We start from the raw sequence: 230,686 nt of genomic DNA, 5'->3' as shown, positions 1-230,686 counted from the left end.
CGCTGCAACTGGCGCACGCTCATGCCCAGACGAGCGGCGATCTCCGCCTGACTCAGATAGGCGACTTCTCCATTGTGGATCCAGTCTTCCAGCGTCTCCTTCCAGTCTGCCGTCTCCTGCGGGGGATGCCGTGTCGTGTCATCCGTCTGGGTCGGTCTGGCCGCCAGGCATTCACTGATCACCTCCAGCGCCAGCGATTCGATTCCCAGACGCTGGGTCGGGGAGGTGGGCCGCTGTCGGCTGAAGGTGTCCAGTCGCTCCAGCAGACGAGGGGACGGCCACCAGTGGAAATGCGCCAGGTGGCGCATGTGTGACATCACCTCACTGGCACGGGAGACGTTCAGGTGCCATTTCAGCCAGGCCGGCGTCAGCGTCAGGATGGCGCTGTGTTCGTGGGCTCCCTTGAGACTGTTCAGCCGGAATTCGGTGGGCTCGTCGAGGGCGATGCACAGTGCACGTCCCGGCTTCAGCGCATGGCACTGTGGCCCGAAACTGACCCTGGGCTCCCCGCGCCACACCACGGCGATCTTCAGCGATGGCTCGACACTGGAGCGAATCATCAGATCCGCCCGCTTGCGCACGCGGTTGAGGCGCATGAACAGGCCCGGCTGCGCTTCCTGTAGATGCATGTTGCCGATCAAGGCGCCGTCAGCGGACTGGCCCTCGGCGGGCTGGCATTGGTGGTCGCTGGTCAGCGCTCGCGCCATGCGGTGCACGTGATCGAGCTCGATGATCCGGTGGCGCGCGCTTGCGGGATGGTGAGGGCTGGCGGGGGCAACTGGGGAGGCGGGCGAGATCGTGCCAGCCCGGCCCGAGGGGGGAGTAAGGCTCATCTTGTCGCACCTGCAAACATCAGGGAGGGTTCCGCAAAGGTTTTTGTCGTCATGGAGTGCCAAAATGCCCCGTCAGAACATCAAATGCAAATAATTATCATTAGTGGCGATAACCAGAGACACAAGAGGCAAGGGGACACGATGAAGAAGGTGAATGCACGAGGACGCGGTCTGTGTGGGGCAGGCACGCGTCGTCTGATGATCGGGGCAGGTGTGGCGCTGGTCAGTCTGCCGGCACAGGCGGAAGACGCGACGATGGTGCTGGATACCCAGCGGGTGACGGGGCTGCGCCTGTATGACATGGCGTCCAGTGAGCAGAGCGGCGGCTACAGCGTTGACGCTGCCACGGTGGGCTCCAAGGTGCCGGCCTCGCTGCGCGACATTCCGCAGTCGGTGAGCGTGGTGACCCATGACGCCATCGAGGACCAGAACTTCATCACCCTGGATCAGCTGGCGGCACGGACGCCCGGCGTGCGGGTGCTGAACAATGACAGCGGCCGCTCCTCGATCTTCGCGCGTGGCTATGAATACGATGCCTACAGCATCGATGGGCTGTCCGCGCCGATGTCGAGTCTGACGGGCTCGGTGCCATCCTTGACTGCCATCGACCGGGTCGAGGTCATGCGTGGGCCGTCCGGTCTGTTCAACAGCACCAGTGAGCTGGGCGGGGTCATCAATCTGGTGCGCAAGCGCCCGACCGATACCTTCCAGGGCTCCATCAGCGGCAGTGTCGGTACGCTGGAAGACCGAAGCGTCAGTGTCGATATCTCCGGGCCCATCGATGAACAGGGCCGTATCCGCGGTCGCCTGGTGACCCGCTCCACCGAGCAGGCGCAATGGGTGGATGACAACGACAACACGCTGAATGATTTCTATGGCGCGCTGGATATCGATCTCGACGAGAATACCGAGCTGTCACTGGGGGTGATCCACAATACCAAGGACATCACCGTCAATCAGGGTCAGCCGGTCGATGGTGACAATAACTTCACCTATGGCCGCCGTTCGGCATTCTACGGCGCGGACTGGAACAGCTTCGAGAGCGATTCCACCGATGTGATCGCCGAGCTGACTCACCGCTTCAGCTCACGTGGCTATGGCCGACTGGCGGCGCGTTACAGTGATCGCAATGCGGATTACAACTATGCCTACAGTGGCTCGGCACTGAGCGATACCGGCGACTTGAGCAGTGTCGCGGGCTATGCCGGTTTCACCGATGAGACCTCGGTAAGCGTGGATGCCAGCTACACCCAGGGCTTTGATGCCTTCGGCAACCAGAACGAATTCGTGGTCGGGGTCGATTACAAGACATCGGAATCGGATACTACCGCGGCGCGCACCAGCAACCTGACCGGCTCCAGCGCCACCATCAGTGAGCTGAACTCTCTGTCCTATGTCGACATTCTCGGCAATGCCCGTGATGGCGTGAGCGGTTACAGCCTGTCGCGCACCGAGACCACCCTGGAAGAGCAGGGCCTGTACGGCAAGGTGACGCTGCGTCCCGTGGCACCGCTGGCGGTGATACTGGGTGCGCGCGTCAGCCAGTTCTCGGCCGAGACCGAAGACAAGCTCAACGGCGGCAGCAGCGACATGCAGGACACCGCCGTCACGCCCTATGGCGGTATCGTCTATGACCTGGACGCCGACCACTCCCTCTATGCCAGCTACTCCAGAGTCTTCGAGCCGCAGACCCGCGAAGACGAGGATGGCGACCTGATCGACCCGCGCGAAGGCGAGCAATACGAGATCGGCATCAAGGGCAGCTATCTGGATGGTGCGCTGAATGCACGCATCAGTGGCTTCCAGCTGACCGACAGCCACCGTGCTGCCTCCTCGACCGACGGAAGCGTCAGTTACTCGGTGGATTCCGGCAAGATGCGCATCACCGGTGCGGAGCTTGAGCTGGCCGGCAACATCACGCCGCAGTGGGATGTCATCTTCGGCTACACCTACATGGATTCCGAGGTGCTGGAAGCCGGCAGCTCCGATGCGCTGCTGATGCTGATGCCCAACAACATGGTCAATCTGTGGACCCAGTATCGCTTCGAGGGCAACCTGCTGGATGGCGTGTCCGTCGGTGCCGGCATGACGGCGCTGAGCGATTTCGAAAGCACCCAGGGCACCATCCAGGCACCGGGCTATGCGGTGTTCGATGCCATGCTGGGCTATCAGTTCACGCCCAAACTCAGTGGCCAGCTCAACGTCTACAACCTGTTCGATCGTGAATATTACGTGCGTGCCGGTTCGGCCAGTGTCTTCAACTTCGTGGGACGTCCGGCCAGCGCCGTCGCGACCCTCAAGTACGAGTTCTGAGCATGACTAGCCTCTGCCCGACAACGGCAGTGAGGGAAGGACAGGGACGTCCTTCTCGCACTCGTCCACCGTTGCACGACCGATGGCACCACCGCCGATGGCACCACCGCTTGCACGACCGACTGCGAGGTTGGGGGCGCCGGTGGGTGATGGCAGGAGTGACGTCAGGCGTGCTGCTGTCATCAGGCCCCGTCATGAGCCACATGGGAGACGCCAGGGTGCTGCAGGGAACGACGACCGCATTCACGCAGCACTCATCCACCACGGGACATGACTACCTGATCCAGGTCGCGCTGCCGCAGGTCGCACCGCCCGAAGGCGGCTATCCGGTACTGCTGGTGCTGGATGGCAATCGTCACCTGGATCTGTTCACGGCAGCGCGCGACATATTGGGACGCCGTGGCTTTGACAAGGCGCCGTCAGATCTCGCCATCGTCGCGGTCGGTTATGCGGGCGCGACGGACGGGCAGGCAAAGGCGGCGCGTGACATCGTCACGAAGCAACGCTTCAAGGACTTCACGCCACCGCTCACCACCGGCACGGCCCCTGAGGGGACGGGCGGTGGCGAGGATTTTCTCGACTATCTGACCCAGTCTCTGCCGCCTGAACTGGCCTCACGCTATCCGCTCGATCTCAAGCGGCCTGCGCTGGTCGGCCACTCACTCGGCGGCCTGTTCGCGCTCCATGCCCAGCAGAAGGCGCCCGAGGCCTTCGGCGTCATCTTCGCGATCAGTCCGTCACTGTGGTGGCGGCAGGAGAATGATCAGGCCAACTGGCCGCTGCGTCTTGCCTGCTCCGAGGCGGCGGGTCCGGTGTACATCGCTGCTGGCGGACGCGAGCAATCGCCTCAGCCACAGCGCAATGACCCGGAGCGGGACAGGCTGCGTGTCCAGCGCGCGATGATCGACAACGCACATGAGCATGCACGCCAGTTGGGCGAGCGCTGCCCGCAGATCGAGGTGCAATGGAAGCTGTATGAGGGTGAAGATCATGGCAGCGTGATGTGGCCCGCCGCGCGCGCAGTGATGGAGCGATTGGTGAGACCGCGCTGATGCGACCGGCCGCCACGGTGTGGCCTGGGCAGTAAAGTGGACAGTCACATGGGCAGTAAACGCCACGACGGCGGCATCAGCGTGGGACATGTATTGTCCTGACTGATGCCGCCGTCGTCGTGTTTCGGCGCCACTTGTGTCTGAGCGGCTCATACCAGAGCGGTTTGTGTCATTGCCTCTCGTATCAGCGCGATGCTTACATCACTGCACGTACCGCGAGGAACAACACCGTCGGGGCGAGCAGGATGCCCAGGCCGGTGTAGAAGGTGGCGGTCATCGCGCCGTAGGGCACCAGGCGGGCATCGGTGGCGGCGAGGCCCGCCGCGACGCCGCTGGTGGTGCCGATCAGGCCACCGAAGATCATCGCGGAACGCGGATTGTCGAGCCCGATCAGACGCGCCGTCATCGGTGTGGCGACCATGGTCAGGATCGACTTCACCAGGCCGGCGGCGATCGACAGCGCGACCACTTCGGAACTTGCCCCGAGGGTTGCACCGGTGACCGGGCCGACGATGTAGGTAACCGCGCCCGCACCGATGGTGGTGATATCGACCGGATCGGTATAGCCGAAGGCGATGGCGACGCCACCACCGGCGACGAAGGAGATCAGCACGCCGACGAACAGCGCCACGACCCCGCGAAAGCCGGTCTGACGGATTTCCTTCAAGTTTACCCCGTAGGCGGTGGCGATGATCGCGAGATCACGCAGCATGCCGCCCCCCATCAGGCCCAGCCCCGAGAACAGCGTGACATCCGAGAGCCCCTTGCTGCCGCCGGTGGTTGCGCCCCCCACGTAGGCCAGCACCAGGCCGAGGATGATGGCGATGGCGGAGCCGTGCAGCTTGCCGCGTGTCAGGTTGTTGCTGATCCAGTAGGCGACATACATCGCCAGCCCGATCACGGCGAAGGCCGCGACCAGATGATACTTGTCGAACAGGTGGACGAGTGAATCGATCATGGGTCAGCCCTCAGTGTTTGTGCGCAGGAGTGGAGGAAGCGTGGCGGTTGCGATCCAGCACCGGGGCGCCTGTCGTCACTGAGGTTCTGGTCGGCGTGTAGCGGGTCTCGCCGGCGAGCGGGTCATCTTCCAGCGCACTCTCGGGACGCTTGCCGGTCAGCAGCGGCACGAGGGCCAGCCCCAGCACCACGGCCAGTACGCCCGCGACCAGCGCGACCATGCCGCCGCTGAAGGCCGCGACCACATTCTGGCTGGCGGCCATCGCGACCACGATGGGGATGTACATCGCGTTCCAGAAATTGATGCCGCTGGCGGTGCTGTCGGCCATCTTGCCGCGGTCCTTCAGCACGCCGGTGATGAAGATGAGCAGCAGCATGGCGATGCCGACACCGCCGAGGTTGGAATCGATATTGAGCATTTCTCCGAGCAGATCACCGATCACGAGACCGGCCATCATGCATCCTGCGAGCAGGGCAACTCCGTAGATCACCATGGCGTATTACCTTCTTGTTGTTGTGGTGAAGTGGTGGTGAATCAGTGTGGCGTCTTGTCGTCTATCTGATTTATTTAACTTCTCGTCCATCCAGGTTGGACAATCCAGGTTGGCTAGCCTGGCTATTGCGTGTCTTCTACAGGGTTTGAGGGTGAGTGAAACCACCGGCATGACGTGATGGCGTCACGCCATGCCGGTGGCACGAGGGTGTCAGGTGTCGGGCCTGACAGGGGTGGAAAAGGCGACAGGGCTGGCTCAGCCGTGTGAACGGGCCGGCTCAGGTGCGAACAGCTGTGCATATTCCTCGCGCAGCTGTTTCTTCTGCACCTTGCCCATCACGTTGCGTGGCAGGCCATCGATGAAGAACACGCGCTTGGGCTGCTTGTAGCGGGCGAGCTTGTCGCTGAGGGCGGTGAGTACCGCCGCTTCATCGAGACTGCCCTGGTGGCCGGCCTGCATGACCACCACCGCGCAGACGCCTTCGCCGAAGTCCAGGTGGGGCACGCCGAACACCGCCGATTCGTTGACGCCGGGCATGTCATCGATCAGCAGCTCCACCTCCTTCGGGTAGATGTTGTAACCGCCGGAGATGATAAGGTCCTTGTCACGGCCGCTGATGCACAGGTAGCCATCGGCATCGATATGACCGAGATCCCCGGTGATGAAGAAGCCATCCTCGCGGAACTCGCTGGCGGTCTTCTCCGGCATCTTCCAGTAGCCCTTGAAGACGTTGGCACCGCGCACCTCGATCAGCCCTGTCTCGCCACGCGGCAAGGTGGCACCTGTCTCGCGGTCGGTGATGCGGACTTCGCTGCCGGGCAGCGCCATGCCCACCGTGCCGGGACGCCGCTCGCCGTCGTAGGGGTTGGAGGTGTTCATGTTGGTTTCGGTCATCCCGTAGCGCTCGAGAATCGCGTGGCCGGTACGTGCGCTGAACTCGCTGTGGGTCTCGCTGAGCAGCGGCGCGGAGCCGGAGACGAACAGCCGCATGCCGGCGGTGGTCTCGCGATTGAGGCGCTCGGATTCCAGCAGGCGGGTGTAGAAGGTCGGCACGCCCATCAGCACGCTGGAGCGCGCCATCAGATCGAGAATCTGCTCGGCATCGAACCTTGGCAGGAAGGTCATCGAGGCGCCCACCGTCAGCACGATGTTGCAGGCCACGAACAGGCCGTGGGTGTGGAAGATTGGCAGGGCGTGGATCAGATGGTCATCACGGGTGAAGCGCCAGGTCTCGGCCAGCGCCTGACAGTTGGAGGCCAGATTGGCGTGGGTCAGCATCGCGCCCTTGCTGCGCCCGGTGGTGCCGGAGGTATAGAGGATGGCGGCGAGATCATCGGCGGCGCGTGGCTCGACTTCACTGCTTGCGCTGCACTGGCGGGCCTGCTCCATCAGGGTGCCGTCCTGCTCGGTGCCCAGACTCTCGACACGCGGCACATCACATTCCTTGCCCAGTGCGCGTGCCGTCTCCAACACCTTGGGCTGGCAGACGTACAGGTGCGGGCCGGCGTCGCCCAGGAAGTAGCGGATCTCCTCGCCGGTGTAGGCGGTATTCAGCGGCAGATAGACCGCGCCGACCTGCAGGCAGGCCAGATACAGGATGACGGTCTCGCAGCTCTTGTCGATCTGCACCGCGACGCGGTCGCCCGGTGTCACGCCCAGCTCGCGAAGCGCGGTGGCCATCTGACCGGCGGCGTTGCGTGCCTCGGCGAAGGTGTAGCCGTGGCCTTCGACGGTGTCGAGGAAGGTGGCATCCGGGCGCTCATCGAAGTTGCGCGCGAATTGCAGATAGAGGTTGTCGTGGTTGGCGTGAGACATCGTTGGCTCCAATGGCGTTGTTCTTGTCGTGAGTCGTTGTCTTGTCATGAGCCTTGTCTTGTCATGAGGCGTTGACGCAAGGCGACATTCTGATCAGGCGCGCTCCGGCAGATGGCGTGTCTGCCGGGCGGCTCATTTCTTGTGTGGCTCTTTCCTCGAGTGACTTATTCCTCGAGTGATGGCGTTGGCTTGCTGTCGCTGGCATCCGTGGCCGATCTGGTCGCGGGCGACTGCTCGGACGCTTTGGATGACAGAAGCTCACTTTCCTTCCTGGTCTCGCGCTTCGGCGCCTTGGCCAGCTCCTTGTTGGCTTTCGATTCCTTCTTGACCTCACTGCTGCACACCACGCTGTCGTTGCGGCTGAAGGCCTCGTGGTTCTGCTCGATGCGGTGTGGCTCATAGAGGTAATTGACCATCAGGCCGTGGGCCTGCTGGCGGCCATTGGGTGAGGTGTCACCCGGCCAGTTGAGGCGATGCAGGCTGGCACCGTTGCCGAGGTGGAAGCGGGCGACCGGGTCCATCGGCTGGCCGCTGCGGTGCTTGACGTTGACCAGGTAGTGGGCAGCGAGGGCGCGCAGTTCCGGCGCCATCTTCTGCTGGGCTTCCTCGTCATTCATCCAGTCATCGTGCTGCAGGTGATGGGCCAGCAGGTCGGAGACTTCCAGGCCTTCCTCGTCACGCGCGCGGGTCAGCCACTGGCTGAAACCGGGCACCGGCGAGAGGGTGACGAAGCGGCTGAGATTGGGCAGCTCGCGTTGCAGCTCCTGCACCACCTGCTTGATCAGGAAGTTGCCGAACGAGATGCCTTTCAGGCCCTTCTGACAATTGCTGATGCTGTAGAAGACGGCGGTGTCCGCCTCGCGTTCGGTGGTCTGGCCGCTGTTGGCGAGCAGATGCTGGATGTTGTTGGGCACGCCCTTGCACAGCGCCACCTCGACGAAGATCAGCGGCTCATCGCCGATGGCCGGGTGGAAGAAGGCGTAGCAGCGGCGGTCCTCGGGGTCGAGACGTCCGCGCAGGTCGCTCCAGTCCTGGATGGCATGAACCGCCTCGTAGCGGATGATCTTCTCCAGCACCGCGGCGGGGGTGTTCCAGTCGATGGCTTCCAGCATCAGGAAGCCGCGATTGAACCAGGAGGCGAACAGGTGCGCGAAGTCGGCATCCAGCGGTTTCAACTCCGGATGCTGCTTGATGAGCTGGAGCAGGTCGGCACGCATGCGCACGATTTCATAGGTGCCGCCGGGGCACAGGTTCAGGCGGCGCAGCAACGATTGGCGCCTGGGTTCACTGGCGGCGAACAGCGCACTGAGATTGGCGTTGTCCGGGGCGTCGCGATAGGCGGCGTAGGCAGCGTGGATACGGTCTTCATCGGCGGCGTAATGCTCGGCCAGCAGCTGGAAGAAGGCGAGGCGCTGCTCGTGATCCAGCTGCTGATAATCCTCCAGCGCCCGCTGGGCCATCATGATGCGCGAGGCTTCACCGCTGCTCTCGGTGAGGTTGTGGCAGCTCTCGGTCAGGCGGGCGAGGGCGGTGTCTTCATTGCCGGCGCCGGGTGAGAGGCCAACCTGCTGGCGGGCACGCTGGCCGACATGGGTCAGCAGATCCTGCAGAAAACTCAGATTTATGTTCATGGCGGTCTTCCTCAAGGCGCGAGACGCGAAGCTGTGATGATGGGGCATATCCATTGCTCAGTATGGCGTCTGAGACTTGAATATTTGGCTTCGTCTTGTTGTATACAACAGATAGGCGTCTGGTGTGTTAGCGTCAAGTCCTGGCATGCCAGACACGACTAAAGTCAGTTTCCTGCGCGGCCACTTCCCCTGTTCAATGAAGGCAAGGGGGCGAGGCAGCGACTGGCCTCATGGCCGGTTGGCATGTCTGCGAGAGGATTGAGGCGGAGGGCGACAGGGATTGGCGCCATTGTCAGCGCAACAGTCACCGCAACATGGCCGCAAGGCATCAGCATCAGTGCTCAGCACAAGTAAAAGGACGCCGCAGATGATCAAGATGTCCCACACCCAGCGCCTTCGTGATCTGCTCGAAGATGCCATCGTCGAAGGGCGCTTCCCGCCGGGCACCAAGCTCGACCCCGAAGCGCTGGGCCGCGAGTATCAGTGTTCCCGCACGCCGATCCGCGAGGCGCTGCAGCAGCTCGCCGCCTCCGGCATGGTGAAGGTGGTGCCCAAGCGCGGCACCTTCGTGACGCAGCTGGGCGTCTCGGAGCTGGTGGAACGCTTTGAAGTCATGGCGGAACTGGAAGCCATGTGCGGCCGACTCGCCGCGCGGCGCATCACCACGCAGGAGCTTTCGGAACTCAAGGACGCCCACGCCGCCTGCCGAGAACGCCTGGAAGCCGACGACGCCAATGGCTACTACTACGAGAACGGCCTCTTTCATCACTGTCTCTACCGCGCCAGCCACAATGCCTTCCTCACCGAAGAAGCCACGCGCCTGCACGCCATCCTCAAGCCCTATCGCCGCCTGCAACTTCACGTCCGCCACCGCATGCACAGCTCCTACGCCGAACACGAAGCCATCGTCGCCGCCATCGAAGCTGGCGACGCTGCTGCTGCAGAACAGGCACTGAAGGATCACGTGCATATCCAGGGGGAGAGGTTTACCGATCTAGTGGCGAATATTGAGCGGTTGCATGAGGTTGGGTGAAGTTGATTTTCAATATTACTAGTTTATTGGATTGTCGAGAAAAATTATGCATGATAAAGTTATTCTGGTAGCGCTAAATGATGAGCAAAAAGCTGAAGCCGTACAAGCGCAAAGTAGTCGCAAAAAAATAACCCATGCTGTTGTATGTGGGGATTATGGAACGATCTTTGGTACTGAAAAGTATTGTCTAAAATATTTTCATGCTTGGAGTTCTATTTTTCCTAATATATTTTCAGGAGGGGAGTTTTCTGATAGTTTTCAATTCGTCACCTATCAGCCTACATACGAGCTAGTCAATATTTTGATGGTAGCGAATGATGAGGCGAAAAAATCATCGCCCTAGTATTGAAGTGGCATTACTTAAAAGCAAGAGCGGCCATAGTATAGGTATGCTAATAAATATTAATGTCTATATATTTTTGTCATAGCTATTAATAATTTTCTGCTCTTTTCTAGTTTGGTTTTGATGTGTCAAGGATGATATTATGAAATATAAAATGGCGCTAGTTTTAACCTTATCTTTTGCTTCCTCTGAAGTGTTTGCTTTTGATAAAAATGATGCTGCATCTTTAGTGAAAAAGTTTACTGAAACTACCGCCTGCCAAGTCAGCGACCGTAATGAAGAAAATCCCTTGCAATTCAAAACAATTCAATTGAGAGAAGGCATGGATACTGTCGATGGCTTCGGAGTCCAATATGCAGTGTTTTGGAAAGGTGACTTAGGATGTTATGGGGGGCGAGGGGCTGACTCATCAAATGTAAGTATTGTTGAAAGAAGCGGCTTTGGTACTGCAGATCCAGTTATAAAAATAGATGATTATGAATTGCCTGATGCTATAGCAAGCATTGCTCATGTTACTGATTTTTATGGAAGTGACTTTAAAAAACAGTTTTACATCAAAGGGGTTAAGTATAACCCTGATGACCATCAAATAAGCCCCACGAGAGAAGTTAGTTATTTGGTGGAAGTGGATTATTTTGGCATGAAAATAATAGATTGATCAAGATTGATATCTGGGTTGGTAGCGAGCATCGATCTGTAACGGATCAGGTTGTTCCTGTAATTGAGAACACAGCAAGACCATAGTGGTCACCTTCTCCGGGGGTGACCGCCATGACTGGGCCGCCTATAAGATGGCGATCTTCGGGATATTGAAGAGTATCTTGTGGGCAGCTGCTTCTGATAGTAACCCATTCAACCCTTATACAACTGATTGAACCCTTTGACGCTGAACCCCTTCAAAAACTGATCACCAATCTTCACGACAGGCACGCTGCGAAAGCCGGTCTTGGCGAATTCCTTCTGTCCAGCAGGGGATCGGACATCCACCAGACGGAAGCCGATCTTCTGCTGCTCCAGATACTGCTTGGCTGTCTGGCAGTGTGGGCAGTTCGCCATGGTGAAGAGTGACACCCGTTTCATTGCAGTTGCTCCCGTGTTGATCGATCCCGCGCGTTGTAGGCACTTGGCCTGAGATGATGGCCTGAGACGTTGGCGGGCAATGATACCAGCCGTCGGTCTCTTCCTACATCAGCACTTCCCGCACAAGCTCCCCCAAAATGCCCCCCCCTTAAGATCAGCTTTTGCGCGGGATATGGCTCATCGCATGTTCCGCCAGTGCCGTGATGGTCAGGCTGGGATTGACGCCCAGGTTGGCGGCGAGCATCGAGCTGTCACAGATCAGCATGTTGCGGTAATGGAAGACGCGATTCTGCCCATCGCAGACGCCGTCCTCGGGGGAGGCCGCCATGGCCGCGCCGCCCATGCAGTGCGCCGTGGTCGGGATGTTGAAGAGTATCTCGGGGATGCTGCTACCGGGGATGGCGCCGATGGCCTTTGCACCACGCGTGACGAAGTCATTCGCCTCGGGGATGAAGGTGGGAATGCGCTTGCCCTCGGTGACCAGCGCCTTGCGAAATGGCCAGTACCACAGGCGTTTGAGCGTCATGTCGAGGTGGCCCTCCGCCGTCTGCATGCACAGAAAGATGATGGTCTCCTTCGCGAAGCCCCACGGCAGCTGGAATCTCAGCGCGCGCAGTGGATTGGCGAGGAAGAGCTTCGCCATCGCGCCCAGCCAGGAAAAAGGGCGTGTCCAGCCAGGCTTGCCCCTGGCCATCGCGGTGAACAGCAGCCCCATGAAATCGGAGCCCGCCGGATAGCGCGTGGCTTCGATATGGGTGTGCTCATCGATATGGATGCCGGAGCCGATGGCGATGCCCTTCGACATGTCATCGCGACTTCCCGGCATGCGACAGCTGATCAAGGACTCCGCATTGGTCCGCACCCGCTTGCCCAGTGCATCCGAGAGGTTCGGCAATGCGCCCTTGTCCTTGAGGCGGAACAGCAACTCCTGGGTGCCGAGCGACGAGCCAGCGAAGACGATGGACTGACAGGTGACACGACGTTTGCCCAGGCCAAGATAGAGCCCCGCGAAAGTGGAGGGCACCGTCGTCACCACATAGCCATCGGCACCATCCGTCTTGCCATTGAGCGGTACGACGTCGATCACCTTGGTCTCGGCGTGTACCTGGGCGCCGTGCTTCTCGGCCAGATACAGGTAGTTGCTGTCGAGTGTGTTCTTGGCACCATGTCGGCAACCCATCATGCAGCCGCCACAGCCGATGCAGCTTTTTCGTTCAGGCCCTTCGCCAGCGAAGTAGGGGTCTGGATGGGGGCTACCGGCGGCGGGCGTGCCGCTTTCGCCCTCGGGGCCGAAGAAGATGCCGACCTCGGTGGGGTACCAGGTGTCATCGCAGCCGGCGACTTCCGCCATGCGTTTCAGGGCGTCATCCGCCGGTGCGATGATCCGATTGGTCGTCACGCCGAGCATCTTCTGCGCCGTGGCGTAGTGCTCTGGCATCACCGCATGCCAGTCATTGAGCCCCGCCCACTGGCCGTTGTCCCAGATCTTGTCAGGCGGCACCAGCAGTGTCTGCGCATAGGTGATGGAGCCGCCGCCCACCGCGTTGCCATGCAACACGATGACGTGACGGAAGAAGCTCATGGTGAAGAAGCCGCGCAGGCCGAGCATCGGCCGCCACAGCCAGCGGCTCAGACGCCAGTTGGAGCGCGGCATGTTGTCCGGCGTCCAGCGCTTGCCCTGTTCCATGACCGCCACGCGATAGCCTTTCTCGGTCAGGCGATGCGCGCAGACGGAGCCGCCAAAGCCCGAGCCGACGATCAGGTAGTCGTAGTCGTAGTCGAAGCCATAGCCGTGCTCTTGTGGCGCAGTAGCACTGGCGTGGCGATCAGCGGTAGTCATCGATAGTCATTGATAGTGCTTGAGCTGTTGCGCGATCAGGTCAACGAAACCCTCGCGGTCAATATCGAACAGCACCCTGGCGTTGTGTGGCTTGCCGGTGAGCTGGTAACGGTCGACCACCGTCATGCCCTGGGTATGCTCGCCCTGTGTCTCGACCCCGACCCAGCACTCGACAGCGGTGAACAGCTCAGGCTTCAGCAGCCAGGCGATGGTGCAGGGGTCATGCAATGGCGCACCGCTGAAGCCCCACTTGGGGTCACGGTGGTAGATCATGAAGAAGTCGAGCAGCTCGGCGACACACTGGGCAACGGGATTGTCGATGGCGCGAATGCGCTCGATGTCCTCATCCATGATCTGCGCTTGATGGGTGACATCCAGCCCGCACATCACGATGGGCAGCCCGGACTTGAACACCATGTCAGCGGCTTCGGGGTCGACGAAGATGTTGAACTCGGCGGCGGGGGTCCAGTTGCCGACACCTGCCGCGCCCCCCATCAGCACGATGCTGTCGATCTTGTGGTGAAGCTCCGGATGGGCTGAGAGAAACAGCGCGATATTGGTCAGCGGGCCGGAGGGCACCAGCGTGACCTTCTGCTCACAGGCACGGACCTTCTCGGCCATCAGCTCGATGGCGCTCTGGGTGACGGGAGCGAAGGCGGGGTCCGGCAGCTTGGGGCCATCCAGGCCACTTTCGCCATGCACGTTGTCGGCGATGATCAGCTCACGCGCCAGCGGTTTCGGCGCGCCACCGGCGACCGGAATGTCATGCCGTCCCAGCAGGGTGAGCACGCGCAGCGCGTTGTTGAGGGTCTTGTCAGGCGTCTGATTGCCGGCGCTGGTGGTGACGGCCAGTACGTCGAGCGCGTCTGAACTCAGGGCCAGAATCAGCGAGATGGCATCGTCGTGGCCGGGATCACAATCGAGAATGATGGGGCGCGGCATGCAGCAGTCCTTGTCGTGAGTCGTATTGTTGTCGTGACTTGCCTCAATCAGCCTTTCCTTTATGCCTGAACGCAAAACGACACGCCATCCTTGCGAAGGGCGTGTCGTCTGTCCGTTCATGGCATTCGCGCTTGGTGTCAGCGCTTGGTAACAGTGCGTGGCAGATCAATCCGTCTGCTGGGCACGCGCCTCATTGAGCATCTGCACCAGCACTTCCACCGGCTGCGCGCCGGGCACGTAGTACTGACCGACGATGGTGCTGGGCACCGACTGGATGCCGGCATTGCGCAGCGCTTCCTGCTGGGCGGCGACTTCCTGCTCGCCCTCGCCGGATTCGAGGAAGGTCAGCGCCTGTTCGACGCTCAGATTCTCATCGTGCAGGCTTGCGATCTCGGCCAGCACCTGACGGTCTCCCACGTCCTTGCCATCGTGGAAGTAGGCGGTGAACAGTGCTTCCAGCAACGGGCGCTCCGCCAGACCCTCGGACTGCTGGCGCCAGACGATGCGCTGGGCATCGGTGGAGTTGGGCGTGCGCTCCATCAGGGCGTGGCGGAAGGTGATACCGCTCTGCGCGCCTGACTGGGCCACCTGGGCATCCAGCTCCGCGCCACGTTCGACACTGCCGAACTTCTGCGCGCGATAGTCGGCGCGCGCCATGCCTTCACGTGGCACCCATGGATTGAGCTGGAAGGGCAGGTAACTGACGCGCACCTCATCCTTGAAGTCGAGTTGCGCGATGGCGTCATCAAGATGACGCTTGCCGATCCAGCACCAGGGGCAGACCACGTCGTAGGCGACCTGGATATCGAGCTGTGACATGGGGATCTCCTGCTGATCTCTCACGCGCTCCTCAATGCAGCTTGAAGGCCGCTTTGAGAGCATGTTGGAATGATTTTGAGCAATCGCTCATCAGTGTCCTGCCATCCTAGAGATTTTGGGCCTGGGACGCTACCGAAAACGCCCTGTCCGATCATGTGATGTGACCGGACAGGGCGTTCGTGTTCAGCGCTAATGATTCAGTACTTGGAGTTCAGTGCTGCGTATTCACTGCGCCCGGCTAAGCAACTCAATCAACCCAGCGCCTTGCGCAGATCCGCCAGCGCGCGGATATCGTCCGGGCCGGTGCGGCAGCAGCCACCGATGGCCGTGGCACCTGCGGCCAGCCAGCGCGGTGTCCAGCCGGCGAGGTCATGATCGTGTTCAGAGCCGTGGTCAGAGCCGTGGCCATCGGCATCGACCGAGACGGCGCAGGCGGCGGACCAGGTCTTGGTGACCGGGTCATAGACCTCACCGGAGTTCGGGTAGATGACGATATCTTTATCTGTCTCACCGCGAATCTCGCGCACCAGCGATTCGATGTGCTCAAGCGCGGTGCAGTTGACGCCGATGGCGACCACCTGCTCGCAGTCGGCGATGGCGCGCACGGCCTCACGGATCGGCGTGCCGTCGCTCAATTCGGTGGCGTTGCACGCGCTGAAGGCGATCCAGGCACGCGCCGTGGGGAAGTCATCGCGCAGCAGGTCACACACGGCCTGGGCTTCCTCGGCACACGGCAGCGTCTCGACGGCGAGAATATCGGGTTTGGCATCGAGCAGCGTGGCGAGGCGGGCACGGTGGAAGTCGCGCAGACCGGCGCGGTCCAGCGCGTAGCCGCCACGGTATTCGCTGCCATCGGCGAGATATGCGCCATAGGGGCCGACCGAGGCCGCGACCAGCGGCGGGCAGTCCAGACGCTCCGGGTGCGCGGCCAGGTACTCGCTGCGGGCTTGGGAGGCCAGGGTGACAGAGCGCTGGATCAGCGCGCTGGCCTGGGTCTCGCTCAGGCTGCGCGCCATCAGGCCCTCGAGCGTGGCCTGATAGCTGGCGGTGGTGGCGACATCGGCACCGGCCTCGAAGTAGGCGCGGTGCACATCGACGATCGCCTGTGGCTCATCGGCCAGCACTCTGGCCGACCATAGCGAGTCGTTGAGATCGAATCCGGCACGCTCAAGCTCGGTGGCCAGGGCGCCATCGACGATCATGAAAGGCTGGCGCGCGGTGATGGCGCTCAGCGGATTGCGGATGGCATCAGCGGGCATCGAGGGCCTCCTGCGGGGTCGGAGTCGGGGAATTGGCGGCGTCGGTAGACGAGCGATGGGTCAGAGAGTGCACCAGATAGCACAGCGCCACGAAGGGCACGCCGAAGTAGAGCGCGATGCGCTGGTTGGGGTCAAAGGCGATGCCGATGCAGGCCAGTGCGCAGAACAGGAAGGCGGCAATCGGCACGATGGGGTACAGCGGTGCGCGGTAGGTCAGCTCGCTGGCGCTGTGGCCGGCCTTCAGCCATTGACGGCGAAAGCTGAACTGGCTGGCGGCGATCGCCATCCACACCAGCACCACGGCAAGCCCGGAAATCGACACCAGCGCCAGATACAGGGTGTCCTCGGCATAGACGCTCGAGAGCAGCGACAGCAGGCCGCCGAGCATGGTGATCAGCAGCGCGGGCACCGGAATGCCGCGCTGATTGACGCGACTGAACACGCGCGGCAGCGTCTTCTGGTCCGCCAGGGTCCACAGCATGCGCGAGGCGGCGTAGAGACCGGAATTGGCCGCCGACAGCAGTGCGGTGATGATCACGAAGTTCATGATATCCGCCGCGTAGGGGATGCCGGTGAGCTGGAAGACCGCCACGAAGGGGCTTTCCTTGAGACCGGCGCTGTCCTGGGGCAACAGGGCGGCGATGACGATGATGGTGCCGATGAAGAAGATGATCAGCCGCCACAGGGTGGCGCGGATCGCCAGGGGCACGTTCTTCTCGGGATTCTCGCTTTCGCCGGCGGCGATGCCGATCAACTCGGTGCCGGAGAAGGCGAAGCTGACGGCCAGCAGTGTCATCAGGATCGGCATCACGCCGTGATCGAACACCCCCTCCTGCAGGATGCGCGTGATGCCCGGCGCCTCGGTATTGCCCGAGAGTGACGTGAAACCGAACATGGCGGCGGCGCCCACCGCGATGAACACGATCACCGCGGCGACCTTGATCAACGACAGCCAGAATTCGGATTCGGCGAAGAAGCGTGCCGAGACGATGTTCATACCGAATACGATCAGCGAGAAGAGCCCGCACCAGATCCAGGGTTCGACACTGGGGAACCAGCGGCCCATGAACACGGCGGATGCGGTGAATTCCGAGCCCAGTGCCACCGCCCAGGTCAACCAGTAGAGCCAGGCGACGGTATAGCCGGTGGCCGGGCCAAGATAGCGGGTGGCATGGGCACTGAAGGCGCCGGGTTCCGGGTGGTGCACGGCCAGCTCGCCGAGACACATCATCACCAGATAGACCACCAGTCCGCCGATCAGATAGGCGAGCACCGCCCCCGCCGGACCGGCCTGTTGAATGGTATAGCCGGAGCTGAGAAACAGGCCGGTGCCGATGACACCGCCGAGGGACAACATCACCAGGTGGCGCTGCTGCATGCTGCGTTTGAAGTCGTGGGCGTTGCTGTCAGTCATGGTAGGGGTCACTCGAGGTGCTGCCGATGAGGGTCTCTCTCTGGCAGCCGTCGTTCACGATGGCGTGTGGCATGGCGAGAATCGGTCGGGAATACGCAGAAATGCAGCGAATATCATAATTTAATCAATTAGTTGCCACAAAAGGCTGCTTGGGTTGATTGGCTATATGGTTAGATGGGTAATGAGCTTGCGATTCATTTCTCGGCCCAGGGTTTCCCTCCAGCGAAGCGCGTGGCGCTGGAAACGACAACGGCCACCCGAAGGTGGCCGTTCTGTTACACGTGTGTCGGATAAGGCAACCGATCAGACGAGGCTTTCCAGCGCCTTCTCGACGATGTCGAGACCTTCTTCCAGCACTTCCGGCTCGACCGTCAGCGGCACCAGCACGCGGATGGAGTTGGAGTAGAAGCCACAGGACAGCAGGATCAGCCCCAGCTCCTTGGCCTTGGCACACACGGCTGCCGTCGCGGCGGGGTCCGGCTTGCCATCGGCATCCACCAGCTCGAAGGCCGCCATGGAACCCTGGTTGCGTGAGTGCGCGACATGCGCGAAGCGTTCTTCCCACTGGGCGAAACGCGCGGCCAGTTGCTCGCCCATCTGGGTGCTGCGCTCCAGGATGTTCTCTTCGCGGATGACGTCGATGACGGCCAGGGCCGCGGCGCAGGACAGCGGGTTGCCGCTGTAGGTGCCGCCCAGCGATCCCGGGCCGGAGGCATCCATCACCTCGGCGGTACCGACGACGGCCGACAGTGGCATGCCGTTGGCCAGACTCTTGGCCATGGTCATGATGTCGGCTTCGACGCCGCTGTGCTCCATCGCGAACAGCTTGCCGGTACGCGCGAAGCCGGATTGCACTTCATCGGCGATCAGCAGGATGCCGTGCTCGTCACACAGCTCACGCAGCGCGGTGAGGAAGCTCGGCGAGGCGATGTAGAAGCCGCCTTCGCCCTGCACCGGCTCGATGACGATGGCGGCGGTGCGGTGCGGTGCGATGTCAGTCTTGAACAGGGTGCGGATGGCGTTCAGGGACTGCTCTTCGCTGATGCCGTGAATCGGGTTCGGGTAGGGCGCACGGAAGATGTCACCCGGCATCGGGCCGAAGTCGTTCTTGTACGGCAGCACCTTGCCGGTCATCGCCAGGGTCATCATGGTGCGGCCGTGGAAGGCGCCGTCGAAGGTGATGACACCGCTGCGGCCGGTGGCGGCACGTGCGATCTTGATGGCGTTCTCGACGGCTTCGGCGCCGGAGTTGACCAGCAGGGTCTTGCGTTCCGGGCCGCGCACCGGCGTCAGCTCGGCCAGCTTCTGGCTCAGTTGCACGTACGGCGCGTAGGAGATGACGCCTGCGGCAGTGTGCATGACCTTGTCGAGCTGTGCCTTGACGGCGGCGACGACCTTCGGGTGACGGTGACCCAGGTTGAGCACGCCGATGCCGCCGGCGAAGTCGATCCAGCGGTTGCCGTCCGCATCCCAGATCTCGGCGTTCAGCGCGGTGTCGGCGAACTGCGGCGTGGCGGTGACGGCACCCTTGGCGACGTACTTGTGCTTGAGGACGTCGAGTTGTTCGTTGCTCAGCTGGGAGTGGCTCATGTCAGGTTCCTTTTCTTGTTGCCGGTGGCATGGCGCGGGCCATGCCACCGTTGTCCAGTAAATGTGGTGGGATAACGTTGTGAGACGTCCTCTCGAGGCATCGTCGCGAGGCGTCCTCACAAAAATCAGAGGCCGCCGATGCAGACGTACTTCAGCTCGGTGAACTCTTCCAGACCGTGGTGAGATCCTTCACGACCCAGACCGGACTCCTTGATGCCGCCGAAGGGCGCCAGCTCGGTGGAGATCAGGCCTTCATTGACCCCGACCATGCCGTATTCCAGCGCTTCCAGCGTGTGCCAGATGCGGCGGTAGTCGGTGGCATAGAAGTAGGCGGCCAGGCCGAAGGGCGTGTCATTGGCCATCGCGATGGCGTCTTCATCCTTGTGGAAGCGGAACACCGGTGCCAGCGGCCCGAAGGTCTCCTCATCCGCCACCACCATCTCGGTGGTGACATCGGCCAGCACGGTGGGCTCGAAGAAGCTGTGGCCCAGGGCGTGCGGCTTGCCACCGGTGACCAGGCGTGCCCCCTTGCCGATGGCGTCATCGACGTGACTCTGTACCTTGCTGACGGCAGCGTCATTGATCAGCGGACCGATGGTGTTGCCATCGACCAGCCCATCGCCGACCTGCATGGCGGCGACCCGCGCCGCGAGCTTCTCGACGAAGGCATCGTAGACGCCGTCCTGGACGAGGAAGCGGTTGGTGCACACGCAGGTCTGACCCGCATTGCGGAACTTGGAGGTGATGGCACCATCGACGGCGGCATCGACATCGGCGTCATCGAAGACGATGAACGGCGCGTTGCCGCCCAGCTCCATGGCGGTCTTCTTGACGGTGGAAGCACACTGCGCCATCAGCGTCTTGCCCACCGGGGTGGAGCCGGTGAAGGAGACCTTGCGGATGCGCGGGTCGGTGGTCAGCACCTCGCCGATGGCGATCGGCTTCATGGCGGTGACGACACTGATCAGACCTGCCGGCAGGCCGGCTTCCAGCGCCAGATCCGCCAGTGCCAGCGCGGTCAACGGGGTGGCTTCGGCCGGCTTGATGACCACGGCACAGCCTGCGGCGATCGCCGGCGCGCATTTGCGGGTGATCATCGCCAGCGGGAAGTTCCACGGCGTGATGGCCGCCACCACACCGATGGGTTCGCGCAGCACCATCAGGCGCTTGTCGGCACCGTGGGACGGCAGGGTCTCACCGGCCATGCGCTTGGCTTCTTCGGCGAAGAATTCGATGAAGGAGGCGCCATAGGTCACCTCGCCACGCGATTCCGCCAGCGGCTTGCCCTGTTCCAGGGTCATCAGCTGGGCGAGGTCTTCCCGGTGCTCAAGCACCAGGTCGAACCAGCGACGCAGCAGCGCAGAGCGCTCCTTCACCGGCACCTTCTTCCAGGCGTTGCCGGCGATCTCGGCGGCGGCGACGGCGTCACGGGTATCCTCGGCGCTGACTTCCGCGACACGGGCCAGTTGCTCGCCAGTCGCCGGATTGGTCACGTTGAAGGTGGTACCGGTCTCGCGGCGCTCGCTGCCGATCAAGGCCGGGGCGAAGACGTCGCGGCTGTTCTCCGAATTGACGTAGCGCTTCAGGAAGTCGCTGGTCGGGAGTGCAATACGGGACATGTGGAGCTCCTCTGGCGGTCTGGCGTGCAGTGCATTCATTGAGTGACAGCGCTTGCGAATCGCGCGGACTGTCCTGATATCGGCTCGCGGTAGTCGAGTCCGATGGGGCCGGGCAGGCGGACGGACCTGCCCGGCGGTCACATGACGAGGCCTTTGCTCAGTGAGCGGTGAAGGCCGGTGCCATGATGCGGTCGCTGTATTCACGGCCGAATTGCTTGAGGGCGATGGCGTACATCACCAGGCCCAGTGCCATCCAGGCGCCGAAGATCATCCACTCGGTGCCGGTCAGTGCGGACGGGCTGCCCGGCAGGTACAGACAGGCCATGGCGAAGGACAGCAGGATGGCCAGCACACCGCACAGCTTGCCGTGACGTACGCGGAACGGGCGCGGCATGTCCGGCTCGCGGATGCGCAGGATCAGGAACGAGATCGCGACGAACAGGTAGGCGATGACGATACCCAGCCCGCCGGCATCCACGATCCACACCAGTGCCGGACGACCGAAGAAGGGCGCGATGCAGGACAGCAGGCCGATCAGCAGTACGGCGTTGGTCGGTGTCTTGTGTTTCGGGTGCAGCTTGCCGAGGGCGGCCGGCAGCATGCCGGCATGCGCCAGGGCGTAGATGGCGCGCGAGCCACCGATGTAGAAGGCGTTCCAGCTGGTGATGATGCCGGCGATACCCGCCAGGATCATCAGCTTGCTGGCCCAGGGCGTGTTGAACAGTGCCTGCATGGCATCCGGCACGCTCAGTGAACTTGCCAGCAGGGAGTCGTGATCCAGTGCCAGGCTGGTGGCCAGGATGATCAGGGCATACCACACCACTGCCAGTACCACGGACATCATCAGCACCTTGCCGATGGCGTTGTAGGGCAGATTGATCTCCTCGGCGGCCTGGGGGATGACATCGAAGCCCACGAACAGGAAGGGCACCAGCACCAGTACCGCGATGATGCCGGCCGTCACGCCACCCTCAGACTGGGTGAACAGCGGCGTCATGTTGGCGACGTCCCCCTCGAACAGGGCGCCGGTCACGAAGAGGACACCGGCGATCAGGATCACCCCGGTCACGACCTTCTGCAGCAGCGCAGCCGTGGTGATGCCGACGTAGTTGATGGCCATCATCGCCAGAGACCCGCCGACACCGACGGCGACCCAGGTGGCCTTGACGTCCCAGCCGGCGATGGTCCACATGTGGCCGACGGCATAGCCGGGCGCGAGGTTCTCGATGACCGTGGGCAATGCCACCGCCTCGAAGGACACCACGCTCAGGTAGCCGAGAATGATGGTCCAGGTGCACAGGAAGGACGAGAAATGCCCCATGGCCCGGTAACTGTAGACGTGTTCGCCACCCACCTTGGGCATGGCGGCGGCCAGTTCGGCATAGGTCAGGCCGATCAGCACGACGGCGATGCCGCCGATGATGAAGGCGATGATGGCACCGATGCTGCCGGCATTCTGGATCATGCCGCCGGTCAGGACGATCCAGCCCCAGCCGACCATGGCACCGAAGGCGAGGGCCAGAACGTCGCCGCGGGCGAGGACTCTGACAAGTTGTTCTGCAGGGGGAGTTGTTTGGGTCATGGGGATGCGTCCGAGTCGATCTTGGAATTTGTTATATGGCGGTGCCGGACCTGCTGATGTCTTTCGTGTGCGTCTGCTGTCCTCTGCCGAACGTTCTGGCGGGTAGGCAGATGCAAGGTCAGTCCTGTCGCTGGCTGAGGCTTGTGGAAAAATTCGCTCCTGTCGACATCGCAGGAGCGATCCAGCCATCGTGGGCTGTGAGCATCAGTCAGTAGGCAGCGCCTGAGGGACACGCTATCAGCGCCCACTGTTCAGGCGAATAGACCAATTGAGCGTTTGACTGGACCAATCTTGTTGGGCTGCGGATAATCATGGCAGAACGCGTGGCATGTCCCGCCACTCCTCGCGTCTGCCGAGGCTCTTCGCCTTGTCACTGACTCGCCGCCTGGCATGAAGAGCGGCTTTCTGCCTGTCATGAAGAGAAGCGCTTGCTCCTCAATGCCAGACATTGCCCCTTCACCGGAGACAGACATGCAACAGGCCGCGCTTGAGCCGCTGATCGAATGTTATCGCCGCCAGTCAGAGACCCTGGGCAAGCAGGTGCGGCTGGAGCAGGCATTGCTCGAGATGATTCGTGAGCAATGGCCGGTGGGGGTACGGCTGCCTGCGCACCGCAAGCTGTGCGAGGCGCTGGGCGTGGCACGCAACACGCTGTCATTGGCCATCAAGTCGCTGATCGAGGAAGGCTATCTGCACACCGGGCAGGGACAGGGCACCTGGACGCGCCGCCCGCATGCCGCCAGACCCGGCAGCGTCTCACCCGAAGCACCTGCGCCACTGCCGCTCTCCACTCGCGCACGCCGGGTGCTGGGTGGGCAAGGGGCGAGTCTGATCCAGAGTGGCGCCTTCGTGCCGGGCATTCCGGATATCGCACGCTTTCCGATGCGCAAGTGGCGTCAGCTGTATGCCAGTGTGACGGTGCCCCACAATGCGCTGCTGCTGTCGTATTCCAGCGGTGGCTATGGCCCGCTCAAGCGGGAGATTCGGGATTTTCTGCGCCGCTGGCGCAACATCGATTGCGATACCCAGCAGATCATCATCACCGAGGGCACCCACCACGGCATCGAGCTGTGCGCGCTGGCGCTGGCGGACGCCGGGCAGCGGGTGGTGATGGAGTCGCCCTGCTACTGGGGGGCACGCAATGTCTTTCTGGCCGCCGGACTCGAGACCCAGCTGATTCCCTGGCGGCCCCGGGATGACACCGCCGATGCCCCGGGCCACGAGATCGCCCTGCTGGAGCGTCGTCCGGTGCAGATCGCCTATTTCACCGGCTCGCATCACTATCCCTTGAGTGTTCCTACCTCACGGCGTGACAAGCTGGCGCTCTGCGAGGCCTGTCAGCCCGCCTATATCCTCGAGGATGACTACGAGTTCAGTGGCGATGACCATGATCAGCTGCTGTTTGACCCGGACGCCGACAATCGCCTGCTGGTCGGCTCGTTCTCCAAGCTGATGTTTCCTGGCCTGCGGCTGGGCTACCTGGTGGTGCCGCGCGCGCTGGCCGGGCCGATGAATCGGCTGCGCAGCGAGGTGTTTCGCGAGGGGCGCATGCTGGATCAGGCAGTGCTGGCGCAGTTCATCGCCGATGGGGATCTCGATGCCTGGTATCAGCGCATCCAGCGCGATTATCTCGGCCGACAGCAGGTGGTGCATGACCAGCTGTGTCAGGTGAAGGGCGTGATCAGCGTCTCGCCGCCCTCGCGCGGCATCAGCCTGTGCGTGCAGTTCGCCCCCGAGATCGATGACAAGCGCGTCGCGCAACTGATGGTCAAGGAGCATCTGATCGTACGGCCACTGAGCATGGTCTGCAGCAGCGAGGATTCACGACGTGGGCTGGTGCTGGGGGTCGGCATGCTGGCGGGCGAGAGTCTGGTCAGTGAGGTGGCCCGGCTCAGACGCACGCTGGAGAGCATATTGACCATGCGCGACATCCGGTAGGGCGGCACTGAGCAGCGCCAGAACTGAAAACGCCTCCGCCCGGCAGGGCGAAGGCGTGGTATCGACATTGAACGCGAGTGCTACTTTGCCTGCTGCATGCGCTCGGTCAGCTTGCGGAATTCCTCACGCATGGCGCTGTTCTCGAAGCTGGTGGCGACCGGTACCTGCAGGCCGGCGAGGGTGTCGAAGGTCTTGACGCCCTGGCGGATCAGGTCGGCGACATGCGCGCTGAGCTTGACGGTGCGATAGGTATTGGTCGCCACTGCAAGCTCGCGCTGGCTCTTGGTGAGCGATGTCTTGACGCGGTCGCGTTGCTCGCTCACCAGCGAGCGATACAGATTGATCGTCTTGAGTGTCAGCGCATTGGCGCGGATGTTGTTCTCCAGACTTTCACGTGAGCCGCCTTGCTTGATCAGCGTGCGGGCTTCGCGCGTGGTGGCTTCGGCTTCGTCGGCGAACCCTTGCAGTTGCGGCAATACCTCGTCATCCACGCGGGCGATGAAGTCCTGCTGCATGGTGACGATCATGCGGTGGAGCATGACGACCATGCCGTAGTAGCGACGCGCGTACTCCAGATTCTCGCCACTGTCGCGGGTCAGCTCCGCGAGCTGCTGGGCCACCGACTTGATGCTGGCGAACACGACACTCATGGTCAACACGTCGTCGCCGACCACCGAGGACAGCCACACCTGGACCTGGTCCGGCGTCAGGGTGATGCCGATCTCCTCGAGCCGCGCGGCCAGCTTGCCTTCCAGCGTGGTCAGCTCGTCTTGATAGGCGGTGATGTTCTTCTCATGCGCGGCGATCAGCAGGTCATAATCGCCGCGTGTGCTGGCGGTGAATTCGCGCAGGGTATCGGTAGGCGTGAAGCGCGTCAGCGTAGAGACCTCGGTGTCGGGCGCCAGGATACGCTTCTCCTTCAGCTCGGAAATCTCACTGCGCGAATCACGAATCTTGTCCTCTACCTGTCGATAGGTGCTGCGCAGGGTCGAGAGTTGTGGCACGTCGAGGGCCTGCATGGCCTCCTCGATCATCTCGTCCATATCGCTGCGCGCGGAGGCCTGATCGCGGCTGATCCAGGCCTCTTCCGGCAAGGTGTCCATCTCATCGAAATAGCCGACCGCCTTCTTCAAGGTGGCGAAGGCTTCCGGCTGGTCGAAGTGCATGTCGTCGGCCGCCAGGGCGATGCCTGGCGTCAGGGTGGGCGCGAGCGCCAAGGACAGACTGAGCGCTGCCAGAAGGCGGATGACGGGGCGGCGAGACACTGGCGAACTACCTTGGGGCATCGGGGACACTCGGGTCGGCATGAGCATGGCAGCGCAGAGTAGCAAAATCGCTGACAGGCGTCTCCGAGTTCGCGTCGCGCCAGGCGTGCTCAGTGAGGCTCATAGGCCTCGGGTTTGCCGGTGGTGGGGTCGATGCGGTCCAGCGACGGGCCACGATAGTGGTCCATGATCAGCGCCACCGCGGCCGCGCCGTACTGCGCGAACCAGAAGTCGCCCATGCCCTTGAGGCGCTGGATATTGGTGACGCTGATGTCGTCCATCGCATCGTCAGGCGCCTTGGGCAATCCCGGTTGCGGGCGCATCTCGGCGTTGACGCGGATGTAGCTGCCCGGCGGAGAGATGGTGATGGCCTGATAGCCGACCACCTTCTCGTCGGAGAGCACGTCGATCAGACTGCCTTCCAGCATCCACTGCACCGCGCCCCAATGCTGGGAATCCGGGCCGTTGATCTTGCGCGTGCGCGTCCCGGTACCGATCGACAGCACGCGCCGGGTGTCATGCGGCCACAGTCGACAGGCCTCGGCGATGGCGCACATGGTCGGGTTGTTGGCGATCACGCCGCCATCGATCAGCCAGGTCTGCTCATTGTCCGTCCCGAGTTTCATGTCGCGGGTCGGGAAGTAGGTGGGCGCGGCGCTCGAGGCATCCGCCACCTGCCAGGCCAGCAACTTGTGATGCTCGCGCTTGCTGGACTTCAGCACATGCGGGCGGCGTCTCTCGATCCCGTAGGTGACGACGAGGACCTGCTTGCCGTCAGGGACATCCCGGAGCTTGGCCTGGCCGAGATGCTTCTTGAGCATCGCGCTCTTGCCCCGGGCCTCGTACCTGGGCGCATTGATGCCATCGAGTTCGAACCAGCCGCGGTTGTCGACGAAGATCTTCCTGGCATTGGTTGCGCTGTAGAGCCCGTTGATGTCCTCGAGGCTCATGTCGGTGGTAGCCAGCGCCAGCGCGATCAGGCTGCCGGTAGAGGTGCCTGCGTAGAAATCGACGCAGTCGCGCAGTGTGGTCTGGTGGTCGCGCTTGAGTGTCGCATCGACATGCATCAGAAACCGGGCGGTGGCTGCGCCACGTATGCCGCCACCATCCAGCGCGAGAATCAACTTGGACATGCAGGCCTCCTGCAGCGCGAGTGACGTTCCTTTCCTGCCCATGGCATTCCCAGGGCTGCTACCAGAATAGAGAGCTCAACACTGTTCAGCCGTCTGAAATGCCTGATACGGACCGACAGGAGGGCCTGATACTCGCAGGGAGAAGAGGTGATTCGAACGCGGCACAAGCGCTGAGACGCGGCACGCATTCCTTGAGCGGACCGCTATGGGAATGTGAAAAAGGCCACCCGGATCGGGTGGCCTTTGGTGTTGCTGCGTGGTGATCGTCTCATCGCTGGCCGGACAGTGATCACCAGCCGCTGGCGCAGTGAAGCGTTCAGGGACGCATCGTGATCAGGTATTGAGCACGACGCCACCATTGAGGTGGATCGTCTGTCCCGACATGTAGCTTGAATCGTCGCTGGCAAGATAGACGTAGGCCGGGCCCATCTCGCTGGGTTGCCCAGGGCGCTCCATCGGCACCTGCTTGCCGAATTCGGCGACCTTGTCGTCATCGAAGCTGGCGGGGATCAACGGTGTCCAGACCGGGCCGGGGGCTACGGCATTGACGCGGATGCCACGGTCCATCAGCGTGCCGGACAGCGAGCGCACCAGCCCCTGGATGGCGCCCTTTGTGGCGCTGTAATCGATCAGGCTGTCATTGCCCTTGAAGGCGTTGACGGACGAGGTGGCGATAATTGAGTCGCCCTTGGAAAGATGCGGGACGGCGGCCTTGATCAGATAGAAGTGACTGAAGAGATTGGTCTTGAAGGTGCGTTCGAGCTGCTCGTCATCTATCTCGGTCACGTCATTCCAGTCGTACTGCTCGGCGGCGTTGTTGACCAGGATGTTGAGCTTGCCGAATTCCTCCAGCGTGCCTTCTATCACCTTGCGGCAGAAGGCCGGGTCACCGATGTCACCGGCGATGCGGCTGGCCTTCTGACCTTCGGCCTCGATCAGCCGGATGGTTTCCTCGGCGTCCTTTTCCTCGCTGCCCACGTGGGTGATCATGCAGTCGGCCCCTTCACGCGCGAAGTGGACGGCGGCGGCGCGGCCGATACCGCTGTCGCCTCCGGTGATGACTGCCACCTTGCCCGTGAGCTTGCCACTGCCGCGATAGCTCTCGCGGATGTATTCGGGCTTGGGGTCCATGCGATGTTCATCGCCCGGTTGATGGTTCTGATGCTGTGGGGGCTGTTGCTGAGTCATGCCGTCACCTCCGGTTCGTTGATCGTGAATGCGCTATGCGCGTTCAGACGCTGAACGTCTACCCACAGATCTGTGGACGATCGCGACGGATTAAACCCTTCATGATGATTTTCTTGTTTAGCAATATTAAAACGCCCAGTTCCGCATGAACGGAACTGGGCGTCGGAGTGAAGCGTCATCAGCAGACCTGGCGGTTGTCAGGAGGCGATGTCCTCATGCTTGTCATGCATGGTAGCTGGCGTACTGGCACCCGCTGCCATGGTCTGCGCAAGCGGAATACGCGGCTCGCTTTCCTGGGTCTGTTCTATGCCATGCAGACTCGGCAGATTGGAAGGGTCATGCCCGGGGCCGGTTTCGAGGCTGGGCAGTGCCTTGCGAATGATGCTGGCGCACAGGCCTCGGTGTGCATGCAGTGTCAGACCTTCCCGTTCGAGGAATTGCAGCAACCGAGTGGCTGAGACCAACGCCACGATGGGATGGAGATCGCGAAAGTGTTCCTCGACCTGGCTGGCACTGATCGTCGCGAGTCGCTCCGGATGGGTATGCGGCATCGAAATATCCTCTTTTCGGGTTCCGATGAGTCGGAATCTTGAGTGATTCTCTAGGTGTCGGTGTCACTTTGCCTCGACGGCGGTGGGGGGCCATCTGCCTGCGTGCCCTTGCGCTTGTTTTGGCGCATCGGTCATCGGTCAACGTGACAGTTCTACTGAGAGTGTTCGTACTGAGATCTGTCGTACTGGGATCGTTCGCACTGTGACGGTGTTGCGTTCTTCAAAAGCTAGTATTAGAGAATTCGCGAATATCTTCCAGCCTTGATGCGCGCATGCTCTCATTTTTATCGTCAATTCGCGAAACTTCATGCCTTCGCGCAGGCGGATACCTGCCTGGTGTTCTGACTGTTAGACTAACGCTCCCCCATGTCGAACAGATGTCCGTCATGTTGAATATAGTCAGGATGGCCACGAAGCCACCTGACAGATGATTATTTTTCCTTCAATGGATGTGCCATGAAACGCTTTGTGCTGCTCGATACCGCGCCGATCCCCGGCACGACGGATTCGTTGTGTCTGTTCGAGTATGGCGAGGACTTCGTCATCAAGATCGAGAGCGGCAAGGGCGGGCAGCTGATGAATACCCGCATGCATGGATCGGAAGACGCCTTGGCTGAGATTCCTGCTGGCCTGCTCAAGAGTCGTGGTACGGCCTCGGCGCCGCAGCGTGTTCTGATCGGTGGTCTGGGCATGGGCTTCACGCTGGCCTCGGCGCTTGCGCACTTCAAGGCAGATGCCGAGGTGGTGGTCGCCGAGCTTGTGCCGGGCGTGATCACCTGGAATGACGGCCCGTTGGGGGCCAAGGCGGGGTATCCGATCCGCAATCCGCGCACGACCGTCGAGAATCGCGATGTGGCCGAGGTGCTGCGCGAAGCGCCTGCAGGCTTCGATGCCATCATGCTGGATGTGGACAATGGCCCGGAGGGGCTGACCGCTGACGACAATGATTGGCTCTACAGCGCGGAAGGGTTGGCGGTATGCGCCAAGGCGCTGCGACCTGCCGGCATTCTGGCAGTGTGGTCGGCCACGGCCGATGCGCGCTTCTCGCAGCGTCTATCGCGGGCCGGTTTCAAGGCCGAGGCGCGTCAGGTGTATGCCCATGGTACGTCCGGAGCCAAGCATACGATCTGGATCGCCCGCTATATCGGATGTTCCGCGCCCTCAAAGACCGGGTCAGGGGCGGGCAAGGGAGAGAAGAAGGGCAAGCGAACCGGTGGCACATTCAAGGGTGCCGGGGCGAAAGGCCGCCGCCGCCGGTAATGTCGTGCGGCTGGGCGTCAGCCTCTTTTGCTCAACTTCTCGACCACCATCAACGACAACGGGCTGGCCACATCATGTGGCCAGCCCGTTTCATTTCCTGCTTGGCCAATGTCGAGCGCCAGGCGTCAGGTGCTCGACATCAGGTGACGTATCAGGCCGCTTCGCGCGCCTTCATGTCCTTCAGGTACTCATCGGCGAGTTGCTGCTTGGTGGCGTCGTTGAAGACGCGACCGGCCAGCTGGAAGACTTCCTGCTCTTCCTCGTCCAGATGGTGAGTCACGAGATGCTCGAGCTGCTTGGCGGCGGCCAGCCAGCCGGGTGAGCTGTAGTCCGTGGTCTCGAGTTTCTCGACCAGCTCATCGATTTCATGGTGCTCGGCCACGCTGTGACGCGCCTTTTCCTGCGTCATGTCGTGTTCCATCATCGGGATATAGAGCGCACGCTCCTCAGCTCCCGCATGGTTGGTGAGCGATTCCTTGAGGCGCTTGAACAGGTCATCGCGCGGTTCGCTGTCACCTTCGGTCTTGAGCAGCATGTCCAGCAGGCGGCGTTGTTCGTCGTGGGTCTCACGCAGGGCTTCAAAGATGGTCATGTTCGGGCTCCTCATCAGCGTCAGCTTGTCGAGTGGCTGGGCGAGACGCGTGGCCTGTCTCTCTTCTTGCCGGACTCTCAGCTTCTACCTTCAAGCTTTTGGAGTGCCAGCTTTTCAGAAGAGGGCTCACGTCTGTCAGGGGCTCGCCGTGTCAGCGCATTTTCTCGAGCTCATTGTGTCAGGTATGTACAACTCTGGTGGCGGATCGAAAGAACTTCAAGGGCGCAACGCCGACTGCCCTTGAAAATCCCCCGCGCGAGAGCAAGAGATGAGGTATCGCTCATTTATTGTCTGCTGCCGCCTCATATGTCAGCAGGCGCTGCCCAGGAATCCTGACATGTCACACGATGCGACCACCTCCCGCTCCGACACCCCGGATACCTTCAGTCGCAAAGGCTCCCACGCCCCTGAGTTGTCTGCCGAGCTTTCCGGCAGCCAGCTGGATCGTCCACCGGGCGGCGGCTGGCCATCGCTCAAGGCAGTGGAGACCTTCATCTGGCAGGAGCATCTGCCCGTCAAGGGCCACCTCAGCCTGATGAAGATGAACAAGCCGGATGGCTTCATCTGTCCGAGCTGTGCCTGGCCGAATGGCGACAAGCCCAAGGGGGCCAATTTCTGTGAGAACGGTGCCAAGGCACTGGCATGGGAGGCGACGCGTGAGCGCGTCAGCGATGAACTCTTCGCTCAGAACACCGTGAGCCAGCTTCGCGAGTGGACGGATCATCATCTGGAGAAGGAAGGGCGCCTCACGCACCCGCTGCGTTACAACGCGGCTGAGGATCGCTATGAGGTCACCAGCTGGGAGGCGGCCTACGCCGAGATCGGTGAGCGTCTCAAGAGTTATGACGACCCGAACCAGGTCGAGTTCTACACCTCGGGGCGTACCTCCAACGAGGCGGCCTTCCTGTTCTCGCTGTTCGGGCGCATGTACGGTACCAACAACTTCCCCGACTGCTCGAACATGTGTCACGAGACCACCTCCCGGGCCTTGCCGGATTCCATCGGCATCGGCAAGGCGACGGTGAATCTCGAGGACTTCAAGCAGGCCGATGCCATCTTCATCTTCGGTCAGAACAGCGGCACCAACAGTCCCCGCATGCTGGGCGACCTCCACGAGGCACGTGGGCGCGGCGCCGAGGTGGTGAGCTTCAATCCACTGCGCGAGCGGGCGCTGGTGAGCTTTGCCGACCCGCAATCGCCCAGGGACATGCTGAGCGGCAAGGGCGTCGAGATCAGCACCCAGTACCATCAGCTGCGCATCGGCGGGGATCTCGCTGCCGTGCAGGCGATGTGCAAGTACGTGATCGAGGCCGACGATGCGCTGCGTGAGCGCAATCCGCATGCGGTGGGGCTGCTGGATCATGACTTCATCGCCCAGCATACCCACGGCTTCGAGGCCTTCGCTGATCACTGCCGCAAGCTCGACTGGCAGGATCTGGTCGAGATGTCCGGCCTGTCGCGCGAATCACTGGAGCAGGCGGCACAGACCTATCTGGAAGCCGAGCGCGTGATCTGTTGCTGGGGCATGGGCATCACCCAGCACGCCCGCGGCGGTGATACCATCCAGCAGATCGTCAATCTGTTGCTGTTGCGCGGCAATATCGGCAAGCCCGGCGCCGGGCCATGCCCAGTGCGCGGTCACTCCAATGTGCAGGGCGATCGTACCGTCGGTATCGAGAACCTGCCCAACGGCGCTATGCTGGATGCCTTCGATCGTGTCTTCAACATCCAGTGCCCGCGGGAAAACGGCCATGATGTCGCCGAATGCTGTGAAGCGATTCTGCGCGGTGAGACACGGGCCTTCATCGGCATGGGCGGCAACTTCTTCCGCGCGATTCCGGACCAGAAGCGCATCGTGGAAAAGGTGCACGAGCTGGACATGACGGTGCACGTCGCCACCAAGCTCAATCGCAGCCATCTGCATCCCGGCAAGCACGGCTGGGTATTGCCGACGTTGGGTCATAGCGAGCGCGACTTGCAGGCCGGCGCCGATGGCAAGGGCGCGGAGCAGACCACCAGTGTCGAGGACGGCATGTGCAATGTCTCGCCCTCGCGCGGCGTGATGGCGCCGGCGGATCCCAGCCTTCACTCCGAGATCGCCATCACCTGTCAGCTGGCCAAGGCCACACTGCCGGCACATCCCACGCTTGATTGGGACTGGTTGCAGGCGGATTACGCGCGCATTCGCGACCGTATCGAACAGGTCTTCCCGCAGATCTTCCCGGACTACAATGCCCGTCTGGCGCAGGGTGGCTTCCACATCCGCATCGCCCCGCGTGAGCGCATCTGGCACACCGACTCCGGGCGCGCCAACTTCCTGTTCCCCGAGGGACTTGGCACCGATGAGCAGGGTCTCGACAAGGTCACCCACGAGACGCTGGACATGGACAGTACCTTCCTGCTCAGCACCATGCGGGGCCATGATCAGTTCAATACCACCGTCTATTCCAATGACGATCGTTATCGTGATGTCTATGGCACGCGGATGGTGGTGATGATCAGCCCTGAGGATCTGGCAACGCTCGGCCTGTCCGAGGGCCAGCGCGTGCGTATGGAAACCGTGAGTGAGGATGGTGTCGAGCGCAGCATGGCCGGTTTCAAGCTCAAGGCCTACGATATCCCGAGCGGTTGTCTGGCAGCCTATTATCCGGAAACCAACGACCTGATTCCGCTGGATCACCGTGATGCACGCAGCAATACGCCGGCCTCGAAATCCGTGCCCGTCAGATTGCGTCTGATGGACAGCGAGGAGGTCAATGCCACGGAGGGTGTATTGGCGAGCAGTTGAAGGAGTCGCCAGCTGGGCCCGTGATCAAGGAAAAAGTGAAAAAACTCCATCCTGCTCATGCGGTCAGGTTATGTCGTCAGGGTGAGGAATAGTCCCAGCGCCACGCGTTGCACTCCTGAGGTGCAGCGCGTGGCGTTTTTGTATTCTCGCGTCGCAGGGCAGGCTTTCTCGGGCTATCGCTCACCAACGTCGTGCAATTTCAGGTAGGCATTTCTGTCACCGAGCATCACCTCATCAATGCCCATGGCGCGAGGGATCCTGTCGCTTCAGACAGCTTGCAGTGTTGCCAAGCGGTAGTGATTGTCATCAGCCATTTCGAGGGCTGGCGCGTTTCTTGCGTAGTGGTAGGGTAGCGTCCGCCACGCCCCGCCAGTCGCTTCCCGATGACATTTCCGCTCGCTGCCAGCTCTGTCAGCCAGGGCGTCAGGAAGGTGTCAGTCGCGGCAGGACGGCAAGGCATGGCGACGTCATTCCCGGCCAGTTCGGCCCAACACGAAGAGACTCGACACCTTGTACGAGTCCAAGGACATATCCCGCATGGCAGATGACCGCTCATCAACTTCGCAGACTGCACCGCTGGCCTCGGCTGTGGGCAATGACTATCCCTTGAGCGAAGTCCCCGCTTCGGCACGACGTGGGCTGCTCTCTACCTCGATGGTGCTGCTCGGCTTCACCTTCTTCACCGCCACCATGTGGGCCGGTGGGTCACTGGGCGCGGCCTTCGAACTCAATGAGCTGATGTGGATCATCGTGATCGGCAATCTGCTGCTGGGGAGCTATGCGGCGGCGCTGGCCTACATCGCCTGCAAGAGCGGCCTCAACTCGGTGTTGATGGGCCGCCTGTGCTTTGGCGAGAAGGGCAGCCGTCTGTCGGATTTCGTGCTCGGCTTCACCCAGATCGGCTGGTACGCCTGGGGCACCGCGACCATCGCCATCGTGCTGGTCAAGACGCTAGGCTTGCCGGAATGGCTGACCACGCCGCTGATGGTCATCTTCGGATTCGCCTTCTGTCTGACGGCGATGATCGGCTATCGTGGCCTGGACATGCTGTCACGGGTCGCCGTGCCGGCCATGCTGCTTTTCATCCTGTTCAGCCTCTACACCGGCATGGTCGATGTTGGCGGCATGGCAGGACTTGCGGCACTGACGCCGACGGATTCCATGAGCTGGACCGCCGCCATCACGGCGGTGATCGGTACCTTCATCAGTGGCGGCACCCAGGCGACCAACTGGAGTCGCTTCGCGCGCTCGCCGAAGATCGCCGTGATCGCCACGCTGGCGGCCTTCTTTGTCGGCAATGGCCTGATGGTTCTCACCGGTGCGCTCGGCGCGATGATCTATCAGCAGGCCGATATCGTCGATGTGATGATTGCCCAGGGGCTGGTCAGCCTCGCCGTGCTGATGCTGTTTCTGAATATCTGGACCACCCAGGACAACACCATCTACAACTTCGCGATCGCCGGCTGCAATCTGCTGCGCACGCCGCATCGTCAGCGTGTCACTCTGGGCGGCGCGGCCATCGGCACGGTGCTGGCGGTACTCGGCATGTATGAGTGGCTGATCCCGTTCCTGATTCTGCTCGGTACCTTCATTCCGCCGATCGGCGGCGTGATCATGGCCAACTTCTGGCTCGGCCACAAAGGGCTGTATCCGCGCCTCGCCGAGATGCCCAAGGTGGATTACCACTGGCCGGGCCTCGCCGCCTACGCCATCGCCTGCCTGTGTGCCTGGAGCTCCCCCTTCATGCCGCCCGTCGTGGGTGTCGTGGTGGCCTTCGTCGTCTACGGCGGGCTGATCAAGCTTGCCAAGGTCGAGCTGGCCAACAAGACAGCAGCGTGAGTCGCTGAGCGTCTGGTGTGAAGGCCAGAGGCATACGAAGCGCCCAACGAGTCCTGGACTCGTTGGGCGTTTTTCATGTGTGAAGAAGCGTCAGGGGAGAGCCACCTCAGGGGAGAGTCACTTGATGCACAACATGGTTGTGCATAGAATGAGGGAAAAAGGTGCTGCCATGGCGCTGGAATTCAGGGACGAGTGGCTCGAGAGCTTCTACGAGCAAGATGTTGGCCACCGCAGGATACCTGCGGCGCTCTCAAGTTCGCTCTATCGCAAGTTGCAGATTCTCGATGCCGCAAGCCAGGAGTCTGATTTGAGGATTCCGCCAGGCAATCGTTTCGAGCATCTACAGGGCAATCTCGCAGGTTATTGCTCCATTCGCGTCAACAGGCAGTATCGGCTCATCTTTCGATGGGAGGCAGGGATTGCCCATCAAACATATCTAGACCCGCATGCTTACAAGGGCTAGAGGAGGTAGCAGTGATGAGAAATACCCAGCGGCGCCCACTGACGGTAGGCGAGATGTTGGCGGCAGAGTTTCTGGAGCCGATGGACATCGACATCCGCACCCTGGCCGAGGCGATGGGAGTGCACAGAAATACCCTGAGTCGTATCGTGCATGACAAGGGCACCTTGACGGCCCCGATGGCCATCAAGCTGGCGGCTGCGTTAGGCAATACGCCGGAGTTCTGGCTCAACATCCAGCATGCCGTGGAGCTCTGGGATGTGCGTCATCGTGCCTACGCGCAGGATGCCAAGGGCGTGCGTCGCATAACACCACAGGTCGATGCCGCCGAGCTTGCCTCGCATTGACGTCACGCGCGCTTCACGGCGAGAGATCGGAATGGTGTGAGGCCGAGAGTTGATGTCCAGTAACACAGAAAGCCCCAGCCTGAGGATCAGGCTGGGGCTTTCTGTCATGCAGGCTTCAGTCATTCTTCAGGTCGTTTTCGGCTTCACCTGAATCACCAGGCAGACAGCGATCAGCACCATGCCGAGCCAGCCGAGCGGTGCGATATGTTCCCCGACGATGGTGACGGCGAGCAGGGCGGCGACCAGCGGCTCGAACAGCGTGAGCAGGGTGGCCTTGCTGGCGGCGACAGTCTTCAGGCCGAAGCCGAAGGCGATATAGCCGAGGAACATCGGCACCAGCGCCATATAGAGCGCGACCGCTGAATTGCCGGGGGTGGCAAACAAACGCGGATCTGCCACCAGCATGCTGAGACCAAGGCCTGCGATCAGCGCGAAACCGGCGACGCCGAACAGGCTGCCCATGGCAGCGCGGGCGTGGGTGCCGTGGTCCATCATGCGCCGGGCGATCAGCGAATAGGCGGCGTAAGTGGTTCCGGCGATGATGCCCAGTACGATACCGCCCAGACGTTGCCAGTCAGCGTCAGGCACGCTCCCAGTAACTGTTGTAGCTATCGGGTCTCCAGCGGCGCTGACCGTGGCAATGTCTCCGCCATGAGTGGCCGTTTCGCCCATCGCCATCATCACCACACCGGCAGTGCCCAGCGCGAGGCTGATGTACCAGCTCAGCGTGAGTCGGTGGTGGCCGAACAGGCGCTCCAGAATCGCCGCGGCCAGTGGCGCCGTGGCGATGGTGATGACCGTGCCGATGGCGACGCCGGCCAGATGCATCGAGGAGTAGAAGGCCAGCGGGTAGATGACGACACAGACGGCGCCAAGCAATACCCGGCCCTTCTGCGCCATCAAAAGGCCCAGGCAGCCCATGATATTGGGCCGTGCGATCACTGCCTGAAGCAGGCCGCCGACGCCCATGGCGAAGGCGCCGGTCGCCAGCGGACTGACATCCTGATTGAAGTGGGCCGCCGTCCCGGTGGTGCCCCACAGCAGCGCGGCAAACAGAACGGCCAGGCTGCCCATGTCGGCCGACCTTGAAGAGGCCGCGATATCGGCGCGAGTGGTTGTCATGGTGATGTCCTTGCGTGTCTTGCCAATCCCGTGGCCATTTTCAGTCGCGGCAAGAGTCCTGGAGAAAGTGTGCTGAAACCACTTTCGGCCAGGTGAGTCGTCACGCCAGCTGGCTGCCGCTCAGTGCGTCCAACGTGGCTTGCCATCAATTCTCTCAATACTCTCATTGCGGTCAGGCGTCGTGACGCTGCCATGGCGGCGATCCTTGGTCGTTATCGCTCCACAATTCACGCTCACCCCAACAGGCCGTGTCGCCTTGTGTCTCAACCAGAGCGTCGGAGGCGGTGTCGGGCGTCGTCCAGGCCGCGAGGTCTGCCTGCGGGCTGGCCATCGACGCCTGCGTTGCCTGCGGACGCAGTTGCAGCATCAGGCAGGTCATGATCAGCACCATGCCGATGGCCCCCATCAGCGTGAACTGCTCGCCGACGACGATTACGGCCAGCAGGCCCGCCACCAGTGGCTCGAACATTGTCAGAACCGTCACCCGGCTGATGGGCACGCTGGCGAGCCCGCGTCCGAAGATGAGGCTGGCCAGCAGCATCGGGATCAGCGCCATGTAGATGGCGACCGCCGAATTCATCGGCGTGGCGAACAGGCGCGGATCGAGGAACAGGCAGCTGATGGCCAGGCCGATCAACAACACGACGCCGGCACAGCCGAACATCGCCCCCATGGCCGCACGGCGATGGACGCCCAGCAGCATCATGCGTCTGGCAAGCAGCGAATAGGTGGCGTAGCTCGCGCCGGCCAGCACGCCCAGCCCGATACCGATGAGCTTGCGGCTCTCGCTGGCAACGCCGCTGGCAGTGGCGTGCGCCGCCGTATCTGCCAGACGTGTCTCGCCCATCGCCATCAGCCCCACGCCGGCCATGCCCAGTATCAGCGCCGCGTACCAGTGCGCACTGACGCGCTTGCGATCCAGCACATATTCCAGCACCGCCGCCGCCAACGGCGCCGTGGCGATGGTGATCACGGTGCCCATCGCGACGCCGGTGTATTCCATGGCCGAATAGAACGCCAGCGGGTAGATGATGATGAACAGCGCTGCCCACAGCACGAGTTGCTTGTGGACCAGCAGGGCGGCCAGTTCCTCATGAAGAATTCGTCGCGACAGCACGGCCTGCAGAATGCCGCCAAAGCCCATGGCGAAGGCGCCGGTGGCCAACGGGCTGACATCCTGATTGAAGTGGGCGGCGGTGCCGGTCGTGCCCCATAGCAGGGCGGCCGTGAGGACGGAAAGGTTGCCGATCTGGCGTTCCAGCGCTGGGCGGAAGGGCGTCCGGGAGAAGGAGTGCTGCATGGTGGATGGCTCGCAATGAAGTGTGTCTCGGTGTGCACGAGATTACGCCTCATCGCGAGAATATATTGTGCTGAAACTACGCTCTGTTCTGCCAGGAGAAGCAAAACGTCATGGACCGCCAGAGTGCGGTGATTGTCTGTCGGGTTCGGGGACTCAATCGGTTGTCCAGATGATCGAGTCAGTCGCTCATTCAGTCATTCGCGGGAGTGAGACTCGAATACTGGCGCGTCATCTCGCGCGGGGACTGGCCGAAGTAGCAGGAAAAGCGCCGCGAGAAGGCGGAAAGGTTCTGATAGCCGACGGCCTCGGCGACCTGCTGGACGCTGAGATCGGTATGGATCAACTGCGCCCGCGCGCGCTCCATGCGTCTCGCGGTCAGGTACTGTTTGACGCTGACGCCCAGATTGTCGCGGAACACCTTGTGAAACTGGGTCGGGCTCAGATGGGCGAGTCTGGCCAGTGATGCCACGTCGTGGGGCTGCTCAAGCTGCGCATTCATGATGTCGAGCACTCTGAGCAGACGACGATCGACACGTTGATCACAGGTCTGCTTCTCCAGCAGGCCGAGAAACAGTGCGATGGACAGCTGATCGATGTGCTTGTCGACCTCGCCCTGCAGCTGGGCTTCGAGAAACAGCAGGTAGTTCATCAGCAGGGTGCTGATCGAGAACACTACCCGTTGCGACGCCGCGAGATTGTCGGGCAGGTAGTCCAGATCTGCCACGATGAAACGCGCGGCGTCCTTGGCATGAAACAGGTGTGACTCTCCTGGGCGAATGATGACGCACTCGCCGGTGACCACGGTGCCGTGATGGCTGCCGACCTGGATATCGAGATGGCCGCGGATCGGCAGCACCAGCTGGTGGTGGTCGTGGTCGTGAACCGTGGCCTGCGGGGTATAGGCGCGCAGCGAAAGCGTCGTCATGGTGCGGTGGCCTTCATCCGGCGGTGCAAGGGCAGCAAGCAGAGCAAGAGGAACACGCAGGCCGTCAGCGGCTCAGCTCGATGTCGCGGGTCTGGCCACTGCCCACCTGCACCTGACTGAGAATCAGCGGGCTGCGTGTGCCGTCCGGCAACTGGATGACACCGGCGACGTAGAAGGTGCCGGAGGGCAGGCCAGTGGCAGTGAAGTAGCCATTGCTGTCAGTGCGCACGATGTGGGTGTAGGCCTGGGCACGCGGATCGGCGCGAGACGCCGTCTTGCCTGCCAGCGCCAGTTCCGCCGCTTCTGCGGAGTAGGTGGTGACCGGCGCGATCGAGATGCCTGCCCGGTTGGCGTAGATCGTCTGGCCCTGCCAGTCGTAGGACATGCGGCCCTTGATCACCGAGGTGCCGGTCTTGTCGAGCTTGGCGTACTCCGCCTCCGGGAAGGCGACGCTACGCTGGACGCGCTGCTCACCCTGTTCGGTCCGGGAGGAGGAGCCGAAGTCCGGCAGTGAAATGCTGTCAGCCATGCGCGAGGCGCTTTCACACCCGGCAAGAACGGCGGTACACATGAGCAGAGCGAGCGGAGTGCGCAAGTGACGAAGCATGGCGAGTCTTCCCTGAAGTCGAGTGATGGGCGGCGCAGGCGTCGGCTAGTGAGCGAGTCGGACTGGCGACACCGGCTGCCTTGCCCCACATCCTACTGCGCCGAGCACAGTCAGGGAACTGCCAGCGAGCACTGGGCAGGCGCGTGTGACTTTTACGTCAGCCATCGGCATCCGCTGGTAACTTTCGCGGTTTCCACCGACTCTTGTCAGTAGGCCAACAGGACGCGTTTGCCTGTGGACTGACTGGGTTGCGCAAAGCATGCCTCTGGAGTTGCTTAAAAAGGAACTCCTTGTTCATTATACGTTTGTCTATAACGTGATGGCGCTTGTTACCATGCGGCTCATCAAACCCTGTGCAAGGGCTGCTCAAGAGCTGTTCACAACCTCACTAGACTTGCCTGAGGGCTGTTCGAATGCAGCTCAGGTGGCATTACCGCCTTGCGCGCGCTGCGCTGGCGTCGGGTGAACCATTCATTGTCCGGGAGGGCCGCATGTCGACATCCCAGAGCGCTACTGATTCTTCACGTCGCCGGCTATTGAAGCTGGGGCTCGGTGGGGCAGGCATTGCCATGTTCGGCGGCCTGTCGCTTCAGGCCCTGGCCGAGACGGTGGCTGACGAGCAACAGACGCAGGATGACAGTGCCTTCGCGACGTTCATGGCCCTGTCGCGCTGGCTGCTCAGCGACAAGACGCTGGATGAGCGGCTGGGTCAGCGCTACTTCGAGGCGCTGGCGAAAATTCCGGCCGAGGGAGTGCCTGGCGTCGGCAGCTTGCCGGCCCTCAAGACCCGCCTGCTGGCCCTGGGCGAGTCGCGAGAGTACCTGAAAAAGGAAGACCTGAGCGACGGCGAGATGGCGCTGGTGCGACGTCTGTTGCAGGCCTGGATGCTGGGCACGGTTGGCAAGTCGATCAGTGACCCCGCCGCCGAGGTCATCGCCTTCGAACGCGCTGGCATGTATGCGGGACCGCGCGATGTGCAGGTGGTGCGTACCTATTGCCCCAATCGTCCGGGGTTCTGGGCAGAGGCACCCAAGGCCTGAGCGGCCACGCTTTTCCCCGGGCTTGCGCGTGGTGGATGGCCGGGCCTTGGGCCCGTACCTGGACCTCGGCTTCTGACATCGCTTGCCTGCCAGACCTTTCAGGGGCGTCCTGACCGCCCCGTTGCTGTTACCTTTTCCCGAGGAGAATCCTGCATGGCCGAGGAATCCCGTTCGTATGATGCCGACGTGATCGTGGTCGGGTCTGGTGTCGCCGGTGCCCTGATCGCACATCGCCTGGCCGAGGCCGGCAAGTCGGTCATCATGCTGGAAGCAGGCCCGCGCATGCAGCGCTGGCAGATTGTCGAGCGCTTCCGCAACCAGGCCAACAAGATGGACTTCATGGGGCCCTATCCTGCCAGCAAGGCAGCGCCCCATCCGATGCTCTACGGCGAGAATGCCGACTATCTGGTGCAGAAGGGCGAGCAGCCTTACGACGCCCAGTACATTCGTGCCGTCGGCGGTACCACCTGGCATTGGGCGGCCTCGGCCTGGCGCTTCCTGCCCAGCGATTTCCGTCTCAAGAGCGAGTATGGCGTCGGGCGCGACTGGCCGATCGGCTATGACGATCTGGAAGACTATTACTTCCGGGCCGAGGTGGCGCTGGGTGTCTGGGGGCCGAATGATGTCGATCTCGGCAGCCCGCGCAGCGCCGAGTATCCGATGGCGCCGCTGCCGCTGTCGTGGAACGAGCGGCGGGTCAGCGAGCGCATCAATCCCCACGGCTTCGACATGGTCACCGAGCCGGTGGCGCGCAACAGCCGCCCCTACGATGACCGGCCGACCTGCTGCGGCAACAACAACTGCATGCCCATCTGCCCGATCGGGGCGATGTATTCCGGCATCATCCATGTCGAGAAGGCGGAGCGCGCCGGTGCCCGGCTGATCGACAATGCCATCGTGCATCACCTGGAAAGCGATGCCAGCGGCAAGATTCGTGAAGTGCGCTATCTGGACCCCGACGGCAAGCAGCATCGCCTGAGTGCGTCGCGGGTGGTGCTGGCGGCCAATGGTATCGAGACGCCCAAGCTGATGCAGATGTCGGTCAATGCCCATACCCCCGATGGGGTGGGTAACCAGAACGACATGGTTGGCCGGCATCTTATGGACCATCCCGGCACCGGGGTAAGCTTCCTGGCCGATGAGCCGCTGTGGGCCGGGCGAGGCCCTCAGGAGATGACCTCGATCATCACCTGGCGCGACGGCGACTTCCGCAAGGACTTCGCGTCCAAGAAGCTGCATCTGTCCAATATTGCCCGCACGCAGCAGATGACCACGGAGGTGCTGTCGGAAACACCGCTCAGGCTCGGCGCGGAACTGCAGGCACAGATCGATAACCGCGCCAGCCGTTATGTGCAGTTCGACAGCTTCCACGAGCTGTTGCCGGAAGCTGCCAATCGCATCACGCCGTCAAAAAAACGTGACGCCCTCGGCCTGCCGCGCCCGGAATTCCGTTATGCTATCGATGATTACGTCAAACGCAGCGCCGCGCATACCCGTGAACAATATGCGCGTATCGCTCAGTTGATGGGAGGCACCGACATCGCGTTTCGTGATGAGTACTCCAACAACCAGCATATCTGCGGTACGACCCTGATGGGAGACAACCCCAAAGACTCCGTGGTGAATCGCGATTGCCGAGTGCATGGCCATGACAATCTGTTTGTCGCCAGCTCCGGCAGCATGCCCACCGTCGGGTCGGTCAATTGCACCCTGACCATCGCGGCGTTGTCTCTGCGTATTGCCGATCTGCTCGAACAGGAAATATAAGCATGGTTCCGCACGTCCGTACTGCTGGCACCCGTGATGCCATTGATGAGAAAGGTCGTGGTGCCCGCCCGATCCTTCGCCCCGCACGCCTGACTCGTGCCGTCCGTCTGGCCGCCATTGCGGGTACCAGCGCCTTGTTGCTCAGTGCCTGTGGCAGCGGCGAGGACGAGCACGCCAGGCAGGTGGAAGCCGACAAGGCCGCCACCCATGACCCCGCGCTAATCGAGAAGGGGCTGTACATGGCGCGCGCCAGTGATTGCGCGGCCTGTCACAGCACCGAGGACGGCGATGAATATGCCGGTGGCCTCGGCTTCGAGACCCCGGTGGGCGAGATCTACGCCACCAACATCACCCCGGATACCGAGCACGGCATCGGCAATTACACCCTCGAGGAGTACACCCGTGTGCTGCGCGAGGGCGAAGCTGCTGATGGCCACAACCTCTATCCGGCGATGCCGTTTCCGTCCTATGCCCGTCTGACGGATGAGGACATCAAGGCGCTCTACGCCTGGAACATGCATGACGTGATGCCGAGCAGCACGCCCAACCGCGAAAGCGAGATTCCGTTCCCGCTCAACATGCGTTGGCCGATGGCGCTGTGGGAAGAGATCTTCTCGCCGCTGGAGCCGTGGCAGGATGACCCCGAGAAGAGCGCCGACTGGAACCGTGGCGCCTATCTCGTCCAGGGGCCGGGCCACTGTGGCAGCTGTCATACCGAGCGCGGCGTCGCCTTCCAGGAGAAGGCACTGACCGGTGAGGAAGAAGGCTATCTGGGTGGGGCGATGATCGAAGGCTGGCGCGCCTTCAATCTGACACCTGATCACAAGGACGGATTGGGCAGCTGGAGCGAGCAGGATATCCAGACCTATCTGGCGACCGGCAACCTCAAGGGCAAGGCGCAGGCTGGCGGCCCGATGGCGGATGTGGTCGAGCACTCCATGCGTCACATGAGTGAAGATGACCTGCGCGCCATCGCGGTCTATCTGAAGTCGATACCGGCGGTGGATGGCAAGGGCGAGCAGGGCGAGGCAGTCAATGATGGCGATCGTGAGGCCGAAAGCGAGCCGCAGGTCGCCACACGCTTCAATCAGGGTGCACCGGCCGATGACGTGCTGTTGCTGCGCGGTCAGCCGCTGGACAAGCGCCCCGATGATGAAGACCTGATCGGTCAGCTGACCGACGCCACGCCGGGTGTGCGTCTGTATCTGGGCCACTGCGCCATGTGCCACGGCGCGGATGGCGCCGGCACTCAGGATGGCTACTACCCGTCCCTGTTCCACAACAGCGTGACCGGCAGTGTCTACCCGGACAATCTGGCTCAGGCGATCCTCAATGGCGTGCAGCGTGAGAACAATGGCCACAGTGTCTTCATGCCGGCTTTCGATGACAGCCTGACCGACGATGAGCTGATCAACCTGATGGACTATCTCGAGAATCGCTTCGGGGAAGGTCATCAGTCCGAAGCGCTGGCATCGCCCGACACGCGTCGTCAGCAGCTGAGCGACAAGCTCGAGGACTGGCGGAAGCACTGAGTCCAGGCACTGATGTCTCTGCTGACAGGCCTGAACAAGTGCTTTGTAACCGCGGAAAAGACAGTCCATGAAAACGGGCTGTCTTTTCCGTGATCTGCGCCATGGCGCCGAGAGTGTGGTTGCCGTGTGCGTTCAGTGCCGTCTCATCCAGCGCACAGTTTCATCCGAGACTGGATCATCCGTGACTGGCGATGTCACACAGTTGGGGTAATATTGCCCCATGCAGGACCCCGATTCACATTCATCCCGCTCGGGTTGCGCTCAAATGCAGCACAAACTGAAGAACTGCGGTAGAATGTGCGCCCAGACTTTAGCTCTTTATCAATTATTCGAGGCAACATAGCAGTATGACCGACGCTAATCTTGACGACCAGCTTGCATCCCTGTTTCAGGAGCAGGACACCAAGCAGGACCAGAACGCCCGCATCAAGGAGCTGGAGCGTCAGCTGCGTGAAGCCAGCAAGGAAGCCGACAAGCTCCGTAATGCCCGTGACAAGGCAAAGAAGGAAGTCGAAGACCTGCGTGCTCGCAACGAACGCCTGAGCGAGAAAGCCGCAGCTTCTGACAAGCACCGCAAGCAGGTCGAACACGAGTTCAACCAGAAGCTGGTGCAGTACAAGGCACGTCTGGCACGCGAACAGGCCATCGCCCAGTCTCGCATGATGCCGATGGGCGCAGCCGTCGAGGAAGCGACCGAAGAAGCCGACGCGGCCTCTCTGGAAGACCTCGGCCTCAACGCTGCCGCTATCCGTGCCCTGACTGACGCTGGCTATGACGACGTCGCCAAGGTTCGCAAGGCTCACGCTGATGGCGTGATCTCTGAAGTCAAGGGCATCGGCCCGAAGGCTCAGTCCCAGATCGCTGAAGCCCTCGACGCCTGATCGTTGCCGTTGATCGAAAAAACCCGCCAATCGGCGGGTTTTTTTGTGTCTGTGATTTGCCCTGTGGCAGGTGTGACTGGTGGGGCTACTGCCGGGTCTGCTTCTGAAGATCAGGCCAGCTGACCGCGGCCTGCTGCTCACCCAGCCAGTCCTTGAGGGCGGTGCGCATATCGGCGCTCGGGATCGAGCGCCCATTCAGCGCATGCACCACCCTGGGCAGGCTCGGCGCCTCACCGGCATCCGCCGGCCAGGCCTGCTTGAGCGTGAAGGCGAGCTTCATCGGCTCCTCACCGTGCAGGGTCTGCTGCATGCGGGCGTGCTCAACGGCCAGCGACTCGAGCTCGGCCTCAAGGCTCGCATCCTCGATATCGGCGCGACTCACCAGCAGCATGCGCGGCAGGTCGAGCATGTCGGCGCGTGGCAGCCAGTCCTTGGACAGCGGATGCAAGGCCACCAGACGCGTCGCGTCATCGCCGTTGAGGAAGGCAGCGTGCATCTTGCGGCTATTGATCAGCGCCTGGGGCGCATCCCCGACATATTCATCGCCTTCGAGCTCTTCCAGCGAGCGCGGGCTGACCAGCTGCATGCTGGAGCCGACCTTGACCTCGACCCACTGCCTCAAGGCCAGATGCGAGCGTGCATCGTCATCGCTCATCACCACTCGCACTGCACGCGTGGTGTCGTTGAGGAAGCGGATCAGCAGCTCCTGCGGCACGAACAGTTCGGTGTAGCGGATCAGCTCGTCACGCGCGACCAGGCTGACATCGTCGAGATCCGCGCCATCCAGCACTCGCAGTGACATGCCGCCTTCGGCCAGTGCCTTGAGCATCTGCGGTGTCAGGTAGGCGGCGTCGAGGCTACCGTCGCTCAGCCCTTGCTCCACGGCCTCGTGGCTCGAGAACTGCTTGAGCATCAGCGGGCTGCTCAGTTGGTCATCGAGGGTGCCCTCGGCTTCGAGCATCACGGCGGGGCTGATGCTGACACCGCCATCGGCAGGCATGCCGATCTCCAGCGCGCTGGCGTGCTGGGCGAGGGTCAGGCTGGCAGTGGTGAGCGACAGGGTGGCGAACATGCGCGCCAGACGCGGGCGAGATATCGGTAGCGATATTGTAAGACAGGACAGTGCAGGGGAAAGCAGGGACATCTGGCACTCCGGCAACGGTAACAGGGTGATGGCGTACGGCAGCAATGACAGCGCTCGCGCGTGGGCGCCAATGGTAGCCGTTTGGCCTGTGGGTGTCAGGCACGGCGCGGCGTCATGTCTCACCTCGCCGCCATGCCCGCCATCATGCAGCGCGATTGCGGACATGAAAAAGCCCCGCCTCCGAGAGGAGGCGGGGCTTTTGGTGATTGCCAGCACGTCTCGTATCAATCAAGAGGTGTCTGACTGACAGCGCGAACGGCCCAGCTCACGGCTGTGAGCGTGCCACCGGGGCTTCACCGGTCGCGGCATCCGGCTCCGGCGTGGCCACTACACCATCGCGGCGTGCGAAGTGATCGACCCACAGCGCGATCACGCCATCGCCGGTGACGTTGGTGGCGGTGCCGAAGCTGTCCTGGGCTAGATACAGAGCGATCATCAGGCCAAGTTCCGCCTCGCCGAAGCCAAGCATGCTGCCCAGCACGCCAAGCGCCGCCATCACCGCGCCACCCGGTGCCCCGGGTGCGGCGATCATGGTCAGGCCCAGCATGATCAAGAACGGAATCACTTCGCCGAGGCTTGCGAGTGCCAGGTTGTGGCTCATCATCATCACGGCAGTGGCGCAGGTGACGATGGTGATGGTGGAACCGGAAAGGTGGATGGTGGCGCACAGCGGCACGCTGAAGTTGGCCACTTCATCGCTGACGCCGTTGGCCTTGGTCTGACGCAGGCTGACCGGAATGGTCGCCGCCGACGACATGGTGCCCAGTGCCGTCAGGTAGGCCGGCAGCATGTTGCGCAACAGGCCCAGCGGCGAACGACGCTGGATCAGGCCAGTGATGAGGTAGGCCGTGCTCAGCCAGATCCAGTGCATCACGATGGCCAGCACCAGCACCTTCCAGAAGGTATCCAGTGTCGACAGCGCCTTGCCCTCGTAGGCCATCTCGGCAAAGGTGCCGGCGATGAACAGTGGCAGCAGCGGGATGATGACGCGATTGAGGAACACCTCGACCACTTCACGCGATTCGAAGACGGCACTTTTCAGGGTCGGCAGTTCGCGGCGGCTGATGACCACGCCGAACATGAAGGCCAGCACCAGGGCTGTCATCACCGGCAGTGCAGCGGGGATTTCGAGATCGAGAAAGGGAGTCAGGGCATCGCGGCCTTCAGCGACCGGCGCCATGCCGGACAGCATGCCGGGCAGCAGGTTGCTGGCCACCAGAAAGGCGAAGATGCCGGCCAGAATCGTCGACCCGTAGGCCATGCCGACGGTGCGACCCAGCATGGCGCCGGAATTCTTCGGCAGCGACGCGATGCCGCTCATGACGTAGAACAGGATGATCAACGGGATGGTGAAGTTGATCAGCTGGCCGATGATGACCTTGGCGGTCAGCGCGGCACGTACGAGGGCATCCGGGGCCATCAGGCCGATCAGCAGGCCGGCAATGATGCCGAGGATAAGTTTGACGATGAGCTTCATGTGGATCTCGAGGTTTGACGGGTTCTTGCCCCGATAACGGGTCGTGAATCGCGTACCACGTCGGCGACGCACCGAAATGGCGCGCAGAGTTTACCTGAATTGCGCCACCATTTCAGGCGCCTGGCCAGCTGCCGTGGCATGGGGTGTGATTGCCCATGACTCGACGTGCTGACCAGACGCCATCCCGGGCTCTCAGCCGTTCATCGCTTCGCTTTTATCACTTTCGCGCCTTCTCTCTTTCGCGCCTCACTTGCCCACCCAGCGCTTCGCTTGCGCTCTCGTCTCACTGCCTTGATCTCACTGTCTTCATCTTACTGTGTTGAAGAGACTGAGCGACGTTGCTTCACACCATGATGCACCAGCGCCACCGCTGCCAGTACCAGCCCGAATAGTGACATGCCCTGCCAGCCATACACGTTCATCATCTTGACGCCGATGGCGGAACCGGCTGCCGCGCCGAGGTAGTAGCACAGCATGTAGACGGCGTTCATGCGGCTCTGAGCCTTGGGGTCGATCGAGAACACGCGCACCTGGTTGGGAATCTGGGCCGCGAAGACGCCCAGGTCCAGCAGGATGATGCCGACGATCAGTCCGGCCAGGCTGTCACCCCAGAGGCCGAGCACCGCGAAGGACGCCGCCACCATCACCAGGGCGAAGCTGATCAGGCGCCCCGCGCCGACACGATTGACCAGCCGGCCCGCCGCCTTGGCACCGAAGATGCCTGCCAGCCCGATGATGCCGAACAGTCCCGCCTGCTGGACGCTGTAGTCAAACGGCGCATCGGTGACGTGAATGGCCAGCGTCGCCCACATGGCATTGAAGGCCGCGAACCACAGCGCGCCGGTCAGCGCGGATTCTCGCAGCAGGGCATGTTGCTTGAACAGCGTGCCCATCGAGGCGATCAGTCTGGGGTAGGCCATCTGCACGGCTGGCGCACGGCTGGGCAGGTGGCGATGCAGCAGCACACCGATGATGACGGTGATGATGGCGGCGACCAGGAAGACGCTGCGCCAGCCCCAGTATTCACCGATGCTGCCGCTCAGGGTGCGTGACAGCAGTATGCCGATGGTCAGGCCCGTCATCAGGGTGGCGATGTTCTTGCCGCGCGCCTCGGGGGTGGACAGCGAGGCGGTCAGCGGAATCAGCTGCTGGGTGATGTTGGCGCCCAGCCCGGCCACGAAGCTTGCCAGCAACAGCGGCCAGAAGCTGGGGGCCAGGAAGATGCCCAGTGAGGCCAGTGCCAGGGTGATGGACAGATTGCGGATCAGCTGGCGCCTGTCCATGGTGTCGCCCAGCGGCGAGATCAGCAGGATGGCGGCGGCGTAGCCGAATTGGGTCGCGGAGGGAATCAGGCCGATCATGCCCTGGCTCACACCCAGTGAGCTGGCCATCTCCGCCAGCAGCGGCTGGTTGTAGTACAGATTGGCGGCGGTCGCGGCGACCGCGATCGCCATCAGCAACAGCAAGCCGCGGCCAATGGCGGGCGTACTGTCTGCGTCTGGTGCCGATGTCGGCGTGTCAGTGTTCGGCTGGAGGCCGTCTGACCGGGCCGCGCCTGAGCGGGGAGGGTTGGAATGGGAAGGGTCGGTTGGGGAAGTGTTTGAAGGGGATGTGCCTGTCACCAGCGTGTCCTCATGTTCGTGCTGCCAGTCGTGGCAGCGGTGATTCATGAGGGGGAGAGTAGGCAGTGTTCACCTATAAGAGAAATGTTGTTGTTTGATATGTTTGATACTCATCCAGTATGGATGCTGTTCTCTATTCTGACCGCGCGACACTGTCGCGTTCCACCAGTCTCGGGGCCAGTTGGGTCTGGCCCGGGAAAGGAGTGCCCTCCAGGCGCGCGATCAGCTGATCGACTGCCGTGGTGCCCAGCGCATAGATCGGCTGGCGGATGGTGGTCAGCGCGGGTGAGAGGTAGGCACTGATCTCGATATCGTCGTAGCCGATGATCGAGAGTTGCTGCGGTACTTCAATGCCCAGGTCCTGGGCGGCGCGCAGACAGCCCAGCGCCAGCAGGTCATTGAAGGCGAAGATGGCATCGGGCCTGTCGGCCGGATTGGCCAGCAGCAGGTGGGCCGCGCGATGACCGTCGGCCAGCATCAATTGGGTCGCGATCTGCCAGTCCTCCGGTACGCCCAGGCCGGCAGCCTTGAGTGCCCCGAGTGCTCCGCTCAGGCGTTCTCGGGAACGGGCATGATCACGAGGCCCGGTCAGCAGGGCGATGCGCTCGATCCCGTGGCCCAGCAGATGCTCAATGGCAAGCCTGCCCCCCAGGCGTGAATCATCATTGACCACCGTCATGTCCCAGCCTGGCTGGGGTTCGGCGTCCATCATCACCGTGGGCAGTGGCAGGGCGCTGAGCGCCTCGAGAAAGCCGGCACCGTTCTCGGCAGTCATCACCACCAGGCCATCGATGCGGCGGTCCCGCAGCGTCTCGAGATAGCTGAGCTGCTTGGCATCGATATCGTCGCTGTTGCACAGAATCAGGCTGTAGCCCGCCTGGTAGCAACGGTCCTCGACGCCGCGGATCACTTCGGCGAAGAAGGGGTTGTGCGCGCTGGTGACGATCATCCCCAGGGTGCGACTGCGGTTGGATTTCAGGGCGCGGGCGACGCTGTCCGGTCGATAGCCGAGCGCGGCGATCGATTCGCGTACCCGGGCTTCGGTCGCACTGGCCACCGGGCGGGTGGCATTCACGACATGCGACACCGTGGTCACCGAAACTCCGGCGTGTGCCGCCACATCCTTGAGTCGAATCACTTTTCTATCCCTGGTGGTGAGCCTGATGGTGACAGTCGAGCGGGCGTCACTGGCCCTGCGAGGCGAACAAGATACGCCCTTGATGGAAAGACGCAAAAGACGGAAAAACGCCGGCCAGTGGCCGGCGTCCTGTTTCACGATGCAGGCGGCGTGAGCCGTGGGATCGCTTATTCGGTGATCAGCTTGAGCGGCACCGAGATGGTCTTCTCGACGTCTTCGCCCTTGAGCAGCTTGTCGGCGGTGTCGACGCCGAGGCTACCGATCAATGCCGGTTGCTGGGCGACGGTGGCATCCATCTTGCCGGCCTGCACGGCCTTGATGCCTTCATCGGTGCCATCGAAGCCGACCAGCAGGATGTCCTTGCCGGCGGCCTGCAGGGCACGCTGCGCCCCGAGCGCCATTTCATCGTTCTGGGCAAAGACGGCATTCACGCCCGGATGCGCCTGCAGCAGGTTCTCCATCACGTTCAGGCCCTGGGTACGGTTGAAGTTGGCCGGCTGGGTGGCCACCAGGCTGAGGCCTGACTGACCGTCGATGGCCTTCATGAAGCCCTCACCGCGATCACGCGTGGCCGAGGCGCCGGCGACGCCTTCCAGCTGCACGATCTCGCCCTTGCCTGCGAGTTTTTCGGCAATGAAATTGCCCGCCAGTTCGCCACCGGCGACGTTGTCGGAGGCGACGTGCGCCGCGACACGACCGCCATTGGCGCTGCGATCCAGTGTCACCACCGGCACATCTCGGCCATTGGCAGTGCGCACGCTGGAGACCACGGCATCGGAATCGGTCGGGTTGATCAGCAGCAGATCGACACCGCGGGACAGGGCGTCCTCCACGTTGGACAGCTCACGTGCGGCGTCATCGCCGGAATCCAGCACGATCAGCTCGTGGCCCAGTTCCTCGGCCTTGTCCTTGGCACCCTGCTGGAGGCTGACGAAGAACGGGTTGTTCAGCGTCGAGACCACCAGCGCGATCTTGTCGGCCATGGCGGATTGCACCGGCATCAAGCTCAGGCCTGCGGCAGTGATGGCGGTGGTCAGCGTGGAGGTGAGCAGTTTTCCGTTCTTCTTCATGGCGATGGTCCTTTCGTTGTTGTCGGCGACCCGCTGGAGGGCCCCCGTGGTTGGCGCACGGGGGCGAGGGTCTTCGATGCTGCCGGGAATGAAACCGTGTCGTGTCTTACTTACTTGCTCTTCTATTTCTGCGCGCGGCTGTCGATCAGTACCGCGAGCAGTATGACGGCGCCCTTGGCGATCATCTGGTAGTAGCTGGAAACGCCCATGATGTTCAGCGCATTGTTGAGCACGCCGATCACCAGTGCCCCGATCAAGGTGCCGAAGATGCGCCCACGGCCACCCATCAGGCTGGTGCCGCCGATGACGACTGCCGCGATGGCGTCCAGCTCGTAACCGGTGCCGGCATTCGGCTGTGCAGAGCCCAGACGCGCGGCGAGGATGGCACCGGCCAGTGCCGCGAAGGCACCCGCGATGGCATATACGCTGATCTTGATGCGATTGACGTTGATGCCGGACAGACGCGCGACCTTCTCACCACCGCCGACCGCATAGACGTGACGCCCGAAGCGGGTGTGGTGCAGCACGCCCCAGCACAGCACGTAGACGAAGAACATCATGTAGATCGGGATCGGCACGCCCAGCCAGTAGCCGCCACCCAGATTCCAGAAGCTGTCGGCGGCTTCGCTGACGCCGATGGAGACCGGACGGCCATCGGTGTAGACGAGCGTGGCGCCGCGCAGCACCGTCATCGCCACCAGCGTGACGATGAAGGCCTGGATACGACCGAAGGCGACGAACAGACCGGAAATGGCGCCCAGGCCGGCACCGGCGATGATGGTGCCCGGTACGCTCAGCCAGGGGGAGAGACCGGCGGCGGTCATCGAGGCCGCGAAGGCGCCGGTCAGCGCCAGTACCGCGCCGACGGACAGATCGATGCCCGCGGTGAGAATGACGAAGGTCACGCCCATGGCGATGATGGCATTGATGCTGGTCTGGCGGAGCACGTTGAGCAGGTTGTCGGACGACAGGAAGTTGTCGGACAGGCCGGCACTCACGGCGATCAACAGAGCCAGCGCGATCAGCGCCTTGTTGTCGACCAGCAGGCGCATGGCGTCGAGGCGGCGGCCGCTGGCGGCAGAGGAAGAAGGAGTAGACATCAGTTCGGCATCTCGTGGCGGGAAGCGGAGGAATCGGGTGTGGAAGACGGGCGGGCGGTATCGCGCGATGCAGCGTTGGTCGATGAAGTGCCGGCTCTTGAAGTGCTGTCACTGCTGAGGGGGCTCTCGAGGCCCGAGGCCGCGGTCATGATCGCTTCCTGGGTCGCGTTCTCACGGCTGAACTCGCCGGAGATGCGTCCATCGGCGACCACCAGAATGCGATCGGCCAGACCCAGCAGTTCGGGCATCTCGGAGGAGATCAGCAGCACGCACTTGCCCTGGCGCTTGAGCTCGTTGATCAGCAGGTAGATCTCGCGCTTGGCGCCGACATCCACGCCACGGGTCGGTTCGTCGAGAATCACCAGCTCCGGCGACGGCATCAGTGCCTTGGCCAGCGACACCTTCTGCTGGTTGCCGCCGGACAGGGTATCGACCGGTTGGTCGGTATTGCTGACCTTGATCTGCATGCTCTTGACGAAGCTTTCGACGGCGGCGGCTTCCTCGCCATGGCGAATGCGCCCGAACGCGCCACAGAAGCTCGGCAGGGCGCTCAACGACATGTTGCTGGCCACCGAGTGGGCCAGAATCAGGCCCGCCTGCTTGCGATCTTCCGGCACATACACCAGGCCCGCGGCCAATGCCTCGGCCGGCGAGGAAAACCGCACCGGCTGACCATGCAGCTGCACGCTGCCGGCGCTGATGCGGGTATCGCCGCACAGGGCGCGGGCCAGTTCGGTGCGCCCGGCGCCCATCAGGCCGCCAAAGCCGAGCACTTCTCCGCGGCGTGCCGAGAAGCTGATGCCCTTGACGCCCGGCGCCTCGAGATCCTTCACCTCGAGCATCACTTCGCCATCAGGGCTGGCGGGCGTGTAAGGGTAGCGTTCTGCCAGCTCGCGACCGACCATCAGGCGGATCAAGCCATCTTCATCCAGCTCTGCCGTCGGTCCCTGGTGGATCATCTGGCCATCGCGCAGCACGGCGACTTCATCGCACATGCTGAAGATCTCGTTCAGGCGATGGGTGATCAACACCAGCGAGCGACCTTCCGCGCGCAGCTCGGCCACGACCTCGGCGAGAATCTCGGTCTCGATGTCGGTCAGTGCATCGGTGGGCTCATCCATGATGATGATCTCGGCGTCCAGCGACAGGGCGCGGGCGATCTCGACCATCTGCTGCTGACCGATACTCAGCTCGCTGACGGCGGTGCGGGAGTCCAGCGATTGGCGCAGGCGATCCAGCAGCTGGCGGGCATCACGATGCAAGCGCTTCCAGTCGACGGTGCCGATTGCCGTACGCGGTTCGCGGCCGAGGAAGATGTTCTCGCCGGCGGACAGGCCCGGCACCAGATTGAGTTCCTGGTGGATGATGGCGATGCGACTGTCCATCGCCTGGCGCGGGGTGGTGAAGACCACTTCCTCGTCACGCAGCCACAGTGTGCCGGCGTCATAGCGATAGACGCCGGAGAGAATCTTCATCAGCGTCGACTTGCCCGCGCCATTCTCGCCGGCCAGCGCATGCACGCGCCCCGCGCGCAGGGTCAGGTCGACACCCTTGAGCACGCTGACCCCGGAGAAGCCCTTGTCGATGCCCTTGAGTGCCATCAGCACTCGCGGTTGTGCATGGCTCTGCATCAGAAGGGCACTCCACAGTGCAGGATCACGTTGGCATATGGCGTGCACTCGCCCGTGCGCACGATGACGCTCGCCTGAGGCAGTGCCGCCTTGAAGGCTTCATGACTGAGTTGATTGCGGACAATCGGCGTGAGTGACAGTCGATCGAGTGTGTCCAGACGTTCGATGATGGCGTCGTGGAAGGAGGGGCTCTTGACCGGCAGCTCCTCGGCCAGGGTCGTGGCCTCGATGCACAGCTCGGCCAGCAGGGCGTCCAGCACCGGCAGCATGGCGGGCAGGCCGGGGACCACCGCGAGATCGACACAGGGCACGCCCTCGGGAATCGGCAGTCCGGCGTCGGCGATCACCACGGTGTGGGTATGGCCGAGACGGGCGAGGTGGCCACTGAGAGGTCCGTTCAAAATGCCGTGTCGTTTCACGTCGCAGTCCTTGGGTAAAGCAGGAATGAGTCGATCCAGTGTCTGAATCCGCTGGTTCACAATGGCGCCAATTATGAACCGCAAACGTTTGCGGTGCGGTAAGCGATACGTCGTAGGCGCTGTAGGGTGACTACCTTTCTGTAGTCTGAGGTCTAGTGTGGGGCGCGCTCGGGGAGGGGCAAATCAAAGGTGATCGAAAAGGAGGCGATCGAAAAAGAAGGTGATCGAAAGATGAAGGTGCTCGAAAGATGAAGGTGCTCGAAAGATGAAGGTGCTCGAAAGATGAAGGTGCTCGAAAGATGAAGGTGCTCACATAGAAAACGTCTGAACAAGAAATCCCTCAAGTTCACGAATCCTGTGCCGATAGCCCCAACACTCAGACAGACAAATACGCCCGGTATGCGTGCTTTTTCGCCTGATGGCGGTCCAGCGGGCATGTGAGAATACCTTCACCCTATCGAGAGGTGCATATGGCGACGATTTCATCGCTGGGGATTGGCTCTGGGCTCGACCTCAACAGTCTGCTGACGGATCTGGAAACGGCAGAGCGTCAGAAGCTCACGCCAATCGAGAACCAGCAGGCAAGTTACGAGGCCGAGCTGTCGGCCTGGGGCACGATTCAAAGTCGCCTGGAATCGCTGGATACCGCCGCCGCTGCGCTGGCCGATGCCGAGACCTATGCCGGCATGACGACCACCGCCAGTGGCTCGGGTGTCAGTGCCACGGCAACCTCGGAAGTGAGTGCGGGCAGTTATTCGGTGGCTGTCACCCAACTGGCGCAGGCGCAGAGTCTGGCGACGGCTGGGCAGGCGAGTCGTGATGAGGCCATCGGTGATGGCACCGCGACCACGCTGACGCTGTCATTGGGCACGCTGGCCAGTGATGGCAGCTATGCGGCGGACGCCGAGCGCAGTGCCAGCATCGTCATCGACGAGAGCAACAACACCCTGGAAGGCATTCGCGATGCCATCAATGAGGCGGGCCTCGGGGTCACGGCCTCGATCGTCAATGATGGCTCCGATACGCCGTATCGCCTGGTGATGACCTCGGACGAGACGGGCAACGAGGCGGTGATGAGCCTCTCGACCAGTGGCGAGGTGGCAGAACTCGATAGCCTGCTCAGCCATGATCCGGCGAGCTACGCCACGACGAGCAGTGACCCGGCTGCCGGCGGGATGGAGCAAGTCGTCGCGGCGCGCAATGCCGAGTTCAGCGTCAATGGCATCAGCATGCAAGCCACCTCCAATGTCATCGATGATGCCGTGGACGGGCTGACCCTGACCCTGAGCGAGACGAACACGACAGCCAGCGTGGTCACCGTCAAGGAGAACGTCGAGTCGGTCAGCAAGGCGATGCAGACCTTCGTCAATGCCTACAACGATCTCCAGGACACCATCGACAATTACACCGCCTTCAATGCCGATGAAGGCACCGCGGGGGAACTGCTGGGCGATTCGACGCTGCGCACCATCGAGAGTCGTCTGACCTCGGCGCTGAATTTCACCAGTGAGGGCGATTTCTATGCGCTCTCCTCGCTGGGGGTGAGCCGTACCAACGATGGCAAGCTCGAATTCGACAGCGCCGTGATCGAGGCTGCCGACAGTGAGCAGCTGGCGGCGATGTCGGGGTTCTTCATCTCCGATGATGAGGCGGGCACCAGCGGCTTCGCCAGCCAGATGTCCAGTCTGCTGGAAGAGGTGGTCGGGGAAGACGGCACGCTGGAAAGCACCACGGAAGGCATCGAGGGGTCGCTTGAAAGTCTCGCCAGTCAGTATGAGCAGACCGAAGACACCATCGAGGCCACCATCGAGCGTTATCGGGAACAGTTCACGGAACTCGACATCCTGGTGGCCAACCTGACATCCACCAGTGACTACCTGACCAGTCAGCTGGAAACGCTGGAAAACAGCTGGGACATGACGGGCTGATCGGGGGGCTGAGGCCCTGAGACATTGGTCACTGACCTAGGCCCAGGCCCAGGCCCAGGCCCAGGCCCAGACCCAGGCCCAGACCCAGACCCAGACCATCCGCCATGCGCTTGCGAGATTCGATGCGTCCGGCGATGCCCGCAGTCGAAACGGCATGCCGACGACGGCTCCATATGTGACAGAGATACTGACAAACGCCATGAACAAGGGAACCCAATCACCATGAGTCGCTATCGTGGCGCCAATGCCTATGCCCGTGTCGGCGTGGAATCCGGTGTACTTTCCGCCAGCCCACACCAGTTGATCGTGATGTTGTTCGAGGGAGCGGACCGCGAGTTGGCCGCGGCGCGTCTGCAGATGGAAGCCGGCGACGTGGCCGCCAAGGGGCAGTCGCTGGCCAAGGCGACCAGCATCGTCACCGAAGGTCTGCGTGCCTGCCTGGATCATGAGCAGGGCAACGAGGTCGCGACCAATCTTGATCGCATGTATGACTACATCGCGCGCCTGATCATGCAGGCCAACCTGGGCAACAGCCCGGAAAAGCTCGACGAGGCGCGTCGTCTGCTCAACGAGCTGGGAGACGCCTGGCGTCAGATTGCCGTACACGACAAGGGAATGGGCTGACCATGGACAGCAATGCACTGCTCGCCGATGACACCTTCCAGCAATGCGATGAGCTGCTGGAGCAGATGAATGCCATGTTGCGCTCAGCACGCCTGGGTGACTGGCCCGCGGTACTTGGCGGGCAGGCCAGCTATATCGAGAAGATGCAGCAGCTGCGCATGCCGCGAGGTGGCAACGCCGAGACGCGCAAAGCGCTGGAACAACGCCTGCGTACGCTGACCACACTGGAGTCAGAGCTGACCGTCCAGCTCAAGGCGCGCCAGAGCCAGTTGCAGGAAGTGCTCGGGGACGTGAGTACGCGCCGCAAGCTGGCACGCAGCTATGGCCAGAATAGTTGTACTCAGGGCAGCTAGGGTCAGAACAGCTGAGGCCAGAATAGCCAGGGCCAATCAGGGAAGTCACGATCACGGCGGCTACGATCACTGCTGATACGGACAAGGCAGCAAGAGTCTTGATCGCACGCGCCGTGAGTCGAGTCTTCAAGACGTCGCGCATGACTGCCTGGCGGCCTCCTTGGCAATGAGGATTGCACGACATGAGCGGCATCAATCCCTTGATCGATAGTCTGCTCCATCAGGTGTTGGGGAGGGCGGCACAACGCCCGCCGCCGGCGGACTCCGGTGTCGTCTTCCCGACCTCCGCTCTCCAGTCGCGTCAGGGGCTGGGGGCGGAAGACGCCAAGGGCAGTGGCGGTCAGAATGGCGCCAACCCGCTATTCCAGACAGGCACGGGAACTGGAATAGGAGCAGGCGCAAGGCCTGCGGCCCCGTCATTGGATGCTGGCGCAGCGTTGCAGACAGCTTCGCAAGCCTCGACTTCTCCAACCGGCCCCCCCGCGTCACCTTCCTCTTTCCTCCCACCGTCCGGTGCTTCCGTCGAACTGACGACGCAGACACAGACGATGTCACGTCTGCTCGATGCCCTGTCGCAGCTGGTGGCCAGCGGCTCCGCGTCTGCGCGGGTCGGTTTGGCGCTGCCGGAGGGGCAGTCGCTGGCCTCTCTGCTGGCGCGCGGCCAGCCCTTGCCCGGTCTTCTGGCGCCCATGGCATTGTCCAGCGCATCACTTCTGAGTCTGTCGGCGGCCTTGAGTCAGCAGATCCACCAGAGTGGGCTTTTCTATGAAGCCGATCTGCTGGCCTGGGTCGAGAATCGCCTGGGCTTGGCCGACCTCGCCGGTCATCCGCAGCTCGCCAATGCCAGATTGGAGGCTCTGTTGGCCTGGCGACAATGGCCGGTGCTGGCGGAGGCGCGTTTCATCCCCTGGGAAGCGGCACGCGAGGACGCCTTTGTCTGGCGCATGCGAGACATGCGAGCAGAGCTGCGCCGTGAGGCACGCGCAGGCATCGCTCGCCCGAGCGGTGATAGCTTATTGCCGCCGGGTGGCATTGACGCGGCCCGACAGGGCGCTGGTTCCCGTGAAGCCAGTGCGTTGAGCGCCTATCGCGCCAACATGCAATTGGGCGTCGCACAACCTGCCGCCACTGAAGCGTCTCGCTCTGCGGATGACTCGGGCTCCCAGGTCAGCGGGCTGGTGCAGCAACAGCTGTTGTTGATACTGGGTCAGCCCTTCCATTGGCAGGGCCTGTTGATGCCCGGCCTGCATGTCTTCTTCAGCCTGTATTTCCCGGGGCCGCCTTATCGGCATCGCACGCGGGATGAGGATGAGCGGCGTGCAGCGTCATTGGCCGTGACACCCGTGGCTGAGCAGGACGCCACACCTGACAGTCGCCACAGTGATCACGCTGAAGCTCAGCAGTGGAAGATGTCGCTGACATTGGTGGCGGGCGATGGCGATGGCGATGGCGAGGAGGGTAACGATCGCAAGCCACAGGTGGCTTCCGAGTCGGAGGATCTTGCCGTCAAGGACAGTGCGGGGCAGGGCGAAGAGCAGACGCAAGCGCCAGTCAGTGCGGAAAGTGGGGATGGTGGAGATGAAGATGTTGAGAAAAGCAGGAGCCGTGAGAGCCGTGATGCTGCCGTGCGGGAAACGCTTGCAGTGAATCTGACCTGGTATCAGCTCGATGCGCCTGTGGCGTTGGTGGTCGAGATAGAGCGACTGACGCAACCTGCCAGCAACGCAGGCCAGCGTGATACGGCCCTGCGCGAGATGCAGCATGCGCTGGCGCAGGGCCTGGCCGGGATAGCGCCCAGGATCCACGTACGCCACGTCGATGCCGTGCGTGACCATGAGGCGCTCGCACATTCTGATGGCACACCTGTCGATGCCTCCCGGGCTACGGCAGGGCAAGCGACGGATTTCATGCATACCCAAGGGGAGAGACTGGGGCAGCGTATCCAGCAGCGGGCCAATTCGCTGGGGCTGAGCGTGCATGAAATGCCCGAACTGGTCGAAATGCTGGCTACCGGCTTGCCGGCACGCAATGAATTGCCCACAGCCTTGATGCTGGTCGTCGTCAAGATCGCCGAGCTATGGGCAGAGAGACATCGCTCATAGAGGAAGCCTTGCGAATGAAACCTCACGTGTCCTGTCCTGCAGGATGATGTTACATCCTTGTACGATTCTTGCTCATTGAGCCCTGGCGAATATTTTTTGGCATGCCTGGGCGCGGCGTCAGAGGGAGTGTGAAATGACACCTCAGGCGGCACGCCATATGGCATGACATTGATAAATATAATTTATTTATAATATTCAAATAAATTGCGAATTAATTGGACTGCTTGCGTGGAGACGGTAATGAAACTCCGCCGAGAGTTGCCCTCAAGATACGCCCCGATCCTGCATGCTGTTTGTGCCAGGAGCCTTATGTACAGTGCTTTATCCTGGTGAAGCACAGAGAAAAGTCCATTTTATGTGAGCTGCTGGCGGATCTTCTTGCTGCGTTGAAATAGCAGACACCCCAGCCTGGACAAGTCCTGACATCGTCTTGTCTCTCGCCTTTATGAATGGCTAATTTGCTGCCTGTTGTCGACCCGTTCGAGACGATTGCTCGATATTGTACAAGGTATGCTCTGGTGGCCAGGAAAGGGGCAGGGCTGCCTTTCACGAAAATGCAACACACTGTGCGCACCATCCGTTTGCTATTGCTTTGTATGACAAATCTGGTGCATCGTGATTATGCAAGTCGTCTTGAAGACAAGATTGAGGGCTTTTCTGGCGCAGATTGCTGCCATTTCGGCTGCTTGATGCAGATTTTGTGCATATAGCGTAGCGGTATGTAAAAAAATGTTGATGAAGAGTCTGGTCCATTACTTGATTAAGTATTAGACTTGCCATCTTAAAGTGGGTGGCTCATTTGGTCATGATGCCTCTAGCCCGCTCGGCGCCATTGGTCCGGCGCCGTTGAGTATTTCGTTTCATTACATCAAAACCATAAGGAATGACGGTCGAGCGCCAGGGTTGGCGGTAGCTCGGGACGATCAGACCACTCAGGGAATCATGATGTCCTCACTGCTCAATGATATACAGAGTGTCAATCTGTCGTATCTTCTGCTTGTGCAGCGCTTGTTGGTCGAAGATACGGAAATGGCGCTGGTGCGCCTGGGTCTCGATCAAGAGATGGCAGATCTATTGTCTGGCATGAGCGTCAGTCAGCTGGTGTCGTTGTCGTCCTGCAATCAACTGTTGTGCGAGCTGGCGTTGGACGATGCCTCGCAGCTGAAGGGGGTATTGCAGGGTGGACGCGACCAGGATTTCAGCGCGATGCACACTGCCATGCTGCTGAATGCGCGCCAGAACGATGCTGGACTTCGCCAGGGAGGAGTCAGCGGATGACCCAGAAAAGTCTCGTCGATGAGCTGCAACAGCTGCAGTTGGCAGTAGAGTTGATCGAACTGGGGGCGCGCTTGCAGGTGCTCGAGACGGAAACGGAGATCAGCCGCGCGCGTCTGGTCAAGCTGTACAAGGAAGTTCGGGGTGTCTCGCCGCCCAAGGGCATGCTGCCGTTTTCCACCGACTGGTTCATGACCTGGCAGCCCAATCTGCATGCATCGCTGTTCCACGGTTTCTATCGTCGTCTCAAGGCGCAGGGCGCGTCGCGCATGAATGCCTTCGTCAAGGCGTACCGTTTCTATCTGGAACATGTCGGCGAAGACGAGCCGGTGCTGGCGCTCACGCGCGCCTGGACGCTGGTACGTTTCTTCGAAAGTGACCTGCTGGAAGTGGCCAGCTGCAAGACCTGCAGTGGCCATTTCGTGGTGCACGCCCATACTCCATCACACGATTACGTGTGTGGCATCTGCCAGCCGCCATCGCGAGCCGGCAAGACGGCAGCCCGCCGCAAGGCCAGAGAAGAGCTGGCATTGGAGCAGTCGGCAGCCGTCGCTAGCCTCGGCTGATAGCTGTCTCGTATCAGTGAAGGCGCCAGAATTGCGCCCGGCGAACGAGCAAGACGAGCGTGCAAAGATCAGAAGGCTTGCCCATCTCCGGGCAAGCCTTCTTGCGTTCTGCCGCAGTGATCTGACGTCGGTCTCATTGCTGACTGTTTGACCATGGCTCTTTAAACAACGACTGTTTCGACCATGGCTCACTCGGCCATTGTGCTTTCCACAACGACTGCCTCAACGAATATTCCGCCGTGACCCTAAAGACATGCTCAGCGACGCCGATAGTCAGATTCATGCGACGTTGACCGAATGCCAAGGGGGTTATTGTGTTGTTGTTCATAGGCTATCTAGTGGTCATCGGGTCCACCCTGGGCGGGTATCTGATGGTGGGCGGGCACCTGGCGGTGCTGCTGCAGCCTGCGGAATTGCTCATCATCTGTGGCTCTGCCGTCGGCGCCTTTCTGGCCGGCAACAACGGCAAGGCCATCAAGGCTACCGGCAAGGCATTCTCGAAGTTGAAGCGTACGCGTGGCTACAACAAGTCTCTGTACATGGAAGTCATCGGGCTGCTGTATCTGCTGCTGTCGCGTGCCCGTCAGCAAGGCATGCTGGCGATCGAGCAGGACATCGACAACCCGCAGGAAAGCGCCTTGTTCGCCGAGTATCCTCGCCTGCTCTCCGACCCCATTCTGATGAACTTCATCACCGACTACCTGCGCCTGATGGTCAGCGGCAACATGGACCCCTTCGAGCTCGAATCACTGATGGAGCACGAGATCGAGACCTTCAAGCACGAGACCGAGATTCCGGTGCATTCCCTCTCGGCAGTGGCCGATGGTCTGCCGGCCTTCGGGATCGTTGCCGCCGTGATGGGGGTGGTGCATGCGCTGGCCTCGGCGGACCAGGGCGCCGCTCAGCTTGGCGTGTTGATCGCCAATGCCATGGTCGGCACCTTCCTCGGCATCCTGCTGGCCTATGGCTTCGTCACGCCGGTCGCCAACAAGATCCAGCACGAGGTGCATGAAGCCGTGAAGATGATGCAGTGCATCCGCGTCATCCTGATGGCCTCGCTCAATGGTTACGCCCCGCAGGTCGCGGTGGAATTCGGCCGCAAGGCGCTGTTCACCGCCGAGCGCCCCAGCTTCAACGAGCTGGAAGAGCATGTGCGCGAGATCAAGAACAAGGGTGCGGGCTGATATGGCGAAGCTGTCTTTCGCAACTGCTTCAGTCGCAAGTGCGTCAGTCGCAAGCGTGTCTGTCACCCGCATGTCAGCGACGCAGTTGTCGCTGGCGTTGGTGGTCGAGCCCGTGGGTGTCTGTGAGGTGAAGGCCGGAGGTCTCGATGAGTGAAGAGCGCAGACCCATCGTCATCAAGCGGCCGCGCATCGTCAAAGGCCATCATGGCGGTGGCTGGAAGATCGCCTACGCCGACTTCATGACCGCGATGATGGCTTTCTTCCTGGTGATGTGGGTGATCTCGAATGCCTCGGATGAGGACCTGCGGGAAATCTCCGATTACTTCGGTGCGCCGCTGGAAGTCTCGCTGCTGGGGGGCGATCGCAATTCGGCCTCCAGCAGTGCCATTCCCGGCGGCGGCTTCATGGCCGAGCAGACCCAGGGCGAGAAGGGCGCTGATCTGCAACGCCTGCAGCGCCAGGCGCTGGCCGATGATTCCCGCATGGCCGCCATTCGCGACGAGATCGATACCACCATGACGCAGCGCATGGCCGATGATGCGGACCTGGCCGAGCTGCGCGAGCAACTGCAGATCGAGCTGACCTCCGAAGGCTTGCGTATCCAGATCACCGATAGCGATCAGCACCCGATGTTCGCGCTGGGCAGCAAGCAACCCTCGCCACAGCTCTCGCAGCTGCTTGGCTTGCTGGCGCCGATTCTCAAGCGGCTGCCCAATCATCTGAGCATCACCGGGCATACCGACAATCGTCCCTTCGTCGGCGAAGGCGGCTATGGCAACTGGGAGCTCTCCACCGATCGCGCCAATGCTGCGCGCCGCGTGCTGGGCAACAGTGGGCTGCCCTATGAGCGCATCGTGCGTGTGGTCGGGATGGGCTCGCGCATCAGCCTCGACAGCCAGAACCCCGAGGCCGCCATCAATCGTCGCATCAGCCTGATGGTGCTCAGCCAGTCGGCCTATCGCGATATCACTGACAGCAACGGCGTCAATCCCCAGCCCGCCGAGGATATTGACAGCCTGCGCGAGCGTCTCGAGCAGCTGGCAAGCCCGGTGCGTGTGACGAATCCCGTCGCTGGCAGTCCCGTCACCGACAGCCCCGTCGCCTCCGGGCTGGACAGCTAAGTGCGCTCAAGGCGCCTCGCGTGAGAACTGAAGCGGCGCCACTTGCCGTGTGATAGCGCAATGACAGCCAGCGAGAACATGCATGGATATCAGTGAGTTTTATGACACCTTCTTCGAGGAGGCGCAGGAGCTGCTGGCCGAGATGGAGCGCCTGCTGCTGGCGCTGGATGTCGAGGCGCCGGATGCCGAGCGGCTCAATGCCATCTTTCGCGCGGCCCATTCCATCAAGGGCGGTGCCGCGACCTTCGGCTTCACGGTCTTGCAGGACACCACACACCACCTCGAGAACCTGCTGGATCGTGCCCGCCGTGGCGAGTTGCGGTTGAGCATTCAGCATATCGATCGCTTTCTGGAGACAAAGGACATGCTCGACGACCAGTTGGCGGCCTATCGCAATGCCCAGTCCCCCGACCCCGAGGCCTACGCGCATATCGTCGCGGTGCTCAAGCAGCTGGGCGAGGAGTCGTCGATGATTGATGCCTCGAGCGCATCAGTGCCATCTGACATTGATGGCCCGGACGCTCCAGGGCCGTCAGGCGGGCAGTCTGCGCCAGTCGACAGCGATATGGCCGCGCCGTCTGCGGTCGAGCCACAGCCCCGCGCCGACGCCAACCTGCCGCTGCTCTCGGTCACTCTGATGTTCGTCGCCGATCGCGAGCGTGAACTGCTGATCGAAGAGCTGGCCAACCTCGGGGAGGTCATCTCCAGCAGCGGTGACGAGCAGGTATGTCGCATCATCGTGAGTACCACGGTCAGCGCTGAGGATATCGAGGCGGTGCTGTGCTTCGTCATCGAGCCGGAGCAGATTCTGATCGAGCCAGCGACGTCTGCTCCATCAGCGGAGGTTGATGGCGAAGTTGGTGACACAGTGGGTGGCGTAGCGGATGGGCAGATTGAAGCGCTGACTGAAGAGCTGACTGAAAAGCAGGTCGAGGACGTCGCCGACGGCATGGTTGACGACGCAGCGGTCGAACTTGCTGGTATGCAGTCAGCGCCGGCTGAAGCGGCTGTCGATGCAGGCTCGTCGCCACGACTTTCCTCCGCTGGCGCGGCAGAGTCGCCCTCCACTGGCATGGAAGAGTCGTCCCCCGCTGGCGCGGCAGGGCCATCTGCCGCTGCCCCGGCGAGTGGCGAGCGGCGCAGCCAGCCGGGGCGGCGCGCCACTGATGCGCCTGCCGAACAGGGTTCCATCCGCGTCGGCGTCGACAAGGTCGATACCATCATCAACCTGGTCGGCGAGCTGATCATCACCCAGTCGATGCTGGAGCAGACGGCATCGGCGACCACGCCGCCGGATCAGGCGGCGCTGGTCAGTGGCATCAGTCAGCTGCAGCGCAATGCACGCGATCTGCAGGAAGCGGTGATGTCGGTGCGCATGATGCCGATGGACTACGTGTTCTCGCGGTTTCCGCGCCTGATTCGCGACCTTGCCTCGCGGCTGGGCAAGCAGGTCGAGCTGGTCAGCCAGGGGCATGACACCGAGCTGGACAAGAGCCTGATCGAACGCATCATCGATCCGCTGACCCATCTGGTACGCAACAGCCTCGATCATGGCATCGAATCGCCCAGCGAGCGTGTGGCCAGCGGCAAGAGCGCCCACGGCACCCTGACGCTGTCTGCCCGCCATCAGGGCGGCAATATCGTCATCGAGGTGATGGATGACGGCGCCGGCCTCGATCGCGCGCGTATTCTGGCCAAGGCGCGCAGCAACGGCCTGGCGGTCAGCGATGGCATGAGCGACGACGAGGTCTGGCAGCTGATCTTCGCCCCCGGCTTCTCGACGGCCGAGCAGGTAAGTGACGTCTCGGGGCGTGGAGTCGGCATGGACGTGGTCAAGCGCAACATCCAGGCGCTGGGGGGGCATGTGGAGCTTGCCTCCGTGACCGGGCAGGGCACCACCACGCGTATCGTGCTGCCGCTGACGCTGGCGATCCTCGAGGGCATGGCCATTCGCGTCGGCGAGGAAATCTACATCCTGCCGCTGTCGGTGGTGGTGGAGTCGTTGCAGCCGCAGGCCGACATGCTGTTCAGCATGGTCGGCAATGATCGCCTGCTGAAGGTGCGAGACGAATACCTGAGCCTGGTTGCCTTGCATGAGGTGTTCGCGGTGCCTGGTGCGAAGACGCAGCCCGAGCAGGGCATCGTGGTGGTAGTGCAGGGCAAGGGGCGCCACTACGCCCTGCTGGTGGATGAGCTGATCGGTCAGCAGCAGGTGGTGGTCAAGAATCTGGAAAGGAATTATCGCAAGGTGCCGGGCGTCTCTTCGGCGACGATCCTGGGCGATGGTCGGGTGTCGCTGATTCTGGATGTCTCGGACCTGCATCGTCTCGCCAATCAGATGCCAGTGAAGCAGAGGCAGCCAGAGGTCGTCGCTGAGTCCGCCATGCCCCAGGGCGCCATCATGCCCGAGGGCGCCGTTGTCAGCTGTGGCGATGGCCGTTGATCGGTCGCATCCTCGCCCCTTGCGCCTTGGCGCGAAGCTCCACCCCATCACAGACAGGAGATGAGCATGTCTCACACGCAAGTTGCCACGGCGCAGACGTCCAATGTCGGCCTGGCGCAGGACCACGCCTCCAAGGTCAATGACGGCGGCGAATACCTGGTATTCAGTCTCGGCGAGGAGCACTACGCCGTGGATATCCTCAAGGTGCAGGAGATTCGCGGTTACGAGAACGTCACGCGTATCGCCAATGCACCGGCCTTCATCAAGGGCGTGACCAACCTGCGTGGCGTCATCGTGCCGATCGTCGATCTGCGGCTGAAGTTCCAGCTGGGTCAGGCCGAATACACCGCGCAGACGGTGGTCATCGTGATCAATATCGGTGAGCGTGTGGTCGGCATCGTCGTCGATGGCGTCTCCGATGTCATCAGCCTCGCGGCCGATCAGGTGCTGCCGCCACCGGAATTCGGTGCGCGCATGAACAGTGACTTCCTGGCGGGGCTGGCGACCGTCAATGATCACATGCTGCTGATCATGGATATCGAGCACATGATGACCAGTGATGAAATGGCGCTGATGGAGCCCGCGGCACAGCCGGCATGACCGGCTGTCTCACGGCATGAGTCAGGTGCAATGCGCGACAAGTTGCCTGCGACGTGCGCTCGCCTGATCTCGCAAGCTTTTTCGCCCCTATCGTCTCGAGCGCCGCTGGCCTGCTGGTCAGCGGCGTTCTTGCATTCAAGAACTGCCGACAGCGGCCGATAAGGTGTGCACCACAAGGTCGTGGGCGGCTGTGCCGGGCAATGACGGTCATGCTGCCGGTCAGTGGTCTCGCCGGGTCAATGATGATCACGCTGTGACGAGTACGAGGCTAAGCAAGGGCAATGCGAAACAATCAGCCGGTGACGGCAAGGGAATACCCCATTGGTGAGCATGACTACCTGATCTCGCGTACCGATCTCAAGGGACGCATCACCTATGCAAACTCTGTCTTCATCGAGGTCAGTGGCTTTTCGCGTGATGCCTTGATCGGTGCGCCGCACAACCTGGTGCGCCATCCCGACATGCCAGAAGCCGCCTTCGAGAATCTGTGGTCGACGCTCAAGCAAGGCGAAAGCTGGCAGGGACTGGTCAAGAATCGACGCGAGAACGGTGACTATTACTGGGTCGACGCCTGTGTGACGCCGCTGATCGAGCAGGGCGAGGTGATGGGATTTGCCTCGGTGCGCGTCAAGGCCAGTCGCGAGCAGATCGTCCAGGCCGAGCAGGTCTACGCGGGCCTCAAGCAGGGCAAGCGGGACTATCGCTTGAGCAAGGGCCGTATCGTGCGTGCTGGCCTTGCCGGGACCTTCAAGAGCCTCACTCAGTGGCGCATGGCGCCGCGTATCGCGCTGCTGGCCGCATTGCCGCTGGTGGTCGGAGCCTTCGTGGGGGGTGAGCTGCTGCAGGTGCTGGCCGATAGCCAGGCGCATGCGCGTACCGTGCTGACCCAGCTTGCCGCCGAGCTACCCGCGTCGCAACTGGCGACGCTTGAGCAACGCCAGCAAGTGCTTGAGGCAAGCCACGCGCGCCTGCAGTGGGGGCTGTGGGCCGCCTTCGCTGGTGTGGGCGTGGTGTCGCTGTGGTTGGCGCTGCGTACCTACCGCAGTCTGGTTCGTCCGCTGCGCAGCACCCTGGATTTCGCGCGCCAGATCGCCGCGGGCAATCTTTCCCAGTCGATGACGCTGGCGGGCAATGACGAGATGGCGCGCCTGGTACGAGCGCTGGACAGCATGCGCAAGTCGCTGGTCGGTATCGTCAGCGAGGTCAATGCGGGCATCAATGTGGTCAGGCCTGCCGCTGGCGACATGGCGCACGGCAATCAGGAATTCTCGGCGCGGGTCGAGCAGCAGGCGGCATCGCTTGAGGAAACGGCGGCCAGCATGGAGCAGATGACCGGCACCGTGCGCCAGAATGCCGACAATGCCATCCAGGTCTCGCAACTGGCGGATCAGGCCACGCGCTCCTCCAACGAAGGTGGTGAGGCGATGCAGGCGGTAGTGGTGCGCATGCAGGGGATTACCGCCACCTCTGAAAAGATGGCCGACATCATCAAGGTGATCGACTCCATCGCCTTCCAGACCAACCTGCTGGCCCTCAATGCCTCGGTGGAGGCCGCACGCGCCGGTGAACATGGTCGCGGCTTTGCCGTGGTGGCCGGTGAAGTGCGCAATCTGGCCTCTCGTAGTGCCGAGGCGGCGCGCGAGATCAAGACCCTGATCGACACCACCCAGCGGGAAATCAGCGACGGCGGGGATCAGGTCGAGGCGGCACGCGGCACCATGGAGGCGATCGTGACCGGCATCTCGCGGGTCAATGATCTGATCGCCGAGATTTCCTCGGCCTCGCGTGAGCAGAGCGGTGGTATCGAGCAGATCAATACCGCCATCAACGAGATGGAGCAGGCCACCCAGCAGAACGCCCAGCGTGTGATGAGCAGTGCCCATCTGGCGCAGGATCTCGAGCGTTCGGTCGCGGGACTGTCGCACGCGGTCAATGTCTTCCGCTTTGGCGGCGAAGGTCCGGAGCAGATTCCCGCGCGCCTGCCGGGGGATCCAGCAGCCGAGCAGTCTTCTTCTGAGCCCGCGAAGGCTGCGATCCGAACGCATGTGCCTGGTGTCACCCAGGGTCCGCGACGGTGACAGGGCTCACGCCGCCACCCGCCTGGGCCGCCCCGTTACCGGCCTCCCATTCCCTCGGGCGGGACCTGGTGATGACCGATGACGACTTCGAGCGCATCGCGCGACTCATCTATCAGCGCGCGGGTATCGTGCTGGCGCGTCACAAGCGTGAGATGGTCTACAGCCGTCTGTCACGCCGGCTAAGAGTGCATGGTCTGACGCGTTTCCATGACTATCTGACCATGCTGGAGGCCAGCCTGAGCCGCAGTGATCACGACGAGTGGCCTGCCTTCATCAATGCGCTGACCACCAATCTGACCGCGTTCTTTCGCGAGCCTCATCACTTCGTGATGCTCGAGAACTTCCTGCGCGAGCGCCTGCAGCGCCAGGCGTCGGGGCAGCGAGCGCCGCTGCGTATCTGGTGCGCGGCTGCCTCGACCGGGGAAGAGCCCTATTCCATCGCGATGGTGCTGCACGAGGTGCTTGGGGCCGCGGCCAATCAGGTCGAGTTGATCGCCACCGACATCGATACGGATGCGCTGCGGGAAGCCGAACTCGGCATCTACCCCTTTGAGCGTATCGTCAAACTGGGTGAGCAGCGCTGCAAGCGCTTCATGCTGCGTGGCAGCGGCAGTCGCCAGGGACTGGTGAGGGTGCGCCCGGAGCTCAAGCAGCTGGTGCGCTTTCGCCACCTGAATCTGCTGGATAGCCACTGGGACCTCGGTAGCGGCTTTGACGTGATCTTCTGTCGCAACGTGATGATCTATTTCGACAAGCAGACCCAGTCACGCCTGCTGGACCGCTTCGCACTGATGCTCAAGCCCGATGGACTGCTGTTTGCCGGTCATTCCGAGAATTTCTCATGGCTCAATGATGCCTTCACGCTGCGCGGCCAGACGGTCTATACCCTGTCTCGCCCCCAGGGACAGGGTCTGATGCGTCGTGATGACCGGTGATGATTCCCTTTCCTTTACCCACTCTCCAGGAGTGTCTGGATGCCTACCCCCGCTTCATCGTCATGCTCGGTCTCAAGGTCAAATGCTGGTTCAAGGTCAGGTTCGAACTCAAGTGCAGCTGCTGGCGCAGGCATGCCCCGGGGCGGGGCGGGGCGCATGATCCGTGTGCTGTGTGTCGATGACTCCGCACTGATTCGTGAGTTGATGGTCGAGATCATCAATGCCCAGCCTGACATGCAGGTCGTGGCCACCGCGCCGGACCCGCTGGTCGCGCGAGACCTGATCAAGCGTCACGATCCGGATGTGCTGACGCTGGATGTGGAAATGCCGCGCATGGATGGACTGGATTTCCTCGAGCGCCTGATGCGTCTGCGGCCGATGCCGGTGGTGATGGTGTCTTCGCTGACCGAGCGCGGCGGGGAAATCACGCTGCGTGCGCTGGAGCTGGGCGCGGTGGATTTCGTCTCCAAGCCGCGCCTGGGCATACGTGGCGGCATGCTCGAGTATGCCGAGACGATTGCCGACAAGATTCGCGCCGCCGCGCGGGCCCGTATCCGGCCTGCGGGGCGCGCCGTGACGTCGCCATCGGCTGGCGGTGCACAGGCCGGCCCGGCTCATTCCACTTCGGCCCTGTCCACTTCGGCCCTGTCCACTTCGGCCCTGTCCACTTCGGTCCAGTCCAGTCAGGCCCTGTCCAATCCGGCTCAGTCCAGCCTGTCTCAGTCCAATTCAGCTCAGTTCAATCCGTATTCATCCAGTCTGGCAGACAGGTCAGTCGACGTTTCGGTCAGTCACGACACGGTCAGTCACGACACGGTCGGTCAGGATACGGTCAGTCAAGACACGGTCAGTCCGCCTGCGGCCGCTGTGGCCAGCCGCCGGCCATTGCTGTCGAGCGAGAAGTTGATCGCGGTGGGGGCCTCGACCGGCGGGACAGAGGCGATACGTGCGGTATTGCAGTCATTGCCGGCGGATGCGCCGGCCATTCTGGTGACTCAGCACATGCCGCCTGGCTTCACGCGCTCGTTCGCCGAGCGCCTCAACGGGCTGTGTCGTATCGCCGTCAAGGAAGCCGCACACGGTGAGCGTATCCTGCCGGGGCACGCCTATATCGCGCCTGGCGACGCCCACCTGACGTTGTCGCGCAGCGGGGCCAACTATGTGGTCACCCTCGATCAGCGTCCGCCGATCAATCGTCACCGTCCATCGGTGGATGTGCTGTTCGATTCCGTGGCGCGGGTGGCCGGTCGCAACGCCGTGGGTGTGATCCTGACCGGCATGGGCCGCGATGGCGCGCGGGGGTTGTTGCAGATGCGCGAAGCCGGCGCCCACACCATCGCCCAGGACGAGCAAAGCTGCGTGGTCTACGGCATGCCGCGAGAAGCCGTCGAACTCGGGGCTGCGGAAAGCGTGCTGCCGTTGAGTCGCATCAGTGGACATCTGCTCCACCAGGTTCAGCTGGCCGGGCGTTCGCAACGCGTCTAGACCGCCTCGATCCGCCAGAGCGCGGGTGTGAGTCGCCGACAACGAGAAGAAGGGCGCAGAGGGTAAAGTCTGCCGGCTTGTGGCCGATAACCTCCTCACAAGGCTGGAATTTTCAGCCGTTCCCTCATGTGATTCTGGAAGAGAGCCCGACCGCTGATGGCCGACAAGAACCTGCGAATCCTCGTCGTCGACGACTTTCCCACCATGCGTCGGATCGTGCGCAACCTGCTCAAGGAGCTCGGCTTCACCAATGTGGAGGAAGCCGAAGATGGGCAACAAGCCCTGGAGTTCCTGAATCAGGGCAGCTTCGAGCTGGTGATCTCCGACTGGAACATGCCCAACCTCGATGGGCTCGAGATGCTCAGGCGCGTGCGTGCCAATCCCGCCACGGCCACGTTGCCGGTGCTGATGGTCACCGCGGAGGCCAAGAAGGAAAACATCATCGCCGCCGCCCAGGCCGGTGCCAGTGGCTATGTGGTCAAGCCCTTCACGGCGGCGGTGCTGGAAGAGAAGCTGGGCAAGGTCTTCGAGAAACACGGCCTCTGAGCCATCGGGCCACGCTGGCCGCGCCACGCTGGCCGCGTGGTTGGTCACATCAAGGAGGGTGTCATGAGTCAACTGGAATCATCATCTGAACCCCAGTCATCTTCGGGCGCTGATCCTGGTGTGATGGCGCGTGATGGGACAGCCAGCCTCGCCAGGTCGGGGGATAGCAGCGAAGACCTGATTCGGCGTATCGGCCAGCTGACACGCATGCTGCGCGACAACATGCGTGAGCTGGGGCTGGATCGGGAGATCGAACGTGCTGCCGAGGCGATTCCCGATGCTCGTGATCGCCTCAATTACGTGGCCAGCAAGACGGAACAGGCGGCAGATCGTGCCCTCAATGCCTGTGAGCGGGCTCAGCCGCTGCAGGATGCTCTGGCCAGTGAGGCGACGTCGCTCAGCGGGCGCTGGGATGCCTGGTTCGCCGAGCCGGTGGCCCTGGATCAGGCGCGTGAACTGGTGATCGATACGCGTGCCTATCTGGCCGTGGTGCCTGATCAGACCAGCGCCACCAACAGTGAATTGCTCGAGATCATGATGGCGCAGGACTTCCAGGACCTTACCGGTCAGGTGATCAAGCGCATGATGGATGTCATCCAGCAGATCGAGATGCAGCTGTTGCAGTTGCTGCTCGACAATGTCCCCGAGGGTCATGCACGTTCGGCGATGGCGTCTTCCGGGCAGGCTACCACCACGGCGGCCGCTGCGGGGCTTTCGGCAGTAGAGCTTTCACCCTCGGCGCTGGATGAGCAGGCAACCCCCGGCGCCGGGGACGCCCAGTCTGGCGCCTTGCTCAATGGCCCCCAGGTGCGAGCCGATGCCCCGGGGGTGGTGGCCAGTCAGGATGAGGTCGATGACCTGCTGGACAGCCTCGGCTTCTAGCGCCTTTCTTGTTGGTGGCATCTGATGGGCCTTGCACTTAATCTCCTTGCCCTTCAACTCTTGTCCTTCATGCCCTTGCCCGTCACGCCCTGCGTGGCGGGCAAGGACGTTTTTGGGCGCTATTCCGCGCTTTGATCCCTGCTGTGCTTGGCACAATGAGGCCCATTCTCGGCATGATGCGTTCGCCGTGCGCGCCAGTATGAGCGAGAGTCATGCTCCTCGGCCGGTCCAGGTAGATGCGATCAGATGCGATCAGAGGCAAGCGGAGTAGCCGGTGGCTGACGAGCAGAGCAGCGACGACAAGACGGAAGAGGCCACGCCCCACCGGATACAAAAGGCCCGCGAGGAAGGGCAGGTGCCCCGCTCGCGAGAGCTGGCGACCTTTCTGTTGCTCGGCGGAGGCGCGGCAGGCCTGTGGCTGTTGGCCGGGCCGCTTGGCGATACCCTGGAGCGTGTGCTGGGCGCCTCGTTCGGCTTTGATCGTGCTCAGGCACTCGACAGTCGCGTGATGCTCGCCAACGCCTTGATGCTGGGCCAGGAGGCCTTGCTGGCACTGTTGCCGTTGTTCGCTCTGTTGATGGTGCTGGCGCTGGTCGGCCCGGTGCTGTTGGGCGGCTGGATGTTCTCCACCAAGTCGCTGGCGCCGTCGCTGGGCAAGCTCAATCCCGTCAAGGGGCTGGGCCGGATGGTGTCCTCCCAGGCGCTGGCCGAACTGCTCAAGACCATTGCCAAGTCGATACTGGTCGGTGGCGTGGTGGTGATGTATCTGCATGCCCAGCGCCAGGAATTGATGGCGTTGATGATGATGCCGCTGGGCAACGCCATGGCGGATGCACTGGCGATCGTGGCGCGCTGCACGGCGCTGGCGATACTGATGCTGATCGTGCCGACGCTGATGGATGTGCCCTATCAGTTATGGAGCCACGCCAAGAAGCTGCGCATGAGCCTCGAGGAGATCAAACGCGAGCACAAGGAGACGGATGGCGACCCGCAGATCAAGGCGCGCATTCGTCAGCAGCAGCAGGCGATGGCGCGCGCGCGCATGATGAGCGCCGTGCCCACTGCCGATGTCATCGTCAACAACCCGACACACTACTCGGTGGCGCTGGTCTATCACGAGGGCGACATGCGCGCACCGCGGGTGGTGGCCAAGGGCCGTGATGAGGTGGCGCTGCGCATTCGCGAAGTGGGCGAGGCGAACGGCGTGCCGATGCTGAGTGCGCCGCCCCTGGCGCGTGCCCTGCACACCCATGTCGATCTGGAGCAGGAAATTCCCATTGCGCTCTATCAGGTGATCGCCGAGGTGCTGGCCTGGGCGATGCGACTCAAGCGGGCCCGCAACCAGGGTGGCCTGCGCCCGAGCCTGCCGGAAGATCTGTCCGTTCCCGATGAGTATCAGGTGCCCGAGGAGGCGCAAGGGACGGCCGAGGAGGCTGGTCTGCCAGGCGCCATGCGTGATGGCGGGAAGCCGGCAGCTGAACTTGAGGTTTCAGCCGCAGGCGCGCCGTCCTCTGACGCAATGTCTTCTGATCATGATTCTGATGATGCCGATGCCGGGGCGGTCTTCCAGCCCAGCGCCAAGCCTGAACCGGACGCTGACGCGACGACGGATCCTCGTGCCGGAAGTTGATGACCGATGTGGCTGATCGAAGTTGATGACCGCAGTTGATGACCGAAGCGGATGAACGAAGTTGAGGCCCGAACTTGATAACCGTCCTGCTGCCCGATGCTGCCAACCGAACCCCATGACCGACCGCCATTTCCGCTCCCCAAGCCCGGGCCGCTGCGCAGCACGCGCAACGCCCTCCACGATCGATGAGCCGCTTGCATGAATACCTTGCTGACACTGTTTGACCGCGTGGGGCTCAACACCTCCAGCCAGCTGAAGGTGCTGGCCGGACCGCTGCTGATCATGATGATCCTGTCGATGATGGTGTTGCCGCTGGCGCCCTTCATCCTCGACCTGCTGTTCACCTTCAATATCGCGCTGTCGATCATGATCCTGATGGTCAGCATGTTTGCGCAGAAGCCGCTGGATTTCTCGGCCTTCCCCGCGGTGCTGCTGTTCTCGACCTTGCTGCGCCTGTCGCTCAATGTCGCCTCGACGCGGGTGGTGCTGATGGAGGGTCACAACGGCGGTGACTCGGCGGGCAAGGTCATCGAGGCCTTCGGGCAGTTTCTGGTCGGCGGCAACTTCGCCGTCGGTCTGGTGGTGTTCTCGATTCTGGTCATCATCAACTTCATGGTCATCACCAAGGGTGCCGGGCGTATCGCCGAGGTCGGCGCACGCTTCACGCTGGACGCCATGCCCGGCAAGCAGATGGCGATCGATGCCGACCTCAACGCCGGCCTGATCGGCGAGGACCAAGCGCGCGAGCGCCGCCGGGAAGTGTCGCAGGAATCCGATTTCTTCGGCTCGATGGACGGTGCCAGCAAGTTCGTGCGCGGCGATGCGGTGGCGGGGCTGGTGATCATGGTGGTCAATATCATCGGCGGGCTGATCATCGGGGTCGGTCAGCACGACCTGAGCATGTCCGATGCGGCGCGTACCTATACGCTGCTGACCATCGGCGATGGTCTGGTGGCCCAGATTCCGTCGCTGGTCATTTCGACCGCCGCGGGCGTAATGGTGTCGCGGGTCAATACCAATGAAGACGTCGGTCAGCAGATGATCGGCCAGCTGTTCAAGAGCTCGCAGGTGCTGTGGTTGGCGGCTGGCGTCATGGGGCTGCTGGGTCTGGTGCCGGGCATGCCCAACATGGTCTTCATTCTCTTCACCTTGCTGCTGGCGGGGCTTGGGTGGTGGGCCGCCCAGCGCGAGAAGGAGGTCAGCAGCGAGACGAAGGAAGAGGCGGCGCCCGCGCCTGCCGCGGCCGTACAGGAAGTCAGTGAGGCCAGCTGGGATGACGTGCGACTGGTGGAGCCGCTGGCGATGGAGGTCGGTCATCGCCTGATCGCGATGGTCGACATGCGTCAGGGCGGTGAGTTGCTGGCGCGCATCAAGGGAGTGCGTCGCAAGTACGCCCAGGAGATCGGATTCCTGCCGCCGGTGGTACACATCCGCGACAACCTCGAACTTGGGCCCAATCAGTATGTCATCAGCCTCAAGGGTGCCGAGGTCGGGCGGGGCGAGGCCTATCCGGGCCGCTGGCTGGCGATCAATCCGGGCAAGGTGTCCGGCAAGCTGCCGGGCGTGGCTACCACCGAGCCGGCCTTCGGCCTGGCCGCCACCTGGATCGAGCCGGAAACCCGCGAGCAGGCACAGGTCTATGGCTACACGGTGGTCGACACCCCGACCGTGATCACGACCCACCTCAATCATCTGATGACCCGCCATGCCGATCAGCTGCTCGGGCGCAGTGAGGTCAGCAAGCTGCTCGAGAAGCTGGGTCCGCAGGATGGCGGCCTGGTGGAGGAAGTGGTGCCGGCCTTGATCAGTCAGGGCACCCTGCAGCGCATCCTGCACAACCTGCTGGATGAGGAGGTCTCGATCCGTGACATGCGTACCATCCTCGAGGCGCTTGCAGAGCATGCCCCGCACAGCAAGGACCCCAATGACCTGACCGCCATGGTGCGCGTCGCGCTTGGACGCGCCATCACCCAGTACTGGTTCGGCGCCGAACGCGTCCTGCGCGTGATCGGCCTGGAAGCGCAGCTTGAGCAGGTGCTGATGCAGGCCTTGAGCAGTGGCAATGCGCTGGAGCCCGGTCTTGCCGATACCTTGATGCAGCATGCCGAGAATGCCGTCGCCGCGCAGGATGCCAATGGCGAGCCCAGCGTACTGGTGGTCGGGCATGCGCTTCGACCCTTGGTGGGGCGTTTCCTGCGTCGTCGCTTCAAGAGTCTGGCGGTGTTGTCCCAGGCAGAGATTCCCGATGACCGCGAGCTGCGGGTCACCCAGATGATCGGGGGTCGTGCGGCGTGACGCCAGCACGGCTCACCACCGAGCAAGACAACAACATGCCGCAAAGGCAGACAAGTGCGACAGGGAGGGCGCCGGCAAGGGGAGTGTCGAGCGTCTGCAGCAAGATGGATCTGAAGGAGTCAGCGGTGCAGAGAAGAACGCGAGTGGTGACAGGGTGGAGGACGCTCAGGGCGGGAATAGTGTCGAGAGCGAAGCTGAGTGCGGAGCCTGGAAGCAGGACAGCACCGATGGCGGCCTTGATGACAGCAGCAGCGCTGGGGGCAGCGGCGCTGTCCACGCCGGCGCAGGCAGCCAGCGCGGCGGTGATGATGTCCGTCGAGTCGCTGACCATCGCTCAGCGGGGGCATTGGTACATGCGCCCTCTGGCAGTGGCAGATGCCGTGCGTGATTCCGGGCTGATGGCGCCAGACAGGACGCGCGTCACGGCGATTCACTGGCGCTATTCGCTCACGCGGGCGCCGGGGGAGTGGCAGGTCATGCTCTGCCTGGAGGAGCGCTGCGCCATGCTCGCGGCGCGGCGTGGCAAGTTGACCCTGCCCACCCGGGAGCTGGCGACGGCGCCTTTCTCGTTGAAGGTCTATCGCAATGGGCGTGGCGTACTCAAGCCGGCGGCACATCTGGATGACATCCAGCTGGTGATCGATGTCGAGAGTCTGGCAGGCGCATGACAGGTAGTCGTTGGCAGCGAAAGGGGAATGGCTTTGGCTGGCTGGCGATGAATGACTGGTATGAGGCGCTGAATATCGCTGGCTGATTGGCTGGCGAGTGGCATGAATCAGCAGTCTCTGGAGGCTCGGCAGAATGCCGGGCCTCGCGTGTTTCTGGGTCAATAAAGGGAAAGGCAGACGAGGTGTGCAGCCCGCGGGCCTCACGCCTTGGATATTCAAGTCAGGACGCTCAGGCCAAGACAGTCTGGTCAGGACAGTCTGGTCGAGACGTTCAGGCCGAGACGTTCAGGCGTGAGCCTCCCGCTGCCGGACGTCCATCGGCGCCGTAATGATTGGGCGCACGTTGATGCAGGCTGTCGAGAATCTTGCTGTGCAGGGCCATGCGCTGATCGATCAACTCGCCATTCAGGCGATTGCGTGCCTGGGCGCGGCGCGTCAGCGTTACCAGATGCCACCACTGGGTGGCCAGTAGCGGCTGGCTGGCGAGCACCGTGTGCAGCTCCAGTGGGTCATTGCTGAGCCCTGCGCTGCTCAGCCAGCCGCGCCGGCGGCTCTCCAGCGCTTCCAGGCGGGCGGCGTTGGCCAGCTTGGCTTCCCGCGAGGCGTCAAGATCTGCCGCGCTCGGCAGGCGCTGGCCCAGCAGACGCTGTTCTTCCTCGAGCAGGGCGATGAAGTCATTCAGCTCCTGCTCGAGGCCGGAAAAGATCTCGCCCAGCAAGGCCGTCGAGGCGTCATCGAGTGTCATGCGTCACCTTCGAAGGCATCGATCAGTCCCTGTGCGATGCGGTCGACATCGATCTTGATGCTGCCATCGGCAATGGCCTGCTTGAGGCTGTCGACGCGCGCCTGGTCGATGTCCTGGCCTGCATCGATCGCGCTGCTGGAAAGCTCGACCTGGGTGGAGTCGGCCGTGGAGGTCGCCGCCGTGGTGGCGGTGGTGTCCTTGGCCGTCTCGGGGCGCAGTTCGCGCGGGGCTTGAGTGTCGCTGCGCTGTATCGGGCCGCCATGTTCAATCTTCATTGACTGTCCTCTCTGGCCGTCGGGCCGGGCTCGACGACGAGCCTGTCATGGATGGGTTGCGTGCGTCATCTGCGCGCTTGAATCGACTATCGGCCATGCCGGCACAAGCTTTACCCCACACAGGCAATATGGTCCCTCAGGAATGAGGTATCTGGTGCGGGTGGCGGCTTGTCAGTAGCAGGCATTTCGGCCTTCGAGCGTCAGCGTCTCGTTCCGGTGCATCAGCGTGTCGTGGCTGGGCGTGCACAGTCAACAGGATGACTCGGGTTGGCCCGGCGCGGATCAGCTCGGCTCATCTCATCTCAACTGAAGACATCATGGCGCTACCCGCCGTGGCCCGATGACGCGAGCGCGCACCCAGTCGCCCGGAGCGAGTTCGATACGGATGCGCTCATCGAGCCCCCCGGCCTCCAGTGCCCGTGCACTGCGCTGCATGCTGAAACCCGTGCCGTTGACCTGATAGGTCACGGTATCGCCGAAGTTTACCAGCGGGATAGCGCGCACGCTGTTGCGGGTGATGACCTCGCCGGCGCGCAGGCGACGGCGTACCTCGAAGCCTGACAGTGCCGCGGCGCTCTCGAAACCATTGCCACGCAGCTTGCCCAGGGCTGTCAGTACCGGCGTCAATCTCGCGGGTGCCAGCGGGGTGCCGCTCGCAAGCAGCTGTGGCGTGCTCAAACGCCAGGCGTAGCGTTCCATGCGAACGCTGATGATATGTTGCTGGCCGTTGGCGCACAGTAGCTGCAGGCGTTTGAGGCCCGGTGTATGGCGGTCACTGCGCGCGGCATTGAGGCTCAGCTGGGGTGCCGAGCAATCTTTCAGGCGGGCGGGCAGGCGACGCAGCTCGAGTTGTACTGAGGCCTCGCCGGGCGCGCTCAGTGGCGGCTCGCCGGGCATGCGCACCCTGACGGGGCCGCTGTCCTCGGCGGTGAAGAAGTCGCTCAATTGCCAGCGCAGGGTCTCGACGGCGCGTGTCTGCGCGTCTTTGTCTGAAGGTGCTGTTGTTGAGGCTGATGCCTGGGCGGCAGACGGCTGAATGGCAGAGCCGATCGCGTCTGAGGTGTTGGCATGCACAGCGGCGCCCACGGGCAGCAGGACCAACAGCCCGGTGCTGGCGATGGTGCGCCACAGGGCTGTTGCCGTCGTCAGGCCTTTTGTCACAAACAGTTCTCTTGCAACAGACAGTCCTCTAGCCACAGACAGGCCCTTCGCTACGCTGATTTTCGGCATGCTGTCTCTCATCGCGAGTGGCGTCCGGGGCGGAAGGCGGGGTCAAGCGCCCCGATTCAGGGCGCTGGTTCAGTGCCGCGAGAGATTGTAAGCCGCCCCTGATACCGGCATGGCCAGAAATAGCCGCGATAAAGTGGCTTGTTCTTACCTTCATCCTGGCGCTGGCTGACTATTCTCAGTCCTGCTTTCCGTCATGCTCCCCTACGCGTGAGCTGATCGATGGATGTTCCCTCGCTCACATCAGGGCGAGGGGCCGACAGCGGGGCACTTCCATGTTTGATCGACTTGATTCCCTCATGAGCTTTCACCAGCAGGCGCTGGGCCTTCGTGCCGAGCGTCAGCAGGTGCTGGCCACCAATATCGCCAATGCCGATACGCCGGGCTACCTGGCGCGCGATATCGACTTCTCCGCCACCCTGGCCAAGGCGACGGCGGGCAATGCCGCGCCGGGGCCGCTTGCCCTGAACACGACCCAGGCTGGCCACCAGGCTGCCAGCGGGGCGGGGCTCTCGCTGGGCGCGGACCTGCTCTATCGCGTGCCGACACAGCCGAGTCTGGACGGCAATACCGTCGACATGGATGTGGAGCGGGTCAATTTCGCGGACAACAGTCTGCATTACGAGACCAGCCTTGAGCTTCTGACCGGCAAGATCCAGGGCCTGCGTCTGGCCATGCAATCGGAGAACAGCTGATGGCAGCGTTCAGTATCTTCAATGTCGCGGGTTCCGCGATGGCGGCCCAGTCGCAGCGCATCAATGCCGTGGCCAGCAACATGGCCAACGCCGACAGCGTGGCGGGCCCGGATGGCAAGCCCTATCAGGCGCGTCAGGTGGTGTTCGAGTACGCGCCCCTCGCACGTCAGGCCAATGCGTCGCTTGCGACGGCCAACCTGACCGGTGGCGGTCTGGCGACACAGATGGCGTCACGCAGTGCAGGCCTCGGGGGTGTCAGGGTCAGCTCGGTGGAGCTGAGCGATGCCCCGGCGCGCCAGGAGTATCGCCCCGATCATCCCCTCGCCGACGAGCAGGGCTATGTGACCTTCTCCAATGTCGATCCGGTCGCCGAGATGGTCGACATGATCGCGGCTTCCAAGTCCTACGAGGCCAATGTCGAGGTCTTCAATACCTCCAAGTCCCTGTTGCGCAAGACACTGACGCTGGGGGAATGACCCTCGCTCAGGGCCTTGGCCTCATGACCGCTTCTTCTGATTTCGGGTAACCGCATGGCGACGCTAGACACCAGTGTGCTCAACAGCATCAACCAGACCACCACGACCTCCGGCGTCACCGACAGCACGCAGTCGGTGAGCAGTACCGAGGAGCTCAATGATCAGTTCATGACCCTGCTGGTGGCGCAGATGCAGAACCAGGACCCGATGGACCCGGTGTCGAATTCCGACCTGACCGCACAGCTGGCCCAGATCAGCACCGTCAGTGGTATCGAAGAACTCAACACCACGCTTGAGGGCATCACGGCGCAGATTTCCAGCAGTGAAGCGCTGCAGGCGGCCAGTCTGCTCAATCAGGGCGTGCTGGTCGGCGGCAATGCGGTGCTGGTGGGCAACGCGACCTCGACACCCTTCGGCCTTGAGCTGGCCGATGACGTCGACAGCGCCACCGTCGAGGTGCTGGGCGCGGATGGCAGTGTGGTCAAGACCTTCGAGTTGGGCGCATTGGAGGCGGGTATTCATGGCTTCGTCTGGGACGGTTTGCTGGATGATGGCACTGAAGCCGCCGATGGTTCCTACCAGCTGGCCGTGACGGCCGAGCGGGCAGGCGAGCGCTATGACGACCTGCAGACGCTTAGCTATGGCGTGGTCAGTGGCGTCAATCAGACCGACAGCGGCGCTCAGCTGGACCTGGGCCCGGTGTTGGGCGTCGTCAGTCTGGACGCCGTGCGTCAGGTGCTTTGAGCTGACCCCATGGCGCCGGGATAGCGCCAGCGAGCCCGCCGGACGGGCCACCAGTTTCAGGCCGTTTGGCCGCCCCCGAGCTCGCTGACAGGTCTCGGGCTTTCATCTTCATCGCGATCAAAGGGACAGACCATGGCGTTTTCACAGGCATTGAGCGGTTTGAGTGCGGCGGCAACCAATCTGGATGTGATCGGCAACAACATCGCCAACTCGGAAACGGTGGGCTTCAAGTCCTCCGAGACCCAGTTCGCGGATCTTTACGCCAGTTCCCAGGCGGCGGGTATCGGGGTCCAGGTTGCCTCCATCTCCCAGGACTTCTCGACCGGTTCGCTGGAAACCACCGGGCGGGATCTCGACATCGCGATTTCCGGCGAAGGCTTCCTGCGCTTTGCCGATAGCACCGGTCAGGTGGTCTATTCGCGCAATGGCCAGCTCAATGTCGATGCCGATGGTTACATCGTCAATACACAGGGTGCCCAGCTGACGGGCTATGCCGGTGAACGGGTCACTGGCGAACCCGTCGTGCTGCAGGTGCCGACCGCGCCCCTGGCGGCCAGTCAGACCCAGGACAACCTTGCCAACAGCATCTATGGCGCGCAGATATCCATCAATCTGGATTCCGAAGCCGAGCCGACCACCACGACCTTCGATCCGATGGATCCGACCAGCTATGACTACGCGTCGTCGATGACCGTCTATGACAGCCTGGGCAGCGAACATGTCGTGACATCGTTCTATACCAAGACCGGCAGCAACACCTGGGATGTTCAGCACGTGATGGACTTCGCCGGCAAGTCGGCCGAATACCAGTCGGATGTGAATGCCGGTATCACCCCGACGGTGGATTTCGATGTCCAGGCGGAGCAGATCAGCTTCGGCACCAATGGCCAGCTGAGCAGTGACTATACCCAGTCAGCCAAGACCTACGCCCTCACGAACGGTGCCGAAGACATGACCTTCAGCATCGATCTGACAGGCAGCACCCAGTACGCCAACGACTACGAAGTCACCTCGCTATCCCAGAACGGCTACACCTCGGGCAGCCTGGTGGGCATCTCCATCGATGGTGACGGGCGGGTGATCGGCAGCTACTCCAATGAACTGACCCAGACGCTGGGCACCATTTCGCTGGCCAACTTCGCCAATGATCAGGGCCTCAAGCCTAACGGCGACAACAGCTGGCTGGCGACCGCGGAATCCGGTGAGCCGCTGGTCGGCGTGCCGGGTGAGGGAGTGTTCGGTGACGTGGTCTCGGGGGCGGTGGAAGCCTCCAACGTCGACCTGACCACTGAGCTGGTCGATCTGATCATTGCCCAGCGCAACTACCAGTCGAATGCCCAGACCATCTCGGTACAGGACGAAGTCCAGCAGACCGTGATCAACCTGCGTTGATCCGGGCTGACATGATGCCATGTCGCCTGACAGTGCCATCGTTGCACGCGTTATCTGACCAGATTGGAGTCGGCTGATGGACAGAATGCTCTACACCGCCATGAGCGGCGCCCAGCGCAGCCTGGCGGCTCAGGATGTCGCCAGTCATAACCTGGCCAATCTCTCGACCACCGGCTTTCGCGAGATGCTGACGCTGTCGCGGGCGGTGGATGTGCAGGGCGAAGGGCTGGCGACACGCGTCTCCAACCAGCTGACTACCGCGGGGGCCTCGATGGCCCAGGGCACGATCCAGACCACGGATCGCGCCCTGGATGTCGCACTCGACGGCCCCGGCATGCTGGCCGTGCAGGGCGCGAATGGCGAGGAGCTCTACACCCGCAACGGCGCGTTGCGGATCGATGCCGATGGTGTCCTGACCTCCGGCGGCTTGCCGGTGCTGGGCGATGGCGGGCCGATCGAGCTGCCGCTCAACGCTATCGTGCATATCTCCGCCGATGGCAGCGTGAGTGCGCGCTCGGCGGCGGATGCACCTGACACCATGGTGCTGCAGGCCCAGCTCAAGCTGGTCAATCCCGAGGTCATTCCCGGCAGCCCGGCGCTTGTGCGCGGCGAGGACGGCTATTTCCGTCAGCCGCCGACTGCGGCGGGAGAGGCCGCGCCACCGCTGGCTGCCGACCCGCTGGTGCGGGTCGTCTCCGGCGCCCTGGAGAGCAGCAACGTCTCGGCGACCGACGCGATGGTCGCCATGATCAACAACGCGCGCAGTTTCGAGATGCAGATGAAGAGCATCGATACGGCAGAGCGCATGGCCGAGCGTGGCAACAGCCTGCTTGGTACCGACTGACCCCGTAATCACGGCGGAGCCCCCTGATGATTCGTGCCCTATGGACAGCCAAGAGCGGCCTTGAAGCTCAGCAGATGCAGATGGACGTCACGGCCAACAACCTGGCCAACGTCTCGACCAATGGTTTCAAGCAGTCGCGCGCGGTGTTTGAAGATCTGCTCTACCAGAACATGCGCCAGCCCGGCGCTGCCTCCTCTGCCACCACCGAGCTGCCCTCGGGGCTGCAGGTGGGCACCGGGGTGCGCACCGTGGCCACCGAGCGTCTGCACATCCAGGGCAATCTGGAGCAGACCGAGAACTCCAAGGATGTCGCGATCAATGGTCAGGGCTTCTTCGCGGTGATGCTGCCGGATGGCACCAATGCCTATACCCGCGATGGTTCCTTCCAGCTCGACAGTACCGGCCAGATGGTCACCGCCAGTGGCTACCCGCTGGACCCGGCGATCGTCATTCCGGCCAATGCCCTGAGTGTCGATATCGCCTCCGATGGCGTGGTCAGCGTCACCCAGCCCGGCTCCACCAACAGCACCGAGGTGGGTCAGCTGCAGCTGTCCACCTTCATCAACCCGACGGGCCTGTTCAGTCGCGGCGAGAATCTGTATTCCGAGACCGATGCCTCGGGACCGCGCAGTGACAACGTGCCCGGGTTCAATGGTGCGGGCACTCTCTATCAGGGCTTCGTCGAGACCTCCAACGTCAACGTGGTGGAAGAGATGGTGGGCATGATCCAGAACCAGCGTGCCTACGAGATCAATTCCAAGGCCGTGACCACCACCGATCAGATGCTGGAGCGTCTGGTCCAGATGTAAGGGTTGTCGCATGTCGCTTTCACGTGATCTCCCGGTGGTGGCATTGCCATCCCCGTCAGCTGTCTGCCCACGCCAGAATGGCTTGAAGTTGCCTGGCTTGACATTGCCTGGCTGGCGCCGCGCGCTGGCCGGGTTGGCGATGCTGGCCATGACGCTGGCAGGGGCCGGGTGTGCCCATATCCCCAGCGAGCCGCTGGTCGATACCACGCCAATGGAATCGACGATGCAGCCGCGTCCGGAACCGATGGCCAATGGCGCCATCTTCCAGCCGCTGTATGGTAACCAGCCGCTGTTCGAGGATCGCCGTCCGCGTGCCATCGGCGACATCATCACCATCCTGCTCGACGAGAATGTCAGCGCCAGCAAGAGCTCGGCCAGCAATGCCAGTCGTGACGGCAGCCTCGGTTTCTCGCTGACCGCCATCCCCGATTTCATGACGGGGCTGCTGGATGGCACCGATGCCGATATCGAGGGCGAGAATGACTTCACCGGCAGTGGTGGCTCGAATGCCAACAACAGTTTCACCGGCACCATCACCGTGACGGTCAGTCAGGTGCAACCGAACGGCAATCTGGAGGTGCGCGGCGAGAAGCGCATCGCGATCAATCAGGGCACCGAGTCGATTCGCTTCTCCGGGGTGGTCAATCCGCGCACGATTTCCTCGGCCAATACAGTGCAATCCACCCAGGTGGCCAGTGCACGCATCGAATATGTCGGTGATGGCTATATCAACGAGGCGCAGAACATGGGCTGGATGCAGCGCTTCTTCCTCAATCTGGCGCCGTTCTGAGTCTGGTGTGCTGATTGCTGCGGCCTGTTCTGCAGAAGATTGCCTCGCCCTGAATGGCTCGTCCCGATTTCTCACCATGCTGTCCCATCATGAGTCGCTATCCGATGCTTGAGATGCTCCCCAATCCCCGCTGGCGCGCTGCGCTGGCCGCCTGTCTGATGCTGGTGAGCTGCCTGACCTTGACGCTGCAGTCGGCGCAGGCCGATCGCATCAAGGACCTCGCCCAGGTGCGCGGCGTGCGCGACAACCCGCTGGTCGGCTACGGCCTGGTGGTGGGGCTGGATGGCAGTGGGGACCAGACCACCCAGGCGCCGTTTACCGGCCAGAGTCTGACCAACATGCTCTCCCAGCTGGGTGTGACGGTGCCGTCGGGCACCAACATGCAGCTCAAGAACGTGGCGGCGGTCATGGTCACCGCCAGCCTGCCGGCCTTTGCAAGCTCCGGTCAGCCCATCGATGTCGTGGTGTCGTCGCTGGGCAATGCCAAGAGTCTGCGCGGTGGCACCCTGTTGATGACGCCGCTCAAGGGCGTGGATGGCCAGGTCTATGCGCTGGCGCAGGGCAATCTGATCATCGGTGGTGCCGGTGCCCAGGCCGGCGGTTCCAGCGTGCAGGTCAACCAGCTGACCGCCGGTCGCATCCCCAGTGGCGCGACGGTGGAACGTGGCGTGCCGACGCGTCTCGGGGATAAGAATGGCGTGATCCATCTCGATCTGTTCGAGGGCGATTTCAATCATGCCCAGAACGTCGCCAGCGCCATCAATCGCAACTTCGGCGGCTCGCTGGCCTCGCCGCTCAGCAGCCGCGATATCGTGGTGCAGGCGCCGCGTGACCTCAGTCAGCGTGTCGGGTTCATCGCCAGGCTCGAGAACATCGAGGTCGCCCTGGGCGTGCCGCGCGCGCGTGTGGTGGTCAATGCGCGGACCGGCTCGGTGGTGATGAATTCCGAAGTGCGCCTGGCGCGCGCGGCGGTCACCCACGGCAACCTGTCGGTGGTGATCGACGCCAATCCGGTGATCAGTCAGCCTGCGCCGCTGTCCCAGGGGCAGACGGCAGTGGTCAACGACCCCGATATCAGCGTGAACCAGCAGGGCGGTGCACTGCGCATGGTCGAGGGGACTGCCAGTCTGCAGGAGGTCGTCGATGGCCTGAATGCGCTGGGTGCCTCGCCGCAGGACCTGGTCTCGATTCTGGAAGCGCTCAAGGCAGCCGGTGCGCTGCGTGCTGATCTCGAGGTGATCTGATGAGTGTGCTTGGTAGCGGTGCCAATGTGGATGCCGGTCGGCTGGCCTTCGACACCCAGGGACTGGCGAGCCTCAAGGGGGCGGCCACCAGTGGTGGCGAGCGGCAGCAGGAGGCGCTGGAGGAGAGTGCGCGCCAATTCGAGGCCTTGATGCTCAACATGATGCTCAAGCAGATGCGCTCGGCCACCGAGAATTCAGCGCTGACCGGCTCGCAGCAGCAAGAGATGATGACCTCGATGCTGGACCAGCAGCTCTCCCAGCAACTGGCCAGTGTCGGCGACGGTATCGGCCTGTCGAAGATCCTGATTCAGCAGTTGTCTTCGAGCACCAGCAGTGTTGCCTCGACAAGCGCAGCGTCACTCGTGCCGACTTCTTCCGCGACAGTTGCAAGCCCCACGAACTCTATTGAGAAGCAGGATGACTGGCTATCGGCCGCGCAGGTAGCACCCGCACAGGACTGGCATGCCTCAGTGGAGGCACTTCCCGAGAATGAGGATACGGGCTTCATAGCGATGCTTGATGCGGTCGCGGCCAGTGGAGAGGTCCAGGGCGTCTATGCCGAAATCCCTCAGACGATGGCAGGGCCAGGAGCGAGCGCGCCCGATAGCGGCGTACAGGGTTCAGTGACGGGTACAGCGATGCTCAGTGAGCCACTACGTCGTCAGCCGGAGAATGTGCAGCGCTTCGTGGCGGAATTCGGCCCCGCCGCACAGGCGGCCAGCCGTGAAAGCGGGCTGCCCGCAGAATTGATTCTGGCCCAGGCCGCGCTGGAAACGGGCTGGGGTGAGCGCCGCATTCACACCGAGGCCGGCACCGACAGCCATAACCTGTTCGGCATCAAGGCCGGCGGCAGCTGGCAGGGCGACAGCACCACGGTGCTGACCACCGAATACCGCGACGGGCGCCGCATGCGTCTCGAAGACAGTTTCCGCGTCTATCCCGATCAGGCCAGCGCGCTGCGTGATCATGCCGCGCTGCTGACCGGCGCCCAGCGTTATGCCCACGTGACCCGGTCGCCGGACGCCGAGAGTGCGGCGCGCGCCTTGCAGGCGGCGGGCTACGCCACTGACCCGCACTATGCCGACAAGCTGATCTCGATCATGAGTCGTGTCGGCCCGCTGGAGGCCAGCGGACCGCTCGAGACACCGGAAACCCGCCTGGCGTCACGCGATGCCATGCCCGCTGCAGCGTCCGTCGCAACCGCCGACTCAAGCTCAAATTTCAACTCCCCGCGCGGGCTGCTTGATGACTCAGCGCCGCTGTTTGCCCTCGATGCGCGTGATGCTGAGCCGCTGGTTCAGATGGCATCTGCGACGGATATGGCGTCTGCGACGAATAAAGAGATCGGTGCTGGCAGTGAAAGTGCTGCATCAGGCGCCATCCAGCTGGCGATGGGGCGTTCAGAGCCGCTGTTCCGCTGAGCTGCTGATCCGCTGATGATTCACTGTTGATGAACTGCTGTAACAAGCCGACAACGATTGCGGTTTACGGCCTCAAGTTGGCGTCTGGTACGCCGATAATCACAGCATCTGTACGCCGGTGTGGCGTCATTCACCTTCTCCCTCTATCCATTGTTCCTTTCAGGTAAACGCCATGGCCAGCAGCATGTTGAGTATCGGTGTCAGTGGTCTGCAAGCCGCCCAGACGGCGCTTGCTACCAACAGCAACAACATCGCCAACGTCTACACGCCGGGTTATAGCCGTGAAACGGTCGAACTGAGTGGCAGCAGCAGTGGTGGCGGTGTCAGCGTGGCGTCGATCAGCCGTCAGACCGACAGCTATCTCTCGGCGCAGCTGGACAGCGCCATGAGCGCCAGCACGGCGCTTGAGACCCATGAAGCCAATATCAGCCAGATCGACAATCTGCTCGCCGATGACGAGGCGGGCCTGGCGCCGTTGATGCAGGAGTTCTTCGGCGCCATCGAAGGCGTGGCCAGTCAGCCGAGTGATCCGGCGGCGCGCGAGAGCCTGCTGGGCAGCGCCGAGAGCCTGGCCGGGCAGTTCAATGCCTTCTCCGCGTATCTGGATGACATGGACTCTGCGGTCAATTCACGGCTCGGGGATGTGGTCGGCGACATCAACACTGCTACCAGCCAGATCGCCTCGCTCAACGAGCAGATCTCCCTGACGCGTGCGCGTACCGGCGAAGAGCCACTGGGCCTGCTCGATCAGCGCGATCAGGCGGTCACCGACCTGCAGACGCTGGTCGGCGTCGAGGTGCAGGAGCAGGATGGTCGACTGAGCGTCAGTCTCGGCAATGGCCAGCTGCTGGTCAACGGCAGCAGCAATCACGAACTGGCCGTGGAGCCAGACCCGCAGGACATGAGCCGTTCGGTGGTCACCTACAGCGTGGCACCGGGCGTGACCAGTGCCATCGATGAGGGGCAGCTCGAAGGCGGCACCCTGGGCGGGCTGTTGAGCTTCCGCGCCGACAGCCTAGAGCCGACCCAGAATCAGCTCGGCCAGTTGGCCGCGGGTCTGGCGTTGACCTTCAATGCCCAGCACGCCGACGGTGTCGACGCCAATGGCAACGTGGGGGGCGACTTCTTCACCCTCGGCGATCCGGAAGTGCTGCCGGCCAGCGGCAATGCCGCCGGAGCGGACCTTGAGGTGACATTCGCCCCCGCCACCCAGCAGGAAGGTGACGACTTCTACAGCGTCGCGTTGACCGGTGATGACTACCGCCTGAGTCTTGAGGGTGGCACCTACCAGCTGGAAAACCTCAGCAGCGGCGCCGTGCAGACCCTGACCCCGGACAGCGAAGGCGTGATGCGCCAGGACGGCCTGGTGTTCACCGCCACCGGCATGGCGGACGGTGACAGCTTCACCATCCAGCCGACGCGCAATATTGCTGACACCTTCGGGGTCGCGATCGACGAGGGCGCCGAGATCGCCGCGGGTTCCAGTGACGCCAGCCTCGACAACCGCAACATTCTCGCCCTGCAGTCGCTGCAGAGCAGCGACGCGCTGGGTAGCGCCGGCAGCTTCAATGATCACTACGCGTCACTGGTCAGTCAGGTCGGCAACCAGACCCGTCAGGTGCAGGTCAACCTGGAGGCTCAGCAGGGCCTGACCGAGCAGCTGTCAGCGGCAGACCAGTCGATCTCGGGGGTCAATCTGGATGAAGAAGCCGCGGACCTGATCCGTTATCAGCAGTATTACCAGGCCAACGCCCAGGTCATCCAGACCGCGTCGACGGTGCTGGATACCATTCTGAACATCCGCTAACGAGGCCGTGATGCGCATCAGTACCCAAACCCTCTATGCCCAGGGCGTCACCTCGATGCTGGATCAGCAGGCGGCGTTCTCCAAGGTGTCCGAGCAGCTGGCCACCGGCAAGCGCGTGGTCAATCCCTCGGATGACCCGAGTGCGGCCAGCCAGGCGGTGACGATCTCGCAGTCCCAGGCCGTCAATGAGCAGTTCAGTGACAGCCGCACCACGGCGCGCAACAACCTCTCCATCGAGGAAAGCGCGCTCAATCAGGTCACCGACACCATCACGCGAGTCCAGAGCCTGATCGTGCAGGCGGGCAACGGCACCCTCAGTGACAGCGACCGTGATGCGCTGGCCACCGAGATTGAAGGCAGTCGCGAAGTGTTGCTGGGACTGGCCAACAGCACCGACGGCAATGGCAACTATCTGTTCGGTGGCATGAGCGGTGACACGGCGCCCTTTGGCGAGGATGGCAGCTATCGCGGCGATGATCAGCAGCGCCAGCAACGCGTCGACAGCTCCCGCCTGATGGAGGTCAATCATACCGGCAGCCAGATCTTTGGCGGCGTGGCATCCGGCAATCAGCAGCTTGCCCGCCAGACCAGCGAGAGCGAGTCGTCACTGCCGATCACCTTCAAGGGGCCGGAAGTCATCGACGCCTCGGCGCGGGTCGATGGCGCGGGCTATAGCATCAGCATCGAAGCCGCCGGCGTCACGATCAGCGGCACCGATGCCGAAGGTAATGATCTCCCTATCCTCGACGACGAAGGCGAGCCGCTGCCATCGCCTGTGGCGTTCAGCGATGGCATGACCCTTGCGTTCAATGGCCTGTCGATGACGCTGTCCGGTGATGAGCAACAGGTCGCTGAGGCTCAGGCAGAAGGCAAGGCAACGCAGCTGGTGGTCGAGGAGGGCGAGGCCAGTGCCGATGTGTTCGCCAATCTGGATGGGCTGATCACTGCGCTGAGCACGCCGATCGAGAGCGAGGCCGATCAGGCCGCCTTCAACAACGCCATCTCGACCGCCAGTCGCCAGTTCAGCAACAGTCTGGACAATGTGCTGACGGTGCGTGCCGATGTCGGCACCAAGCTCAACGAGCTGGATTCACTGGATATCATCGGGGATGACCGTGAGCTCAACTATGCCTCGACCCGCTCGGACCTGATCGATCTGGATTACAACGAGGCGATCTCCGACTACTCGCTGACCCAGGTGGGACTGCAGGCCTCACAGCAGGCGTTCTCGGATATCTCGGGCATGTCGCTGTTCGACTATCTGCGCTGAGTGATGGCGTGACCGCGTTCGAGGAATGATGAAAAAGCCGCACTGGATACTCGCTCTCGCGATGGCATCCGGTGCGGCTCTTGCGTTCTGGTCGTTGCTTTTCAGATCTTTGCTTTTCAGATCTTTGCTTTTCAGGTCTTTGCTTTTCAGGTCTTTGCTTTTCAGGTCTTTGCTTTTCAGGTCACTGCTTGCATGTCATGGCATCGTGCCCAGGCCTTCATGCACGGCCTGGAAGGCGCCCAGCGCCTGACGGAACAGCAGCGATAGCCAGTCCGTCATGCCCGGCATCATCAGCCACAGCATCGCGATACCCAGCAACAGGGTCAGCGGGAAGCCGATCGAGAACACCGACAGCTGCGGCGCCGAGCGGTTGAGTACGCCCATCGCGAGGTTGATCGCCAGCAGCGAGGCAACCAGCGGCAAGGCCAGCAGCAGGCCGGCGCTGAACAGGCTGGCACTCCACAGCAACAGATTCTCGAGCCCGACAGGCCCCATGCGGCGCAGGTCGAGGGGAATCTCGTGGAAGTGGGTGACCAGGATTTCCAGCACCAGCAGATGGCCATTGAAGGCCAGAAACAGCAGCATGGCCAGCATGCCCAGCAGACGCGACAGCACCTGGGTATTGGTGCCGGTGTCAGCCGAGAAGAAGCTGGCGAAGGCCAGCCCCATCTGCAAGCCGATGAATTCTCCCGCTGCCTCGACGATGGCGAAGGTGATACGCATCACCAGGCCCAGTGCCAGACCGACCCCCATCTGCAAGGCCAGCTGCCAGACGACGGCCGGGCCGAGCACATCTACAGGCGGCGGGCTATCGACCAGCGGCGCGATGATCAGCGCCAGGCCAAAGGCCATCAACAGGCGCACCGGCGTGGGCAGGCTGCGGTGACCGAACAGCGGCGCGCTGATCATGAACCCGGACAGGCGCGCGAAGGGCCACATCACACTCAGCAGCAGGGCCTGGAGGTGTTCGGGGGACAGCAGGTCATCCGGCAAGGGGGCGACCTCTCGCGGGGGAAGCGTCAGGCTTCATGGTGACTTGCATCGCTCATCCGATCAGGTGCGGGAAGCCGGTGAAGACGCTGCGCGTGAAGTCGATCAGCGTCTCCAGCAACCAGGGGCCGGCCAGTACCAGGGTGCCGAACACGCCGAGAATCTTGGGGATGAAGGACAGGGTCATCTCGTTGATCTGGGTCGCGGCCTGGAACAGGCTGACGATCAGGCCGATGAACAGAGCGCTGGCCAGCAGCGGACTTGCCACCAACAGGGTGATGTACATGGCATGCGAGGCCAGGCTGGTGATGACTTCAGGGGTCATGGCGGCGCGTTCTCGATGGGAAGATGGGCAGATATGAGCTGTCGAGGCTAGCAATACCCGGTGGCTCGGTACGGTTGCGCGTCACGACTGGAAAGTCTGGTGACGGCGTGACGACAGGGCCTGGCTCAGTAGATGCTCTCTCAGTAGAAGCTTTCTCAATAGAAGCTCTCGGCCAGCGACCCCAGCAGCAGCTGCCAGCCATCGACCATCACGAACAGCATCAACTTGAAGGGCAGCGAGATGGTGGCGGGTGGCACCATCATCATCCCCAGCGCCATCAGCACACTGGCGACCACCAGATCGATGATCAGGAAGGGCACGAACAGGCTGAAGCCGATCTGGAAGGCGGTCTTCAGCTCGCTGGTGACGAAGGCCGGCAGCAGCACCCGCCACGGCACGTCCTGCGGGGTCTGGATTTCCTCGACCTTGGCCAGGCGCGCGAACAGGGCGATATCCGGCTCACGCACCTGACCGAGCATGAAGTCGCGCAGCGGATCGCCGCCGCGTTCGATGGCTTCCTGCAGGCTGATGGCCTGGCTGTCATAGGGTTGCCAGGCCTCGTCGTAGATACGCTCCAGCACCGGCGACATCACGAAGAAGGTCAGAAACAGCGCGATGCCGACCAGCACCTGATTGGGCGGCGCAGACGCGGTGCCCAGCGCGGTGCGCAGCAGGCCCAGCACGATGATGATGCGGGTAAAGGCACTCATCATCAGCAAGGCCGCCGGCAGCAGGGCGAGGCCACTGAGCAGGATCAGCGTCTGGATATTCAGCGACCAGGACTCGCCGCCGTCCGGCAGTGGCTGGCTGGTCAGGCCGCTGAGCACATCGGCGTGTGCTGCCTGGCTGGTCAGCAGACATGCCGACAATACGATCAAGAGTCCTGTCAGCAGGCCTCCTGTCTTCAGCCCGCGAGCTCTCATGATCGGTGACAACCTCACCAGCCCCGTCATGAGCGAGGCTCCGCGTCATCTGTCTTGTCTGAGGTGGCAGTTTGCGTCACATCAGAGGGTATCGTGGCAGATGTAGCAGCCGGCGAGCGTCTAGCGAGGCGGTCGCGCAGCAGCTCGGCAAAGCCCGCCGCGGCGCCGCTACTGCCAGTTGCGGAGGCAGGCGAGGCCAGCGATACGTCGTTCGGAGTGCTGCCAGCGTCTGCGGGTACCAGGCCGCCATTCTCGGCCGTCAGCTCACCGAGGGAGGTGATGCCCGCCGGCCCGACGCCCAGCAGCAATTGCTGGTTGCCTACCGCTACCACCACCAGGCTCTGCTTGTGGCCCAGCGCCAGACGCGCCAGCGGACGCAGGGCAATGCGATTGCCGCGCAGTGTCTGGGCACCCCCGAGTGTCTTCATCAGCCAGGCGAGCAGCAGGATCACGCCGATCACGCCGGCAAGTGCCAGCCCGGTATTGACCAGGCTGGCCGCGCCCAGCGGTGAGCTGTGGCCTGTGTCGGCAGTCAGGTTTGCGTCGCTACCGAGAAAAGCCGGTGACGGCGCCTGGGTGCTGGCGTTGGTGCTGGTGTTGGTGCTGGCAGCGCTCAAGGGCGCTGTCTCGGCATCCGGCAGCAGGATCGCGCCGTCAGGGGCATCGGAGGTCATGACAGGAACAGCCTTAGCGGTTGAGCTTCTGTACCCGCTCATTGGGGGTGATGATTTCCGTGATGCGGATACCGTACTTGTCCTCGACCACGACCACCTCGCCCTGGGCGATCAGGTAACCGTTGATCAGGATGTCCATCGGCTCACCGGCCAGACCATCCAGCTCGATCACCGAGCCCTGCGACAGCTCCAGCAGCTGCTTGATGGTCAGGCGCGTGCGTCCCAGCTCCACGGTCATCTTGACCGGGATGTCCATGATCATGTCCAGCTCGCGCGGGCGTGCGCCGCCACTGCTGCCATCGAGGGGCTCGAAGATGTCGCCGCCCTGGGGGGCAGCCTCGCTCTGCTGTTCTTCCAGCGCCTTGGCCCACTCGTCGCCCATCTGCTCGGTCATCGCATCGGCCCAGGGGTCGTCAGTGCCGGATGTCGGGGAATTCGGGGTGGCCTTGGGCGCGGGCGCGTCTGGCGAATTGGGCTCACTCATCGCCGCTGTCCTCGCTGGCAGTGTTGATCGGATGATTGATGATGCGGGTCACGCGCAGGGCGCGGTGGCCATTGGCGCGACCGAAACCGGCTTCTAGCACCGGCACGTTGTTGACGTAGGCGTTGACGCGCTCGGGCTTCTCGATGGGCAGCACATCGCCCACGGCAAGTTCGGCCAAGGCGCCCAGCGTGGTGGTGATGCTGGCAAAGTCGGCGTGCAGCTCGACATCGGTGGCGCGCACTTCCTTGCGCAGGCGCTCGCCCCAGCGGCTGTCACCCTCGGCGCTGGTTTCCTGCAGCGGGCTCGAGAGCAGCTCGCGGTGCGGCTCGATCATCGAGTAGGGCAGGCAGATCTGGAAGTCACTGCTGTGATTGCCGACCTCCAGATGGAAGCTGGTGCACACCACGATCTCGTTGGGAGAGCTGGTGATATTGGCGAACTTGACCTGCATCTCGCTGCGCAGGTAGTCGGCTTCCACGGCGTAGACCGCCGACCAGGCGTCGCGGTAGGCATTCAAGGCCAGCTGCATCAGGCGCTGGATGACGCGTTGTTCGGTGCGCGTGAATTCCCGTCCCTCTGACTTGGTCACGAAGCGACCATCACCGCCGAACAGGCTGTCGACGACCATGAACACGAGGCTGGGCGGAAATACCAGCATCGAGGTACCGCGCAGCGGTTTCATGGTGAACAGGTTGATGTTGGTCGGCACCGGCACGTTGCGGGAAAATTCGTTGTAGCTCAGGAACTGCACCGGCCCGGCAGTGATATCGGCGCCGCGGCGGATCAGGTTGAACAGCCCCATGCGGAACTGACGGCTGAAGCGCGAGTTGATGATATCCAGGGCATGCAGGCGATCCCGGATGATGCGGTGCTGGCGTGCCGGGTCGAAGGGACGAATGCGCGCTTCGGCGGGCGTGCTCGAGGCGTCAGCCGTCGCACCGCCATCACCGTTCACGCCGGAGAGCAGAGCATCGATTTCGTCCTGTGACAGCAGATCGTCTTGAGCCATGGCCAGTTATTGCACGATGAAGTCGTTGTACAGCACGCCGGAGATGGCCAGTGGCTGGCCGCCTTCACTGTAGGGGCGCGAAAGCTCCTCGGTCAGGGTGCCTTGCAGCGCCTGCTTGCCGGCCTGGGTGATCAGCTCATCCGGGCTCTGGCCTGACAGCAACAGCAGCAGGCGGCTCTTGAGTTCGGGCTTGAGTTCTTCCACGCGCGCCACCGCGTCCTGATCGGCCATCTTGAGCGTGATGCCGATATAGAGCAGGCGATTGCCGCGCGGGCTTTCCAGGTTGACCGTGAAGGGCGCCAGCGGCATGAAGACCGGCGGTGGCACGACCACGACTTCCGGCTCGTCGTCCTGTGCGGCCTTCTGATCACTGAGCATCGGCAGTGCGAAATAGACGGCCACTAGCGCCGCGATCACGGCACTCATCAGGCTGATGACCCCGATCAGCAGCCAGGAGCGACGCTGACTGGCGGGGGTGGTGATAATCGTTGACATCGTGGTGCGGTGTCCCTGGAGTCGGTGGCGGGGCCAGTATGACCTAAGGCGTGGTTATCGAACGGCGGAATAACGCCACGTGCGAGCGCTTACTTGAATGATGACGCGCCAGGCGGGCTTATCTGACAGCTACCTGACGGGAGCCGCTGACAGAAGCACCTGGTAAAAGCATTTTGTAAAACACCCGGCCCGTCATGCCTGCCATTCACGTCGTCCCCAGGTTATCTGGGGTGCACTTGTGAGCTCGCCTGTGAGGTTGCTCGCGGCGAGGCTTCCCTCCATGGCGTCAGCGCTGGTGCTGGCGCCACTCGCCGGCTGACCCTCGAGGCGCTGGGCGAACTGACCCTGATTGGCCGAGTTGTCCGGCGTCTCGTCCCGAGGATCGTCCTGCTGCATGTCGTCCTGACTGCTGAAACTGATCGCCGTCAGCTCGTGTCCCTGAGATTCCAGCGCCTGACGCAGCTCGCTCAGGGATGACTCGACCGCCGAGCGCACCTGCTGGTGGCCCGCGACGAAGTGCGCGCTGGTGCCCTGCTCACCAATGTTGAGGCGAATGGTCAGCTTGCCCAGATTGGCTGGATTGAGCGCGATCTCGGCCTGTGGCGACTTGCTCAGCTGCATGCGTACCACCTGCTCGCTGAGTGCCTGTTGCCAAGCCTGAGTGCCGACGCTCGCGGGAATCAAGGCTCCCGCCTGTGATGTCATGCCCGTTGGATTGCCGGCAGCATTGCCCGTGCCATTGAGCAAGGCGCCGCTGCCTGCAGCGCTCGAACTCGATGCGCCGGCTGACACGCCAGCTGTTGACGCACCCGAGAGCTGGGACTGATCGGCACCGGCGCGTGAGCCGTTGGCATCAAGCAAAGCGCCGTCGGCCTTGGCGGTGACGCCTTCAATGGCCTCATCGGTCAGCGGACCCAGTGCGCCGTCCGTCAGCGAGGAGGGCGCATCCGCGCTCAGGCTGCCTGCCGCTGCCGCGGAGCTCTTGCTGCTGGGCGCCTGATCCGCAATGGCGCCATCCAGTCCAGCCGCCGCTGGGTTGCGCAGCGCGGCCAGCCAGTCTCCTTGCAGCGCCGTGTTGTTTACCGTGTTGACCGCTGACGTGGCAATTGTTGCAGCAGTTGTCGTGTTCAATGCTGCCTCGTCACTGCCAGAAGTGCCTTGGCCGCCTTGCGTGAGCTGCTGCAATTGTTGCATGCGCGAGATGCCGCGCTCGACGCTGCTATCCAGTCGTGAGACCTCGAGTGACTGCGCTGAGGGCTGTCCTGCTGTCTGGCTTGCCGATGAGGGCTGAGCAGGCGGGAGGTTGCCGCTCTGAAGGGCGGCAGCGGCCGGGTCCGCAGTGGACGATGTCTCTGACGACGCTGTCTGAGCCTGTTCGAGGTGCTGCGCATGCTTGTCTTCGGCGGCCTCGCGACGCTCGACACGCTGTTGCTGTGCCTCTTGCGCCTGCGTCTGCATCGCTTGCCTATCCTGCTGGCGATCCTCGCGCTGCGCGCGGGACAGATGTGCCTCGAAGGCGCTCTCTGCGGAAGCCGAGCCGACGTCGTCGCGCGAGCGAGTCGCCTCGGAGGAGACCTGGGCGCTGGTCGGTGCTCTTGTTGGCGAGATGGTTGGCGAGGTGGCCGACAACATCGAGATGCGTGCAGTGTCCGTCATGGTGTCACTCCTCTGACTGGCCGTCTTCAGCCATTGGCACGGCGTAACCAGGCCTGGGTGGCTTGTTCATCACTCTGGCGTTGCTCGGCGGTGCGCGCCTGCAGCGCGGCGCTCAGGCTGGCGCGATCCGCCAGGCCCTGCCAGGCCGCGTGGGTCTGCTGTTCCTTCACCAGCCGCTGATGCTGATGGTGCGTCTGGGTCTGCTCCTGGGCTACCCGTGCGCGACATTGGGCAATCGCCTTGTCCAGCGAGGCGATGAAGGCCTGATAGTTGTGCCAGCTGGCCGGGTCCAGCCCCTGCGTCAGGCGTGCCTGCATCTGCTGGCAGTAGTCGAGACGGTACTGCTCGAGGGTGACCAGTTGCTGGGCGGCGGTTTCCTGACGCTGACGCTGGCTGGTGAGCTGGCGCGCAGCGCCATCACGCCGGCGCTCGCTCAGCTGGGTCAGGGTGTCGAAACGTGACGTTGAGATGGCCATTCAGTGAGGGTTCCCGATCAATGACAGGTGAAGGCGGCCATCATGGCTGGGCCAGCAATTGTTCGAGCATGTTCGTACTATCGGCAAGACTTGCGTGCTGTGTAGTGCCTTGTTGCAGGAAGCGTCCCATCGGCTCGTGCAGGCGCACCGCGGCGTCGAGCACCTTGTCGTTGCCGGGCTGGTAGGCGCCGATGGCGATCAGGTCCTGATTGCGCTGATAACTGGAATAGAACTGCTTGAAGCGACGGGCGCGGGTGAGCTGCCGCTCCGGCGCCACCGCCGACATGGCGCGGCTGATCGAGGCTTCGATATCGATGGCCGGGTAGTGGCCGCTTTCCGCGATGCGCCGCGACAGCACGATATGCCCATCCAGAATCGCGCGGGCACTGTCGGCGATGGGGTCCTGCTGGTCATCGCCTTCGGTCAGCACGGTATAGAAGGCGGTGATCGACCCGCCACCACGCCGGCCGTTGCCGGTGCGTTCCACCAGCGCCGGTAGCTTGGCGAATACCGAAGGCGGATAGCCCTTGGTGGCCGGTGGCTCACCGATGGCCAGGGCGATCTCGCGCTGGGCCATCGCGTAGCGGGTCAGCGAATCCATGATCAGCAGCACATTCTGGCCCTTGTCGCGCAGGGACTCGGCGATGCGCGTCGCGTAGCTGGCGCCCTTGAGGCGATGCAGCGGAGTCATGTCGGCTGGCGTGGCCACGACCACGGCACGCTTGAGGCCTTGTTCGCCGAGAATGTTCTCGATGAATTCCTGCACCTCACGCCCACGCTCGCCGATCAGGCCGACCACGATCACATCGGCATCGGTGAAGCGCGCCATCATGCCCAGCAGCACACTCTTGCCGACGCCAGAACCGGCGAACAGCCCCATGCGCTGACCACGGCCGACGCTGAGCAGGGCATTGATGGCGCGTATGCCGACATCCAGCGGCGTGTCGATGGGCGCGCGCTCCAGCGGATTGAGCGGACGGCTCTCCAGCGGCGCATGTTCGACATCTTCCAGCGGTCCGAGGCCATCCAGCGGGCGACCCACGCCATCGACGACCCGCCCGAGCAGCGCTTCGCCGACCGGATAGCGTCGCTCGCCGACATTGCCATGCCCGAGCGGAAATACCCGCGCGCCCGGTGCGACGCCGCTGAGCGGGTCGATGGGCATCAGGTAGAGGGTCTGATCGGCGAAGCCGACCACCTCGGCCTCGGCCGGCGGCAGGTTCGCGCCCAGCTCGACCAGACAACTGGCACCCACCGGCAGGCGCAGGCCGACCGCTTCCAGCACCAGGCCGGTCGCGCGCACCAGGCGGCCATTGCTGCGCTGGGGCTCGAGGCTCTCGACGCGCTCACGAATGGCGCCCAGCGCGCTGCGCCATTGCTGTGCGGAAGAGGGGCTCATGGCGTGTCACTCATGTGCGATCTCCTGCCAGCTCAGTGCGTGCCTGCTCTGGCTGTGCATGTCCTGACGCCTGGCGTTGCACGATGCGCGAGCCGCTGGCCTCGTCCTTGCCATGCAGGCTGCCATCGGCGCTGCCGCGATGGCGCAGCTGGCGTGACAGCATGTCCAGGCGGCTCTCGAGGCTGGCATCGTGACAGCCGCTGTCGGCCTCGGCGCGACACCCGCCTAAGCTCAGGCTGGCGTCCGGCAGACATTGCCAGCCCAGCCTGGTGAGCTGTTCGCCCATTGCCTGCTCGACGCGCGGCAGGTCGTCCGGATTCAGATACAGGCGCGGGCGGCCGATCAGCGGCGGATCAGCCGCCAGCAGGCTGCGCACGCTGGCGATGATGTGCTCCGGGTGAGCACGAAATGCCTCGCGGGCCAGATGCTGGCCGACGCTGATGGCCAGTGCCGCCAGCTCATCGCTGATCTGCTCATCCAGGCACGCCAGCGATTGCTGCAGGTTCTCGATCAGCGGTGCCAGCTGGGCGGCCTGCTGTTCGAGTGCCAGCTGGGCGGCCTCGGTCTGACGCGCCGCCTGCTCGGCGGCTTCCTGCCTTGCACGCGCCAGACCCGCTTCATAACCGGCTTTCTCACCCGCGGCATAGCCTTCGTCACGTGCTGCCTGTTGCTGCTCTAGCGTCTCCTGCTCGAAGGTCGAGCGAGCACGCTGTGCCATGCGCCGGATCAGGCCGACATCCGGCGCCGCAGTGTGCGGCATGCCAGCTTGAAAGCCGCCACCCGACTGAGACGCTGTGGCCTTGCCATCCAGCGCGTCGAGTTCCAGCGGCTGCCATTGATGCATGTCGTCGCTGCTCGCCACGTCGCGCTCGGTCCACGGCTCAGGCGTGTCATGATGCGGGTCAGAACTGGACATGGTCTTCATTAGGCACAGTCCTCACTACACATGGCGCTCACTAGACATAATCCTCGCCACCGCTGTTGATCACGATCTCGCCGCTGTCGGCCAGTCGACGTACCGTCTGCAGGATGCTCTTCTGTTCGGCCTCGACCTGGCTGACACGCACCGGGCCACGCGCCTCCATGTCATCACGCAGCATTTCGGCGGCACGTTGCGACATGTTCTGCAGGAATTTCTGGATGATCGCCTCGGGAGAGCCCTTGAGCGCCGTGACCAGCGTCTCGTTGTCGATTTCCTTGAGCAGCAGCTGGATGGAACGGTCCTCGAGCCCGACCAGATTCTCGAACACGAACATCTCGTCGATGATCTGCTGCGCCAGACTCTCGTCGTGGTGGCGCATCGCCTCGAGCACCTGCTCTTCCTGCTGCCCCGGCATCAGGTTGAGTATCTCGGCCGCGGTACGAATGCCGCCCATCTTGCTGCGCTTGAGGTTCTGGCCACTGAGCATGTTGCTCAGCACTTCGGTCAGTTCCTGCAGGGCTGCCGGCTGCACGCCACTGAAGGTGGCGATACGCAGCAGCACATCGTTGCGCAGGGTGTCGGAGAAGTGCTCGAGAATCTGCGAGGCCTGATGGCGCTCCAGGTGCACCATGATGGTGGCGATGATCTGCGGGTGCTCGTCGCGGATCATCTCGGCCACCAGCGGCGGCTCCATCAGGTTCAGCGTCTCGATGCCATTGTTCTGACCGGAGCTCTCGTAGATGTCTTCGAGCAGCGAGCTGGCACGCTCCTGACCCAGCGCCTTCACCAGCACCGAGCGGATATGGTCGGTGGAGAGCAGATTGACGGCGCTGAACTGCTCGCTGTCGGCGTGGAATGCCTCCAGCGTCTTCGCCATCTGCTCCTGGGTGACCTGCGGCATGTTGGTCATCGTCGCGCTGAGCTGTTGGATCTCCTGGGCAGACAGGAACTTGAAGACCTCTGCGGCGCTGTCCTCGTCAAGGCTCATGATCAGGGCAGCGCTGCGTTCCATGTTCGTCAGTGTCTTACTCATGGTGACTCATCCAGTTCTTGAGGATCATGGCGACCATGCGCGGGTCATCGCGGGCCATGTCACGTGCATCCTTGAGGTTCTGCTGATAGGTGGTCGGCGTGCGCGGGCCACTGGCCAGTGCTGTCTGGCTCGCCATCATGCTGCCCAGCTCACCATTGGCCGTCGCCAGGCCAGACTCCATGCCGCCGATGCCACCCGCTGCCTGAGTGCCGGGCGGCTGACCGATGGTCTGGTAAGCCTCCTGCGGACGCAGCAGCGGGCGCAGCAACTTGCGATACAGCAGCCAGGCGATGAAACCGATGATCAGGTAGCGGCCAAGCTCGATGGCCAGCGCCTGCATCTCGGGATTGTTCAGCCACTTCTCCCACCACTGCTGCGGCGGGCCGGCGTTCTGCTGCTCGGCGGTCATGAAGGGCGCATTGATCACGCTCAGGCTGTCGCCACGTTCGGCATTGAAGCCCATCGCCTCGCGCACCAGCGAATCGATCTGTGCCAGCTGGTCAGCAGCGAGCGGCTCGCTGATCGGGTTGCCGTCACTGTCCATGCTGCGACGGTGATTGATCACCACCGCCACCGAGAGATTGTCGAGGCGACCCAGGCGCGCACGGGTGTGGCGCACGCGCTTGTTGACTTCATAGTTGATAGTGCTGCTGCGCTGATAGTTGCTCAGGCCGCTGGCTGCGTCGTCTGTCTGTGTGCTGCCATCATTCGCCGCGTCATCGGCATTGATGGGCGAGGCGGCAATTCCCGGAGGGGTGTTTGAGAGGGCGCCCGGCACGCCGCCGATGCCGAGCATCTCGCCGGCGCCGGTGTTGTTGAGCTGTTCACTGCGCACCGCTGCGCTGCCCGGTTGCTGGTTGGGCGTGTAGAGCTCTTCGGTCTCTTCGGCGTGGGAGAAATCGAGCTGGGCGCTGACCTCGGCGCGGAAGTTGTCGCGTCCCACCAGTGGCGTCAGCAGGGCATTGATGCGCGATTGATAGCTGCGCTCCAGTGCCTGGGCATATTCCAGCGCACTGCCATCGAGGTTGAGCGCATCGCCCGCCGGGCGCGACAGCGGGTTGCCGTCCTGATCGACGACGGTGATGTCTTCGCTTGCCAGGCCTTGCACGCTGCCGGCCACCAGATGCTGGATGGCCTGGATCTGACGTGCCTTGAGCTGCTGGCCGCCCTTTAGTTCGACCACGACAGAGGCTGTCGCTGGGCGGCGCTCGCGCACGAAGACGGAATCTTCCGGCAGCGCCAGGTGCACACGGGCGCTGGACACCGGCTCGAGGCTGGCGATGGTGCGTGACAGCTCGCCGGACAGGGCGCGCTGGTAATTGACGTGTTCGGTGAACTGGCTGATGCCGAAGGCCTGGGTATCCATCAGCTCGAAGCCGGAACCGCCCTGGCTGGGCAGGCCCTGCTGGGCAAGTGCCAGACGCAGGCGATAGACATCCTCCTTGGGGACCTCGACGGTGGCGCCTTCATTGCTCAGTCGATAGGGCACGCCGGTCTGTTCCAGTTGCGCGACGATCTCGCCGCCTTCGCTGGCGGGCAGATCACGATAGAGCACACTCCACTGGGTGCCAGCGCCCCACAGCAACAACGCGACAATGACGGCCACGCTGAAGGCGGCCGCCATGATGAGCGGCAGGCGTGGCAATGCCGCCAGGCGCGCCAGCAAGGGATTGGCTGGCTTTTCCGGTGATGATGACGTCGTCGAGGTGCCCGACTGGGGCGCTGTCTGGCTGGGTGTACTCATGCAGATGTCCGATAAGCGCCGTGGTCTGAACTCGCAGCGGGTGATTCCAGCAAGCAGGGCGAGACGTGAAAGCGAAGGGCCAACAACCTCGCGTTTCGCATCGCCTTTTGCGTAGGCTGGCCATTATCGAAGCTGGGCGCACATCCAATCAGACGAATAGCGTCGCAAAACAGGGGTATTAGTCACCTTCAGCCACTCGACTGACTGGTAGTCTGAGCCCCACTGAAAGCGGCAGATGAATGGCGCGCGTTGAGAAAGGAGAGACGAGATGGCGATTGAGGCAGTCGGCGCGGCGATGTCGTCCGCGATGACGGGCAGTCTGCAGCAGCTCGATCAGATGGCGGCGCAGGCGGCCGGGAGCAACGCTCAGCCGGTAGGCGCAGTGTCAGAGGCCAGCGGCACTGATGCGCAGGGCTTTGCCGGCATGCTCAAGGATTCGCTGGCGCGCGTCAGCCAGTCACAGCAGGTCGCGGCGGGGCAGGCCAGGGCCTTCGAGCTGGGCAGCCCGGATGTCAGCCTTGATCAGGTCATGGTGGCAGGCCAGAAAGCCTCACTGGAATTCGAGATGACCGTGCAGGTGCGCAACAAATTGCTGAGTGCCTACAAGGAAATCATGAATATGGCGGTGTGATTCCTATCCGCATTCCAAACAAAAAGGGCAGACGCGATGCGTCTGCCCTTTTTGTTTGCTGCTGCTGGATATCGCTGGCGGAGGTTGAAATGCAAGAGCGCTGTTGGCTAAAAGGACCCATATCAACAAGGCCACTATCTTCTGCCAGCGACGGGCCTGCCACTCTTGCGGAGTGACAGACCTATGCAGCACGCGAGCCAGAGATCAGCCCAGCAGGGACAGCACGTTCTGCGGCACCTGGTTGGCTTGGGTCAGCATGGAAGTCCCCGCCTGCTGCAGAATCTGTGCAGTGGTCATGCTGGAGACTTCTTCTGCGTAATCGGCATCCTGAATACGCGACTGGGCAGAGGCCAGGTTGGTTTCAGTCGTCGCCAGGTTGGTGATGGCGGAATCGAAACGGTTCTGCACGGCACCGAGGTCGGAACGCATGCTGTCTACTTGTTTGAGGGCTGCATCAATCGTATCAAGTGGGTTTGCAGTTGCCGTCAATCCAGTGCTGGCGGCTGTATCGTAATTATCCTTTGCTGCCTGAAGACCTGCAGCATCTGTGAAATCATGGGTTACTGTACCATCAGCAGCGACATCTGAAGCAGCAATTTCATACATGTTTCCCTGTTCATCTTGGATAGCGTAGTTGGCGTATTTACCATCTGTGGCGGTGTAATCTCCATACCCATGTAATGTGATTTCACCAGCGGGACCATTAGTAACTCCACTGAGGTCAACTTCTACTGAAGTTGTATTTCCAGCTCCATCATCAGTTTTTATCTCACTTAAGGAGCCCGAAAGGCCACCGACATTAAAACCAGCCATATCTAGGGTGTCTGAATTGATTTGCTTAAGGTCGATGTCTATTGTTTCACCGTCATTGGCGCCTACCTGAATAGTAAGCGACTGGTTGCTGTCCAGTACTTTAACGCCATTAAAGTCTGTTTGAGAAGATATTCTATCAATCTCTTCCATCCTCAAGGTGATTTCGTCCTGAATCGACTGCAAATCATCTGTATTGTTGGTCCCATTCTGCGCCTGAACAGTCAGTTCACGGACGCGCTGCAGGTTATCGTTGACCTGATTCAAAGCACCTTCAGCGGTCTGGGCGACAGAGATGCCGTCGTTGGCGTTACGCTGCGCCTGGGACAGGCCGGTGATCTGGGAGTCCATGCGGTTGGCGATGGCCTGGCCGGCGGCGTCGTCCTTGGCGCTGTTGATACGCATGCCGGAGGACAGGCGTTCCATGGAGGTGTTCAGGGCGTTCTGGGACTGATTCAGGTTCTGCTGAGTCACCATGGAAAGGGTGTTGGTATTGATCACTGAAGCCATGTGTCACTTCCTGTCGTAATGGGGAGATAGATGGCGTGTCGCCAGTAACGACTCCTGTGCCGTTGCTTCAGTTATCGTCGCGGCGCGGCAGAACTTTAGAAATTTTTTGCGGCCTTTCGACGTTTCTCATTCCGGCTGTCCCTCTGGCTTTCCTTGCGCGCTCTTCTTGCGGGCGCTCCTCGTGACATCCTCGCTCCACTCTCGCTTCACCCTCCAGACATTCTGTCGACCGGCTGGTGGGCGTTGTGGGTGTCTCGCGCTAACTCACTGTCTCTTCCTTTGTGTCTTCATTTCCGCCTCCCCGAGGCGGAGTTGCGACGTAAGGCAGGAAAGCCGTCGCTGAGAGTAGCTATTCGAGCGAATGGTTTGTGGCAGGGGCGCGACAATACGCTGGGAACAGGAGTCCCGAGGATGGGGGCATGACCCTGAGTCAAACCACCCCGAGGGATGCAAGCGAGGACCAGGACGCCGATGTATACCGCCAATGGGCGCATGGCCCAGCAGGATATCTACACCGAATATCAGCCGCTGGTGCGCCGGATCGCGCTGCAGTTGCAGGTGCGCTTGCCAGCGAGTGTCGATCTCGAGGATCTGATTCAGGCCGGCATGTTGGGGTTGTGCGAATGCGTGGGCCGCTATGAGCAGGGCTACGGTGCCAGCTTTGCCACCTATGCCAGTCAGCGCATCCGGGGTGCGATGCTCGATGAGCTGCGCTCGCGTGACTGGTTGCCGCGCAGTGTGCGCCGGGCCGGGCGCGAGCTTGAGAGCGTGATCCAGCAGCTTGAGCAGAGCCTGGGCTATCCGCCCGAGGAGACCCAGATCGCCGCCGCCATGGGGCTTGAGCTGGAGGACTATCGACGCCTGCTGCTGGACACCAACAACGGCATGGTGATGTCGCTGGACGAGATGATGGATGAGGAAGGCGGGCTAGTGGGCGGTCATGCCTCGCCCGAGGTGACGCCCTTCACCACGCCGTTTGCCTTGCCGCATGACGCCCTGGAAGAGGCCGATACGCGGCGGGCCTTGAATGAGGCCATCGCGCGGCTACCGGAGCGCGAGAAGCTGTTGATGGCGCTCTATTATCAGGAGAAGCTCAACCTCAAGGAGATCGGCGCGGTACTCGATGTCACCGAGTCGCGTGTCTCGCAGCTGCATTCCCAGGCCGTGCGTCGGCTGCAGGGTGTGCTGGCACCGCATCTGGTGGCGCGGGCGGGCAAGCGTCGTCGCTGAGTCTCTATCCTGAGCCTCTATCGTTTTGAGCCTTCTTCGTTTCCCCGAGCGTTATCCTCTCGCTGTACCGTCTTGCTGTTACGCCTGCCTTGTTTCTGCTGTCTCAGTTTCTCCTGTCCCTGTTTCGCCCGCCCCAACCAAGAACACCGCCCCGAGAGGCGGTGTTCTTGTCTATCACTCGAGCATGTCATCAGATGTGTTCAGTAGCTCTCACGCTCCGGTTCCGACTTGACGCGACGTTCCTCTTCGCTGAGGTGCTGTGCCTGCTCATCGATATGGCCATCCAGATGCCAGTCGTCTTCCATGCCGGTGACGCGGTCGTTCATCACGCCTTCCTCATTGTCGACCTGCTGCACGACGCCTTCTTCTGCTTCAGAGGCCGCTTCCTGTTGCTGGGCGGCGAGTTCTTCCTCGCTCGGCTCCGGCTCAGGTTCGGCATCGAAGTCGAATTCCAGCTGACCGGTTTCCGGCTCGGTGATGGCTTCCTCGACCCAGGCGGCACTCAGCGGACTGGTGGTGGAGGGCGCCACCACATAGTGACCGGGGTGATCGCCTTCCTCGGCATCCAGCACCTGTCGCGGCTTGCTGGTGACGCTGGCGGCGAGAATCACGATCAGTACGTGAATGGCGGTCAGGGTATAGAGGAAGCCGACGGCCCCGAAGCGTTCCATCAGCAGACCCGCGGTAAGCGGACCCAGAATCGCGCCCGCGCCATGCATCAGTACCAGCGTGCCGCTGGCGGAGATGATCTGTGGCGTGGTCAGCAGGTTGTTGGCCGCCGCCAGAAACAGCGAGTACTGGGTCAGGATCAGCCCGCCGAGCCCCGCCCCCAGCAGCGCCATGGTCAGCATGCTGCCACCACTGAATGGCACGCCGCCGATGGACAGCGCGATCGCCCCGAGACTGCAACCCAGAATCACCTTCTTGGCCGAGAGCTTGTCGGAGAGCTTGCCCAGCGGCCATTGCAGCAGGGCGGCCCCCAGAATGAAGGCGCCCATGAACCAGGAGACTTCCTGCACCGGCAAGCCGGCGCGGTCGGCATACACCGCGCCCATCCCAAAGACGGTGCCGTTGGCGATACCGGTGGCGAAGCCGCCCAGAGTGCCCAGCGGCGCCAGACGCAGCAGGCGCACCAGCCCCATAGCCTCCGGCTGTGCGCCTTCCGGTTGCGGTGAGGCGGACAGCAGCATTGGCACCAGCGCCAAGGACATGATCACCGAGACCAGGATGAACAGCAGATAGGTATTCGGGTTGGCGACGTTGAGCAGCAACTGGCCGCCGCCCATGCCCAGATAGGTGATCACCATGTAGATGGCCAGCAGGCGGCCCCGCATCTGGTTGGTCGCCTGGCTGTTGAGCCAGCTTTCTGCCACCACGTAGAGACCGGCGAAGGCGAAACCGGTGATGAAGCGCATCGCGATCCACACCTCGGGCACTACATAGAGTGCGTGGATCAGGATGCACACCGAGGTGATGGAGGCCAGCGCCGCGAAGGTGCGCACATGGCCGACCCGACGCAGCTTGCGCGGTGCAAGTGTCGAGCCCAGCAGGAAGCCGGCGAAATACGCCGACATGATGATGCCCGTCATGGTGTTGCTGAAGCCTTCCGAGGAAGCACGAATCCCCAACAGACTGCCTTGCAGCCCGTTGGCCAGCATCAGCATCCCCATTCCCAGCAGCAGCGACCACAGAACGACCGCTGCGCCGAGACTGCTGGTCGGCTGCAGTCGTTTGGGCGACGTGTCGAGCGGCTCGGTCTCGAAGGTGGGAGTGGGTACGGCTTCCTGCTGGGGGTGCGGCATGGAAGGGGCCTCATCGGTCAGGGTCGGGACCGTTCAAGCGGTGCCGACGAGATGTCAGGTACGGCACTTGCGTGCGTGGTGGTGGTCAGTCGTTGTCGGTCCTTGCGGGAACGGCACTCAGTCTACCGACCGAATCCGCAGTCTGCGACCCGTGGCGCGCCATTGCGTGGATGAAAGGCGACATATCGTGAAATTTGTCTCAAGAATGTAATGGGGTGGATAAATATACAGTTCCTCATGAAACCATGACCCGACACGGACTCGGGACACGCTGGCGTTGTAAAAGGCACGGCATCATGCAAAGGGGAATATCGTCAAACTCCCTGTTGGCGGGGCCTGCACCAAGGTTGGTCCTCTTGAATCGCTGGATGCACTCCTTGGCAATACACGCTGATGACACCCCATGGTCGAGCGTTTCGTACGCAAGAGGTCTTGGAAAACCCGAGGGGGTGGATGAATATACAGTAGTCGGTAATGCAGCGAGATGGCATGTGAGCGTCGAAAAGCGCCGATCTGTCGCATGGTCGAATGGTCAGCGACCAAAGTAGATGCGAATCTGCCTCTGGACACACTCAACAACATCATAATCAAGAGGTTATTCATGACCCTGACCGCTACACACGCCAACGCTGGCCCCGCCTCTCGTCATCTGCATCACCGCTCTTCAGATCATTCTGCGGCTTGTTCTCACAGCCAGAGCGCGCGCCCGCGTGTCGCTGCCACGGGTCGCTCTGCCCTGATGGCGGGCGTGCTTGGTCTGGCCTTGCTGTCACCGCTGATGGCCAGTGATGCCGAGGCACGTGAACTGTCGGTTTCCACCGTGCTGTCGGATGCCTTCCCGTGGGGGCAGGCGGCCGAGAAGTGGGCGGAGCTGGTAGAGGAGCGCTCCGGTGGCGAGCTTACCCTGCGCGTCTATCCCAATGCCCAGCTGGTGGCGGGGGACCAGACCAAGGAATTCTCGGCCATGCGTCAGGGGCTGATCGATCTCGCGGTGGGCTCGACCATCAACTGGTCGCCCCAGGTGCCGGAGCTCAACCTGTTCTCGCTGCCGTTCCTGATGCCGGACCACGCCGCCATCGATGCGCTGACTCAAGGCGAGTCGGGCAAGCAGGTCTTCGCCGCCATCGAGTCCAAGGGCATCAAGCCGCTGGCATGGGGCGAGAACGGCTTCCGTGAGGTGTCCAATTCCTCGAGATCGATCACTACGCCGGATGACTTGAAAGGCCTGAAGATTCGTGTTGTGGGCTCGCCGCTGTTCCAGGACACCTTCACGGCGCTGGGCGCCAACCCGACCCAGATGAGCTGGGCGGATGCCAAGCCGGCCCTGACCACCGGCGCGGTGGATGGACAGGAGAATCCGCTGTCGGTGTTCGATGTCGCACGCATCGACCAGGTCGGTCAGACCCACCTGACCCTCTGGCACTACATGGCGGACCCGCTGATCTTCGCCGCCAACCAGCGTGTCTGGAAGTCGCTCAGCGAGGAAGAGCGCACTCTGCTGACCGAGACCGCCAAGGAAGCAGGTGCCTGGGAGATCGCCATGAGTCGTGAGGGCAATGCCCAGCGGCTGGCGGATATCGAGGCGCGTGGCGTGAATGTCGTCAAGCTCGATGAAGATGCGATGCAGGCCTTCCGTGACGCCACCCAGTCGGTCTACGAGAGCTGGACACCGAAGATCGGTGAGGCACTGGTCGAGACGGCGCGTGCCGAGGTGGAGGCCTCGCGCTGAGTCTGGCCATGATCGCCGCTGCTCATGGAGCAGATGACATCGGGAATAATGCGGTCTATGCGCGTTATTGAGTGAAGAACCACGCCGGGGCCTGACAGCCTCGGCGTTCGTGTGGATCGCGTGTCATGTCGCAAAAGTCGCAACAATCGTCTCAACAACCGTCTCAACAAGCCTTACATCAAACTGGCACCAGCGCAGCGCCTGCCCCCGTGGACAGGCCACCGCCACGCGTGCGGCTGGAATCCTGGCTGGCGGCGTTGGCGCTGGGGCTTATCGGCATCATCAGTCTGGCCAACGTGGTGGTGCGTTACGCCACCGATGCCTCCTTTGCCTTTACCGAGGAATTCTCGGTCTTCCTGCTGGTGTTGCTGACGCTGGCGGGCGCCTCGGTGGCGATTCGCCGTCAGGCACATATTCGTATCGCGCTGCTGGAAGACGTGTTGCCGTTGCCGCTGTGGCGACTGGTGGTGGTATTGCAGACTCTGGCGGTGCTGGTCGTGCTCGGATTGGTCATCTGGTTTGGTGGCACCTTCGCGCTGGAGGAGTATCAGTGGGACTCGCTGTCACCGGGACTGGGCCTGCCCAACTGGTGGTACGTGATCTGGCTGCCGATATTGGCGCTGGCGATGGCCTGGCGTCAGCTGCAGCAGTGTGTCGAGCGTCTTGCGCAAGGGCCTGGGCAGGGACCCGCACAGAATGCGTCGCCGGAGCACAAGGAGTCAGATCATGAGTCCTGATCTCTGGTTGCTCGCAAGTTTCGCCGCCCTGTTGATTCTCGGCGTGCCAGTCGCCTTCGCGCTGGGGCTGTCGGGTGCGGTAGGTATCGTCGCGGGGCTGCCGGTCAGCATGTTGGCCACCCTCGGCACCAACACCTACAACAGCATCGCCAAGTATCCGCTGATCGCCATTCCGCTGTTCATCCTCACTGGTCTGGTATTCGAGCGTGCCGGTGTGGCGGCGCGGCTGGTGCGCTTCGCCCAGGCGCTGATCGGGCCGCGTCACGGTGGTCTCGCGCTGGTGGCGGTGCTGGTGTGTCTGATCATGGGCGGCATGAGTGGTTCCGGTCCGGCGGATGCCGCCGCGGTGGCGATGGTGATGATTCCCAGCATGACACGGGCGGGCTATCCCAAGGCGTTCTCGGCGACGCTGATTGCGGCCTCGGCCTCCACGGCGATCCTGATCCCGCCGTCCATCGCGTTGATCCTCTATTCCATCGTGGTGCCGGGGGTGGATCTGCGTGCGCTGTTTGCCGCGGGCCTGATTCCCGGGCTGCTGGTAGGCGTAGCCTTGCTGCTGCCGGCCTGGTTCCTCTCGCGGCGCTATCGCTGGGAAGACCCGACCCAGGTCGAGCGTATCGCGCTGGGTCCGGCGTTCCGCGCAGCGATTCCGGCGCTGCTGGCCCCGGTGATCATCCTCGGCGGGCTGCGCTCAGGCCTCTTCACGCCCACGGAAGCGGCAGTGGTCGCGGCCGCCTACGGGCTGTGTGTCGGGCTCTTCATCACCCGTGAGCTCAAGCTCTCTCAGGTGTGGGAACTGCTCAGGGAAGCAGCGGTGATCTCGGGGGTGGTGATGCTGATCATCGCGCTGGCGGGCATATTCGCCTGGGCGGGCACCATGCTGGGTACCTTCCGCCATCTGGCCGAATGGCTGATCACGCTGTCGGATAGCGGAACGACGCTGCTGATTCTGGTGATGGTGGCGGTGCTGATCGCCGGGATGCTGCTGGATGCGGTGTCGATCTATCTGATCCTGATGCCGGTGCTGATTCCGGTAATGCAGCACTTTGGCTGGCATCCGGTGTGGTTCGGTATCCTGCTGGCGATGAATATCGCGATCGGGCAGTTCACTCCGCCAGTGGCGGTCAATCTGATGGTGACCAGTAGCGTGGCCGGGGTACGGCTCGAGAAGACGGTCGGTTGGGCGATGGTCTTCGTGGTGGCGATGTTGGCGGCGTTGGCGGTGGTGATGCTGTTCCCTGAGCTCGCCTTGTGGCTGCCACGCGTGCTTGGTTACGCGGTGTAGTCGACCCTCACGATCACCGCTTGTGGTCTTCACTATGCAAAACAAACGGCTTGCCTTCTGGGCAAGCCGTTTTGCGTTTCAGGCCACCTTGACTACTGCTACCACCTGAATGCCTGGTGTTCATGCCGGTTGTGCCGATTAGCGCTTGGCCAAATGGAGAGCGGATTCTGGTAGCGCGCTGTGCTGGGAATGGGGTGATTCTTCTGACGCAACGGTGCGCGGCGCGGAAAAATGTTAGCCTGCATATATTCTCAGCGATGACGCTGCCCACAAAGTTCGCCTGGTGGAACAGTTCACCCGCGGGCCTTGAATGCATGCCAGGCAGCCACCATCGTTGAACGCTGATTGCACGCATGGCCGTCGGATCCATATCAGTCGGGAATCAGCTCTCGCACAACGCAAGTCAAGGACATCTCGATGAAGGAAATCGCCGCAGGCAACGATGTTGGGTCTGGCTTCAATGCGCTGCATGAAATGGTGGTCGGGGAATTCCTGATCAGCCCGATGCTGGTCTATGCCCTGGTCGCCTTGCTGGCGGCGGGGCTCATTCGTACGCTGCTGCATCGTCTGCTGGCCAATCACGAGCTCTGGTTCGAGGCCTGGTTCGATATCTCGCTGTTTGTCATCTGTCTGGCGGCGGTGGTAGCCCTCGTGACGTGACGTACGTCATGCCTTCAGCGTTTCGCCATTCGTCACCCTGATGTCCCCGCGAATCCTTTCGTGGCACCCATTTCCTCCAGTTCCTCTATCCCCCAAGGAAACCGCATGCGCAACCTGCGACACAAAGCCGTCAAATGGATCATTACTCTATGTCTGGTGGCGGCTGCAGCCTGGTGTGCCGTGTGGCTGTGGAATACCTACATGTACAGTCCCTGGACGCGTGACGCTCGGGTACGCGCCGAGGTGATCACGCTGAGTCCGGATGTCTCCGGCTGGGTGCGTGAGCTGAACGTGGCGGATACCACGCGCGTCAAGGAAGGGGACGTCATCCTTCAGGTCGATCGTGCGCGCTACGAGGCCGCGCTTGCCAAGGCCAAGGCCAGTCTGGCCAGTGCCAAGGCGACCCTGAGCCTGAAGGAGCATGAGGCCAATCGTCGTGGTCGCTTGACCAATCGTGCCATCAGTGAGGAAGAACGCGACAGTGCGCGCCTGGAAGCCGAGGTCGCCCGCGCTGATGTGCAACAGGCCGAGGCCGCGGTGCAATCCGCGCAGCTGGATCTCGATCGCACGCGTGTGGTGGCACCCGCCGACGGTAGCATCCTCAACATGCACCTCAGTCAGGGAAATTACGTCACGGCAGGCACGGCGGTGATGGCGCTGATCAAGGATGACTCCTTCTACCTGAGCGCCTACTTCCAGGAGACCAAGCTGCAGCATGTGCGTCCGGGCGATCCGGTCCAGATCACGCTGATGAGCGGCAATGAAGACTTCAAGGGGCGGGTCGTGGGGATCGGTCAAGGCATCGCCGATGACAACACCGCGACCAATGCCCAGCAGCTGCCTCAGGTCAGCGCCACCTTCAGTTGGGTGCGTCTGGCGCAGCGCATTCCGGTGCGGGTGGAGTTCGATGATATCGAGGCGGTGCGTGCCTCAGGTGTCAATCTTGCCGCCGGCATGACGGCGAGTGTCAGGCTGATCGCTGCTGAGGACGGCAATGATGAGGTGACGCATGACAAGGCGGAATCTGCTGCCCAGTCAGTTCAGACCGTTCAAGACGCTGACGGGAAGCACTGATCCATGTCTCCCGCTCTGGCCGCCTTCATCAGGCCTTCGCCGTTCGCGCTCAAGTTTGCTACCAAGGGTGTGCTGGCGATGGCGCTGGCCCTTTACGCTGCCTTCTTCTTCGATCTCGATCGACCCTATTGGGCGCTGATCTCGGCAGCGTTTCTGCAGACACGTCCCATGTCGGGCATGGTGGTAGAGAAGGGTATCTGTCAGGTCACGGGTACCTTCGTCGGTACCTGTGTGGCGGTGGTGATCATGGGATGCTTTGCCCAGGTGCCCGAACTGGCGCTGGGCTCTGTCACGCTGTGGATCGGGCTATGCATCTATGGCGCCTCGCTGACACACAACAATCTGTCCTATGGCTGTGTGATGGCGGCGGTGGCCTGCATGATCATCGTGGTGCTGACGTCCTCGGCGCCGGACGACTTCTTCTCGGTAGCGCTGGCACGTCTCAGTGAGCTGAGTCTTGGTGCGTTGTGTGCTGTCGTCGTGAGTGCGCTGGTCTGGCCGATCCGCGTGCGTGATCATCTCGGCAAGCTGTCGGATACGGCGGTGAACGCCACCTTCCGCTATATGGCGCTGGCCTTCTCGATGCCGTTAGAGGGAGGCAAGACTACTGGAGGGCAAAAGGATCAGCATCAGGAACGTATGGCGATGCTCGAGCAGATGATGACCGGGTTGGATGCGCTCAACAATCTCGAGATCGATGCCCACTCGGCACGTTATGAAGGCCCTCAGGGCAAGGGGCGCATTCGCGGCGTACACCTGCTGACGCGGCGTAGCATGCGTCTCTACGCGACCCTCAAGGCCCTGCACCAGCTGCGGCATCCCGAGTTCTTCGTGCCTTCACAGCGCGATGACGGTGAGAAAAGCGCAGAACCTGGTGAGCTTGACCAGACCCGGAGACAGGAAGCCGAACGCTTCAGCCAGCCGACGCAGGACCTGATGCAACGCCTGGGTGCGGCCTTTCAGAGCATGGCAGACAACCAGGGCACGGCTCAGGCCCGCAAGACGCTCAAGGAGCTGCGCGGGGAATGTCTGCGTCTGTCACGCGGTCAGCGAAGCATTACCGCGCTGGAGGCTCGGCTGCTGTTCAGTCTGCGTGAGGTACTCGGGCATGCGTTGGTCATCCTGCAGGCCCGTGAGGTCATCAATCATCCCGGGCGTCATCAGCTGCGTCAGCCAAGCATGAGTTGGCACCGCGATCATGGTCGTGCCGCCATCGATGCGCTGCGTGCGATGACCATCTTCAGTGCCACGGCGATCTTCTGGCTTGCGACGGCATGGGACAACGGTGCGGTGGCCATGCTGCTGGGCACGCTGTTCTCGGGCATCTTCGTCAGTCGCGGTGATCCGGCGCCGATCATTCCGATGGTGCTCAAGGGCCTGTTGCTGGCGGTCCCGAGCGTATTGCTGTTCGGCAATGTCATGCTCAGTCACGCCCAGCATTTCGTGCCCTTCGTGATCATTTTCAGTATTCCCCTGTTCCTCGGCCTGATGGGCTCCGTCGTGCCGGCGCTGGCGGGGATCGCCTTGCCCTTCGTGGTATTCAATATTCTGCTGGTGATGCCGGACAACGGCATGACCTTCGATGTCGCCTATACCCTCAATCGGAGTCTGGCAGCCGGGATAGGTCTGATCGTGACCATCATCGGATTCCGCCTGATCCCCGTGCCGGGAGCGGGTTGGGACAAGCGCCAGCTGATTCGCGCCACGGCGAGTGATATTCGTGAGCTGGCGGAGCGCTCCACCGAGCGCCTGGACAGCTGGTTCGGCGGCCGTATGGGCGACAGGCTGCTGCGCCTGGCCCGACATGAACAGACTCGCAGCCGTGAACAGGAAGCGCGCCGCAGTGGCGAAACTGCAAACGGCCAGCCCGATGCTGCGCAGGAGCAAGTGCTCGGCATGCCGCTACTGACGCTGGGCCTGACAGGGATGGATATCGGACGCGGCATAGGCTTCGTGCGGCGGGAATTGGGCAACGATGTGCCGCGCCCGGTACAGCACGCCTTGCGCGAATTGATCCATGCGCTGGCGGATGACTATCAGCGCTGTGCCCGAGGGGAGAGCCCTACCAGAATGCGTGCGGCCGGCGATCGATTATGCGAAGTGATCGAGCAACATCGCACCATGAGTCGGCACAAGCAGGCGCTGCTGGCGGGCTGGCTGACACGAGTTCAGCTAACCTTGCAGAGTGATGCGCTACGCCAACGCCACAGCTGATAGTGCGTTAATGAGAGTCACTTGCAGATTTTAACAAAATGTTCTTATAAACCGGCCCGCAGCATATCTTCTGCGCTATGATAATAAGGTCAGCTCAAAAATGAGCGAAATGTATTAGCGCCTTACTGTAGGAGAGAGCCATGGCTTTCATGAACGATATCAGCAATAGTGGGCGCAATGTTCCCGAGCGTTTTCGGCGCGTGACCTTCACGACGCAATATCTGCATGAGTTGAATCTCTATGTACTGCCGGCAAGCGAGGTATTGTTGCGTATCTCCCAGGCGGGCGAGGACCTGATGCTGCTGCAGTTCGACGATGAGTTTCATGCCGAATTCATTGCCTCGCGTATCGTGGAGTGGGTCGCCGAGAATCCCGGCACCGACCGCGATGACCTGACGCTATGGATCAAGACGCGGGCACGTCATGAGACGCTGGACCCGCAGCGGGTTCACCACGTCTACTGAGATGTCAGCGCGTTGCTGACTAGCATGATTGTTCAACAAGAAGGCCACCCGAATGGGTGGCCTTCTTGTCATTGGCCTTCTTGTCATTAGCCTGGCGTCATCTTGCTCCACTCATGTTCGAATACTTCCAACAGTTGTGGCGCTGATAGGGCTTAGAAGCTGCCGACCAGGCTGCCCAGAGTCACGACGGCAATCAGGGCTAGCATCGGGAAGGCGACCGTCATCATGAACATCTGGCCGTAGGACTGGCGGTGAGTGAGCTTGCAGATCGCCAGCAGGGTAATGACCGCGCCGGAGTGCGGCAAGGTGTCCATGCTGCCCGCCGCCAGCGCGGCCACGCGGTGCATCAGTTCCAGGTCGATGCCCGCATTGACGGCCATCTCGCGGTAGGTCTCGCCCAATGTTGACAGCGCGATGCTCATGCCGCCGGATGACGAGCCGGTGATGCCGGCCAGCACATTGACCGCCACCGCCTCCGAGATCAGCGGGTTGGTCGGATAGAGGCCGAGCACCGCCTCCTTGACCAGTGCGAAACCAGCCAGGCTGGCGATCACCGCGCCATATCCCACCTCTGAGGCGGTATTGAAGACCGGCAGCATGGCGCCGAAGCAGCCATTGTTGACGGTGGTCTTCAGGTCGGCCCACTGTTTCCAGCGTGAGATGACCAGCCAGGTGGAGGCGAAGGCCAGCGCGATCAGGATCGACCACATGCCGGTGGCACCCGCCTGATCAAGCGCAGGATAGGCCTCGCTCAGGTAGGAAAAATCGATGCGCGGGAAAACCAGGTAGGTCAGCAGGGCGTTGAGGCCGATGACCATCACCAGCGGAATCAGCGCCGTGATCATGCCCATCTGTGCGGCGGGCGCCGGGGATTCCTCCAGCGCTTCATCCTTGTGGACCCCATAGCCTTCGCCCTGTGCCTGAGCCTTGCTGGCACGCCCTTTCAGCCACCAGGTACCCAGCCCCAGCATGATCAGGCCCGCGATGATGCCCAGGCCTGGCGCTGCAAAGCTGTTGGTCTGGAAGTAGGGAATCGGGATGGCATTCTGGATGGCCGGCGTACCCGGGAGTGCCGTCATGGTGAAGGTGAAGGAGCCGAGTGCGATGGCCGCGGGCAGCAGTCGCTTGGGTGTGCCGGTGCGCTGGAAGAGCTGGGCACCAATCGGATAGACCGCGAATGCGACCACGAACAGCGAGACGCCCCCATAGGTGAGCAGTGCACAGGCCAGGACCACGGTCAGGATCACATGGCGTGTTCCCAGGCGTTTGACCAGGCCTTCGGAGATGGCATGCGCGGCCCCGGAATCGGCCATCAACTGGCCGAACAGGGCACCGAGGATGAACAGCGGGAAGAACTTGGCCAGATAGCCGCCCAGCTGACTCATGAAGGTCACGGTGTAGCTGGGCAGCAGGGCGGCGGCATCTCCTGACAGGACGACGGCGAGGGCGGCCATCAGAGGGGCAAGCAAGAGAACGGTGATACCGCGGTAGGCCAGGAACATCAGCAGCCCGAGCGATATCAGAATGGCAAGAATACTCATGGGGGTATCTCGTAGTTGGCGTTATCGTAGTCGTGGGTCGTCTGCCATTGACGACGCTTGTCCTGTTTACAGGTGCGTGGCCTGTTGTTTTTGCTATTTGTTGGCTTATATACAGAGACATCCAGCACACTAGAGATTGTCTGACATGAGAACAATGCGCCTTAAGTGGCAGCGCTGTGCGGTCAGCGAGCACTCAAGGGCCAACTCCATCTGGCCTTGCGCAGCGAAAAGAGAGGTCGTTCTACATTGAATTATATACCGTTACCTTGTGTCTGCTTTGTTCCGAAGAAGTAGCAATCTAAGTCGACCGGTAAGCAGGGAGTTGTGTCAGCACGCTGTTGTCGTCACTCATGAAGCCTGGGCAGGGGACATGGATACCCAGAATAGTTGTCCAAGAAATCAGTTAAAAAAAGCAGTCCAAAAAAAGCGGCGCCCGAAGGCGCCGCGGCAAGTGATCGAACAGTCTGCCGGTCGCGAAATCCGAGAGATGTCCTGCATTCAAGCAAAGTCGATTTTCGCGTTGAAGGAGTGGGCAGCAGTCGCCGCACTCAGGGGCGCTTTTCGTCACTGATCCAGATACAGACGTCAGCGGGGGCCAATACCCTACTACCAATCAGCAGCCCGCTGTCATTGACGAGGCCTTCGGGCAGCCAGCGCGGCTCGGGCGCATAGTTGAAGGCGAAGCTAAGCGGCCCGCGCCGCCGTAGGCGTACACCGTCGGGCAGGGCATGAGTGGTGATGCCGCAGGCCTGACACTCCGCCTGCAGAATCGCCACCAGGCTGTCTTCACTCAACCAGGCGGTCAGATAGCTGACGCCGCGATGCTGCAGGATGGCGGGTTCGCCATCCTCGAAGCGCGTTACCACCTGTGCACTGGTGCGCTGATGATCGAGCAGGTCGCGCCAGCGCAGGGCGTAACCGCGGGCGCCGTTGCTCAGGGTGACGGCCGGCTCGGCGCCCGGGCGCAGGCCATCGACGCGGTCGACCGTGACGCCCGTCAGCTCGCTGAGTGCGCCGGGAGCCAGCTGCGCGGGTATCTGGAATTCCGGCGTACGCGAGCCGGAGCGTGCACCGATCACCACGCGACTGCCTGAATCGCGCGCCGCGCTCAGACGCGCTGCCAGTGCCTCATCGGCGATCACCTGGCAGGGCAGCACAATCAACGAATAGCCACTGAGCGCATCACGCGGTGAAACGATATCGACATCCAACCCGAGTCGCCGCAGTGCGCTGTACCAGCTCAGGTACAGCTCGAGCGGGTTGAAATTCTCGGCGTGGGGCTGGATCTGACAGGCCCAGATGGAGGCGTAATCGAACATCAGGGCGACGGGCGCCTGCTGGGCAGGCGTCGTGTCATGTTCCGCGAGTGCCGCCAGCTCATCGCGCACCTGCAAAAGCTCCGGCCAGGCCGAGGCGGGTGAGCCGTCCGGGCGCAGCAGGCCAGCGTGCATCTGCTCCTGGGCGAAGGGCGCCTGACGCCAGCGGAAGTAGGAGACGACTTCGGCGCCATGCGCGAAGGCTTCGTGACTCCACAGTCGCACCATGCCGGGCAAGGGCGCGGCGTTGCTGATCGCCCAGTTGACCGGGCCCGGCTGCTGCTCCATCACCCACCAGCGGCCCTTGCACATGGCGCGGTAGAGGTCGTGATGAAAGCCGGCAAAGTCCGGATGACCTTGCTGACGATAATGGGCCTTGGTGGCCTCGTCGTGGGCACCGCGCTCCAGAAAGCCCAGCGGGTAGCTGTCCCAGCTGGCGATATCCAGATCACGAGCGACATCGAAGTGATCGAATTCGGTGAACAGGCCCATGAAGTTGTGCACGATATCGCCGCTGACGCCCGCGGCACGCAGGGTGTCGACCTGCAGGCGGTTGTATTCGACCACCATGTCGGAGCAGAAGCGTCGATAATCGAGCACGATGGCCGGATGCGGTTCGGTCACGGTGCCGACGGGCGCCTCGACCTGGGAGAACTCGCTGACTTCCATGCTCCAGAACACCGTGCCCCAGGCCTCGTTGAGGGCCTCGACCGTGCCATAACGGGCCTCGAGCCATGCGGGGAAGCGGGCACGAGCGGCCGCCGAATAGCTGAGGATGGTGTCATGGCAGCCGTACTCGTTGTCGGTCTGCCAGGCGATGATCGCGTGATGATGTGCGTAGCGCTCGCCCATCAGGCGCACGATGCGCTCGCTCAAGGTACGAAACGTCGGCGAAGAGAAGCAGTAATGACGACGCGAGCCATAGCCACGCGTGTCGCCATTCTCATCGACGGCCAGAATTTCCGGGTGGGCATCCACCAGCCACTTGGGCGGTGTCGCCGTGGGAGTGCCCATCACGATCTTGAGACCAGCCGCCGCCAGCACCTCGACGGCCTCATCCAGCCACTCGAAGCGCAGGTCACCCGCGCTGGGTTCCAGGCGACTCCAGGCGAATTCACCGATACGCACGACACGAATGCCGGCTTCCATCATGTCGCGAGCATCCTGCGGCCAGCGTTCACGTGGCCAGTGTTCCGGGTAGTAACAGACACCGAGCTGCATGGGATTCATCCTTGAAACTGAAAAATGGAAGCGTGCGATGCAGGCGCAATAACGGCCTGCGCGGCACGTCTCATGGCGCAACCGCCTGAAGGTGAATCAGGATCGCCTGGTCGGGGTCCAGCACCGGCAGGGCAAGGCCTTCACGCATCAGATATTCGCCTGACACGACCACCGGCTCGCCGGCCTGTTGTCGGCTGATCCAGGCGGGTAGCTGCTTCATGCGTCGCTCCGGGTGCTCCGGCAATTCCAGCAGCTCGAGCCGGTAGGCCGTGTCGGCTTGCAGGCCGGTCAGCGGCTGGGCGGCAGGCACGGCATGACGTGGCATGGCCAGCTGGCTGATACTGAAAAGGGCCTGCTGGCCATCCTGACTGACTACGCCATGGGCATGCTGATGGTCATCCAGGCAATCCAGCCGCCAGCTGACACCGTTGTGCAGCAGGCCACGCAGCGCCTTGTAACGCTCGATCCAGCCGCGCAGCTCGCTGCGTTCTGCCTGATCGAGCTGACTGACATCCAGCTCCAGCCCCAGATGCCCGAAGAGAGCCGTGGAGGCGCGGAAGGCCAACGTCGTGCGCCGCGAGGTGGTATGAGCGTGTTCTGGCCCGATATGGGCGCCCAGCAACTCCGGTGGCAATACTCGACTGGCACCACGCTGGATATGAGTGCGTTCGTGCGGATCGTTGCAGTCGGACGTCCAGACGCGATGGGTGTGTCGCAGAATGCCGTGATCGGTGCGCGCGCCACCCGAGGCACAGCTCTCGATCTCGACGCCGGGATGCGCCTTTCGCAGGCGGGCGAGCAGTGAGTAGAGCGCGCTGACCTGAGCATGGGCGGCAGGTTTGCCGCGGCCTTCATCCGACTGGCCGCCCGCGTGGGTCAGATCGCGATTCATGTCCCATTTCAGATACTGGATCGGGTATTCACTGAGCAGTGCATCGAGGCGTGCAAACAGGTAGTCACAGACCTCGCGGCGGGTCAGGTCCAGCACGCATTGATAGCGCCCCAGCGGCTGCTCACGACCCTCCAGCCCAAGAATCCACTCGGGATGAGTGCGGAAGAGTTCACTGTCCGGATTGACCATCTCGGGCTCGACCCACAGGCCGAATTCCATGCCGTGCGAATGTACGGACTCGATCAGCGGCCCCAGCCCCTGCGGGTATTTGCCGGTATCCAGATACCAGTCGCCGAGGGCGGCGCGTTCGCCATCCCGGCCGACGAACCAGCCATCATCGAGCACGAAACGCTCGGCACCTACCTCACCGGCGGCAACGACCAACTCCTCGAGTCGCGTCGCATCGTGATCGAAGTAGAGTGCTTCCCAGGTGTTGACGTGTACCGGACGTGGCTTGTCAGCCACCGGCCAGTCAAGGCGGGCGCGCAGGGTACGATGCATGCGCTGGCTGGCGCCATTGATGCCCGTATCCGACCACGCCATCACCACTTCCGGGGTGGTCAGGCTGTCGCCGGCAGCCAGCATCTGCTCGCCGGGCAGCAGCAGGGCGCCCATCTGCAATTGGGTGCTGCCATCGAACTGGCGCTCGATCAGGGCACGATGGTTGCCACTCCACGCCAGATGCGCGGTGATGACTTCGCCACGCTGCTCGCTGAAGCCTGGCGTACCGGTGATCAGCGTCGGCACGCGTTGATGCGAGCTGCGCCCACGACGGTTCTCGAGCGTGAAGGTGCCTTCGCTGAGACGATGACGCGTCTCGGTGAATTCCTGCACCCAGCGGCCCCCGAAGCTCAGACATTCCTCGAAACGTACAGGCAGCGGCAGGCAGGCAGCCGCCAGCCATTCGAGTCGGTAGGGCGCATGTGAGTGATTGGTCAGGGTCGTCTGCTGACGCAATACGCCCTCGCGGGTGATGGTCAGCGCCAGCCGCACTTCCAGCTCACTGAGGCTGTCTCGAAGCGTCAGGCGCGCATGGGCGCCGGTGGCATCCGTCGAGCAAGCCACATCGCTCAGGCGCATCGCCGTCAGCCAGTCGCGGCCTTCGCGATCACCGATCAGCGCGGGATAGCCGGCAAAGCCGAGTCCGGCATCATTGAACAGAGTGTTGGGCGGCAGCTGATCGAGACTGGCCTGGGGCGTGGCGGCAGCGCTCATCAGACGGTGCTGATCCGGGTTGATCGGCACAGTGCGCCCGAAATGGGCCAGCTTGAGCAGGCCATCGGCGAGATCCAGCTGCAGCTGGATGCCATCGGCACTCAGGCTCAACCACTGCTGATCACTTGACCAGGTTGCGTCAGGCGCAGCCGAAGGTCGGGAGGATGGGGCGTCTGCGGTCATCATGAAGGGTCCAGAAATAAAGAAAGATCAGAGGCGGAATGGCAGTGTCAGCCTAGTACCTGTCAGCCCAGTACCAGCGGTGGCTCTGCGAGTCCCTTGAAGCCATGTGCTGACAGATCCAACGCGAAGAGGTCACCGTCACCCGCCGCATGATCCGGCGTGGCCATGCCTTCATGCGCCGTGGTGATGTACAGCGTGCTCAGCCCCTCGCCACCGAACAGCGGGCACGATGGCTGGCTGACCGGCAGCGCCACATGGGCGATTTCCTTGCCGTCGTGGTCCAGCCTTGCCACGCGGCCGGCACCCCAGAGCGCGATCCACATGTGGCCGTCGGCATCGATCACGGCGCCGTCCGGGCCACCACCACAATCGCGCAGGTCGGCCCAGACCTCAGGGGCGTTGTATTCACCTGCTGAGGTCAATGGCCAGCCATCGGCGTCCAGCTGCCAGCGCATCACCTGACCGGTGACGGTATCGGTGAAATAGGCGAAGCGGCCATCCGGCGAGAAGCACAGCGCATTGGGGATGGTCAGCCCCTGGAGAACGCGAGTCAGCTGCCCCCGATGCAGGCGATAGAGGCTGCCTGCGCCGGTTTCGGCGTTCAGGCCGATGCTGGAAAGCCACAGACTGCCGTGGCGATCGACCCGCGCGTCATTGCTACGCGTGGTCGGCGTCGTGTCCGCCTCGAAGGGCATGACATCTTCCACGGCGCCGGTCTCGGGGTTGAAGCGCGAGAGCATCCCCTGGCCGACCAGCAGGTAATCGCCGTCTTGGGTAACGGCTGCGTAGGAGGTGCGGCGCGCAAGCTGAGTGATGACGTGATCACTGCCGTCCGCGGCCGCGTGATGCAGCTCACCGGCGAGGATGTTCAGCCAGCGCACGCGCGCAGGCAGGATGTCCGTGGCGGGCGACCAGCCCGGTCCTTCGCCCAGCTCGCAGCCACTGGCGACGAGGCGCCTGGCAGTGCCAAGGCATGGTGATGACGTCATCTGCTGCTCCTTGCGATATCCGTGAGCTCTTTTCGCTGTCTCGTCACTCTTGCGGTGGCGTGGCTCGTCGCTATCAGTCGGCCGCCTGCCATGCCGCGACCAGGGTGCGGGCGCGTTCGCCCACCTCGGCGGCGCTCAGGCCCGGCGTATAGATGGCCGTGCCGAGGCCAGCGCCGTGGACACCCGCGGCGCGCCATTCGGCGAAGTTGTCACTGCCGATACCGCCGACGGCGTAAAGCTCGGTGTCCTTGGGCAGCACGGCCAGCATCGCTTTCATGTTGACGATGCCGACCTGAGTCGCCGGGAACAGCTTGAGGCCAGAGGCGCCGGCAGCGAGAGCCGCGAAGGCTTCCGTCGGAGTGACGATGCCCGGCAGGGAGACCATTTCCAGGCGGCGACTTTCACGAATGACATCGACATCGGCATTGGGCGAGACGATCAGACGGCCGCCGGCAGCGTGCACGTCGCGCACCTGCTGCGGGGTCAGCACGGTACCGGCGCCGATCAGGATCTCGCCGCCATGCGCGCGCTCGCAGTGTTCGACAAGCGCGGCGATGCTCTCCAGCGGTTGAGGGGAGTTGAGCGGGACTTCGATGCGGGTGATGCCGGCGGCGATGATCTCGTCGGCGATGGCGATGATGTCTTGCGGCGTGACACCGCGCAGAATGGCGACCAGAGGCAGGCTCATGGCGATCTCCAGAAAAATGGGTATGTCATGGGGTCAATGACAATGGATCAGTAGCAATGCGTCACTGGGGTGGAAGCGGATAACGACGTGTGAGCCGACTGCCGCGCACGTTGGATGTGTCCGAGCCCTGCCAGAATCATGTCGGCGTTGGCCGCGGTGGTGACCTGATAGCCCAGATGCTCCAGCGCGACCTGATAGCGCTGGCACAGCACGGTGTCGCCGATCAGGGTGATGGTGGTGTGATCCGAAAGCTCCGCAGTGGCGCCCGCCAGCTCTAGCCCCAGCACCAGGCCTGACAGGCGTGCACCGAGCAGCACCTTGCGAGCGTCCCCCTGGGGCAGAGTCGTGTCGAGCAGATCGCGGGCACGAATGCCGAACAGCTGCGCGGTGGTGCGCTCCGGGGCGGCAAGCGCCGTGTCGATGCCCGCCAGATAGGCATCGCGCTGGGCGTCGTCGCTGAGATCCCCCGCGGCGACGGAGTGCTTGAGCACCGAGTCTTGGCTGAGCAGCTTGTAGAGCTCGCCGCTCATGAAGGTGCTGAAGCCTGTGATCGCGCCATTGGCGAGATGCGCCCACTTGGCGTGGGTGCCGGGCAGGCACACCGCACCGCTGTAGTCGGGCTGGGCGGCGACCAGGCCCGCCAGTTGGGTCTCCTCGCCACGCATGACGTCAAAGGCAGGCTGCTGCTGACAGAGGCCCGGCACGATGGCGACGGCAAGACGGTTGTCGCGGGTCGCGACATGGGTCAGCCGCTCACCGAGGGCGGCAAGTACATCATGGGCAGGCGTCTTCTTCGTGGGCAGTGGCAGGTAAGCCGCCTCCTGCCAACCCTGACGCGCGCCGGCCATGCCACAGATCAGCACCGGCATGGGAGCCGCCGCATCCTCTGGCAGCCAGTCATTGATCAGCACGCGCAGCACATCCTCGAACTCATCTGCCGCCAGCCCCATCATGCCGCGGGCACTGCTGGCCTGGGCGATGACTGCATCGTCGCCATTGACGGCCCAGGCGCGCAGATTGCTGGAGCCCCAGTCGACGGCGATCCAGGCCGGCGTGACGCTGACGGCGCTCACACTCGGCCTCCGTCTACCACCATCGGCTGGCCGGTCATCATGCGCGAGGCGCTGGAGGCCAGGAACAGGCACGGATTGATCATGTCCTCGACCGGAATGGCCTCTTTCAGACACTGCTGATCAATGCACTCGTTCAAGTCCTTGTCGTTGACCCACAGCTCGCGCTGACGCTCCGTCATCACCCAGCCCGGAATCAGGCAGTTGACGCGTATGGCGTCCGGGCCCAGCTCGCGCGCCAGTGCCTTGGTCATGCCCATGATGCCAGCCTTGGCGGTGACGTAGGTCGGATAGCCGCTCAGGCCCAGCATGTAGCTGTTGGAGGACAGATTGATGATGGCGCCGCCACCCAGCGCGCGCATGTCGGGGGCGACTGCCTGGGCGGTGAAGAATTGCGGGCGCAGATTGGTCGCGATGGATTCATCCCACTGTTCTACCGTCCACTCATCCAGCGTATGTCGGGTATCACGCGCGGCGTTGTTGACCAGCACGTTGATCAGGCCGTGGGCCTCGCGCGCCTGCGCGACGGCGGCCTGCAGCGCCTCGATATCCTGGATGTTGCAGGGGATGAACAGCGGACGATTGGCGTAGCGAGCTTCCATGGCGTCACAGAATTCGCTGGCATCGGACAGGCCGACGAAGGCGACCTTGGCGCCCTGGGCGAGGAAGCCTTCGGTCAGCGCGGCGCCGATGCCGGAGCCACCGCCGGTGATGAAGACGCTGGCGCCTTCGAGGTCCGGGTAGCGAAAGTCGGCGAAGGCGGGGCGTTCGGATGATGCGGTACGAGTCATGTCGGATCCTTCCTTGAGCGTGACAGGCCTTCGGCGGAAGGCCTGTCCTGGCATGGCGTCTGTGTTGTCAGTGTGTGCGTTGCGGCTTGCTCGGCATTACCACTCGGCGACGGAGCCGTCTTCGTGGGTCCAGAGTGGGTTGCGCCAACGATGGCCGACCTTGGCACGCTCCTCGACGAAGGCTTCATCGATCTCGACGCCCAGCCCCGGGCCCTGCGGAATGGCGCAGAAGCCGTCCTTGATCGCCAGCGCATCCTTGTCGACCAGGTAGTCCAGTACGTCATTGTCCTTGTTGTAGTGGATGCCCATGCTCTGCTCCTGGATGAAAGCGTTGTGGCATACCGCGTCCAGTTGCAGCGAGGCCGCCAGCGTCAGCGGGCCGAGCGGGCAGTGCGGGGCGAGCGCCACATCGTAGGCCGAGGCCAGGGTGGCGATCTTCAGGCCCTCGCTGATGCCGCCACAGTGGGAGAGATCCGGCTGGATGATGTCGACCATGCCGTCCGCCAGCAGATCGCGGAACTGGAAGCGGGTGTGCAGGCGCTCGCCGGTGGCGATGGGCGTCGCGATGCCTTCCGCGATGTGCTTGAGCGACGGCAGGTGCTCAGGCGCAACCGGCTCCTCGATGAACATCGGGTGGAATTGCTCCAGCTCACGCAGCAACGCCTTGGCCATCGGGCGGTGCACGCGACCATGGAAGTCGATGCCGATTCCCACGTCAGGGCCGACCGCATCACGGGCCTCGGCGATACGTGCCACGGCGTCATCGATCTTCTTGTGGGAATCGACGATCTGCATCTCCGGCGTGCCGTTCATCTTGAAGGCGGTGAAGCCTTGATCGACCAGTGCCTTGGCGCCTGCGCCGACATCTGACGGGCGGTCACCGCCGGTCCAGGCGTACATGCGCATCTTGTCGCGTACCGGGCCGCCGAGCAGCTGGTGCACGGGTACTCCCAGATCACGGCCCTTCAGGTCCCACAGCGCCTGATCGATGCCAGCGATGGCAGACATCAGGATCGGGCCACCACGATAGAAGCCCGCACGGTACATCACGTTCCACAGGTGCTCGATATTGCGCGGGTCCTGACCGACCAGATAATCGGACAGCTCGTGCACGGCGGCCTCGACGGTCGCGGCGCGGCCCTCGATGACCGGCTCGCCCCAGCCATAGCAGCCTTCATCGGTCTCGATCTTGAGGAACAGCCAGCGCGGCGGAACTTGCCAGGTCTTGAGTCGGGTGATTTTCACGGATGCATCCTTATGAGAATGGGCGTTTGAACGAAGGTCAGCGTCAGGCGAAGCAGGATGTGGGGTCGGCCGTCATCCGCTGACGCCGATCAGCATCAGAAGCGGCGATGCCCCAGCTGCGGGTGGTCCTGGGAGAAGCCGAGATCGCGCGCTGCGGTCTCCAGTACCCGCTCGGCACAGGTGCGTGCCATCTCGGGCTGGCGCAGGCGAATGGCCTCCATCACCGCGCGGTGACGATCGAGGCTGGCGCGATGATGGCTGTGATCATGCTGCTGCGCGGACTGCTGGGTACTGTGGATCAGTTGGCTGATGGAAGGGCGCAGCAAACTGCCAAGCTGTGTCCACACCAGATTGTGCGTGGCGTGGTAGATGGCTTCGTGAAAGGCGACATCGTGCTCGGCATGCGCCTCGCGTGAGCTGTCATTGGCGGTATTGACCATGCCTTCAAAGGCGCGCTCCAGACGCGCGAGGTCCTGGGCGTTGGCCTTCATTGCGGCCAGCGCACTGACATAGGGCTCGACGGAGAGGCGGAAGGCGTAGATCTCGCGCATCAGGTCCGGGTTGATACCGTCGAGACCACTGACCCAATGGCTCATCAGCGGGTCCAGCAGCTGCCACTCGCTCATCTCGCGCACGATGGTGCCACGCCCGGCGGTGCGCTCCAGCAGCCCGGCGCTCACCAGCTGTGCCAGGGCATTGCGAACACGGTTGCGGCTGGCGTCGAAGCGCTGGCAGAGATCCAGTTCACGCGGAAAGCTGTCACCGGGGCCGAGGCTGCCCGCGAGGATTTCCCGCGCCATGCAGGTGGCGATGGCTTCCATGCTATGCGGGGTCGCGTCGTCCGCCGAGGCGCTGTCAGTGGCGAGCGAGGCTGTCGCCAGAGAGTCGGTCATTGAGTGGCCTGTCATGAGGGGATGGTCAGGAGAGTCACTGCATCGCACCGTCTTGAAGCGCGGCGCTGACGCATGAGAATCCGAGCATCAGAATAAATGTCTGAACACACATTAATAAATGTCGGACATTTCAACAAGGCACAGACACTTCAACTTTGGTCGCGCGAGAAGTTCGCCCGGCACAGCTGCCAAGGACGCAGCTAACAACTCGGCGGGTAACAAGGGAGGTACTAAAAAGGAGTGCGTCCACAACGAACGGGGCCAGACGCAATGTCTGGCCCCTGCCGTGCCTGGGAAGGCGGGTCACATGCAAAGCGCCATGACCGGGTCAAGCAGATGACGGGTAGCGAGCCAGGTGGCCATTGAGGGCCAATTGCCATTCCTTGAGTGTCTGGGCACAGGAGAGATCGAGCAGCGTGATCTCCAGCGTCGCGGTGTCCTCCAGCGATGACAGCAGTGAAACGAGGGAGTCGGCGGTGGGCGGCGAGGCAGTGCCATTGGCTGGCGCCTCGAACAGAGGCTCATTGCCTTCAGGGCGGCGGGCTACTTTGTGCGCAGGCGCGATATCCCGACATTGGTGCCCCATCACGATGAAGTTGCCCTCGCTGACGCGGAAGACACGCAACGGGTAGAAGCAGGCATTCAGGTGCGGCCCAAGCTGGGCATCGAGTGGCGAAAGCCGTTTGTCGCCTGCGTCGCGTCGTGATTCACCCTTGCGGCTCAAGCGAAGATGGCACAGCGTGATGTGCTGCCCCATGGCGTCCTGACACTCACGGGACAGCGCTTCGAGAGCGGCATCCAGCAGTGCACGGGTGAAGCAGCCACTGTGGCTGTCGCGCCACCGGTTAGGGTCACGTTCTACCTGCTGCGGGCAGAGTCGATGCAGGGTGGGCGCCGGCGGTATCGGTTGCTCCGTCAGCACTTCACGCGCCGCCTGCAGCAACTCTGGTGGCAGATGGCCAAGTCGGTGTTCGATATCGCATAGCGCCTGGGCCTCACTGAAACCGGTATGTCGCACCAGCTCGATGACCTGCACGACCAGCGCCAGAGTGCTGGCAGCGAGGGACGTCTCGCCATGAGAGATCGCTGCAGTATCGGGTGAGGCTTGCTCAGCCTGCAGGATGTCTGCATGAGGAGGCGTAGAAGTAGACTCGGACGAAGACGCAGCAGGAGGTGTTGCAGAGGTTTGCGACAGCTGCGATGACGCGTCAGCGTTGCCGTTTGCATGCGGCGACAACCCGCTGCAGGCACCCAGCATGAACTGCTGGCTGGCACGCAACAGGTCAGCTTCGGCGGGCGCCATCAGAGCGTCTTCCATCATGCGTTCACCGATCTCGACATGACGACGCAGCAAGTGATACTGATCGAAATGCAGTTCATCGCGTGGCCTCAGCAGTGAGTCGGGCAGTGCCAGCTTGCCGATATCATGCAGCATGGCAACGCGCTCCAGCGTGGCGGTTTCCTGACGGTCCATCCCGAGTCGTGACGCGATGGCGCTGACAAGATTGGCAGCCAACAGGTCTTCTCCTGAGCGCTCGGGGCAGCGTTCCTCCCGGATCATGCGCATCACCGATCCGAGCCTGTCTTCGCCGCGCTGCTCAAGCTCATGCTCCAGTTGATTCATGCGCTGGCGCATCTGGAGCTGTCGCTCACGATATTGGCGCAGAAAGGCGTAGCCAAAGGCGAGGCAGAGCATCAAGGTCACCAGCAGCGTGATCAGGAAATGCCAACGCTCCAGTGCGTGTTTCTTGTTCATCAAGTCTTCGTGCGCCTGGAAGGCGGCTTCACTGATGTCATCGAGATAGACACCACTGGCGATGATCCACTGGAAGGGGGGATACAGGGCGGCGTAGGCGGTCTTGTCGACCTGCTCGGCGCCCGGGCGCTTGGGGAAGCGGTAATCGAAGTAGATGCCACTGCCGTTCAAGACACCCTCGAGCTCGGTGCGATACGGGAAGCGGCCACTGCTGTCCTGATACTCGGTCGACAGCAACTGGCCTTCGGTAGCCGGCAGTAAAGGATGGATCAAGCGGCGTGCATAACCCTCACCGCCGGCCGGGTCGAGGATCTCGTTGATCCAGACATAGCGGCTTTCCTCGCGCTCGAGACTCGCATGCAGAGACTGTCTCAGCTCATTGGCGACCAGAAAGGCCACCATCTTCGGGTCGATATGCACCAGCGCCCAGGGGGCAGGTTGCTGTCGACGATCAAGGCGCACGGCGCCGAGGCTGTCTTCTTCTTGCCCTAGAGGCACGGCAAACACCAGTCCGGCATCCGTACCGCGCAGGAATTGTGCCTTGCGCATGCCCGCATCGAGGCGCTGATTCAACTCCTGATCCCACCAGTCAGGGTGGAGCGTAGTGGGAAGCTGCATGATGTCGATCCAGTCCGGGTTGATGCGCAGGTCCGGGAACTGGCGCAACAGTTCAGTACTGACGAAGGAACGATCGCGACCACTCAGATGGCTGATACCCAGCGACGGGGAACGCATGGTGGTGATCAGAAGACGTTGCAGGCGGTGCTCGTAATCGCGATGTCGCGAGGCGATCATGCCCAGCGTCTGCTCCACCATGAGGCTGGCCTGTTGACGTCGCTCCCTGGCGACCAGCATCTGTGTCGCCTGGGCTTGCATGATGTCCTGCTCGCGACTCTGCGATTCCTGAAATACCAGCAGGCCGCCAAGCGAGAGACAGGAGAGTGCGGTCAACCCCAGCCACAGGCGCAAGGGTTTGCCGAACGGACGCTGTCTGTCCGGGGAGCGAAGATCGGGCGGGCCGGTATCTGGCCCATGTCGAGAGAGATCACTATCCTTGATCATCGAGTCACGTCATCCATGAGTGATGCGGTGGCGCTGCGAAGGGCGATGATGGCACTGTTTCGAGCATAGCGGCTAGCGCAACACCCAGGAGATGTCGTTTCAGGCCTCGATGTCATTCAGCCAACGTTACGATGTTGCCGTCCAGATGCCAAGTGAGGGCGCTCAACACTCCGTGAGGCCCCAGTTCAGGGCACCTGCGCACTTGACGTAGCGTGCGATGTCTTGCGAGCAGGCGTTGAAAGGGGCATGATGAAGCTAGTTTTCTGTATGGCTTTCAAGAAGATATCTGTCATTTGTCAATGGCTGTCCAGAAGAGGCTCGCTAACATCTTGATTTGAGGCGCGCCGATCGAGTGTTGAAGGTGTCGTGCATAAGCTGCAAGTCAAATTGTCGCTCATCGTCCTGCAGTGAACTCATAGCGTTGTCTTCTTGTTGTCGACAAGATCAAAAGTGGAAAATCGTGCATGAACCGACATGATGAAAAGATCATTGCCAGTGCTCGCAAGCAGCGTGCTCTCTTTGATGAGCTCGAAAAAGCGTTGGCGGAAGAGCTGAATGCGCTGGATCGCTCTTCTCAGCCTGCGCCCGCCGCTGAGTCGAACCACGACGCCGACGACGCGCGCGCTCAACAGCGTGAAGCGGAGTTCTTGGCGCGGCTCGAGAGCCTGATCGCGGAATTCGATCTCGATCGCGAGGCCGCCCAGACATGGCTGCGTGAGCTTGAGGCCTTCAAGGGAGACGCGGATTCAGAGGAGTCAGCGTAAGCCCTCGTCTCGCCTGACGTTGCCTGCACTACGCCTTGGACTCCTTCTGGAATACGCCCTGAGCCAGGTCCTGAGCCATCATTTGAGCTAAGTCCTGAGCGACGCAGATAAGTCTTTGCGCGTCGCGATGGTCTGAACAGGCCTGCAAGCTTGTAATATACAGCGCCCAGCACTTCTTCCTGAAGGCTGGGCGCTGTGCGTTTCTCGCATGGCTCATCTTGATCCGATGGATTATCAGGTCCGATGGATTTTCTGATGTCTTTTTATTGGCTTATTGGCTTATTGGCTTATCTACGAGACCGCTTGCCTGTTTGACGGCAAGCTCCATTCGGCAAGGTTCCCACCAGTTCTCGGCCGACGACTGTGGCCTAGATCTCCTCCCAGATGGCTTCCTTCAATTCATCTGTCAGCCCTTGCAGGCGCTGCAAGCGCTTGACGGTATGTTCCTGCACATCACTGACAATGTCCGTCAGGCACTCCTTCGACTCCTGCGGGTCAACGAACCCGGTCGATAGCAGGCACTGGCCCATTTCCATGCTCTTGGTCTGCCACATGCGAATAAACTCGATTTCCTGCTCATATGCCTTGAGGCTAAGGGTCCACCATACCTGCTGGCACCGCATCAAGGGGGCGAGGGGATGCACGAGATCGTCTGGTCGATTCATCCAGGGCAGTGGGGTACTGAACATGGCAGCGAAAGGCTGCATCGGTTGATTGGCGACTGGCATTCTGGACTCCTGTCTCATGGTATCTGATAGCTGATAAGAGCAAGTCTTGGAGGAAATACCTGCGGGGCGGCTGGTGTTTGGCGTTATTGTGACCAATAGTGATAGTGGCTGGTCTTGTGGCAGAGGCTTCGCAACCTGAGCTGAGTTGAGCATAGCTCCCTCTGCTGGAACGCGCGCGAGCATCCTGTGCTGTCCCCAGTCAATCCTTTCCTCAACAACCCTGTCCTCAGACAACCCTGTGCCCAGATGATGAATTGCGTGAGGTCACCGACAAGGAGGCGATCATGATCAATGAAGTCAAATCCGTACTGGCAGCATTCTTTGGTGTCCAGAAGGAGGCCAATCGCAAGCGAGATTTCGAGCACGGCCATGCGCTGGACTTTCTGGTGGTGGGGCTGGTGATGGCCGCACTGCTGGTGGGAGGGATGGCACTGCTGTCCACGGTCGTCGCTGGCTGATGCCCCGCTCAGGCGACAGAGCCGAAACATTGGACAAGACACTTCAGGCACGAAATATTCGGCACGAAAAAGCCCCCGCTCAGGTGACCATCCTGGACGGGGGCTTTCGCTTGATTCACTTGGCTGCGATTGCCTTCTATCCCGCGTCTGTTCGCAGGCAGCAACAGTGAGTGATCAAGAGCGGGCGATCAACGACGCGCGAACAGCGGCGTCTTCTGATCGACGCCGGTCTGGTAGCTGACGCTGAACGAGCTCAGCGCATGCAAGGCATCTTCCACGTATTGATCATCACGCAGGGCAAAGGCACTGATGCCGCAACGACTCATGTAGTGGAGTTGATCCACCAGCACGTCACCGATGGCGCGAATCTCACCCTGGTAGCCGAAGCGCTCGCGCATCAGGCGGGCGATGGTGTAACCGCGGCCATCATTGAAGTTCGGGAAGTCGACCGCCAGCAGCGGTGCGTCCGCCAGTGCCTTGCCCAGTTCCGGCGTAAGCTCGGTGTCACTGGCAAGCCAGGGCGCCAGATGATCAGAGCCTTCGCCGGCGGCGACCAGCGCCTGCCATTCTGCCAGCGGCAGCAGGGCGGGTTGCTGATAACTCGGCAGATTACCGTCTTCATCCAGACGCACGACCTGCCAGGCATCTTCGCTCACCAGCTGATTCTGACGGATGACGCCACCCTGGCGCTGATCGGTCAATTCACGTGCTGATGTCATTTCTGCAGTCACCTCAGGCATAGACCCGCTCCTTGAACGGCTTCATGCCGATGCGGTGGTAGGTATCGACGAAGACTTCATCTTCCAGACGCTGCTCGACGTACACCTGCAGCACCTTGTCGATGACGTTCGGCATGTCTTCGGCATTGAAGGACGGGCCGAGGATCTTGCCGATCGTGGCGCTGTCGTCACTGCGTCCGCCCAGCGAGACCTGGTAGAACTCCTGGCCTTTCTTGTCGACACCGAGGATGCCGATGTTGCCGACGTGGTGATGGCCACAGGCGTTCATGCAGCCCGAGATGTTCAGGTCCAGCGGGCCGAGATCGTACAGGAAATCGAGATCTTCGAAGCGGTCCTGCAGTGCCTGCGCGATGGGAATCGACTTGGCATTGGCCAGCGAGCAGAAATCACCGCCCGGGCAGCAGATCATGTCGGCCAACGTACCCACGGTCGGGTTGGCCATGCCGAGTGCTTCCAGCGCTTTCCAGAGTGCCTCGAGTTCATCGACCGGCACATCTGACAGCACCAGGTTCTGCTCGTGAGTCACGCGCAGCTCACCGAAGCCATATTGCTCCGCGAGGTCCGCCACGGCGTCCATCTGGTCGGCAGTGACGTCACCCGGCGCCAGTTCACGACGCTTGAGCGAGAGAGTGACGGCCTTGTAACCCGGTACCTTGTGGCCGACGACATTGTTGGTCACGAAGCGCGCGAAGGCACGGTTCTCGCGGCGCAATGTCTCATAGGCCTCGATGGCCTCGGCGCTGACTTCACGGCGCTCAGGCTCGGGGAAGTAGCTGGTCGCCTTGGTGACGGCGGAGTCGGTCAGGGTTTCCGGGCCATCCTTGAGGTGGGCCCACTCTTCCTCGACGCGACGACGGAATTCCTCGATTCCCAGTGCCTTGACCAGGATCTTGATGCGCGCCTTGTACTTGTTGTCGCGACGGCCCCACTGGTTGTAGACACGCACGATGGCGTCCAGATAGGTCAGCAGGTGCTGCCAGTCGAGGTCTTCGCGCACGATGTCGCCGACCATCGGCGTACGGCCGAGACCGCCACCCGCCAGGATGGTGGCCTTGACGCTGCCATCCTCGGCGCGGTTGAGGCGAATGCCGATATCGTGCACCTGGATGGCAGCACGGTCGGCGCTGGCACCGGTGACGGCGATCTTGAACTTGCGCGGCAGATAGGCAAATTCCGGATGAAGCGTGGACCACTGACGGATCAGCTCACACCACGGACGCGGATCGACGGTCTCGTCTTCCGCGATACCGGCGAACTGGTCAGTCGTGGTATTGCGGATGCAGTTGCCGCTGGTCTGGATCGCATGCATCTCGACCTGAGCCAGTTCGGCGAGAATTGCCGGGACATCTTCCAGCTTCGGCCAGTTCAGCTGCAGGTTCTGGCGAGTGGTGAAGTGTCCATAGGAACGGTCATAACGACGACTGATGGCCGCCATGGCGCGCAGCTGGACAGCGCTCAACATGCCGTAAGGAATGGCGATACGCAGCATCGGTGCATGACGCTGGATGTAGAGGCCGTTCTGCAGGCGCAGAGGGCGGAATTCTTCATCTCCCAGACGGCCTGCCAGATAGCGATCCATCTGGTCCTTGAACTGAGCTACCCGCTCGTCGACCAGTGTCTGGTCGTAGGTGTCATAGCGATACATGTCAGGGGTGTCCTGCGGTCGGGCATCAGATGATCGTCCACTGATGCGAATCTTGTTGATGCTGAAGCCACCATACCCTCTATTCTTTATTCTTTAAAAGAATAAATCCTCATAGTTTTCGATGATGACGTTATTAAGAAGGGCGCGTTGAGTTTGCCTACCAGCAGCGGAAAAGAAAAGACCAGCCGCCTGAGGATAGGCGTCTGGCCATGTTTCCTGGAGTTTCTCGACAGGCGCGGATCTGCCGCATACCGAGCTTGCGCTGAACCGACAACGACATGAGTCCGACGATATCAGTTCAGGTCATTGCCTTTGCCTGGTGCGCTCCTGACAGGTTTGAGCAGACTGACCCGCGCATCCGCATTGACGTGAAAGCGTCTCTCGAAGGCCTGCTGCGGCATCGGGCGGCCGAAGAGATAGCCCTGGAAGGCGTGGACGCCCATGTCCTGGAAGATCCTGGCTTGTTCCCGGTCTTCGACCCCTTCGACAACGATTTGCATGCCGAGTGATTGGCCCATCGCGACAATGACCCGTGCAAGCTCCCTGTCCCGGCGGCTGGTCTCGACATTCATGACGAAGGAGCGATCAACCTTCAGAATGCCGAAAGGCAGATCATGCAGGTAGGAGAGGCATGAAAAGCCTGTCCCGAAATCATCCAGCGAGAGGTTGACGCCCAGTCTGCGTATGGCCTGCAGTTGATAGCGCAGGCTGTCTTTGCTGTCGAGCATCAGGTTCTCGGTAACCTCGATCACCAGCTGCGAGGGACGAATCGGGTAGCGCTCGAGTAGTGACTCGAGCTGGTGCAGCATGCCTTGATCCCTGAACTGGATGACGGAGGCATTGACGGACAGATAGCGCTCCTCGATCCCGAGCCGTCGCCATTCGCATAGAATGACGGCAGCCTCTTCCAATACCCAGTTGCCGATCTCGACGATCTGTCCTGTCTTCTCTGCCGCTCCAATGAACTCATCGGGTGGCACCTGGCCGAGCTCTGGGTGCTCAAGGCGTATCAGTGCCTCTGCGCCCAGCAGTTCCGGAGCCTCCAGATCTGCGCTGTCCGCTCGGAAAATGGGCTGTAGATAAAGGCGGAACCAGCCCATGGTCAAGGCTTCACGAATCATGCGTTCCTTCAGGAACAACGGCTCACCGTCTTCCAGCGCGCTATCACGGACACAGGTACGGTATTGATTGCCTCCCTTGTGCTTGATTTCCACCACGGTAAGTTCCAGCAGACGCATCAGGCGGCTGGGGCTCTCGTCATCTGCCTGTGCCTTAAGACCCGCCATGCTCAGGCTGAGATGGATGGGTTCGCCAGCCTTGAGCAACGGCTGGGAGAAAGCGATTTGAATCCGATGGACGAGTGGACGCAAATCATTGATATCACAGGTCATGACGAATTCATCACCCCCCGTACGTCCGATCCAGCCGGGGTCACATTCCTTGAGTCGTGCGCCAACCTCTTTCAACAGCAGGTCGCCGTCCATCGGCCCCAGATGGTGATTGATGCTATGGAACCGATCGATATTGACCAGCAGCAAACCAAAGACAGCGTCACGAGCGATCAACTGCTGTACATGCTGATTGAGTGACAGTCGGTTGGGTAACTGGGTCAAGGGGTCAATCAGCTCATGCTCCAACAGCCGCTGCTGGGTTCTGGTCAGTTCGGTGATGTCCGTCAGCAACATCATCGTGCCCCGTGATTGGCTGCCATTGGCGGCCGGAATGACCACCTGGACCTGACGGTCTTCCTGATGTTGGCAGTTCAATGTCATCACCAGGTCGTTGCAGGCATTGCCCAGTCGCAAGGCCGTGCTGATGCGATTGATGTACTTGCCATTCTCACTGCTGATGAGAGTGTGGAAGGGCATGCCGACAAGATGTTCACGCGCCCAGCCGGTCACCTCCAGCATTTGCTCGCTGACATCCTGCACAGTGCCCTTGTCGTCGATCACCAGCAGCAACGCAGGGGTATCACGATAGAAGTGTTGATAGCGCTCTTCGTTGTTCCGCAGCGCTTCCATCATGTTGAAGATTCGCTCTCCCAGCTTGTTCAGTTCCACGATGACCTTGTTGATCTCACGCGAGTGAACGGGGGGGATTCGTTGGAAGGTGGCATGCTGGCCCTCCAGCTGCCGCATGCGCCTCACGGCCTTGCTCAAGGGATCCATCACACAGCGCTTCAACTGCCAGGAAAGCATCAGCAGGATCGACAGAATGATGGTCAGGGCGATCCCGAACAGCACAGCTCCACCCTGGTAACGGGTGGCAAGCAACGGGGCGTTGGTGCTCTCCAGTTCAAGCCTGCCAACGGCCTGCTTGACCAGTGAGTTCTGATAGACAAGTGGCTTCGAATGCGTGACGGGATCCAATGCTGTGCCGCTCTTGGCAATCTCCTCGACAAGCTCCCCCTCATGATTGAAGTAGCGCACGGCATGAACACTGGCGTGGTGACTGAGAGTCTCGAGGTAGGCATGGATTCTCTCATCGTCGAAGTTCCATATGGCGTCCGGCATCGACAGCGCCACGATATCCATCATTTCCTGATGGTCATCATGCATGTGCTCGACGGCCTCGCTGGCATACAGGTAATAACTCACGGCTCCACTGATGGCACAGATGGTGAATACCAGCGGTGCAAGTATCCGCAGTATTCGCCACCTGAGTGGTGACGCATGCTCGCCATCACTCTCGGGCGCCGTACCGGGGGGCTTGGCGAGTTTCTGACCATCATTGATCACGCTGTTCTCCCTCGGTGGCGATGGACGTTGCCCTGCGAGCTCTCCTTGCGCCTCCTCATTGAGGGGTGTCCATGAGCGCGCTGGAACGTGCAGTCTTCTTCTGGGTGACGGGAGCCTGAGGGGGCAATCCGGATGCCGGGGCCTGGTGACCAAGCATCTGCGTCAATATCCTCATCGGATCAAACTCATAGTCATCCCGCGATGCCTGCAAGCCGAAGGCGGCGAAATCTGCAGCTTCCCAGTCAGGGGTTTCCAGAAGTGGACCGTATCGCGCCACATTGTCATGCGTAATGGCGCTCATCGGGAAGTTGACGGTTCTGGGGGCCCAGTCCTCGATATCGGCATGGTCTCTTGCCATCACCATCGCCCAGGCTCCGGCCATGAAATGACCGCCGTCCGTCAACAGCATGCGCTGGTCCTTCACCATGCTGATCCCCTCCGGTGACCAGTTGAGCCCTGCCACCAGCACGTCCACGCCGGGCGTGAGGCCCGCTGACTCGAGCGCAAGAATGGCTCCCTCGGCCATGGCATCATTCGCCGCCCAGATCAGATCATTCTGACCGCTTGAGCGGCTGACCCACTTGAGATATTGCGCAGTAAGATGTTCGGCATCCCGAGTATTCCAGCGCGCCTCGAGTATGCGGTCTATCTGGACATCCTGGTCCTGGGAAAAGCCGGCCACCATGCCGGTATTGCGGGCAATCGAGGCAGGGGTTCGGGTATCGCCGATCAAGGCGAGTCCATGCAGTTGGCCGGTGGGCGAGCCTTCTCGAGCCACCTTGATCAACTGGGTCGCCATGCGTTTGCCCGCAGTGTGGTTGTCCGGGATGACGCTGCCGATCCAGGAGGGGTGGAGGGACCCCGGGGTGCCATGGGCCAGCGCCTCTTCGCGGGTCAGTCCGTTCAATAGCATCACGACATGGGTGTCGTGGCCATCCGCAATCGTCAACAACTCGGATGCCGCCTGCTCTTCATTGACCAGCAGGAGGTAATCCGGAGCGGCAGGGCTTTCCAAAGCCTGAATCGCAAGTTTCTTGAGCAGGTAGGGATTGCGCTCGGCGTAGACGACTTCCAGTGAGATATTCAGGTCCAGGGCGGCTGCTTGCATGGTGTCGGTCACCATGTCCCAGAATCGTTCGCCACGAAGCCCGGGGTTCACGAAGGTGGCGGTCAGCGTGCGTCCCGGGATCGCCTCCTGTGCACCACGCTCTCTCGACTGACCTGAAGGGTAGGCTGAGGTTTGAGTGTTTTCGGAGGCCCGAGACGTGAGATCGGAGGAGGAAGAGTAAGAAGATGAAGAGTAAAAAGGTGAGGCGTTGACCAGCCCGCTGAGGGCAAGGCAACCACACAGGGCGATAAGCCTTGGCAAGCCGAGTCGTGGTTGTCCTGTCCTGATGGTGGTATCGGACATGGCGTTCTCCCTATTACTTTAACTTGCAATTCCATCAGGATACGCGACTGGGCAAGCCATCAATCGATTTCATCAAGGTTGCCATTTACCAAGCTTCAACGATTGAACGACATATATCACTATCTCTTGATGTCTTCCATGGGCTATGGGCGCGAGTGGCAGCAGAGGTTGCTGGCGTGCTGCGCCAGTAAACACTCTCAAAGGCGCAAGGCTTGCCATGCTCTGCGTTGCCAGATAAGCCCGAAGACGAGCGAGTTGAGCAGGCGATAGGTGAGCTGTATCGCCCAGATGGTGACGAGGCCGCCTTCCTGATGGACGCCCCACCACCAGGCCGCGGGCAGAAAGATCAGCCACTGCAGGCTCAAGGTGGCAAGCATCACGGTGCGATGGGCGCCGGCGCCCAGCAGTGCCTGGGCCAGCACGATGGCGGTGCAGTCGAGCACGATCATGGCGGCTGTCATCTGCAGCGGCAGCAGGCCCAGTTCGATCAATTGCGGGCGATGCAGGAACAGCCCGAGTACGCTCTGGGGCGCGACCCACAGTGGCAAGCCCAGCAGCAACAGACACGGCAGTGCCACGCGCACGGTGTCCCACCCCCAGCGATGGGCCTCTTCATGCTCACCGCTGCCCAGGGCCTGACCCACCAGACTCATGGCGGCCAGTCCAAGCCCGACCCCGGGCAATATCAGCAGCAGGGAAAGGTTCACCAGCACATGGCCGACCGCGACACTGGCCGCATCGATCTGACCGAGTATCCAGAACAGCATCGCGTAGCCCGCCGCGAACCATAGCTGCTGAAAGGAATGGGGCACCGCCAGCTTGAGCAGCGTCAGGTAATGCGTCATCGGCGGCCAGGCATGCAGGACACCGTGCAGACTGCGCTCGCCCAGCGTCGCCTTGATCCACAATGCCAGTGCGACCAGCAGGGACAGTGTCGTACCGGCCCCGGCACCATCGGCGCCCATCTGCGGGGCGCCGAACAGACCGTGGATCAGAATGATGCTGAGCACGACATTGACCGCCTGGGTGATCAGCATGATGCGCAGATAGATGCCGGTGCGCTGCAGGCCATTCCAGAAGCCTCTGAAGCAGAACGCCATGGCGACCGGTATCAGCCCCAACACTCGCCATTGGAAATACGAGGCGGCCGTTTCATGCACGCCGGGTTGATCATTGATCAGTGACAGCAGCGGCTCTGCCCAGTGATGGCAGGCGAGGGTGACGGGAATGCCGATCGACAGCGCCAGCACCAGACCGGCATTCAGGCCTTCGCCACATCGCTCTGGCGCTTCCTCGCCCAGCCGGCGCGAGGTCTGTGCCTGGACGGCGGAAGACAGCCCGAAGATCAAGGCCGTGACCATGAACATGGCATAGCCACCGATCCCCACACCCGCCAGCGCCGTCTCGCCCAGACTGCCGACCAGTGCCGCATCGATGAGGTTGAGCAGGCTCTGCGACAGCATCGCCCCGATGATCGGCAGCGCCAGCTTCAGAATTCGTGTGTTGCGCGCAAGATCTCCCAGCATCAGACGCTCCCACGCGGGGAGTTGGAATGGTGAGAGGAATGGGGGGAGTGGGAGGAATCCAAAGCCTCGAAGGCGGCTGACAAACGGGGCACCAGTGAACTGGGCTGCGATGAACAGAACAGCGATAAACCGAGCAGAGACCAATAGGAGAGTAATAAACAAAGCAGTGACAACGGCAGCACGGGCGACTCACGACAGCGGACAAGGAAGAGCGACATGATAGCGCGCTCCGCAAACTGAAGACATCGCCTCTCAGACGACAGCGCGCCCCACCTTTTGTGAGGTGAAGCGCGCGGAGCTGACGTTGGCTCCATCAGCAGTCGAGGAGTCTCAAGTAGCGGATCAATCGGCGCCGGGATCGTAGCTCAGCACCGGTGACAGCCAGCGTTCCATCTCGGAAAGCTCCATTGCCTTGCGGCTTGCCAGGGACTGCACCTGATCGCGGGTGATCTTGCCCGTGGAGAAGTACTTCGACTCCGGGTGCGCGAAGTACCAGCCAGAGACGGCGGCCGCCGGCCACATGGCAAAGCTCTCGGTCAGCACCATGCCGGCATGCTTTTCCGGTTCGAGCATGCGAAACAGCGTAGCCTTCTCGGTATGGTCCGGGCAGGCCGGATAGCCGGGCGCCGGACGAATGCCGCGATACTTCTCGGCGATCAACGCCTCATTGTCAAGCACTTCCTCGCGATCGTAGCCCCAGAACTCCTTGCGCACGCGCTCGTGCAGGCGCTCGGCAAAGGCTTCGGCGAGACGGTCCGCCAGCGCCTTGACCATGATGGCGTTGTAATCATCGCCCGCCGCCTCGTACTCCCCGGCCAGTTCATCCGCGCCATGTCCGGTGGTCACGGCGAAGCCACCGATCCAGTCCGGCTTGCCACTGTCGCGCGGGGCGATGAAGTCGGCGAGACTGTGACAGACGCCATCACGATTCTTGGTCATCTGCTGACGGATGTGATGCAGGCGCTCGACCACCCGGGTACGTGACTCATCGGCGTAGACTTCCAGGGTATCGTCGTCGACACAGTTGGCCGGCCAGAAGCCGATCACGCCACGCGCCAATAGCACCTTGTCATCGATCAGCTTGCGCAGCATCACTCTGGCATCGGCAAACAGCGAACGCGCCGCTTCCCCGACCGTCTCATCCTGCAGAATCTTCGGGTACTTGCCCGCCAGCTGCCAGCTCATGAAGAAGGGCGTCCAGTCGATGCGCTCGACCAGTTCATTCAGATCGTAGTCATCGAAGACCTTGAGGCCGGTGAAGCTGGGGGCCGGCGGGGTGTAATGCTCCCAGTCCGGCTGAAAACGGCGCTTGCGCGCCTCGTAGTAGTCGAGGTCCGCGGCCTTGGGGCGGCGCTTGGCATTGCGCTCGCGCACCACGGCGTACTCGGTGCGAATCTGATCGACATAGGCTGCCTTGAGTTCCGGCGACAGCAGTCGCGAGGCGACACCCACCGCACGCGAGGCGTCGGTGACATAGATGACCGGCTGCTCATACTGCGGGTCGATCTTGACGGCGGTGTGTGCCTTGGACGTGGTCGCACCACCGATCAGCAGCGGCAATTCCAACCCTCGGCGCTGCATTTCCCTGGCCACATTGACCATCTCGTCCAGCGACGGCGTGATCAGCCCGGAAAGCCCGATGATGTCGGCCTTCTCATCGATGGCGGTCTGCAGGATCTTCTCCGCCGGCACCATCACGCCCAGGTCGATCACCTCATAGTTGTTGCACTGAAGCACCACGCCGACGATGTTCTTGCCGATGTCGTGGACATCGCCCTTGACGGTGGCCATGACGATCTTGCCCTTGGCCTGGGTCTCGCCGCTCTTCTCGGCCTCGATGAAGGGGATCAGGTGGGCGACCGCCTGCTTCATGACGCGCGCCGACTTCACCACCTGGGGCAGGAACATCTTGCCCGCACCGAACAGGTCGCCGACCACGTTCATGCCGTCCATCAACGGCCCTTCGATGACTTCGATGGGGCGGGCTGCCTGCAGGCGTGCCTCCTCGGTATCTTCCTCGATATGGACGGTGATGCCCTTGACCAGCGCGTGCTCGATGCGCTTGTTGACCGACCAGCTGCGCCATTCGAGGTCTTCCTTCTTCTCGCCGCTGCTGCCATCGCCCTTGTACTTGTCGGCGATGTCGAGAAGACGCTCGGTACTGTCAGCGCGGCGGTTGAGCACCACGTCCTCGACTGCGTCGCGCAGCTCGCGGGGCAGGTCATCGTAGAGCGCCAGCTGGCCGGCGTTGACGATGCCCATGCTCAGGCCCGCCTGGATGGCGTGATAGAGGAATACCGAGTGGATCGCTTCGCGGACCGGATTGTTGCCGCGGAACGAGAAGGACACGTTGGAGACGCCACCGGAAATCATCGCGTGGGGCAGGTTGTCATGAATCCAGCGCGTGGCCTCGATGAAATCGACCCCGTAGTTGTTGTGCTCCTCGATGCCGGTGGCGATGGCAAAGATGTTGGGGTCGAAGATGATGTCTTCGGCCGGGAAGCCGATGTCATCGACCAGCATCCGGTAGGCGCGCTCGCAGATCTCTATCTTGCGCTGATAGGTATCGGCCTGGCCAACATCATCGAACGCCATGACTACCACGGCGGCGCCATGGCGCCGACAGATCTGCGCCTGCTCGCGGAAACTTTCCTCGCCTTCCTTGAGCGAGATGGAATTGACTACCGCCTTGCCTTGGATGCATTTGAGGCCCGCCTCGATGATGTCCCACTTCGAGGAGTCGACCATGATCGGCACGCGGGAGATGTCAGGCTCCGAGGCGATCAGGTTCAGAAAGCGCACCATGGCCTCCTTCGATTCCAACATGCCTTCATCCATGTTGACGTCGATCACCTGCGCGCCGTTCTCGACCTGCTCCAGTGCCACCTCAAGCGCGGTGGTGTAGTCCTCTTCCTTGATCAGGCGACGGAAGCGCGCAGAGCCGGTGACGTTGGTACGCTCACCGACATTGACGAACAGCGAGTCCGGCTGGATGTTGAAGGGCTCAAGACCCGACAGGCGGCAGGCCGGCGCGATGGCCGGCACCTTGCGCGGCGGGTACTGGGCCACCACGCGCTTGACCGCCTGGATGTGCTGGGGAGTAGAGCCACAGCAACCGCCGATGATGTTGAGCAGACCATCAGCGGCGAAGGTGCCGATGATCTCGGCCATCTCGTCCGGGGTCTGGTCGTACTCGCCGAATTCGTTGGGTAAGCCGGCGTTGGGGTGCGCGGAGACGAAGGTATCGGCCTTCTCGGACAGCTCGCGCAGATAGGGGCGTAGCTCCTCGGCGCCCAGCGCGCAGTTGAGGCCGATGCTCAGCGGGCGCGCATGACGCACCGAGTTCCAGAAGGCTTCGGTAGTCTGGCCGGACAACGTGCGTCCCGAGGCATCGGTGATGGTGCCGGAAATCATCACCGGCAGGCGCGGATGACCTTCGTCGAACAGCTCCTCGAGAGCGTAGATCGCCGCCTTGGCATTCAGGGTGTCGAAGATGGTCTCGATCAGGATGAGATCCACTCCGCCCTCGAAGAGCGCCAATGCGGCCTCACGATAGTTGTCGCGCAGAATATCGAAGGTGACGTTGCGCTTGGCGGGGTCATTCACGTCCGGCGAGATGGAACAGGTGCGGCTGGTCGGGCCGAGTACCCCGGCGACGAAGCGCGGGATGCCGGTCTCGGCGGCCACGGCATCCGCCGTCTTGCGCGCCAGGCGTGCCGATTCGAGATTGATCTCGTGAACCAGCGCCTGCATGCCGTAATCGGACTGCGATAGCTGAGTGGCATTGAAGGTGTTGGTCTCGACGATATCGGCGCCGGCCTCGAAGTAGGCGCGGTGGATCGCCTCGACGATGTCTGGCCGGGTCAGCGCCAGCAGATCGTTGTTGCCCTTGATGTCCCTGGGCCAGTCGGCGAAGCGCTCGCCACGGAAGTCTTCCTCCTCCAGCCCGTAGCTCTGCAACATGGTGCCCATGCCGCCATCGAGGATCAGGATACGCTCCTGCAATGCCTGGCTCAGCGCGTCGGGCAGGGGCAGATAATAGGGAACAGGGGATAGGGCTTGCGCCATGACGGACTCCAGCGTGCGTGACCTGTCGCGTTGTCTCCCGAACGTGTAACTCTCTTTACCAGGCCAGTACTTTGCCAAGCCAGTACCTACTGAGCCAGTACCTTGCCGAGAAAGTCACACGCCACAGGCGCGAACTCATTGCTATTGAGAGGCGCTGGCGAGGGATCCGCTCACGAAATCCCTGCCTGGCCAGATGGCGCTATCGTATCAGACTGCAGAATCGTCACGATGAGCATGATTCATGCGCAACATGAGTCAGTCAGGAGTGCCCACCGCGCGCAGGGCACCAAACCCGAGTGATTTGCTCAGGATTGCGAGTGCAGCAGGTTTTCCTTAACATGGAGCCATTAGTCACCTGACATCAAGAGAGTCTCTGCGCCATGAGTGAGAGCATCCAGATTACCGATAGCGCCCAGGAGTATCTTGCCGAGCTGCTCGAGAAGCAGAACGTCGAAGGTATCGGCGTGCGCATCTTCATCACCCAGCCGGGCACGCCGTATGCCGAGACCTGTCTCGCCTACTGCCGCCCGGGCGAGGAAGAGCCGACGGATGAGATCCTGGATCTGCCGAAGCTGAAGGTCTATCTCGACACGCACAGCGTGCCGTTCCTGGAAGAAGCGACCGTCGACTTCAATGCCGATCGCATGGGCGGGCAGCTGACCATCAAGGCGCCGAACGCCAAGATGCCCAAGGTCAACGCCAACAGCCCGTTGGAAGACCGCATCAACTACTTGCTCTACAGCGAGATCAATCCGGGTCTGGCGGCTCACGGTGGCGAGATCAAGTTGGTGCAGCTGACCGAAGAGCAGGTCGCCGTGTTGCAGTTCGGTGGCGGTTGCCAGGGGTGTTCCGCAGTTGATCTGACGCTGAAGGATGGTGTCGAGAAGACGCTGATGGAGCGTATCCCGGAACTGACCGGTGTGCGTGACGTCACCGATCACACCGACACGACCAACGCCTACTACAGCTGAGGTCGGGCCTGGCTTCAGGTCCGTGGCCAGGGCCAATTCAGGTAAAGGTCAGAAACACAATCTCCCATCGATTTTCGGTGGGAGATTTTTTTTGTGGGTGCGGCGCCAGACTCTCATGGTATGAAACGACCTGACGCGGGTCTGGGACATCCAGGCCAGGGCGTCTGGCGTATAGAGGGTGCTCAGTGAAGTTGCTGAGTAAAGTATTAGATTTATCTGGTATCGTGGCAGTAGCTTTTTCATGCTGTCAGCGCCCCTCAGCTGGCCGGCATGACGCGTTTTTCCATCGAACGTTTCCTCCCATCGTCAAGAGATAGCCTTCATGAGTCTGGCCAACCTGCGCTTTCGCACCATCAACATCATCATCTGTGCGCTTTCCGCCTTGGCGGGTCTGGTGTTGCTGGTCGTGTTGGCATTCATTACCCGCAACGTGTCCGACCTGCAGCGTGATTGGCAGGAATATCAGCAGGCGCGCTCTGACAAGCCGCGCCTGGAAGGTCAGCTGACCAAGGCCCTGGGCTATGGCGGCATGGTGCATGACTTCAAGAATCTCGTGCTGCGTCAGGACCTCGAGCTGATCGGCGAGGTGCAGAACGAGATCGGTGCCGCTCGCAGCGCTCTGAGCCGTTACCAGAACCTTGGATTGACCCAAGGGGAGGAAAATGCGGTAGCGGGTCTGCGTGCCACTATCAATCGCTATGAGTTGATGGTGCCCAGAATACGCACGATGATCGAGCAAGGGCGTTCGAGTGCCGATATCGACAAGGTGGTTCAGATCGATGATTTCCAGGCCGTCTCGGGGCTGGATACCCTGCGGCGTATCTCCATCGCGGAACTGCGTGACAATGACAATCCGCTCGAGAACGGCATGGGCAAGGCTCGCCTGGTGGCCAACCTGCGCCGGGATCTCGGCTATGGCGAGATGATCCACCACTTCAAGAATTACGTGCTGCGCAGTGACGCCATCTACGGTCAGCAGGCGGCGCAGGATATCGAATCGCTGCGCGCCACCCTGGCGGCATATCGTGCGCTGGGCATGAACACCGCCGAGCAACGTGCCATCCGCGATATCGCCGATGTCATCCAGTCCTACAGTGACCGCTTGAATAAGGTCAACCAGCTGCATGACGAACAGGCGGATCTTTCACCGAGTGAGATCGATCAGCGGGTCAAGGTCAATGATGCGCCGGCGCTTGACGCACTGGCGGTGCTGGATCACGAAAGCCGCATGCGGATCGGGGCCACCTCTGCCGCGGTCGGCAAGACGCTCAAGCTGCTGGCCACGGTAGCCCCGGTGGTCAATGGCCTCGCGCTGGCGATGATCGTGGTACTGATCGGCATCTCCATGTGGCTGTTCGGGCGTTATGTGCTGGTGCCGATACGTCGTCTGACCCAGACCATGAATACCCTGGCCAATGACGATGTCAGCGTGGTGATCGACAGCACCCAGCACACCAATGAAGTGGGCCAGATGGCGCGGGCGCTGCAGAAGTTCAAGTACAACATCATCGAGAGCAACAACTACAAGAAGCGCATCACGCAACTGGCGATGCATGACTCTCTGACGGGACTGCCCAATCGACAGCATTTCTATGAGCGTGTCGAGCATTGGCTCGAAAGCGTCAATGACGAGGGCGGTCAGATGGCATGTCTGATGCTGGACATCGACAAGTTCAAGCCCATCAATGACACCCATGGCCATGCTGCAGGAGATGTGGCGCTCAAGGTGATCGCGGAGCGGCTCAATCAGGTGGTGCGCAAGGGCGATTTCGTCGCGCGTCTGGGAGGCGATGAGTTCGTGGTGCTGGTCCACAATGCCGATATCCAGGCGAACCTGGGTCGCCACGGCGAACTCGCCCAGCTGGCCCAGCGCATCATTGACAGTCTGGGCAAGCCATTCCTGTATGAAGAACACAAGCTGGAAGTGGGCTGCAGCATCGGGATTGCCATCGCCCCTCAGCATGGCAGTGGGCGTGAACAGCTATCCCACAATGCGGATATGGCGCTCTATGCCGCCAAGAATGAGGGCCGCAATTGCGCGGTGCAATTCAGCCGCCATGATGAGCTTGGCCAGATTGTCGCTATTGCCAGCAAGAAGCGTGAGGGGCACAAACAGCAGTGACGGAAGCTCAGGGGTTCTAGCCCTGGGGTTCTAGCACTATAGAGTTCAAGCACCAGAGCAGAAGCCGCCTCAGTGGCAATGGAAATGGCAGCGGCAGTGGCAGTGACAGCGACAGCAAGGCCTGATGCCGCATGAGCAAGCAAATAGACGGCGCCCCGAGGGGCGCCGTCTTGCGTCTAAGGGATCCAAACCACCAGCGGGCGGTGGGCGAGGGCGAGGGCGAGTGTTGCCCGGTACTGGTACTGGCCCCAGCCCCCGCCCGGGCCTGCACGCTTACCGGTACGGGGCTTGGGATAATTCTACGTTATCCATACGCTTTACGAGAATAATTTATGGTTTGCGACATCCATAACGGTTTGTTATGGTTTATAGCGAATTCGCCAACTGCGAAATATTTTATGAAAACCATGACAATGACTTCCACGATTCAGGGCCTGGCCCACCACACCCACGATGCCGTGATCAACCGCGCCAGCGCGCCGTTGTTCATTCGTCAGCCGACTACCGATGATGGTTGGGGCATCTATGAGCTGGTCAAGGCCTGCCCGCCGCTGGACCTCAATTCAGGGTATTCGTACGTTTTGCTGGCCACGCAGTTCCGTGACAGCTGCGCCATCGCGACAGATGAGGAAGGTGAGGTCGTCGGCTTCGTTTCCGGTTACACCCGCAACGACGCCCCTCAGACCTTCTTCCTGTGGCAGATCGCCGTCGGTGAGAAGGCGCGTGGGACTGGCCTGGCACGCCGCTTGATCGAAGCCGTGATGAAGCGTCCCGAAATGGCGCACGTGCGTCATCTCGAGACCACCATCACGCCGGACAACGAGGCGTCCTGGGCATTGTTCACTCGTCTCGCCGAGCGCTGGCAGGTGCCGCTGCACTCACGTGAGTACTTCTCCTCAGACCAGCTGGGTGGCGAGCACCTTGCCGAAAACCTGGTGCGCATCGGCCCGTTCCTGCCGAGCGATATCTGAGTGCCCGACGCGCTCAAGGCGCTTGTTCAGCCAAAGCCCATATGCAGCACGGGCGAATAGCAAGTTGCATGAAGTCTCGGACGGGACGCCGTCATGATTCTTGTGTCGGTCGTCGAGAAGAATCACGCCCCGTCCGGCAGATGTTCACGACAGGAAGGTTGTGACATCTCCTGCTGACCCCATGTGTGAGTGAGGTAGGGTCAGTGTCATTCGTTGGATCGTCTTTACATTCTGGTATGGCCACTTCAGTACGCGGCCATCCATCACCAGGGAGGTGACAGCATGAATACGCAGATTCTCGAACAGATGGAATCCGAGGTACGCACCTATTCGCGTTCTTTCCCGACCGTTTTCACCAAGGCGCAGAATGCCCACCTGTTCACCGAGGACGGCAAGCGCTACATCGATTTCCTCGCCGGTGCCGGTGTGCTCAACTACGGGCATAATCATCCGGTACTCAAGAAGGCACTGGTCGATTACATCAGCAATGATGGCATCATCCACGGCCTGGATATGTGGACTTCCGCCAAGCGCGATTTCCTTGAAGCGCTGGAGGAAGTGATCCTCAAGCCGCGTGGTCTGGACTACAAGGTCCACTTCCCGGGGCCGACCGGCACCAACGCGGTGGAAGCTGCCATTCGTCTGGCGCGCAAGGTCTCCGGCCGCCACAACATCGTGTCGTTCACCAACGGCTTCCATGGTGTGACCATGGGTGCGCTGGCCACCACCGGTAACGCCAAGTTCCGTGATGCGGCAGGCCTGCCGGCGCAGGGTGCGCAATTCGTGCCTTACGATGGCTACATGGGTGAGGGTATCGACACCGTTGCCTACCTCGACAAGCTGCTCAAGGATTCCTCCAGCGGTCTGGATCGCCCGGCAGCAGTGCTGGTCGAGACCGTGCAGGGTGAGGGCGGGATCAACCCGGCCTCCATCGAATGGCTCCAGCGTCTGGATGCCTTGTGCAAGGAGCACAAGATCCTGCTGATCGTCGATGATATACAGGCGGGTTGTGGCCGTACCGGCAAGTTCTTCAGCTTCGAGCACGCCAACATCGTGCCGGACATCGTCTGCAATTCGAAGTCGCTGTCTGCCTCCGGTGTGCCGTTCGCGATGGTGATGATGCGTCCCGAGCTGGACCAGTGGAAGCCGAGCCAGTACAACGGCACCTTCCGTGGCCACGCCCTGGCCTTTGTGACCGGCGCCGCCGCGCTACGCCACTTCTGGAGCGATGACAAGTTCGAGCGCGATATACAGCGCAAGGGCCGTATCGTCGAAGACCGCTTCCAGAAGATTGCCGCCAAGGCCCGTGAGAACGGCTTCGAAGCGCACGAGAAGGGCCGTGGCCTGATGCGCGGTATCGATGTCCGTGACGGTGAGCTGGCCGATGCCATCACCTCACGCTGCTTCGAGCAGGGCTTGATCATCGAGACCAGTGGTCACTCCGGTCAGGTCGTCAAGTGCCTGTGCCCGCTGACCATCCGCGACGAAGACCTGCTGGAAGCCCTCGATATCATCGAGGAAAACGCTGCCGCTGTGCTGTCCAAGTAACGCTGTCTTCCCGCGGGGTGCCCGGTCATCGGCGCCCCGCGGGTCGTTGGTGAGCCTCTGGCTTGCCATTTCCACCGATTGCCCATCCAGGTCACCCCTTCGTTACGGTAATCGCCATCTGTCAGCTGTCGATGTCAGGCAGCCTAGTGAGGAAAACACATGATCGTTCGCAATCTCGAAGAAGCCCGCAGCACCGATCGTCTGGTCAAGGCCGAGAATGGCAACTGGGATAGCACGCGCCTGCTGCTCGATGAAGATGGTGGCAAGTGTTCGTTCCACATCACCCGCATCTTTGAAGGCACCGAGACCCACATCCATTACAAGCATCACTATGAAGTGGTGTATTGCATGGAAGGTGAGGGTGAAGTCGAAACACTGGCTGATGGCAAGATCTGGCCGATCAAGCCGGGCGACATCTATATCCTCAACGAGCACGATGATCACCTGCTGCGTGCGACCAAGACCATGCACCTGGCCTGCGTGTTCACCCCGGGCCTGACCGGCAAGGAAGTCCATCGTGAAGATGGCTCCTATGCACCTGCCGAAGCCTGAGATCCTGTCTCGACGTGAGTAAGGCGCGAAGCGTCTGACCTCATAAAGACAAGCGTCATCCAGAAAGCCCCGTAGCCTTGCTGCGGGGCTTTCTGCGTCGTGGTGGTGAGAAACCGCTCCGTGAGGTTGCCGCGCAGCAGAACGTGTAGGGGTTTCCACGCTCAATTATCGTTAATGGTGCGCAGCTTGCCGGCTCTGCCAGTCAACAGTCGAGACGAGTATGCTCAAGTACGAACATGCGGTTATATCTCCTGGAAATTCCAACGAGGCAGTAGGCCATGGCAGATTCCACCCCAAAGACGACCCTCGCGCCGGGTGGCCGGCCCGGCTTCAGGCCGGCGGCACCTCATCCGCGCGAAGAAGAGCGTCTCAATAGCCTGCATTCTCTGCATGTCTTGGATAGTGACCATGAAAAGCGCTATGACGATCTGACGCGCCTGGTCGCTGATATCTTTGATGTGCCCATCTGCCTTGTGTCGCTGGTGGATGAAGACCGCCAGTGGTTCAAGGCCCATTGCGGGCTGGATGCACGGCAGACGGGCAGGGATCTCGCCTTCTGCGCCCACGCGCTGCATGAAGAGCGCGTTCTGGTCATCAATGATGCGCGCCAGGATGAACGCTTCTTTGATAACGCCCTGGTGACGGGGCCACCGCATGTCTGCTTCTACGCGGGTGCCGTGCTGCGTGACAGCAGCGGCCTGCCGCTGGGGACTCTGTGCCTGATCGACCACAAGCCCCGTCAACTGGATACGGCCCAGCTGGAGCGGCTGGAGCGCTGTGCACTGCTGGTCGAGAACGAGCTCATCCAGCGTGATGCGCTGCTGGCAGAGCGCGCACGCGCCACCCTGCAAGCCAATATCGACCCGATCACCGGCTACAGTCTGCGTCGCCGCTACCTGCAGAGAATGACGGCCTGGCTGCAGGAGCGCGCCAGTCAGGGGGCGCTGCAGGTCATTCTGGTCAAGCTGCAGAATGCCGAAAGGCTGCGCAAGCAGCAGGGCGTCGACTTCTACGAAGGCGTGCTGCAATCCCTGTCCCACCAGCTCAATGAAAACTTCGATGACGATGGCCTGCTCAAGGGGCGCGTCAGTCACGACACCCTGATGATCCTGTTGCCGCGTGACCAGGCATTGCACGGCATGCGCTGGCATCGCTTCGTGGAGCAACCCTGGCTGCTGCATCTCTCCGCCAACAGCCGGCCTGATCTGTTGATCGGAGCGGGCACCTTCGTAAGCGATAGCATGTCAGCGGCGGAACTGGTCGAGGTTCTAGAAGAGGAGCTTGTCTGTGCCAGTGAATGGGCACCGAAAGAGAAGGGCGTGCAGTTCGCGGATCTCACGGACAACCTCAACCTGCGCCTCGAGATGAACAACCGCTTTGCCCAGGCACTACGTGACAATGAACTGCGCATCCATCTGCAGCCCATCGTCACTGCGGATCGTCAAAGCCTTAGCGGGCAGGAAGTGCTTCTGCGCTGGCAGGACAAGAATCGCTGGATCACGCCCCATCAGATGTTGCGTATCGCCAGACACGCCGGATTGGATGAGGAGCTCGATATCTGGGTGCTACGCAGAGGCTGCGCCTTGCTGAGTCATTGGCTGGCGACAAGGAAGAGCAACGACACCTGGCTGCCACTGTCGCTGAACATCACGGCGTCGCGCCTTATCGAAAGCGAGTATATGGATGCCCTGCGCCGTGTCCTGCGCCTCTACAGGCTAAAGGGAGATTGCCTGCGCCTCGATGTCAGCGGGATCGAGAGTTTCGTCGCGACGCCTGAGCCATTGATCATGGCGATGAAGTCGCTGGCCAATGACGGCATCAGCTTCTGTGTCGATCGCTTCGGCCCTGAGCATGACAGCCTGCGTCTGCTGAGCATGCTGCCCATCACCAGCGTGAAACTGCATCCGCGCTGGATCAGTATGTTGCAGACCGATCCGCGTCAGGCGCGCCTGTTGAAAGCCTGGACAGCGGCCTTGCATGCGCTGGAGATCTCCGCCGTGGCGGTCGGCATCGAACACGCACGCCAGCGCCAGACCATGATGGATCTGGGCTTTGACCAGTTGCAGGGCTACGCCTTCGGAGAGCCCATGGCGCCAGAAGAGGATTACGGCAAGTGGCTGTCCAAGGTGGAGTCATCGCTCGAGCAACATGCGGGTGACTCCGCCGCCTCATGAGGGTATGGGCTGTCAGGCGCTGGAACTGACAAAGGCTGGCGCTATCAAGGGGTGAAGTCCCCTGGCAAGGCTTGAAGCCATCAGGGTCTCACATGAGTGCCGCGCACGAGCGTCATTTCGGCTCAGCTGCCGGTGCATCACAGGGACAGCGCTGAAATGCCAGGGTGATATTGGCGGCTTCGAGGCCCAGTTTGCGCATCGAGGTCCGGTTCAGGATGCGACCATCCGGTTGCAGGTACATCCAGTCATCCATGCTGAACTCCCAGGTACTGTCGTCGATCGGCACCTGGAGCACATAGTTCATCCGCAAGGCGTTACCGCGGGTCGTCGCCGTCGCTTCGCCCGTCACATCTGCCGCTCGCCCAGTCCATTGGCGATCACCCGCCGGGGTAAAGGTCCAGCGGCGATGTTGTGTCTCGCCATCGGCGTAGACGAAGTCTTCCTCCAGAATCAGCTGGTCGCCTTGCATGCTGCCGATGACATCGACCACGAACCGCCGCGTCACCTCGCCACGGTAATTCTGCACCATGCCCCAGCCACGCGTGTGGCCCAGGAAGTAGTCATCAATGCGAAGCTCAGGGCCGCTGTCCGCGTAATCCTCTATCTGAGGGCCGCTACAGGCTGACAGTCCCGCTGCCATGATCAACACGGCTGTGCGGCCGCTGATGCGCTTAAGGCGTCGAAAGCCGCTATGCAGGAATCCAGCGTTAGCTGACCGGCAGGACGAGAAGAAGGGCATCGCTGACTCCGCTTCGCGCCGACCCGTGAGTCATCACGGCGCGTGGCAAGGTTGAGTGACAAGGTGCGCGGTGTGGATCACACGCAGTACGATTTATTCTACAATACTTGTGCGTAAATTCTACCAAGGATAAGTTTGTTCGCGCTCTTGGGCAAGCGGGCTGTTTGACATCTGGATCGTGAACCTGGCCGTTGCTGTGCAAGGTGACAGGTTTCACTCGCTGGGTCTGGCCCGACGGACTCGACCTGATGGATCTTGCTTGATGAACCTTGCCTGATAAACCAAAGCAGCTGGCCATGCGGGCGCTCAGGATCACATACAAAGCCTGTAGGTTATGGTTCGTATAATATATATTATGTTAAATACGATGTTTCGTGACGGCGCTCAAGCCATGTCCGTCGATGCTATGTGCATGGATTCTGCGTGCCTGGATGCTTGGGCCTCGATCGCCAGGCACCAGACCTCCTGACCTGGCTGGGATAGATCCTGGCTGGCTTGGCGTCAATGCCAGCCCCTGAGTCAGCAAGCGGATATCATTGAATTTGCTGATGTCATCTCTTTTGGCATGCCTTGTCAGTTTGGCGACAGTCTGACTCGCCGTGTCGGCGTGCTCTCGACCGAGATCGTATGGCTCCCATGCTGTTGACCCGTCGCTGCTGATCCAGTGACATCCTGAACAATGCGCAAACAGTGAGGTCTGGCTGTGCAAACTGCCGCAGAGGCTGCTTCTGCCTGGAGGGTGAATTCGATCAAGGTTTTCGTCACCTGGAGGCGACGCAAGCCAAGCTGGCGTGATACCTCCAGTCAGCTGACGGCGGCCATAGGCCACGCCTGGTGGCAGCTTGTATGCTCTGTCCTCGACTGGCGACAGAAAGTGATCGCTACGTTGGTGAATCGCAGGAAATGGCTCGGCGTCAGGTGTTGAAACATGGACAGTCACCATTCGGGCTACGTATGATCGCCCCAAGTAACGCTTAGGTGCTAGAACGCCCAAGCTATACAAGGGAATACCCGGGCATCGTCGTGTCAGTGTGCTAACTGACTGACGATGGACAAGAATTATGTCTGCCGTTCACACAGGTTGTAGAGCGGCAGCAAGGCTGAACAGGAACCTTCTCCCCTATGCTGATCCGCAAGCTGCTATTGCCTGTTACCTTGACCAGTGTCGTCGTCATGGCCGGCTGCGTCCCGGCACAACCGCAACCGCAGAAACCGGTATTGACGCCAGATGCCTTCTCGCAGCGCATCGACGCCCTGCAGGAACAGCTGGCAGGCCAATGCAACGTCCAACAGCAGCAACTTGCCGACCAGCAGGCGTTGAGCCGCTCTCTACGTCGTGACGTGCGAGAAGTCGGCAGTCAGCTACGCCAGATCCATGCCGAGATGGAACGGCCCGCACAGCCACAGGCCGTGGAAGCCTGCAAGGCCGTGACCGACAACCCCATCCTCGACAAGACCCTGCTTGGGCGTGTCGAGTGGGTCGGCTTCCCGACCATCAGCAGCTACTTCAAGGCACGTATCGACACCGGGGCCAACACCTCGTCGCTGTCGGCGCGTGATATCACCGAATTCGAGCGCGACGGCGCCAAGTGGGTCAAGTTCAAGCTCGCGCTGCGGGATGACGGCAAGTATTTCGTGTCAGGCGATCGTGACAAGTGGGTCGAAGCCCAGGTCAGCCGCACGGTGACCATCATCCAGGCCTCCGGTCGCGAAGAGCGTCCCGTCGTCAGCCTGCTGATGACGCTGGGTGACATCAAGCAGAAGGTCGAGTTCACCCTCAATGATCGTCGTGATCTCACCTATCCGGTATTGCTGGGCCGTCGCTTCATGATGGACATCGCTGCGGTGGACGTCAGCCGTACCTTCATCAATGCACGTCCGGAATACCCGGGCAGTGCACCCAGTAACGAAGCGGCCAAGGACGAGGACCCGAACGAAGGCAACCGCGACTGAGTGGCAAGCGCCCTCCTGTCTCCTCTGCCCGGCTTCGCTGCCTGACATGGCTCGGTGCTCCGCCGAGCCATCATGACTGCTCCAGACATTTCAAGGACTCCCATGTCGCGTTTTGCTTTCTATCTCCTGGTCGGCCTGTTGATGCTGATCGGTGTGGGCCTGACCGCCTATCGCCATATTTCGTTTGATGTGCCCTGGGTGCCCGGTGCACAACAGAAAGTGTGGGATATCGAAGCTCAGGTGGCCTTCACGGCCACTGGCGGTCCGGTCAAGGCGTCGTTGGCGCTGCCGGAAAACCAGAAAGGCTACAGCGTTCTGACCGAGAACACGGCCTCCTCGGGCTTCGGGCTGTCCTATCTGGATGACCTGCCGGGCCGTCGTGCCGAATGGTCGATCCGTGAAGCGGCAGGCTCGCAACTGCTGTATTACACCGTGACCATGCTGGAGTCCGACAACGCGACCCCTGCGGCCATCAAGCGCCTTCCGGCCCCTCAGGAAGTCTCCTGGGAGCGTCCCTACGATACCGCCGCGGCTCAGGTCATCGATCAGGCTCGTGAGCGCAGTGCCGATTCGTTCACCTTCGCACGCGAGTTGATCAAGCAGTTCGACAATCAGCGTCAAGGCGAGAATGCGCGCCTGCTGCTGACCCAGTTCGAGCGGCCCGAGCTGATGCTGCGCCTGCTCAATGAGGCCGGTGTCAGTGCGCGTCTGGTCAGCGGTCTGAGCCTGGAAGACGGTCGTCGTCGCCAGACTGTCTCGTCCTGGTTGCAGGTCTTCGCCGAAACGCCGCAGGGCAACGAGGCGGTGGATGTCGATGCCGCCGATGGCGAAGAGATCAACACCGACTGGGTGCTGATCAACCCGGAAACCGGCAAGCAAGGTGAGCCGGACAACCTGCTGCTGTGGGAAGGTCGTGGCGCGCCGATGCTGGAAGTCGAAGGTGGCGTGAATTCCCGTGTCAGCTTCTCGATGATCCGTCACAACGAGCCGGCGGCCGTCGCGGTGCGCAACAAGCTGGCCAATGACGAGCTGCTCAACTTCTCGATCCACTCCCTGCCGCTGGAAGAGCAGGCGCTGTTCAAGACCATCCTGCTGATCCCGATCGGCGCGCTGGTCGTGGTGCTGCTGCGTGTACTGGTCGGTCTCAAGACCTCCGGTACCTTCATGCCGGTATTGATCGCCCTCGCCTTCATCCAGACAAGTCTGGTGACCGGCTTGATCGGCTTCCTGCTGATCGTCGCGACGGGCCTGGTGATCCGCAGTTACCTGTCGCGGCTCAATCTGCTGCTGGTGGCGAGGGTCTCGGTGGTGATCATCACGGTGATCGCGATCATTTCCATCTTCTCGGTACTCGCCTACCGCTTCGGCCTGAACGCCGGCCTGACCATCACCTTCTTCCCGATGATCATCCTGTCGTGGACCGTCGAGCGCATGTCGATCCTGTGGGAAGAGGAAGGTCCCAAGGAAGTGCTCAAGCAAGGTGGTGGTAGCCTTCTGACCGCCGTGCTGGCCTATCTGGCGATGAACAATCCGTGGGTGCGTCACCTGACCTTCAACTTCCTCGGTCTGCAATTGGTGCTGATGGCCTTCATCCTGCTGCTCGGCAACTACACCGGCTATCGTCTGCTGGAATTGCGCCGCTTCAAGCCGCTGACGGAGGATTGAGATGCTCTCGTCATGGCTGAATCGCTGGTCGCGCAACTGGACCACGCCGGGCGCCTTGCGCGCCCGGGGGGTTGTCGGCATGAATCGCCGCAACATCGGGTATATCTCGAAATACAATGACCGCCGTCTCTACCCGCTGGTCGATGACAAGCTGCAGACCAAGCTGTTGTGTCAGAAATATGGCCTGGCCTCGCCGGAGATGATCGGCAAGGTCGCCAGTCAGTTCGAGGTCGAGCGTGTCGTCGACATGGTGCGCGATCACGCTGGTTTCGTGATCAAGCCGGCCAAGGGCTCAGGCGGCAAGGGGATTCTCGTCATCGAGCACCATGATGGCGAAGAGTATGTGAAGCCCAGCGGCGCGCGTATCACGCGTGCCGACATGGAGCGCCACGTTTCCAACATCCTGTCAGGGCTTTATTCGCTGGGCGGCTCACCGGATGTGGCGCTGGTCGAAGGCTTGATCTCCTTCGATCAAGCCTTCGCCGAGTTCACCTATGAAGGGGTGCCGGACATTCGCGTCATCGTCTTCAAGGGCTATCCCGTGATGGCGATGATGCGCCTGTCGACAGCGGCTTCGGATGGCAAGGCCAACCTCCACCAGGGGGCGGTCGGTGTCGGGCTGGATATCGGCAGTGGCTGGGCGGTACGCGGCGTGCAGTACGATCGTCCGCAGTTCGCGCACCCCGATACCGGGCACGATATCTTCTCGCTCAAGGTGCCGCAGTGGGACACCCTGCTCGAGCTGGCTGCCGGCTGTTACGAGATGACGGGGCTGGGGTATCTGGGCACGGACATGGTGCTGGATCGTCGCCATGGCCCGATGCTTCTGGAGCTCAACGCCCGCCCGGGGCTGGCCATCCAGATGGCCAATGGCGAGGGCCTGCGCAAGCGGCTCGAGCTTATCGAGCGTCAGCCCGATGGTGTGCCGGTTGCCGAGCGTGTCGCCTTTGCGCGCAAGCACTTCTCGCGCAGCAAGGAAGATGTCGCCAATGTCGGCATGGCGCCCATCGCTGACTGATATCGGTCCTGAAGGTCTGCTGAATGAATGATCAGGCAGTATGACCACCCGCAAACAAGAACACCCCGCCTTGGCGGGGTGTTCTTGTTTGCGGACTCACCTGGCCTCAGCTCAGCCGGGGTCCATGCTCAACATCAGGCGACTACCCTTGGGCACCACCGGTGAGCGATGGATCAGCCCTCGTCCTTCGTTGCCCGGCCAGCACTCTCCCTTGAGCAACGCCAGGCTACCCGGGCGCAGCTCATGTATCTCGCCGGGGGCCAGGCAAATGTCCTGATGACCAGGTTGGCCGTGGCCCAGCGCCAATCTGTCGGCAGCATGTTCCGGCAGCCACTGGGTGCCCGGGCCATCATAGGTCGTCACCAATCTGACCGGGATGCGGTCGACATGAAAGCGCGGGCACATGGCGCTTTGGGTCATCTCCAGCCGTATACCGATATCCTTGACCTCGAAGAGCTCGCCCATGGCCTCACCCAGCACACAGATATCCTCTATCAGCGCAGCCCCGGCATCCGGTGCGGGAAGGTAACGCTCCAGCGCCTCACGCAGGTCATTGATAGGCCCGCGCCAGCGCATGCGCAGCGGGTAGGCACCCGAGGACTGAGCCTTGACCGCCATTTTCAATGCCGCATCGATGCGGCGCTGCATCACGGCAAGGCTGATGTCGGGTTCGAAGATCGCCCCCAGGTCCTGTGCTTCGTGCCCGATATGCCAATGGGTCGCGGGCCTTGGCGCTGATGTGTGAGCCGAAGGTGACGGACTGGCTGCCAGGCGTGGCTCGGGCCGTGTGGAAAGGGGGGGGGGCAGCGCCTCGAACTGGGCCATGAAATCCTCCTGTCAGGGATGGTCGCGGGTCTACCACCGCGACCAAGAAAGCAATAATTGTTATGTTATATCATATTGATCGCTTGTCCACGATTTCATGTCGGCCCCCACCGTGCGTTGCCTTTGAGTGACTCACGCAGCCCCGATGCCTTTGCCGGTGGCCCGTCATGGCCCATTTGCCCTAGAATAAGCATCTGGTCATTCAGGCTGCGCGCTGACGGACTTGCCCTCATCGCGCTTGACGCCTTTTGACATCCGGGATTCACGACACTCAGGATTCTTCATGCCAGAGCCACTTTCGCTGATCGACCAGGCTGAACGTCAATGTCTGGCGCGCGGTGTGCGATTTACGCCGATTCGGCGACGTGTACTGGAAATGATCGCGACCAGTCATGGCGCACTCAAGGCGTATGACCTGCTGGATCAGCTCGCCAAGGAACATGGCGCTGCCCGCCCTCCCACGATCTATCGTGCGCTGGACTTCCTGCTCGAACAGGGGCTCGTCCATCGCATCGAATCACTCAATGCCTACCTTGCCTGCCACTGCCCGGAACATCAGCACGGATTTCAGCTGTTGATCTGCCGCGGCTGCGGTCGTGTCGAGGAAATGCATGATGACGATCTCGGCACCCGGCTCGTCGCCAGCGCCGATCGCCATGGTTTCTCGATCGAACGCCAGACCATCGAACTCGAGGGGCGTTGCCAGGATTGCACCTCTCAAGGAGCTGTCATGGCAGAAAACGCTCAGTGAACGGCGCTTGCGAGCGCTTTTGATACGATATAACATTTGCTTCCCACGGAGGACGTCACATGCTGGACATCCGCATCTCACAGGCGCAAGTCGTCAATGAAGGCACCATTTCCACTCAGGATGTGGGCATCAAGGACGGGCGTATTCACGCCATCGGCAGCGACCTGTCTCACCTCGATGCACGTGAAGTGATTGATGCCGCTGGCCGCCATCTGCTGCCGGGCATGATCGATGATCAGGTGCACTTCCGTGAGCCGGGCCTGACCGCCAAGGGCAACATCGCCACCGAGTCTGCTGCTGCCGTGGCCGGGGGGATTACCACCTTCTTCGACATGCCCAACGTCAAGCCAGCGACCTTGGACAGCGATGCTCTGGAGGCCAAGTTCGCCGTGGCGGCCGGTCGTGCCCATGCCAACCATGCCTTCTATCTGGGTGCTAGCAACGACAACCTGGAAGCGATCAAGACGCTGGATCCGAATCAGACCTGCGGCATCAAGATCTTCATGGGCGCCTCTACCGGCAACATGCTGGTCGATGATCCGGAGATTCTCGAAGGCATCTTCAAGCATGCCCCGACGCCCATCGTCACGCATTGCGAAGACACGCCGATGATTCTGGAGAACGAGGCGCGCTGGCGTGAGCGTTTCGGGGAAGATGTGCCCTTCTCCGAACACGGTTTGATCCGCTCGCGCGAAGCCTGCATCAAGAGCTCGCGTCTGGCGATCGATCTGGCGACCCGCAACGGTACCCAGCTGCATGTCCTGCACCTGACCACCGCCGAGGAAATGGCGCTGTTCAAGGCCGGCCCGATGAAGGGCAAGCAGATCACCGCCGAAGTCTGCGCGCATCACCTGTGGTTCAGCGACGCCGATTACGACACCCGTGGCAGCCTGATCAAGTGCAACCCGGCAGTAAAGACCGCCGAAGACCGCGCCGCCCTGCGCGCTGCCGTGATGGATGGCCGTATCGACATCATCGCCACTGACCACGCGCCGCATACCTGGGAAGAGAAGCAGAATCCGTACTTCAAGGCGCCTTCCGGCCTGCCGCTGGTGCAGCATGCCCTGCTGTCACTGCTCGATCAGGTCCAGGACGGCATCTACGACCTGGAAACTCTGGTGCAGAAGACCAGCCACAACGTGGCGGATCGCTTCTCCATCGTCGATCGCGGTTATATCCGTGAAGGGGCCTTCGCTGACCTCGTGCTGGTCGACCTGAATGGCGAGACCAGCGTCACGCGTGACAACGTGCTCTACAAGTGTGGCTGGAGCCCCTTCGATGGCGTGACCTTCAAGGCGCGTATCGATGCGACCTTCGTCAACGGCGTGAAAGCCTATGACGGCAAGACCGTCAACCCGGTGGCCAACGGCCAGCGTCTCTCGTTCAACCGCGGCTGATGGCGGTCATGGCGTGTCGATTCTCGGCACGCCTTGCCCGCATCATGCCGTGATCACTAACAAAGGAAGTGGTGTCATGAGTATGCATGCGGGCTCTCCCCTGGCCTCTCGCCAGGTGTTCTGCGAAAAGCTGCTGTCCCGGGTCCAGCGCACGCTGGGTTCGCGGGCCGCGCGTAGCCTGCCCCTGAGCGTGCTGGGTGCGCTTGCCGTTCTGGCGGCCCCCAACGCGCAAGCCGAAGACAGTGCGCCACTGCATGTCGCCGTCAGCGTGCCACCCGTCGAGTGGATGGTCGATCAGCTGGCCGGGGATCATGTCGCGATCACCACGCTGGTCAAGCCGGGCAACAGCCCGCACACCTATGACCCGACCCCCCGCCAGGTGGCCGAGTTGTCGACGGTTCCCCTCTATCTCGCCATCGGCGTACCCTTCGAGCAGGTCTGGTTGCCGCGTCTCGAGAAGAACAATGCCGAGATGCAGGTGGTGCATCTTGAGGAGGGCCTCAACACACGCCACTTCGGCAGTGGCGAGGCACATGCTCATGGTCATGATGAAGCGCATGGTCATGAGCACAACGCGCATCACGATGATGATCACTCCGACGATCATGCCGATCATGATGAGCATGAAGGTCACGACGAGCACCACCACGATGAGCACGAAGAGCATCATGACGAGCACGCAGGTCATGACGCCCATCATGACGAGGATGAGGGTCTCGGCGAAGCCGATCCTCACCTCTGGCTGGATCCGCAGCGCATGCAGACCGTCGTCGAGCGTGCCGCCGAAGTGCTCGAGGCTCGCCTGCCGCAGCATGCCAGCGAGATCGATGCCAATGAGCAGCGTCTGCTCAAGACCTTGAGTGAACTGGATGAGCAGATCGCTCAGACGCTGGCCCCCTACAAGGGCCGCAACTTCCTGATCTTCCATCCCAGTTTCGGCTACTTCGCGGACCGCTACTCGCTCGAGCAGCATGCCATTGAAGTCAGTGGCCGAGAGCCCACGCCGCGCGAGATGGCCATGCTGATCACGCGTGCCAAGGATGAGAACATCGGCACCATCTTCGTCTCGGGGCAGTTCTCCCAGACGGCGGCCAAGCGGATCGCAAGCTCTCTGGAGGCCGAAGTGGCAGTGCTGGACCCGCTGGCAGAGGACTATCTCGACAACCTGAAGCACGCCACCGAAGCGCTGAAGGCAGGTTTCGAGCTGACTGACAGCCAGTAATTGCCGGCCGGGTATTGCGCATGGCGTCTGATCTTGCACAATGCCTGCCCCATCGAAAAGTCAGACGGGCGCTCATGCGCCCGTCTGCGTTGCAACGAGGTACCTTACGACATGGTCAGCCCCATCTCCGTCGCGCGCCCGCGCACGGACAGCCATCCGGAGGCGTCAGCCACCGGGCGCAGTGTCGGACCGGTCTTTCGCCCGGTGCCGGCAGATGCACCGGATGCCATTGATATTCGCGGTGTGACCTTCCGGTATGGTGAGCAGGTCATTCTCGACGATGTCGACTTCCAGGTCGGCGCGCGCGAGATCGTGGGACTGATCGGGCCCAACGGTGGCGGCAAGAGCACGTTGCTCAAGCTGATACTCGGTCTTCACAAGCCAGCGGCTGGCTGTGTCCGGGTGCTGGGGCGCACGCCTCAGACTGCTGCGCGCCATATCGGCTATGTGCCGCAGTTTGCCAACTTCGTGAAGCGCTTCCCCATCCGCGTGGAAGATGTCGTGCTGATGGGGCGTCAAGGGCGTCGTCGCCAGTGGGGCCCGTGGCCACGCGCTGACCGTGAGGCGATCGGTGCAGTGCTGGAAGAAGTCGGCATCAGTCATCTGCGCCGCCGGCATATCGATGCCCTCTCCGGCGGTCAGCTGCAGCGTGTGCTGATCGCTCGCGCCCTGGCGGCCGAGCCTCAGTTGCTGCTGCTGGATGAGCCCACCGCGAGTGTCGACAGCGACGGCGAGCGCTCGCTGTTCGAGCTGTTCAATCGTCTGGCCAACCGCATGAGCGTGGTGGTGATCAGTCACGATCTCGGCTTCATCAGTGACTACGTCGATCGAGTGGCCTGCCTCAACCGCAAGATGATCGTCCATGACACCGAGACGCTCACCGCCGAATCGATCGAGCGGCTCTATGGCGAACACGTCCAGATGATCCATCACCATCACTGATGTCGCGGCCGGTGACTGCCCGTCTGGCCTGTTTCACTTCCTTCACGTCGCCCGCTCTACGCTCTAGGCTTACACTACATGAATTTCATCACCGCCCTGGGCAGCCAGGATTTTCTCCAGAACGCCCTCTTCGCCGGCCTGCTGGCCAGTCTTGCGGCCGGTCTGGTCGGCCCCTATGTCGTGGTACGCCGCATCGGCTATCTGGCCGGGGGGATCGCCCATACCGTGCTTGCCGGCATGGGGATCGCCTACTTCATGGGCGCAAGCCCTTTGGTCGGCGCCTTCATCAGTGCCATCCTCGCCGCCTTGCTGATCGGCTACATCAGTCTCAAGGGTTTTGATCAGGAAGACACCGTCATCGGTGCGTTGTGGGCCATCGGCATGGCCACCGGCATTCTGTTCATCAGTCAGACCCCGGGTTACAAGGTCGACCTGATGAGCTACCTGTTCGGCAACCTGCTGCTGGTGCCCGCGGATGCCATCGGTACCCTTGCCTGGATGGTGGGAGGTCTGGCGCTGGTGTTGTTGCTGGTACATCGCCCGCTGACTGCGGTGATCTTCGATGAAGAGTTCGCGCGTCTGCGGGGCGTGCCGGTCAAGACGCTCTATCTGCTGCTGCTGGTGATGGTGGCGATCACCGTCGTGTTGCTGCTGCAGGCCGTGGGCTTGATCATGGTGTTGGCCTTGTTGTCCTTGCCTGCCGCGCTTGCCGGCCATCATGCCCGCTCACTGGGCATGATGATCGTGATCGCGAGCCTGGCGGCCATGGCCTTCACTACAGGTGGGCTGGCGCTCTCGTGGCAGTTCGACCTGCCCGCCGGCGCGACCATCGTGCTGGTGGCCGGTGTCGCCTACCTGTTGTCGCTCATCTGGCGCAGTGCCCGTGGCGGGCTGCGTCGCTGATTCGCGGCTTGTGATACTGAATACTGCGTGAGCCTCTGCCGGCGTGACATGACACTGGCAGGGGCTTCGATATGGACTCTGCAAGGAAACACCCTCAATGGCACAGGATGGATTACTGAAGTCGCTGGAGACTGCCGATGTCGGCGAGAAGGTCGCGCTGGATGCGCTGATCGCCGCCTTGCCTTGGAATGGCGACGGCCTGATTCCCGCCGTCGCGCAGCAGCACGACAGTGGTGAGGTATTGATGATGGCGTGGATGAACGCCGAAGCCCTGCGCGAGACGCTCTCCACTGGTCGCGTGTGCTACTTCTCACGCTCGCGCAGCAAGCTGTGGCGCAAGGGCGAGAGTTCGGGCCAACAGCAGAAGCTGATCAGTACGTATCTGGACTGCGATGGTGACACCCTGCTGGTCAAGGTCGATCAGACAGGCCCTGCCTGCCATACCGGTCGCAAGAGCTGCTTCTACTGGCGCCTGGATGCTGAAGGTGCCGAGATTACCGATGCACCGATCATTGATCCGAACACCCTGTATGGCAACGCCTAAGCATCGCCACTCTCTCAGGCGCGGCGTGACGTCGGTCATGACGCGCCTGCTGACCGGCTTGCTGCGCGGCTATCAGCTGGTGCTCAGCCCGCTGCTGGGGCCGCGCTGTCGCTTCTACCCTTCCTGCTCCAGTTATGGACTTGAGGCCATCAAGGTGCATGGGCCCCTCAAGGGGTGCTGGCTCACGGCCAGGCGTCTGTCGCGCTGCCACCCACTGGGTGGGCCGGGTGGCGTGGACCCCGTGCCACCGCGCAAGGATCACGCCTCGTCTGCCAGCTGCTGTGATGCGCATGATAAGGACGACGCGCCCAGGTCTTGATGACGCATGATAGCGTCTTGCATCGTGGACGCTCGTACGCATGTGAAGAAATTATGTGTTATCATTCACATGTGTACGGTGTCAGCTGTGACGCCATCGTCAGTCAGCAGGAGAATGTCATGTCTACCGCAGCCGCCCTCGATCGTGTGTCCCCGACCAGTCCCAGTGCGGGCCGCGTTGCTCTCAAATCCTTCTTCAACATCATGGAGAAGTGGCAGTGCAGCGCGGCGGATCAGCGTGTGCTGCTGGGGGGTATCGGCACCACTACCTACCACAAGTACCGCAAGCTGCCGGAAGTGCGCCTGCCCAACGACACCCTGGAGCGTATCTCCTACGTGATGGGGATCCACAAGGCTCTGCGCATCCTGTTCAGCAATACTCCCGAGATGGCCCATGAATGGGTACGCCGTCCCAATCGTGCGGCGCCCTTCAATGGCCAGAGTGCGCTGGACTACATGCTGGCCGGCCAGGTGGTCTCGCTGGCCGACACTCGCCGTTATCTCGACGGAGTGCGTGGATGAGCGAATGGACGAGCGAAGGCGAGCCTGTCGATGACTCCGCTCTGCCCGCGCTGACGCTGCCGAACTGGCAGAGCGCCTGGCGCGTGATTTCCAGCGCCTTCCCGCCCATTTCGGTATTCGAGGACATTCTCGAGCCTGATGAGCTGGAGATGGCGTTTGCCATCGAGGCGTTGACCAATGATCGCCTGCGTGAAGAGGCCGGTGAGCTGAGTCGTGTCGCGCCGCAAGACCGCATCAGTGGGCCGGGTTCCACGCCGGTGATGGCGGCCTTCACGCACATCGGGCGTGCCTCGCGCTTCACCGATGGCAGTTTCGGGGTCTATTACTGCGCCAGTACGCTGGATACCGCGATCAGCGAGACCCGCTTCCACATGGCGCGCTTTCTGGCCGATACCGCGCAGCCCAGCCAGGAAATGACCATGCGCAGCTACGTCAATCGCGTGACGCAGCCACTGCATGACATTCGCGAGGGCCATGACGCCCTCTGTCAGCCAGATATGGCCAGCTACCCTGCCGGCCAGGCCTTTGCCGCCAGGTTGCGAGAGGCTGGCAGCTTTGGCCTGCTCTATCCGAGTGTGCGCCACGCCCAGGTGGATGCAGGCGCCGAGTGCGCCGCCATTCTGCGTCCGCCGGCGGTCAGTATCCCCATTCAGGGGCCGCACCTGCGTTATGTCTGGGATGGGCAGCATCAGGCGATGACGCATGTGCTGGAGGTGCGCGAGCATCGCTGAGGGTGTGAAAACGCCCTGCTGAACGACCTGAGAAAGCCCTGAGAAATTCTTGAAAAAAACCAAAAAAAGACGCCCGCCATTCCAGTCTCGAGATTTCGAGCGGAATGGCGGGCGTCTTGCGTTGCTCGGGTCGGCCCAGACCTGAATCATCAGGCCTGAAGCCTCAGAGCGAAAACGCCAGGCCTCAGGCGTTGGCGTGAAGCTCGGCTACGCCGTAGATACGCTTGAGCATCGCATGCAAGCCGTTGGAGCGCGTCGGCGACAGGTGCTTGTCGAGGCCGAGCTCATTGAGGAAGGTCGGCTGTGTAGCGACGATTTCCTGCGGCGTTCGGTCGTTGTAGATGCGCAGCACCACGGCGATCAGGCCAGCCACGATGGCGGCGTCCGAGGTCGCCTGGAAATGCAGGCGCTGCTCGCTGCCTTCGCCACGCACTTCGGGATGGATCCAGACGTTGGACTGGCAGCCATCGATCTTGGTCTCAGGGCCTTTGAGTGCCTCCGGGTATTCCGGCAGCGCCTTGCCCATGTCGATGATGTACTGATAGCGGTCCATCCAGTTGTCGAAGAAGCTGAATTCCTCGACCAGTTCCGCCTGCGCTTGTTGCGCGTCGCTCATGCTGACTCCCGATGATGTCACTGCAAAGTGTCTGAAGATACGCTGTCGCCATGATAACGCCTGACTCGGGCGGACGCACGGTGCCTTCGGGCCTGAGCGCCCAGGACAACGCTCATGGGTCGTGTTCTGACGCCTCAGGCGGATAGCCTGGCGTCGCCAGCGAATGCCTGGCCATCTGTTGCTGCCACTCGCTGTCCTCGGCGTGCAGGTAGCGCGATGTCGTATCCAGTCGCGAGTGTCTGGCGGAGCGTGACAGAAAGCGCAGCTCTACCCCGGCCTGTGCCTGATGGGTGATCGCGGTGTGGCGCAGCCAGTGAGGGCTTGCCTGATCGAGGGTGCGTGCCATCAGCTCGCTGGCATCGCCGGGGCGCTGGATGCGCTGGCGCATGTCATGGGCAGCTTGGGCAAAAGTCTGCTTGATCAAGCGGTAGAGCTGGTTGTCGCCGAGCGGTGTCGTGCCATCCAGGCGCGCCAGCAGCGGCAGCGACTCATCGGCGGGCAGTGCCTGCGGCAGATCATTGAGCCCGCGCAGGCGTCGCCAGCGAACCAGCGCCTCGAGCATCGGCGGCGGCAATGGAATCTCGGCCAGCTTGGCGCCCTTGCCTATCACGCGCCACCACCACTGGCCTTCTCGCTTGACGATATCCCCCATCCTTGCGGCGGCCATTTCCGCAATGCGGGGCGCCATCAGATAGGCGAACGCGAACAGAAAGCGCTGGCGCTCGGCCACGAAGCGCTCGCGGGACACCTCGTCTTCAGGTGAAGCACCGACCGGTGTCAGCTCCTCGCAATGCGCTTCGATACGCCTCCACAACCAGTCCCATAACGGGCGCTCAAGATAGCGTTCGATGCGCAGCGTGCGGTTGTCCATGCGGCGCTTGTCGCGCATCAGACGGAACGGATTGCGTGACAGGTAGCCGGCCTCGATCAGCCATGCATACATGCCCTGCAGGATCACTAGGCTCTGACGGCGGCTGGCGGGGGCTAGCGGGCCGCGAAAGGGTCGCCACTGCGGATGCTTGCGGGCGCGCACGCTGCCGATCCAGACCTCTGCAGGCTGAGGGTCGGCCAGAAACGCCTCGAAGTGCTCGAGTCGTTCGCGATCCAGGCTGGCCAGGGCGGATTCTCTACCCTGCTCCCCCTCGGCCTTTAGCCATAGCAGCAGGCGCTCCGCCTCCTTGCGATAGGCACGCAGCGTCTGAGCGCTGTGGCGATATTCGTTGAGCCAGGCGGCCACGGCCTCGACATCCGTGTGGGCGCGAATCAGTGCGCGATCATCAGCGGCCGTCAGCTGGGCATGCTGCTGCACTCTGGATAGCTCGCCCTCCAAGTGACCGACCAGCGCCGTGATGCTGTCATGCCTGCTTTCTTCCACCGATCAACTCCCGTTGCTGCTCTTGGCTGTAGATCGCCCGTCTGGCGCGTCATATCAGGCGTGCGCCGCGCTTTGGCGCCCCTGTCATTCACTTGTCTGCCCTTTCCTGCTCTACCTATCCCTGTTCTGACCAGGCTTGCCCTGACCTCGAGGCTGATTGTGACGATATGACCATGATAATTCAAGATAAGGCGCGTAATCATGAATTTGTAGAGCTTGATGTATCGTAAATTACGTATTACGTAATATGTAATTATCTTTATCTTGTGAGAAAACATCGCTAAGATGGGCACCAGACTGGCGGCAGGCCGATGGCACAATAAGGTGAGCGACATCACGGCAATGCTCTCGTCAGATGGCGTGGCCCATCAGCTGTCAGCACGTGCTTGCAGAGTGCACGTTTGAGAGTGGTAGTTGGTCGCGCTTCGTGGCGTAATGGCGGCCAGGCAGCAAAGACTTGCGACGAATCAATGACAGACTATGTATCAATGACGGACTACGGACGGAGATTCCCATGGCGCGCACTGGCGTCCAGTACGAGGATGTACAACGAGCCATCGAGTCACTGATGGCACGGGGCGAGGCCCCGAGCGTGCAGAAGATTCGTGAAGTGCTGGGGACCGGCAGCTTCACCACTATCAGCGATCATCTGCGTGATTGGCGCCAGCGGCGCGCCGAGAAGCGTGATGAGCCGCTGAGCCAGGCCATGCCTGACAGTCTCACCGAGACCCTGGCCACGGTCTGGAAGGAGGCGCAGTCACTGGCCAATGAAAGCCTGGTGCACTATCGCCAGGAAGCGGACAAGCAGACCGTCGAGGCGCGTGAGGCCCAAGCGCAGGCACAGCGCCGCGCGGAAGATGCCGAACAGCGTCTCAGCGCCCTGTCCGAGCAATTGGCTCAGGTGCAGGCGCGCCTCGAAGAGCGCGTGCAGGCCTTGGCGACATTGACCAATGAGCAGGAACATTGGCAACAGCTGCAGGACAAGCTCGAAAAGCGTCTGACCTTGGCCCAGGAAGACATCGCGGCCATGGAGCGCACGCGCGAAGTGGACCATGAGCGTCATCAGCAGGCGATTCAAGCGCAGGAAAGCGAGTGGAAGGAGCGCCTCGCGCAGGAAGAGGCGCGTCATGAAGCCAGTGAAACGCGCCTGATGAAGATGCTGGATGATGCACGTCTCGAGAAAAGCGAGCTCGACAAACAGCATCGACGTCGTCAGGAGCAGCTCGAGAAGCGCGTCGAGCGTCTCGATGCCCAGGCGGCCGAGCAACGCAAGCAGCTGCAGGAAGAAGAGCGTCGCCGCTTTGAGGAGGTCTCGGCTCGCCAGCAGCGCGAGACGGAGCTCAAGGACATGCGCGCGCAGCTGGAGCACTCCTCGGCGGAATACTCACGCCTGGAGGCTCAGCTTGGGCAGCTGACGCATGAAAACAAGTTGCTCAAGGAGCGTCTGGCCTTTGCGCCCTTGCCGCCCTTCGTATGCTGAAGGCCTTGTCGAGTGATCGCCACGCACTTGCAGCGTGACCGACATGACGCAGTGCACACGAAAACGCCGCCCATCAGGGCGGCGTTTTTTGTCAGTGCTGTCGTGTTCTCTATCTCGTGATACCAGGCTCGTGATATCAGAGCCGTCAGTGTCGTGATGGCGACGCCATCGAGTGGATAGCAAGTTGTCGAAGATGCAGCGAATCCCTCACAGCAGCTCTTCCGCGACCAGCGCCAGGCGTGAGCGCTCGACGCACTTGAGTGTCACGTGACTGGCATGCGGCCACGAGCTGAAGCGCTGCACTGCCACCGCAAGGCCACAGGTGTTGGCGGTCAGATAGGGAGTGTCTATCTGGCCCACATTGCCCAGCAGTACTACCTTGGTGTTGGCGCCCGCCCGTGTCAGCAACCCCTTGAGCTGCTTGGGTGTCAGGTTCTGGGCTTCATCGATGATCAGGAAGGTATCGCTCAACGTGCGGCCACGCATGAAGGACGGGGAACGAATCTGGACGCGATTGCCGATCCAGGCGCGCGTGGCCTCCTCGTTCCAGGCGCTGGTGCCTTCTCCCTCCTTGCGCAGCAGGTTGTCCATGTTGTCGTGGAAGGCGCCCATCCACGGTGACATCTTCTCTTCTTCGGTACCGGGCAGAAAGCCGATCTCTTCGCCCATCGCGATCGGCGCGCGGGTGAAGATGATGCGTTCGAAACGCTTCTTCTCCAGTGTCTGCTCGAACGCGGCAGCCAGCGTCATGTAGGTCTTGCCGGTACCGGCACTGCCCGCGATCGACACCATGTCGACGCTGTCGTCCATCAGCAGGTTGAGTGCAAAGTTCTGGCGACTGTCATGGGCGTTCACTCCCCAGGCGCTGCGTTCGTTGCGATAGTTCTGCAGCACTTCCAGACGTGCATAGTCGTGCTCCAGCTCGCGCACGATGGCCTCGAAGCTGGCGCCATCATCCCCATCGCAATCCGCGATCAGCATGCCAGGGTACCAGTCCTTGGGCATCTGGCCTGACAGCTCATAGAAGGTGCGATGGTGCTCGCGCGTGACGGTGACATCGACCTGCATGTCGTCCCAGACGCCCTGGCCGTCGTGGCCGGCCTCGTGAAAGAGCTTGACGCCCTCGATCATGGCGTCGCTGTCGGTGAAGGCGCGGTCCGTCAGATAGTCTTCCACCGCCATGCCCAGGGCGGCGGCCTTGATACGTAGATTGATGTCCTTGGTCACCAGGATGACCGAGGCGTCCTGACAGCGTGCAGACAGGCTGCGAGTCTCGGCAAGAATGCGATTGTCGGCGCAGGCGTCGCTCTGATCGACATGGCCGGAGAGGAAGTGAAGGTTGCCCGCGCCATTCATGGAGGGCGGGAGCGGAATTCCACGCAGGATTTCCTGAGGTGTGACATCCGCGGTGAGATCGGACAGCGTACGGCTGATCTGGCGGGCGGTATGGGCAATCTCCTTGTTGCCATTCTTGTGCTTGTCCAGCTCCTCCAGCACCGTCATCGGTATGACGACATCATGCTCGTCAAACTGGAACAGGGCTGAGGGGTCGTGAATCAGCACGTTGGTATCGAGGACATACAGACGACGGGACTGCTTCTCGACTCTTACCATTGGCGACATGCCTTCCGTTGGAGTGTGCCCCTTGAAGCTAGCATGATGAATATGTCGATCGTGTTGCAAAAACGCGTTCAGATTTCACGCAAGCCTTGCAGACAGGTCACGCAAGGCAGGCGCATACTGTCGCTCCCTCATGAAATGCCCTCTTGCCAGGAGCCTGACAGCATCATGCTGAGCAGTCCCAACCTGTAGCAGAGAGAGCCAGCCGCGCCGCACGCAAAGTCAGCGCCTCAGGTATAAGACAGCGCCGCAGGCATGAAAAAGCCGCCCACCGAGCATCTCGGGGGCGGCTTTTGTTTATCCCCTCACGGCATCAGCCGTGAGGATTGGCGCTCAAACGCTATCTTGTCGAGTGGATAGCGCTTAGGCGTCAGGCAACGGCGGGTTGCTGACGACGTCGACGTACCTGCAGGAAGCCGATCAACCACAGCAACGCCAGTGCCGGCAGCATGGCGATTTCCTTCGGCGGACGCTCAGCCGTCTGCTGGATGCCATCGATGGTGAAGTCGAAGTCGATGCCGGCCTGCTGTGCCACGCTGCCGTACTCGATCATGCTGACCAGCACCTGCTCGTCGCTGATGTCCAGCGTCAGGCCGACATCGGTCAGACGGGCTTCGCCACTCTCGGCGTCAGAGACCGGCAGCAACACGGTCTTGGAAACCTCGTCGCCATCCAGGTTGATGCCCGAGACGTGAATCGGCAGCTTGCTGTCCACCGGCGCTTCGGCGATCAGCGTCTCGATCTGCTGCGGTGCGGCCATGGTGGTGGGCGGATAGATCATGTCCCACCAGTAGCCCGGACGGAACAGCGTAAAGGTGATCAGCAGCAGACCGATGGTCTCGTACCAGCGCGTGCGGGTCAGCCAGTAGCCTTGGGTCGCCGCTGCGAAGACCAGCATCGCCGCGACGGCCGAGGCCACCGTGATCGCCAGGTGCCAGTAGCTGTCGATGTTCATCAGCAGCAGGTTGGTATTGAAGATGAACATGAACGGCAGGATCGCGGTGCGGATATCGTAGGTGAAGCCCTGGATACCGGTCTTGATCGGGTCTGCCTTGGCGATCGCGGCCGCCGCGAAGGCGGCTAGACCCACCGGTGGCGTGTCATCAGCCAATATCCCGAAGTAGAACACGAACAGGTGCACGGCGATCAGCGGCACGATCAGGCCGTTTTCCGCGCCCAGATTGACGATGACCGGTGCCATCAGCGTCGAGACGACGATGTAGTTGGCGGTCGTCGGCAGGCCCATGCCCAGGATCAGGCTGATCACGGCGGTGAAGAGCAGGATCAGCATCAGGTTGCCGGCCGAGATGAACTCGACGAAGGCAGTCATCTTGAGGCCCAGTCCGGTCAGGGTCACGGTGCCAACGACGATACCTGCCGCCGCAGTCGCCACGCCGATACCGATCATGTTCTTGGCGCCGATCACCAGGCCATGGAAGAGGTCTTCGCCACCGCGTTGTGCGGCGCCGCCGACATTGCCTTCCTTGCGGAAGATGGCCACCAGCGGACGCTGGGTCACGGTGATGAAGATCATGAACAGTACGGCCCAGAAAGCCGATAGCCCCGGTGACATGCGTTCAACCGTCAGGCACCACACCAGTACCACGACCGGCAGCAGGAAGTAGAGACCGACCTTGACGGTCGGACCGACCGGCGGCAGTTCATCGATATCGCCTTCCCCAAGCTCCGGGAAGCGTGCCGAGTAGGCGATCAGTGCCACATAGGAGGCCAGCAGCAGCGGCAGCACGATCCAGACCGCGCCGTCACCCGCCAGGGTCTTGATCCAGCCGATGCCGTAGTAGACGACCAGAGTGAGTATCCCCATGCCGATGAAGACGGTCAGGAAGGTCAGCAAGGTCGCGATCATGCTGGTCTTCTGGGTGCGCTTGAGGCCTTCCATGCCGGCCTTGCACGCTTCCAGGTGCACGATGTAGATCAGGGCGATGTAGGAAATCAATGCCGGCAGCAAGGCATGCTTGATGACGTCAAGGTAAGGAATGCCGACGTATTCGACCATCAGGAAGGCTGCGGCACCCATGATCGGCGGCGTCAGCTGACCATTGGTGGACGCTGCCACTTCCACGGCGCCCGCCTTGGTGGCCGGGAAGCCGACCTTCTTCATCAGCGGGATGGTGAAGGTGCCGGTAGTGACGACGTTGGCGATGGAGGAGCCGGAGATGATGCCGGACAGGCCAGAGGCGACGACGGCGGCCTTGGCCGGTCCGCCACGCATATGGCCGAGCATGGAGAAGGCCATGCGGATGAAGTAGTTACCGGCGCCTGCGCGTTCCAGCAAGGCACCAAACAGCACGAACAGGAATACGAAGTCGGTGGAAACACCGAGCGCGACCCCGAACACCCCTTCCGTGGTCAGCCACTGGTGGCCGAGCAGCTTGTTGAGGCTGGCCCCGGCATGCGCGATGACATCGGGCATGTAGGCGCCGAACAGACTGTAGAGCAGAAAGACGCTGGCGACGACCGCAAGTGGCGGCCCGAGTGCGCGGCGCGTGGCTTCCAGCAGCAGGACCAGGCCGATCCCCGAGAACACCAGGTCCACGGTGGTATAGGCGCCAGCGCGGCGTGCCAGCTCATCACTGAAGATCAGCACATAGGCGACACCCGCCACGGCGAAGATCGCCAATGCCCAGTCATAGAGAGGAATGCGGTTGGCGGGGGCACCCTTGTAGGCCGGGTACGCCACGAAGGCCAGCGAAATGGCAAAACAGAGATGCACGGCGCGCGCGGTGTCGGAATTGAGCAGTGACAGCGGCGAGGCGTGGTAAAGCTGAAACAACGACCATGCCAGTGGAATCAGCCACATGAAGTGGCGGCCCACGAAGCCCACGGGATGACGGCCGCCGGTTTCCGACTCCAGCATCTCGAGGACTTCAGCATCATGATGCGTCTCGGCGTCTGGCGCCTGAGACGTTGCTGCAGTTTGGGTTTTGGTCATTTTTTGTGATCCGGTACGCGAGTCAGGCGATGGCTGACAGGTCACCTTCCTGCTCGACCAGAAGGTCCTGCTCAACCACATGCTTATCAAGCTGGTTACGTCTTCAGTATGTCCGGCCTGACAGATGTTTCCATTGATTCACCCAATCAGGGCGCAAATTAACTGAACGCTTTCCTGAACGGGCAGCGAGCTAGGCTCGTGACGAGCGTGAGACCTTGCCTGGTCACGCTTGTCCATGCTGCGGCTGCCGTTACGCCACTTGCCACTCGCAGGCAAGTCTTGATTGCGCAATGACAGCGGGTGTCTCTGCTGCGCTATCCCTGCTCGGCCTTTTCTTGCTTGGCCCTTTCCTGCACGACCTAAGTGGCCGCCCGGGAATGCAGACTTTCCACAAGCACGGAGACCGCAACGAGTGCGGTCTCCGGGAATTCCCTGTGCTCCCTATGCTCGGGTCCTTGAGCACAGGGTGAGCGTTCATGCACGGCGCCTCGCAGGCGAGGCGCACAGGGCATATCACTCGCTCAGCAGGCCAGCTTCCTTGTAGTACTGCTTGGCGCCATCGTGCAGCGGCGCCGTCAGGGAAGCATTGACCATCTCTTCCTTCTTCAGAACCTGGAACGCCGGGTGCAGGCGCTGGAACTGATCGAAGTTGTCGAACACGGCCTTGACCACTTCGTAGGCGACGCGGTCTTCGACTTCCGCGCTGGACACGATGGTCGCGCGGACACCGAAGGTGGTCACGTCGTCATCGTTGCCGCGGTACATGCCACCCGGGATGGTCGCGACGGAGAAGTAAGGCTTCTCTTCGACCAGCTTGGTGACGGCGTCGCCGGTGACATTGACGATGTTTGCGTCACAGGTGGTGGTCGCTTCCTTGATGGAACCGGACGGGTGACCCACGACGTAGACGTAACCGTCGATCTTGTTGTCACACAGCGCGGAAGACATCTCGGAGGCCTTGAGCTCGGAGGCCACGGAATACACGCTGGTGTCCTTGCCCTGAGAGGACAGCAGAGTGTCGATGGTCGAGCGCTGACCGGAACCCGGGTTACCGATATTCATGCGCTTGCCTTCCAGCTGGTCGAACTCGGTCACGCCGCTGTCCTTGCGAGCGACGACAGTGAACGGTTCCGGGTGCAGGGAGAACAGTGAACGCAGGTCCTTGTTCGGGCCGAAGTCTTCGAAGTCGCCCTTGCCTTCATAGGCATTGTAATGCGCGTCAGACTGGGCAACGCCCATGTCCAGCTCGCCGGTACGGATGCTGTTCAGGTTGTAGCCGGAACCGCCCGTGGATTCGACGCTGCAGCGAATGCCGTGTTCGGCCTTGCCACGATTGACCAAGCGGCAGATTGCACCACCAGCCGGATAGTAAACGCCTGTTACACCGCCGGTGCCGATGGTTACGAAGGTCTGCTCGGCGGCGCTGGCGCCTCCGGAGATCCCCATCAGGCCAAGACCTGCGGTCGCGACCGCCGCTGTCAGCGACTTCTTGATCATGGTCATGTTGAAACTCCCTTTGCTGGCTTGTTATTGGTGTTGCCGTCGTGCACCTCGGTACCGGCCAGGCCCTTGCTTTTATCGCGTGTGAAACAAGCCGATTTTCAGGCTTATCCACTGCCACATGGCTGATATTTCAGTAATTTGAGGTGCATAACGCTGCACTGAGACTAGCATAGCTGAAGTGCGCGAGTACCAGCTTGTCATGCTTTATGCTACGAAAGGTGTAGGTGTTGGCAGTGAACTGCGCAGGCAACGACTTGTCCCTCGCCACGCGAGGATTGCCGCTTTCCCATTGCGTACAACTTTCAGCGCGGATTCAGGTGGTCGCTGCAGCTGACTGTGTAACCTGCACCGTTACTCAGTAACCATTACTCCCCTTTCGCAGTTGATTTGCGTCTGGGAGCACGCAGAAGACACATGCAAGAACGCCCCACGGCAAGGCCGTGGGGCGTTTTATTTCGACGTTCTTTTCTTGCGACGTTCAGTCTTTTCAAAGCTCAGTCTTTTCGACCCGCTGTCTTGGCGACTGGCTTGTCAGGTGCGCGTGACACTGCGCATGGTGACGAACTCTTCCGCTGCCGTCGGGTGAATGCCCACGGTCAGGTCAAAGTCGGCCTTGGTCAGGCCTGCACGCACGGCGATGCCGATGCCCTGCATGATCTCACCGGCTTCATCACCGACCATGTGCACGCCGACGACCTTGTCGCTGGCATCATCGACGATCAGTTTCATCAGGCTGCGCTCATCGCTGCCGGACAGGGTGTGCTTGAGCGGACGGAAGTCGGCGGTGTAGACGCGGATGCTGTCGAACTTCTCGCGGGCCGCTTCCTCGCTGAGGCCGACGGTACCGATATTCGGATGACAGAATACTGCCGTCGCGATGGTGTCGTAGTCCAGACCACCCACGACGCCGTCGCCGAAGTGCGCACGCACCAAGTGCATGGCTTCTTCAAGTGCCACCGGCGTCAGTTCCGGGCCACCGATGATGTCACCCAGCGCGAGGATGGACGGGGTGGTGGTCTCGAAGCGCTCGTTGACGCGCACGGTGCCATCGACATTCAGCGCCACATCGACATTCTCGAGCCCCAGGCCTTCGATGTTCGGCTTGCGGCCGGTGGCGGCGAGGATGCAATCCACTTCCAGCACTTGGCCATCGCTGAGACGCACGCTGTAGACGTCGCCCTGCTTGTCGATGGACTCGACCGTGGTGTTGAAGTGTAGATTGACGCCCTTCTTGGACATCTCGTCACGCGTGAACTCGCGTACTTCGTTGTCAAAGCCACGCAGGAACAGGTCGCCGCGATAGCTCAGGTGTGTCTCGGCACCCAGGCCATTGAAGATACTGGCGAACTCGACGGCGATATAGCCGCCACCAATGACGAAGAAGCGCTTCGGGAAGCTTTCCAGGTCGAAGATGCGGTTGGAATCCAGCGCATGTTCACGACCCGGGAAGTCCGGCAGGAACGGCCAGCCACCGGTAGCGACCAGAATCTTGGCCGCGGTGTGGCGCTCGCCATTGACGACGACGGTGTTGGCATCGGCGATGCTGGCACGGCCTTCGATCAGCGTGGCACCGGAATTGTTGAGCAGATTGCGATAGATGCCGTTCAGACGAGAGATCTCGGCGGTCTTGCGATCGCGCAGGGTCGCCCAGTCAAAGCGAGGGGTGTCCCCCAGATCCCAACCGAAGCCGGCGCTGTCCTTGAAGGAATCATGGTAATGGGCAGCGTAGGAGTAGAGCTTCTTGGGCACGCAACCGACATTGACACAGGTACCGCCGAGGTAGCGGTCTTCTGCCACGGCAACGCGGGCGCCGGTCGCGGCGGCGGTACGGGCAGCGCGAACGCCGCCGGAGCCGGCACCAATGACGAACAGGTCGAAGTCAAACTGGCCTGTCGCAGGCTGATGGGTCTGATCGGTCACGGGAATCTCCTTGATGAATTGGCCACATGGTATCAGGACTCGCGCGCCCTCGGGAGTCCCGTGACGATGGGCACGGTTACCCGCGTATCGGCCTTCAGGTTGACCCTGTGGCCTCTGACACGGTAAATATGTGCAACAAGCATGTTAGACAAAAGTTACAACGTGCTGGCACAGGGGCTAGCACCGTCATTGGCGAAGCGCTCTACGGGCGCGTAACATTGTCACTCTGTCTCGAGGGCCTGAGCCCGGAAGGTCTGCGCCCGAGAGGCATCACGGCCAACGCCTCTGTGTGAGAACCATCCCCTGCCCCCGTCATTTGAAAAAGTGGTCTCCCTGCCATGAGCAATATCGAAAAGCTGCTTGAGCAAAACAAGGTCTGGGCTGAATCCATGACCGAGCGCGACCCTGAGTTCTTCAAGCGCCTCTCGGACCAGCAGAATCCTGACTTTCTGTGGATCGGCTGCTCGGATTCCCGCGTACCGGCCAACCAGATCATCGACCTGCCGCCCGGTGAAGTCTTCGTTCATCGCAATGTCGCCAACCTGATCCACTACAACGACATGAACGCGTTGTCGGTGATCCAGTACGCCGTCGATGTCCTGAAGGTCGAGCACATCATGATCGTCGGCCATTACGGTTGTGGTGGCGTGCGTGCCTCGATCACCGGCGGTGACAATGGCATGGTTGACTACTGGCTGCACACCCTGCGTGAGCTCTACAACCTGCACTATGACGAGCTCAAGGACCTGCCGCTGGATGAGCAGGTCGACCGCATGTGCGAACTCAATGTCCGCTCTCAGGTGCAGAACCTGGCCAGAACCAAGATCCTGCAGCGCGCCTGGGAGCGCGGTCAGAAGCTGGAAGTACACGGCTGGGTCTACGGCCTGTCCGATGGTCGAGTGAACAACCTCGATTGCACCATAAGCAACCTGTCACAGGTGCCGCAGCTGTATCGTGTGGACCGCATCGAGCCGTTGCCGCAGCAAGACTGAGCAAGCCGGCCTGATCCAGCTGCCGGTGCCACAGGGTACCGGTGGCGTTATCGTCAGTGCCCTCCTGAACGCGCCTCCCACTCGGGAGGCGCGTCGCGTTTCAGGCCACCCTCTTATCAGGACCGGCCCTCAGCCTTACCTAAGACGCTCCCGCCCTCTGCCAGTGCATAGTCGCGAGTGCTTGCCAGCGGCGACTGCCTTGGCGCCTATCCGCCTGACCTCCGATGTGCTGACTTGCAATGTTCTGATCACCTATGGCTTGGCGTCTATTGAGTGGGGTCGGGGCTCGCGATCATCTGCGCTGGAAAGTCTTTCACGTGCTTTCAGCGTACCGTTTGTGAATTTTACAGCGCAATAGCGACCTTGCAGGGCTTCGTGAGGGGCCTCAGAGGCGCAACTTTGGTCGCAGAACGCCACGCGCACCAATCAAGTGCAGAGGCTGCACACCTCGAAAAATCACCACGTATCCTGTCGGCTTTTCTACCGCTGATGGCGTCTGCTGATCGCCAGGTGACGTGACGCCTGATTGTCGCCATCCGGCGTACGCAATGTCTCTCGAGCAGTCGCTGTCGACTGACGGGACGCACACACAACACGGCCACACCGCGGCCGGGAATCTTCCCGAGGCCCGATCATCATTATTCATTCAAATTATTGATTATATTGGTATTTTCTTGTTGCGAAGGCTTGCGGTGTGAGAGAGGAAGACCAGTGTCACGGTGGCTTTCTCGGCAGAAGGCAGGGCTGAGTCTCTCCGCGTTGCCTCGACAGGAGGCGCGTGTAGCCCGCAGCTTGATTGATGCGAGAGATGGTGTTGCCGTATGACATCCGGGGTGTCGCTTCGCCCCTCCCGCATCCTGCACCAGCCTGGATGACGTTGCGTCGTGAGGAAAAGGCTATTCACCACCTGAATCCGGCTACTCAACATTTCGATTGTCCCGCAACCAAGTGACTCTCTACTGTTAGAACGCATCCTGCGTGTCTACCTCGATAGCCGTGCAGGATCGCCACAACAACAATCAAACTACACAAGCAAAGGGATGCTCATGACCCGTCAGAATGCCCTCCAGTCTTTCTTGCCCAAGAAGACCCTGTGTGCGCTGATCGGCAGCGCGACATTGGCCATGGCGGCTCCGGCAATGGCCGAAGACGTCACCCTGCGCATGGCCTACGACGCTGACCCCGTGACCCTCGATATCCACGAACAGCTCTCCGGCGGCACCCTGCAGCTGTCGCACATGGTCTACGACCCGCTGATTCGCTGGAACAAGGACCTCGGCTTCGATGGTCGCCTGGCCAAGAGCTGGGAGCGTGTCGACGACAACACCATGCGCTTCCATCTGCGCGAAGGCGTCAAGTTCCACTCCGGCAATGACTTCTCCGCCAAGGATGTGGTCTGGACCATCGAGCGCCTCAAGAAGAGTGCTGACTTCAAGGCCATCTTCGCACCGTTCACTGACGTCAAGGCAGTGGATGACTACACCGTGGATCTGGTGACCGACAAGCCCTTCCCGCTGGTGCTGAATGCCGCGACCTACATCTTCCCGATGGACAGCAAGTTCTATTCCGGCGAGACCGAAGACGGCAAGGCCAAGGATGAGATCGCCAAGGCCGCCAACACCTTCGCCTCACGCAACGAGTCCGGTACCGGCCCCTACAAGGTCACTGACCGTCAGCAGGGCGTGAAGATCAGCTTCGAACGATTCGAGGATTACTGGGATACCGAATCCCCGGGCAATGTCGACGACATCGTGCTGACGCCGATCAAGGAAAACGCCACCCGTGTCGCGGCGCTGCTCTCCGGCGACATGGACTTCATCGCGCCGGTACCGCCGACCGATCTGGAACGCATCCGCAAGCAGGATGGCGTGCATCTGGTCGAGATGGGCGGCACCCGCATCATCACCTTCCAGATGAACCAGGAGCGTGTCGAAGCCTTCAAGGACAAGCGTGTCCGTCAGGCGGTCAACTACGCCATCAATCAGGAAGGCATCGCCCAGAAGCTGATGAAGGGCTTCGCGACCCCCGCCGCCCAGATGTCGCCGGATGGCTATCAGGGCCACAATCCTGAGCTGACACCGCGCTATGACGTGGCCAAGGCCAAGGAGCTGATGAAGGAAGCCGGGTACGAGGATGGCTTCGAGATCAGCATGATGGCGCCCAACAACCGCTATGTGAACGACGCCAAGATCGCTCAGGCCGTCGCCTCGATGCTGGCCAAGATCAACATCACGGTAGACCTCAAGACCCTGCCCAAGGCCCAGTACTGGCCGGAATATGATGCGCGTGCGGCTGACATGATGATGATCGGCTGGCACTCGGATACCGAAGACAGTGCCAACTTCTTCGAATTCCTGACCTTCTGCCCTGATGCCGACAGCGGTGTCGGCCAGTACAACTCAGGCAACTACTGCAACCCGGACGTCGACAAGATGGTCACCGAGGCTAACCTGGAGACCGACACCGAGAAGCGCGCCAAGATGCTGCAGGCCGCCGAGAAAGCCGTCTACGACGATGCCGGTTTCGTGCCGCTGCACTGGCAGAACCTGGCCTGGGGCGCGCGTGATGGCGTCAACATCGAGCCGGTGCTGAACGTGATGAACTTCCCGTACCTGGGGGATCTGGTCATTGACCAGGACTGATCCCACGCCGTGAGTGAGTGACAGGCACTGAACCACCTTGCATCGTTCAGTGCCATGTTTCTGGCCACTCACCCCTCGCGACAGGCAAGTCAGGCAACCGGAGATAGCCAAGGCGAACTCTCTGGTTGCCCTGCTGACCTGAACGCGACGACTTGCCCCCCCGCCTGTTATTCCCCCTTGGTCATCGCCTCTCGGTGATGGGTTAGGGAGTCTGTGCCCGATGACAGGGCAAGGACAGGCGGGACTCCTGACACCCCGCGTGATCGGCCGACATCAAGATGGCCGACTCGCACCAGACCGTGATGCTCACGAGGAAGGTGGCGATCCATGATTGCCTTTCTGATCAAACGCCTGATGCACGCCGTACTGGTCATGTTCGTGATCAGCATCATCAGCTTCGCCATCCAGGACAATCTGGGCGACCCGCTGCGCGAGATGACCGGCCAGGCCGTGTCGGAAGCCCAGCGAGAAGTCATGCGCGATGAACTGGGCCTCAACGACCCCTTCATCACCCAATATCTGCGTTTTGCCGGCAACGCCCTGCAAGGGGATCTCGGCACCTCATATTTCTACAAGCAGCCGGCGACCGAGGTGATTCTCAAGCACCTGCCCGCCACGCTGGAGCTGGTGATGGCCTCGAGCCTGATCATCATCCTGCTCTCGGCCCCCATCGGGGTATTCGCGGCGATTCGCCCGCGAAACTGGCTATCACGCCTGTTCATGGGCACCTCGATCATCGGTATCTCGGTGCCGGTCTTCCTGACGGCCATCGTGTTGATCCAGCTGTTCGCCATCGGCGTGACGGTGGACTGGTTCCCCAGCGATACCACCTGGGGCAGTGTGCTGAACGGCATGCTGTCCACCGATGGCGGCATGCCCTCCTACGGACGTGGTGAGCTGGTACACGTCGCGGGCACCTGGTCCAGCGGCTTCTTCACCGCCGACGGCCTGTGGCACCTGGTACTGCCGGCCATCTCGCTGGCCTCGATCATGCTGCCGCTGTTCATCCGCCTGATTCGTGCCGAGATGATGGAAGTGCTGCAGTCGGACTACATCAAGTTCGCACGCGCCAAGGGTATCGGTCTCAAGCGTATCTACTTCCTGCACGCACTGAAGAACACCATGCTGCCGGTGATCACCGTCGGCGGCGTGCAGATCGGCACCATGGTGGCCTACACCATCCTGACCGAGACCGTCTTCCAGTGGCCGGGCATGGGTCTGATGTTCCTCGAGGCCATCACCCGCTCCGACATCCCGCTGATCGTGGCCTATCTGATGATGGTCGGCGTGATCTTCGTGATCACCAACACCCTCGTCGATCTGATCTACGGACTGGTCAACCCCACCGTCAAGCTTGCGGGGAAACCGGCATGAGCCAATCCAATACCCAATCGAGCAACACGCCCGTCACCCTGAAGACCAGCTCCATCGCGGTCCCCGGCCGCTGGCAGCGTTTCCGTGAGTCCTACCTGGTCTACAGCTTCAAGCGTGACTGGATGGCTCAGGCCTGTCTGCTGGTGTTCATCGCCATGGTGCTCGGGGCCTTCCTCGCGCCGTGGATCGCCCCGGCCGACCCCTATGACCTGGCCAGCATCGACATCATGAACTCGGAGCTGCCGCCGGCATGGATGGCAGGCGGTGACCCCGCCTTCCTGCTGGGCACGGATGCCCAGGGGCGTGATCTGCTCTCCACCATTCTCTACGGCACACGCGTGTCGCTGTTGATCGGCTTCGGCGCGGTCATCCTGCAGGCACTGCTCGGCGTGACCTTCGGGCTGCTGGCGGGTTACCTGGGCGGGCGCATCGATGCCTTCCTGATGCGCATGGCCGATATCCAGCTGTCGTTCTCGACCCTGATGGTGGCCATCGTGGTGGGCGCCATCATCAAGGCGACCTTCGGCGGCGCCGCCTTCTCGGACTACGCGCTGATCCTGTTGATCCTGATCATCGGGCTGGCGGAATGGCCGCAGTATGCGCGTACCGTCCGCGCCTCGGTGCTGGCGGAGAAGAACAAGGAATACGTCGATGCCGCACGGGTGATGGGCTTCCGCTCCCGCCGCATCATGTTCCGTCACATCCTGCCCAACACCTTGTCGCCGATCTTCGTCATCTCCACGGTGCAGATCGCCAACGCGATCATCTCGGAGGCGGCATTGTCCTTCCTCGGTCTCGGCATGCCGGAGACCCAGCCGTCGCTGGGGTCACTGATCAAATCCGGCTTCGACTACCTGCAGTCAGGCAGCTGGTGGATCACGCTGATCCCCGGTGGTGTGCTGATCGTGCTGGTACTGGTCATCAACCTGCTGGGCGACTGGCTGCGTGATGTCATGAACCCGCGTCTCTACAAGGGCTGAAGCCGAGAGGAGTCAAGACAATGGCACTACTTGAAGTCAACCACCTCGACGTGCGCTTCGCCATGCGAGGCGGTGAGGTCCGCGCCCTGCGCGATGTCAGTTTTACCCTGGAGCGCGGTGAGCGACTGGGGATTGTCGGTGAATCGGGGGCCGGCAAGTCGGTCGCGGCCTTCACCATCCTGAATCTGATCGCCAAGCCCGGCTACATCGCCGGCGGCGAGATCAAATTCGATGGCGAGGTGCTCAACACCCTCAAGCCCAAGGCAATGCAGTCGATTCGCGGCAATCGCATCTCGATGATCTTCCAGGATCCGATGATGACGCTCAACCCGGTGCTGACCATCGGCGAGCAGATGATCGAGTGCCTCAAGGCGCACCGTCGCATCTCCCGCAAGGATGCGCGCGCCATCGCCCTGCACAAGCTCAATCAGGTCTTCATACCCTCACCGGAAAAGCGCCTGGAGCAGTACCCTCATGAGCTGTCCGGCGGCATGCGTCAGCGCATCATCATCGCCATCGCGCTGCTGCTGGACCCTGACATCATCGTCGCCGATGAGCCGACCACCGCACTGGATGTGACCATTCAGGCCGAGATCATGGAGCTCTTGCTGCTGCTGTGCGAGAAGCACAACGTCGGGCTGATCCTGATCACACACGACCTCGGCGTGGTCAGCCAGGTCACCCAGCGCACCCTGGTGATGTATGCCGGGCGTGTCATCGAACAGGGGCCGACCCGCGAGATCATCAACGATGCCCAGCACCCCTACACCCAGGGGCTGATCAACGCCCTGCCCCAGATGGCTACACCCGGCAGCCGTCTGAACCAGATTCGTGGCTCGATGCCGACCCTGACCAAGATTCCGGCTGGCTGCGCCTTCAACCCGCGCTGTGACTTCGCGGCGAACATCTGCCTCGAGAAGGTGCCGGCCTTTGCCCACTCCGGCAACTGCAAGGTGGCCTGTCATATGGTTGATGCCATGGTCGCCGGCGAGCGCTGGACCCCGATCATCACCGATGCCAACGGCAATGGCGCCACTCCCACTGACAGCCACCGCACGGAGGTGAACGCATGAGCGCGGCGATTCTGAAGGACGCTCAGTCCTCCTCCTTCCAGGCCTCCACCCGTGTCGACAGCGCCGAGCTTGGCGAAACTCTGGTGGAAATCCGTGATCTCGAGAAGCGCTTCTCGTTGTCTGGCGACTTTCTCGAGCAGCTGACCTTCGAGAAGGGGCGCCTGCGTCGCAAGCAGGAATATGTGCACGCCATCAATGGCGTCACGCTGGACGTCAAACGCGGTGAGGCGCTGTGCGTGGTCGGGGAATCCGGCTGTGGCAAGTCGACGGTGGCACGTACCGTGATGGGCCTGCTCAAGCCCAGCGGTGGCGAGGTCCGTTTTGACGGCACCCGCATCGACAATATGGCCCCGCGAGACCTGCTGCCCTACCGCCGTCGCATGCAGATGATCTTCCAGAATCCCTATGCGTCGCTGAATCCGCGCATGACCATCCAGCAGACGCTGGAGGAGCCGCTGCGCTTTCATCAGCCGACGCTCAAGGATGGTGAGGTGCGTGACAAGATCGAGGAGGTGATGCGTTCGGTGGGCATCGACCCGGACTGGGGCAAGCGTTTCGCCCACGAATTTTCCGGCGGTCAGCGTCAGCGTATCTCGATCGCTCGTGCCCTGGCGGTGGATCCGGAGTTCATCGTCGCCGATGAGCCGATCTCGGCGCTGGATGTCTCGATCCAGGCGCAGGTGCTCAACCTGATGATGGAGGCCCAGGAGCAGCGCAACCTGACGTATCTGTTCATCACCCACGACCTGGCCGTGGTCGAGCACTTCGGCACTCGCGTCGCGGTGATGTACCTGGGCACGCTGTGCGAGCTGGCGGACACCCGCTCGCTGTTTGCCCGCCCACGTCACCCCTACACCCAGGCGTTGATGTCGGCGATACCGCGGCTGCACGATGACAAGCCCAATCATATCCGCCTCGAGGGCGAGGTGCCGACGCCGGTCAATCTGCCTTCGGGCTGTGTCTTCCATGGCCGTTGTCCGCATGCCAATCAGCGTTGCCGTACGGAGATTCCGCGCCTGATCGCCACGGACACCGGTCAGGTCGCCTGCCACGCCGTGGAAGAAGGCCGCATCGACTGAACGTGTCGACTGTTCGTATCGATAAGGCGTCATGCAATGGTGTCAATGGGACGCCGCAGAGCCCTGTTCGCTGAGCACTGTTCGTTGAGCACAGTTCAATAAGCGCAGTTGGCAGGTTAGCCGGTCGCTAGCCTGTCAACCGTGCTTTGCTCTCCTGGTCCTGCTCATGGTCCTGATCATGCCCTTGATCAAGTGTCCCTGTTATCAAGTAACCCTGCTCAGGCGCCCTTGTGTCGCGGCCCTGGAAGATACAGGCCGCGGGCAAGGGTTTGCATCTCTCTGCTCGGGTAAGGCAACATCTCTTCACTATACAAACTGACTGGATAGTCAGATAAAGGGCGCCCCCACAAGGCCCACGTCTCTGCCCCGAGTTCTGCACCAGCAACTTCAACCAGTACGCTTGCAGATACTGTTTCAGGCACTGTTTCAGGTGCTGGAAGCAGTTGCGGTCCAGAGTTCTGCCCCGATCTCCTGACATGGCCGGTTGACCGGCTTTCGAGGCACCTTCACTACATGGAAATTCGCTGGCTCGAAGATTTCATCGTTCTGGCTCAGACCCGGCATTTCTCGCGGGCGGCCGACGCACAGAATGTCTCTCAGCCCACCTTCTCCCGCCGCATCAAGTTGCTGGAAGAGGAGATGGGCACCACCTTGATCAATCGTCAGACCCTGCCGCTGTCGCTCACTCCCGCCGGAGACGAGTTTCTCCAGCTGTGCGAGCAGATCACCGAGCGCGTCCGTATCACTCGTGAACGCCTGCAGGACATGGCCCAGCAGCAAGCCAGCAAGATATCGCTGGGGGCACCGCAGTCGCTGGTGTCGCATTTCCTGCCTGATTGGCTCGATCAGCTTCAGTTGCGTGAACAGGTGCTGCCCTATCTGCGTGCCACCGGTTGGCTGGCGGCCGACTATTTCCACGGGCTGGATCGCGGCGAATGTGATCTGGCGCTGTGTTACTGGCCCCAGGCACGTGTCGATCTCGGTTTTGAGCTGGACAGTTACCAATACCTGGTGGTCGGCGAAGAATCCTTCATTCCGCTGTGCGCACCCGGCGCGGACGGCAATCCCCGCCATCAGTTGCCGGGCACGCGGCGCAATCCGCTACCGTTCATCAGCCCGCATCCGCGCGCCGTCATCGCCACCTCGCTGATGGCCCATCTCGCTCAGGTGCCGATCCAGGCGCATCTGGTCACCATGAACGAGAATATTCAGGCGGCCAACATCAAGGCGCTGGTGTTGCAGGGCTATGGCATCGGCTGGTTGCCGCAGCGTCTGGCCGCAGAGGAAATCGCCAGCGGCAAGCTGGTACGTGCCGGTGACCCACGCTGGGACCTGAGCCTGCATATCCGTCTGTATCGCCCGCGCGTGCCGCGCCACGACAGTGTCAGTGAACTCTGGCACCAGCTGGAAGCACACTTCTCGTGAGTCATCCGGACTGGAGGGGCGAAGGCGCTGATTCAGCGGCGCTCTTCTCTCCCCTTCATTTCTTCATTCTCCATCACCTCACGCCATTGACGTTCACTCCTCCAGGTCAGGCGTGCCGACCGTTTTCAAGGAAACATGATGTCTGACAGCCAGCTCAACGACCCGACTATCACCCACGCTGCAGCACACCGCGCGCATCTTGCGGCGCTGCAATCAGGCTACGAAGTTGCCATGCAGCAGCATGATCTGGATGCCATCGTGCTGCACAGTGGCAAGCCGAAGCGGCATTTCGCCGATGATCAGGATGCCAGCTTCAAGTCGCATGCCCACTTCCTGCACTGGGTGCCGATGGCGGGTCTCAGCGACAGCTGGCTGGTGATTCGTCCGGGCCAGCAACCGACGCTTTACCTCTATGCCCCCGATGACTTCTGGCATCTGTCACCCAGCCTGCCGATGCCGGACACTGCGCCCTGGGCCGAACAGTTCGAGATCGTCCATCTGCGCAAGCCGACACTGCCACAGCGTCCCGAGGGTCGCGTGGCGCTGCTGGGCGAAATCGCCGAGCTTCAGCCGCAGGTGGTCAGCGAACTTGAGGCGCTACCCAACCCGGTCGGCCTGGTGCGCCAGCTAGACGAGGGACGCGTCTACAAGAGCGACTTCGAGATCGCCTGTCTGCAGGAAGCCAGCCTGCGCGCTGCGCGTGGCCATCTGGCTGCCCGGCGCAGCTTCATGGAAGGCGGCGCGGAGCTCGATATCCAGCTGGCCTATCTTGGCGCGTCTCGGCAACGGGAATTGGATGTGCCCTACGGCAACATCGTAGGTCTCAACGAACACGCCGCCGTTCTGCATTATCAGCACTATGGTTTGCAGGCCCCCGCTGCCCGTCACAGCCTGTTGGTGGATGCCGGAGCCAAGGTGCACGGCTATGCCTCGGACATCACGCGCAGCTGGGCAGGCGATGATGCCCTGCCGCTCTATCGCGCGCTGATCGAGGGCGTGGAGGCGCTGCAGAAGCGTCTGATGGCAAGACTCGCGCCCGGGGTGGACTACGTCGACCTGCACCTCGAGATGCATCGCGAGCTGGGTGAGCTGCTGCGGGAACTTGGCGTGGTGTCCCTGCCCGCCGAGGATCAGGTCGCACAAGGCATCACGGCAGCCTTCTGCCCGCATGGCCTCGGGCACCTGCTGGGACTGCAGGTCCATGATGTGGCGGGTCGCATTCCTGATCACACCACTGGCGACATCCGTCATCCGCCGCAAGGTCACCCGATGCTGCGCCTGACGCGTGTGCTCGAGCCCGGCATGGCCATCACCATCGAACCGGGCTGCTACATCATTCCCATGCTGCTGGAGCCGCTGCGCAACGATGCACGCGGTGAGCATATCGACTGGAAGCTGGTCGAGGCGCTGGCACCGCACGGTGGTGTGCGTATCGAGGACAACCTGGTCATCACCGCAGATGGTGCTCTCAATCTGACACGTAGCCCGGCGACGGGCCTGTAATCAGACCTGTCACAACACCGTCTGGCTCTCTCGCTGTGACGCTTGCCGTCACACGCCTGCCTCACGCCGCCATGGGTCCCGTGCCGATGGCGGTTTTTTTGTTGCATGAAGTGAGCCGGCGTACTCGATGCACTGGATCAAGCACTTGATCCAGAACCGAGCGATAGCCATTGGCGTCGATGCGTATGCTGCACTGCGACTAGCGATTGGCGTCGCCAAGTGAAATGATGCCAACGACATCCATGCAGAAATTCCTGTCAGATCTTGCTGCAGGCCACCGCCATCAAGGGCATGTTCATCACCCGATCACCAACGTCATCGCCCTGGCCTGCCACTGGAGCTACCTCACATGCCGCACTCCATCTTCACGTCAGAGTTTCGCCCTGCCCTTGGCCTGCGCAATCGCCATGTCCAGACCTTGTTGCCGCGATTACTGCCCCGCGCGCCCCTGAGTCGTCGTACCGAGATTCTCAATCTCCCCGATGGTGACTTCGTCGAGCTCGCCTGGGTCATCAGTGACGGTCATGAAAAGCGGGAGCGTACGACGGCCCTGAGCGACGATGCGCCTCTGTTCGTGCTGTTTCATGGCCTTGAGGGTGACTTGAGCTCGCCCTACGCCCGTGAGCTGCTCAATGCAGCCGCCCGGATGGGCTGGCGACCGGTGATGATGCATTTCCGTGGCTGCGGGCAATCTCCCAACCGGCTGCCACGCGCCTATCACAGCGGGGATACCGCAGACGCCTATTGGGTGCTTGGCGAGCTGGGGCGACGCTATCCGCACGCCATCAAGGTCGCCTGTGGCGTCTCGCTGGGCGCCAACATGCTGCTCAAGCTGGTGGCCGAGCAAGGCGGTGATGGTCTGGATCTGGCCGGCGCGATCGCCATCAGCGCCCCGCTGGATCTGGCAGCCAGCGCGGACGTGCTCAACCAGGGCTTCTCACGCTTCTACCAGCGCCATCTGCTCAAGGGCTTGAAGGCCAAGGTGGCGGCGAAGCTTGCCAATGGGCCGCTACCCATCTCGATCGGAGCGCATCAACTGACGCAGCTCAACAGTTTCTGGGCCTATGACAACGAAGTCACCGCACCGCTGCATGGCTTCACCTCGGCGAGTGATTACTACACGCGCTCCTCGGCGGGCCGTCTGCTGAGCGAGATCGAACTGCCGACGCTGATTCTGCAATCGCTGGATGACCCCTTCATGCCACGCGATCTGTTCGCACGTTTCCACCAACCCTCCGAGGCCGTGCGTATCGAGCTCAGTGAGCGTGGTGGGCATGTTGGCTTCGTCGAGTGGCGCCGTGGACGACTGAATTCCTGGCTGGCTCGCCGTGTCAGCCAGCAACTGGATGCCTGGAGCGGGCTGCCCAAGCCACAAGCGCAGGCAGAGGTGCAGAGCGAAGCGCACTGAGCTGCCTGCATTGAACTGTCGTGCATCGAACTGGCTGCATTAACCGCCACTCAGGCGCCAACACGCTTACCCTCTTTGGCTTTCTTGTCCTTGGGGCATTCATTGCCTCTTTTTGTTTCTTCCCTCCTTGCTCGCCTTCCCACCCTCAGATCCGGTGGGAAGCCCTGAGCCCGACTACGACCGTATACGTTGTTGAGATGGCTAAATTTAGAGCAACAAAAACGATAACGGTATACAGGATGAGGGTGTGAAGGGTGACACGGATCACTGTCACGATTCAGGGAGAATGGTAGACTGCGCGCCCATCCTACGTTCAAGACTCTACTGGCCTGATAATGAACCTGATTTTTCGCCTGGTGCTCGGCATCGTGGCTGGCATACTGCTGGGGCAATGGGCTCCCGAATCGCTGATCCGCGCCCTGCTGACCTTCAAGGTACTGTTCGGTGAACTGCTGGAATACGCCATTCCGTTGATCATCCTGTTCTTCATCATGAGCGGGATCGCACGTCTCGAGCGTTCCTCGGGCCGTCTGCTGACTCTTACCATCGTGCTGGCCTATGCCTCGACGACGTTGGCAGGACTGTTGGCGGGCATCGTCGGGCTGGAGGTCGTGCCGCATATCGTGCAACAGGACCAGCTGCCGGTCAGTCATGCCATCAAGCACTTGAGCCCCTACTTCACGCTGGATATTCCGCCGCTGACCGATATCAGTACCGCCCTGGTGACGGCCTTCCTGTTCGGTATCGGCATTTCCGCCACCGAGCATGACGGCATGCGCCAGCTGGCCGACGGCGGCCGCGACATCGTCGAGCGCTTCATCGCCAAGGCGTTGATCCCTGCCCTGCCGTTCTATATCGCCGGCCTGTTCTGCGAGATGACGATCGCCGGCACGGTGGCCAATACCCTCAAGAGCTTCGGCATGATCCTGCTGCTGGCGCTGACCCTGCACTGGCTGTGGCTGAGCGTGCTCTATATCACCAGCGGCACCAGCACCGGCCGCTCGCCCATGAAGGCGCTGGCGCACATGCTGCCCGCCTACTTCACCGCCGCCGGTACCATGTCTTCCGCGGCCACGATTCCGGTCACCGTGCGCCAGATGCACCTCAATCATATCTCCCCGTCCGTGGCGAGCTTTGCGGTGCCGTTGCTGGCCACCATCCACATGTGCGGCAGTGCCATCACGCTGACCGTGTGCGCCATTGGCGTGATGCTGGTCACTCCCTCACTGGCAACTCCCGAGCTCACCACCCTGCTGCCGTTCATCACCGCGCTGGGCGTGACCATCATTGCCGCGCCCGGCTCGCCCGGCGGCGCCGCCATGACCTCGGTGGGCGTATTGCAGAGCCTGCTGGGCTTCGATGCCGCCGCCGTCGGCCTGATGATGGCGCTCTATCTGGCGCAGGACAGCTTCGGCACCGCGTGCAACGTCACCGGCGATGGCGCCCTGGTGCAGTGGATCGATCGCTTTGCAGAAGCCGAGCAGGATCGACAGCGCTACCGCTGACACTGTGCCTCGCCGCACCTGACCGACAGCGTTTTCTGACAAAAGCTGTTTCTGAAAGAACAAAGCCTCATGGCGGCCGTGAACTTCGCGGCGACCATGAGGCTTTCGTGTCTCTCAGCGGCAATCTCTCACCAACAGTCTCATGACGGCATGCCCTGCCTGTCATGACTGCCGGGCTGTCAGCCGATGGGGCAGCTGATTCCCGTGCCTTTCAGGCCGCAGTAGCCACCCGGATTCTTGGCCAGATACTGCTGGTGATATTCCTCGGCATAGTAGAACTCGCGCAGCGGTGCGACCTCGGTGGTGATGCGGCCGAGACCGGACTGATCCAGTGCCTGCTGGTAGTCGGCCATGCTCTTCTCGACGATGGCGCGCTGGTCTTCACGGGTGTAATAGATCGCGCTGCGATACTGGTTGCCGATGTCATTGCCCTGCCGCATGCCCTGGGTCGGGTCATGGGCCTCGAAGCTGGCCCGCAGGATCTCCGGCAGGCCGATCACCGTCGGGTCAAAGATCACACGCACGACCTCGGTATGGCCCGTCTTGCCGGTGCAGGTCTCTTCATAGCTCGGATTCGGCGTATGGCCGCCGGCATAACCGACCGCCGTCACCTTGACGCCCGGCAGCTGCCAGAAGAGGCGCTCGGCGCCCCAGAAGCAACCCAGTCCCAGCACGATCTCCTCACACTCACTGTCGAACGGCGGTACAATCGAGCGGCCATTGACGTGATGAACGCCGCTGATGCGAACCGCTTCACTGCGCCCTGGCAAGCTGTCCTGCGCTGAAGGAATGGTCTGCTTATCTTCCGTTATCCACATGGCGGACTCTCTCCTGTGTCGCGTCGTGCAATCGTGTATAGGTTCAATGATGTCATCTCTGCCCCCCAAGATCTGCCCCTGCCAGCCCAACAGTGCTGAGGCGCGACGCTACGTCGATTGCTGTCAGCCGATTCATGCTGACATCACCCGCGCTGAACGCCCCGAGCAATTGATGCGCGCCCGCTACAGCGCCTTCTGCCTGTCGCTGAGCGACTTTCTGATCGACAGCTGGGACCCGGCCCATTGCCCGGCACGCGCCGATCTCGAAGGTGCTGGACCGCAGTGGCTGGCATTGGAGATCCTGGACAGCGGACAAGACGCCGATACCGGCATGGTACGCTTTCACGCCACCTTCTTCGAGCAGGGAAAGTTCCAGCAATTGCAGGAACTTAGCCGTTTTCATCACGATGGCCATCACTGGCGTTATGTCGACGGTGATGCCGAGTGGCAGACATTGACGCCTGGGCGCAACAGCCTGTGTCTCTGTGGCAGCGGCAAGAAGATCAAGCGCTGCTGCACTGCGTGACCGTCCGCGCCGGGTACTGATGCGCTTGAGCTTGAGCTCTCGATCATAAGCGAAACGAACACCTCTGAAACGTCCCCTCTGAAACGAGACAGCCCCCACCGAACCTTTCGATGGGGGCTGACCTCGGTGCGATCAATTGGCCTGGCGTGTCATCTGTCCTTGCCGACTCTGGGCGCCAGCTCACTGCGGCCCAGCGAGAAGCTGTAGAGCAGATCCACGGCCTGCGCCGTGCCGGACACCGCTTCGGCATACAGATTGCGGAACAGCTTGTAGCGCAGCGTCAGCTCCGCGATCGGCGAGAACAGCCCGACGCCGTAGCTGAGCTTCAGGTCCGGGGCGATATAGCCGCTGACCACCACCTGGCTGTCATCCCCGCTGCCGGAGCTGTCCAGACTCAGATCACGCACGCCGAAGGTTTCCCCGATCTGCCCGACCACCTGACCGCTTTGCGCCAGTGACATGCCGATCAAGGCAGACGTGACCGCACTGTCACTGCTGGTGTCGCTGTCCAGACCCTCACCACGCAGCAGATAACTCAGTGCCGAGGACTCATCCATCGACGGGTCCGAGAAGATCTCGACGCTGGGTGACGAGGCAAGTCCCGTCACACGCACCCCGGCGGTCACGTCGTCCTCGGTGTTGTCAGGATCACGGATCGCCTCGATATTCAGGCGCGGGCTTGAGGGCGGTCCGGCCAGCAAGACCTGACCCTTGCTGATCTGCAGGTCCTGCCCGAAGCTCTTGTAGGTCCCGTCGACCAGATTGACCTCACCGAAGACCTGTACGCCGCCCTTCGACTGACGCACATCGAGATCGCCTCTGAGCTTGGTTTTGAGCCCCATCGCCTCCAGGCGCGCATCCGGTCCGATATGGATGCCGATACGCACATCCAACGCCATGCCGGCCTCATTGAGCGCCTTGGCGGTGTCGCTGCCATCGGCAAGCTCGGCCGGGTTGGAGGTGTCCTCATCACTGGGACGCTCGATGATGATGGTGTCACTGGAGGGCGACACGGCAGACGGCGGCACCTGGTCCACTTCGATGCGTGTCCACGGCACCTTGACGTCACCTCGCAGCTTGAGCAGCGTGGGACTGGCATTGATCTCGAGATCCGGCGCGACGCGCATGCGGCCGATCCCGGCGATATGCAGTTCGAGCGGATTCTTCGCGCCGTCGAGGTTCAATGACGCCGTCCAGTCCTCAAGCGTCGGCCATGCCGCCTCGCCATCGATACCCCAGCGCGCATCGTTGCCCACCAGATAGCCATCGATATCGGCACTGTTGCCATCGAAGTCGACGGTGAACTGGGCATCCGACAGCGATACCGGCAGCCCGTCGCCCTGCACCTTGACGCCGGTCAGCGCGATCGGGCCGGTCAACGACGGCAGGCTGAGATTGCCGCCGACCTCGACGTCACCCGCCAGCTTGCCTTCCAGCTGAGTCATGCCCGCCACCAGCGGACGATACGGTGAGAGGTCGATATCGCGGATGGCCAGCGAGCCATCGAGCTGTCCTGCGCCGGCCGGGTCGAGGACCGACACGGTGAGACCGATGCCGCCAGCGCTGTCGAGGCGAATCTGGGTATCGAGATCGGCCTTGTCGGGTGTGGCCTCCAGCGCCAGTTGCAAGGTGGTCTCGGGCAGTGACCAGGCGTTGCCGTCGGCGTCTTCGCCGGCCAGTGTCAACTTGCCCGCCAGCTCCGCGTCAGCATTCCAGCGTTGGCCGCCCTGCTTCCAGCTTGCCGTGATCTTGCCGCCCGTGGCACCGCCGATGGTCCAGCTCTCCGGCATGGCGCTCTGGGCCATGTCCAGTGGAATCCCCTCGAGCGTCACCACGGCCTGTCCGTCATTGCCCGCACTCAAGGGCTCGGCGACACAGATCTGGCCGCCCTGTTCGCGACTCAGGCAGAACGGCTGCACCAGCACGCTGCCCTTGGCGAGATTGGCATCGAAGCTCGCCGGCGTGTCGAAGTTGAAGTCCCCGAAATCGGTATTCGCCGTCAGCGGAGACAGCGCGCCGCGATAATGCTCACGCGCCTTGTCGAGTCCACCCTTGAGGGTCAGTCCCAGGCGAGAAAGCGGCATCTCTCCGGCCATCTCGGTATCGAACTGCAGGGTGTGATCGCTCAGGAAGCCTCCCAGCGTCAGTGCGACGGTCGCGATCTGCTGTCCGCCAGCTCTGACATCATCGGCATTCAGGGCGATATCCAGTGCCGGGTCATCAATGCCCCGCTTGCGGGCATCGACCCCGGCCGACAGTGCCATGTCGGAGATACGGTTCTCCCCGATCTGCAGGCGTCGTGCGGTGAAGTTGCTGGCCAGCTGAGGCTTGTCGAGAGTGCCCGAGGCATCGATCTTGCCCTTGAGCTCACCCGCGATATCCGGCATCAGGGTCGAGAGCGCCGGGAAATCGATGTTGGCCGCCAGAGTGATGGTCTTGGCAATCTTGCCATTGGCGCTCAGCCGGTTCTGCCCCTGGCGCAGCTCCAGCGCGTCGACGTTCCACTGCATGTCGGCATTGCCCGCAAGCTTGCCGGTCAGCGTGAGCGGACGCTCGAGCAAGGTGCCATGGATATCCAGCTTGCTGACATCGACGGCCCACGGACCTTGCTGCGGCTGTTGGAAGCTGGCCACGAGATTGCCGCTCAGCTCACCACGCACGGCTTTCTGTCCGCCCCCGGTCGGGGCCGGCAGCAAGTCTTCGGGATGCAGCTTGTCGAGCGCCAGCTCGGCGGCGACCTTGATCCCTTCCTGCCAATGAATCTCGCCACGGGTGATCGCGGAGCCACGTTTGAGCGCGATCTTGAGCGGCTGCCAGCGGTAATGCGCGAGATCGCCGTCGCCAGCCAATGACAAGGTGGCGCGCGGAATGTCACGCCCCTCGATAATGGCGTCCAGTGTGGTCGTATACCCCGACAATGAGCCCTTGGCGACCAGCGCCAGATGCTCGACGCTATAGTCAGGCGTGAAGGAGGTAGCGCCAGCGGAGGCCGTCTTGTTCTTGCCAGCGTTGGCTTGCGTCGCTGTCTGAGCGCCCTTCTGCGCATCCGCGGAGGCGTTATCAGAGGCATCAGCGACGGCAGCAAAGGGCCAGGTGATCCGCTTTGAGCTCAGGCGCGCCTCGAAGGGCAGATCACTGTCCAGCACATCCGCGCTGGCCACAAGCTCAGCAGCAAGTGGGCCGTCGGCCTTGAGAGAGGCTTCAAGATCCGCCAGCGAGCCTTCCAGAGACAGGCGCAGCTTTTCATGACGCACGGGGTCGATCAGGGTCTCGGCATTGAGCGTGGCGCTCAGCGGATACTCGTCCTTCAAGGTGACCTGCGCTACAAGATCGGCGTTCACGTCACGCGAGTCGACCTCGAGACGCGAGAGCGTGATGTCATGCCCTTCCGCCTTGAGCGCCAACGACAGGCGACTGACCTCATACGGGCTTGGCCCCTCGAGCGCAAAGTCTTCAATGGCGAGATCGGGAACCTCGATGGTCAGCGGAATATAGACTTCCGGCAAGGCGATGCGCCCAGCCTGTGCTGTCTCATCCGTGGTTTCAGCGGCAGTCTTGCCAGACACTTCTGCGGCGTCATTCATGACGGTCTCATCCGTGATGGCCTTGCTCGAGATGGTCTTGTTCGAGATGACCCTGGCGGCGCTCTCGGCTTGAGACGCCACGACCTGAGCGTTGACCACTGCACTCGCCGCTTGCTGCGCCTCAGGCGTGATGCTCATCCCCTCGAGACTCACTGTGTCAGACGTCCCTTCCGTCGCGACGGCATCAGCCGGAATGAAACGACTGGTGATCAGGCGTGTCTCGCCCAGGGTCAGCGTACTCACCGACAGCGCGGCCGAGGTATGGAAGTGATCGAAGGTGACGCGACTGCCATCCGCCAGCGCCAGGGCGAAGTCATCAATGGCGACCTTGCGCACCTCGATGGGAATCGGCACCACGATGGGCACGTTGAGACTCTCGCCGCTCTCTGGCTCAGGCTCCTCGCTGGCACCGCTATCACTCAGGGTGATCGCGAGGCCACTGGATTCCAGCGACTCCAGACACAGCTTGCCCTTGAGCAGACAGTCCTCGCCCCAGGCCAGCGACAGCGAGTCGGCATTGATGGCCAGCCCCGGCAGGTCCAACGAGACGTCCTTGAGCGACAGCGCTTCCAGCGGGGAGCCGGAGGCCTGTGAATAATCGATGAAGCCACGTGAGCGCGCCTGATCGAGCACCAGCCCGGTGCCCCACGGGGACAACACGCCCCCGACCAGCAGCATCGTCAGCCCGATCAGGAACACGAGCAGCCATATCAGCAACCGGATGACCAGGCCGCCCCGACGTACATAGGGATTAGACAATTCCAACATCTCCATAGCTTTTTATCAGCTCATCCGCTCAGCTGATGGTCCTTTGCTGGCGCTTGATCCGCACGACACTCGTTTCATAGACACGAGCTGATCAGAATTCCGGCCCGATCGAGAAGTGAATACGGTAATCGTTGTCTTCGTCATCGAAGGGATGGGCGATATCGAGACGAATCGGCCCCACCGGCGAGATCCACCGAATCCCCATGCCGGCAGCCGTCTTGAGCTCGAGTGCGTCCCAGCCATTGAAGGCGTTGCCGGCGTCGTAGAAGGTCGCGCCCCACCAGTCGCCGGTCAGGCGGTAATCGTATTCCAGGCTGCTGGTGAGCAACGAGCTACCGCCTTCCAGATCGCCATCGTCGTCTTCCGGGGCGAGTGTCTCGTAGGAATAGCCACGCACACTGTTGTCGCCCCCAGTGAAGAAACGCATCGAGGGTGGCATGTCATCAAAGTTGTCGGTATCGACGTGGCCGACACCCATGCGCGCCACGAAACGATGGTTGTCGCCGATGGAACGTATCCAGTTGGTGTTGAACTGGGAGCGAAGGAAGGTCACGTCCGAGCCCCACATCTGATCGCCATATTCGAAGGTCAGCTGTTGGCGGTCGCCCCACATCGGGAAGGTCTTGGGGCGTGTGCGAGTGCGGTTCCAGCTCACTCCGGGATACAGCAGCAGCACGGCTCCGGATTCATCCGCCTGGGTGTAGTCCTCATAGGTGGAACCGAAGAACACGCGCTGGGTCCAGCCATTGTCGAACTTCCACTCGCGGGTGAAGCGTACGGTGGTCTCGAGACTCTCGGTATCTTCATCATCGGTGTTCGACATCCCGTACTCGAGGACATAGCTATCCTTGAGCGGGTCTTCGAGCGGCATGCGGTATTCGCCCTCGAAGGTCTGTTCCGGCGAGGACAGGAACAGGCTGTTGGTCAGGCTATGGCCATAGCGATTGACCCACGGCATCTCCCAGCTGAACTGCAGGCGTGGCCCGACATCCGTCGCGTAGCCGATACCGGTCTCGAACTTGTGACGGTCAGCGGGAATCAGGCTGATGTCCACGGGAATGATGGGACCGTTGGCCGTCTTGACCGCGGCCTCCAGCGCATCGCCCGTCAGTACCGGCGTGTCACTACCAGCGGCCAGAGACGTTTGATCTTCTGTCGCCGCCCCCGCAGCCTGCGCGGCAGGCACCGTCGAGTCCGAGCGGGCCGAGGCGTCAGCGCGGTGGCTCTCAATCCCCGTCTGCTCGCTCCCAGTCCCCTTGACTTCAGACCCCTTTACCTCAGTCCGCTCGACATCAGCAAGCCATGACCCCTCATAGCCCTGTGCCTCGGCATAGGGGGTCTTGATCTCACTGTCGAGGCTGGTGGTCTTGAGTTCGGCACCCGAATTGAGCTGTGGCTTGATCGCGGCCGAGCGGAACCAGCCGGCCTCACTCAGCCGCTGATTGAATTGGGTCAACTTGCCGGCTTCGTAATAATCGCCCGTCTCGAACGGCTGCATGGCCTTGACGCGATCCAGCTCTATCTGACTGTTGAGATAGGTGATATCGCCGAAGCGGTAGCGCTGACCGCTCTGCATGACCAGATAGATGCGTGCCGAGTGCAGCCAGGGGCGTACCTCGATGCGCTGCTGGGAGAAGGAGGTGTCGAAATAGCCGCGCTCGAGACTGAGTGATGTCAGAGTCGACTTGAGGCTGTCATAGCGTGAGTGACGCAGCACATCGCCTTCCTCGAGGTCGGCGTCGGCCAGCACCTTCTTCATGACCTTGTCGCGTGCGGCGTCGCCTTCGAGTCGCAGCTCAAGCGTCTCGATGGTGACCGGCTCACCGGCATCCACCGTCACGACCACATCATCGCCGCCCAGCAGCCCCTTCTCGGGATAGCTGAGCGTGATCTGGGCATCGTAGTAACCGAAGGCCTGCAGCGCTTCCTGTGTGCGCCGGATGATCTCATCCTCATAGCGCTCGGCCGGAGCATCGCCCTCGAGCGTCATCCCGGCCAGGAAGTTGACCACATTGGTGGCCGTCGCGCCCTTGACGCCCTTGACGGCGGCATCGATCGCCAGCGCCTGCGGTGCGAAGCACAGACCGCCACACACGATCAGCGGCGTCAGATAGCGATGCGGCAAACCGCGCGGCCCGGTCGCTCGAGCAGGCTCTTTGTTGTCGCCACTCATGATTCGTCCTTTGTTGAGTGCTGGGAGAAAGCACTGTCCATCGTTCCCGTTCATCATGTCGTGCGGCGCTCGGTCATCACGGGGCGTTTCACATGGCCTGCCTGGATGGCGGGCCATGCCATGTCGTCATTACTTGTATCCCTGCTGCGCAGGCTCAGCGGCGTTCCAGTCGACTGACGCGCTGTTCCAGTTCAGACACCTGACCCAGCAGCGACGCGACACGGCCACTCAGCTGTCGGCGGCTGGCATCCAGCGAGCGCAACTGGTCGCGCGTGTCCTCTGATGCCCCCTGAGAACTGGCTTCCAGGCCGGCACTGAGCGCTGTCTGCTGACGGCGCAGTTCACCCAGCTGGGAGGCCAGTGAGCGTTGCGCTGTCTCAAGCGCTGCCAGCTCGTCAAGCGGCGCGAAGCGGCCCTTGAGCTTGCTGGCCAGTTCATCACCATCAGCGGCGGCTGCAGGCTCCGGCAGTGCCTTCAGCGTCTCGCTCAATTGCTGCTGCGATTGCTGCAAGTCACGCGTCTGGGTCTGTTGCGTGGCCAGGTCCGTCTGGAGTGCCGTGAGGCGAGTCTCGAGCGAGGCCAGCTGCTCGGCGCTAGTGTTCTCGACAGCGCGCTCAATATCGCTCTGCAAGGTCTCGATGCGGGAAGTCAGCGTGTCCAGGGTGCTGGAGGTCTTGTCCACCAGCGGCTCGAGGTGCTCAAGCGTGGCCGACTGGGCATCCAAACGCGCGCCCAGCGCTGCACGGCCATCACGGCTGAGGGATTCCAGCGCCGCCATCGAGCCTTGCAGCGCCGTGATCAGGGTCGCGTGATTGTCACCTGTCTGGGCAAGCGTCGTGACGCGACCATCCAGACGATCAAGCACCTCGTCCATGGCGGTCAGACGCTCTTGAGCGCCATCCGCATCCTTTGCCACCTTGTCTTCCAGCGCCTCGAGGCGCGTGACGGCCTCACTCGACAGGGATGCCTTGTCCTTCTGCAGGGTGGTCAGCGCCGGCAGGACAGTGTCATTCAACTGGCTGTCCAGGGCGCTGAGTTGCTCACCCAGTGCATCACGCAATTCGTTCAGGCGCTCATTCCCCTGCTGCTCAAGCTGGACCACGGAACGTTCGAGCTGACTGACACGCGCGCCGAGCTGATCGCGTTGATCGCCCCCGAGGGTCTGCAGGTCATTCAGCTGCCACTGTTGCCAGCCCACCACGCCCCCCAGGGCAAGGAGGCAAAGCCACGTCGGCCAGCGTCTGGGCGCGGGAGGACGGGTGTGATGCACGCCAAGCGCATCATCGGGACGCGCGACCAGCGCATCGTCCGGTGAGTCATTGAGAGACGGTTCAGCATTGTGCGGCCGCATTCTGGCTCCAGTTCCGGCAGACGATCAGCAGCGAAAGGGTCAGCGCAGCATCTTCGGGCATGTCAGTGGGCTCACTGTCCCATCGCACCAGATGCAAGGCGACCGAAAGTGCGCTTTTTCGCGCTGCTGTATAGAAATACAGTAATGCAGGTTCTGCAAAAGATAAGTCACGGTTCACGTACAGGAAATCGAGTCTAACAGCTGACCTCGGTCATCTCATCAGGTTCCCGCGATGGCCCGTCATCGAGGCCAGAGTGGCAGGAATGTGGCGAAAGCTCGACAATGAACGCGAGCCTTGCAAGAGGCTTGAGAGGATCCCGCGGTCAGTGCCCACCAGCGTTGGCCTGTCGGTGTCTGGGTGCTATAGTGCCAGACACTGCGATACGCGCAGCCTCTGTCTTCGTAGCTATCTGGATTCACAAGGTTTTTCACGCTGATTGCACATTTCATGCGCGTAGCCACGGCATGAGGGATGCACGGCGAGTCATGCACTTTCGCCCTTGCCCGCTGCCTGAGCGGGTGGCCAGTCTCGGGGCCGGGAGTGATGCTGGTCGCGGAGCTTGAGTCTGTGCTTGTCTGACCCTCTTCCATCACGCGATGGCGGGTCAGGCATTGAAATACTCAGCCCCAAGCCCCACGAAGGCAGAGTACGACCCAATTGGTGAGGAAAAGGAGCTGATCCCCATGGCATTTGAACTTCCAGCACTGCCGTACGAAAAGAACGCACTCGAGCCGACCATCTCTGCCGAGACCCTTGAGTACCATTACGGCAAGCATCACCAAGCCTATGTCACCAAGCTTAACAGCATGGTCGAAGGCACTGCTGACGCAGAAAAATCTCTCGAAGAGATCATCCAGAGCGCCCAGGGTGGTCTGTTCAATCAGGCGGCTCAGGTGTGGAACCACACCTTCTACTGGCACTGCCTGTCCCCGAATGGCGGTGGCGAGCCGTCCGGTCCGCTGGCAGACGCCATCGTGGCTAAGTGGGGCTCCGTTGCTGACTTCAAGGAAGCCTTCAACACTTCCGCCGCTGGCAACTTCGGTTCCGGCTGGACCTGGCTGGTCAAGAACGCCCAGGGCGAGCTGGAAATCGTCAACACTGACGATGCGGACACCCCGATCGCCAAGTCTGGTCAGACTCCGCTGCTGACCGTCGACGTCTGGGAGCACGCCTACTACGTCGACTACCGCAACGCGCGTCCGAAGTACCTGGAAAGCATCTGGAACATCATCAACTGGGAATTCGCTGCGCAGAACTTCGCAGCCTGAGCTTTTCCAGATTGAGTCTGGCTAGGCCGAGCTTTGCAGGACCGAGATTTGCAAGTCTAAGGAAATCGGGTCGTTTACCGCTCGGAACTCCAGCTGAGCCAAGGCATTCAACGTCACCCTGATATGGCGCCTGGATGCTTTGCTCTGAAAACCCCGCCACCTGGCGGGGTTTTTTTCGTTCAAGACAACGTCACCCAGCCGCGAGCCTGCTACACGCTAGGCTTGGCTACGCTTGGGTATGCACCACGGGGAGAAGAATCTCGTCTGTCGACTTGCAAATGATGGCGATGCCCCTATCTAATGACTGACAAGTAGAACGTATGCTCTACCTCGTTGCGTCCCCTTGCACGCTCACAGGGACTCGACGACAAGAGACTCGACGACATTGTTGGCACACACTGCTTGAAATGCATTCTTTGACTGCGCGAAATACCTACTTTGAAAAAAGGAATCCCGATGCCCACTGACACCTCGACCTCCTCTCTGCCCGACTCCATGTTGGCGATCGTGACCACCGGCCATGGAGGTTATGAATGCCTCGAGACGCAGCAGCGCCCGGTGCCGACACCCGGTGAAGGCGAGGTGCTGATCAAGGTGCTGGCAGCTGGCATGAACAACACCGAGATCAATACGCGTCTGGGCTGGTATTCCTCCACGATCACCACCGCGACCCAACAGGCCAGCAGCGTGCATGACAACGCGGACGCAGATGCGGCGACTGACAAGTCGGCGCCGCCGGAAGGTGGCTGGAAGGGAGAGACGCCCTTCCCCCTGATACAGGGCACGGATTGCTGTGGCGAGGTGGTGGCATTGGGCCCGAATGCGGATGCCAGCCTGCTGGGCAAGCGCGTGCTGGTGCGCTCCTGCATGCGCAGCGAAGGCTGGGACTCATTGGAGAACGAATGGATGGGTTCGGACTTCGACGGCGCCTTCGCGCAATTCGTCAGCGTGCGCGCCAGTGAAGTGTTCGCGGTGGACTGTGACTGGAGCGATGTCGAGCTTGGCTCCCTGCCCTGCGCCTACGGCACGGCGGAAAATATGCTCGAACAGGCAGAGCTCAAGGCGGGCGAGCGTGTGCTGATTCTGGGCGCCTCGGGCGGGGTCGGTTCCGCTGCATTGCAGCTTGCCAAGCGCCGTGGCGCGACGGTGTATGCCGTGGCGGGCGTTGCCAAGCATGAGGCCCTGGCAGAACTGGGTTCCGACAGACTTCTGGACCGCAAGGCCGACCTGCTCGAGCTGCTAGGCCACGAAAGCGTCGACCTGGTGGTCGACAATGTCGCTGGCGACAACTTCCCGATCATGATGAAGCTGCTTTCACGTGGCGGCCGTCTGGTGACTACCGGTGCCATCGCCGGCCCGATGGTGACACTGGATCTACGCGACCTGTACCTCAAGAACCTGCGCCTGCTCGGCACCACTGCCTGGTGTGAAGCCACCTTCCCCAATCTGATCCGCTATGTGGAGCAAGGGGAGATTCGCCCGCTGATCGCGGCCAGCTTCCCATTGACCGAAATTGTAAGCGCGCAACAGCAGTTTCTCAGCAAGGGCCACGTGGGCAAGTTCGTGCTCGAGCCCTGGGCCTGAAGACAGCTCGGCGATCTGCAGGAATAGCCTGGCGCTCATGATGTAAAAACTGAGGCCAGGACAAAAAGCCCTCATCCCGAACCGGATGAGGGCTTTTACGTACCGAGCACGAAAGGGTCAACCTGAAAGAGAGCGCGTCAGCCTGACCCACAAAAATGCCCGTCAGGGGCTGGCACGGCGGCCGATGCCGCGATAGACCAGTCCCTGGCTTGCCACATAACGCGGGTCGAAGATGTTGCGGCCATCGAGCACCAGACCCGCACCCAGCTCACGCTTCAGACGCTGCCAGTCCGGGTTCCAGTAGCACTTCCACTCGGTGACCAGCATCAGGGCATCAGCACCCTCCAGAGCGTCATACATGTTGCCATCGACCAGCTCCAGCAACGGATGCGCACCACAGGCCTCACCCAGCGCCGACAAGGCCGCGGGATCATGCACGCGTACGCGCACGCCCTGGGCCCACAGCGCCTCGAGCAGGGTCAAGACCGGCGCATGATCGATACGCGCGGTACCGGGCTTGAAGGCCGCGCCCCATATCGCCACGGTACGGCCGCGCAATTCACCATCGAAGTGCTGCCACAGCTTGCGGAACAGCGTCTCCTTCTTGGCCTCGTTGATGTCGAGCACATGCTCGAGCAGCATCGATTCCCGCCCTGTCTGGTGCTGGACATCGGCCAGACGCATCAGGTCACGCGAGAAGTTCGGGCCGCCGAACCCACAGCCCGGATAGAGATAGCCAAAGCCGATACGCGGGTCGGCGCCCATGCCCTGACGCACATATTCCACATCGACGCCCAGGGAGTCGGAGAGACCCGCCACCTCGTTCATGTAGCTGATACGCGTCGCGAGCATGCCATTGATGGCGAGCTTGGTCAGTTCGGCGGCACGGCGCGGCATGATCTGGAAGACATCTTCACGCCGATTGAAGGCACGCAGCAGCTCCTGCACCCGCAGGGTGGCAGGTTCCGCTTCGCTGCCCAGCAACCAGCGGGCCGGACGCTCGAAGGTGGCCAGTGAACGGCCCTCTTCCAGCATGTCCGGCAAGGCGACGGCGTACTGGTCGTCACGCGGCAACAACGCCTCGAAACGCTCGGTCGTGCCCACCGGGAAAGTCGAGTTGTTGACCAGCACCAGCGGCTCATCCAGGGTCGCCACCAGCTGCTCGACACGGCTCAGCGCACTTTCCCGCTGATCCGGCGAGACGGCGATCCAGTGGATATCGATGCGCCGCAGTGACGCGAGGTCCTCGACCAAGGTGAGATCGCCGCGCTCCCGGTGGCGATCAAGACGTTCGCGCAGGCCTGGCTCACTGTTCAACCAGTCGACGCGTTCCAGGGCAGCCCAGTCCATGTCCTCATGCGGCCACCACCAGACGCGGTGACCCACGCTCGCCAGAGCGGCACTGGCCGTTGCCGCCGCCAGTTCGCTTCCGTGCACCAGCACCTGCATGGCTTATTTCTCCTGGTAGCGAGTCAGCAGCTCGCGGAAGCCTTCACCGAAGGTCGGGTGACGCTTGGCAAAGGAAAGCGTCGCTTCAAGATAGCCCAGCTGATGGCCGCAATCGTAGGTATCACCGGCCATGCGGTAGGCCGCGACGGCCTTGTCGTCACGCAGGGTGTCGATGGCATCGGTCAGCTGGATCTCACCACCCGCGCCCGGCGGAGTGTTCTCCAGAAGCTCGAAGATACGGCCCGGCAACAGATAACGGCCGATGACCGCCAGGGTCGACGGCTCGGTGCCCGGGGCCGGTTTTTCGACCATGCCATTGATCAGGGCGGACTTGCCGGCTTCCGGCGTGTCACCGTCGATCGCGACGATACCGTACTTGTAGGCCATGTCCTGCGGGACATTCTCAACCATGATCTGGGCGGCATTGGTGGCTTCATAGGCCTCCATCATGCGCGCCAGGTCATTCTTCTCTAGCCCTTCGCCATCGACCAGCACGTCCGGCAGCATGACGATGAACGGCTCATCACCGACGATCGGCTTGGCACACAGCACGGCGTGGCCCAGACCCAGCGGCTCCGGCTGGCGCACGCTGATGATCTTGACGTCATCAGGAATGATGTTTCGCAGCTGTTCGAGCAGCTCGAGCTTGCCCTTGGCTTCCAGGGTGGTTTCCAGCTCGAAGTGCTTGTCGAAGTGGTTCTCGATGGCATTCTTGCTGGAATGGGTAACCAGCACGATTTCCTTGATACCGGCTGCGACCGCTTCTTCCACCACATATTGGATCACCGGCTTGTCGACGATGGTGATCATTTCCTTGGGGATGGCCTTGGAGGCCGGGAGGCAACGTGTGCCGAGACCGGCAACAGGCAGAACAGCCTTGCGTATCATGTAGCGTCTTCCTTGTGTCTATGTCGTGGTGAGGCCCGTCGAAGGACCTCTACCGGGTTACTGCCGTCGAAGCCAATCAACGACCATCCTTCATCATAGGCAGAGATTATGCCAGTTTGATCAAGGAGTGCGAAATTCCTGCACTATCCGAGGCTTGCCAAGCGCTACGCCTCTGAAAAGCCATCAGCGGCGCATGGCGCGCCCGAGCAGCGCACCCACACTGTCGCTATCAGGCGACTCTACCACGCCATGTTCCGTGACGATGGCATCAATATACTCATGCGGCGTGACATCAAAGACCGGGTTGAAGACATCGATGTCCTGCGGCGCGATCTGACGTCCGCCCGCCTCGCGCAACTCGGCGGCGTCGCGCGTCTCGATGGGAATGTCCGCGCCACTGGCCAGGGTGCTATCGAACGTGGCCAGCGGAGCCACCACCATGACCTTGATGCCGTGAGCGCGGGCCTGAACGGCCAGCGAGAAGGTGCCGATCTTATTGGCGGTATCGCCGTTGGCCGCGATGCGGTCCGCGCCGACGATCAACCAACGCACCCCTTCCGGCGTCCGGGCACCCTGCTGCATGATCAGCGAGGCTGCGCCTTCCACGGCCAGACGCGCGGGTATCTTCTCCTGCACCAGCTCCCACGCCGTCAGGCGAGAACCTTGCCACCAGGGGCGTGTCTCGTTGACATGCACGCGGCCAACAATGCCCTGGGCGTAGGCGGTACGGATCACGCCCAACGCCGTGCCGTGGCCGCCGGTGGCCAGCGCGCCGGTATTGCAGTGGGTCATGACTTCACACCGCGTCTCGCCTTGCGCGAGGGAGGCCGCAATCACCTGAGCGCCAAACTCGGCCATGCGAAGGTTATCGTCCAGATCCTGCTCATGAATGCGCACGGCCTCCTTCAGCAGCGCTTCATACGGGGCCTGGGACCGGGTGGCGTGTGCGGCAATCACCTTGCGCACGCGATCCAGCGCCCAGAACAGGTTGACCGCTGTCGGGCGCGAGGCAGCCAGCACATCACAGGCGCTGGCCAGGCGTGACTGCCAGTCGCCGCCCTCGCGGTTGATGACGAAAGCCTCCAGCGCCACGCCATAGGCGGCGGCGATCCCGATCGCCGGTGCACCGCGGACCACCATGTCGGTAATGGCAGTCGCGACCCCGCGTGCATCCTCGAGCAGCACCTCGCGGGTCTCACCCGGCAGCAGGCGCTGGTCGAGCAGCGCGAGCTTCACCGCCGGCTGAGTGACGTCAGCGCTGGCATCGGGCGGGGTGCCTGCCGTGTCTTCTCTCCGCGACGCACACTCTTGCTGGCTTACCCAGCGAATCGGAACCAGGCTCATGACCACTCCCCGTTGCTACATGACAATAATGACGACTGGTCATCGCGCGTGGCGCGACGTCCCGCTCCATCGTAACGCAAGTGCCCGTCATGATGAGTTTTTTGCGCTGGACGCTGACCCGCGACGGCAGTCGGATTAGAATGGTGGAATCGTGCCCGAGGGTAAGGTGCCTGTACAGGCCTGCCACTTCCCGAACAGCACTTCCGTAACGGTAAGGATGCAAAGATGAGCGATAACGACACCCAGCAAGATGCCCAGCCCCAGGACCATCTGGGCAATGTCGATGCCAGCGAGATCGCCAAGTTCTCGGCATTGGCCAGTCGCTGGTGGGACCGTGACAGTGAATTCAAGCCGCTGCATGACATCAATCCGTTGCGGGTCGACTATATCGACACCCATGCTGGCTTGGCAGGCAAGCGCGTGATCGACGTCGGCTGCGGCGGCGGCATTCTCTCCGAAGCCATGGCGCATCGTGGCGCCCAGGTGACGGGTATCGACATGGGTGAGGCGCCGCTTTCCGTTGCCCGCCTGCATCAGCTGGAGTCCGGTGTCGAGGTGGACTACCGCCAGACCACCGCCGAAGCCGCCGCAGAAGAGATGGCCGGCCAGTTCGACGTCGTCACCTGTCTGGAAATGCTCGAGCACGTGCCGGACCCATCCTCGGTGATTGCGGCCTGTGCACGGCTGGTCAAGCCCGGCGGCATGGTGTTCTTCTCGACCATCAACCGCAATCCCAAGGCGTATGCCTTCGCGATTCTCGGCGCGGAATATGTGCTGCAGATGCTGCCGCGTGGCACCCACGAGTATCGCAAGTTCATCCGTCCGGCCGAGCTGGGTCGCTGGACACGCGATGCTGGCCTCAAGATGGAAGGCTCCACCGGCATGACCTACAACCCGCTGACGCGCAAATATCGCCTGAATTCCTCCGACCTGTCGGTCAACTACCTGATGCACACTCGTCGTCCCACCGAGGAAGAGCTTGCGTGAGCCTGCCGGCAGCACTACCTCGTCCCGCCGCCTTGATCTTCGATCTCGATGGCACCCTGGTGGACACCGCGCCGGACCTGGCGCGCGCCACCAATGAGCTGCGTCGGCACCACACTCTGCCAGCACTGGACTATGACGTGATTCGCGCCGAGGTCTCGCATGGTGGCAGCGCTCTGGTGACGTTGGCCCTGGGCCATGAGCTCGATCATCCCGAGCATGCCACCGAACGCACTCGTCTGCTGGAATTCTATGCCCGCGATGTCGCGGCTCATAGTGTGCTGTTCCCGGGCTATGACGCACTTATCGAGGTCTGTCAGCGCGCAGGCCTGCCGTGGGGCATCGTGACCAACAAGCCCCGTCAGTTCGCCGAGCCGCTGATCGCCGCGCTCAAGCTCACGCCCGGCTGCCTGCTGTGTGCCGATGACCTGCCGGTCAAGAAGCCGCATCCAGAGCCCCTGTGGGAGGCGGCGCGCTGCCTCGGCGTCGATGCCTCCGAGTGCTGGTACCTGGGGGATCATGACCGTGACATGCAGGCGGCGCGTGCAGCGGGCATGCTGGCGGTCGCGGTGCGCTACGGCTATGTCCGCGAGGGCGACGATGTGGATGCCTGGCCTGCCGATGTGTGGTTTGACACATCGGAAGAGGTCATCAATGCCGCACTGCGGGCAGCGGACCTGCGCTGACCGAGCGACACACGCGAAGCTCGCACGAAGCTCGCACAAGCCGGCTCTCGCAAGCAGGTGATCCGCAGATGAGCATCAGAAGATAGACACAAGCAGCTAGACACAAACAGTTAGACACAAGAACGCCGACGGCCATGGCCGTCGGCGTTCTTGTTGTGAGGCGTGGCGATTGGCCCGCCTGGCGGCGTCACTCGCCGGCCAGCGAGATGACAGCCGACAATGGCTCAACTTTGATGGCTCAGGCTTTCGGCGGTTGGGCGTCGAACATCTCGCCGGTATGACCACGGCTGTCCGGCCCCATCAACCATAGATAGGTCGGCATGATGTCGGCGGGCGTACGCAGGGTATCGGGGTCTTCGGCCGGAAACGCCGACTTGCGCATCGGGGTCCGCGTCCCGCCGGGATTGAGCGTATTGACGCGCACCTGGCTGGTATTCTCCAGTTCCTGCGCCAGCATCTGCGAGAAGCCTTCAGTGGCGAACTTCGAGACACTGTAGGCGCCCCAGAAGGCACGCCCCTTGCGCCCGACACTGGAGCTTGTCAGCACGACGGAGGCATCCTTCGACGCCTTGAGCAACGGCAGCAATGCCTGGACCATCCAGATGGGGCCATTGATATTGACCTGCATGACCTGCTCCCACAGCGCCGGATCATACTGTTCGAACGGAGTGATCTTGCCCAACAGGCTCGCGTTGTGCAGCAGTCCATCCAGACGACCGAACTCGGTATTCAGGGTATCAGCCATCTGCTGATAATCCTTGAGCGAGGCCCCTTCGAAGTTGAGCGGATAGATGGCCGGCTGTGGTGCCCCCAAGGCCTCGATCTCGTCGTAGACTTCTTCCAGTTTGGCAATGGTCCTGCCCAGCAATATCACCGTCGCCCCATGCCGCGCATACTCGACTGCCGCTTCACGGCCAATGCCGGACCCCGCCCCGGTCACCAGAATGATTCGCCCTTTCAGCATGTCGTCCGGGGCCTGATAGTCGATCTTGCACTCTGCCATGGTGATATCCCTGTCTGAGATCTGTCGTCAACGGCCGATGAATGTCACTGCTTCTTCACCGGTAGTACTTGCTTTGCCACATGAATCAAATGAAGCGCCCCAGAGCCGCCTGTCGATGGCATGACCTACTGAGCGCATAACACAAAGCCCGCACCTGGTAGGATACCAAGCACGGGCTTTGGGGAATACTGGTGACCAATCGCCACGGGCACTCAGGCGCCGGAGGACAGGAAGTCCTTGGCCATGGTGCCAGCCTTGCTGTCCGGATACTGCTGGACCAGCTTCTCGAGCAGGGAGCGACTTTCCTGCGCCTTGCCTTGACGCGCCTTGACCAGGCCCAGCTTGTACATCGCATCCGGCACCTTGTTGGATTGCGAGAATTCGCTGATCACGGTATCGAAGGCCTGGGCTGAAGCATCCAGCTGGTTCTTGGCCGAGTACAGCTCACCCAGCCAGTAATGGGCATTGGCTGCGAGATTGGAATCCCCATGGTCCACCACGAAGGCTTCAAAGGCGACAATGGCACCGTCGAAATCGCGAGACTGAACCTTGGCGAAGGCATTCTCGTAATCCTTCTGGGCAGCTGCACCACTGTCGGCATTGCTGGTGCCATTGGTGCTGGCTGCACCACCGGCACTTGCACCGCCAGTGACTGCCGCTGCTGCCTGTGAATCGACAACCTGACCGTTCTCCCCGGCGGAACCGCCGCCAGAAACCCGCTGTTCCAGATCCAGGTAGCGTTGCTGTGACATCTCGGTCAGACGCTTGAACTGGTATTCCAGTTCATCGATCCGGCCGCGAAGTCGGGCAATTTCCTGTGCCTGTTCGTCGAGTTGATTGAGAAGGGTCAGGGTGCCGCCGCCACTCAAACGAGTATTGGCCTGCTGATAGAGCGAGTTTGATTGCCCAGTGAGGTCCTCGACCGTCGGTGCGGCCAAAACGGACAACGGGAGCAACAAGGCTCCCGCACCGAACAACCCTTTCAGGCTGTGTTTCATGCTGTCGGCTCCGCCGAATCATCATGGTATCGCGCAAGCAAGCCCGGGCTTCAAGGTCACGCCTCTTGCCCGGGCCAGCTCAACACAAGTTTCTAGCGTCTCCGCGCCTCCTGAGAGAGCCGAGGAGATGAACCGTTCTTAGTAGTCGAAGACCACACGACGGTTCTTGGCGTAGGAAGACTCGCCGTGGCCCTGGACAGCCGGACGCTCTTCACCGTAGGAGACGATCTCGATCTGTGAAGGAGACACGCCCTGGACAGTCAGGAAGCGTGCGACAGACTTGGCACGACGCTCGCCCAGACCCAGGTTGTATTCACGAGTACCGCGCTCATCAGCGTGACCTTCCAGAACGACATTGGCGCTGGAGTTGGCTTTCAGATACTGAGCGTGACCCATCAGGACGCTTTCGAACTCAGGACGGATGGTGTCCTTGTTGAAGGCGAAGTAGATGGTACGCACGTCAGGCATGGCGGCGTTGCTCATCTGGTTGGCGTTGCTGTTGGCACCAGTGTTCATGCCGGCAGTGTTCGCACCGCTGTTGGCTGAATCCATGTCGCCGTCCTGAGCGCCGCCGCTGCTGGAACAACCTGCCATGACGCTCAGGGACAGGGCAACCAACAGACCTTTTGCATACGGGGTGAACTGCATTGTGAAACTCCTTGCTCTAATGGGTACGAATGCCAAGCCTTTCTTGGTGGCTCGGATGCATTCTAGTGGTTTAGTTCAGGAACGGCGACCACGCAGGTTCACGCACGTCGCCTTGTGCTGACGGCAGGGAGAATTGCGCCCTTCCGTCTGCCGACACCTGGCCCAGGACCCCGCGGGTTCCTTGCTGAGTGGCATATATCACCATAGTGCCATTCGGTGCAACACTTGGTGATTCATCCCACTGAGTATCGGTCAGGGAGGTAACCCGACCGCTCTTCAGATCTTGCTTGGCAACCTGATAACCGTTGCCTGCGCGGTTGATCATGAACAGGTTCTCTCCATCGGGTGAGATGCGCCCGCGGGAGTTGTAATTGCCGGTATACGTCACACGTTCCGTGCCGCCTGACAGATCAAGACGATAGATCTGTGGGGAGCCTGCACGATCAGAGGTGAACAGCATACCACTGCCATCCGGCAACCAATCCGGTTCGGTATCGATCGCAGGATTGTTGGTCAGACGCTGGAACTGGCGGCTGGCAATATCCATCACATAGATTTCCGGCTGGCCATCCTTTGACAGTGCCATCGCCAGTTTACGTCCATCCGGCGACCAGGCCGGGGCACCATTGATGCCACGGAAACCTGTCAGTTTTGCACGACGACCACTACCCAATTCCTGCACATAGATAGCGGGACGTTCGGCTTCAAAACTGACATAGGCCAGCTTCTTGCCATCCGGCGACCATGCCGGAGACATGATCGGCTCATCGGACGCCAGAATCTCCTGACTATTGTGGCCATCTGAATCCGCCACGTACAGAGCAAAACGAATATTGTCGCCAACACCATTGGCGGTAATGTATGCGATTTTTGTCGAGAAAGCACCGCGAATTCCAGTGATTTCCTCAAATATTTCATCGCTCATATAATGGCCACGCGCGCGCAGCTCACCATTGCTTCCGGTGATGACTTCGCCAAGCATACGCTTGTTGCCCAGCACATCCATCAGCTCATACTGGATGCTATAACCGCCATTGCTGGCTGTCTTTACCTGACCCACCACGAGGTAACTGGCCCCCAGGCGCTTCCAGTCATTGACGAAGACGTCCTGCGTCGTGCCCGGCAACGCGATCAGATTGTCGCGTTTGATCGGGTCGAACTGGCCACTGCGCGCCAGGTCATCGGAGATGATGCGTGCGAGGTCCTGCGGAAGACTCCCCCCGGTCAGATTCTCGAACGGCACGACGGCGATAGGCGTAGCGCTGTCATTGCCCTTGGTAATCTCGATGGTCAGGTCAGCTCTTGCCAGGCTGGTCACTGCCAGCAAGGCGGCTGCCATCATCCATGCGGTCAATCGTCTCATCGGCCCAGGTCCTCTGGATTGAAGTACAGGTTGAAGTTTCGGAACTGGCTCTTGGCACTAGCCGGCAGATCCTGCATCTCGGTAAACGGTGCCGCTTTCTGGATCGCCTGAATCGCGGAACGATCAAAGGCGGCATTCCCACTGCTCTTGCTGACCGCTGCCGATACCAATTCACCTGTCGGCAACAATGACACTCTCAGCGTGACCGTCATACCGGGAACGGAGCCCGAGGGTCGATTCCAATTCTGTCCGACATACTTCTTGAGCAGGTTCTCGAAGCCATTGGCTGCCTGAGCGGCCTGTTTGGCGCCACTGATGGCGTCACTTTCATTGTCTATCAGGCTATCAAGCGAGCCAGCAGAGGCTTGAGCCGCTTTCTCGGCGAGCGCCTTCTGGCGTGCAGCTTCAGCAGCCGCTTTCTTGCGCGCTTCTTCCGCCGCCTTGGCCTTGGCTGCCTTTTCCTTGGCGGCCTTGTCCGCTGCCGCCTTGGCCGCTTTTTCCTTCTCGGCCTTTTCGGCTTCCGCCTTGGCCTTGGCTGCCTTCTCGGCTTCCGCCTTCTTGGCTTCAGCATCGGCCTTGGCTTTGGCCGCCTTCTCCGCTTCGGCTTTCTTGCGGGCTTCTTCCGCGGCTTTTTCCTTGGCGGCCTTTTCGGCTTCCGCCTTGGCCTTGGCTGCCTTATCGGCTTCCGCCTTCTTCAAGGCATCAGCCTTGGCCTGCTTTTCCGCCTCGGCTTTCTTGCGATCGAGTGCAATCGCCTTGGCTTCCTCTGCACGCCTGGCCGCTTCTGCCTTGGCCTTCTCGGCCGCCGCTGCCGCCGCCTGCTCAGCCTTCAACTGCTCCGCTGCCTTGGCCTGTTCAGCCGCCTTTTGCTGTTGAGCCTTCTGGGCAGCCGCCTTCTCCTCGGCGGCGCTACGTTGCTGCTCCGCTGCAAGCTCTGCCTCTCTGGCCGCGTCTTCCTTGGCGCTCTGGCGCTGATCAGATTCTTCGGCCGCATCACGCGCCTTGCTCGACTTCGCCTGCTGGGCCTGATTGGTCGTGGTCTCGGTACTGACCAGTGTCGCGTTGACGATGGTGGTGTTGGTCTTTTCCGGCTCGGATTCCGGCCAGCTCACCAGAGTCAGAATCAGGATGCCCAGGTGCAGGCCAACGGCCAGCACCACAGGCAATCCCAATCCGACCCGCTGTTCTATCTCTGGCTGACTCATCCATCAGCCCTCGGTCGGTGGTTCTGAAATCAGCCCGACATTGGGAACACCTGCACCCTGCAGCGTGCTCATCAGCCCCATGACATCGCCATAGGGGGCTGTCTTGGCACCTTTCACCAACACGGGCGTCTTGGGCTTCTCGGCCACGATGGACGCGACCTTGCTACCCAGTTCGTCCAATGCCACCGGGGTGCGCTTGTCTTCATCCGACCCCAGGTCGATGTAGTAATTGCCGCTATCGTCCAACGAGACGATCAATGGCGTCACGTCATCGGGATTGTCGATCGGCTTTGAGGTGACCTTGGGCAATTCGACCTGGACCCCCTGCGTCATCATCGGCGCGGTGATCATGAAGATGACCAGCAACACCAACATGACGTCGATGAAGGGCACCACATTGATCTCGGAGGACAGCTTGCGCTTGTGACCTCTGCTATACGGTCCTTTCATTGACTCGCCTCCCTTCAAGCGTCGTTGCTGCCACGACCGTGCAGATTACGATGCAGAATGGAGTGAAGTTCTTCGGCGAAGTCTTCATAGCGACCCAGCAGCTGGTCAGCACGGCTAGCCAGACGGTTGTAGAAGATGACGGCCGGGATGGCCGCAAACAGGCCCATTGCGGTCGCGACCAGTGCCTCGGCAATCCAGGGAGCAACGGTGGTCAGAGTTGCCTGTTGAGCCGTGCCCAGCGCCTGGAAGGAGCCCATGATGCCCCATACGGTGCCGAACAGACCGACATAAGGGCTGACGGAGCTGACCGTGGCCAGAAACGGCAGGTGAACGTTCAGACGCTCTTCTTCACGTGACAACGTGACGCGCATGCTGCGCTGCACACCATCCATCACTGCGTCGGCATTGCTGGACTTTGGCTTGAGGCGACTGTACTCGCGGAAACCGGCACGAAAGACGCCAGACGCGCCCGGCGTGGATTCTTCATCTGTCGGCAACTCACGATAGAGGTGATTGAGGTCGACCCCGGACCAGAAACGCTTTTCAAAGGCCGCGTAGGCCTGCTTGGCACGGGACAATGCCATCCCGCGCTGAAAGATCACCACCCAGGACGCAATGGAAGCTGCCAGCAACAGCAACATGACTGCCTGAACGACCAGACTGGCGTTCACGAACAGCGAAATGATCGACATCGAATCTTCCACGGAAATCCCTCTTTACTTGGTTCAGTCTGTGCCACCGTCAATCAGTGACACGATAAATAATCTGTTCATCAACCTGACGTCTCAGCGCCTGACGTCTCAGCGCCTGACGTCTCAGCGCCTGGCTGACCGCGGCCTCATCTGCGCCTCGTGATCTCAGACCTCAAGTGCCGCAAGCAATTCCCCGGGCCAGCGTCTGGGGCGCAAGGTCGTGGCATCGACACAGGCGATCACGACTTCCGCTTCGCTCAATATCTGCTCACCGCGCAGCGCCTTCTGGGTGAACGTCAAGCGTGCACCGCGCAAGGCGCCTGCCGTTGCCGTCACGGTCAGCAGGTCATCCAGATACGCCGGACGAAGATAACGATTTGTTACACTGTGTACTACCAACTGAATGCCTTTTTCAAGCAAGGCTTGCTGCGTGAAGCCCTTCGCCCGCAACCATTCACTGCGGGCGCGCTCCATGAAGCGCAGATAATTCACGTAGTAGACAATGCCACCGGCATCAGTATCCTCGATATAGACGCGCACAGTGTGGTGAAAACATGCAGCTTCACCCTTCAACGTATTTCCTGCGTCTTCAGATGTCATGACGCGTCATTTCCTTCCTGTCCCAGGCGCGCCTGCTCTTCACGTGGCGTGATCCCGAAGTGCAGATAGGCCGAGCGTGTGACCAGACGCCCACGCGCCGTGCGCATCATGAAGCCCTGCTGTATCAAATAGGGCTCCAGCACATCCTCGATGGTATCGCGCTCTTCCCCGATGGCCGCCGCCAGTGAATCGACCCCGACTGGCCCGCCATCGAATTTCTCGATCATCGCCAACAGCAGTCGACGGTCCATGTGATCCAGGCCGTGGCTGTCGACATTGAGCATGTTGAGCGCCTTGTCGGCCACTTCCAGGGTCAAGCGACCATCCGAGCGCACTTCGGCGAAGTCACGCACCCGGCGCAGCAGGCGATTGGCGATACGTGGCGTGCCGCGGGAACGACGCGCAATCTCCAGCGCCCCTTCCATCTCGACTTCCATGCCGGAAAGCCTGGCACTGCGTGCCACGATGTCGGTGAGTGACTCGATATCGTAGAACTCGAGGCGCTGGACGATGCCGAAGCGATCGCGCAGTGGCGCCGTCAGCAGCCCCGCGCGCGTCGTCGCGCCCACCAGGGTGAATCGTGGCAGTTCAAGCTTGATCGAGCGGGCCGCGGGCCCTTCACCGATCATGATGTCGAGCTGGTAATCTTCCATCGCCGGGTAGAGCACTTCCTCGACGGCCGGTGACAGGCGGTGAATCTCGTCGATGAACAGTACATCGCCTTCCTGCAGGTTGGTCAGCATCGCTGCCAGATCCCCTGCCCGCTCCAGCACCGGCCCTGAAGTCGACTTGATATCGACACTCATCTCGCTGGCGATGATATGCGCCAGCGTCGTCTTGCCCAGACCAGGTGGGCCGAAGACCAGGGTGTGATCCAGACTATCGCCTCGTCCTCGCGCGGCACTGATGAAGATCTCCATCTGCTCGCGGACGATAGGCTGTCCGATGTAATCACTCAGCGTGCGTGGCCGGTTGGCACGATCGATCCGCTCTTCCGGATCATGCGTCGCCGCGGAGATCAGTCGGTCCGACTCCATCATGATGCTTGCTCAACTCCTGATGACGCAGATCACGCACATGACGCGGGTCATGGGCCATGAACGTGCGTCAGTGGCAGGTGGCAAGGTTTGTCGGGGCTATGCAACGATCTAGCGCATCTGCGTTCAAGCGCGCACTTTCTACCCCAGTAACCTGCCAACCCCTAGTCAATAAATCCAATCACGATGCGCCGTTTCCTTGACGGAAACTATAGGGCGCATGTTTGCTGCCCTGGCGGGGCGTCAGCTGGCCATCTTGCGCGCCAGAGCCGCCTTGATGAGCGCTTCCGTGGAGGCGCCGGTCTCGAGACCGGAGAGCATCTTGGCTGCCTCGACAGGCTTGTAGCCCAGTGACACCAGCGCGGCTTCGGCATCCGCCAGAGGGTGCGTGACCGGCGGCTGTGGCTGGGAGGCACGCGCCATTTCATCCAGACCATCATCCATCGGCAGCGTCCAATGCTTGAGACGATCGCGCATCTCGATGATCAGACGATCCGCCGTCTTCTTGCCGACACCCGGCAGACGTGTCAGCGCCCGGCTGTCTTCATCGTGAACACAGCGAATGAAATCTGACTGCTCCATTCCCGACAGAATCGCCAGCGCCAGACGCGGGCCGACACCGGAAATCTTGATCAATTCACGGAACAGGCGACGCTCGGGCTCCTTGCCGAAGCCATAGAGCAACTGCGCGTCTTCGCGTACCACCAGATGGGTGTAAAGCTGGCAATGTTCGCCCACTGCCGGCAAGCCCAACAGGGTGTTCATCGAAGCTTCCAGCTCATAACCGACACCCTGTACATCAAGCACCAGCTGCGGCGGTTGTTTTTCCAGCAATGTCCCGGTCAGGCGTCCAATCATGTTGCGGCTGTCCTTGCTCGGCAGAGAACGTGTTCGGTGGAATCCTGCTGCTCGCAGGCCCGATCCTCTGCACGGATTGTTACAATGCGGGCAAGCCTACCAAAGATGAAGCGTAGGCGGCATGTCCCAGTGTCACGACGAATTTGTCGCATCTTTCTGACAGTCTTACCTTGAGGAATGACACGAGGCCTGATGCCACGCGGCTTGGCGCATCACGCAATCGGCTGCTGCCAGACTCGGCAGACACTCTACAAGTGACTGAAAAATCGCTATTAATTGAGCACAATACCGCATTTGTCGCTCAGCGGCATGTCAGGCGTCGGGCTCGAAGTCTCGCCAACTGCTGCTACGCCGCACGCGGGTTCCCTTGCGTCGACTGGTATTCCCCAATCCCAGGGCTTCCAGCTGGTCATTGCCGGGCGTCAGGCGTCGACGCGCGAAACAATGCGTCAAGGCGATGGCCAGCGCATCGGCGGCATCGGCCTGTGGCGTGGCGGAAAGCTTGAGCGTATGCGTGACCATATGCTGCACCTGAGACTTCTCCGCAGCGCCGGTGCCGGTCACGGCCTGCTTGATCTGTCGCGGCCCATATTCGAATACCGGCAAGCCGTGATTGGCCGCACACACGATGGCAGCCCCGCGCGCCTGGCCCAGCTTGAGCGCCGAATCCGCGTTCTTGGACATGAAGACCTGCTCAATGGCGAATTCCGCAGGGCGATGCATGGCGATCACCTCGCTGATACCGGCATAGATCTGTGCCAGACGCTGATCCAGGCTGACCTGTGACATGCGAATGCAGCCACTGTCCACATAGCGAGGCTGAGCCGCAGAGACATCCAATACCCCATACCCGGTCAGACGTGAACCCGGGTCGATGCCAAGAATGATCATGCTGCCGCCTCGTCTTTCACACCTTCGGTCTTCGCTGTCATCATCACGCCATCGCTTTCACTGTGTATATAACCAGCCACCATGCCACAAAAAAGGCGGTGCGACACTGTCAACGCCTGACGTGAACGTCAGCAAACAGTCTCGCACCGCCTTGTCGGGCTTGCTTGCCCCCCTTGCCTATCAGGCCACAGGGGCAAACCTCCCACGGCGGGGGCGCCCTTGCCTGATCGAATCAGTCCAGACGGCCCCACCAGTCACTTCCTCGGTCATGCGCCGCTGAATCAGGCCTGACCGCTTTCGTCCTCGACCTTGACCTTCTGACGCAGACGGATGTTCAGCTCCTTGAGCTGCTCACCGCTGACCACGCCCGGGGCGTCGGTCATCATGCAGCCGGCACTCTGGGTTTTCGGGAAGGCAATCACTTCACGAATGGTCTTGGCGCCGGTCATCAGCATCACCAGGCGGTCGAGACCGAAGGCCAGACCACCATGGGGCGGCGCACCGAACTTCAGGGCATCAAGCAGGAAGCCGAACTTCTCTTCCGCTTCTTCTTCACCGATGCCCAGGACTTCGAACACAGTACGCTGCATGGCCTGATCGTGGATACGGATGGAGCCGCCACCCAACTCGGTGCCGTTGATGACCATGTCGTAGGCGCGAGACAGTGCCGCTTCCGGGTTGGCCTTGAGCTCTTCCGGCGTGCAGGACGGCGCGGTGAACGGGTGGTGAAGCGCGCTCAGGCGGCCATTGGCATCGGCTTCGAACATCGGGAAGTCGACGACCCACAGCGGTGCCCACTCGCGGGTGTAGAGGTTGAGGTCTTCGCCCAGCTTGACGCGCAGCGCACCGATGGCCTCGGCCACGATGTTGGCCTTGTCAGCGCCGAAGAACACGATGTCGCCATCGACGGCGCCACAGCGGTCCAGCACTTCATCCACGACGTCTTCCATGAACTTGACGATCGGCGACTGCAGCCCCTCGATGCCCTTGGCACGTTCGTTGACCTTGATCCATGCCAGGCCCTTGGCACCGTAGATGCCGACGAACTTGGTGTAGGCGTCGATTTCCTTGCGTGACAGGCTGGCACCGCCCGGCACACGCAGTGCGGCGACACGGCCCTTGTCGTCCTTGGCCGGACCGGAGAAGACCTTGAAGTCCACGCCGCTCATCAGGTCATCGACATCGACCAGTTCCAGCGGGATGCGCAGGTCCGGCTTGTCGGAACCGAAGCGGCTGATGGCCTCGGAATACGGCATGGTCGGGAAGTCGCCCAGCTCGACATTGAGCACTTCCTTGTAGAGGCCACGGATCATGGTCTCGGTCATGCCCATGATGTCCTGCTCGTCGACGAAGCTGGCTTCGAGGTCGATCTGGGTGAACTCCGGCTGACGGTCGGCGCGCAGATCTTCATCACGGAAGCATTTGGCGATCTGGTAGTAACGATCGACACCAGCGACCATCAGCAGCTGCTTGAACAGCTGCGGAGACTGCGGCAACGCGAAGAAGCTGCCGGCGTAGGTACGACTCGGCACCAGATAGTCACGTGCGCCTTCCGGCGTGGCACGTGTCAGGATCGGGGTTTCGATGTCGAGGAAGCCCAGGGCTTCGAGCTGGGCGCGCACGCTGTGAGTGATGCGCGAGCGTAGGCGCAGCTTCTCGATCATGTCGGGACGACGCAGGTCGACATAACGATACTTGAGGCGAACTTCCTCACCGACCTTGTTGTGGTCGTCAAGCTGGAACGGCGGCGTCTGTGCGGTGTTGAGCACTTCGACGTCCTTGGCCAGCACTTCGATCATGCCTGTCGGCATGTTCGGGTTCTGGGTGCCTTCCGGGCGCAGACGGATGCGGCCCTTGATACGAAGCACGAACTCGCTGCGCGCCTTGTCGGCAGTGGCGAAGGCATCGACGGTGTCCGGATCGACGACGATCTGGGCGATGCCATCACGGTCGCGCATGTCGAGGAAGATGACGCCACCGTGGTCGCGACGGCGGTGCACCCACCCGCACAGAGTGACATCCTGATCGATCAGGGTCTCGTTCAGTTTGCCGCAATAGTGGCTGCGCATGTTGATTCCTTGTTGCTCAAATTCATGATCGACGCGCTGATGCGCATCTGTCTCAGAGGGCCTGCCGTTGGCGATGAGAGTCAAGGGTACCCGTTGGGTGCCCCTGCCCCTCATCACGCTGATGCCTGACGCACTATCCCAGCTGCATCAGGCGGTGCTGTCGCTACCACCGGCCAGATTCTTCTTGCTGCCGGACTTGAAATCCGTCTCGTACCAGCCACTGCCTGCCAGACGGAAGCCGGAGGCGGAGACCAGCTTCTCGAGCTGGTCCGTCTTGCATTCCGGGCACTCCGTCAGCGGTGCAGCGCTGATCTTCTGCAACTTGTCCATCCGATGGCCACAGGCCTTGCAGTGGTATTCATAGATCGGCATGGTCTTCTTTCCTGACAATACTGGTCACGGGGCTGTCTGAGCACCGTGAACCATGACAATGTTATGCCTTGCGGCGCGTCTTGCGTTCAGCGCACCTGCGGCCCCAACATGAGAGCTTTCGCAAGCACCAGCAAGAGACGCCTACAATAAGGCCAGTTGAGCGGCTTTCAAGTCAAAGCGAAAGGGGCACATTATAGCGTGCTCGGCCCCGTGCGGGGCAACACCCAAGCACAAACCGGCCCAGACGCTACGTACTCGTCATTTCCGGGCCAGCCTTTCTGTCTTCCTATCTATCTTCCTACGCCATCATGAGGCACCTATGTCCGATCACGATCGTACTGCGCAGTCTCCCTCTCATTCTTCCACGCCCGCTTCCTCTCACTGCGAGCCCGCCTCGTCCACCAGCGCACCGCAGGCCGTCATGCTCGATGCCGGCTCCGTCGGTGACGGGCTGGACTTCTCGCGCCTCGAGGCCCGCCTGGAGGGATTGGTCTGCCATGACGCCACCGCGCCCGAGGAAGTGGTGCCACGACTGAGCGGTGCCTCCATCGTGCTGGTCAACAAGGTACGCATCGAGGCGCACCATATGGATGAGCTGCCGACCCTCAAGCTGATCGCGGTGATGGCGACCGGTACCAACAACATCGACATGGCGGCCGCCGAAGCACGCGGCATTCGGGTCATGAACGTCAATGCCTATGGCACTCACTCGGTGGCGCAGCACACCTGGATGCTGCTACTGGCACTGGCAGGCCGCCTGCCGGAATACCAGACCGACATCGCTGCGGGCGAGTGGCAACGCAGCCCGACCTTCTGCCTGATGGGCCGCCCCGTGGTGCAGCTGTTCGGCAAGCATCTGGTCATCGTCGGCAAGGGGGAGCTGGGCACCGCGGTGGGTAGATTGGCCGAGGCGTTCGGCATGCACGTGACCTTTGCCGCTCGTCCGGGCACTGCCCCCACCGCCGAACGCCCCGCGCTGGAAAGTCTGCTGCCCCAGGCTGACGCCATCAGCCTGCACTGCCCGCTGACCCCGGAAACGCAGCATCTGATCGATGAACAGGCGCTCGCCGCCATGAAGCCTGGTGCACTGCTGGTCAATTGTGCCCGTGGGGGCATCATCGACGAGGACGCAGCCCTGGAAGCACTGGCCACCGGACAACTCGGCGGCTTGGCGGTGGATAGTCTGCCGGAGGAGCCGCCACGTGAAGGCCACTCACTGCTCTCGGCTCTGGAGAGCCAGCACCATTCGGCGAGTACGCCCTTGAACCTGATCGTCACGCCGCACAATGCCTGGATCAGCCAGGAGGCGCGCCAGAACATGCTCGATCTCAGCCTGGCCAATATCGAGACATTCCTGAACGAACACGCCTGACACGACTATATCCTCGCGGTGACAGGTACTGACGCCGAGTGGCAGGTGTGATCGGTACATTACGAAAAAGCCCCCGAACCGGCATATGCGCCGGGTCGGGGGCTTTTCATGAGTGGCCTGGCATCAGCGAATACGGATATGCATGCCCGCCGCCTTGAGGGCATTGCCTTCAGCGTCCCACGACACCACACGACCGCGTGAGCTCAATAGTACCCACTGGGTAGCGCCTTCTCTTGCACCATCCTCTTTCTCACCCCTCTCTTGCTCGTCCCGCTCTCTCTCGTCGCCCTCCAGCACACCATCAGCGTCAGCCGTCAGACTCCGCTGCTGCAGGGAGTTGTCGCCAGCCTTGCCTGCTTCAGCATCCATGCCTGCCTCGTTCATTCCCATCGCCTCGATCTGCTGAAGGTCTTCCTCCTGCGGCGCACGCATTCGGTACTGACATTCATAGCTTTCGCCATAGGTATTGATGACCTGATGCCTGAGCACATGCACCTGCTCAAGGTCATCCGGGTGGATCAAGCGATCGAAATCCATCTCGCGCATCGCCAACGGCTCGTGACCCGAAGCGCCGAGCATCTTCCAGAGATTGGGATGGATGCGCACGATGCGTTCAGGAATATCCATTTCCCACAGGCTATCGCCGCTGGCTGCGAGAGAATCCAGCAGGCGACGCTCGCTGGACTGCAATTCCTTCTGGGTCTGGCGCAGCCGCTGGTACATCTCTTCGGCGGTGGCGTTGGCATCATCCAGCTCGACGATGCCACTGCTACCCACGGACTCGACGTCCGCGCCCATGCCGATGCGGTGCAGACGCTCACGCAGCTCGGCCAGCGGCACCGAAAGGCGACGGCTGATGTGGTGCGTGCGCCAGCTCATGAGAATGAAGAAGGCGAAATAGAACAGGATAAGTCCACCGACCAGCGCCATGCCGACCAGCTGGAAGTTGCGCCCGATCTCGGCGGTACGAAAGAAGACGGCGCTCTCCTCGACCATGCTCAACATGATCCAGCCATTGCCCGGCAAGCGCTCCCACGCCACCTTGTAGGGCGCCCCTGCTACATTGACGCTCTCCAGGCCACGCCGCTGCTCGAGGATACGGGGCGCGAGTCTCTTGAAGACGTCATGGCCTTTCAGCGCCAGCTGAGCTGGCCGAATGACATCCTCTTCCTGCAGGTCATAGGCATCGGGAATATCCAACGGCAGCAGCGACAACAACTGCTCACCGGCGCGCGGGACGGCGAGTGAGCGTCCGTCGGCATCGAACAGCATCGCGAAGCCTTGCCAAGGCAGCTCCATCGCCAGCACCTGATTGACGATCACGTCCAGGGTCATGTCGACGCCGGCGACGCCGAGAAATTCGCCTTGCTCCGAATAGAAGGGGCTGACGGCCGACGTCATCCAGCCATTGCCGGCCGGGTCTTCGTAGATATCGGTCCAGATGGTGTTTCGCGAGGGATTTGCCTCTGGTGCGGCCAGATAGAAGAAGGAGAAGTCACGACAGTCATGGTCGGCTGGCACCAGCGAGGCCAGATCGACATAGGGGAAAAGGCGGACATAGCAGTCAGCCATCGTGACGAAGGACTGCACCACGGCCGAGTGCGAATATACGACACTGCGCATAATCGGGTCGACCGCCGTCATGCGCAGCGCCATGGAGATGTCCTGCTCGAGGCCTGGCAAGGCGGGATAGAAGCCGCTGCCCTGATTGTCCGCCGTCTGCTGACTGGCCCAGACACCGCTGGGCCGGCTTGCGTGACGGGCAACCTCGTGCGCCGCTACCCCAGTGCCAGTGTCGCCCATGGCCAGTTCGCCTGCCTGGGCACCGAGCCCGCGCGACAGGTTCTGGACATGCTCCAGTTGCTGGCTGAGTGACTTGGCCTCCCGCAGCATTGCCAGATTGAGTTCACTGCTCGACTGGGATTGCAGATAATTGAGATTGGCATCACGAATCTCGTCATTGGACACGAAATACACCGCCACCAGGGCGGTCTCGACCAACAGCAACGGAATCATGGTACTGGTGAAGAGCGCTCGCCAGACCCACTTCTTGATCGTGACGGCGGGTTGCTTCGACTCCGACATGGGCGACTATCCTGAATCCAGCGAGATGACAGGAAGTATGCACTTTCTCTTGCGTTCCAAGAGGCTAATAGCTTCAACGCTGAAACATGACCTATAGGTCAGACCTTGGTGATACGACTGGGGACAGGCGGCCAAGGCTTTGCTAGGATGCTCGACCCCAAGGAGGCTGCATGCTTTACAACTACGGTTCTATCAATATCGATCACGTCTATCGGGTACCCCACCTGGTACGACCGGGTGAAACCCTGGCGAGTCTCTCCTACCGTCAGGTACTGGGTGGCAAGGGTGCCAACCAGTCGCTCGCGCTTGCGCGCGCCGGAGGCGACGTCACGCACTGGGGCCGCCTTGGCAACAGTGATCGCTGGGCACTCGAGCCGCTGGAAAGCGCCGGTGTCATCACCTCGCAGGTCGAGCTGAGCGCCAGCGCCAGTGGCCACGCCATCATCCAGGTGGACGACCACGCCGAGAACAGCATCATTCTGCACCCGGGTGCCAACCACGGTTTCACCGATGAGCATCTGGCGACGCTGTTCTCCGGCGTGACACAGGGAGATTGGCTGCTGCTGCAAAATGAGTGCAACGCACTGGGCAAGGTCATCGAGCTGGGACATGCCAAGGGCATGAAGATCGCCTTCAACCCCGCCCCGATGGGTGCTGACGTCCTGCGCCTGCCGCTGGAGCATTGCCAGGTGCTGTTCCTCAATCGCGGTGAAGCGGCACAGTTGGTCGAGCTGGAAGAGAGCGCGCCTGTCGCCACCCTGCTCGCCGCGCTGCACACTCGTCTGCCTGACACCGAAGTGGTCATGACCCTGGGCAGTGAAGGCGTCTGCTACCAGCTGGGGGAACAACGCATCCAGCTGCCGGCGCACCGCGTCAATGCCGTGGACACCACCGCGGCGGGTGACACCTTCATCGGCTATTACCTGGCAAGCCAGATCGAAGGTCTGAGCATCGAGGAAAGCCTGCGTCGCGCCAGCACCGCCTCTGCCCTGTGCGTGAGCCGCGAAGGCGCAGCGCCGAGCATTCCGCTGGCCAGTGATGTCGCCGCTGCCCTGGCCGAATGGCCGACACTCGACGTCCTGAGCAACTGAGTCTTTGAGCAGCGAGTCTCTGAACAACTGAACTACCTGCACGGGGCACCACCACGTGGCCCGTGCCGTGCCCATGTCAGCTCATGGGCACCCTGTCGGCGTAACGCCCTCTTTAGCAGGTCACTTCTTTCACGAGGTCAGCATGAAAACACCGATCATCTTTGATACCGATCCGGGCGTGGATGATGCCCAGGCAATTGCCATCTGTCTGGCGCATCCGGACATCGAATTCCTCGGCATGACCACCACCTTCGGCAACGTCACCATCGAGACGGCCACCTCCAACGCCCTGCTGCTGGGCGAACTGGCAGGTCAGGAGATTCCGGTCGCCCAGGGCGCTGCCCAGCCACTGGTCAAGGACAAGTTCCCGGCGCCGGCGCACATCCACGGTGCCAATGGCCTGGGCAACATGGAGATCCCGGAGCCCAAGGGCAAGGCGCTGTCCATCAGCGCACCGCAGTTCATCGTCGAGCAGGTCAATGCGCGTCCGGGCGAGATCACTCTCGTCGCCGTCGGTCCGCTGGGCAATCTGGCCACCGCACTGCAGCTGGACCCGAGCATCATCAGCAAGGTCAAGCAGGTCGTCGTCATGGGCGGTTCCATCCGTGAAGGCGGCAACGTCTCCCCGGTCGCCGAAGCCAACATCTTCAATGACCCGCATGCCGCCGCCAAGGTGCTGACCGCCGGCTGGCCATTAACCATGGTCGGTCTCGATGCGACGCACCGCTGCGTGCTGTCTCCGGCCCATGTCGAGCGCATTCGCGTCGCGCAGGGCGCACTCGGCGAAGTGCTATCCGGCAGCTATCAGTTCTACAAGGCCTTCTATCAGGAAGCGCGCGGCATCGATGGTTGCTGCCCGCACGACAGCTGCGCCCTCGCCTGGCTGATGAAGCCGGAGCTGTTCACCACCGAGCGCGGCCACCTGAATGTCGAAGTCGAAGGCCTGGCCGAAGGTCAGACGCTGTTCGCCCCTGAGGGGCGCGAATTCCTCGGCAACCAGTGGTCGCAGACGCCGCTGGTCGACGTCTGCGTCAATGCCCAGGGCGACAAGGTCGTCGAGTGGATCACTGACGTCCTGACCGCCAAGGCGTCCTGATCCCGCGCCCGGCAGGCCCGCCTGGGCCTGCCATCGGCCTTGCCACAAACCGAGACAACGCCCGCCAGCAATGACGCTGACGGGCGTTGTCTCGGTTAGGGCATTCGCGCTTGTTCACTTTCCCCTTTCCTTCCCCCTTATCCCTTATCCCTTCAGGCCTCACCTTTAGGGCTATAGCTTCCCTATGGCCCCGAAGACCGAGAAGTTTAGGGATTACCAAGTTTTGTTTAACAAGATAACGGGATAAACTTTTACATACCCCTTACCAGAGAGGGGTGGATGGCGAGCCGTTCGACGCATGCACATAATCTGATACGCTAGCGGAATCTCGCTGGGCAAGCACCTCATACGCCGCCCCATCCTGCCTGCCACGGAGCTCACCATGCCTTCGACGACAACGTTGCCCTCCGCACCCGCTGCAACGCTTCGCACTCAGGATTCTCCCGCGATCGCCAACACCCAATATGACTGCCTGGTCTTCATCGGTCGCTTTCAGCCCATGCATCATGGACATGTTGCCGTGATGGAAGAGGCACTGCGCCTCGCGCGGCAGGTCATCGTGCTGGTCGGTTCTGCCTGGCAGGCGCGTTCACTGCGCAACCCGTTCACCTTCTCTGAACGCACGCGCATGATCCGCAGTTGCTTTGACGATGGCGACAATGCGCGCCTGGAAATCGTGCCGTTGCTTGACGCCCTCTACAACGACGATGTCTGGGTGCGTGATGTGCAGCGCAAGGTACGCGATATCGCGCGACCGCAGGCCAACCGGATGCCAAGAATCGCACTGATCGGTGCCAATCGTCGTGACAGCAACAGCCAGTCGAGCTACTACCTGAGCCTCTTCCCGCAGTGGGAGTCGGTGGCGGTGCCGCTGCGGGAGGGGATGGAAGCCAGCCGTATTCGTGAGGTCATCTTCACCGAGCGTGCTCGCGCCGAGGATTGGCTGGACAACGAGGGGTTGGAGCTGCTGCCAGCGCCGGTAGCTCAGCACCTGCATGGCTTCCTGGATGAGACCGCGTGGCAAGGGCTGGTGGAGGAACGTCGCCTGCTAGAGCAATATCGCGCCGCCTGGAGCGATGCGCCCTACCCGCCACTGTTCATCACGGTCAACGCCGTGGTGGTGCAGTCCGGCCATGTGCTGCTCACCACGCGTCGCGCGGCGCCCGGCAAGGGGCTCTACGCCCTGCCTGGCGGCTTCGTGCAACCCCAGGAGCGCCTGCTGGATGCCTGCCTGCGTGAGCTCAAGGAACGTGTACGCCTCAAGGTGCCGGAACCAGTCCTGCGTGGCTCTCTGCGCGGTCAGCGTCTGTTTGATGCGCCGCATCGCAGCTGGCGCGGACGCACCCTGGCTGAGGCCTTCTACTTCGCCCTGCGGCCGGAGCAGCAGCTACCCAAGCTCAGAAGCGGCGGTGGAGAGAACGAGGAGCAGGCACGCTGGGTCGCGCTGGCGGACCTGGAGCCTGACACCCTGTTCGAAGACCACTTCTTCATCATTCAGAACTTTCTCGGCCTGCATGCCGGACAGACCGGTTTCTGACGGCTGGGATGTGGTCCACACACGAAAACGGCAGCCCAGAGGGCTGCCGTTTTCAGTCAATAGACACGCAGGTCTTCCAAACCGGCAATACACCGGCAAGGCTCAGGCTTCGAGGAAGTCGCGCGGCAAGTTCATCAGCTGTTTCCACAGCTTGTCGATGCCGGGCTTATGGACCAGCGAACACCGATAGAGACGAATCTCCAGCGGGATATCCCACGCCTCGTTGCCCGCGCGCACCAGCTTGCCGCTTTCCAGCTCATCGCGAATGCAGAAATCGGGTATCCACGCCATGCCGACGCCCTGCAGAGCCATGCCCTTGAGCCCCTCCGCCATTGCCATCTCATAGACGGTGCGCAGACGCAGGCGCAGCGGATCATTCTTGAGCAGCATCTTCACGCTGCGGCCCAGAAATGCGCCCTGGGTATAGGACAGCAAGGGAATCGCATCCTGGCTGGTCTCGCTCTGCCCGGTCAGCGGGAAGCGTGGCTCGCCATTCTCCAGCGGCACGCACACCGGCAGCATGTTGACCTTGGCGACCGAGAAGGACGGGAAAGCCTCGGCGTCCAGCTGCATGCTGGCGTAAGGGTCGTAATAGGCGAGCATCAAGTCGCAGTTGCCTTCGCGCAGCGAGTGAATGGCGTCGCCGACATTCATCGCGGACAGGCGTGTCGGCAGCTCCCCCAGGCCCTGCTGAAGACGCGAGATCCACTTGGGGAAGAAAGCCAGCGCCAAAGAATGCGCGGCCGCGATATCCAGGGTCTCGTTGGCCATGCCCAGCCCACGCAGGTGGGCGAGACACTCAGACAGCTGCTCTGTCAAGTTGCGCGCGGTGACCAGGAACAACTGGCCCTCCGGTGTCAGACTGACCGGGGTCGTCGAACGGTCGACCAGCGTAGTGCCCACTGCCTGTTCAAGCGCACGGATGCGGCGACTGAACGCAGGCTGGGTAACGTGTCGCAGGCGAGCCGAGGTGGAGAAGCTGCGGGTATTGGATAGCGCAACGAAATCTTCCAACCACTTAGTTTCCAGGTTCACCCGAACTCCCAAAAATGTCGAACATGCCCGAGCGAGGCTTGCCTGGCCGGTCATGCAGGGTCTTGTCATGGAGAATGATGCGTCGCGGCGCACCACCACCTTCGTCTTATGCGTTTGACGTA

Annotated in this window: 187 protein-coding genes and 2 pseudogenes (1 of these 189 running past the window's edge); 93 read left to right on the top strand and 96 right to left on the bottom strand. The window is 61.8% G+C overall.

Annotated elements, in window-relative coordinates; translation table 11 throughout:
• A protein-coding gene (locus tag CDPAHKCJ_RS01440) for an AraC family transcriptional regulator (protein WP_166018201.1) crosses the window boundary here: on the bottom strand, positions 1–833 show its 5' portion. 208 nt of this gene lie to the left of the window's left edge; the window shows 833 of its 1,041 coding nt (coding positions 1–833); its start codon is at positions 831–833; its stop codon lies beyond the left edge, outside the window.
• Positions 834–974: 141 nt separating this feature from the next.
• On the opposite strand from CDPAHKCJ_RS01440, the gene CDPAHKCJ_RS01435 reads away from it, so the two are divergent.
• Entirely contained in the window at positions 975–3,146 is a 2,172-nt protein-coding gene (locus CDPAHKCJ_RS01435; RefSeq protein WP_166018199.1) for a TonB-dependent siderophore receptor, read from the top strand.
• 194 nt (positions 3,147–3,340) lie between these two features.
• Positions 3,341–4,198: an alpha/beta hydrolase-fold protein gene (locus tag CDPAHKCJ_RS01430; RefSeq protein WP_166018197.1), complete on the top strand. Its 858-nt coding sequence runs from the start codon at positions 3,341–3,343 to the stop codon at positions 4,196–4,198.
• A 196-nt stretch (positions 4,199–4,394) separates the two neighbouring features.
• Here CDPAHKCJ_RS01430 and madM read toward each other — a convergent pair whose 3' ends face one another.
• The 4 genes from madM to CDPAHKCJ_RS01410 form a co-directional block, all read right to left on the bottom strand.
• Positions 4,395–5,156, bottom strand: a complete 762-nt coding sequence (gene madM, locus CDPAHKCJ_RS01425; RefSeq protein WP_166018195.1) for a malonate transporter subunit MadM — start codon at positions 5,154–5,156, stop codon at positions 4,395–4,397.
• A gap of 10 nt (positions 5,157–5,166) precedes the next feature.
• Complete coding sequence (madL, locus tag CDPAHKCJ_RS01420) at positions 5,167–5,649, bottom strand: malonate transporter subunit MadL (RefSeq protein ID WP_166018193.1); 483 nt, start codon at positions 5,647–5,649, stop codon at positions 5,167–5,169.
• A 255-nt stretch (positions 5,650–5,904) separates the two neighbouring features.
• A complete protein-coding gene (locus CDPAHKCJ_RS01415) occupies positions 5,905–7,464 on the bottom strand; it encodes a malonyl-CoA synthase (protein ID WP_166018191.1) in 1,560 nt (519 codons plus the stop codon).
• Between the two features lie 164 nt (positions 7,465–7,628).
• Positions 7,629–9,095 carry a malonyl-CoA decarboxylase gene (locus CDPAHKCJ_RS01410; protein ID WP_166018189.1) on the bottom strand — a complete coding sequence of 489 codons (1,467 nt, stop codon included), beginning with the start codon at positions 9,093–9,095 and terminating at the stop codon, positions 7,629–7,631.
• A gap of 367 nt (positions 9,096–9,462) precedes the next feature.
• Here CDPAHKCJ_RS01410 and CDPAHKCJ_RS01405 point away from each other — a divergent pair, with 367 nt between their 5' ends.
• From CDPAHKCJ_RS01405 to CDPAHKCJ_RS01395, 3 genes are all read left to right on the top strand, one after another.
• Entirely contained in the window at positions 9,463–10,128 is a 666-nt protein-coding gene (locus tag CDPAHKCJ_RS01405) for a GntR family transcriptional regulator (RefSeq protein ID WP_107334695.1), read from the top strand.
• A gap of 46 nt (positions 10,129–10,174) precedes the next feature.
• Complete coding sequence (locus tag CDPAHKCJ_RS01400; RefSeq protein WP_166018187.1) at positions 10,175–10,471, top strand: hypothetical protein; 297 nt, start codon at positions 10,175–10,177, stop codon at positions 10,469–10,471.
• A gap of 142 nt (positions 10,472–10,613) precedes the next feature.
• Entirely contained in the window at positions 10,614–11,129 is a 516-nt protein-coding gene (locus tag CDPAHKCJ_RS01395; RefSeq protein WP_166018185.1) for a hypothetical protein, read from the top strand.
• A gap of 194 nt (positions 11,130–11,323) precedes the next feature.
• Here CDPAHKCJ_RS01395 and CDPAHKCJ_RS01390 read toward each other — a convergent pair whose 3' ends face one another.
• The 9 genes from CDPAHKCJ_RS01390 to CDPAHKCJ_RS01350 all read right to left on the bottom strand — a co-directional run bounded on the left by CDPAHKCJ_RS01390 (position 11,324) and on the right by CDPAHKCJ_RS01350 (position 22,616).
• On the bottom strand, positions 11,324–11,551 hold the full coding sequence (locus CDPAHKCJ_RS01390; RefSeq protein WP_166018183.1) for a glutaredoxin family protein: 228 nt from the start codon (positions 11,549–11,551) through the stop codon (positions 11,324–11,326).
• 154 nt (positions 11,552–11,705) lie between these two features.
• Positions 11,706–13,391, bottom strand: coding sequence for a GMC family oxidoreductase (locus CDPAHKCJ_RS01385; RefSeq protein ID WP_166018181.1), 1,686 nt, complete (start codon positions 13,389–13,391; stop codon positions 11,706–11,708).
• Positions 13,392–13,397: 6 nt separating this feature from the next.
• Positions 13,398–14,333, bottom strand: coding sequence for a pyrimidine-specific ribonucleoside hydrolase RihA (rihA, locus tag CDPAHKCJ_RS01380; protein WP_166018179.1), 936 nt, complete (start codon positions 14,331–14,333; stop codon positions 13,398–13,400).
• Positions 14,334–14,498: 165 nt separating this feature from the next.
• On the bottom strand, positions 14,499–15,152 hold the full coding sequence (locus CDPAHKCJ_RS01375) for a DsbA family oxidoreductase (RefSeq protein ID WP_166018177.1): 654 nt from the start codon (positions 15,150–15,152) through the stop codon (positions 14,499–14,501).
• Between the two features lie 251 nt (positions 15,153–15,403).
• A complete protein-coding gene (mmuM, locus tag CDPAHKCJ_RS01370; RefSeq protein ID WP_166018175.1) occupies positions 15,404–16,411 on the bottom strand; it encodes a homocysteine S-methyltransferase in 1,008 nt (335 codons plus the stop codon).
• Positions 16,401–17,825 carry an amino acid permease gene (locus tag CDPAHKCJ_RS01365; protein WP_166018173.1) on the bottom strand — a complete coding sequence of 475 codons (1,425 nt, stop codon included), beginning with the start codon at positions 17,823–17,825 and terminating at the stop codon, positions 16,401–16,403. Before CDPAHKCJ_RS01365 ends, mmuM begins: the two co-directional genes overlap by 11 nt.
• Before the next feature lie 303 nt (positions 17,826–18,128).
• Complete coding sequence (gene gabT / locus CDPAHKCJ_RS01360; RefSeq protein ID WP_166018270.1) at positions 18,129–19,400, bottom strand: 4-aminobutyrate--2-oxoglutarate transaminase; 1,272 nt, start codon at positions 19,398–19,400, stop codon at positions 18,129–18,131.
• 140 nt (positions 19,401–19,540) lie between these two features.
• Positions 19,541–21,034 (bottom strand): NAD-dependent succinate-semialdehyde dehydrogenase, encoded by a 1,494-nt coding sequence (locus CDPAHKCJ_RS01355; RefSeq protein ID WP_166018171.1) that lies wholly within the window; start codon positions 21,032–21,034, stop codon positions 19,541–19,543.
• Positions 21,035–21,191: 157 nt separating this feature from the next.
• Positions 21,192–22,616, bottom strand: a complete 1,425-nt coding sequence (locus CDPAHKCJ_RS01350) for an APC family permease (RefSeq protein ID WP_084208603.1) — start codon at positions 22,614–22,616, stop codon at positions 21,192–21,194.
• Positions 22,617–23,087: 471 nt separating this feature from the next.
• Between CDPAHKCJ_RS01350 and CDPAHKCJ_RS01345 the strand changes: the two genes are divergently transcribed.
• Positions 23,088–24,554 (top strand): PLP-dependent aminotransferase family protein, encoded by a 1,467-nt coding sequence (locus CDPAHKCJ_RS01345; protein WP_166018168.1) that lies wholly within the window; start codon positions 23,088–23,090, stop codon positions 24,552–24,554.
• Positions 24,555–24,634: 80 nt separating this feature from the next.
• Here CDPAHKCJ_RS01345 and CDPAHKCJ_RS01340 read toward each other — a convergent pair whose 3' ends face one another.
• The 4 genes from CDPAHKCJ_RS01340 to CDPAHKCJ_RS01325 form a co-directional block, all read right to left on the bottom strand.
• Entirely contained in the window at positions 24,635–25,819 is a 1,185-nt protein-coding gene (locus CDPAHKCJ_RS01340; RefSeq protein ID WP_205700752.1) for a hypothetical protein, read from the bottom strand.
• Positions 25,820–25,929: 110 nt separating this feature from the next.
• On the bottom strand, positions 25,930–26,952 hold the full coding sequence (locus tag CDPAHKCJ_RS01335; RefSeq protein ID WP_166018166.1) for a patatin-like phospholipase family protein: 1,023 nt from the start codon (positions 26,950–26,952) through the stop codon (positions 25,930–25,932).
• 333 nt (positions 26,953–27,285) lie between these two features.
• Positions 27,286–28,140 (bottom strand): SDR family oxidoreductase, encoded by an 855-nt coding sequence (locus CDPAHKCJ_RS01330; protein ID WP_166018164.1) that lies wholly within the window; start codon positions 28,138–28,140, stop codon positions 27,286–27,288.
• Between the two features lie 197 nt (positions 28,141–28,337).
• A complete protein-coding gene (locus CDPAHKCJ_RS01325; protein WP_166018162.1) occupies positions 28,338–28,691 on the bottom strand; it encodes a hypothetical protein in 354 nt (117 codons plus the stop codon).
• Positions 28,692–29,147: 456 nt separating this feature from the next.
• On the opposite strand from CDPAHKCJ_RS01325, the pseudogene CDPAHKCJ_RS01320 reads away from it, so the two are divergent.
• Positions 29,148–29,828, top strand: a pseudogene (locus CDPAHKCJ_RS01320) (hypothetical protein); the annotation flags it as partial.
• Positions 29,829–30,102: 274 nt separating this feature from the next.
• Here CDPAHKCJ_RS01320 and CDPAHKCJ_RS01315 read toward each other — a convergent pair.
• The gene (locus CDPAHKCJ_RS01315) at positions 30,103–30,543 is read right to left on the bottom strand and encodes a hemerythrin domain-containing protein (protein WP_166018160.1); all 441 of its coding nucleotides are present in this window, start codon (positions 30,541–30,543) and stop codon (positions 30,103–30,105) included.
• 337 nt (positions 30,544–30,880) lie between these two features.
• Here CDPAHKCJ_RS01315 and CDPAHKCJ_RS01310 point away from each other — a divergent pair, with 337 nt between their 5' ends.
• From CDPAHKCJ_RS01310 to CDPAHKCJ_RS01295, 4 genes are all read left to right on the top strand, one after another.
• Positions 30,881–33,331, top strand: coding sequence for an FdhF/YdeP family oxidoreductase (locus CDPAHKCJ_RS01310; protein ID WP_166018158.1), 2,451 nt, complete (start codon positions 30,881–30,883; stop codon positions 33,329–33,331).
• A 537-nt stretch (positions 33,332–33,868) separates the two neighbouring features.
• Positions 33,869–35,170 (top strand): cytosine permease, encoded by a 1,302-nt coding sequence (codB, locus tag CDPAHKCJ_RS01305; protein WP_166018156.1) that lies wholly within the window; start codon positions 33,869–33,871, stop codon positions 35,168–35,170.
• Between the two features lie 169 nt (positions 35,171–35,339).
• Entirely contained in the window at positions 35,340–35,633 is a 294-nt protein-coding gene (locus tag CDPAHKCJ_RS01300; RefSeq protein WP_166018154.1) for a type II toxin-antitoxin system RelE/ParE family toxin, read from the top strand.
• A 14-nt stretch (positions 35,634–35,647) separates the two neighbouring features.
• Complete coding sequence (locus tag CDPAHKCJ_RS01295) at positions 35,648–35,977, top strand: HigA family addiction module antitoxin (protein WP_166018152.1); 330 nt, start codon at positions 35,648–35,650, stop codon at positions 35,975–35,977.
• 126 nt (positions 35,978–36,103) lie between these two features.
• Here CDPAHKCJ_RS01295 and CDPAHKCJ_RS01290 read toward each other — a convergent pair whose 3' ends face one another.
• The 4 genes from CDPAHKCJ_RS01290 to CDPAHKCJ_RS01275 form a co-directional block, all read right to left on the bottom strand.
• Positions 36,104–37,099 (bottom strand): EamA family transporter, encoded by a 996-nt coding sequence (locus tag CDPAHKCJ_RS01290; RefSeq protein WP_166018150.1) that lies wholly within the window; start codon positions 37,097–37,099, stop codon positions 36,104–36,106.
• A 172-nt stretch (positions 37,100–37,271) separates the two neighbouring features.
• A complete protein-coding gene (locus tag CDPAHKCJ_RS01285; protein WP_166018148.1) occupies positions 37,272–38,399 on the bottom strand; it encodes a DMT family transporter in 1,128 nt (375 codons plus the stop codon).
• 190 nt (positions 38,400–38,589) lie between these two features.
• Positions 38,590–39,324 (bottom strand): AraC family transcriptional regulator, encoded by a 735-nt coding sequence (locus CDPAHKCJ_RS01280; RefSeq protein WP_166018146.1) that lies wholly within the window; start codon positions 39,322–39,324, stop codon positions 38,590–38,592.
• Positions 39,325–39,388: 64 nt separating this feature from the next.
• The gene (locus tag CDPAHKCJ_RS01275) at positions 39,389–39,853 is read right to left on the bottom strand and encodes a carboxypeptidase regulatory-like domain-containing protein (RefSeq protein WP_240916595.1); all 465 of its coding nucleotides are present in this window, start codon (positions 39,851–39,853) and stop codon (positions 39,389–39,391) included.
• 569 nt (positions 39,854–40,422) lie between these two features.
• Between CDPAHKCJ_RS01275 and CDPAHKCJ_RS01270 the strand changes: the two genes are divergently transcribed.
• From CDPAHKCJ_RS01270 to CDPAHKCJ_RS01255, 4 genes are all read left to right on the top strand, one after another.
• On the top strand, positions 40,423–40,971 hold the full coding sequence (locus CDPAHKCJ_RS01270; protein WP_166018142.1) for a sugar dehydrogenase complex small subunit: 549 nt from the start codon (positions 40,423–40,425) through the stop codon (positions 40,969–40,971).
• A 153-nt stretch (positions 40,972–41,124) separates the two neighbouring features.
• Positions 41,125–42,738, top strand: a complete 1,614-nt coding sequence (locus tag CDPAHKCJ_RS01265; RefSeq protein WP_166018141.1) for a GMC family oxidoreductase — start codon at positions 41,125–41,127, stop codon at positions 42,736–42,738.
• 2 nt (positions 42,739–42,740) lie between these two features.
• On the top strand, positions 42,741–44,270 hold the full coding sequence (locus tag CDPAHKCJ_RS01260; RefSeq protein WP_205700751.1) for a cytochrome c: 1,530 nt from the start codon (positions 42,741–42,743) through the stop codon (positions 44,268–44,270).
• A 347-nt stretch (positions 44,271–44,617) separates the two neighbouring features.
• Positions 44,618–45,151 (top strand): hypothetical protein, encoded by a 534-nt coding sequence (locus CDPAHKCJ_RS01255; protein ID WP_054556587.1) that lies wholly within the window; start codon positions 44,618–44,620, stop codon positions 45,149–45,151.
• A gap of 85 nt (positions 45,152–45,236) precedes the next feature.
• Here the strand turns inward: CDPAHKCJ_RS01255 and CDPAHKCJ_RS01250 are convergent, their stop codons facing one another.
• From CDPAHKCJ_RS01250 to rbsD, 8 genes are all read right to left on the bottom strand, one after another.
• Positions 45,237–46,295, bottom strand: a complete 1,059-nt coding sequence (locus CDPAHKCJ_RS01250) for a hypothetical protein (RefSeq protein WP_166018139.1) — start codon at positions 46,293–46,295, stop codon at positions 45,237–45,239.
• Positions 46,296–46,560: 265 nt separating this feature from the next.
• A complete protein-coding gene (locus CDPAHKCJ_RS01245) occupies positions 46,561–47,772 on the bottom strand; it encodes a dicarboxylate/amino acid:cation symporter (protein WP_166018137.1) in 1,212 nt (403 codons plus the stop codon).
• 311 nt (positions 47,773–48,083) lie between these two features.
• Entirely contained in the window at positions 48,084–49,226 is a 1,143-nt protein-coding gene (locus CDPAHKCJ_RS01240) for an MFS transporter (RefSeq protein ID WP_166018134.1), read from the bottom strand.
• Positions 49,227–49,527: 301 nt separating this feature from the next.
• Positions 49,528–50,532 carry a LacI family DNA-binding transcriptional regulator gene (locus tag CDPAHKCJ_RS01235; protein WP_166018133.1) on the bottom strand — a complete coding sequence of 335 codons (1,005 nt, stop codon included), beginning with the start codon at positions 50,530–50,532 and terminating at the stop codon, positions 49,528–49,530.
• A 167-nt stretch (positions 50,533–50,699) separates the two neighbouring features.
• A complete protein-coding gene (gene rbsB / locus CDPAHKCJ_RS01230) occupies positions 50,700–51,602 on the bottom strand; it encodes a ribose ABC transporter substrate-binding protein RbsB (RefSeq protein WP_166018131.1) in 903 nt (300 codons plus the stop codon).
• A gap of 122 nt (positions 51,603–51,724) precedes the next feature.
• Complete coding sequence (rbsC, locus tag CDPAHKCJ_RS01225) at positions 51,725–52,702, bottom strand: ribose ABC transporter permease (protein ID WP_166018129.1); 978 nt, start codon at positions 52,700–52,702, stop codon at positions 51,725–51,727.
• Complete coding sequence (locus tag CDPAHKCJ_RS01220; RefSeq protein WP_166018127.1) at positions 52,702–54,333, bottom strand: sugar ABC transporter ATP-binding protein; 1,632 nt, start codon at positions 54,331–54,333, stop codon at positions 52,702–52,704. Before CDPAHKCJ_RS01220 ends, rbsC begins: the two co-directional genes overlap by 1 nt.
• Positions 54,333–54,752 carry a D-ribose pyranase gene (gene rbsD, locus CDPAHKCJ_RS01215; protein WP_166018125.1) on the bottom strand — a complete coding sequence of 140 codons (420 nt, stop codon included), beginning with the start codon at positions 54,750–54,752 and terminating at the stop codon, positions 54,333–54,335. The genes CDPAHKCJ_RS01220 and rbsD overlap by 1 nt, the downstream gene beginning before the upstream one ends.
• Positions 54,753–55,222: 470 nt before the next feature.
• On the opposite strand from rbsD, the gene fliD reads away from it, so the two are divergent.
• The 18 genes and pseudogenes from fliD to CDPAHKCJ_RS01125 all read left to right on the top strand — a co-directional run bounded on the left by fliD (position 55,223) and on the right by CDPAHKCJ_RS01125 (position 77,467).
• Entirely contained in the window at positions 55,223–56,680 is a 1,458-nt protein-coding gene (gene fliD, locus CDPAHKCJ_RS01210; protein ID WP_166018123.1) for a flagellar filament capping protein FliD, read from the top strand.
• A 222-nt stretch (positions 56,681–56,902) separates the two neighbouring features.
• A complete protein-coding gene (gene fliS / locus CDPAHKCJ_RS01205; protein ID WP_166018121.1) occupies positions 56,903–57,304 on the top strand; it encodes a flagellar export chaperone FliS in 402 nt (133 codons plus the stop codon).
• Between the two features lie 2 nt (positions 57,305–57,306).
• Positions 57,307–57,657, top strand: a complete 351-nt coding sequence (locus tag CDPAHKCJ_RS01200; RefSeq protein ID WP_166018119.1) for a flagellar protein FliT — start codon at positions 57,307–57,309, stop codon at positions 57,655–57,657.
• Positions 57,658–57,839: 182 nt separating this feature from the next.
• The gene (locus tag CDPAHKCJ_RS01195) at positions 57,840–59,759 is read left to right on the top strand and encodes a hypothetical protein (RefSeq protein ID WP_166018117.1); all 1,920 of its coding nucleotides are present in this window, start codon (positions 57,840–57,842) and stop codon (positions 59,757–59,759) included.
• 945 nt (positions 59,760–60,704) lie between these two features.
• Positions 60,705–61,037, top strand: a complete 333-nt coding sequence (gene flhD, locus CDPAHKCJ_RS01190; protein ID WP_166018115.1) for a flagellar transcriptional regulator FlhD — start codon at positions 60,705–60,707, stop codon at positions 61,035–61,037.
• Positions 61,034–61,600: a flagellar transcriptional regulator FlhC gene (gene flhC / locus CDPAHKCJ_RS01185; RefSeq protein ID WP_054556600.1), complete on the top strand. Its 567-nt coding sequence runs from the start codon at positions 61,034–61,036 to the stop codon at positions 61,598–61,600. The genes flhD and flhC overlap by 4 nt, the downstream gene beginning before the upstream one ends.
• A 314-nt stretch (positions 61,601–61,914) precedes the next feature.
• Positions 61,915–62,784: a flagellar motor stator protein MotA gene (gene motA / locus CDPAHKCJ_RS01180; protein WP_131432100.1), complete on the top strand. Its 870-nt coding sequence runs from the start codon at positions 61,915–61,917 to the stop codon at positions 62,782–62,784.
• 146 nt (positions 62,785–62,930) lie between these two features.
• On the top strand, positions 62,931–63,905 hold the full coding sequence (gene motB / locus CDPAHKCJ_RS01175; RefSeq protein ID WP_166018114.1) for a flagellar motor protein MotB: 975 nt from the start codon (positions 62,931–62,933) through the stop codon (positions 63,903–63,905).
• An 82-nt stretch (positions 63,906–63,987) separates the two neighbouring features.
• Complete coding sequence (cheA, locus tag CDPAHKCJ_RS01170) at positions 63,988–66,348, top strand: chemotaxis protein CheA (protein ID WP_166018112.1); 2,361 nt, start codon at positions 63,988–63,990, stop codon at positions 66,346–66,348.
• A gap of 60 nt (positions 66,349–66,408) precedes the next feature.
• The gene (locus CDPAHKCJ_RS01165; protein WP_166018105.1) at positions 66,409–66,948 is read left to right on the top strand and encodes a chemotaxis protein CheW; all 540 of its coding nucleotides are present in this window, start codon (positions 66,409–66,411) and stop codon (positions 66,946–66,948) included.
• 281 nt (positions 66,949–67,229) lie between these two features.
• Positions 67,230–69,026, top strand: a complete 1,797-nt coding sequence (locus CDPAHKCJ_RS01160; protein ID WP_166018102.1) for a PAS domain-containing methyl-accepting chemotaxis protein — start codon at positions 67,230–67,232, stop codon at positions 69,024–69,026.
• 71 nt (positions 69,027–69,097) lie between these two features.
• Positions 69,098–69,961, top strand: coding sequence for a CheR family methyltransferase (locus tag CDPAHKCJ_RS01155; RefSeq protein WP_166018100.1), 864 nt, complete (start codon positions 69,098–69,100; stop codon positions 69,959–69,961).
• Positions 69,962–70,093: 132 nt separating this feature from the next.
• Positions 70,094–71,446 (top strand): chemotaxis response regulator protein-glutamate methylesterase, encoded by a 1,353-nt coding sequence (locus CDPAHKCJ_RS01150; RefSeq protein WP_205700750.1) that lies wholly within the window; start codon positions 70,094–70,096, stop codon positions 71,444–71,446.
• Positions 71,447–71,602: 156 nt separating this feature from the next.
• Positions 71,603–71,992 (top strand): chemotaxis response regulator CheY, encoded by a 390-nt coding sequence (gene cheY / locus CDPAHKCJ_RS01145; RefSeq protein WP_131432094.1) that lies wholly within the window; start codon positions 71,603–71,605, stop codon positions 71,990–71,992.
• 123 nt (positions 71,993–72,115) lie between these two features.
• Complete coding sequence (cheZ, locus tag CDPAHKCJ_RS01140; RefSeq protein WP_166018262.1) at positions 72,116–72,874, top strand: protein phosphatase CheZ; 759 nt, start codon at positions 72,116–72,118, stop codon at positions 72,872–72,874.
• Between the two features lie 274 nt (positions 72,875–73,148).
• Positions 73,149–74,273: pseudogene (gene flhB / locus CDPAHKCJ_RS01135) on the top strand (flagellar biosynthesis protein FlhB); the annotation flags it as partial.
• A 429-nt stretch (positions 74,274–74,702) separates the two neighbouring features.
• Positions 74,703–76,799, top strand: a complete 2,097-nt coding sequence (gene flhA / locus CDPAHKCJ_RS01130; protein WP_166018096.1) for a flagellar biosynthesis protein FlhA — start codon at positions 74,703–74,705, stop codon at positions 76,797–76,799.
• Between the two features lie 227 nt (positions 76,800–77,026).
• Positions 77,027–77,467, top strand: a complete 441-nt coding sequence (locus tag CDPAHKCJ_RS01125) for a flagellar protein FlhE (protein WP_166018094.1) — start codon at positions 77,027–77,029, stop codon at positions 77,465–77,467.
• A 271-nt stretch (positions 77,468–77,738) separates the two neighbouring features.
• Here the strand turns inward: CDPAHKCJ_RS01125 and CDPAHKCJ_RS01120 are convergent, their stop codons facing one another.
• The 3 genes from CDPAHKCJ_RS01120 to flgA form a co-directional block, all read right to left on the bottom strand.
• The gene (locus tag CDPAHKCJ_RS01120; RefSeq protein WP_166018092.1) at positions 77,739–78,212 is read right to left on the bottom strand and encodes a flagellar protein FlgN; all 474 of its coding nucleotides are present in this window, start codon (positions 78,210–78,212) and stop codon (positions 77,739–77,741) included.
• On the bottom strand, positions 78,209–78,487 hold the full coding sequence (gene flgM, locus CDPAHKCJ_RS01115; RefSeq protein ID WP_054556606.1) for a flagellar biosynthesis anti-sigma factor FlgM: 279 nt from the start codon (positions 78,485–78,487) through the stop codon (positions 78,209–78,211). Before flgM ends, CDPAHKCJ_RS01120 begins: the two co-directional genes overlap by 4 nt.
• Positions 78,488–78,802: 315 nt before the next feature.
• Positions 78,803–79,648: a flagellar basal body P-ring formation chaperone FlgA gene (flgA, locus tag CDPAHKCJ_RS13315; RefSeq protein ID WP_166018090.1), complete on the bottom strand. Its 846-nt coding sequence runs from the start codon at positions 79,646–79,648 to the stop codon at positions 78,803–78,805.
• Between the two features lie 365 nt (positions 79,649–80,013).
• Between flgA and flgB the strand changes: the two genes are divergently transcribed.
• The 11 genes from flgB to flgL all read left to right on the top strand — a co-directional run bounded on the left by flgB (position 80,014) and on the right by flgL (position 91,206).
• The gene (gene flgB / locus CDPAHKCJ_RS01105; protein WP_325096908.1) at positions 80,014–80,409 is read left to right on the top strand and encodes a flagellar basal body rod protein FlgB; all 396 of its coding nucleotides are present in this window, start codon (positions 80,014–80,016) and stop codon (positions 80,407–80,409) included.
• Complete coding sequence (gene flgC, locus CDPAHKCJ_RS01100; protein WP_166018085.1) at positions 80,409–80,885, top strand: flagellar basal body rod protein FlgC; 477 nt, start codon at positions 80,409–80,411, stop codon at positions 80,883–80,885. The genes flgB and flgC overlap by 1 nt, the downstream gene beginning before the upstream one ends.
• 54 nt (positions 80,886–80,939) lie before the next feature.
• Positions 80,940–81,629, top strand: coding sequence for a flagellar hook assembly protein FlgD (locus CDPAHKCJ_RS01095; RefSeq protein ID WP_166018083.1), 690 nt, complete (start codon positions 80,940–80,942; stop codon positions 81,627–81,629).
• Between the two features lie 132 nt (positions 81,630–81,761).
• Positions 81,762–83,021, top strand: coding sequence for a flagellar hook protein FlgE (gene flgE / locus CDPAHKCJ_RS01090; RefSeq protein WP_166018081.1), 1,260 nt, complete (start codon positions 81,762–81,764; stop codon positions 83,019–83,021).
• A 76-nt stretch (positions 83,022–83,097) separates the two neighbouring features.
• Positions 83,098–83,865: a flagellar basal body rod protein FlgF gene (locus tag CDPAHKCJ_RS01085; protein WP_166018079.1), complete on the top strand. Its 768-nt coding sequence runs from the start codon at positions 83,098–83,100 to the stop codon at positions 83,863–83,865.
• Between the two features lie 26 nt (positions 83,866–83,891).
• Complete coding sequence (gene flgG, locus CDPAHKCJ_RS01080) at positions 83,892–84,674, top strand: flagellar basal-body rod protein FlgG (protein ID WP_054556613.1); 783 nt, start codon at positions 83,892–83,894, stop codon at positions 84,672–84,674.
• Between the two features lie 139 nt (positions 84,675–84,813).
• The gene (locus tag CDPAHKCJ_RS01075; RefSeq protein ID WP_205700757.1) at positions 84,814–85,464 is read left to right on the top strand and encodes a flagellar basal body L-ring protein FlgH; all 651 of its coding nucleotides are present in this window, start codon (positions 84,814–84,816) and stop codon (positions 85,462–85,464) included.
• Positions 85,465–85,622: 158 nt separating this feature from the next.
• Positions 85,623–86,708, top strand: a complete 1,086-nt coding sequence (locus CDPAHKCJ_RS01070; protein WP_166018260.1) for a flagellar basal body P-ring protein FlgI — start codon at positions 85,623–85,625, stop codon at positions 86,706–86,708.
• Positions 86,708–88,129 (top strand): flagellar assembly peptidoglycan hydrolase FlgJ, encoded by a 1,422-nt coding sequence (flgJ, locus tag CDPAHKCJ_RS01065; RefSeq protein ID WP_166018075.1) that lies wholly within the window; start codon positions 86,708–86,710, stop codon positions 88,127–88,129. Before CDPAHKCJ_RS01070 ends, flgJ begins: the two co-directional genes overlap by 1 nt.
• 172 nt (positions 88,130–88,301) lie before the next feature.
• Positions 88,302–89,936, top strand: coding sequence for a flagellar hook-associated protein FlgK (flgK, locus tag CDPAHKCJ_RS01060; RefSeq protein ID WP_166018073.1), 1,635 nt, complete (start codon positions 88,302–88,304; stop codon positions 89,934–89,936).
• 10 nt (positions 89,937–89,946) lie between these two features.
• Positions 89,947–91,206: a flagellar hook-associated protein FlgL gene (flgL, locus tag CDPAHKCJ_RS01055; RefSeq protein WP_166018071.1), complete on the top strand. Its 1,260-nt coding sequence runs from the start codon at positions 89,947–89,949 to the stop codon at positions 91,204–91,206.
• 195 nt (positions 91,207–91,401) lie between these two features.
• Here flgL and fliR read toward each other — a convergent pair whose 3' ends face one another.
• The 13 genes from fliR to fliF form a co-directional block, all read right to left on the bottom strand.
• Positions 91,402–92,199: a flagellar biosynthetic protein FliR gene (fliR, locus tag CDPAHKCJ_RS01050; protein WP_240916593.1), complete on the bottom strand. Its 798-nt coding sequence runs from the start codon at positions 92,197–92,199 to the stop codon at positions 91,402–91,404.
• Positions 92,200–92,251: 52 nt separating this feature from the next.
• Positions 92,252–92,521 carry a flagellar biosynthesis protein FliQ gene (gene fliQ, locus CDPAHKCJ_RS01045; protein ID WP_166018069.1) on the bottom strand — a complete coding sequence of 90 codons (270 nt, stop codon included), beginning with the start codon at positions 92,519–92,521 and terminating at the stop codon, positions 92,252–92,254.
• A gap of 155 nt (positions 92,522–92,676) precedes the next feature.
• Positions 92,677–93,444, bottom strand: a complete 768-nt coding sequence (gene fliP / locus CDPAHKCJ_RS01040) for a flagellar type III secretion system pore protein FliP (protein ID WP_166018067.1) — start codon at positions 93,442–93,444, stop codon at positions 92,677–92,679.
• A gap of 26 nt (positions 93,445–93,470) precedes the next feature.
• Positions 93,471–94,118, bottom strand: coding sequence for a flagellar biosynthetic protein FliO (gene fliO, locus CDPAHKCJ_RS01035; protein ID WP_166018065.1), 648 nt, complete (start codon positions 94,116–94,118; stop codon positions 93,471–93,473).
• Positions 94,119–94,131: 13 nt separating this feature from the next.
• A complete protein-coding gene (gene fliN, locus CDPAHKCJ_RS01030; RefSeq protein WP_166018063.1) occupies positions 94,132–94,602 on the bottom strand; it encodes a flagellar motor switch protein FliN in 471 nt (156 codons plus the stop codon).
• A complete protein-coding gene (fliM, locus tag CDPAHKCJ_RS01025; RefSeq protein ID WP_166018061.1) occupies positions 94,595–95,611 on the bottom strand; it encodes a flagellar motor switch protein FliM in 1,017 nt (338 codons plus the stop codon). Before fliM ends, fliN begins: the two co-directional genes overlap by 8 nt.
• A 6-nt stretch (positions 95,612–95,617) precedes the next feature.
• Positions 95,618–96,106 carry a flagellar basal body-associated FliL family protein gene (locus CDPAHKCJ_RS01020; RefSeq protein ID WP_166018059.1) on the bottom strand — a complete coding sequence of 163 codons (489 nt, stop codon included), beginning with the start codon at positions 96,104–96,106 and terminating at the stop codon, positions 95,618–95,620.
• A 192-nt stretch (positions 96,107–96,298) separates the two neighbouring features.
• Positions 96,299–97,762 carry a flagellar hook-length control protein FliK gene (locus CDPAHKCJ_RS01015; protein WP_166018057.1) on the bottom strand — a complete coding sequence of 488 codons (1,464 nt, stop codon included), beginning with the start codon at positions 97,760–97,762 and terminating at the stop codon, positions 96,299–96,301.
• 26 nt (positions 97,763–97,788) lie between these two features.
• Positions 97,789–98,238 (bottom strand): flagellar export protein FliJ, encoded by a 450-nt coding sequence (fliJ, locus tag CDPAHKCJ_RS01010; protein ID WP_166018055.1) that lies wholly within the window; start codon positions 98,236–98,238, stop codon positions 97,789–97,791.
• A gap of 40 nt (positions 98,239–98,278) precedes the next feature.
• The gene (fliI, locus tag CDPAHKCJ_RS01005) at positions 98,279–99,637 is read right to left on the bottom strand and encodes a flagellar protein export ATPase FliI (RefSeq protein ID WP_166018053.1); all 1,359 of its coding nucleotides are present in this window, start codon (positions 99,635–99,637) and stop codon (positions 98,279–98,281) included.
• Positions 99,638–99,647: 10 nt separating this feature from the next.
• Positions 99,648–100,553, bottom strand: coding sequence for a flagellar assembly protein FliH (locus CDPAHKCJ_RS01000; protein WP_166018051.1), 906 nt, complete (start codon positions 100,551–100,553; stop codon positions 99,648–99,650).
• Positions 100,554–100,593: 40 nt separating this feature from the next.
• Positions 100,594–101,592 carry a flagellar motor switch protein FliG gene (gene fliG / locus CDPAHKCJ_RS00995; RefSeq protein ID WP_153635809.1) on the bottom strand — a complete coding sequence of 333 codons (999 nt, stop codon included), beginning with the start codon at positions 101,590–101,592 and terminating at the stop codon, positions 100,594–100,596.
• Positions 101,585–103,336, bottom strand: coding sequence for a flagellar basal-body MS-ring/collar protein FliF (fliF, locus tag CDPAHKCJ_RS00990; protein WP_166018050.1), 1,752 nt, complete (start codon positions 103,334–103,336; stop codon positions 101,585–101,587). The genes fliG and fliF overlap by 8 nt, the downstream gene beginning before the upstream one ends.
• 268 nt (positions 103,337–103,604) lie before the next feature.
• Between fliF and fliE the strand changes: the two genes are divergently transcribed.
• Positions 103,605–103,967: a flagellar hook-basal body complex protein FliE gene (gene fliE, locus CDPAHKCJ_RS00985; protein WP_240916592.1), complete on the top strand. Its 363-nt coding sequence runs from the start codon at positions 103,605–103,607 to the stop codon at positions 103,965–103,967.
• A 204-nt stretch (positions 103,968–104,171) separates the two neighbouring features.
• Here the strand turns inward: fliE and CDPAHKCJ_RS00980 are convergent, their stop codons facing one another.
• The gene (locus tag CDPAHKCJ_RS00980) at positions 104,172–105,287 is read right to left on the bottom strand and encodes a FliC/FljB family flagellin (protein ID WP_166018048.1); all 1,116 of its coding nucleotides are present in this window, start codon (positions 105,285–105,287) and stop codon (positions 104,172–104,174) included.
• Between the two features lie 471 nt (positions 105,288–105,758).
• On the opposite strand from CDPAHKCJ_RS00980, the gene CDPAHKCJ_RS00975 reads away from it, so the two are divergent.
• Positions 105,759–106,517, top strand: a complete 759-nt coding sequence (locus CDPAHKCJ_RS00975) for an RNA polymerase sigma factor FliA (RefSeq protein WP_166018046.1) — start codon at positions 105,759–105,761, stop codon at positions 106,515–106,517.
• Positions 106,518–106,717: 200 nt separating this feature from the next.
• Here the strand turns inward: CDPAHKCJ_RS00975 and CDPAHKCJ_RS00970 are convergent, their stop codons facing one another.
• Positions 106,718–108,319, bottom strand: a complete 1,602-nt coding sequence (locus tag CDPAHKCJ_RS00970) for an MFS transporter (protein WP_166018044.1) — start codon at positions 108,317–108,319, stop codon at positions 106,718–106,720.
• 739 nt (positions 108,320–109,058) lie between these two features.
• Between CDPAHKCJ_RS00970 and CDPAHKCJ_RS00965 the strand changes: the two genes are divergently transcribed.
• The 7 genes from CDPAHKCJ_RS00965 (at position 109,059) to CDPAHKCJ_RS00935 (ending at position 116,482) form a co-directional block, all read left to right on the top strand.
• Positions 109,059–110,048 (top strand): DctP family TRAP transporter solute-binding subunit, encoded by a 990-nt coding sequence (locus CDPAHKCJ_RS00965; protein ID WP_166018255.1) that lies wholly within the window; start codon positions 109,059–109,061, stop codon positions 110,046–110,048.
• Between the two features lie 230 nt (positions 110,049–110,278).
• Positions 110,279–110,785: a TRAP transporter small permease gene (locus CDPAHKCJ_RS00960; RefSeq protein WP_346773883.1), complete on the top strand. Its 507-nt coding sequence runs from the start codon at positions 110,279–110,281 to the stop codon at positions 110,783–110,785.
• Positions 110,775–112,070 carry a TRAP transporter large permease gene (locus CDPAHKCJ_RS00955; protein ID WP_166018039.1) on the top strand — a complete coding sequence of 432 codons (1,296 nt, stop codon included), beginning with the start codon at positions 110,775–110,777 and terminating at the stop codon, positions 112,068–112,070. Before CDPAHKCJ_RS00960 ends, CDPAHKCJ_RS00955 begins: the two co-directional genes overlap by 11 nt.
• A gap of 417 nt (positions 112,071–112,487) precedes the next feature.
• Positions 112,488–112,730 carry a DUF1656 domain-containing protein gene (locus CDPAHKCJ_RS00950; protein ID WP_233593259.1) on the top strand — a complete coding sequence of 81 codons (243 nt, stop codon included), beginning with the start codon at positions 112,488–112,490 and terminating at the stop codon, positions 112,728–112,730.
• 105 nt (positions 112,731–112,835) lie between these two features.
• Positions 112,836–113,804, top strand: a complete 969-nt coding sequence (locus CDPAHKCJ_RS00945) for an efflux RND transporter periplasmic adaptor subunit (RefSeq protein WP_166018037.1) — start codon at positions 112,836–112,838, stop codon at positions 113,802–113,804.
• 3 nt (positions 113,805–113,807) lie between these two features.
• Positions 113,808–116,018, top strand: a complete 2,211-nt coding sequence (locus CDPAHKCJ_RS00940) for an FUSC family protein (protein ID WP_166018035.1) — start codon at positions 113,808–113,810, stop codon at positions 116,016–116,018.
• A gap of 140 nt (positions 116,019–116,158) precedes the next feature.
• Positions 116,159–116,482, top strand: coding sequence for a hypothetical protein (locus tag CDPAHKCJ_RS00935; protein WP_166018033.1), 324 nt, complete (start codon positions 116,159–116,161; stop codon positions 116,480–116,482).
• 152 nt (positions 116,483–116,634) lie between these two features.
• Here CDPAHKCJ_RS00935 and CDPAHKCJ_RS00930 read toward each other — a convergent pair whose 3' ends face one another.
• The 10 genes from CDPAHKCJ_RS00930 to CDPAHKCJ_RS00885 form a co-directional block, all read right to left on the bottom strand.
• Entirely contained in the window at positions 116,635–118,023 is a 1,389-nt protein-coding gene (locus CDPAHKCJ_RS00930) for a GntP family permease (RefSeq protein ID WP_166018031.1), read from the bottom strand.
• A gap of 548 nt (positions 118,024–118,571) precedes the next feature.
• On the bottom strand, positions 118,572–120,560 hold the full coding sequence (locus CDPAHKCJ_RS00925; protein ID WP_166018030.1) for a beta-galactosidase: 1,989 nt from the start codon (positions 120,558–120,560) through the stop codon (positions 118,572–118,574).
• Positions 120,561–120,630: 70 nt separating this feature from the next.
• Positions 120,631–122,778 carry an alpha-galactosidase gene (locus tag CDPAHKCJ_RS00920; protein WP_166018028.1) on the bottom strand — a complete coding sequence of 716 codons (2,148 nt, stop codon included), beginning with the start codon at positions 122,776–122,778 and terminating at the stop codon, positions 120,631–120,633.
• 134 nt (positions 122,779–122,912) lie between these two features.
• Positions 122,913–123,839, bottom strand: coding sequence for an SMP-30/gluconolactonase/LRE family protein (locus CDPAHKCJ_RS00915; RefSeq protein WP_166018026.1), 927 nt, complete (start codon positions 123,837–123,839; stop codon positions 122,913–122,915).
• A 73-nt stretch (positions 123,840–123,912) separates the two neighbouring features.
• Complete coding sequence (locus tag CDPAHKCJ_RS00910; RefSeq protein WP_166018024.1) at positions 123,913–124,527, bottom strand: 2-dehydro-3-deoxy-6-phosphogalactonate aldolase; 615 nt, start codon at positions 124,525–124,527, stop codon at positions 123,913–123,915.
• A 47-nt stretch (positions 124,528–124,574) separates the two neighbouring features.
• A complete protein-coding gene (locus tag CDPAHKCJ_RS00905) occupies positions 124,575–125,600 on the bottom strand; it encodes a 2-dehydro-3-deoxygalactonokinase (protein WP_166018022.1) in 1,026 nt (341 codons plus the stop codon).
• Positions 125,597–126,388 (bottom strand): SDR family oxidoreductase, encoded by a 792-nt coding sequence (locus CDPAHKCJ_RS00900; RefSeq protein WP_166018020.1) that lies wholly within the window; start codon positions 126,386–126,388, stop codon positions 125,597–125,599. Before CDPAHKCJ_RS00900 ends, CDPAHKCJ_RS00905 begins: the two co-directional genes overlap by 4 nt.
• A gap of 96 nt (positions 126,389–126,484) precedes the next feature.
• Positions 126,485–127,633: a galactonate dehydratase gene (dgoD, locus tag CDPAHKCJ_RS00895; RefSeq protein WP_166018018.1), complete on the bottom strand. Its 1,149-nt coding sequence runs from the start codon at positions 127,631–127,633 to the stop codon at positions 126,485–126,487.
• A gap of 95 nt (positions 127,634–127,728) precedes the next feature.
• Positions 127,729–128,526 (bottom strand): FadR/GntR family transcriptional regulator, encoded by a 798-nt coding sequence (locus CDPAHKCJ_RS00890; protein WP_240916591.1) that lies wholly within the window; start codon positions 128,524–128,526, stop codon positions 127,729–127,731.
• A 328-nt stretch (positions 128,527–128,854) separates the two neighbouring features.
• Entirely contained in the window at positions 128,855–131,344 is a 2,490-nt protein-coding gene (locus CDPAHKCJ_RS00885) for a cache domain-containing protein (RefSeq protein WP_166018016.1), read from the bottom strand.
• Between the two features lie 464 nt (positions 131,345–131,808).
• On the opposite strand from CDPAHKCJ_RS00885, the gene CDPAHKCJ_RS00880 reads away from it, so the two are divergent.
• Positions 131,809–132,108, top strand: coding sequence for a hypothetical protein (locus CDPAHKCJ_RS00880; RefSeq protein WP_166018014.1), 300 nt, complete (start codon positions 131,809–131,811; stop codon positions 132,106–132,108).
• A gap of 368 nt (positions 132,109–132,476) precedes the next feature.
• On the opposite strand, the gene CDPAHKCJ_RS00875 is transcribed toward CDPAHKCJ_RS00880, so the two are convergent.
• Positions 132,477–132,836 (bottom strand): hypothetical protein, encoded by a 360-nt coding sequence (locus CDPAHKCJ_RS00875; RefSeq protein ID WP_166018012.1) that lies wholly within the window; start codon positions 132,834–132,836, stop codon positions 132,477–132,479.
• A 284-nt stretch (positions 132,837–133,120) separates the two neighbouring features.
• Here CDPAHKCJ_RS00875 and CDPAHKCJ_RS00870 point away from each other — a divergent pair, with 284 nt between their 5' ends.
• Entirely contained in the window at positions 133,121–133,294 is a 174-nt protein-coding gene (locus CDPAHKCJ_RS00870) for a DUF2970 domain-containing protein (RefSeq protein ID WP_082388754.1), read from the top strand.
• 188 nt (positions 133,295–133,482) lie between these two features.
• Here CDPAHKCJ_RS00870 and CDPAHKCJ_RS00865 read toward each other — a convergent pair whose 3' ends face one another.
• From CDPAHKCJ_RS00865 to metH, 6 genes are all read right to left on the bottom strand, one after another.
• Complete coding sequence (locus tag CDPAHKCJ_RS00865; protein WP_082388755.1) at positions 133,483–134,034, bottom strand: DUF934 domain-containing protein; 552 nt, start codon at positions 134,032–134,034, stop codon at positions 133,483–133,485.
• Entirely contained in the window at positions 134,027–135,679 is a 1,653-nt protein-coding gene (locus CDPAHKCJ_RS00860) for a nitrite/sulfite reductase (RefSeq protein ID WP_166018010.1), read from the bottom strand. The genes CDPAHKCJ_RS00865 and CDPAHKCJ_RS00860 overlap by 8 nt, the downstream gene beginning before the upstream one ends.
• A gap of 293 nt (positions 135,680–135,972) precedes the next feature.
• Complete coding sequence (locus CDPAHKCJ_RS00855) at positions 135,973–138,417, bottom strand: bifunctional diguanylate cyclase/phosphodiesterase (protein ID WP_166018008.1); 2,445 nt, start codon at positions 138,415–138,417, stop codon at positions 135,973–135,975.
• A gap of 55 nt (positions 138,418–138,472) precedes the next feature.
• Positions 138,473–139,828: an ABC transporter substrate-binding protein gene (locus CDPAHKCJ_RS00850; protein ID WP_166018006.1), complete on the bottom strand. Its 1,356-nt coding sequence runs from the start codon at positions 139,826–139,828 to the stop codon at positions 138,473–138,475.
• 197 nt (positions 139,829–140,025) lie between these two features.
• On the bottom strand, positions 140,026–141,354 hold the full coding sequence (locus CDPAHKCJ_RS00845) for an MATE family efflux transporter (protein WP_166018004.1): 1,329 nt from the start codon (positions 141,352–141,354) through the stop codon (positions 140,026–140,028).
• A gap of 342 nt (positions 141,355–141,696) precedes the next feature.
• Entirely contained in the window at positions 141,697–145,422 is a 3,726-nt protein-coding gene (gene metH / locus CDPAHKCJ_RS00840) for a methionine synthase (protein ID WP_166018002.1), read from the bottom strand.
• A gap of 380 nt (positions 145,423–145,802) precedes the next feature.
• On the opposite strand from metH, the gene nfuA reads away from it, so the two are divergent.
• From nfuA to CDPAHKCJ_RS00810, 6 genes are all read left to right on the top strand, one after another.
• Positions 145,803–146,393: a Fe-S biogenesis protein NfuA gene (nfuA, locus tag CDPAHKCJ_RS00835; RefSeq protein WP_166018000.1), complete on the top strand. Its 591-nt coding sequence runs from the start codon at positions 145,803–145,805 to the stop codon at positions 146,391–146,393.
• A gap of 322 nt (positions 146,394–146,715) precedes the next feature.
• Complete coding sequence (locus CDPAHKCJ_RS00830) at positions 146,716–148,515, top strand: sensor domain-containing diguanylate cyclase (protein ID WP_166017998.1); 1,800 nt, start codon at positions 146,716–146,718, stop codon at positions 148,513–148,515.
• A gap of 407 nt (positions 148,516–148,922) precedes the next feature.
• Positions 148,923–149,486: a diaminobutyrate acetyltransferase gene (gene ectA, locus CDPAHKCJ_RS00825; RefSeq protein WP_233593255.1), complete on the top strand. Its 564-nt coding sequence runs from the start codon at positions 148,923–148,925 to the stop codon at positions 149,484–149,486.
• 282 nt (positions 149,487–149,768) lie between these two features.
• Positions 149,769–151,034, top strand: a complete 1,266-nt coding sequence (ectB, locus tag CDPAHKCJ_RS00820) for a diaminobutyrate--2-oxoglutarate transaminase (protein WP_043334231.1) — start codon at positions 149,769–149,771, stop codon at positions 151,032–151,034.
• A gap of 159 nt (positions 151,035–151,193) precedes the next feature.
• Positions 151,194–151,586 carry an ectoine synthase gene (locus CDPAHKCJ_RS00815; protein ID WP_043334232.1) on the top strand — a complete coding sequence of 131 codons (393 nt, stop codon included), beginning with the start codon at positions 151,194–151,196 and terminating at the stop codon, positions 151,584–151,586.
• A 278-nt stretch (positions 151,587–151,864) separates the two neighbouring features.
• Positions 151,865–153,760: a sensor domain-containing phosphodiesterase gene (locus CDPAHKCJ_RS00810; protein WP_166017996.1), complete on the top strand. Its 1,896-nt coding sequence runs from the start codon at positions 151,865–151,867 to the stop codon at positions 153,758–153,760.
• A 112-nt stretch (positions 153,761–153,872) separates the two neighbouring features.
• Here CDPAHKCJ_RS00810 and CDPAHKCJ_RS00805 read toward each other — a convergent pair whose 3' ends face one another.
• On the bottom strand, positions 153,873–154,400 hold the full coding sequence (locus tag CDPAHKCJ_RS00805) for a DUF3833 domain-containing protein (RefSeq protein ID WP_166017994.1): 528 nt from the start codon (positions 154,398–154,400) through the stop codon (positions 153,873–153,875).
• A gap of 1,221 nt (positions 154,401–155,621) precedes the next feature.
• Between CDPAHKCJ_RS00805 and CDPAHKCJ_RS00800 the strand changes: the two genes are divergently transcribed.
• From CDPAHKCJ_RS00800 to CDPAHKCJ_RS00790, 3 genes are all read left to right on the top strand, one after another.
• Positions 155,622–156,452: an ATP-dependent zinc protease gene (locus CDPAHKCJ_RS00800; protein WP_166017992.1), complete on the top strand. Its 831-nt coding sequence runs from the start codon at positions 155,622–155,624 to the stop codon at positions 156,450–156,452.
• A gap of 102 nt (positions 156,453–156,554) precedes the next feature.
• The gene (locus CDPAHKCJ_RS00795) at positions 156,555–158,117 is read left to right on the top strand and encodes an inactive transglutaminase family protein (protein ID WP_166017990.1); all 1,563 of its coding nucleotides are present in this window, start codon (positions 156,555–156,557) and stop codon (positions 158,115–158,117) included.
• Position 158,118: 1 nt separating this feature from the next.
• Positions 158,119–159,135: an alpha-L-glutamate ligase-like protein gene (locus CDPAHKCJ_RS00790; protein WP_043334235.1), complete on the top strand. Its 1,017-nt coding sequence runs from the start codon at positions 158,119–158,121 to the stop codon at positions 159,133–159,135.
• Between the two features lie 111 nt (positions 159,136–159,246).
• Here the strand turns inward: CDPAHKCJ_RS00790 and CDPAHKCJ_RS00785 are convergent, their stop codons facing one another.
• Positions 159,247–159,960, bottom strand: coding sequence for a DUF1826 domain-containing protein (locus tag CDPAHKCJ_RS00785; protein WP_166017988.1), 714 nt, complete (start codon positions 159,958–159,960; stop codon positions 159,247–159,249).
• Between the two features lie 283 nt (positions 159,961–160,243).
• On the opposite strand from CDPAHKCJ_RS00785, the gene CDPAHKCJ_RS00780 reads away from it, so the two are divergent.
• The 9 genes from CDPAHKCJ_RS00780 to CDPAHKCJ_RS00740 all read left to right on the top strand — a co-directional run bounded on the left by CDPAHKCJ_RS00780 (position 160,244) and on the right by CDPAHKCJ_RS00740 (position 167,290).
• The gene (locus CDPAHKCJ_RS00780) at positions 160,244–160,711 is read left to right on the top strand and encodes a transcriptional repressor (RefSeq protein ID WP_166017986.1); all 468 of its coding nucleotides are present in this window, start codon (positions 160,244–160,246) and stop codon (positions 160,709–160,711) included.
• A 59-nt stretch (positions 160,712–160,770) separates the two neighbouring features.
• Positions 160,771–162,108: a dihydroorotase gene (locus CDPAHKCJ_RS00775; RefSeq protein ID WP_166017984.1), complete on the top strand. Its 1,338-nt coding sequence runs from the start codon at positions 160,771–160,773 to the stop codon at positions 162,106–162,108.
• 76 nt (positions 162,109–162,184) lie between these two features.
• Positions 162,185–163,330 (top strand): zinc ABC transporter substrate-binding protein, encoded by a 1,146-nt coding sequence (locus CDPAHKCJ_RS00770; RefSeq protein WP_166017982.1) that lies wholly within the window; start codon positions 162,185–162,187, stop codon positions 163,328–163,330.
• 111 nt (positions 163,331–163,441) lie between these two features.
• Positions 163,442–164,272: a metal ABC transporter ATP-binding protein gene (locus CDPAHKCJ_RS00765; RefSeq protein WP_166017980.1), complete on the top strand. Its 831-nt coding sequence runs from the start codon at positions 163,442–163,444 to the stop codon at positions 164,270–164,272.
• A gap of 78 nt (positions 164,273–164,350) precedes the next feature.
• Positions 164,351–165,175, top strand: a complete 825-nt coding sequence (locus CDPAHKCJ_RS00760; protein ID WP_043334239.1) for a metal ABC transporter permease — start codon at positions 164,351–164,353, stop codon at positions 165,173–165,175.
• A gap of 97 nt (positions 165,176–165,272) precedes the next feature.
• Positions 165,273–165,719, top strand: a complete 447-nt coding sequence (hisI, locus tag CDPAHKCJ_RS00755) for a phosphoribosyl-AMP cyclohydrolase (RefSeq protein ID WP_166017978.1) — start codon at positions 165,273–165,275, stop codon at positions 165,717–165,719.
• A gap of 37 nt (positions 165,720–165,756) precedes the next feature.
• Complete coding sequence (yidD, locus tag CDPAHKCJ_RS00750) at positions 165,757–166,038, top strand: membrane protein insertion efficiency factor YidD (RefSeq protein ID WP_205700749.1); 282 nt, start codon at positions 165,757–165,759, stop codon at positions 166,036–166,038.
• 119 nt (positions 166,039–166,157) lie between these two features.
• Positions 166,158–166,559, top strand: coding sequence for an MbcA/ParS/Xre antitoxin family protein (locus CDPAHKCJ_RS00745; protein WP_052384668.1), 402 nt, complete (start codon positions 166,158–166,160; stop codon positions 166,557–166,559).
• Positions 166,556–167,290 carry an RES family NAD+ phosphorylase gene (locus CDPAHKCJ_RS00740; RefSeq protein ID WP_205700748.1) on the top strand — a complete coding sequence of 245 codons (735 nt, stop codon included), beginning with the start codon at positions 166,556–166,558 and terminating at the stop codon, positions 167,288–167,290. Before CDPAHKCJ_RS00745 ends, CDPAHKCJ_RS00740 begins: the two co-directional genes overlap by 4 nt.
• Before the next feature lie 184 nt (positions 167,291–167,474).
• On the opposite strand, the gene CDPAHKCJ_RS00735 is transcribed toward CDPAHKCJ_RS00740, so the two are convergent.
• Entirely contained in the window at positions 167,475–167,906 is a 432-nt protein-coding gene (locus CDPAHKCJ_RS00735) for a SufE family protein (RefSeq protein WP_054556665.1), read from the bottom strand.
• A 112-nt stretch (positions 167,907–168,018) separates the two neighbouring features.
• Positions 168,019–169,281: a site-specific integrase gene (locus CDPAHKCJ_RS00730; protein WP_346773882.1), complete on the bottom strand. Its 1,263-nt coding sequence runs from the start codon at positions 169,279–169,281 to the stop codon at positions 168,019–168,021.
• Positions 169,282–169,795: 514 nt separating this feature from the next.
• On the opposite strand from CDPAHKCJ_RS00730, the gene CDPAHKCJ_RS00725 reads away from it, so the two are divergent.
• Positions 169,796–170,761 (top strand): DNA-binding protein, encoded by a 966-nt coding sequence (locus tag CDPAHKCJ_RS00725; RefSeq protein WP_166017974.1) that lies wholly within the window; start codon positions 169,796–169,798, stop codon positions 170,759–170,761.
• Between the two features lie 207 nt (positions 170,762–170,968).
• On the opposite strand, the gene CDPAHKCJ_RS00720 is transcribed toward CDPAHKCJ_RS00725, so the two are convergent.
• The 4 genes from CDPAHKCJ_RS00720 to gorA all read right to left on the bottom strand — a co-directional run bounded on the left by CDPAHKCJ_RS00720 (position 170,969) and on the right by gorA (position 178,757).
• The gene (locus CDPAHKCJ_RS00720; protein WP_043334244.1) at positions 170,969–172,375 is read right to left on the bottom strand and encodes a PhoH family protein; all 1,407 of its coding nucleotides are present in this window, start codon (positions 172,373–172,375) and stop codon (positions 170,969–170,971) included.
• A 376-nt stretch (positions 172,376–172,751) separates the two neighbouring features.
• Positions 172,752–175,334 carry a TRAP transporter permease gene (locus CDPAHKCJ_RS00715; protein ID WP_166017972.1) on the bottom strand — a complete coding sequence of 861 codons (2,583 nt, stop codon included), beginning with the start codon at positions 175,332–175,334 and terminating at the stop codon, positions 172,752–172,754.
• A 513-nt stretch (positions 175,335–175,847) separates the two neighbouring features.
• The gene (locus CDPAHKCJ_RS00710; protein WP_166017970.1) at positions 175,848–176,837 is read right to left on the bottom strand and encodes a TAXI family TRAP transporter solute-binding subunit; all 990 of its coding nucleotides are present in this window, start codon (positions 176,835–176,837) and stop codon (positions 175,848–175,850) included.
• Positions 176,838–177,368: 531 nt separating this feature from the next.
• Positions 177,369–178,757, bottom strand: coding sequence for a glutathione-disulfide reductase (gene gorA, locus CDPAHKCJ_RS00705; protein WP_166017968.1), 1,389 nt, complete (start codon positions 178,755–178,757; stop codon positions 177,369–177,371).
• 338 nt (positions 178,758–179,095) lie between these two features.
• Here gorA and can point away from each other — a divergent pair, with 338 nt between their 5' ends.
• From can to CDPAHKCJ_RS00655, 10 genes are all read left to right on the top strand, one after another.
• Positions 179,096–179,749 carry a carbonate dehydratase gene (can, locus tag CDPAHKCJ_RS00700; RefSeq protein WP_043334249.1) on the top strand — a complete coding sequence of 218 codons (654 nt, stop codon included), beginning with the start codon at positions 179,096–179,098 and terminating at the stop codon, positions 179,747–179,749.
• A 1,046-nt stretch (positions 179,750–180,795) separates the two neighbouring features.
• Positions 180,796–182,391: an ABC transporter substrate-binding protein gene (locus CDPAHKCJ_RS00695; RefSeq protein WP_166017966.1), complete on the top strand. Its 1,596-nt coding sequence runs from the start codon at positions 180,796–180,798 to the stop codon at positions 182,389–182,391.
• A gap of 327 nt (positions 182,392–182,718) precedes the next feature.
• Positions 182,719–183,765, top strand: a complete 1,047-nt coding sequence (locus CDPAHKCJ_RS00690; protein WP_166017964.1) for an ABC transporter permease — start codon at positions 182,719–182,721, stop codon at positions 183,763–183,765.
• Positions 183,762–184,745: an ABC transporter permease gene (locus CDPAHKCJ_RS00685; protein WP_166017961.1), complete on the top strand. Its 984-nt coding sequence runs from the start codon at positions 183,762–183,764 to the stop codon at positions 184,743–184,745. The genes CDPAHKCJ_RS00690 and CDPAHKCJ_RS00685 overlap by 4 nt, the downstream gene beginning before the upstream one ends.
• Before the next feature lie 20 nt (positions 184,746–184,765).
• A complete protein-coding gene (locus CDPAHKCJ_RS00680; protein WP_166017959.1) occupies positions 184,766–185,818 on the top strand; it encodes an ABC transporter ATP-binding protein in 1,053 nt (350 codons plus the stop codon).
• Entirely contained in the window at positions 185,815–186,897 is a 1,083-nt protein-coding gene (locus tag CDPAHKCJ_RS00675) for an oligopeptide/dipeptide ABC transporter ATP-binding protein (RefSeq protein ID WP_166017957.1), read from the top strand. Before CDPAHKCJ_RS00680 ends, CDPAHKCJ_RS00675 begins: the two co-directional genes overlap by 4 nt.
• A 513-nt stretch (positions 186,898–187,410) precedes the next feature.
• Entirely contained in the window at positions 187,411–188,322 is a 912-nt protein-coding gene (locus CDPAHKCJ_RS00670) for a LysR family transcriptional regulator (protein WP_166017956.1), read from the top strand.
• A gap of 138 nt (positions 188,323–188,460) precedes the next feature.
• Positions 188,461–189,825 carry a Xaa-Pro dipeptidase gene (gene pepQ, locus CDPAHKCJ_RS00665; RefSeq protein WP_166017954.1) on the top strand — a complete coding sequence of 455 codons (1,365 nt, stop codon included), beginning with the start codon at positions 188,461–188,463 and terminating at the stop codon, positions 189,823–189,825.
• A 349-nt stretch (positions 189,826–190,174) separates the two neighbouring features.
• Positions 190,175–191,233 carry a hydrolase gene (locus tag CDPAHKCJ_RS00660; RefSeq protein ID WP_166017952.1) on the top strand — a complete coding sequence of 353 codons (1,059 nt, stop codon included), beginning with the start codon at positions 190,175–190,177 and terminating at the stop codon, positions 191,231–191,233.
• 335 nt (positions 191,234–191,568) lie between these two features.
• Positions 191,569–192,738 carry a dicarboxylate/amino acid:cation symporter gene (locus CDPAHKCJ_RS00655; protein WP_166017950.1) on the top strand — a complete coding sequence of 390 codons (1,170 nt, stop codon included), beginning with the start codon at positions 191,569–191,571 and terminating at the stop codon, positions 192,736–192,738.
• 179 nt (positions 192,739–192,917) lie between these two features.
• On the opposite strand, the gene msrA is transcribed toward CDPAHKCJ_RS00655, so the two are convergent.
• On the bottom strand, positions 192,918–193,556 hold the full coding sequence (gene msrA, locus CDPAHKCJ_RS00650) for a peptide-methionine (S)-S-oxide reductase MsrA (RefSeq protein ID WP_131432038.1): 639 nt from the start codon (positions 193,554–193,556) through the stop codon (positions 192,918–192,920).
• 49 nt (positions 193,557–193,605) lie between these two features.
• On the opposite strand from msrA, the gene CDPAHKCJ_RS00645 reads away from it, so the two are divergent.
• Positions 193,606–194,082: a YchJ family metal-binding protein gene (locus CDPAHKCJ_RS00645; protein ID WP_166017948.1), complete on the top strand. Its 477-nt coding sequence runs from the start codon at positions 193,606–193,608 to the stop codon at positions 194,080–194,082.
• Between the two features lie 149 nt (positions 194,083–194,231).
• Here CDPAHKCJ_RS00645 and CDPAHKCJ_RS00640 read toward each other — a convergent pair whose 3' ends face one another.
• From CDPAHKCJ_RS00640 to CDPAHKCJ_RS00630, 3 genes are all read right to left on the bottom strand, one after another.
• A complete protein-coding gene (locus tag CDPAHKCJ_RS00640) occupies positions 194,232–198,434 on the bottom strand; it encodes a translocation/assembly module TamB domain-containing protein (RefSeq protein WP_166017946.1) in 4,203 nt (1,400 codons plus the stop codon).
• A 91-nt stretch (positions 198,435–198,525) separates the two neighbouring features.
• Entirely contained in the window at positions 198,526–200,607 is a 2,082-nt protein-coding gene (locus CDPAHKCJ_RS00635; RefSeq protein ID WP_166017944.1) for an autotransporter assembly complex family protein, read from the bottom strand.
• 154 nt (positions 200,608–200,761) lie between these two features.
• On the bottom strand, positions 200,762–201,958 hold the full coding sequence (locus CDPAHKCJ_RS00630) for a hypothetical protein (RefSeq protein WP_166017942.1): 1,197 nt from the start codon (positions 201,956–201,958) through the stop codon (positions 200,762–200,764).
• 684 nt (positions 201,959–202,642) lie between these two features.
• On the opposite strand from CDPAHKCJ_RS00630, the gene CDPAHKCJ_RS00625 reads away from it, so the two are divergent.
• Positions 202,643–203,227 carry a Fe-Mn family superoxide dismutase gene (locus tag CDPAHKCJ_RS00625; protein WP_043334256.1) on the top strand — a complete coding sequence of 195 codons (585 nt, stop codon included), beginning with the start codon at positions 202,643–202,645 and terminating at the stop codon, positions 203,225–203,227.
• A 456-nt stretch (positions 203,228–203,683) separates the two neighbouring features.
• Positions 203,684–204,811, top strand: a complete 1,128-nt coding sequence (locus tag CDPAHKCJ_RS00620; RefSeq protein WP_205700747.1) for an alcohol dehydrogenase family protein — start codon at positions 203,684–203,686, stop codon at positions 204,809–204,811.
• 162 nt (positions 204,812–204,973) lie between these two features.
• Here CDPAHKCJ_RS00620 and CDPAHKCJ_RS00615 read toward each other — a convergent pair whose 3' ends face one another.
• From CDPAHKCJ_RS00615 to mtnA, 3 genes are all read right to left on the bottom strand, one after another.
• Positions 204,974–206,260, bottom strand: coding sequence for a nucleotide sugar dehydrogenase (locus tag CDPAHKCJ_RS00615; RefSeq protein ID WP_166017940.1), 1,287 nt, complete (start codon positions 206,258–206,260; stop codon positions 204,974–204,976).
• A gap of 3 nt (positions 206,261–206,263) precedes the next feature.
• Entirely contained in the window at positions 206,264–207,148 is an 885-nt protein-coding gene (gene galU, locus CDPAHKCJ_RS00610) for a UTP--glucose-1-phosphate uridylyltransferase GalU (RefSeq protein ID WP_054556681.1), read from the bottom strand.
• A gap of 183 nt (positions 207,149–207,331) precedes the next feature.
• Positions 207,332–208,492, bottom strand: coding sequence for an S-methyl-5-thioribose-1-phosphate isomerase (gene mtnA, locus CDPAHKCJ_RS00605; RefSeq protein WP_166017938.1), 1,161 nt, complete (start codon positions 208,490–208,492; stop codon positions 207,332–207,334).
• Positions 208,493–208,762: 270 nt separating this feature from the next.
• On the opposite strand from mtnA, the gene ubiG reads away from it, so the two are divergent.
• The gene (gene ubiG / locus CDPAHKCJ_RS00600) at positions 208,763–209,479 is read left to right on the top strand and encodes a bifunctional 2-polyprenyl-6-hydroxyphenol methylase/3-demethylubiquinol 3-O-methyltransferase UbiG (protein WP_166018246.1); all 717 of its coding nucleotides are present in this window, start codon (positions 208,763–208,765) and stop codon (positions 209,477–209,479) included.
• A gap of 2 nt (positions 209,480–209,481) precedes the next feature.
• Positions 209,482–210,162, top strand: a complete 681-nt coding sequence (locus CDPAHKCJ_RS00595; RefSeq protein WP_166018244.1) for an HAD-IA family hydrolase — start codon at positions 209,482–209,484, stop codon at positions 210,160–210,162.
• A 238-nt stretch (positions 210,163–210,400) separates the two neighbouring features.
• On the opposite strand, the gene CDPAHKCJ_RS00590 is transcribed toward CDPAHKCJ_RS00595, so the two are convergent.
• The 13 genes from CDPAHKCJ_RS00590 to CDPAHKCJ_RS00530 form a co-directional block, all read right to left on the bottom strand.
• Complete coding sequence (locus CDPAHKCJ_RS00590; protein ID WP_166017936.1) at positions 210,401–211,165, bottom strand: YciK family oxidoreductase; 765 nt, start codon at positions 211,163–211,165, stop codon at positions 210,401–210,403.
• Positions 211,166–211,377: 212 nt separating this feature from the next.
• Complete coding sequence (gene ybgF / locus CDPAHKCJ_RS00585; RefSeq protein WP_166017934.1) at positions 211,378–212,163, bottom strand: tol-pal system protein YbgF; 786 nt, start codon at positions 212,161–212,163, stop codon at positions 211,378–211,380.
• A gap of 138 nt (positions 212,164–212,301) precedes the next feature.
• A complete protein-coding gene (pal, locus tag CDPAHKCJ_RS00580) occupies positions 212,302–212,811 on the bottom strand; it encodes a peptidoglycan-associated lipoprotein Pal (protein ID WP_166017932.1) in 510 nt (169 codons plus the stop codon).
• A 70-nt stretch (positions 212,812–212,881) separates the two neighbouring features.
• Complete coding sequence (tolB, locus tag CDPAHKCJ_RS00575) at positions 212,882–214,174, bottom strand: Tol-Pal system beta propeller repeat protein TolB (RefSeq protein WP_166017930.1); 1,293 nt, start codon at positions 214,172–214,174, stop codon at positions 212,882–212,884.
• On the bottom strand, positions 214,171–215,379 hold the full coding sequence (gene tolA, locus CDPAHKCJ_RS00570; RefSeq protein ID WP_166017928.1) for a cell envelope integrity protein TolA: 1,209 nt from the start codon (positions 215,377–215,379) through the stop codon (positions 214,171–214,173). The genes tolB and tolA overlap by 4 nt, the downstream gene beginning before the upstream one ends.
• Before the next feature lie 3 nt (positions 215,380–215,382).
• Complete coding sequence (tolR, locus tag CDPAHKCJ_RS00565; protein WP_054556687.1) at positions 215,383–215,829, bottom strand: protein TolR; 447 nt, start codon at positions 215,827–215,829, stop codon at positions 215,383–215,385.
• Positions 215,830–215,843: 14 nt separating this feature from the next.
• Complete coding sequence (gene tolQ, locus CDPAHKCJ_RS00560; protein WP_107336548.1) at positions 215,844–216,521, bottom strand: protein TolQ; 678 nt, start codon at positions 216,519–216,521, stop codon at positions 215,844–215,846.
• Positions 216,522–216,686: 165 nt separating this feature from the next.
• Positions 216,687–217,121 carry a tol-pal system-associated acyl-CoA thioesterase gene (gene ybgC / locus CDPAHKCJ_RS00555; protein WP_166017926.1) on the bottom strand — a complete coding sequence of 145 codons (435 nt, stop codon included), beginning with the start codon at positions 217,119–217,121 and terminating at the stop codon, positions 216,687–216,689.
• Complete coding sequence (gene ruvB / locus CDPAHKCJ_RS00550) at positions 217,118–218,161, bottom strand: Holliday junction branch migration DNA helicase RuvB (protein ID WP_043333609.1); 1,044 nt, start codon at positions 218,159–218,161, stop codon at positions 217,118–217,120. Before ruvB ends, ybgC begins: the two co-directional genes overlap by 4 nt.
• A gap of 240 nt (positions 218,162–218,401) precedes the next feature.
• The gene (gene ruvA / locus CDPAHKCJ_RS00545; protein ID WP_166017924.1) at positions 218,402–219,016 is read right to left on the bottom strand and encodes a Holliday junction branch migration protein RuvA; all 615 of its coding nucleotides are present in this window, start codon (positions 219,014–219,016) and stop codon (positions 218,402–218,404) included.
• A gap of 312 nt (positions 219,017–219,328) precedes the next feature.
• Positions 219,329–219,907, bottom strand: coding sequence for a crossover junction endodeoxyribonuclease RuvC (gene ruvC, locus CDPAHKCJ_RS00540; protein ID WP_166017922.1), 579 nt, complete (start codon positions 219,905–219,907; stop codon positions 219,329–219,331).
• Between the two features lie 281 nt (positions 219,908–220,188).
• The gene (gene aspS / locus CDPAHKCJ_RS00535) at positions 220,189–221,976 is read right to left on the bottom strand and encodes an aspartate--tRNA ligase (RefSeq protein WP_166017920.1); all 1,788 of its coding nucleotides are present in this window, start codon (positions 221,974–221,976) and stop codon (positions 220,189–220,191) included.
• Between the two features lie 147 nt (positions 221,977–222,123).
• Positions 222,124–222,348, bottom strand: coding sequence for a zinc ribbon domain-containing protein (locus CDPAHKCJ_RS00530; RefSeq protein WP_166017918.1), 225 nt, complete (start codon positions 222,346–222,348; stop codon positions 222,124–222,126).
• Positions 222,349–222,667: 319 nt separating this feature from the next.
• On the opposite strand from CDPAHKCJ_RS00530, the gene CDPAHKCJ_RS00525 reads away from it, so the two are divergent.
• A complete protein-coding gene (locus CDPAHKCJ_RS00525) occupies positions 222,668–223,720 on the top strand; it encodes a D-2-hydroxyacid dehydrogenase (protein WP_166017916.1) in 1,053 nt (350 codons plus the stop codon).
• Positions 223,721–223,843: 123 nt separating this feature from the next.
• Here the strand turns inward: CDPAHKCJ_RS00525 and CDPAHKCJ_RS00520 are convergent, their stop codons facing one another.
• Complete coding sequence (locus CDPAHKCJ_RS00520; RefSeq protein ID WP_166017915.1) at positions 223,844–225,805, bottom strand: hypothetical protein; 1,962 nt, start codon at positions 225,803–225,805, stop codon at positions 223,844–223,846.
• A gap of 170 nt (positions 225,806–225,975) precedes the next feature.
• Here CDPAHKCJ_RS00520 and CDPAHKCJ_RS00515 point away from each other — a divergent pair, with 170 nt between their 5' ends.
• The 3 genes from CDPAHKCJ_RS00515 to CDPAHKCJ_RS00505 all read left to right on the top strand — a co-directional run bounded on the left by CDPAHKCJ_RS00515 (position 225,976) and on the right by CDPAHKCJ_RS00505 (position 229,529).
• Positions 225,976–226,896: a ribokinase gene (locus CDPAHKCJ_RS00515; RefSeq protein ID WP_166017914.1), complete on the top strand. Its 921-nt coding sequence runs from the start codon at positions 225,976–225,978 to the stop codon at positions 226,894–226,896.
• A 142-nt stretch (positions 226,897–227,038) separates the two neighbouring features.
• Positions 227,039–227,992 carry a nucleoside hydrolase gene (locus tag CDPAHKCJ_RS00510; protein ID WP_166017912.1) on the top strand — a complete coding sequence of 318 codons (954 nt, stop codon included), beginning with the start codon at positions 227,039–227,041 and terminating at the stop codon, positions 227,990–227,992.
• 382 nt (positions 227,993–228,374) lie between these two features.
• On the top strand, positions 228,375–229,529 hold the full coding sequence (locus CDPAHKCJ_RS00505) for a bifunctional nicotinamide-nucleotide adenylyltransferase/Nudix hydroxylase (RefSeq protein WP_166017910.1): 1,155 nt from the start codon (positions 228,375–228,377) through the stop codon (positions 229,527–229,529).
• A 102-nt stretch (positions 229,530–229,631) separates the two neighbouring features.
• On the opposite strand, the gene CDPAHKCJ_RS00500 is transcribed toward CDPAHKCJ_RS00505, so the two are convergent.
• Positions 229,632–230,564 (bottom strand): LysR substrate-binding domain-containing protein, encoded by a 933-nt coding sequence (locus CDPAHKCJ_RS00500; protein WP_054556694.1) that lies wholly within the window; start codon positions 230,562–230,564, stop codon positions 229,632–229,634.
• Positions 230,565–230,686: the final 122 nt, after the last annotated feature.

Source organism: Cobetia sp. MB87, assembly GCF_011319755.1.
Classification (GTDB): Bacteria; Pseudomonadota; Gammaproteobacteria; order Pseudomonadales; family Halomonadaceae; genus Cobetia.
The sequence above is the reverse complement of the archived record's forward strand: the minus strand, read 5'-3'. Positions and strand labels throughout refer to the sequence as shown.

Coding starts and splice junctions, on each gene's coding strand:
- CDPAHKCJ_RS01435 (WP_166018199.1), top strand. CDS start 975: ATGAAGAAGGTGAATGCACGAGGACGCGGTCTGTGTGGGGCAGGCACG.
- CDPAHKCJ_RS01430 (WP_166018197.1), top strand. CDS start 3,341: ATGAGCCACATGGGAGACGCCAGGGTGCTGCAGGGAACGACGACCGCA.
- madM (WP_166018195.1), bottom strand. CDS start 5,156: ATGATCGATTCACTCGTCCACCTGTTCGACAAGTATCATCTGGTCGCG.
- madL (WP_166018193.1), bottom strand. CDS start 5,649: ATGGTGATCTACGGAGTTGCCCTGCTCGCAGGATGCATGATGGCCGGT.
- CDPAHKCJ_RS01415 (WP_166018191.1), bottom strand. CDS start 7,464: ATGTCTCACGCCAACCACGACAACCTCTATCTGCAATTCGCGCGCAAC.
- CDPAHKCJ_RS01410 (WP_166018189.1), bottom strand. CDS start 9,095: ATGAACATAAATCTGAGTTTTCTGCAGGATCTGCTGACCCATGTCGGC.
- CDPAHKCJ_RS01405 (WP_107334695.1), top strand. CDS start 9,463: ATGATCAAGATGTCCCACACCCAGCGCCTTCGTGATCTGCTCGAAGAT.
- CDPAHKCJ_RS01400 (WP_166018187.1), top strand. CDS start 10,175: ATGCATGATAAAGTTATTCTGGTAGCGCTAAATGATGAGCAAAAAGCT.
- CDPAHKCJ_RS01395 (WP_166018185.1), top strand. CDS start 10,614: ATGAAATATAAAATGGCGCTAGTTTTAACCTTATCTTTTGCTTCCTCT.
- CDPAHKCJ_RS01390 (WP_166018183.1), bottom strand. CDS start 11,551: ATGAAACGGGTGTCACTCTTCACCATGGCGAACTGCCCACACTGCCAG.
- CDPAHKCJ_RS01385 (WP_166018181.1), bottom strand. CDS start 13,391: ATGACTACCGCTGATCGCCACGCCAGTGCTACTGCGCCACAAGAGCAC.
- rihA (WP_166018179.1), bottom strand. CDS start 14,333: ATGCCGCGCCCCATCATTCTCGATTGTGATCCCGGCCACGACGATGCC.
- CDPAHKCJ_RS01375 (WP_166018177.1), bottom strand. CDS start 15,152: ATGTCACAGCTCGATATCCAGGTCGCCTACGACGTGGTCTGCCCCTGG.
- mmuM (WP_166018175.1), bottom strand. CDS start 16,411: ATGCCCGCTGATGCCATCCGCAATCCGCTGAGCGCCATCACCGCGCGC.
- CDPAHKCJ_RS01365 (WP_166018173.1), bottom strand. CDS start 17,825: ATGACTGACAGCAACGCCCACGACTTCAAACGCAGCATGCAGCAGCGC.
- CDPAHKCJ_RS01355 (WP_166018171.1), bottom strand. CDS start 21,034: ATGTCCCGTATTGCACTCCCGACCAGCGACTTCCTGAAGCGCTACGTC.
- CDPAHKCJ_RS01350 (WP_084208603.1), bottom strand. CDS start 22,616: ATGACCCAAACAACTCCCCCTGCAGAACAACTTGTCAGAGTCCTCGCC.
- CDPAHKCJ_RS01345 (WP_166018168.1), top strand. CDS start 23,088: ATGCAACAGGCCGCGCTTGAGCCGCTGATCGAATGTTATCGCCGCCAG.
- CDPAHKCJ_RS01335 (WP_166018166.1), bottom strand. CDS start 26,952: ATGTCCAAGTTGATTCTCGCGCTGGATGGTGGCGGCATACGTGGCGCA.
- CDPAHKCJ_RS01330 (WP_166018164.1), bottom strand. CDS start 28,140: ATGACTCAGCAACAGCCCCCACAGCATCAGAACCATCAACCGGGCGAT.
- CDPAHKCJ_RS01325 (WP_166018162.1), bottom strand. CDS start 28,691: ATGCCGCATACCCATCCGGAGCGACTCGCGACGATCAGTGCCAGCCAG.
- CDPAHKCJ_RS01315 (WP_166018160.1), bottom strand. CDS start 30,543: ATGACCATCTTTGAAGCCCTGCGTGAGACCCACGACGAACAACGCCGC.
- CDPAHKCJ_RS01310 (WP_166018158.1), top strand. CDS start 30,881: ATGTCACACGATGCGACCACCTCCCGCTCCGACACCCCGGATACCTTC.
- codB (WP_166018156.1), top strand. CDS start 33,869: ATGGCAGATGACCGCTCATCAACTTCGCAGACTGCACCGCTGGCCTCG.
- CDPAHKCJ_RS01300 (WP_166018154.1), top strand. CDS start 35,340: ATGGCGCTGGAATTCAGGGACGAGTGGCTCGAGAGCTTCTACGAGCAA.
- CDPAHKCJ_RS01295 (WP_166018152.1), top strand. CDS start 35,648: ATGAGAAATACCCAGCGGCGCCCACTGACGGTAGGCGAGATGTTGGCG.
- CDPAHKCJ_RS01290 (WP_166018150.1), bottom strand. CDS start 37,099: ATGACAACCACTCGCGCCGATATCGCGGCCTCTTCAAGGTCGGCCGAC.
- CDPAHKCJ_RS01285 (WP_166018148.1), bottom strand. CDS start 38,399: ATGCAGCACTCCTTCTCCCGGACGCCCTTCCGCCCAGCGCTGGAACGC.
- CDPAHKCJ_RS01280 (WP_166018146.1), bottom strand. CDS start 39,324: ATGACGACGCTTTCGCTGCGCGCCTATACCCCGCAGGCCACGGTTCAC.
- CDPAHKCJ_RS01275 (WP_240916595.1), bottom strand. CDS start 39,853: ATGGCTGACAGCATTTCACTGCCGGACTTCGGCTCCTCCTCCCGGACC.
- CDPAHKCJ_RS01270 (WP_166018142.1), top strand. CDS start 40,423: ATGTCGACATCCCAGAGCGCTACTGATTCTTCACGTCGCCGGCTATTG.
- CDPAHKCJ_RS01265 (WP_166018141.1), top strand. CDS start 41,125: ATGGCCGAGGAATCCCGTTCGTATGATGCCGACGTGATCGTGGTCGGG.
- CDPAHKCJ_RS01260 (WP_205700751.1), top strand. CDS start 42,741: ATGGTTCCGCACGTCCGTACTGCTGGCACCCGTGATGCCATTGATGAG.
- CDPAHKCJ_RS01255 (WP_054556587.1), top strand. CDS start 44,618: ATGACCGACGCTAATCTTGACGACCAGCTTGCATCCCTGTTTCAGGAG.
- CDPAHKCJ_RS01250 (WP_166018139.1), bottom strand. CDS start 46,295: ATGTCCCTGCTTTCCCCTGCACTGTCCTGTCTTACAATATCGCTACCG.
- CDPAHKCJ_RS01245 (WP_166018137.1), bottom strand. CDS start 47,772: ATGAAGCTCATCGTCAAACTTATCCTCGGCATCATTGCCGGCCTGCTG.
- CDPAHKCJ_RS01240 (WP_166018134.1), bottom strand. CDS start 49,226: ATGGCGATCGCGGTCGCCGCGACCGCCGCCAATCTGTACTACAACCAG.
- rbsB (WP_166018131.1), bottom strand. CDS start 51,602: ATGAAGAAGAACGGAAAACTGCTCACCTCCACGCTGACCACCGCCATC.
- rbsC (WP_166018129.1), bottom strand. CDS start 52,702: ATGTCTACTCCTTCTTCCTCTGCCGCCAGCGGCCGCCGCCTCGACGCC.
- CDPAHKCJ_RS01220 (WP_166018127.1), bottom strand. CDS start 54,333: ATGCAGAGCCATGCACAACCGCGAGTGCTGATGGCACTCAAGGGCATC.
- fliD (WP_166018123.1), top strand. CDS start 55,223: ATGGCGACGATTTCATCGCTGGGGATTGGCTCTGGGCTCGACCTCAAC.
- fliS (WP_166018121.1), top strand. CDS start 56,903: ATGAGTCGCTATCGTGGCGCCAATGCCTATGCCCGTGTCGGCGTGGAA.
- CDPAHKCJ_RS01200 (WP_166018119.1), top strand. CDS start 57,307: ATGGACAGCAATGCACTGCTCGCCGATGACACCTTCCAGCAATGCGAT.
- CDPAHKCJ_RS01195 (WP_166018117.1), top strand. CDS start 57,840: ATGAGCGGCATCAATCCCTTGATCGATAGTCTGCTCCATCAGGTGTTG.
- flhD (WP_166018115.1), top strand. CDS start 60,705: ATGTCCTCACTGCTCAATGATATACAGAGTGTCAATCTGTCGTATCTT.
- flhC (WP_054556600.1), top strand. CDS start 61,034: ATGACCCAGAAAAGTCTCGTCGATGAGCTGCAACAGCTGCAGTTGGCA.
- motB (WP_166018114.1), top strand. CDS start 62,931: ATGAGTGAAGAGCGCAGACCCATCGTCATCAAGCGGCCGCGCATCGTC.
- cheA (WP_166018112.1), top strand. CDS start 63,988: ATGGATATCAGTGAGTTTTATGACACCTTCTTCGAGGAGGCGCAGGAG.
- CDPAHKCJ_RS01165 (WP_166018105.1), top strand. CDS start 66,409: ATGAGCATGTCTCACACGCAAGTTGCCACGGCGCAGACGTCCAATGTC.
- CDPAHKCJ_RS01160 (WP_166018102.1), top strand. CDS start 67,230: ATGCGAAACAATCAGCCGGTGACGGCAAGGGAATACCCCATTGGTGAG.
- CDPAHKCJ_RS01155 (WP_166018100.1), top strand. CDS start 69,098: ATGACCGATGACGACTTCGAGCGCATCGCGCGACTCATCTATCAGCGC.
- CDPAHKCJ_RS01150 (WP_205700750.1), top strand. CDS start 70,094: ATGCCCCGGGGCGGGGCGGGGCGCATGATCCGTGTGCTGTGTGTCGAT.
- cheY (WP_131432094.1), top strand. CDS start 71,603: ATGGCCGACAAGAACCTGCGAATCCTCGTCGTCGACGACTTTCCCACC.
- cheZ (WP_166018262.1), top strand. CDS start 72,116: ATGGCGCGTGATGGGACAGCCAGCCTCGCCAGGTCGGGGGATAGCAGC.
- flhA (WP_166018096.1), top strand. CDS start 74,703: ATGAATACCTTGCTGACACTGTTTGACCGCGTGGGGCTCAACACCTCC.
- CDPAHKCJ_RS01125 (WP_166018094.1), top strand. CDS start 77,027: ATGGCGGCCTTGATGACAGCAGCAGCGCTGGGGGCAGCGGCGCTGTCC.
- CDPAHKCJ_RS01120 (WP_166018092.1), bottom strand. CDS start 78,212: ATGACACTCGATGACGCCTCGACGGCCTTGCTGGGCGAGATCTTTTCC.
- flgM (WP_054556606.1), bottom strand. CDS start 78,487: ATGAAGATTGAACATGGCGGCCCGATACAGCGCAGCGACACTCAAGCC.
- flgB (WP_325096908.1), top strand. CDS start 80,014: ATGAGCTTTCACCAGCAGGCGCTGGGCCTTCGTGCCGAGCGTCAGCAG.
- flgC (WP_166018085.1), top strand. CDS start 80,409: ATGGCAGCGTTCAGTATCTTCAATGTCGCGGGTTCCGCGATGGCGGCC.
- CDPAHKCJ_RS01095 (WP_166018083.1), top strand. CDS start 80,940: ATGGCGACGCTAGACACCAGTGTGCTCAACAGCATCAACCAGACCACC.
- flgE (WP_166018081.1), top strand. CDS start 81,762: ATGGCGTTTTCACAGGCATTGAGCGGTTTGAGTGCGGCGGCAACCAAT.
- CDPAHKCJ_RS01085 (WP_166018079.1), top strand. CDS start 83,098: ATGGACAGAATGCTCTACACCGCCATGAGCGGCGCCCAGCGCAGCCTG.
- flgG (WP_054556613.1), top strand. CDS start 83,892: ATGATTCGTGCCCTATGGACAGCCAAGAGCGGCCTTGAAGCTCAGCAG.
- CDPAHKCJ_RS01075 (WP_205700757.1), top strand. CDS start 84,814: ATGCTGGCCATGACGCTGGCAGGGGCCGGGTGTGCCCATATCCCCAGC.
- CDPAHKCJ_RS01070 (WP_166018260.1), top strand. CDS start 85,623: ATGCTGGTGAGCTGCCTGACCTTGACGCTGCAGTCGGCGCAGGCCGAT.
- flgJ (WP_166018075.1), top strand. CDS start 86,708: ATGAGTGTGCTTGGTAGCGGTGCCAATGTGGATGCCGGTCGGCTGGCC.
- flgK (WP_166018073.1), top strand. CDS start 88,302: ATGGCCAGCAGCATGTTGAGTATCGGTGTCAGTGGTCTGCAAGCCGCC.
- flgL (WP_166018071.1), top strand. CDS start 89,947: ATGCGCATCAGTACCCAAACCCTCTATGCCCAGGGCGTCACCTCGATG.
- fliQ (WP_166018069.1), bottom strand. CDS start 92,521: ATGACCCCTGAAGTCATCACCAGCCTGGCCTCGCATGCCATGTACATC.
- fliP (WP_166018067.1), bottom strand. CDS start 93,444: ATGAGAGCTCGCGGGCTGAAGACAGGAGGCCTGCTGACAGGACTCTTG.
- fliO (WP_166018065.1), bottom strand. CDS start 94,118: ATGACCTCCGATGCCCCTGACGGCGCGATCCTGCTGCCGGATGCCGAG.
- fliN (WP_166018063.1), bottom strand. CDS start 94,602: ATGAGTGAGCCCAATTCGCCAGACGCGCCCGCGCCCAAGGCCACCCCG.
- fliM (WP_166018061.1), bottom strand. CDS start 95,611: ATGGCTCAAGACGATCTGCTGTCACAGGACGAAATCGATGCTCTGCTC.
- CDPAHKCJ_RS01020 (WP_166018059.1), bottom strand. CDS start 96,106: ATGTCAACGATTATCACCACCCCCGCCAGTCAGCGTCGCTCCTGGCTG.
- CDPAHKCJ_RS01015 (WP_166018057.1), bottom strand. CDS start 97,762: ATGACGGACACTGCACGCATCTCGATGTTGTCGGCCACCTCGCCAACC.
- fliJ (WP_166018055.1), bottom strand. CDS start 98,238: ATGGCCATCTCAACGTCACGTTTCGACACCCTGACCCAGCTGAGCGAG.
- fliI (WP_166018053.1), bottom strand. CDS start 99,637: ATGAGCCCCTCTTCCGCACAGCAATGGCGCAGCGCGCTGGGCGCCATT.
- CDPAHKCJ_RS01000 (WP_166018051.1), bottom strand. CDS start 100,553: ATGTCCAGTTCTGACCCGCATCATGACACGCCTGAGCCGTGGACCGAG.
- fliG (WP_153635809.1), bottom strand. CDS start 101,592: ATGAGTAAGACACTGACGAACATGGAACGCAGCGCTGCCCTGATCATG.
- fliF (WP_166018050.1), bottom strand. CDS start 103,336: ATGAGTACACCCAGCCAGACAGCGCCCCAGTCGGGCACCTCGACGACG.
- fliE (WP_240916592.1), top strand. CDS start 103,605: ATGGCGATTGAGGCAGTCGGCGCGGCGATGTCGTCCGCGATGACGGGC.
- CDPAHKCJ_RS00980 (WP_166018048.1), bottom strand. CDS start 105,287: ATGGCTTCAGTGATCAATACCAACACCCTTTCCATGGTGACTCAGCAG.
- CDPAHKCJ_RS00975 (WP_166018046.1), top strand. CDS start 105,759: ATGTATACCGCCAATGGGCGCATGGCCCAGCAGGATATCTACACCGAA.
- CDPAHKCJ_RS00970 (WP_166018044.1), bottom strand. CDS start 108,319: ATGCCGCACCCCCAGCAGGAAGCCGTACCCACTCCCACCTTCGAGACC.
- CDPAHKCJ_RS00965 (WP_166018255.1), top strand. CDS start 109,059: ATGGCGGGCGTGCTTGGTCTGGCCTTGCTGTCACCGCTGATGGCCAGT.
- CDPAHKCJ_RS00955 (WP_166018039.1), top strand. CDS start 110,775: ATGAGTCCTGATCTCTGGTTGCTCGCAAGTTTCGCCGCCCTGTTGATT.
- CDPAHKCJ_RS00950 (WP_233593259.1), top strand. CDS start 112,488: ATGAAGGAAATCGCCGCAGGCAACGATGTTGGGTCTGGCTTCAATGCG.
- CDPAHKCJ_RS00945 (WP_166018037.1), top strand. CDS start 112,836: ATGCGCAACCTGCGACACAAAGCCGTCAAATGGATCATTACTCTATGT.
- CDPAHKCJ_RS00940 (WP_166018035.1), top strand. CDS start 113,808: ATGTCTCCCGCTCTGGCCGCCTTCATCAGGCCTTCGCCGTTCGCGCTC.
- CDPAHKCJ_RS00935 (WP_166018033.1), top strand. CDS start 116,159: ATGGCTTTCATGAACGATATCAGCAATAGTGGGCGCAATGTTCCCGAG.
- CDPAHKCJ_RS00930 (WP_166018031.1), bottom strand. CDS start 118,023: ATGAGTATTCTTGCCATTCTGATATCGCTCGGGCTGCTGATGTTCCTG.
- CDPAHKCJ_RS00925 (WP_166018030.1), bottom strand. CDS start 120,560: ATGCAGCTCGGTGTCTGTTACTACCCGGAACACTGGCCACGTGAACGC.
- CDPAHKCJ_RS00915 (WP_166018026.1), bottom strand. CDS start 123,839: ATGACGTCATCACCATGCCTTGGCACTGCCAGGCGCCTCGTCGCCAGT.
- CDPAHKCJ_RS00910 (WP_166018024.1), bottom strand. CDS start 124,527: ATGAGCCTGCCTCTGGTCGCCATTCTGCGCGGTGTCACGCCGCAAGAC.
- CDPAHKCJ_RS00900 (WP_166018020.1), bottom strand. CDS start 126,388: ATGACTCGTACCGCATCATCCGAACGCCCCGCCTTCGCCGACTTTCGC.
- CDPAHKCJ_RS00890 (WP_240916591.1), bottom strand. CDS start 128,526: ATGACCGACTCTCTGGCGACAGCCTCGCTCGCCACTGACAGCGCCTCG.
- CDPAHKCJ_RS00885 (WP_166018016.1), bottom strand. CDS start 131,344: ATGATCAAGGATAGTGATCTCTCTCGACATGGGCCAGATACCGGCCCG.
- CDPAHKCJ_RS00880 (WP_166018014.1), top strand. CDS start 131,809: ATGAACCGACATGATGAAAAGATCATTGCCAGTGCTCGCAAGCAGCGT.
- CDPAHKCJ_RS00875 (WP_166018012.1), bottom strand. CDS start 132,836: ATGCCAGTCGCCAATCAACCGATGCAGCCTTTCGCTGCCATGTTCAGT.
- CDPAHKCJ_RS00870 (WP_082388754.1), top strand. CDS start 133,121: ATGATCAATGAAGTCAAATCCGTACTGGCAGCATTCTTTGGTGTCCAG.
- CDPAHKCJ_RS00865 (WP_082388755.1), bottom strand. CDS start 134,034: ATGCCTGAGGTGACTGCAGAAATGACATCAGCACGTGAATTGACCGAT.
- CDPAHKCJ_RS00860 (WP_166018010.1), bottom strand. CDS start 135,679: ATGTATCGCTATGACACCTACGACCAGACACTGGTCGACGAGCGGGTA.
- CDPAHKCJ_RS00850 (WP_166018006.1), bottom strand. CDS start 139,828: ATGTCCGATACCACCATCAGGACAGGACAACCACGACTCGGCTTGCCA.
- CDPAHKCJ_RS00845 (WP_166018004.1), bottom strand. CDS start 141,354: ATGCTGGGAGATCTTGCGCGCAACACACGAATTCTGAAGCTGGCGCTG.
- metH (WP_166018002.1), bottom strand. CDS start 145,422: ATGGCGCAAGCCCTATCCCCTGTTCCCTATTATCTGCCCCTGCCCGAC.
- nfuA (WP_166018000.1), top strand. CDS start 145,803: ATGAGTGAGAGCATCCAGATTACCGATAGCGCCCAGGAGTATCTTGCC.
- CDPAHKCJ_RS00830 (WP_166017998.1), top strand. CDS start 146,716: ATGAGTCTGGCCAACCTGCGCTTTCGCACCATCAACATCATCATCTGT.
- ectA (WP_233593255.1), top strand. CDS start 148,923: ATGACAATGACTTCCACGATTCAGGGCCTGGCCCACCACACCCACGAT.
- ectB (WP_043334231.1), top strand. CDS start 149,769: ATGAATACGCAGATTCTCGAACAGATGGAATCCGAGGTACGCACCTAT.
- CDPAHKCJ_RS00815 (WP_043334232.1), top strand. CDS start 151,194: ATGATCGTTCGCAATCTCGAAGAAGCCCGCAGCACCGATCGTCTGGTC.
- CDPAHKCJ_RS00810 (WP_166017996.1), top strand. CDS start 151,865: ATGGCAGATTCCACCCCAAAGACGACCCTCGCGCCGGGTGGCCGGCCC.
- CDPAHKCJ_RS00805 (WP_166017994.1), bottom strand. CDS start 154,400: ATGGCAGCGGGACTGTCAGCCTGTAGCGGCCCTCAGATAGAGGATTAC.
- CDPAHKCJ_RS00800 (WP_166017992.1), top strand. CDS start 155,622: ATGCTGATCCGCAAGCTGCTATTGCCTGTTACCTTGACCAGTGTCGTC.
- CDPAHKCJ_RS00795 (WP_166017990.1), top strand. CDS start 156,555: ATGTCGCGTTTTGCTTTCTATCTCCTGGTCGGCCTGTTGATGCTGATC.
- CDPAHKCJ_RS00790 (WP_043334235.1), top strand. CDS start 158,119: ATGCTCTCGTCATGGCTGAATCGCTGGTCGCGCAACTGGACCACGCCG.
- CDPAHKCJ_RS00785 (WP_166017988.1), bottom strand. CDS start 159,960: ATGGCCCAGTTCGAGGCGCTGCCCCCCCCCCTTTCCACACGGCCCGAG.
- CDPAHKCJ_RS00780 (WP_166017986.1), top strand. CDS start 160,244: ATGCCAGAGCCACTTTCGCTGATCGACCAGGCTGAACGTCAATGTCTG.
- CDPAHKCJ_RS00775 (WP_166017984.1), top strand. CDS start 160,771: ATGCTGGACATCCGCATCTCACAGGCGCAAGTCGTCAATGAAGGCACC.
- CDPAHKCJ_RS00770 (WP_166017982.1), top strand. CDS start 162,185: ATGAGTATGCATGCGGGCTCTCCCCTGGCCTCTCGCCAGGTGTTCTGC.
- CDPAHKCJ_RS00765 (WP_166017980.1), top strand. CDS start 163,442: ATGGTCAGCCCCATCTCCGTCGCGCGCCCGCGCACGGACAGCCATCCG.
- CDPAHKCJ_RS00760 (WP_043334239.1), top strand. CDS start 164,351: ATGAATTTCATCACCGCCCTGGGCAGCCAGGATTTTCTCCAGAACGCC.
- hisI (WP_166017978.1), top strand. CDS start 165,273: ATGGCACAGGATGGATTACTGAAGTCGCTGGAGACTGCCGATGTCGGC.
- yidD (WP_205700749.1), top strand. CDS start 165,757: ATGACGCGCCTGCTGACCGGCTTGCTGCGCGGCTATCAGCTGGTGCTC.
- CDPAHKCJ_RS00745 (WP_052384668.1), top strand. CDS start 166,158: ATGTCTACCGCAGCCGCCCTCGATCGTGTGTCCCCGACCAGTCCCAGT.
- CDPAHKCJ_RS00740 (WP_205700748.1), top strand. CDS start 166,556: ATGAGCGAATGGACGAGCGAAGGCGAGCCTGTCGATGACTCCGCTCTG.
- CDPAHKCJ_RS00735 (WP_054556665.1), bottom strand. CDS start 167,906: ATGAGCGACGCGCAACAAGCGCAGGCGGAACTGGTCGAGGAATTCAGC.
- CDPAHKCJ_RS00725 (WP_166017974.1), top strand. CDS start 169,796: ATGGCGCGCACTGGCGTCCAGTACGAGGATGTACAACGAGCCATCGAG.
- CDPAHKCJ_RS00720 (WP_043334244.1), bottom strand. CDS start 172,375: ATGGTAAGAGTCGAGAAGCAGTCCCGTCGTCTGTATGTCCTCGATACC.
- CDPAHKCJ_RS00715 (WP_166017972.1), bottom strand. CDS start 175,334: ATGACCAAAACCCAAACTGCAGCAACGTCTCAGGCGCCAGACGCCGAG.
- CDPAHKCJ_RS00710 (WP_166017970.1), bottom strand. CDS start 176,837: ATGACCATGATCAAGAAGTCGCTGACAGCGGCGGTCGCGACCGCAGGT.
- can (WP_043334249.1), top strand. CDS start 179,096: ATGAGCAATATCGAAAAGCTGCTTGAGCAAAACAAGGTCTGGGCTGAA.
- CDPAHKCJ_RS00695 (WP_166017966.1), top strand. CDS start 180,796: ATGACCCGTCAGAATGCCCTCCAGTCTTTCTTGCCCAAGAAGACCCTG.
- CDPAHKCJ_RS00690 (WP_166017964.1), top strand. CDS start 182,719: ATGATTGCCTTTCTGATCAAACGCCTGATGCACGCCGTACTGGTCATG.
- CDPAHKCJ_RS00685 (WP_166017961.1), top strand. CDS start 183,762: ATGAGCCAATCCAATACCCAATCGAGCAACACGCCCGTCACCCTGAAG.
- CDPAHKCJ_RS00680 (WP_166017959.1), top strand. CDS start 184,766: ATGGCACTACTTGAAGTCAACCACCTCGACGTGCGCTTCGCCATGCGA.
- CDPAHKCJ_RS00675 (WP_166017957.1), top strand. CDS start 185,815: ATGAGCGCGGCGATTCTGAAGGACGCTCAGTCCTCCTCCTTCCAGGCC.
- CDPAHKCJ_RS00670 (WP_166017956.1), top strand. CDS start 187,411: ATGGAAATTCGCTGGCTCGAAGATTTCATCGTTCTGGCTCAGACCCGG.
- pepQ (WP_166017954.1), top strand. CDS start 188,461: ATGTCTGACAGCCAGCTCAACGACCCGACTATCACCCACGCTGCAGCA.
- CDPAHKCJ_RS00660 (WP_166017952.1), top strand. CDS start 190,175: ATGCCGCACTCCATCTTCACGTCAGAGTTTCGCCCTGCCCTTGGCCTG.
- CDPAHKCJ_RS00655 (WP_166017950.1), top strand. CDS start 191,569: ATGAACCTGATTTTTCGCCTGGTGCTCGGCATCGTGGCTGGCATACTG.
- msrA (WP_131432038.1), bottom strand. CDS start 193,556: ATGTGGATAACGGAAGATAAGCAGACCATTCCTTCAGCGCAGGACAGC.
- CDPAHKCJ_RS00645 (WP_166017948.1), top strand. CDS start 193,606: ATGTCATCTCTGCCCCCCAAGATCTGCCCCTGCCAGCCCAACAGTGCT.
- CDPAHKCJ_RS00640 (WP_166017946.1), bottom strand. CDS start 198,434: ATGTTGGAATTGTCTAATCCCTATGTACGTCGGGGCGGCCTGGTCATC.
- CDPAHKCJ_RS00635 (WP_166017944.1), bottom strand. CDS start 200,607: ATGAGTGGCGACAACAAAGAGCCTGCTCGAGCGACCGGGCCGCGCGGT.
- CDPAHKCJ_RS00630 (WP_166017942.1), bottom strand. CDS start 201,958: ATGCGGCCGCACAATGCTGAACCGTCTCTCAATGACTCACCGGACGAT.
- CDPAHKCJ_RS00625 (WP_043334256.1), top strand. CDS start 202,643: ATGGCATTTGAACTTCCAGCACTGCCGTACGAAAAGAACGCACTCGAG.
- CDPAHKCJ_RS00620 (WP_205700747.1), top strand. CDS start 203,684: ATGCCCACTGACACCTCGACCTCCTCTCTGCCCGACTCCATGTTGGCG.
- CDPAHKCJ_RS00615 (WP_166017940.1), bottom strand. CDS start 206,260: ATGCAGGTGCTGGTGCACGGAAGCGAACTGGCGGCGGCAACGGCCAGT.
- galU (WP_054556681.1), bottom strand. CDS start 207,148: ATGATACGCAAGGCTGTTCTGCCTGTTGCCGGTCTCGGCACACGTTGC.
- mtnA (WP_166017938.1), bottom strand. CDS start 208,492: ATGAGCCTGGTTCCGATTCGCTGGGTAAGCCAGCAAGAGTGTGCGTCG.
- CDPAHKCJ_RS00590 (WP_166017936.1), bottom strand. CDS start 211,165: ATGGCAGAGTGCAAGATCGACTATCAGGCCCCGGACGACATGCTGAAA.
- ybgF (WP_166017934.1), bottom strand. CDS start 212,163: ATGAAACACAGCCTGAAAGGGTTGTTCGGTGCGGGAGCCTTGTTGCTC.
- pal (WP_166017932.1), bottom strand. CDS start 212,811: ATGCAGTTCACCCCGTATGCAAAAGGTCTGTTGGTTGCCCTGTCCCTG.
- tolB (WP_166017930.1), bottom strand. CDS start 214,174: ATGAGACGATTGACCGCATGGATGATGGCAGCCGCCTTGCTGGCAGTG.
- tolA (WP_166017928.1), bottom strand. CDS start 215,379: ATGAGTCAGCCAGAGATAGAACAGCGGGTCGGATTGGGATTGCCTGTG.
- tolR (WP_054556687.1), bottom strand. CDS start 215,829: ATGAAAGGACCGTATAGCAGAGGTCACAAGCGCAAGCTGTCCTCCGAG.
- tolQ (WP_107336548.1), bottom strand. CDS start 216,521: ATGTCGATCATTTCGCTGTTCGTGAACGCCAGTCTGGTCGTTCAGGCA.
- ybgC (WP_166017926.1), bottom strand. CDS start 217,121: ATGACATCTGAAGACGCAGGAAATACGTTGAAGGGTGAAGCTGCATGT.
- ruvB (WP_043333609.1), bottom strand. CDS start 218,161: ATGATGGAGTCGGACCGACTGATCTCCGCGGCGACGCATGATCCGGAA.
- ruvA (WP_166017924.1), bottom strand. CDS start 219,016: ATGATTGGACGCCTGACCGGGACATTGCTGGAAAAACAACCGCCGCAG.
- ruvC (WP_166017922.1), bottom strand. CDS start 219,907: ATGATCATTCTTGGCATCGACCCGGGTTCACGTCTGACCGGGTATGGG.
- aspS (WP_166017920.1), bottom strand. CDS start 221,976: ATGCGCAGCCACTATTGCGGCAAACTGAACGAGACCCTGATCGATCAG.
- CDPAHKCJ_RS00530 (WP_166017918.1), bottom strand. CDS start 222,348: ATGCCGATCTATGAATACCACTGCAAGGCCTGTGGCCATCGGATGGAC.
- CDPAHKCJ_RS00525 (WP_166017916.1), top strand. CDS start 222,668: ATGTCCGATCACGATCGTACTGCGCAGTCTCCCTCTCATTCTTCCACG.
- CDPAHKCJ_RS00520 (WP_166017915.1), bottom strand. CDS start 225,805: ATGTCGGAGTCGAAGCAACCCGCCGTCACGATCAAGAAGTGGGTCTGG.
- CDPAHKCJ_RS00515 (WP_166017914.1), top strand. CDS start 225,976: ATGCTTTACAACTACGGTTCTATCAATATCGATCACGTCTATCGGGTA.
- CDPAHKCJ_RS00510 (WP_166017912.1), top strand. CDS start 227,039: ATGAAAACACCGATCATCTTTGATACCGATCCGGGCGTGGATGATGCC.
- CDPAHKCJ_RS00505 (WP_166017910.1), top strand. CDS start 228,375: ATGCCTTCGACGACAACGTTGCCCTCCGCACCCGCTGCAACGCTTCGC.